The organism is Roseateles sp. AC306 (genome assembly GCF_979253795.1).
The window spans coordinates 559,561-752,088 of the sequence record NZ_CEEDEB010000002.1 but is presented as its reverse complement, the minus strand read 5'-3'; the positions used below and the strand labels follow the sequence as shown (position 1 = coordinate 752,088).

Sequence of the window (192,528 nt, the reverse complement as noted above, 5' to 3'; positions counted from 1 at the left end):
AAGACGCAATCAAATGAAAGCTGATTCCGCTGCAAGTAGTCATACTTGTGGTGTGCAGATTAGGCATCGCCTAGGTTTTGCTGACTCTACGAATTGGGTTTGTTGACCTCGTCAACAGACCAACCAGTCAAGCCTGACGACCATAGCGACTTGGTCCCACTCCTTCCCATCCCGAACAGGACAGTGAAACGAGTCAGCGCCGATGATAGTGCGGATTCCCGTGTGAAAGTAGGTCATCGTCAGGCTAGTTATTAAAGCCAACCCCCACCATTTGAAGATGGTGGGGGTTTCGCTTTTGGAGCTGTAATACTGATTCCGCCGTAGTGTGGTATCTGCCATCCCGGAATGATCGACGACGCCTCGATCAAACGGGCTGGGCTTGTCGAGATTGCAAGTGATGTCTCCGCTGCAACCGCATTCGCCGTAATCTCGCCGCGACCCGCTCAGGCCGCCCTGCATCTCCCGATGATGCCGCGTCTTACCCGTCAAAATCGCGTCCAGTCAACTACAGCGCAAATTCCATGAGCGATCAGCTGTGGCTCTTTGGTGAAGAGCCAGCGCCGGTGATGTTTGTGCCGCCTGTCTTGGCTAGCGGATGCCAGCCCAGCGGCTACTCCCTGTTCTTCGCAATCCGACCTTCACCCGCAGACTTGTTTCGTTGCGGCCAGTGCGTCGGTGGCCTGCGTCAGCAGCATGGCTCCGCTCGTGCCAAACCCATGGTCGCCGAGCGACTGCACGTGTCGTTGATGGAGGTCGCGAAGTTCGAACGCGAACTGCTGCAGTCGGTGCTGGACGACGCCATGGCGGCGGCAGCTCAGCTTCGACCCAGCGGGCCGCTCAAGCTCGGATTTGATCACCTCGAAAGCTTCTCCACGCATCCCGCTTGCGTGCTGGGCTGCACCGCTGACACCCGGCAGCAGGTGCTGACGGTGCGAGATCAACTGGTGCTCTGGTTGAGGCGACGCGGCCTGAAGCCTTTGGCGTTGAGTTCACCACACATGACGGCCTACTACGACCCAGCGCGTCTGGAGGGAAATCACGCCATCGAACTGCTGACATGCGTGGCAAGCCATGTCAGCCTGCTCCTCAGCTACAAGGGCTGCACAGAGCACAAACTACTTGGGGAATGGCCTTTGTGAACCTGCACACAGGCCGGCCTACGGACATCAAGAAGCTCAAACGTTGAACAGGAAATGCAGCACGTCGCCATCCTTGACGACGTACTCCTTGCCTTCCGCTCGCATCTTGCCCGCGTCCTTGGCGCCCTGTTCGCCGCGATGCTTGATGAAGTCGTCGTAGGCGATGGTCTGGGCGCGGATGTAGCCCTTCTCGAAATCGGTATGGATGACGCCGGCCGCCTGCGGGCCGGTGTCGCCGACGTGGATGGTCCAAGCGCGCACTTCCTTCACGCCGGCGGTGAAGTAGGTTTGCAGGCCCAGCAGCTTGAAGGCGGCGCGGATGAGGCGGTTCAGGCCCGGTTCGTCCTGGCCCATCTCGGCCAGGAACATCGCGCGGTCTTCGTCGGCCATGTCGGCCAATTCGGCTTCGGTCTTGGCGCAGATGGCGACGACGGGCGCGTTCTGGCTGGCGGCGTACTCGCGCAAGCGATCAAGGAAAGGGTTGTTCTCGAAGCCGTCCTCCGACACGTTGCCAACGAACATCGCCGGCTTGGCGGTGATCAGGCACAGCGGCTTCAGAATGAACAGCTCTTCCTTGCTGAAGTCGATGGAGCGCACCGGCTTCGCTTCATTCAGCGCCGCCTCGCATTTCTCCAGCACCTTCACAAGCGCGATCGCTTCCTTGTCGCCGGCGCGTGCCACCTTGTTGTAACGGTGAAGGCTCTTGTCCACGGTGCCCAGATCGGCCAGGCAGAGTTCGGTCTGGATCACCTCAATGTCGGAGATCGGGTCGATGCGGCCGCTGACGTGGATGACGTTCGGGTCCTCGAAGCAGCGCACGACGTTGACGATCGCATCGGTCTCTCGGATGTGCGATAGGAATTTGTTGCCCAGGCCTTCGCCTTTGCTGGCGCCCGCCACCAGGCCGGCGATGTCGACGAACTCGACCACGGCTGGCAGCACGCGTTCCGGGCTGACGATCTCGGCCAACGCCGCCAGGCGCGGGTCGGGCAGTTCGACGATGCCGACGTTGGGTTCGATAGTGCAGAACGGGTAGTTCTCGGCGGCGATGCCGGCTTTGGTGAGGGCGTTGAAAAGCGTGGACTTGCCGACATTGGGCAGGCCCACGATGCCGCATTTGAGGCTCATGGCAAGGCTTCCGTTGGGGAGAGGCGTCCGGCCGTTGCCGGCGCCGAAGCGGGCGATTTTAGTCGGCCGGCGCGTTGCGTCCGTGAGCGTGACCGGAAGCATGATCCGGTCGTACCCCCTGCCTACAATCGCCAGATGCAAAGCGTGGTGCAAAGTGTCGACGTGCTGGTGAGGGGACGGGGCGCCGTGGGCAGCAGCCTGGCCCTCAGCCTCGCTGTCCAGGGCCTCAACGTCGGCCTGAGCGGCTCGCCCGAAGCTCCGCGTGCGGACGATGTCCGGACCTATGCGCTGAACGCCGCCTCGATCGCTCTGCTGACGGAGCTGAAGGTCTGGGCGAGCTTGCCGGCAGATGCGGTGAGCCCGGTCTATGACATGGTCGTCTGTGGCGATGCCACTGAAGGCCAGCCCGCCGGGCGGCTGAGCTTCTCGGCCTGGCAGCAGGGCTTGCGCGAGCTGGCAGTCATCGTCGATGCCGGTGCGCTGGATGCACAACTGGCCACGGCGCTGCGCTTCTCGCCTCATGTGCACAACGTGGCCGACACCACGCCCGCCGCCCTGACGGCGCTTTGCGAGGGCCGTGAATCGGCTGCGCGTGCGGCGCTGGGCGTCGAGTTCAAGCCGCGCGCCTATGGGCATCGGGCCCTCGCCGCGCGCTTGAGTGCGGATCGCCCGCATCAGGGCGTCGCGCGTCAATGGTTCCAGCCGGGTGGCGAGGTACTGGCCCTGCTGCCCTTCGAGCGGCCGGCACCCGGAGCGTCCTACGGCCTGGTCTGGTCATGCGCCGAGGCCAGAGCCGAACAGTTGCAGGCCTTGTCTGTGCAGGACTTCGAGCGTGAACTGAATGCCGTCACTGGCGGCGCCGCAGGCGAACTCAAGCTCGGCAGTGAGCGATCCAGCTGGCCCCTCGCGCTCGCCCGTGCCGACGCGGTCAGCGGCCCCGGCTGGGTGTTGCTGGGTGATGCTGCTCATATCGTCCACCCGCTGGCCGGCCAGGGGCTCAACCTCGGCCTGGGTGACGTCGCCGCGCTGGCTCGCGTGCTGGCCGAACGCGAACCCTGGCGACCCCTCGGCGACGAGCGCCTGCTGCGCCGCTACGCCCGCGAGCGCCTGGCGCCCACGCTGGCCATGGGTGAGCTGACCGACATGCTGCAACGCCTGTTTGCCCACGCTTCTCCTGCTGCCCAAGGCCTGCGCAACCGCGGCCTGGACGCGCTCAATCAACTCACCCCCGTGAAGCGCTGGCTCACCCAGCGTGCCCTCGGGCTCTAACCTCCCATGGGTTCGCCGCGCATCGTGTTGTCTTCCTTCGTCCGCTTTCTGCCCGGCTTCTTGCTCATCGCCGCCTGCCTGCCTGCCTCGGCCGACGAGCCCGTCACTCGCAAGGCGCCGCCGATCGCGCGTGCCGCGAATGCGTCCGCCGCCCCCAAGGTCGATGAGGCCAGCATTCGGAAGATCCTGGCCGAACGCATGCCCGCCGCGCCGAAGATCGATGCAGTGCGGCCGTCGCCCATGCCCGGGCTGTGGGAGGTCGTCATTGGCAACGAAGTCCGCTACACCGACCCCACCGGCAGCTTCCTGCTCGAAGGCGAACTCATCGACCTCAAGGCCAAAAAGAACCTGACCGAGGAGCGGGTCAACCAACTTAACCGCGTCGATTTCGCGGCCCTGCCGTTCAAGGACGCGGTGGTGTGGAGGAACGGCAACGGCAAGCGCCGCATCGCGGTCTTCGCCGACCCCAACTGCGGCTACTGCAAGCGCTTCGAGGCATCGTTGCAAGAGCTGAAGGACGTCACGGTCTACACCTTCCTGCTGCCCATCCTCGGCGGCGATTCGCCGGAGAAGACGCGCGCGATCTGGTGCGCCAAGGACCGTTCGGGCGCCTGGCTGGGCTGGATGCTCAAGGGCGAACAGCCGCCCAAGCCCGGCGCGACCTGCGACGACTCGGCCATCGAGCGCAACCTGGCGCTCTCGCGCAAGATCCACGTCAACGGCACGCCGGCCATCCTGCTGGAAGACGGCAACCGCATCCCTGGCGCCGTGGGTGCAGTCGAGCTCGAGAAGCGCCTGCAGGCCCTGGCCGCACCGGCCAGGAAGTCCTGATGCCGATGAGCGCTGAACATCGCGAACTGGCTCATCGCCTGGGTTACGCAGGCCTCATCCCTTTCGTGCTCGGCTGCCTGCTGATCTGGCTGATCGGTGACCGCGATCTCGACCAGCACGCCTTTGTCAGCCTGGCCATGTCGGCCTATGCCGGCTTGGTCATCGCCTTTCTCGGCGGCATTCATTGGGGCCTGTCCTTTGCTCGTGGCCTGCCCGGGCGACAGCCGCTCGTCTGGGGCGTTTGTGCTGCGCTGCTGGGTTGGCTCGGCGTGCTGATGGCACCCTATGCCGGCCTGGCACTGCATGGCGGCGTGCTGATCGCCTGCTACGTCGTCGACCGCCGTGTCTACCCGCAGCTGGGCGCTGCCGACTGGCTGACGCTGCGTTTCCGGCTCACGCTGGTGGGCGCTCTGAGCTGCTTCCTCGCCGCCGCGGGCAGCTGATGACGGGGCCGCGCTACCGGGTCGAGCTGGCCGACACCACAGTCCACCGCTACCGCGTCACCTTGACGCTGGCCAACCCTGCGGCCGAGGAGGAGCTCAGCCTGCCGGTGTGGATTCCCGGCAGCTATCTGGTGCGTGAGTTCGCCAAGCATCTGAGCGGCATGAGCGCGCGACAGGGCAGCCGCGAGCTGGCCGTCGAGCAGCTCGACAAGGCAAGCTGGCGCGTTCGCTGCACAGGGCGTGCCGCCTTGACAGTCAGCTACGACGTCTACGCCTTCGACGCCTCAGTGCGCACCGCCTGGCTGGACAGCCAGCGCGCCTTCTTCAACCCCAGCAGCGTGTGCCTGCGGGCGCATGGCCGCGAGGGCGAAGCGCATCGCATCGAGCTGGCAGGCGTGCCCAAGGGCTGGCGAGTGGCGACTGAGATGCGCGAGCGCGACGGCGGCTTCGAGGCCGCTGGCTATGACGAACTGGTCGACCATCCCTTCGAGATCGGCCCGCACTGGCAGGGCGAGTTCACGGCCGCTGGCGTGACTCATCGCATCGTCGTGGCGGGTGCCTGGCCGAGCTTTGACGGCAAGCGATTGCTGGCCGACGTGCAGCGCATCTGCGAGTCGCAGATCGCGTTCTGGCGTGATGGCAAGAACAGCGTGCCGTTCCAGCGCTACAGCTTCCTGCTCTGGGCCGTGGACGACGGCCATGGCGGCCTTGAGCACCGCGCCAGCACCGCACTGATCTGCGCACGCCGCGAGCTGCCTACGGCCGCCGAGAGTGCTGCGCCGAGCGACAACTATGCAAGGCTGTTGGGCCTGTTCAGCCACGAGTACTTCCACGCCTGGAACGTGAAGCGGCTGCGGCCGGCCGAGTTCGCCACCTTCGACTACCAGCGCGAAAACTACACCGAGCTGCTGTGGTTCTTCGAAGGATTCACCAGCTACTACGACGAGCTGTTCCTGCACCGCGCCGGCCTCATCGACGCGTCGCGCTACCTCAAGCTGCTGGTGGCCTCGGTCAACGGCGTTCTGGCTGCGCCGGGGCGCCGTGTGCAGCCCTTGGCGCAAGCCAGCTTCGAGGCCTGGACCAAGTACTACCGGCCCGACGAGAACAGCCCCAACGCGACGAGCAACTACTACGCGCAGGGCGCGCTGGTAGCGCTGTGCCTGGACCTGAGCCTGCGTGCGCACAAGTCCAGCTTGGATGCCTTGATGCTTCAACTGTGGGCGAGCAGCGCAGGTGGGCCGGTCAGCGAAGGAGACATCCTCGCAGCGGTGACGGCGCTGGGCGGCGACGAGCTCGCGGCGCAATTGCACGGCTGGGTGCATGGCACGGGCGAACTGCCTTTGCGCGAGCTGCTGGCCACGCACGGCGTCGACTGGCGCGACGACGGCCGTCAGAGCGTCGCCCAGCGCCTCGGCCTGCGGGCGCGAGAGTCCGCGTTGACCGGCGTTCAGGTCAGCCATGTGCTGACCGGCGGCGCGGCTGAGGCGGCTGGCGTCAGTGCGCGCGACGAGATCCTGGGCTGCAACGGCTGGCGGCTGCGCCGGCTGGACGATGCATTGGGTCTGCTGGCCGCTGGCGAAACGCGGCTGCGCCTGGTTCTCAGCCGCGACCAGCGCCTTGTGGAGTTGGCGGTCGAGTTGCCGCCCACACGGCCCGCCGCTGTCGCCCTCACATTGGCCGACGGCGCGCAGCCCCACCGGCGCCGCTGGCTCGGCGCCTGAAGACGCTGCCATGAAGACACCACGGCCACCTTGGCTGCTGGTGCTGGCCGTGCTGGGTCTGCACCTGCTGCTTGGCCGCGAGGTGCAGCGCATCCAGGAGGGTTGGCTGCATGAAGGCCCGCCGCCCATGCCGCCGCGTATGCAGGTCGAGTTCGTGCAGGAGCTGGCGATGCAGCCACCGGTGGCTGTCCGTGTGGTGCCGCCACCGCCGCCTGAGCCCACTCGCAAGCCTGAGCCTGCTGCCGCGCCGACCGCAGCGCAGGCAGCATCCCAGCCGGCCTCTGAGCCTGAACCGGCACGTGAACCCACGCTGGAGCCGCCGTCCGAACGCATGGCCGAGGCAGCGTCAGCGCCCGCCGAAGCCGCATCGGTCGTCGCCGAGGCCGCTTCCGCCGCGTCCAACGCAGAGCCGGGCCCCGAATGGCCGCTCTCCACACGGCTGACCTATGCGCTGACCGGCAACTACCGGGGGCCCGTCTACGGCCAGGCGCAGGTCGAATGGCTGCGCAAGGGTGCCGACTACCAGGTCCATCTGGACGTGTCCGTCGGCCCCAACTTCGCACCCTTCATCACCCGGCGCATGAGCAGCCAGGGCCAGCTGACCACCGAGGGCATTGCGCCGCAACGGTATGACGAAGAGACGAAATTCATCCTCGGCGATGCCCGCCGCGCCAGCGTCTTCTTCCTGCCCGCCGAGGTGCAACTGTCCACCGGCCAGCGCCAGCTTACGCAGCGCGGCGCACAGGATTCCGCCAGCCAGTTCGTGCAGCTGACCTGGCTCTTCATGACCGGCCGCGAGCCGCTGCAGGCCGGCCGCATCGTGCAGTTCCCGCTCGTGTTGCCGCGAAAGCAGTACGCCTGGCAGTACGAGGTGGTCGGCGAAGCCCTGCTGGACACGCCGATGGGCCCCGTCGCCAGCTGGCACATCCGGCCGACCGCGCAGACCCGCGCGCGGGTGGGCGGTGGCGACCTGGTCGCCGAGGCCTGGCTGGCGCCGTCCCTGCAATACCTGCCCGTGCGCCTGGTCATCCGCCAGGACGAGCAGACCTACATCGATCTGATGCTCAAGAGCGCGCCGCTGCAGGCCGCGCCAGAATCGACCAACGACATCCCCCGGAGGCTGAGCCAATGACCACTTACGAATGCATCCTCACCGCCGTCCACGGCGACGGCCCACGCAAGACCGCGCTGATCACGCTGAACCGCCCCAAGGCGCTGAATGCGCTGAACGACCAGCTCATGGACGAGCTGGGCGAGGCGCTGCTGGCCTTCGACGCCGACGACGGCATCGGCTGCATCGTGCTGACCGGCTCGGAGCGCGCCTTTGCGGCCGGGGCCGACATCCCGACCATGCTGCCCCACACCTTCGTCACGGCCTTCAAAAGCGGCCTGCTGTCCAGGAACTGGGAAACCATCCTGCAGGTGCGCAAGCCCGTCATCGCGGCTGTGGCCGGCTTCGCGCTCGGCGGCGGTTGCGAACTGGCCATGATGTGCGATTTCATCATCGCCGCCGACTCCGCGAAATTCGGCCAGCCCGAGATCAAGCTCGGCATCGTGCCCGGCGCCGGCGGTACGCAGCGCCTGCCGCGCTCCATCGGCAAGAGCAAGGCCATGGACATGCTGCTGACGGCCCGCATGATGGGCGCAGCGGAGGCCGAGAGCGCCGGCCTGGTGTCGCGCGTCGTGCCGGCGGACAAGCTGCTGGAGGAAGCACTGGCAGCGGCCGAGACCATCAACGGCTTCAGCGGCCCGTCCGCCGCGCTGATCAAGGAACTGGTGAACCTGGCTTACCAGACGCCGCTGACCGACGGCGTGGCTGTCGAGCGGCGCTACTTCCACGCGCTGTTCGGCAGCCACGATCAGCGCGAAGGCATGGAAGCCTTCCTGGCCAAGCGGGCGCCGAACTTCGAGCACCGTTGACTTGGTATGGCGAAACGATGACGAACTAGGGATAACTGTTTGCGCTGAAGGAATAGTCAGTTCCCGCGAGCCTGGTGTTTCTACTGAGTTGCTCTCCCTACAGTTCAGGCCATGGACAGCGCGGTCGCGTTGTCCGAATGACCCAAGCAGGACGTTCCTGCCACTGAAGGAGCCCGTCATGAGCAAGCTGTCCACCATCATCGCCGCCACCCTGTTGATCGCCGCCGGTGCCGCATCTGCCCAATCCACTCCGGTGACCCGCGAGCAAGTCATCGCCGAACTGGTTGCCGCCCGCAACAGCGGAGAACTCGGTGCCATCCAGGGCGAAGCCGGCGTTGTCATCACCACCCCGACCAGCGCCAAGGCCGCCCCCGTTCTTACCGCCAAGCTGCCCCGCCAGGCCGTGCTGACCGTCCGTTCGCCCGAAAGCCGCAGCATTGACGAGGTCGTTGCAGACCACGGCGAAAACGCTGCCCGCGAACTCGGGGATTTCCCGGCCCCCGTTGCCCGCCGCGCCACCGCTTTGGCGGGTCGCTGAGCCGGCCGCTGAAACAAAGCGGTTTCAAGAGGTTGAAAGCGACCCGGGAGGGTCGCTTTTTTGTTGCCCGCGTTCCTAGAATCCGCAGCCCAGACCAAACGGGCGTTGGAGACAAGATGCGAATGCAGCAAGTATGGGCAGCGACGACGCTGCTGATGGCCTCGATGAGCGCAACAGCCGCCGGCCCGGTGGTGGGCGTGAGCTGGTCCAACTTCCAGGAGGAACGCTGGAAGACCGACGAGGCCGCCATCAAGGCCGAGCTCGCCCGGCTGGGCGGCAGCTACCTGAGCGCCGACGCGGGCGGATCGCCCGAGAAGCAGATCGGCGACGTTGAGTCCTTGCTGGCCAAGGGCGCCAAGGTGCTCATCATCCTGGCCATGGACAAGGACGCCGTCGCGCCAGCACTGAACAAGGCCAAGGCGCGCAAGGTGCCGGTGCTGGCCTATGACCGCCTCATCGAAGCCCCCGAGGTGTTCTACCTGACCTTCGACAACCGCGAGGTCGGCCGCCTGCAGGCCAAGGCCGTGCTGGCCGTGAAGCCACAGGGCCGCTACGTGATGATCAAGGGCTCGCCGAGCGACCCGAACGCCGACTTCCTGCGCGCCGGTCAACAGGACGCACTGGCCGACGCCGTCAAGAAAGGCGACGTGAAGATCGTCGCCGAGGAATACACCGACGGCTGGAAGCCCGAGGTGGCGCAGAAGAACATGGAGCAGATCCTGACGCGCCTGAAGGGCGGCGTCGATGCGGTCGTGGCCAGCAATGACGGCACGGCCGGGGGCGCCATCGCTGCGCTGGCAGGCCGCGGCATCAAGGGTGTGCCGGTCAGCGGCCAGGACGCCGACCACGCCGCGCTGAACCGCGTGGCGCTGGGCACGCAGACGGTGTCGGTCTGGAAGGACTCGCGCGCGCTCGGCAAGGCGGCGGCTGCTGCTGCAGTGCAACTGGCAGCGGGCCAGAAGGTCGACGGCGCCACCGCCTGGGCGGGCGGTGAGCGCAAGGTCACGCTGCAGGCCAAGTTCCTGGCACCGGTGGCCATCACGCAAGCCAACCTCGGTGAAGTCATCACCGCCGGTTGGGTGCCGAAGGCTGTCGTCTGCAAGGGTGTCGACACGGCCAAGGCGCCGGCGGCCTGCAAGTAAGGACAGCGATGAATGCCCAGACCCAGCGGCTTGCCGTCATGGCGGCCGTGCTGGTGGCCATCGCCATCGGCTTTCATGTGCTCACCGGCAGCTTTCTGACGGCCGAGAACCTCTACAACATCGCGCAGCAGACGGCGGTTGTCGGCATCGTCGCCGCCGGCATGGCGCTCATCATCGTCGCGCGGCAGATCGATCTCGCGGTCGGCTCGTTGCTCGGCGCCGTCGGCGTGCTGATGGCCTGGCTGCAATACACGCAGGGCTGGTCGGTCGGCGCATCCTTGTTCGCCGGCCTCGGCCTGGCTCTCGTCGTCGGCCTGTTCCAGGGCTGGCTGTCGTCCGTCATCGGTATCCCGTCTTTCGTTGTGACGCTGGGTGGCCTGGTGTCTCTGCGCGGCGTGGCCTTCCTCATCGCCGACGGCAAGACGCAGCCGGTCAGCGAGCCCTGGCTGCTGGCATTGGGCGGTGGCATCGACGGTTCGCTGGGCGAGCGCGGCAGCTGGCTGCTGGGCGTCGGGCTGATCGCCATGCTGTGGGGCTGGCAGGCCGTGCAGCGCCGGGCGCAGCAGCGCGCCGGCGGCGTGCCGGGCGACATCAGGCATGAGCTGATCAAGGGCGGCCTTGCGGCGGTGGCGGTTTTCGGCTGCGTGGCCGTCTTCAATGCCTACCGCCTCGAAGGCCAGGAGCAGGGGCAGGGACTGCCGATGCCGCTGGTGATCTGGGTGGCCGTCGTGCTGTTGCTGGGCTTTGTGGCCAAGCACACGCGCTTCGGCCGCTACGTCTACGCCATCGGCGGCAATCCTGATGCGGCACGGCTGGCCGGCATCCCGGTCAAGCGCGTGATGATCCAGCTGAACCTGCTGCTGGCAGCGCTGGTGGCCCTGGCTGCCATCGTCGCGATGGCGCGCCTGAACGCGGGCACGAACTCGATGGGCACCGGCATGGAGCTGACGGTCATCGCAGCAGCGGTCATCGGTGGCGTGAGCCTGGCCGGTGGCAGCGGCAGCGTCGGCGGCACGGTGCTGGGCGCATTGATCATCCAGAGCATCGACAGCGGCCTGCTGCTGACCGATGTGGGCATAGGCTGGCGCATGGTGGTGCTCGGCCAGGTGCTGGTTGCCGCAGTTGTCTTTGATCGCGTGGTGCAGAAATGACGGCCCTGCTTGAAGTGCGCGATGCGCGCAAATCCTTTGGCGGCGTGCATGCGGTCGACGGCATCAGCCTGAGCCTGGCACCGGGCGAGGTGCTGGCCGTGCTGGGGCACAACGGCGCGGGCAAGTCGACGCTGATGCAGATGATCGCCGGCGCGTTGCCCTTCGACGGCGGCGAGCTGGTGCTCAGCGGCGAAAAAGTGAAGTTCGCAAGCCCGGCGGATTCGCGTGCCGCCGGCATCGAGACCATCCACCAGAAGCTGGCCCTGGCCGACAACCTCGACTCCGTCGCCAACCTCTTCCTTGGCCGCGAACTGCGCACGCGCCTGGGTCTGCTGGACGACGCTGCCATGCGGTCCGCCGCCGTGCCGTTGTTCGCGCGCCTGAACCCGAACTTCAAGAACATCGCCGACCCGGTGATGTCGCTGTCAGGCGGCCAGCGTCAGGTGGTCGCCATCGCGCGGGCGCTGCAGTTCAAGGCGCGGGTGCTGATCATGGACGAGCCCTGCGCGGCGCTCGGCCCCTCAGAGACGGCGATGGTCCACGACCTCATTCGCAGGCTGGCGGCCGAGGGCGTTGGCATCCTGCTTGTGACGCACGACATGCCCGACGTGTTTGCGCTGTCCAACCGCCTGGCCGTCATGAAGAACGGCCGCATGGTGGGCGTCTGCCGTACGGCGGACGTGACGGAGGACGAGGTGCTGGCGATGATCATCGCGGGCAAGGCACCGGCGGTCGCAACGGCCTGATGTTTTTCATTCTGTTCAAAACTGATGTTTTGACTGGGATGAGAAACAGATGCCGGCCAAATTTCCTCGCGTGCCCCGTGCCCCGTGCCCCGTGCCCCGTGCCGTAGCGGCTGCGCGAGCGTGCTACTGCCGTGTCTGGGCTAGCGCCTGACTGAATCCTTCACCGCTTGCGTCGGCGCGCCGTCCCGTGATTCCGTGAGAGTCCTCGGGAGGCTGGGCCGCAAAGCGCTGGCAAGCAGGCTGAATGCCCGTGCAACGATCCAAAGCCTGGCATCGAGGCCGACGACCCGTGCAATCTGCTTTCTTGAGCCGATCGTCTCAAGCAACTGAATCACCAGGCTGCCGTAAGGTGTCGCAAGTCGGCTCGACATTCCGCGACCGCCTCGTTTGTCAACCAAGTGCCCTGGATAGAGGACCGAGAAGAGCGAACCCGGATGAGTTCGTGACGTAGCAGCCGCTGTGGCTTCGGCCAGATTCTTAAAGGCTGCGTAATAGGCACGTTCACGTGGCGGCAGCAGCGCTATGACGGTAGAGACAAGAACGAAATGAATGGTGCCGTCATACGCACTCACGAGTTCCGAAAGATATCGGCACTCCGCAGTGAAAGCGCCCAGGTGCCGCTCGGGGTCGGGCGATGTCGGATGCACCAGTCCCAGTGCGCACATGACGACAGCGATGTGGCTTGAAGAGGTCGGCAGACCTGCAACGATGGCGCCGTCCGGGAAATGCTGCTGCAACAGCGCCCGCTCAGCTGGCGTCGCGCACAGGACGAACGTCGATAGCCCTGCTTGCGTCGCCCGCAGATACAGCTCTCTGGCCAGTCTCGTCCTACCGCCGAAGATAAACAGGTCAGTCATCGTTGCTACAACGCCTTTGGCTTCGACACGCGAGCGATGCTCGCAGGGCTCGTCTTGAGCCGTTCACTGCGCAGTGAACGGCCTGGAAATGCATGATTGACTCGCATCCTGTGCGTCTGGCGACGACCGGTTCGGGCCATATGCGCAGGAGCAATGCAAATTTGACGCCACCCAAGTATGGCTGCCCGTGAACCTGCGGCAACGCTCGCATGGATTCCGTCTGCGGTGGCCGGAGACAGAACGATTCGATAGCAGTTGGCGTCGAATCAGCGAGGGGCACGCGGCCGCAAGGGCCGAGCCGGCGGCGGTGGTTGAAGCGCAAAGGTTCGCGGCAGTTCATTGGCCTAAGTGCTCCGTAAAGCCGTTCTGAGCCCCGCACTCGCGGGGTGCACGCTTGCTGCAAGCGGCCATGCTCAGTACCCTTGTTACATAAATAAACAAGTAGGGCTGCGTCCGATCTTTCGGGCCTCGCGCAAGTTGGAGACAACAAGAATGAAGGCGACTTCTGGCGCGTCAGGGCAAGACCTGGCCCATGCCCTGCATGGAAGTGCCAGTGGCACGGACGGCGGATATCGGGCAGATATCGATGGACTTCGCGGCCTCGCCGTTCTCGCCGTCGTCGGCTATCACGCCTTTCCCTACTGGCTTCGCGGCGGCTTCGTCGGCGTCGACGTCTTCTTCGTCGTCTCCGGCTTCCTGATCACCAGCATCATCATCGGTGGTCTCGAAGACAACCGATTCAGCCTTGCCAATTTCTACGGTCGGCGCATCCGGCGCATCTTCCCTGCCTTGCTGCTCGTGCTGGCCAGCTGTTGGGTCGGCGGCTGGTTCCTGCTGTTGGCCGACGAGTACGAACAGTTGGGCAAGCACATCGCCGGCGGTGCGGGATTCGTTTCGAACCTGGTGCTGTGGCGTGAGGGCGGGTACTTTGACAGCGCAGCCGAGACCAAGTCGCTGTTGCACCTGTGGTCGCTGGGCATCGAGGAGCAGTTCTACATCGCCTGGCCGGTGCTGCTGTGCTTCGTTGCTCGGCGACGCATTCACGCGTTGGCGGTCACGCTGCTCGTCGCTGGCGCTTCGTTCGCACTTGGCCTGCACGTCCTGAGCAGCGACGAGACCGCGTCGTTCTACGCACCCCAGACCCGCGTCTGGGAACTGCTGATCGGCGCCGCGCTGGCGCAGGTCTCGCGGTATCGGGCGACGGTGATGTTCGGCGGCCTCGCGCGCGCTGCCGATGTCCAGTCCGCCGTCGGCCTGGCCCTGATTGGCATTGGCCTGGTGACGATCTCCCAGGCGCAGCCGTTCCCAGGCTGGCGAGCCTTGCTGCCGACCGTCGGCACCGCCCTCATCATTGCGGCCGGCAGCGGCGCCTGGATCAACCGCAAGGTGCTGGCGCACCGGCTCGCGGTGTGGTTCGGGCTGATCAGCTTTCCGCTGTACCTGTGGCACTGGCCGCTGCTGACGTTCGCCCGCATCGTCGAGAGCGAAATGCCTTCGCGGGCGACAAGGACGGCATTGGTCCTGCTGGCCATCGTGCTGGCGTGGCTGACGTACCGGCTGGTCGAGCGGCCGATTCGGCTGGGCGGGCGCGGCGCCATGAAGGTCGGTGTGTTGGTCGGGCTGATGGTGCTCGTGGGCGCGGCCGGTCTCGAGTGCTATCGACGCGACGGGTTCGACGGCCATGGTCTGAGATCGGCAGGAACACGCGAGTTCGCCAACCACTTCGAGAACAGCCTTCCCGATTGGAAGTACTACGAACGGACGCAAGCGTTCAAGACAAGCCGCGTCGAGTGCAACTTCTACGACATCGCACGATTCCGCGACGGCCAGGCGACGCGAGTGCCGCTCGAAAGGATCCATCCCGCCTGCTATGAACGAGACCCGACGCGTGAACGTGCCGTGATGATCTGGGGAGACTCGCATGCCCAACAGCTCTTCTTCGGCTTGAACGAGGTGCTGCCGAAGAGCTGGCAGATCCTTCAGGTGGCCAGCTCGGACTGCATACCCGACGCCAGCGGCCTGACCGACTCCGCCGTCGACCACTGCATGCGTTCCAACTGGTTCGCGATGAAAGTGATTCGGGAGGCCAAGCCTGACGTCGTGATCGTCGCCCAGAACCTCGGCCACAACAAGGCAGACATGGAGCGCACTGTCGCCAGTCTGAAGGCGCTGGGAGTTCCGAGGATCGTCCTCACCGGACCCGTCCCTCACTGGACGACGAACCTGCCCAACCTGATCCTGCGCAGGCTCTGGCCCGACACGCCGGAGCGGACGCTGGTCGGTATCGACAAGCAGGTCATGGCCGCGAACACCGAATTGCGCCAAAGCTTCATGCCTCAGCAGGGCGTTTATCTGGTCGACCTCATCGACCACTTCTGCAACGCGGAAGGTTGCCTGACCAGGATAGGTTCCGACCGGATGACCGGCATCACCTCATCGGACTACGGGCATCTGACGCCGATTGCGTCAGAGCATCTGGCCAGGCATTTGCTGGCAGACGTGGTCGTCAATGGCAACGGCAAGCCGCAGTAGCCCGGAGGCGTCCCGTGTTTCGGGCGCAGCGAGGTAGCGGCTTGCATGCACGACAGCCCGCAACTTGCCAGTCGCTGGAGGCGATCCAATGAACGCACCTGATCGCTGCATAGGCGCGTTCCAAATCAGGCCTTTGCACCACAGTCGCGCAGTTCGTTCCGCACAAATGCACCGTAACCAGCGCGGTATGCCCTGTTGAGGGCGGCACGGCGTCGAACAGGGAAACCACCTAGGGCGTTTCCGCTTCGTACGGGCGACGGATGGCAAGCGATCTCCGAAGTTTCAAAGGCCTGACACAGAACGCCGGGCGCTTTGGCGCGGCAATCAACAGACTTCATCAATCAGTATGGAAATACCCCCCGGAGTTGTGTCGCTGCGGTCGTCGACAGGCCCTGCGTCCTGGGGGATGGACGCGATATGCACCGTCGTCAACACTCGAAATTGACCGATAGGCAATTCGCGTTTCAACCAGCCTCGTGCCGATCTCTAGGCACAAAACCTGCATGAAGCCACAGCAACGCCATTGGGTCTGGATTAGCGCAACTGAAGCCCGCGCGCCTGCATGTGGTGTTGGGCGGCGCGGCAGTTGAGCTATTGGCGAGAGTTAGCAATCTGGGGGTTTGATGAGTCAGCCGACCGTTACCGTCGTGGTGCCCGTTCGCAATGGCACAAAAGTGTTGCCTCTTTGTCTTAACGCGATGAAGACCCAGTCCTACCCGGCCGAGCTCTTCGAAGTGATCGTCATTGATGATGAATCCACCGACGGCACCGCCAAGATGGTCGAGTCCATGGCCGCCGAGTGGCAGGCCGCTTCAATCAAGACCCGACTCCGGCTGATCCGCAAGCCCTGGGGCGGCGCTGGCGCTGCTCGCAATCGTGGCGTCGCCGAAGCCTGGGGTGAAGTGGTGCTGTTCACCGACGCCGATTGCGAACCGGTGCCGACATGGATAGACGAGATGATGAAGCCACTGGCCGATCCGTCGATTCAGGCTGTCGCCGGGGGTTACCTCACCAAGCAGGCGAGCGCAGTGGCCAGGCTCGCGCAGGCCGAATTCGAAGACCGCTACCGGCATGTCGCCAAATACAAATACGTCGACATCGCTTTCACTCATTCGGCCGCCGTGCGAAAGACTGCGTTCCTTCAATCCAAAGGATTCGATGAACGCATTCCCAACAATGCGGATGATCTTGAGTTGTCGTATCGGCTCGCTGTTTCCGGGCACCCGATTGTCTTTGCGCCCAAAGGACTCGTGTATCACCAGCACCCCGCGACATTGGGCGATTACATCAAGAAGAAAATCGGCCGCGGCTATTGGCGCACGCTCGTGTTCAAGCGCTATCCAGAAAAACTCAAGTCCGACAGCTATACGCCGCAAACCCTCAAGCTCCAGATCCTGCTGATGGGGTTGTTCGCGGTGACTCTCGTCGCCAGCCTCTTTTCTCCAGCGCTGCTTTGGGTGGCGGCATTGGCTTTCGCACTGACCTTTGCCACCGCGCTGCCATTTGCATTGCGACTCAAGGGGTCGCTTGGCCTGAAATTGCTGGCACCGTTCTTCCTGGTCGTACAGGCGGGCGCAATCGGATGGGGGACCTTCCTGGGAATGTTCGGGCGAATCGAACACTACGAGATCGGCGGACGAAAGGCCAAGGGCGTACCGACCTGAATCCACAACCCGTCATTCAACGATTGACGATCGCCTGTGACGCGTTCTTTTTAGGGAGATCTCATGTCAAAACGCATGTTGGACTTGATTGCGATCATCTTGACGTCGCCGATCTGGCTGCCAGTGCTCCTGATCACCATGCTGCTGATGGCGATCATCGAGGGGCGACCGATCTTTTACGGGTCCAAGCGGCGGGTCCAGCGTCATCGCAGTATGCGGATATGGAAGTTCCGCACCATGGTGCGGAACGCCGAATCCGTCTTCAATCGCGACTCGGTCCCGGTGACGAACCAGCGATTCCTCAACACCCCCTCCGACTCGCCGCTTTACACCCGGCTCGGCCGCTGGATCGAGCGTTGCCAGATTACCGAACTGCCACAAATCTTCCACGTGATAGCGGGACAGATGACGATCGTTGGCAACCGCCCGTTGCCTGAGAACGTCATCGAGTCTTTGCGCGAGATCTATCCCAATGTGGAAGAGCGATTCCGGACGCCGGCGGGCTTGACCGGGCTGACCCAGTTGATTGGCCGGGAAGAGATCTCTGACCTGAGTCGGCTCAAGCTCGAGTGCCACTACTGCCGCGCCACCGATCAGAACTACTCGGCGCGGCTGGACGTGCTGATCCTGCTCTACACGGTCCTGATCGTGCTGCGGCTCATGCGCCCCTACACCGCTGAGAAAGCGCACGCAATGATTGATCGCTACAGCCCCGGATCGTGGGCCACCAGCATGTTCGATTCGTCCCACGCCGACGCGTCCATGGCAGAAAGGGATCCAGCATGAAAGTCGCCACCGACTCGCTCAGCGTCATGCGCAAGAGGGTTCTCGTCACCGGCGGAGCCGGATTTCTTGGCTCCCATCTGTGCGAACAGTTGCTGGCGCGTGGCAACGAGGTCATCTGCGTCGACAACTTTTTCACGGGTGACAAGCGCAATGTGGAGCACCTGCTGGGGGATTCGCGCTTCGAGCTGATGCGCCACGACGTGACCTTCCCGCTCTATGTCGAGGTCGACGAGATCTACAACCTCGCCTGCCCGGCGTCGCCGGTGCACTATCAGCACGACCCGGTACAGACCACGAAGACCAGCGTGCACGGCGCGATCAACATGCTGGGCCTGGCCAAGCGGGTGGGCGCAAAGATCTTGCAGGCCTCGACCAGCGAGGTCTACGGCGATCCTTCCGTGCATCCGCAGCGCGAAGAGTACTGGGGCAACGTCAACCCGATCGGTATCCGCGCGTGCTATGACGAAGGCAAGCGATGCGCCGAGACGCTGTTCTTCGACTACCACCGCCAGCACAAGGTTCGCATCAAGGTGATGCGCATATTCAACACCTATGGGCCGCGCATGCACCCGAACGACGGGCGTGTCGTCTCCAACTTCGTCGCGCAGGCGCTGACCGGCAAGGACATCACCCTGCAAGGGGACGGCATGCAGACGCGCTCGTTCTGCTACGCGGACGACCTGATTGACGGTGCCATTCGACTGATGGACAGTGACGACGACGTCATCGGCCCGATCAACATCGGCAATCCGGTGGAATCGACGATCCGCGAGCTGGCCGAGCTGGTGATCGAGATGACGGGTTCGAGTTCCAAGATCGTGTTCCGGCCGCTGCCTGCGGACGATCCGATGCAACGCTGCCCGAACATCTCCCGCGCCCGTGAAGCTCTGAAATGGGAGCCGAAGGTGGCGTTGCGCGAAGGCCTGGGGCGCACGATCAACTACTTTGACAAGCTGCTGTCCACAGCCGCTGCTGCAGCCTGATGAGACCGCGTGATGAGTCTGCTCGATGATCCCTCGTGAAGAGTGGCCACGCCATGCGGCCGCAGAGACCCGTTCCGTCAAGACATCGGCCAGCCAGTTCGGGCTGCGAGAGAACCTCTCGACCCTGTTCCGGCACAAGAAGCTGATCGTCGGCGTCGCGCTGCTGTGCGCGGCGGCCAGCCTGGTGGTGGCGTTGTTGCAGTCCAAGGTGTGGGAGAGCGCGGCCCGCATCGTGGTGCAGCAGAACCGGCAATCGGTGCGCGTGGGTTCGGCTGCGGTCGGTCAGGACGCGCCCTTCGGCCTCAATCGAAGCGAGCAGGTGCGCACCGAGATCGAGATCATGTCGAGCCCGTCCGTGCTGGCCGAAACCGTGCTCCGGCTCGGGCCCGAAAAGGTTCTTGAGAAAACGCGATGGCGCTGGGACTGGCTGCGCGAGCTGCCCAGTCGCGTGATCGACCCACCGAAGCAGTGGATTGCGTCGAAAGTTTTCGGCGTCGTGCCGGGTGCACCGCAGCCGCCTGTGTCGCTGGCCATGCGGCGCATCGGTGCGCTGATGTCGCTGGAGCCGGTGCGCGAGGCGGCGGTGTTCACGGTCTCGGTCGAAAGCCCCGATCCCGAATTCAGCGCGCTGCTCGTCAACACGCTGATCGACGTCTACCTGGACCACCACATCGCCGTCCGCCAGGGCAATGCCAACTCGGGCGTGTACGCCATCGAGTCGGGCCGGCTGCGTGCCGAACTCGAAATGGCGTCGGCCAGCCAGCAGGCGCTGAAGGCCAGCGCCGGTGTCGTGGACGTCGGCACGCAGAAACAACTGCTGATGCAGCGGCTGAGCGACGCGGAGTCGGCACTGGCGCGCGCTGAAATAGAGACCGTCGAAAGCACCCGCCGCATCTCGGAGGGTGAGCGTCAACTGGCGAGCCGCTCGCCGGAAGTCGAGTTGCAGACCACCACCTCGCGCAACCCGGCCATCGACACCTTGCGGCAGCAGCTCGCGCAACTCGAGATCGAGCGTGGCAGCTATCGCCCGGACAGCCCGGCCGGTCGCTCGATCGACGTGGAGATCGAGAGCGTGCAGGCACGCCTGCGCAATGAGCAGGAACGCGTGAACAGCTCGCGTGTGTCGGGTGTGGACACGACCTACCGCGATGTCGAGCGCAGCTTGCTGGCCGAGCGTGGCAAGCTGAGTGCGCTCTCTTCGCGCGCCGATCTGCGGCGCCAGATCGACGCCTACCGCGATCAACTCAAGCAGCTCGACGGCCTGGAAGTGCAACTTCGCGAAGCCAATCGCGATGTCGACCTGAAGGAAGAGGGCCTGCGCGCTTCGCTGCGCAAGGAAGGCGAAGAGCACCTGGGCAGCGTACTCAACCAGCGCCGCGTCAGTGACGTGGTGCCGATTGAGAAAGCCACCCCGGCCGATCGGCCCGCGCGTCCGCGCGTCACGCTGGTGACCTTCATCGGCCTGGGCACCGGGTTGGTCGCCGGGCTGGCACTGGCCTTTCTGAGCGAATACTTCCGCCGCACCATCACCACGCGTGAAGAGGCCGCCGAACAACTCGGGGTGCCTGTTCTGGCCAGCCTGCTCGATCAGCAGCGCGAGAAGGCAAGCGGCGCCGTCAACCAGATCGAGCTGCGGCGCGTCGTCGAGGCCCTGCGGCAGGAACGCGCCGGCAGCGAACGGGGCTTGGCAGTGCTGGTCACCAGCACCAGCGCGGGCGAGGGCAAGTCGCTTGTCGTTGGCGAGCTCGCCGCATTGCTCAGCCGGCGCGACAAGGCGTGCGCGGTCATCGAAGTCTCCGGGGCCACCATGACGCTGCCCGACGGCATGGCGGCAATCGACATGTCGCGCAACGATGCGTCGGCGATCGATGCAGCGCGGCAGGCGCTGGCCATCTTGTGCGAAAAGTTCGAGACCGTGCTGATCGATGGTCCGGCAGTCGGCAGTTCCGGCATTGGCCTGTGGCTGCCAGAGATCGCCGACCGGGTCATCCTGGTCGTGCAGGCCGAGCACACCACCGGCTTCAAGGCCACGCAGACGCTGCGCATCGTCGAGGCCGCCGGTGGCCGGCTGATGGGCGTGGTGTTGAACCGGCGCCGTCTCGTCATTCCCGGCTGGGTGTACGGCTGGTTGCTGTCGCCCCGCCACGCAATGCGAACCTGATTCACGTAGGAGCGTTCCATGTCTTTAAGCGCAAACGCAAACACCATCTCGCTTGCCCGTTCCGCGTCCGATCCGGACTGGGTCGGCAACGACGGCTTCTACCAGCCGCACGACTACTGGCTCACGCTGTGCGGCCTGTACGGCCAATACAACCACGCGCTGGCGTTGCTGGGCGACATGCGTGGCAAGCACCTGCTCGACTGTGGCTGCGGCAAGGGCCACACCTCCGTGATGCTGGCCAAGCATGGCGCAAAGGTCGACGCCTTCGACATCTCCGAACCCGAACTGGCCATCGCCGCCCGGCTGGCGATGGCCAACGGTGTGGACATCAAGATCAGCACGCTGGTGTTCGAGGAACTGAGCTACCCCGATGCGTCGTTCGACCTCGCGTTCGGCGCCTGCGTGCTGCATCACGTGGACATCCCACGCGCGATGCAGGAGTTGCAGCGCGTGATGAAGCCGGGCAGCCGCGCGGTCTTCGTCGAGAACTCGGCGCGCAACCCGATCCTGATGTGGGCGCGCAAGAAGATCGTCGGCCGCATGGGCATCCCGCGCTATGGCGACGACCATGAACACCCGCTGCGCGCGTCTGACTTCGAGAAGATGCGCGCGCATTTCGACGGTACGGTGCAGGTGCACCACCCCGAGTTCGTGTTCTTCCGGCTGGTCGACTTCTATGTGCTGCGCCGCCGCGTGCCGCCGCTGAGCTGGCTGCTGAACGCGGCCGACAAGCTGTGCCAGAAGTTGCCATGGGTACGCGAGTTCGGCTATTTCCTGGTGGTTCAGTTCGATCGCCGCGCGGCGACGCCCGGGCATGGCTGAGACGAGCAGGCAGGCCATGCTGCTGGCCGCTTTGCTGGCCGGCGGTCTGCTGTTCGGTGCAGGCGCAGCCGCCGCCGCCGAGAAGAACGAGTTCCGGATGAAGAGCGAGCGCGCGGCAGCAGCGTGCAGCAACGAGACGCCCAAGCTGCCGGCTTCCAGGACGCGCGAGGCACCTGATGCGGTGAAGGTCCTGCCCTCGCCCAACGGCATCTACGCCGGCGTCTACAGCATCGGCACCACGCGCGATGACGTGAAGGCCTTCACGCGCAAGACGGGCAAGCCGCCGGCCATCGTCTTCACCTTCCACGACTGGATTTCCGACGAAGATTTCGCCAGCAAGACGCCCAAGCTGCGCACGTTCAACGACGACATGGAGGACCGCGGCGTCACGCCGATCCAGCTGGCCCGCCAGCTCGAGGCGCAAGGGTCCGTGTTGGCCGTGACCTGGGCCATGCAGTGCTGCGACTTCGCCTCCTATGCCTGGTGGTTCGGGCTGCGCAAGACGCAGGTCACGGTGCCGCGCCTCCTGAAAGGCGACTTCGACGATTACGTCCGCAAGGCGGCGCGCGAGGTCAAGGCCTATGGCAAGCCGATGATGCTGGCCCTGTTCAGCGAGTTCAACTGGCAGGCCGCCATGATGTTCGGCAAGGACGGCATCACGCGCATTTCCGAGGCCGACGAACTCTGCGGCCAGTACGGCGATCCGCGCGTGCCCGACGGCCCGGAACGGCTGCGCGACGCACACCGTCACGTCATCGACCTGTTCCGCGAGGAGGGTGTCAAGAACGTCACCTGGTTCATGTACGCCAACAGCGGCTATATGGACCCCAAGGGCGCCGACTACAGCGTCTGGCTGCACCCCAGGTTCAGCTACCCCGGCGACGACTACATGGACTGGGTGGGCCAGAGCACCTATTTCATCGATCCGAAATGGGGCCGCTCGCCGAGCAAGGACGCCAGCCTGATCGCCGATGCGCTCGCCCCCGGCTACGCGGCGTGGAGCGAGGTCACGCAGCGGCCGATGTTCCTGCCGGAGTTCGCCGCAGTAGGCGACAAGAAGCTGGACCGCTCGGCAATCCTGGCCGAAGTGATGACGCAGGTGCTGCCCTCCATGCCGCGCGTGAAGGCGCTGACCCTGGCCGACTTCCTGATTGCCGAAATCTGCTGCCAGGTGCCTCGGTTGGGCGAGCCTTTCGCTGGCGAAAGCATCGCGTGGCGCAAGAGTGTTGGCGAGAACCCGGCCTACCAGTTCCGCGTGCGCACCGGCGCGCCCGGCCGCTGATGGCGCGCACGCCGCTGCAACCCCAGGGACGCATGACACCCACCTCAGTCGATCTCAAATCCTTTGCCGGGCAGCGCGTGCTCGTCACGGGCGCGTCCGGCTTCATCGGTGCGCACCTGACGCGCGCGCTGGTGGCGCTGGGCGCCGAGGTCAGCGTGCTGCTGCGGCCTTCGTCGCGCCTGGACAAGCTGGCAGCGCTGGTCGATCACATCACCGTGCTGCGCGCCGACCTCTGCGACCCCGAGGCCTTGGCGCGGGTGGTGGCGCAGGTGCGGCCGCGCTATGCCTTCCACCTCGCCGCGTTCACCAACGTGGGCCGCGACCGCGGCAACGACGAACTCGCGCTCAACGTCAACCTGATCGGCACCGTGCGGCTGGTCAACACGCTGGCCGATGGCGGCGTGCAGCGCATCGTCAACTCCGGCAGCTGCGAGGAATACGGCGACACCGAGCCGCCGGTGACCGAGGCCGCCCGGCTGCGCCCGGTCTCGCCCTACTCGGCCTCCAAGGCGGCCGCGTCGATGTGGTGCGAGATGGCCTACCGCGCGCGCGGCGTGCCGGTCGTGACGATGCGGCCCTTTCTGAGCTACGGCCCGGAGCAGGAGGCCGTGCGGCTGATCCCGCAGGCCATCCTGGCCGCCCTGGGCGACCGCGAATTCCCGATGACGCTGGGCGAGCAGACGCGCGAGTTCACGCATGTCGACGACATGGTCGATGGCTATCTGCGCGCGGCGCTGGTGCCCGGCATCGAGGGCGAGATCTTCAACCTCAGCAGCGGCGAAGAGACCTCCGTGCGCGACGCGGTGGCGCTGATCTTCCGGCTGGCCGAAAGCCGCGGCCAGCCGCAGTTCGGCCTGCTCAAGTACCGCGAGGCCGAGCTCTGGCGAAGTTGCGGAGACGCCAGCCGGGCGCGCGAGATCCTCGGCTGGCAGCCACGCATCAAGTTCGCAGACGGCATCGCCGAGGTCATTCCGTGGTACCGCCGGGCCCTGGCCGCCGGCACCTTGATCTGAGGACAGCAGATGAGCGACACCGACAACACCATCCTTCCGGGCGTGACGCGACGCCCCTTGCTGCGGCGCGAGGACGCCCGCGGCTGGCTGATCAAGCTGCTGATGCGCGAGCACATCGCCGAAGGCCACCGCGAGTTCGGCGAGATCTACATCACCGCCGCCCACGCCGGCCAGGTCAAGGGCAACCACTACCACGAGCATGCCCGCGAATGGTTCTGCGTGATCCAGGGCACCGCGACGATGGCCACCCGCGTCATCGAGACCGGCGAGTCAGCCCTTACCGAGCTGCGCGCCGACCGGCCCGAGATCATCGAGGTGCTTCCCGGCGTGGCGCATGCATTCAAGAACGACGGCGCCGAGATGATGCTGCTGCTCGCCTACGCCGACGATCCATACGACGCGAAGGCGCCCGACGAGCGCCGCATCACGCTGCTCGAACCCGACGCCTGATCCATGCCTTCCTGACCCCATGACGGCCCTGCGCACCCTTCGCCTGAACCCCGGCCCGCTGGCCGCGGCGGCGCTCGCGCTCGCGCTGGGTTTCGCCTCGGCCGAGTTCGGGACCAAGGCGCTGGCGCTGGTGATCGCCGCGCCAGTGGTGGTGCTGTTGATGATGCATCCGCGCTGGAGCTTCTGGCTGCTGATCGCATCCATCCCGGTGACGGTGGACTTCGGCTCCGGCCTCACGGTCACGAGGCTGGTGATCCCGCTCGTCGTCGCCTCCATCCTGGGCAACGCGGTGCTGCGGCGCAGCCCCTGGCCCAACCCTGTGGCCACGCCGGCGGCACTGACGGGCACGCTGTTCATGGCGACGATTGCCGTCTCGGTGGTCATGGCCTCGGTGTTGAACGGGGCATCGGTCGATGCGATCCGTGTCAACAAGGAACTCACCGGCTACATCACGCGGATGATCCTGTTCCTGCTGACGCTGAGCATGGTGCGCAACGACGACGATGTGCGTGCCGCGACCATCGCGCTGGTCGTCGCGGGCGTCGCCGAGGCGCTGGTCGTGGTCGCACAAGTGCATTTCCGCCTCGTGCTGCCGGGCGACTGGCGCTCCGCCGCGGTGAACAATGTCGAAGGCACCAGCGGAGACTTCCGCGCCGAAGGCACCACGCCGCACCCGATCTACCTGGCGGGCTATCTGCAGATGGTGCTGCCGTTCGCGATGCTGCTGGGCGTGCAGGCGCGCCTGGGCGGGCGGCTGCTGGCGCTCGGCGCGGTTGCGCTGCTGATGTACGCGTGGTCTTGCGCCATCTCGCGCAGTTCCATGCTCGGGCTGGTTGCGATGGCGGCCGCCGCGCTGTGCATCTGGTCGCGGCCCGGCCGCGCGCTGGTGGTGGCCGGTGCGGTCGGGTTCGTGCTCGCGCTGGCGGCTCATGGCTGGAGCATGCCCAAGCTCGCCCAGACGATCGAGGAACTTCGCCATATCGGCAGCGACCTGCGCGCCGATCAGCTGAGCTCCACCGCCAGCTCGCTGCAGTTCCGCATGGAGTCCTCGCTGGGCGGCTGGAACCTGTTCCTGGAACACCCGCTCACCGGCATGGGGCTGGGCCAGACCTATCACCACTACCAGTCCTATCTGCCGGCCTGGGCGGAGAGCCCGTTCCACCCGCAGGACATCCACAACGCCTTCGTCGGCGTGGCCGCCGACGCCGGCGTGTTCGCGTTCGCTGCGCTGATCGCGCTGTGGGTGCTGGCGCTGCGCGGCGTGCGCGCGGCCTGGCACGACCCGGTGCTCGGCGCCTGCGCGCGCACGCTGCTCGTCGTGCTGGTCGGCCAGTTCGTGTTCATCTGCCTCAACCCGATGGTCCGCGACGTGTGGTTCACCGTGCCGCTGGGCGCCGCCCTCGGGCAGATCATGAAAACCAGGTCCAGGGAGCGCACATGACCATCGCGATCTACATCCCGGCATACAACGCCGAGCGCTTCATCGGCGAGGTGATGCGGCGCATCCCGGCCGAGTTCCTCGCGCGCACCGCCGAGGTCATCGTGGTCGACAACGCGAGCACCGACCGCACCTCGGGCGTGGCGCGCGAGACCGCGCGTGAACTCGGGCTGCAGCGCTTCACGCTGATCCGCAATCCGGGCAACGTCGGCTATGGCGGCTCGCAAAAGGTGGCGTACAGCCATTGCATCAAGCAGGGCCACGAGATCGTCGTGATGCTGCATGCCGACGGCCAGTACGCGCCCGAGCTGCTCGACAACATCGTCGGCCCGCTCGTGCGGGGTGAGGCCGACATGTGCTTCGGCTCGCGCCTGGCCGGCGATGCGCTGGCCGGCAACATGCCGCTGCACCGTTTTCTCGGCAACAAGTTCCTGACCGGCATCGCCAACCTCGTGCTCGGCTGGCGTCTTTCGGAGTTCCATTCCGGCTACCGCGCCTACCGCTGCGATGCGCTGGCACGGCTGCCGCTGGAGCGCAACGCCGGCTACTACCACTTCGACGTGGAGATCCTGATCCAGTGCCGCGTGTTCGGCCTGCGCGTTGTCGAGGTGCCCATCCCCACCCACTACGGCGACGAGGAGAACCACCTCAACATCTGGCGCACCGGCTTCTCCATCCTGGCCATCCTGGGCGAGTACGTGCTGCACAGGGTGGGCATCCGCCGCTGCGCCAAATACGTCGGCAAGCTGGAGCAGGCCGCGTGACATCAACCACGCTGCGACACCACGAGACCGCCTCGCGCACGGGCAGCCGCGAGACGGTGGTGCTCGCGGCGCTGGTGCTTGCGATCGTGTTGCTGCACGTGCTGAGCCTGCGGCCCGGGCACGAGTGGTCGGACGACTTCGCGATGTACGTCGCCCATGCGATGAACCTGCTGGCCGGTCACCCCTACGGCGACACCGGCTACACCGCCAACCCCTGGGCGGTGCCCGGGCCGGCCACCTACCCGCCGGTCTATCCACTGGCGATCATGCCGGCCATCGCCATCTGGGGCGCCGATCTCCAGATGCTCAAGGTGTTGGGCATCTCGATGTTTGGCGGCGGCCTGGCGGCCGGCTACGCCCTGCTGCGTCCCCGGGTGGGCAAGGCGGCAGGGCTGGCGGGCGTGGCGCTGATCGGCCTGTGCCCCTACCTGATCGACTTCGGCAATCAGGTGCGAGCCGACTCGCTGTTCCTGCTGTTCTTCCTGCTGACGCTGTGGCTGGGGGACCGCTGGAGCGGTATGCCGCAGCCATGGGATCGGCGGCGCATCGCGCAAGGCCTGGTGCTGGGCCTTGTCGCCTACCTGGCCTACGGCACGCGCAGCGTCGGCATGGTGCTGCTGCCGGCACTCATCGCAACCGAGGCCTGGCGCCTGCGCCGCATCGGCCCGGTGCTGGCGATTGCGCTGCCGACCTGGCTGCTGCTGGCGGCGCTGCAGTCGCTGACGCTGCATTCCGACGGCGGTTACGCCAGCCTCATCACGCTCGACCCGCACACCGTCGTCTACAACACCCGCAGCTACGTCGCCAGCCTGTCGCTGCTGTGGAGCAACGGCCTGCCCGCGCCGTGGGACTTCGGGCTGCGCGCCGCGATGTTCGTGGGCGTCTCGCTGCTCGCGGCAATCGGATTCGTCGCCAACCTGCGGCGCGGCGTCACGGTGCTGGAGATCGCTCCAGTCATGTACATGGCGCCGCTGATCGTCTATTGGGTCGGCACGATGATCCAGCAGCGCTACATGCTGCCGCTGTTCCCCATCTACCTGTACCACGCCTGGTCGGGCCTGGGCGTGTTGCGGCGACGCTTCGGCCCTGCGCCGGCGCGCGGGCTGCTGGTGCTGCTGGCCGGCGGCACCTTGATCGCCTATGTCAGCGCTTACGCGACGGCACCACGCGGCCCCGTCGCACCCAGCCTGACGGATGCGGACGGTCAGGCCGTCCTGTCCCATGTGCGCACTCAAACGCCGGCCGACGCCATGCTGCTGGTGGGCCGGGCGCGCGCCTTCCCGCTCTATACCCAGCGGCGCGCCGTCTCGCCCTATGGCTATCGCACCGACGCCGAACTGTGGGGCTTGATCCGCCAGCACGGCGTGACGCATATCGTGGTCGGCCGCGGCGCGCTCGCCAAGGAAATGGACTACGAGCACCCCGACGACCTGGCCCGCTTCGCCGCAGCGAATGGCGCCGCCTTGCCGGTGGTGTTCCGCAACGCGTCGTTCGAGCTCCTCGCCGTCAAGTCGGTCCCGGCGGAGGGAGGCGCGCCATGACGGTCACGCCCACCACATCGGACGGCCACCTCTGGCGGGCGACGCGCCGCCATGCCGCCAGCCCGGCGCTGCTGGTGTTCGCCGCCAACATGCTCAAGGCCGGCTGCGCCTTCCTCGTCGGCCTGCTGCTGGCGCGGGTGCTCGGGCCGGCCGAGTTCGGTTTGTTCACGACCTTCACCGTCGTGACGATCTGGGCTCACAACCTGATCGGCGAAGGCTTCGATCCCGGCGTCGTGCGCTTCTACGCCAGGTACCACGGCGCCGACGCGCAGCGCGCCTCGGCGGTGCTGGGTTCGGCGCTGGTGATGCGCGCGCTGCTGATCGTGCCGATGCTGGCGCTGTTCTGGGCCGCCAGCGCCTGGTGGCTTGAGCCCGAGGTGGCCCAGGTCGCGCGCGTGGGCGCGGTGACCGCGATTGCCGCGAGCTTCGCGACGCTGTCGCTTGCCGTGCTGCAGGCCCGCGAGCGATTCCTCGCCTACGCGCTGCTCACGCCGCTCGGCAATGTGTTGCGGCTGGCCTGCGTCCCGCTGCTCTGGCTCGCCGGCATGCTTGGCACATGGCCACTGATCTGGACGCAGACCTTGTGCTTCGTCCTCGTCGCCGGGATCGGCATGAGCCTGTTGAGCGCCGACCTGCGCCGCATGCGTTTTGACGCTCACACGCTGCGCGAGTTGTTCAGCTTCGGCAAGTGGACGGCGCTGGCCAACCTGTGCTTCCTGCTCCAGGCCTACCTCGCAGTGCCGGTGCTCACGCATGTGAAGGGCGCCGCCGCCGGGGGGGTGTACGCGGCGGCCGCCACGCTGCTGCTGATCGTCGACCAGTTCACCGTGGCGCTGCTCACTGTCAAGCTGCCGTCCACCTCGCGCATCGACACATTGGCCGGGCTGCGCGGCTATGTGCGCAAGCTGACCCCGCGACTCTTGGCCGTGAGCCTGGGGCTCGTGATGCTGATGCCGCTGGCCGACCTGATCGTCGGCATCGTCTACGGCCAGGCCTACGCCGACAGCGCCGCCGTGATGCGGGCGCTGCTGCCGGGTTTCATCGCCACGCTGCTCAGCCACCCGCTGTACCTGGTGCTGTATTCGCTTGACCGGCCTCAGGGTTATGCCCTCTCGGGCGTGATCGCGCTCGCCGTGTGGTGCGCGCTGGCCGCCTGGCTGGTGCCCGAGCACGGCGTGCTCGGCGCGGCCTGGGCCACCACCGGCTCGCGGGTGCTGCAAGCCGCATTGATCGTCGCGCTGGTTTTCCATGCCATTCGCCAGCGCAGCGCGCCGCCAGACGCCGCTGGCCTTCCTCCTACCGCTTGACACCCATCATGGCGACACGACCTCTTCGCGTTCTCTACTTCCGCAACGCCCGCGGCATCAACGACGTGACCGGTGCCGAGAGCTACGCCTTCGCGCTGCTGCAGGCGCTCGATCCGGCGCACGTGCAGGCCAGGCTGGTGGCCGCCATCAAGCCGGGCATGGACAACACGCCCTGGATCATCGAGGCGCGCCGCCGCAAGCTGCCGCTCGACCTGGTGGAGGTGAAGTCCAAGTTCGGCCTGCAGGATTGCACGCTGCTGCGCGACCGCATCCGCGCCGAGAAGGCCGACATCGTGCACGCGCTCGACCACCGGGCCGACATCATCGGCCTGCTCGCCGCGCGGCTGGAGAAGGTTGCGCTCGTCAACGCCTTCTTCGGCTGGACCAACTTCAGCGGCCGATTCACGCGCGGCGCGCTCTACACCTGGGCCGACCGCAAGGCGCAGGCGCGCGCAGATGCCGTGATCACCGACTCCGGCTACATGGCCGCCTTTGCCGGTGCGGGCGCGCAACGCTCGCCCGTGGTGGTGGTGCACAACGGCGTGGACATCTCCCGCTTCCAGCCCGGCGCGGCGGTGCCGGACATGCGCCAGCGCTTCTTCGGCACGCCCGACTGCTTCGTCTTCGGCATGGTCGGCCGGGTGCATCCGGTCAAGGGCCAGATCGAGTTCCTGAAGATGGCGCGAGAGATCGCGGCCCGCGACCCACGCACGCGCTTCCTGATCATTGGCGACGCACCGCCCGGCTGGGGCGAGTACAAGGCCGAGGTCCAGCGCGCCATCGGCGAACTGGGCCTGACTGGCCGCGCGCTGCTCACCAACGTGGCGTCGAGCGAGATTCCGGCCGTGCTGGGCAACCTTGACGCGCTGATCTCGTCGTCCTACGTCGAGAGCTTCAGCTACTCGTTGCTGGAAGCGATGAGCATGCGGCTTCCCATCGTCGCGACCGATGTGGGCGGCAACCGAGAAATGATGGTGCATAGCGAGAGCGGCCTCATCGTGCCGCCGGGCGATGTGCCCGCGCTGGTGCGCGAGGCCGGCGCCCTGCTGGCCAGCGCCGACTTGCGCCGCCGCCTCGGCGGCGCGGCGCGCGAGCGTGTCGAGCAGCGTTTTACTTTGGCCGCGATGGCTGCGCGCACGACGGCCATCTACCGCGAGGTGCTGCGCTCACGCGAGCAGGGCCTGCCTCGCCTGGAAATGCGCCTGCGCGTGCAGCAGCACAGCGCGGTGGCGATCAAGGTGCCGACATGATCATGAAGACCCTTCTGCGTGTTCTTCACGCCCTGCTCATCGGCTGCTGCCTGGCGCTGGCGTTCGGCGGCGCTGCCCGCGCGCAAGCTGGGCAAGCTGGGCAAGCTGCACAGGCCGCCTACCGCCTCGGGCCGGGCGACGTGCTGAGCGTGACGGTCTGGAAGCAGCCCGCTCTCAGCATGCAATTGCCTGTCGCACCGGACGGCACCTTGCGCTACCCGCTGGCCGGGCAGATCGATGTGCAAGGCCGCACGCTGGCCGAGGTGGAAGCCACGCTGACGGCCAAGCTCGGCGAGGAACTGCGCGAGGTGCTGGTCACGGTCAGCCTGGTGCAGGTGCAGAGCTACCGCGTCTACGTGCTCGGCGAGGTGCTGCGGCCCGGCGAGCTGATCCTGCGCGCGCCTGTCGGCGTGGTGCAGGCGGTGGCGATGGCCAATGGCTTCACACCCTTCGCCAAGCGCGACAAGCTGCTGATCGTGCGCCGCCGCGGCGGCACCGAGACGCGCGAGACCTTCGACTACGACGCCTATGTGCAAGGCGGCGGCCAGGGGCCCGCCGTGCTTGAGCCGGGCGACACCGTCATCGTTCAATGAGACATCCATGAGACGGCATGGCGCGCTCATCCTGCCCCTGGCCTGCCTCGCTGGGCTGGCCAGTGCGCCGGTGCGCGCGGCCGATGCCGACACGTTCAACGAGCCGCCGCCCGCCCCCGTGGAGACATTGCCGTTTGGCGAGCTCCGCACCTGGAGCAACGGCATAGACAGCGCCCGCATCCCGGCGGAGTCGCAGGCGCTGCGCGAACCCGGCAACCGTGCGCTGGTTCCGCCGCGCGTCGACCGCTCGCCCTGGCAGGCACGATTGAGCGCCGCGCTCGAAGCCGACGACAACCTGCTGCTGGCCATCGACCAACGGCGCAAGGGCGCGGCCATGATCGTGTCGCCGGGCCTCAACTGGAAGCAGGAAAGCGCGCGCCACCGCATCGAGATGGATGCGTCGGCCGAACTGCTGCACGGTGTGCAGGGCGACTACGACGCGAAGCGCGTCGATGCATCGACGGTCCAGGCCAGCGCAGCGTTCAGAAGCAGCGAGACGACCGCGGTCAACTACCTTGGCACGTTGCTGCGTTCGCACGACCCGATGGGCAACACCCCGGCCGCACCCGTGCCGGGCGGAACATCCGACCAGCGCTTCGTTGCCAGCTACCAGCGACATGCGCTCGACGCCAGTTGGCGCACCGGGCCGCGCACCCATCTGGCGGCACGCTGGGTCGGCACCTGGGCAAACTCACGCGCCCCCGACTACGCCGGTACACAGGGCAACGACATCGAGCTGGGCGCGCACTGGCGCTACGACGCACTGCTGCGCCTGGGCGTGCTGCTGCGCGAGCGGCGTGCCGATTTCGAAGGCAGGGCCGACGCCCGCTATGGGGCCGCCTGGCTCGAAGCGGAACGCCAATGGAGCGCGACCCTCATGAGCCGGGCCGCTGTCGGCACCGCTCACGGGCACGGCCCCGCCATGACCGTCTGGCGCGCGAGCCTGACGCAGACCTTCGCCATCGGCCAGTGGGACATCGCGCTGGAGCGCGATGTCACCGCGCCGGCCGGCCTGGGGCGCCTCTATGAACTGCGCGGCGCCCGCATCGGTGCCGCCTTGCGTGTCGGAGGCCGTGGCCGGCTGGAGGTGGCCCTGGTCGGCGCCGAGTACCGCCCGATCGGCAACGACCCGGGCGGCTTCGGCCCGGTACGGACCTTGCGTCCGCGTATGACCGGCACGCTGCCGCTCGATGCCCGGACGTGGCTGGCCCTGCGCTACCAGGGCATCGCCGACCGCGTCCTTGACACCTCGGTGCAGCGACGGGGCAACCGCCTGCTCGTGACGCTGTCTAGAACCATTTGAAGCCAACCAGGGAAGGACTCACACCATGAAAACAGTGCTGTTGGCGGGTGGCCGCGGAACCCGCATCGCCGAGGAAAGCGAGAGCAAGCCCAAGCCCATGATCGAGATCGGCGGCAAGCCCATCCTGTGGCACATCATGAAGGGCTACGCCGGCCACGGGAACAAGGACTTCATCGTCGCCAGTGGCTACAAGGCGGAGATGATCAAGCACTACTTCCTCAACTTCAACCTGTTCCACAACGACTACCGCGTCAACCTCAAGCACGGCGAACGCCAGTTGCTGAACGCGAGCGACACCGACTGGGACGTCTCCGTCATCGACACCGGCCTGGACACCCTCACCGGCGGCCGCCTGCTGCGCCTGAAGCCCTGGCTGACCGACGGCACCTTCATGCTCACCTACGGCGACGGCGTGTCCGACGTGGACATCACCGCGCTGCTGGCCTTCCACCGCAGGCATGGCAAGGTCGCCACGATCACCGCCGTGCGCCCGCCGGCACGCTTCGGCGCGCTTGACATCCATGACGGCGAGGTCAAGCGCTTCGCCGAAAAACCGATCACCGAAAGCGGCTGGATCAACGGCGGCTTCCTGGTCTTCGAGCCGAGGATCTTCGATTACCTCGAGGGCGACCACAGCACGCTGGAGCGCGAGCCGCTGGAGAAGCTCGTCCGCGACGGCCAGCTGGCGGCCTTCCAGCACGAAGGCTTCTGGCAGCCCATGGACACACTGCGCGACAAGCAGGCGCTGGAGCTGCTGTGGAGCGAGGGCCGGGCACCTTGGAAGACATGGCAATGAACGCCACCCGACTCGACCCGCAGCGCCTGCCCGACCCCGCGTTCTGGCGCGGCCGGCGCGTGTTCGTGACCGGCCACACCGGCTTCAAGGGCGCCTGGCTCACGTTGTGGCTGGAGTCGCTGGGTGCCGAGGTCACCGGCTTCTCGCTCGCGCCGCCGAGCGAGGTCAACCTGTTCACGCTCGCCAGCGTGGCGCGTGGCATCACGCACCTGCACGGCGACGTGCGCGAGCTGACCGCGCTGAAGAGCGCGCTGGCCGGCGCGCAGCCGGAGATCGTGCTGCACCTGGCCGCGCAGTCGCTGGTGCGCCGCTCGTACCGCGAGCCGGTCGAGACCTACGCCACCAACGTGATGGGCACGGTCAATCTGCTGGAGGCCATACGCCACCAGCCCGCCGTGCGTGCGGTGGTCGGCGTGACGAGCGACAAGTGCTACGAGAACCGCGAGTGGATGTGGGGCTACCGTGAAGGCGATGCGATGGGTGGCCATGACCCGTACAGCAACAGCAAGGGCTGCGCTGAACTGGTGACGAGCGCGATGCGGCGCTCCTACTTTAGCAACGGCGACACCTTCATCGCCTCGGCGCGCGCCGGCAACGTCATCGGCGGCGGCGACTTCGCCGAGGACCGGCTGCTGCCCGACGCGATGCGTGCATTCAGCAATCGCCGCGCGCTGGAGGTGCGCTCGCCAGACGCCATTCGCCCCTGGCAGCACGTGCTGGAGCCGCTGCGTGGCTATCTGCTGCTGGCCGAGGCACTGGCGACACACGGCCAGCCGTTCGCCGAGGGCTGGAATTTCGGTCCCGAGGACGCGGACTGTCGTTCGGTGCGTGAGGTCGCCGACCTGGCTACCGGCCACTGGCCCGGCGCACAGGTCGCCTACAACCCGCCGGCCGACGCGCCGCACGAGGCGCATTTCCTGAAGCTCGACTGCACGAAAGCCCACGAACTGCTGGCCTGGCAGCCGCGCTGGCGGTTGGCCGAGGGCGTGCAGCGCACCGTGGAATGGTTCCGCGCCAGCGCCGAGGGGCAGGACATGCGCGCGCTGACGCTCGCGCAGCTCGACGCCTATCAGGCCCCTGCGGAGGCATAAGCATGCCGACAACCACCGCACCCGCCGCCAGCCCCAAACGCGTGTTGTTCGTCAGCCCCACGGCGCGCGCCGGCACGGCTCAGTACACGCACAACCTCGCATCCCACCTCGCCCGCAACGGTCATCAGGTCAGTCTGCTGACGGGCGTCGGTTACGAGCTCGGCCGGTATGCACGCGACTACACCGTGCTCGAGGCCATCGACCGCTTCCGGCCGCGTCCCGTGCTGTGGTGGCGGCTGTGGATGCACCTGCGGCGCCTGCGCCCTCAGGTCATCCACTACCAGGGCGGACAGCACCCGGACATGCTGTGGCTGCTCGACCGCGCCCTGCGCCTGCTGTTCCCGGCGGTGGCCGTCTACACCCCGCAGGACCTGCATTCCAACAACCGCCGCAAGCACCACGACAAGGCCGCGCAAGGGCTGCTCAAGCGCATGCAGCACGTCTTCTTCAACTCCGAAGAAAACCGCGGCTTCGTGCGCCGCTCGTGGGCTATCGATGTCGACCAGTCGAGCGTGGCCGCAGTGCCCGATCTGCTGGACTTCGTGCGGCGGGACGTGAAGGCCGAACCGCCCGCCATTCCCGCCGGCCGGGCGCTGATCCTGTGCTTCGGGCTGATCGAGCCGCGCAAGGGCATCGGCACGCTGCTCGAGGCGTTCGCCCGGCTGCGCCAGACGCGGCCCGACACCCACCTGGCCGTGGTCGGCAAGCCGTTCATGGATCTCGCACCGCTTCACGAGACCATTGCGCGTCACGGCATGCAGGGTCATGTCGACCTGGTGGCCGAATACGTGTCCTTCGAGCGCATGGCGGGCTGGTTCGAACGCGCCGACACCGTCGTCCTGCCTTATGAGTCGGGCTGGAACAGCGGCGTGATCCCGGTCGCGCTGGGGTATGCCAAGCCGGTGGTGGCGACCACCATCGCCAGCGCGGCCGAGGCGGTCATCCACGAAGAAACCGGGCTGCTGATCCCCCCGGCCGATGTCGAGGCGCTGAGCCAGGCGCTGCTGCGCGTGCTGGATGACGACGCGCTGCGTGAACGCATGCAGCCGCTGCTGCGCCAGGCCGCGATTGACCAGGGCTGGGCCTCGCTCGTTCGCGCCACCGAAACCGTGTACCAGCAACTGGTGCCCGCTTGAGCACGGCGAGAGGCATGGGCTTGGCCACACACCCCTTCCCGCCGACCGACCTGTCCGTGTCAAGGCTGGGCTTCGGCTGTTCGACCATCGCGTCGCTGGCCACCCGGCATGCGCCGGCCGAGGTGCGGGCCGCGCTGCTCGCCGCCGTGGATGAGGGCGTGAACTTCTTTGACACGGCCGACGTGTACGGCCAGGGCGACAGCGAGCGCCTGCTCGGTCATGTGCTGGCCAGCCGGCGCGAGAAGCTTGTCGTGTGCACCAAGGTCGGCATGAGGCTGTCGCAGTCGCAGCAGGTGATCCGCCTCGTCAAGCCGGTGCTGAATCCGTTGCTGCGGCGCTGGCGCGGTGGCCGCGCGCGCAGCACCGAGCTGCGGCGGGCGAGTGAACGCCAGTGCTTCGAGCCGGCCTATCTTCGTGGCCGCGTGGAGGCGAGCCTGAAGCGCCTGCGCGTGGAGCGCATCGACCTGTTGCTGCTGCACAGCCCGCCGGTCGAGGTCGCCGAGCGCGATGACGTGCTGGCGCTGCTGCACGAGCTGCGTGATGCGGGCAGGGTGCGCTGGTTCGGCGTCTCGGCGTTACAGCTCCCGGACGCGCCGCGCTGGGCGACGTGGGCGGGCCTCAGCTGCCTGCAACTGCCGCTCACGCCGGCGGTGAATGCCGTCGGCGGCGCAGCGCAACTGCCTGCCGATGTGCTGGCGCTGTTGGCCGACCTGCGTGCACGCAACATCGGCGTGATCGCCCGAGAGGTCTTCGGCGGTGGCACGCTGGCCGGCCGGCCGGCACTGCGTGGTGACGCGCTCGCGGCGGTGCTGTCTGCACCCGCAGTGGGCGTCGCGCTGGTCGGCATGGGTTGCCGGTCACACCTGAACGACAACCTTAACGCGCTGGCAGAGGCCGCACGATGATCGAACGCGCCGGCGACATCCCTGACGGCACGACGCTCGATTGCGACGTCTGCGTGATCGGCGCCGGCCCGGCCGGCATCGCGCTGGCGCTGTCGCTGGAACGCGCCGGCCGCTCGGTGCTGCTGCTCGAAGCCGGCCAGCTCAACCGGGCCGGCGCGGCGCAGGCTCTGTACGCGGGCGAACTGAACGACACCGCCCGCCACCTGCCCCTCGACCAGGCCCGGTACCGCCAGCTCGGCGGCACCAGCGCGCTGTGGGGCGGTCGCTGCATTCCCTACGACGCTATCGACTTCGAGCACCGGCCGTGGGTTCCACACAGCGGCTGGCCGATCGATCGCGCGGAACTGGATGCGTTCTATGCGCAGGCGCACGGCTGGCTCGAATGCGGCGCGTTCGACTACCGCGCCGCGCGCGTGCTCGGCCCTGCCGCCGGACCGATGGTCCCGGGCTTTGCAGACGGCGCGATCGACACCGGCTCGCTGGAACGCTGGAGCCCGCCCACCCATTTCGGCAAGGTCCATCGCAAGACGCTGCAAGCCTCACAGGGCGTGCGCGTGCTGATGGAGGCGGCGGCGGTCGAACTGCGCACCGACGCCGCGGGCGAGCGCGTCACAGGCGTCACGGTCGGGCACGCCGCGAGTGTCGGAGGGCGGCGTTTGAGCGTTCGTCCCCGCGAGGTTGTCCTCACCGGCGGCGGCCTGGAAACGACGCGGCTGCTGATGACGTCCCGCCAAGGCCAGCAGCAAGGCATCGGCGCCGCAGGCGGCTGGCTGGGCCGGGGCTATATGTCGCATGTGCACGGCGTGATCGCGACGCTGAAGTTCAACGCCAACCAGCCGGTCATCTCCGGGTATGAGCAGGACAGCGACGGCGTGTTCGTGCGCCGGCGGCTGTGGGTCTCCGAGAAGACCCAGCGTGAACTGGAGCTGCTCAACACCTACATGCTGCTCGACCGGCCACTGATCGACGACCCCAGCCACGGCAGCGCCGTGCTATCGGCGGCCTTCCTCGCCAAGAAGCTGTTTCAACGCCAGCGTGACGACGGCAGCCTTGGCAATGGCAAGTACGCCATCTACTGGCGCCACCTGCGCAATGTGCTGGCAGGCTCGCCGCAGGTCGTCTCGGTGCTGCCCAAGTTTGCGCGCGGCCGCTTCCTGCAAAAGCGCCGCCTGCCTTCGCTGACGGTTGATTCCCGGTCCAACACTTTCCACTTGTACTTTCAGGCGGAACAGGTGCCCGACCGCGGCGCCGGCCTTGCACTGCTGGACGAGCGCGACGCGCTAGGCCAGCAGCGCATGCGCCTGGACTTCAAGGTACAGCCGCAGGACCTGGACGCGATCTGGCGCACACACGAACTGCTGGCCCACGAACTGCGCACGCAGCGGGTCGGCGAACTCACTTTCAACCCCGCGGCGCGCGAGGAACTGGCCGAGATCAAGGCGGTGCTCGGCCACCATATCGGCACCACGCGCATGTCCAGCGACCCGCGCCACGGTGTGGTCGACCCGCACGGCCGGGTGCACGGCGTGTTGAACCTGCACGTTGCCAGCGCCTCGATGCTGCCCACCAGCAGCCATGCCAACCCCACGCTGACCGTCGTCGCGCTCGCGCTGCGGCTGGCGAATCGATTGCAGGCCCGGCCTTCGGCCGGTGCCACGTTCACTTTTTCACCTGCGGGAGAACTCCATGAGCTTTGAAGCCGACTTCAAAGGAAAACACGTGCTCGTCACTGGGGGCGCCGGCCAGATCGGCTCCCACCTGGTCGCCGCGCTGGTTCAGCGCGGCGCCCGCGTGAGCGTGGCCGACAGCCTGTGGCGCGGCAAGCGCGAACACCTCGCGCCCGGCGGCACGCCGCTGATCGACATGGAGCGGGACTTCCATCACGTCGACCTGACAGACGCGGCGGCCTGCGCTCGCGTGACCGAAGGCTGCGACCTCGTCTACCACCTGGCCGACGTGGTGGCCGGCATCAACTACGTGTTCGGGAATCAGTTCTCGCTTTTCAACACCAACCTGCGCATCGACTCCAACATGCTGCATGCGGCAGTTGCCAACAAGGTGGCCAACTACGTGTACGTGGGCACGGCGTGCAGCTACCCGGCCGCGATGTCCGTGCCCGACGCGCAAGGCAGGACGCCGCTTTTCAAAGAAGAGGATGTCTACCCCGCCTTGCCCGAGTCGTCATACGGCTGGTCCAAGCTGATGGGCGAGTACCAGGCCGAGCTGGCCATGAACGAAGGGCTGATGAAGGTCGGCCTGCTGCGCTTCCACAACGTCTATGGGCCCCATTGCGAGATGTCGCCCGAGCGCTCTCAGGTCATCCCGGCGCTGATCCGCAAGGCGCTGCGGCATCCCGAGGAGCCGTACATCGTCTGGGGTTCCGGAAAACAGCGGCGAGCCTTCGTCTATGTGGCCGACGTGGTGGACGCGTTGCTGCGCGTGGCAGGGGCCGGGCTCGGCAAGGGGGTGATCCAGATCGGGCCCGACTACAGCACGTCGATCCGCGAACTGGCTGAGGCGGTCGCCGCCATCTCGGGCAAGAACATCGAGATAACCTACGACCCGACGCGCCGCGAGGGCGACGGCGACCGTGCGGCCAACCGGAGCAAGGCGCTCGAGGTGCTCGGCTGGGAGCCAAAGGTATCGCTCACCGAAGGCCTTCGCCAGACCTACGAGTGGTGCCGTGGCGTTGTGTCGCAACCGGGCTGAGCCATGGGCCTGACCAACCTGTTGATCATGATCGGCATCGTGATGCTGACTTCGGTGGCCCAAGTCGTGATGAAGCTCGGCACCACCGGCGCTCGGAATGCGATGCAGACAACGGACGCGGGCGTCATCGAACGATTCGTCTCGATGCTCGGCTCGCCACTGGTGCTTCTTGGACTTGGCCTGTATGTACTGGCCGCAGTCGTCTATCTGCGCGCGCTTTCGGAATTGGATCTGAGCCAGGCCTACCCATTCGTCGCGCTGTCTTATGTTTTCACGATGGCTGCGGGCTTCATCTGGCTTGGGGAGGCCGTCCACCTCACCCGAGTGGCGGGGGCCGCGTTGATCCTCGGCGGCGTCGCCCTCATTGCCTGGCGCTGAGAGGCGCTACAGGGCGTAGAGGGCACAGACGAGTGGTGCAAGCCGCGCGCCCAACCTCAATGCTCCCCCAAGGATGAAGTGCGCGATTTTGGGCAAAAGGTTCAGAATCGCCGCAAACGAAAAAACACAAATGCACGCATCAACACACAGCGGCATACATAGGAGCAATCAATGAACTCACATCTCGCAAAGAAGCTGTTGGCAACCATGAGTGTGGCACTGGCCTGTGGGTCAGCTCACGCCGCGTTTGCCGACCTCGGCGCCCATCCCGACACCTTCCTTTTCACGGAGACGGACGTGGCCGCCGGCAGTTTTGCCGACACCTACACGTTTACGGTACCCGGGGGCTTTGCCTTCATGGGCAGCGTGGTGGTGTCGACTGGGGGGCCTGATCGCGCAATTGCCGACGGAAAGTATTTCGTCGTCTTTGCGGGCGCAGACGGCAGCTTCGGCACGGCGGATGATGCCTTGCTGCCCGGCACCGGCTTCAGCTACGACGCGAGCACCGGGAGCACATTCAATCCGTCGTCTTCCGGCGCTGGCCTGTACGCAGCGGTCGTTCAAGGTACCGGCTCGGACACGTTGGGCGGCCATTACACCTACACCTCGTTCATCACCGCGGTTCCCGAACCAGGTACCTATGCGATGATGCTGGCGGGTCTGGCATGCGTCGGCTCGCTGGCTCGCCGTCGGCGGCCCTCCTGAGTCGGTCCACCTTCTGTTGCGGCAGCTGGCGCTGGTAGCGCCACTGCCGCAAGCATGGACAGACTCGTGATGAGTCTGCTTCACGTTCACCCGGTTCCGCGCGAGTCGCAAGGCAGACGTCCGGGAACCGTGTGCATTGCAAGGACGCAGCCACTCGGTCAGGTTGACCAGAGATGCTGAGGCGCGGCGATGCCACTTTGCCTTGATCGGAACGTTCCGATCCCAGTGATGCATATCACGCGACGAGGCTTTAGAGGCACTTTCCAGGTAAGTTCGTTACACGGCTTACGGCAAGTGGTTCAACTTTCTAGGGGGTGGCGGCGAAAGTCATCTCACGCCGGGATGCGGGCCGAAAGGTCCGGCAAACCCCGCGTAGTTCGCCGCTTCAATCGACCTTGCCCAAGCCTCATGACCCGCCTGCCTCATGCTTTTCTCCGCGTCCAACGGAACACGCCACCGCGCCTGCAAACCATTGGGTTTGCGCTTGGGGTCACGATCTCGTTGGCGGGCTGTGGCGGGGGAGATGCGAAGAACGGGGCGGACGCTTCCGCTGCGGTGACTGCCGAGGCCGGCGCTGACGTGACCGCGCAAGCGGTTCGGCCCAAAGTGCCCGTGCAAGCAACGCTAGCGGCCACGACCGACCCGGTTTCGACCGGAGGCACGGCCTATACCGGCCGCGCCTGGTTCGTCGATTCAGTGACCGGCAGCGACAGCGCCGCCGGCACGGCCGCCGCGCCCTGGAAGACGCTGTCGCGTGCGGCGACCCAGACACTCGGCGCCAACGACGCCTTGCTGTTGAAATGCGGCGGCGTCTGGCGCGAATCCTTCTCGCTCAATGCAGTCAATGCGCCGGCCGGCGCTGCGGTGCTGGGTGCCTGGGGCAGCTGCACGCCGAGCAACCGACCCGTGATCTCGGGCGCCGACATCGTGTCTGGCAGCTGGACGGTGGCGGGTGACATGGGTGGCAAGCCGGTGTACGTGACGCCCTGGTCGAAGGCGGTGTCGGCGCTTTACTGGAACGGCGCGCCACTGACCCGGGCGCGCTACCCCAACCACGCCGGCATCGGCCATGAGTTCAGCCTGATTGCATCGATGCGCGACGCCAAGACATTCCGGCCCGACGCGGCCATTGCCGCCGCGCTCGGCGGCGTGCCGCTGGCCGGCGCGAAGGCCTTCATCCGCACCAACCCGTGGCTGGTGGAGGCGCATGACATCGCCAGCAGCGACAGCACCGGCGCGGTCACCTTGAAGGCACTCGGGACTTATCCACCGCAGGCCGGCCAGGGCTACTTTGTCGAGGGCAAGCTGGCCTTGCTGGACGTGGCCGGTGAGTGGTTCCACGACACCGCGACCGGGCTGCTTTTCGTGTGGGCGCCGAACGGCCAGAGCCCCGCAACCGGTGTTCTCGAATCGGCCCAGCGCACCGTGGGGGTCAAGGTGTCGAAGATCGCCGCCACGCGCATCGACAAGGTCACCTTCGAGCGCCAGACCGGCCAGGCTATCCACATCGTCGATGCACAGCGCACCGCCGTGACCGACGTGACCTCGCGCGACGCGGGCTCGACGGCCATCCTGATCGAGGGCACCAGCACCGGCCGCTCCAATGGCAGCACGGTCGACCGCACGACCATCACGAATGCGGGCACGATGGGGATCGACGTTGCCAGTGCCGGCGTTCGCGTGGCCGAAAGCGTCATCGACGGCACGGGGCTGGGCACCTCCAGCAGCGGCGTGTCGGCGGGCGTCTACCTCAAGTCGGTGGGCGGTGTGGTGAAAGACAACCGAATCACCAATTCCGCCTTCGCCGCCATCGTGCTGGGCAACGCCACGGGTGCAACCATCTCCGGCAATACGCTGACGCAGGCCTGCAAGCGCTTCACCGACTGCGGCGCGATCTACTCAGGCGGTGCGCCGAGCGCGGCCCAACGCAGCACCATCGTCTCCAACGCCATCAGCGACATCGTCGCCAATCCTGAAGGCGCGGTCGGCGGCGCAACGACGCTCGTTGCCGGCATCTACCTCGACGAGGCAAGCGCCACCCACGACGTCACGAACAACATGATCACGCGCGCCGGCGTGGGCATCAATCTTCACAACAGCAGCCAGCACACCATCCAGCTCAACCGCGTCTGGCTGACCAGCCGCGCCTCGATCCGCGTGCATAACAGCAGCGCAGCCGAGACGGTGCGCGGCAATGTGATCCAGGACAACGAGCTCTTCGCGTCGGTGCATCTGGAGGCGTCGACCCCGGCGACCACCGCGCCGACGACCCGCCAGGTCTATCCGCAGGAATGGGTGCATGACAGCAACGCCGCCCTGATGTTTGCCGGCGTCAACCCGAATGTCTCGCGCCGCAACGTGACCGCGACGATGAGCCAACCCGCATTGGTGCGCTGGTCACTGCTCAGCGGCTGGACCCACCAGACGCCCGACGCCGCGCAATGGGCTGCCTACGCGAGCGGCGAAACGGTGAAGGCGGCCTATGCGGCGCGGCCTTTCATCGTCACCTCCGGCGGGGCCAACCTGGTTCAGAACAGCCTGCTGCAAACCGCCGGCCTGAACTGGCTGTTCTGGTCACCGACGCCCGCCGCTGGCGGCACGATGACCTACAGCACCTGTGGTACTTCCGGATGCGGCGACTTCGCGCCCGGCTCGACCAGCGATTTCCTGATGAGCAACACGTTTCAGATGTCCAGCGCGAACGGCGCCAACCTCTACCAACTGCGCCTGCGCGCACGCGCCCTGGCCGAGGGCGCCAGCCTGACGATGGCGATCAACCGCGCGGGCGGTGACTGGGCGCAACTTGGCTTGGTCCTGATGTCCCAACCGATCGACAGCGCCGCCGACACCTCGGTCGACGCGCTGTTCAATGCCACCAGCAGCGATATCGCGCGTCTGAACCTGACCGGGCTGGCCGGCAAGCCTGTCCGGCTTCGCGACGTCACTGTGGCGCAGGTGAGTGCCTACGAGCTGATGGCTCCGAGTCGCGAGTCCACCTTGCTGTCCAACGAGACGGCGGTTGCGAAGAGCATCCCCTGTCCGTCGACCGTGATGCGTACCTGTGTCGTCTCGGACCTCTCCGGGCAGGCCGTCACGTGGCCCGTCACGTTGCCTGCGAACACCTCGAAAGTCGTGGTGAGTGCTGACAGCAGGTGGAAGCCGTGATCGGCAGAGCGGGCGCTGCTGCCGTCACGGCTTCCAGCGATCATCGGCGCTCAACACCACCTTTGCCGTGTTCGGAGCAAGCGTCACGGGCCAGGTGATCGCCTGTCCGGAGAGATCGGAAACAGTGCAGGTACGCAAAACGGCAGACGGGCAATCCACATTCTTTGCTGCGCCGGTTTCGTTGGTCAGAAGCACTGATTCGCGGGACGGCGACAGCAGTTCGTAGCTCCTGACTTGCGAGACGACGACCTCCCGGAACCGAACCGGCTTGCCCGCCTGCCCGGAGAAGTTCAGCCGGGCCTGATCATCTCCCGTCGCGTTGAACAACGCACCGACGACCTGTTGCGCCGCGCCGATCCGCTGGTCGGTCAACACCACGCCCAACTGGCCAAAGTCGCCGCCGTCGCGGTTGATGGCCATCGTCAACACCGAGCCGGCGGCGCTCTCCGCACGGACCTGGAGCTGATACAGATTGCTGCCGCTTGAGCTCGACATGCGAAAGGGGCCGCTCGTCAGGAAATCGCTCGGGCCCGAAGGATTGAAGTCTGCGCAGCCTTCGCTCGCGCAGGTTCCGAACGTCAGCGTTCCCGCAGAACCTGCCGTGGCCCGCTCGAGCGACCAACCGGTGCCCGCGACCTGGAATTTGCTGTTCGGAATGAGATTTGCGCCGCCGTCGGTGACCAGGAAGGGCCGTGCTGCATACAGGACCTTGACGCTCTCCGCGGCGGCATGGGCGGCCCACTGCGCCTCGTCGAGCACCTGAGGCGTGAAGCCGCTGACCAAGGCCCAGCGCACGGCGGACGCCGCAGTCAGGCTGGCGACGCTGTTGCGGCGGACGATATTGGGTTCGGCGCCGCTGAACATCAGTTTCGCGTCGCTCGGATGCACCCATGCCTGGGCGTAGACCAGGCGAGACACGGGCGCGGTGGTGCTCGCCGCTGAAGCGATCAGATGGCTTGACGCATACAACGCGTTGTCCTGGATGACGTTCCCGCGCACGCGGTCGGTTGCAAGGCTGTTGTGCACCCGGATCGACGATTGATCCGCCAGCCAGACCTGATTCGACTGGATCAGATGGTTCGCACTGTTGTGCAGATTGATGCCGACGCCGACCCGGGTGACCATGTTGTTGAGCACATCGTGGTTTGCGCTGCCCTCATCGAGATAGATGCCGGCCACCAGCGCGGTGGCGCCGCCCACGGCGCCTTCTACATTCGCGACCAGGTCGCTGATCGCATTGGATGTGATCGATGCGCGTTGCGACGTGCCCGGGGCGCCCCCGGAATAGACCGCGCCGCAATCGGTGAAGCGGCGGCAGGCCCTGAGCAGCGAATTGCCCGAGACGGTCGTGCCGGCGGCGTTCGAGAGCAGGATTGCCGCGTAGCCGGAATCCGAGATCCGGTTGTCGCGGATCGCGCCGCCCGTTGATTTCATGTAAACACCGGCCGACACGCCGGTGTCGCTCGCACCCACTCCGGTGCTTTCGATGTCGTTGCCAACGATCTCGACTCCAGGGCTTGTCGCGCTGATGCCATTCACGCCGGCATTGCTGATGGTGCTGCGCTGCACGGTCGTGCCGCTCGATTGATCGCTGCTGCTTCCCGCGATCAAGATGCCATGGGCTCCAGCATGGCGTGACCGGATGGCCGTCACGGCCGTTCGTGGCGCATCGACGATGTGCAGGCCTGCCTGCGCTTGCCGTTCAAACGCGATCTGGTCCACCCGAATGCCGGAAATGCCGGAAAGCGTCACGCCGAAATCTCGCTCCACGCTCTCCAGTGCAGCGCCTTGCGGGCTGCTGCCGTCGGGTGTCCATACGTAGAGTCGCCCGGCAGCTGCGTCATGAAACCACTCGCCCGCGGTGTCCAGCAAAGCCAGCTTTCCCTCGACAAAATAACCTTCTTCCGCCTGCGGTGCGTAGGTCGGGGCGGCGGCCAGTGTGATGGCGCCAGTGCCGGTGGAACCGGCCACGTCCTGAGCCTCGACGAGCCATGGACTGGTACGGATGTAAGCCTTGGCGCCCGCCAGATCCATGCCCGCCAACACGCTGGCATCGAACGGCTTGATCACGAACCTCGTCGTGCTGGACACCGAATCGATCAGCTTGAACTCGTGCCCGATGCCCCCGTAGTTCGGGTAGCGAGCGCGTGTCAGCCTGGTTCCGTTCAAGTACAGGCTGGTGACGGGCCGGGACCAGTTCGTCACGTACACCGGCTTGCCGCCAAGGCCCGTCGCGACGGTCCAGGTGCTGCCAGCTACGAGGTTCGCCCCTGAAATGATGGGTCGGTTGGCCGCAGTGCAATCACCCCATGCGCCCAGCGTGGCGCCACCTGAGGGCACGTTAGCGGCTGCCAGCGTGATTGACTCCCGCCAGGTGCCGCCGCACTTCAGCAGCAGAGAGTCGCCGGATGCCAGAACCTGGGTGCTGGCCCGGGCTAGCGTCTTCCACGGAGAACTCTGGCTGCCCGCAGCTGCATCGTTGCCAGCGTCGGCGTCAACGAACCAACTGCGGGATGTGCTGGGCGGCGGGGGCTCGGCGGGCGAGTCGCCGCCACCACCACCGCCACCACCACCGCACCCTGCGATGGTCAGACCTGCAAGCAGAGCGGCAATGCTCGTTCGTCGCAGCTTGGCGACTTGGGCTTGCCGTGCATTCAAGGGCATGGTGCCGCTCCCGGTGGGTTCGATGCGCAGCGCCACGATAACGTAGCCGTCCGTGGCACTCCCGCATGGAATCCGCGGCAAACCGTGTGCCCGGCCATCCGAAGACCGGGTATGAAATCAGGCCCTTCAGCTGCGCTCTCGGCCGATGAGCGAGCCAGGATCAGGCGCGGTGCAACCGCCTCAACCCTCTCGACGCAGCGCCGGGAACAGGATGACGTCCCGGATCGACGGGGAGTCCGTGATCAGCATCATCAGCCGGTCGATGCCGATGCCGCAGCCGCCCGTCGGGGGCATGCCGTATTCCAGCGCGCGGATGAAGTCGGCGTCGTAGTACATCGCCTCCTCGTCGCCGTCGTCCTTGTTGGCCACCTGCGCCTGGAAGCGCGCGGCTTGGTCCTCGGCGTCGTTCAGCTCCGAGAAGCCGTTGGCGTACTCCCGGCCGGTGATGAAGAGCTCGAAGCGCTCGGTGATCTTGGGGTTGTCGTCCGACGCCCGGGCCAGCGGTGACACCTCGACGGGGTAATCGATGATGAAGGTGGGCTCCCAGAGCTTCTCTTCGACGACGGCTTCGAACAGGCCGAACTGCAACTCGGCCAGACTCCAGCGGGCGGGCGCTTCTTCCCCGGCGGCGACGATCTTCGCGCGCAGCAACTCGGCTGAATCGGCTTCCTCGCCGGTGAGCCCGGCGAACTGGATCAGCGAGTCGCGTACCGAGACGCGCGCGAACGGCTTGTCCAGCGCCACCGGCTTGCCGGCGTAGGTCAGCGCGGCGCTGCCGGTTGCGGCAATGGCCGCATGGCGCAGCACGGCCTCGGTGAAGTCCATGATGTCGTGATGCGTCCAGTAGGCCGCATAGAACTCCATCATCGTGAACTCGGGGTTGTGGCGGACCGAGATGCCTTCGTTGCGGAAGTTGCGGTTAATCTCGAACACGCGCTCGAAGCCGCCCACCACCAGCCGCTTCAGATACAGCTCGGGCGCAATGCGCAGGAACATCTCCTGGTCCAGCGCGTTGTGGTGGGTCGTGAACGGCTTGGCGTTGGCGCCGCCCGGGATGGGGTGGAGCATCGGCGTCTCCACTTCCAGGAAGCCGTGGTCCACCATGAAGCTGCGGATGGCCGACACGCCGTGGCTGCGCGCGACGAAGCGCTTGCGTGCGGCCTCGTCCGTGATGAGGTCGACATAGCGCTGGCGATACTTCTGCTCCTGGTCGCTCATGCCGTAGAAGTCGCCCGGCAGCGGGCGAAGGCTTTTGGTCAGCAGGCGCAGCGTGGTGACGGTGATCGTCAGCTCGCCGGTTTTGGTCTTCATCAGCGCGCCTTCGCCGCCGATGATGTCGCCCAGATCCCAATGCTTGAAGGCGCCGTAGACCTCGGGGCCGACGTTGTCAATGGTGACGCGCAGCTGGATGCGGCCGGTGGCGTCCTGCAGCGTGCAGAAGCTCGCCTTGCCCATGACGCGCTTGAGCATCATGCGGCCGGCCACGGTGACCTTGATGGCTTGCGGCTCCAGCGCCTCGTTCTCCAGAGGGCCGTACTGCTCCTGCAGCGGCAAGGCGCGGTGCTGGGGCTTGAAATCGTTGGGGAAGGGCACGGCCGTGGTGGCCCGCAGCGCAGCCAGCTTTTCGCGGCGCTCGGCGATCAGTTGGTTTTCGTCGGCGGCGGGAGCAGCTGGGATGGGCGGTGTCGTTTGGGTCATTGCGGGCCTTGGTGAATCCAGGATTTTAGGGAACTACCGGAGCAATCCCGGGCGAGAGGTCCGGCGCTTCCTACAATCCCGCGCCCCATGAGCCTCAAGCGCGCCACTCTCACCTTGCTTGCCGGCAGCGCGCTGGCCCAGGCCATCCCGCTGTTGCTGGGCCCCTGGATCGCGCGGCTGTACACGCCGGCGGAGTACGGCCAGTTCTCGCTCGTGTGGACGGTGGCGAGCAACCTGGCCGTTGTTGGCTGCGCGCGCTACGAGTTCGCGCTGCCCCTGGAGACGGGCGAGAAGGGCGCCGCGGCCCTGTTGGCGCTGTGCCTGCGCATGCTGCTGGCGATGACGGCCATGGCCATCCTCGTCGGCGCAGCGTGGATGGTGTGGGCCGACCTGTCCCTCGCAGCAGCGCTGCCCCTGGTCGTGCTGGCGTTGGCGGCCAGCCAGGCGCTGGCCCAATGGGCGGCAAGGGCAGGGCGCTTCGCCGTGCTGGCGTGGGGTCGCGTCTTGCAATGGGGCGGCGCTGCGGTGGCCCAGGTGGGCTTCGGGCTGATGCAGGCGGGGCCCTGGGGCCTGGTGGGCGGGGCGGCGCTGGCCACGGCGGCCGCAGCCGCATTGCAGGCCCGGCCGGCACCGGCAGGAGGCTGGCGGCGGCTGCTCGACTCCCAGCCGCTGCGCGAGTTTGCCGACAAGCACCGCGACTTCCCGCTGCTGAACACGCCCCATGCCTTTGCCGGCGCGTTGCAGGACACGGTCGCCATCGCGCTGCTCGCGGCCTGGCTGGGCGCGGCAGAGGCCGGCGCCTGGGCGCTGGCCCTGCGCTATTTGAAGGCGCCGGCCAGCCTGGTGGGCGGCTCGCTGTCGCAGGCCCTCTACCCGCGCCTCACGCAGGCGGGCAACCTGCTGGAAGCCCGCACACTGGTGCGCCACAACATGCTGCTGCTTGCGGCTATCGCGCTGCCGCTGATGCTATCGCTGCTGGCTTTCGGGCCCTGGCTGTTCGCCACCGTTTTTGGTCCTGAGTGGCGCGGTGCCGGCGAGCTGGCTCGGTCGCTGGCGCCCTATATCGCCTTGCACTTCATCGCCTCGCCAATGTCGGTCGTGACGATGGCCTGGGGCGCGCAGGCCTGGGCGCTGAAGCTGGCGCTGGTGGGGCAGGTGCTGTTCGTCGGCGGTCTGGCGGCGGGGCTGCAGCTGGGCGGCCTTGCCGGCGCGGGTTGGGGCGTATCGGCGGCGATGCTGCTCTACTTCGGCTACTTTTTCTGGTCGCTCTGGACCTGGGACTGATGCGCGTCTTTCTCAATCGCTTGCGCCGCCGCCTCGTGCGGCTGCTGGGTTTTCGCCTGTTGTTCGGCGAGGCCGGCGCGCCGCATTCGCGCATCGCGCCCAGCACCTGCATCGAGGGTGAAGCAAGCCTGCAACTGGGCGACCACGTCTTCATCGGCCAGTTCAACTTCATCGATGCGGGTGCGGGCCTCGTCATCGAAGAGGGCGTGCAGATCAGCAACTTCTGCTCCATCGTGACCCACAGCACCCACGATGCGTTGCGCGTCAACGGCCGCCGCAGCGCCACGCTGGGCGGTCAGTTGCCGGGCTATCGCAAGGGCGCCATTCGCCTGGGTGCCTACAGCTTTGTCGGCCCGCACAGCCTGATCGAGCCGGGCAGCACGCTGGGCAAGGGCGCCATCCTGTGCGCCTATTCGCAGCTGCGCGGCACGGCACCCGACTTCGCCATCATGGCCGGGCAACCCGCCCGCCAGATCGGTGATACCCGTGAACGCGACGCGGCGCTGCTGGCCCTGCATCCCGAATTGCGCGCGGCCTATGAGGCTTGGGCGGGAGCAGCACCATGAGCCTCGGCGGTGGCCTCAAGCTGGTCCTCATCGGCGATGGCGAAAGCCCGCACTTGCTGAAGTGGGCCCGTGCGCTGAACCCACGCGTGCAGCTGCACGCCATCTCGTCGCGCGGTTTCCTGCCCGAGTTCAATCAACTGCTGCCCGACGCGCGGCGCTTGGCACTGAACACCGAGCCCGACCATGCCGGCGGCAATGTCGCGCTGATCAAGCAGTTGCCGCGCATCGGCGCCTGGCTGGCCGACACCGACGCGGACTGGCTGCATGCCCACTACCTCACCTCGCACGGCTCCCTCGCCTGGGCCGCCAAGCTCGGCTGGCGACTGCGCGCGCAGATCGCCGGCTCCGCCTGGGGCAGCGACATCCTCGTCACGCCCCAGCGCGGCGGCGCCTGGCGCTGGATGACCAAGAAGGTGCTGCGCAACTGCGCGCTGACGACCTCGGACTCGCTTCACATGGCCGAGCGCATGCGCGAGCTGGGCGCGGGCGAGGTCATGACCTTCCCCTTCGGCCTGGAGGCCATGCCGAAACAGAACGCGAAGAAGCAGCCCTGGCTGTGCTTTGCGAACCGGGGCCTGGAGGCGAGCTACCGGCCGCAACTCGTCGTGGACGCGTTCGCGCGCATCGCCGCGGTCCAGCCCGAGGCCCGCCTCGTCGTCGCGAATGACGGTTCAATGCGCGCGGCGCTGGAAGCCGAGGTGATCGCGCGTGGCCTGGCCGAGAAAGTCAGCTTCGTCGGCCGTCTGGATGCGCAAACGCAGGCGTCGTACTACGCCCGCTCGACCTGGTTCCTGAGCCTGCCCGAGAGCGACTCCGTCTCCGTCTCCGTGCTGGAGGCGATGGCCCATGGCTGCGTGCCAGTGCTGTCCGAGCTGCCCGCCAACCGCGAGGTCATCGGCGACTCGGCGCGAGGGCTGATCGTGGCAGGCAATGTCGGCTCGCTGGACGACCTGCCGGCGCGCATGGCCGCGCTGGACACCGCCAAGGTCGCCGCCGTCAACCGTGACTGGGTCACCGCCAACGGCCTGTTCGAGCCCCATGTGCAGCGCTTCCTGACGCGACTGAAAGAGCTGACCCCCGCATGAGGATCCTCCTCGTCAACCACTATGCCGGTTCGCCGCGCCACGGCATGGAGTTCCGCCCCTACTACCTGGCCCGCGAATGGGTGAGGGCAGGGCACGAGGTCACCATCGTCGCCGCCAGTCACTCGCATGTGCGCGCCGTGCAACCCGAGGTGGCGGGTGAGCCGCGCGAGGAATTCATCGACGGCATCCGCTACCGCTGGCTGCCCGTGCCCGCCTACCTGGGCAACGGCGTCGGCCGCCTGCGCAACATCCTGTCCTTCCTGCGCCAGCTGCGCGCCGATGCCCGGCGTTTGGCGGGCGAGTTCAAGCCCGATGCCGTCATTGCCTCCAGTACGTATCCGATGGACATCTGGGTCGCCAGAAAGCTGGCCAGGCTCGCCAGGGCGAAGCTCGTCTACGAAGTGCACGATCTCTGGCCGCTGTCGCTGATCGAGCTGTCCGGCATGTCGCCCCGCCACCCTTTCGCCATGCTCTGCGGCAAAGCGGAGGCGGACGGCTACCGGGACGCCGACATCGTCGTTTCCATGTTGCCGTGCGTGCATGAGCACATGGCGTCGCGGGGCCTGGACCTGCGCAAGCTGCACATCGTGCCGAACGGTTTTGCGCCGGAGGAATGGCAGGGCGACTCGGCACCGCTGAATGAGACGCTCGCGGCTCATTTGGACGCCGAACGCGCAGCCGGCCGCGTCATCGTCGGCTATGCCGGCTCCATGGGCCTGCCCAACGCGCTGGACGTGCTGCTGGACGCCGCAGCGCGCGTGATGGATTCGTCGCTGAGCTTCGTCCTTGTCGGCAGCGGCCACGAAGCCGCGCGCCTGGCTGAACGGGCTGCTGCCGAAGGCCTGACGAACGTGCACTTCTTCCCTCCGATCCCCAAGGCGCAGATCCCGACGCTGCTTGCACATTTCGACATCGCCTACATCGGCTGGCAGCGCACGCCCATCTACCGCTTCGGCATCGCGCCCAACAAGCTCATCGACTATCTGATGGCTGGCCGCGCGGTGCTGCATTCGGTCGAGGCCGGCAACGACCCGGTGGCCAAAGCCGGCGCGGGCCTGACCGTCCCGCCGGAGGACGCTGAAGCCGTTGCCCACGGCCTGCTGATGCTTGCCGCCCTGCCGCCGGACGAGCGCGTCGCCATGGGCCAGCGCGGCCGCGCCTTTGCGATGGCGCACCACGCCTACCCCGTGCTTGCCGCACGCTTCATCACGGCCCTGAAGTGAGCGAACTGGACGCGATCGCTCAACGCTACGCCCGACGTGGCGGGAGCGACCGCTACAGCCTGCTGCGCCCCGAGGTCTGGCAGATGTGGCAGGAGCGCCAGCGCGAGTTGTTGAAGTTGCTCGCCAGGCGCCCGGGTCAGCCCGCCGACTGGCACGCCGCCGAGGTCGGCTGCGGCGCCGGCGGCAACCTGCTGGACCTGCTCCGCCTGGGCCTGCTGCCGACCCAACTGACCGGCATCGAACTGCTGCCAGAACGCCTCACCGCCGCCCGCGCAGCCCTGCCGGAAGGCGTGCGCCTGCTGGCCGGCGATGCGGCGACAGCAGACGTACCTCCGGCCAGCCAAGACCTCGTCCTGCAATCAACTGTTTTCTCGTCCATCCTCGACGACGCGCTGCAACAGCGTGTGGCCGATGCGATGTGGCGCTGGCTCAAGCCCGGCGGCGCCGTCGTCTGGTACGACTTCACCTTCAACAACCCGCGCAACCCCGACGTGCGCGGCGTGCCGCTCAAGCGCGTGCGCGAGCTCTTCCCGCAGGGGCACTTCACCGCCCGCCGGGTGACGCTGGCGCCACCGTTGGCCCGCGTGCTGCCGAGTGCCTACGGCTTCTTTAACCTTGTCCCTTGGTTGCGCACACATCGGCTCGTGCTGATCGAGAAGACGGGCTAGACATTTATCATCTGGATATTCGCCATAAAAATCAGTGGAGTACCGATTGAGCGCCTCCCCGAAGAAAGCCCTGATCACCGGCGTGACCGGCCAAGATGGTGCCTACTTGGCGGAGCTCCTGCTGTCCAAGGGCTACGAAGTGCATGGCATCAAGCGCCGTGCTTCGTCCTTCAACACAGACCGTGTCGACCACCTCTATCAGGATCCGCACGTCGACCATCAGAGCTTCAAGCTCCACTACGGTGACCTGACCGATAGCACCAACCTGATCCGCATCGTCCAGGAAGTGCAGCCGGACGAGGTCTACAACCTCGGTGCGATGAGTCACGTCGCGGTCAGCTTCGAAAGCCCGGAGTACACCGCCGACGCCGATGGCATGGGTACGCTGCGCCTCCTGGAGGCCATTCGCATCCTCGGCTTGGAAAAGAAGACGCGCTTCTATCAAGCCTCGACGTCCGAGTTGTACGGCCTCGTGCGGGAGATTCCGCAGAAGGAGACCACGCCGTTCTACCCGCGCAGCCCCTACGCGGTGGCCAAGATGTACGCGTACTGGATCACGGTCAATTACCGCGAGGCCTATGGCATGTATGCGTGTAATGGCATCCTTTTCAACCACGAAAGCCCGCGGCGCGGCGAGACCTTCGTCACTCGCAAGATCACGCGCGCCATCGCGCGCATCTCTTTGGGTCTACAAGACTGCCTGTACCTGGGCAACCTGAGCGCACTGCGTGACTGGGGTCACGCCAAGGACTACGTCGAAATGCAGTGGCTGATGCTGCAGCAGGACCACGCCGACGATTTCGTCATCGCCACCGGCGTGCAGTACAGCGTGCGTCAGTTTGTCGAATTCGCAGCCGCTGAATTGGGCGTCACTGTTTCGTTCGAAGGCGAAGGCGAGAGCGAAATAGGTCGCGTGGCGAACGTGGAAGGCAAGAAGGCCAAGTGCAAGGTCGGCGACGTCATCGTCAGGGTCGACCCGCGCTACTTCCGCCCCACCGAAGTGGAGACGCTGCTGGGCGACCCGACCAAGGCCAAGGAGAAGCTCGGCTGGGTACCCAAGACCAGCCTGAAGGAGCTGGTGGCTGAAATGGTGCAGGCTGATTACACCGCCGCGCGTCGCGATAGCCTCGTCAAGATGGCTGGCTTCCAGGCTTACGACTACAACGAGTGAGAGCCGGCCCTTCGTCGATGGACAAGAACGCAAAGATCTTTGTTGCCGGCCATCGCGGCATGGTGGGCGCTGCGCTGGTGCGCCGACTGCAAGCGGGCGGATATACGAATGTGTTGACCGCGGCCCGTGAGCAGCTCGATTTGCTGGACCAGCGAGGCGTGCACGCCTGGTTGCAGAGCGAGAAGCCGGACTACGTCTTCATTGCAGCTGCCAAGGTAGGCGGCATCCAGGCCAACAACGTCTACCGCGCCGATTTTCTGTACCAGAACCTGATGATCGAGGGCAATCTCATACATGGCGCGCATCTCGCAGGCGTTCAGCGGCTCATGTTCCTCGGCTCCTCATGCATCTATCCCAAGCTGGCACCGCAACCGCTTCGGGAAGACAGCCTGCTCACCGGCCCGTTGGAGCCGACCAATGAGCCATATGCCATTGCCAAGATCGCCGGTATCAAACTCTGCGAGAGCTACAGCCGGCAGTACGGCCGGCAGTACGTCAGTGCGATGCCGACCAATCTGTACGGCCCGAACGACAACTACGACCTACAGAACAGCCATGTGCTGCCCGCATTGATTCGCAAGGCCCACGAAGCGAAGCAGCGTGGCGACAGCGAGCTTGTGGTGTGGGGTACCGGCACGCCGCTGCGTGAATTCCTGTATGTGGATGACCTGGCGGATGCCTGTGTCCATCTGATGGAAACCGCGGCCGAGGACGTGCTGGTCAACGTTGGCGTCGGACACGACGTCACGATCCGACAGCTGGCCGAGCTTGTCTGCGCGGCAGTTGGATTCAGCGGCGAACTGGTATTCGACACCAGTAAGCCTGACGGCACGCCACGCAAGTTGATGGACGTTAGTCTGCTGGCAAGCCGAGGCTGGCGGGCGAGCACGGGCCTGGAAGAAGGCATTGCTCTGGCGTATTCAGACTTTCTCAAGCGGTACGGTTGAAGCATGTCCATTGATTTCCTGCCCTTCGCGCTTCCGGACATCGGCGAAGACGAGATTGCCGAAGTTGTCGACACGCTCAAGTCCGGCTGGATCACGACCGGCCCGAAGGCCAAGCGCTTCGAGCAAGCCTTTGCCGAGTTCCTGGGTGACCCGCAGATCGAATGCATCGCCGTCAACTCGGCGACCGCTGGCCTGCACCTGGCGCTTGAAGCCATCGGCCTCGGCCCTGGCGACGAAGTCATCACGACGACCCACACGTTCACGGCGACTGCCGAAGTCGTGCGCTACCTAGGCGCAGACGTGAAGCTCGTCGACATCGATCCCGCGACGCTGAACATCGATATCGCGGCCATCGAAGCTGCGATCACGCCCCGGACGAAGGCCATCCTGCCGGTGCACTACGCGGGCCTGGCGGTCGACATGATCGCCATCCTCGACATCGCCCGCCGCCACGGCCTGCGCGTCATCGAGGACGCTGCTCACGCGCTGCCGGCGACACTGGAGAAGGAACTGATCGGCACACTCGGCAGCGACGCCACCGTCTTCAGCTTCTACGCCAACAAGACGATGACGACGGGCGAGGGCGGCATGCTTGTCACGCGCAATGCGGAGTTGGCGAAACGTGCCCGCATCATGCGCCTGCACGGCATGAGCCGCGATGCATTCGACCGCTTCACCGCCAAGGTGCCGAGCTGGTACTACGAGATCGTGGCGCCGGGGTTCAAGTACAACCTGACGGATATTGCCGCGGCGCTGGGGCTGCACCAGCTCAAGCGGCTGCCCGCGTTCCAGGCTCGCCGAGAATTGATAGCCGCCCGCTTCCATGCCGCCTTCGCCGACCTGCCGCTGATCTTGCCGCCGGCCGCGCCCGAAGGCGACACGCACTCCTGGCACTTGTATGTCGTGCGCCTGGCCGACGGTGCGCCCCTCACACGCGATGCCTTCATCCAAGGCATGTTTGCCGCCGGTATCGGCTGCAGCGTGCACTACGTGCCGCTGCACCTGCACCCGTACTGGCGCGACCGCTACGGCCTGACGCCATCCCAGTTCCCGCAATCGCAGAATGCGTTCGAAACTGCGGTCAGCCTGCCGCTGTACACGGCGATGAGCGACGCGGACGTGGCGCGCGTCATCGCTGCGGTGTTCGCGCTGCTGGCCTGAATGCCGACGGTGGCCAAGCGCGGCTTTGACGTAATCCTCTCGGCGGTCGGCCTGCTGCTGCTGGCACCGCTGTTGCTGCTGGTCGCGATCTGGATCAAGCTTGACTCGCCCGGCCCGGCGCTGTTCCGCCAGACCCGCGTCGGCCGCAACGGCGTGCCGTTCACGATCCACAAGTTCCGCACGATGCGGGTGCAGCCGGGTGCAGAGATCACCATCGGCGCCGACCCGCGCATCACTCGCGCCGGCCGCCTCCTGCGTGCGTCCAAGCTGGATGAATTCCCGCAGCTGTGGGACGTGTTGCGCGGCGCGATGAGCCTTGTCGGGCCTCGACCGGAGGTGCCACGCTATGTGGCCTTCTATCCGGCCGCGCTGCGCGACGTGGTGCTTTCAGTGCGCCCCGGCATCACCGATCCTGCGTCGCTGAGCTTTCGTAACGAGAACGAGCTGCTCGCCAATGCCGCCGACCCCGAGCGCGAATACGTCGAGGTCGTCATGCCGATGAAGCTCACGCTCGCGGCCGACTACGTGCGCACTGCAAGCCTTGCGGGCGACGTGCGGCTGATTCTGGCGACGCTTGGTGCGCTAAAGACCTGACGCGCCGAGCGCCGTCGACGAAAGACTGGAAACGATGAACTGGCTGTCGCTCGATGCGTTCCTGACGCGCGTCCGCCCGCACCGGGAGGCCTTGGCCCTGGCGCTGGATATGACCGCCGTGGCGGTCGCCTGGCAGGCGACGTATCTGTTCCGCCTTGGCTTTGAACGCTGGTTCAGCGCCCGGCCTGGATACGACCGCTGGGTGATGCTGGGTATCGTCGTTCTGTACGGGCTGCTGCTCAGTCTCTTCAATGTGCCCAAGGGCATGTGGCGTTTTAGTGGCTTTGGTGAAGTGAAGCGGCTGTCTGTCGTTTGTGTCACTGCAGGCCTCATCGCCGCAGCGGTGGTGTTGATGGCCCAGCTGCTCGCTGTGCCTCGCGCCGTGCTGGCGCTGCATCCAGTATTCGCGCTGATGGCGCTGGCGATGATGCGCATGGGCTATCGCATGCTCTATGAGCACATGCGTTGCCGGATCAACGGCAGCGCGCGGGAGCAACGGCGCGCGCTGGTCATGGGCGCCGGCGATGCCGGCCGGCTGCTTGTGGCGGGAATCCAGCACCAGCAAGGCTGGGTCGTGGTGGGATATCTGGACGACGCGTTGAGCAAACGCGGTGCCCGCGTTGCCGGCGTGCCGGTGGTTGGCTCACTGCAGGAGGCGACACGGCAGGCAGAGCTGCACGGCATCACGCACGTGATCGTGGCGATGCCTGGCGCGACGGCGTCGCAACGGCGCCGGGCGCTCGATCTGGCCGCGAGAACCGGGCTCGTCGTGCTGACTGTGCCTAACCAGCAGGAGCTGATGGCCGGCCGGGCGGTCAACCAAGTGCGCGACATCGAGCCCGAAGATCTTCTCGGGCGCGAACCGGTGGCGCTGGACGAGGGTGGCATCAGCGAGTGCATCGGAGGCAAGGTCGTCATGGTCACCGGCGCCGGTGGTTCGATCGGCTCCGAGTTGTGCCGCCGCCTCGCGCGCTACGGGCCGTCGCGCATCGTGCTGTACGAGCTGAGCGAATTTGCGCTGTACCAGATAGAGCAGGAACTCGGCGAGACATTCCCCCACATCGAGCTGGTGCGTCTGGTCGGCGATGTGAAAGACCTGGCGCATCTGCGAGTTGTTTTCGCTCGCTACCGGCCGCAGATCGTGTTCCATGCGGCCGCCTACAAGCATGTGCCGCTAATGGAGAATGAAAACGCCTGGGCCGCGTTGCGCAACAACACCCTGGGGACTTACCACGCATGCTTAGCCGCGGCGGAGAACTCGGTCGAGCGCTTTGTGCTTATCTCGACTGACAAGGCCGTCAATCCCACCAACGTGATGGGCGCGACCAAACGCGCTGCAGAGCTCACCATCAGCGACATGGGCAGCCGCGGTTACTCGACGAAGTTCATGGCAGTGCGCTTCGGCAACGTGCTCGGTAGCAGCGGCAGTGTGATTCCGAAGTTCAAAGAGCAGATCGCCAAGGGTGGGCCGATCACCGTGACACACCCGGAGATCACCCGCTATTTCATGACCATCCCGGAAGCTGCGCGTCTGGTGGTGCAAGCTGCGGTGATCGGCGAGACGGGTCAGGTCTACGTGCTCGACATGGGCGAGCCGGTCAGGATTGTGGACTTGGCCCGGGACATGATCCGCATGGCTGGACATGCGGTTAGCGAAGTACCCATCGTGTTCACGGGCTTGCGGCCGGGTGAAAAGCTGTACGAAGAGCTGCTCACCGATGCCGACGCGACGGTGCCTACCAAGCATGCTCAGTTACGTGTCGCCAAATTGCAACCTCCAACCGCCGAAAGCGTTGCGCTGTTGCTTAAAGCGTGTGCCGACTTGGACGCCGGACCGGACCGAACTGCTGAGTCAGTAAGGTCATTCTTGCGTTCGCAGATTCAGGAATACCGCCCGACGGCAAACTGAAGCCGATTGATACGTTCCGCGTACACGTCAGCGTTAAATCGATCTATTATGAGTCGGGGAAATACTGCCAAATTTCAGTTCCTGCGGTGGTTTCCGGGCCAGCATAAGGGGGGCCTCCGAGGATTATCAAGGAGCCATTAAAATAGGCGACTGAACTTGCATGCCTTTTCTGCATTGGAATGGAGTCGGGGATTGGGGTGAATTTAATGCAATCTGGAGCGAAAAAGATTTCATTCGAAAAATTCCCCTGCAGGCCCACTGAGCCATCCGAGACGAAGCAACCTTGGGGTGTCGAGACGAGAGAAAAATGTGTCCTCGGCGCAAATCCTAGAGACGTGGCTTCTCGGCGCCAGTCCAGCCCATCTGCCGATGACCAGATATCGCTGTATTCCTTCACAGTCTCGGCAACTGTCTGACCAGGCAACCCCATCTTCAGTCCCCCGCCAACGACGTAAATGCGATTCTTGAAAAAGGCGGTGCCGTGAACGAGACCTCGCCCAGGCCAAGGCGCTGCTTGAGTCACAGCAGTCCAGGACTTGCCGTCAGCACTGGCCCAAACGTCATTGAGCCCGACAGCGCTGCACTCGGGCTGAAACGCACACCAGTCGTAAGGTTTCCAATACTGGCCACCGTACAAGACGATTTGTTTGCCGTCCGAGATTGCGTTAGGTGTATAGCGTTTTCCGAAGGGTGCCCCAATAATATCTCTTCGCCAGTTGAGGCCGTCAGCCGATGACCAGACGTCGTCATAGAGGTCGCCGCTGATAACGAATAGTCTGTCGTTATGGACAACCCAAGCTGCACCATGGCGACCAAACCAGGGCGCCTCATCTGTAAGCAGCTGCCAATCGTAAACATTAGTAGAGCTCCAAACTTCGTTTTGGCTGCCCTGTCCTGCTCTGTAACCACCTAAAAGAAAAAGCTTTCCGTCCTTAACGAGCAGCCCGGCTCCATCCCGCCAGCCCCAACTATCACTATTTGGAAACGACCGCCAACTGCCTCGGGAATGAACCGAAACGATACGCCGCCCTCCCGGTAGATCAAAGGTGCTGAATTCTTGGTTAAAGCTAGGAAATGACCATTTATAAGTTGAACTTGATTTGCCTTTGGTGGCAGTAATTGAAACGTTGATGCCGCCTCTATCCGAGCAATTGCGATCAACTAAAAGGTAGATGGTGTAGCCAGTGTCATATGCCGATGCGGCGCCGCATTTCTCGGTTACTGCGTTCAATTGAAGCGACGGGTTGGGTGAGGCGGTACCGCCTCCGCCACACGAACCCAGCAGCGCCACTCCCCACAAATATGTAAGCGCGCGGCAACCCCGTTCCATCAAACATCTAAAAAAGTTCCGATGGGCCATGAAGAACCCGAGTGAATGGGTGGTTTGCGCCCGGCTGCTGTATGGCAGATGCATGGGCGTGCGCAGAGCGGTGAATTTATCAGGCAAATCACACTTGAACATCAATCTGGCACTTTTCCTGATGCCACCAACCCAAGCGGCACCGTCGGCAGTCAGATCCAGGCGCTATGCCATCGCTGATGCCATCGCTGATGTAGCGAAGCGACAAATCACACAGCATGTCCACGAGCTTAAGCTGCGCCTTGCTGGTCGAGCGGGAGGTGTGCGCCAGCGGCGACCGCAAGCGCGCCCGGCGGTTGCGCGGGGCGCATTTTAAGTACCCCCCGGTGCCACGATGAAACGCGAATCGGACGTTAAGTTAAACCGAGCCTCATTGGCGTACGAGTATCAAGCTCGACTACCGCCGATCGGTGTCCCAGTCGAGTCGGTCAAGGGAAGTATTGCCAGACCGTGGTGCCGGCGGTGCCGTAGTGCGGTCCGCCCAGCAACACCAGCGAGCCGTTGAAATCGACAAGCGCGCTGGCATGGCGCGTCCCCAACTCCGGAGGCACAGGGACTTGGCTAAAGTTGATGCAGTCCGGCGCGAAGAAGAGGTCGTTGGAAAGGCTGGCTTGGCTTCCGACCGAGCCGTCGGACACGTAACAACCATGGGCGGTGCCCAGGACTGAAAAGTGGGTGCGACCGGGGAACGAAAACTTGCTAGAGCGCTGCGTCCAGAGGACACCATCCGGCGATGACCAAATGTCTATGTACTCGGCAATCGTCTCCTGGTAACGCTCATCCGGCGGAGCCACCTTCAGCCCACCGCCGATGAGGAAGATCTGGTCTTGGAACACTGCCGAACCGTGGATGAGACCGCGGCCCTGCCATGGGGCCTGGTCAAGCACCTTAGACCAAGTCCTGCCGTCGCTGGTTGTCCAGACGCTGCGATCGGCTCGCGCCCTACAGTCGGGCCGGCTGTTGCACCATTCGACGGGTTCCCAGTCCTGGCCGGCGTATAGGACGATGTTGCCGCCCACGACCGCTGCGTTTGGCGTGTAGCGCTGCCCGAAGCCGGCATTTGCCGTCATCAGCTCCCATTGAACGCCGTCAAACGATGACCAGACGTCGGTGTAGAGGTCGCCGCCGATCACCCACATCCTGTTCTTGTAGGTCAGCCAGGCAGCGGCATGGCGGCCCGGCCACGGCGCATGGCCGAGGAAGGTCCAGTTGGTAATGTCGTCGGTCCGCCAGACCTCGCTGGTGACCGGCCCATTCGCCCAACCGCCGAGCAGGTACAGGCTGCCGTTCAGGACCAGCAGCCCGGCACCATCGCGGGACACCCAGCTGCTCTCGTTAGGGAAGCTGCGCCATTGGCCCGACTTGAAAAGACCGATCTGGCGCGTGCCAAGGCCGGGAATCGCGATGCCCGGCAGTTCCTGCTGCAGGCGCAGCGACAGCGTGACGGGCGCACTGGCGCCGTACTGCAGGCGTACGTTAATCGTCGTGTCCACGGCAGTGCAGGCGCGGTCCAGCACGATGTAGACGAGTTTGCCCGAGTCGCGCATCATCGAGCGACAGCTCCCGGCCTCTACGGTGAGCTTGGGAGTCACGGGTGGCGACGGCGGCTCGCCACTTGCACCGCTGTCACCCCCGCTACCGCCACCGCAAGCGGCCAGTGCAATCCCGGCCGCCAGGCTGGCTGCGCGCACGCCCACCAGTCTGAGGAAGGCCGCAACCACTGCCATGGGATCCGGCCTAGCAGGCCGCGCGGGCGCCGGCCGATGCTTCGGCGATCAGCGTTGCCGCTGCTAAGCCGGTCTGCTCGCGCGTATAGCGCGCGGCGACGACACGGCAACGCCCCGACAACTCGCCGATGCGGGCCGGCTCGGCCTTGAGCGACAGGATCGCCGACACAATGGCGTCGACATCGCCGGATTCATGGACCAGCCCGCAGCGGTGCTCGGCGACAAAGTCGCCCGCCTCGCAGGGCGGGGTGATGATGCTCGGGATGCCCATGCCTAGGTACTCCCAGACCTTGACCGGGAATGCATCTTTGGAAATGTCGTCGTCGAGCCGAAGGCACAGACCGAGGTGGCAGCGTTCGACCTCCTTGATGGTGTCGTCGAACGTTTGGCGGCCAAGAAAGCGCACGTTCGCGAGCGTGGTCTTCTGCAGCGGCTCTTCCTTGCGGCCATAGCCGATCACGACGACGTCCACGCGATGGGGCAGCAGCTGCTCGGCGACCTTCAGCAGCGTCTCCACGTCCTGGAAGAAGCCCAGAACGCCGTGAAAGCATACGGTGAAGCGCTCATGCTTGACCGGCGTGCGGTTCATCAACTCCACGGGGAAGCCGTTGTACACGCAGCTGACGTTGGCCGCGGGCACCTCCTGGCGCACTTCGCGGGCAAGCCCCTGCGTCGCGGCGACGACCAGCCGCGCGCCGCTGTACAGCTTGCGGGACCGCTCGGCAAAGAAGCGGTACAGCAGCGACTCGCGGCGGATCAACTCGGCTTCGGCATAGACCTGGGGATAGATGTCGCGCATTTCTAGTACGTAAGGAATGTGGCGCCAGCGAGCGACAGCGGCGATGACCAACGCTGCGATGTAGCCGGGCGACGAGATGATCGCGATGTCCGGCCGCCCGGCACCTGCGAAAAGGCGCCGCGCTGCGACCCAGCCTATGTGCAGTTCGCCCAGCAGGCGTCTTTTCAGTGACAAGGAGTTCTCCACCTCGGGCGTGCCCAGCGTCAATACCCGCACGCCTTCGATGGGCAGAGGGGACGGAATCGAGGTATAGACCGTTATCTCCGCGCTGCGGAGCTCGGGCAACTTCGCCAGCCCTTGCATGATGGACTTGCCACGGAGCGCGGCGGCGCCCGAGTAGGGCGGCATGTGCTGGAAAAAGGCGACGACGCGTCGGATGGTCATGAAGTGGCGCCCACCGGGCTGATCACGGGGGCGGCGGCAGGCGCTGCGGCGCGGGGCTTGAAAGCCGGCAGCTGCCGCCCGAGGAAATAGAAAAAGACGATGTCCGGCACCGAGAGGTTCCAGAACACGAAATACTGGGTCAGCGAGAAGCTGAACATCGCGGCCAAGACCCGCCAATTGGTGGCCCGCAGCTTCAGCAGGATGTACGCGACCAGCGGTAACGGAACCAGCAGTCCATGCGTCGCGAACAGCATCAGTAAGGAGTTGTGCGTGTGTTGGGGCAGGCCGGTGACGAAGTCCTCGACGCGGAAGGTGAGTGACCCGTTTCCGAAGATCGGATCCTCTGCCAGCAGCTCCAGCGCCTTCTGCCAGAAGTACAGACGCGAGAGTTCGGAATGGCTTAGTTCATCGCCGCCGCGGGTGAACTGGAGCACCAGGGCGTCCATGTTGACGGCGATGACGGCGCCGACGACGGCAACCCCCCCGACGCCTAGCGCTAGATTGCGCCAGTTGATCCGGCCAGCGGTGGCGAGCAGCACGAGGAAGAACAGCGTCGAGCTGATTGCCGTGCGGTTGAACGAAAAGAACAGACCCGCCGCGATAAGCATCAACGGCAGCGTGCGGCGCTTGAACATGCCGGGCACCGCAACCACTAGCAGCAACGAGAGAAAGATCTTCTCGGCGAAGATGCTGGAGTTGGAGGACAGGCCGAAGACGCGATTGTCGTACAGCAGCAGCGACTCGGCGGCCAGTTCCTGGTTGGCGATGCTGGCCTGGGCTTCGGTCAGTGCGACCTGCCCCATGGCGTACTCGTAGGCGCCGATGGCAATCTCGCCGCAGGTCAGCAGCACGAAAACCTTGAACGCCGGCACGCGCACGCCCGGCGCCAGCATGGCCGTCAAGGCGACCAGCACCACCGCCGGCGACGAGCCGTGCCTGGACGAATCGAACGCCCCTAGGTGCAGGACGATGTTGACCCAGGCAAGCAGCGCGAAGACCCACACCAGCACCAAGTCGCTCTTGAACTTGCGCTGCGGGTCGCTGAAGGCGATCAGCGCGAGCACACCGAGTAACACCGCGTTCGAGGCGAAGTAGAGCGTCGACAGGTACATCAACCCGCCGATGGCTAGGTCGTAGTACCTGCCGCTCCGCTGGTCGTTCAACGCCACGGCCGGAGTGCTCATCAACGATACCGGCGGCGCTTGTGGATGTTGACGAGTTGCTGGGCCAGCTTGGCCGACGATGGGTACTCGAAGTGGCTCACCGGCGGCGCCTGCATGTACTGAGCGAACTCGTCCTTCGTGAACGATAGCTTCTTGCAGACGTACTCGCGATCCTGTTCCAGCTGGATGGGATCGTAGAGCGGCTTGGCAATCTCCGCCAAGGCTTCGTCGCGCGACACTTCGCCGTTCATGATCAGGTCGGAATAGTGGATGCGTCGTTTGTCGACGTCGAACTTCTGCGGAAGGATGTGCGCCTGGTAGAACTTCGTGAAGGTCGATTCGTAGTGCTTGCCGCCGTAGTACTGCCAGCCCAGTTCGGCCTGCAGCGTGCGCATCGCTTCATCCTTCCGGTAGGGGAGGTAGTTGAGCAGGCTCACCGACTGCGCGCCGCGCACATAGTGGTTCCAGGCCATGCCCCAGACACTCAGCGTGGGGTAGTTCTTGATCGGGCGCGTGCCGAAGCGGCGATGGATTGCCTTTAGGTTGCGCAGGTCAAACTTGAAGTGCTGCCAGGCCGACGGCATGATCGACTCGGTCGTGGCATTGGTGCCCGACAGGATATAGCGGATCTTGTGCTTATTGGCAAGCGCGTACATGGCGGCGAAAATCGCGTGGTCCGTGACCATCTCGATATCAATGACATTCGCTTTAAAGAACGAGCGCTGGATGTCCTTGAACTCCTCCCAATCAATGACGAACGTCAGCAGGTCCAGGCCCAGCCTCTTGACGATTTGCTCGATGTTCTTGATGGCCAGCTCGGAATTCCAGCCGTTGTCGAAGTGCACCGCGAGTGGCTTGAGGCCCAGCTTGATAGCCTGGTAGGCGACATAGGAGCTGTCCACGCCACCGCTCAGGCCGACGATGCTGTCGTAATCGCCCTTGCGGTCGGCCTGCAGCTTTGCCACCAATGCCTGCAGCTTCTCCGCAGCGGCGCCTTGTGAGAAGGGCGTCATCGCGACCTTCTCTTCGTGGATCTTGCAGTAGTGGCAGACGCCGGTGTCGTCGAATGTGACGTCTGCGATGGACGTGTCCATCGCGCAGCGTGTGCAAACTTGGTATTGGCGGCTCATAGGTACTCAGTTGTTCTTGCTATTGCGGAAGGCTTCGGCAATTGCGGCTTCTTCAGGATAGGTGATCAGAACCGCGCGGTGCTTTCCTTGGAAGACGAACAAGCTGCCCGCCGCCGCCGACGCGGCATGCCCCTCGTTGATGACCTGAATCATGTCTGCCAGGCTGCCCGCACCGCCGCAGGCGATGACGGGGATATGCACGGCCTGCGACACCTTGCGGGTCAGCGCGACGTCGTAGCCCTGCATCGTGCCGTCGCGGTCGACGCTGTAGACCATCAGCTCGCCGGCGCCCGCCTGCTCGGCGCGCCTTGCCAGCTGGACCGGGTCTTCCTTGGTGTTGACGCTGGCGGAATTGACGTATCGCTCGACGCTGCCGAAGAGGCTCTTCTTGACGTCGATGCCGACGACAATGCTCTGGTTGCCGTAGATCTTCGATGCCTGCGAGATCAACTCGAGCGGCCCGACGGCTGCGGAGTTGATGGCGACCTTTTCGATGCCCAGCTTGAACAGCCTCTCGATCTGCGCCAGCGACGTGACGCCGCCGCCATAGCACAGCGGCACGAAAGCCTCGCTGACGATGTCGGCGATGAGTTCGAAGTTCGGGCCGGTGCCGCGGCGGTGAACGTCGATGTCCAGCAGGATGAGTTCGTCGACCGCCTTGTCGTTGAATATCCTGACCGCGTTGATCGGGTCGCCGATGTAGGTCTCGTTCTTGAACTTGACCGTTTTGTACAGGCCGCTGCCCTTGAGCAGCAGCGTGGGGATGAATCGTGCGCGCAGCATGTCAGCGAATTCCCTCGACGCTGCCCGAGGCGGCAAAGTTCCGCAGCAGCTGCATGCCAAAGCGGTGGCTCTTCTCGGGATGGAACTGCACGCCGGCGATGTTGTCCCGGGTGATGCCAGAGGCGAACTCGACGCCGTGCGTCGTGCGGCTCAGCACCGACTCCGGTCGGTCGGCGGTCATGAAGTAGGAGTGGACGAAATAGAAGCGCGCAGGTCTGTCGAATCCCGCGAATAGCGGATGAGGGGCCGGCGGCTGCGCCAGGTTCCAGCCCATGTGGGGTACTTTGTAGTCCGGCCGGTCGATGGCCGGGAAGCGCCGCGTGTCCGCGTCGATCCAGCCTAGTCCGGGCTCGGCACCCTCCTCGCTGCCGCGCGTCAGCAGCTGTGCGCCCACGCAGATGCCCAGGAGCGGCAATCGGCGCTCCTGCACGAAGGGATGGAGCGCGTCGGCGAATCCGAGCTGGCGCAGGTTGCGCGCGCAGGTGTCGAAGTGTCCGATGCCCGGCAGCAGGATGTGGGTGGCGCCGTCGAGTTCATCCGGTTTCTCCGCGACACGCGTGGCGACGCCGATGCGCTTGAACATGTTGACGATGGAGCCGAGATTCGCGGTCTTGTAGTCGACGATGACGATCATGATCCGGTTCCGAGGATGACTTGCAGGGCGCCGGGAAGACGCGAAGGTGTGGGAGCGGCAAGCGACCCGGCCGGGCGTCGATGTCGACCGGGCAGCGCGCGCAGGAAGGCATCTCCGTCCGCTACGCGGACCGCAGCACCGCGGCGGATGTGTGCTTCGAAGAGCTGCTCGCCGTAATCGGACCACACCACCGATGGGATGTCGAGAAGCTCTGCCTCGATGACGGTGCTGGAGCTGTGGGTGGCATGCAAGGCCGCTTCTCGCAGAAGGACCGGCAGCGGCAACGACGTGGCCGCCTCGATGTTCCAGTGGGTCACGCCGTGGCTGGTCAGGAGGGCCTCAATCGCGACGCGGTCATGCATCGCCAGCGGATGAAGCCGGAGCCACCAGGCGACGTCGGGCTGCCGTTGCCAGGCTTGCAGCATCGGAGCCAGCGACGACGCCGACGTGAGGTGCGGCTGCAGTGTGACCAGGATTGCGGGCCGCCCGCCAGCGTCGATCTGCAGCCGCTCCAGCATCTGATTTCCCTGACTGGGTAGGCGCATCGCGCCGGTTCGCCAGGCTTCCATGAACGGATGGCCGCCGACGAAGGCACTGTGCCGGGCATTGCCGTGCATCACTGCCCACCGCTGGACGACGCGGGCGTCATCGTCGGTCCAGCACCAGAAATACGTGGGCAGCAGCGTGAATCCCCGCGCAGGCTGGACTTTCCAGTCTGCATAGGCCATGTTTAGATCGCCCGTCACACCGTGCTGCACGTCAATGGAGGCCACGCCCGCACGATGGGCCGCCAGGACATACGCATAGCCGCCCACGTCGTAGTAGCCGACAACGAACACCGCCTGTACTTGCTCACGTCGCATGCGGGTCTCGAGGGTCGAGGCCAGCGAGAGTACGGCGTTGGCCATGGCATCGAAGCGTCTCGCGCTCAGCGCCGGCAGTTCGATCCCCGCAAGCCGAGCGACCTGTCCGATCCGCTCAACGAGCCGATCGTGTCTGCGGTCCGGCAGCAGTGCGGCGCGCAGCGCGCCCGAGAGTTTGGCGCGGTGCGTCATGGGCATCCACCAGCGCGTCGGCGTGGCACTGCGACGCCTGCCGGGGCTTCCCCGGTCGATCAGCACCGAGTTGATACCGAGGCCGCACAGCGCGGCGTGGAGTGGGCTGCAGAAGCGTTCGACCTGGTCGTCGCCTAGCGTGGCGAAGGAGATGCCGTCCGAAACCAGCCAGACCCGGGCGGCGCCGGCCGCCAGGGCGGGCGCGGCTTCGCATGCGCGCAGCGCAGGGCCGAGCTTTGGCGTGCGCCGGCCGCCGGCCACGGGTCCAGCCTGGCCGACGAACAGTAGGCGATAGAGCTCGAGGCGGTAGAGCGGCCAAAGATGCACGTCGTCGACGCGCCAGTCGGGCGCGTCGAGCTCGAGTCCCTGCTCGATGGTGAGGATCTGCGCCGCGATGCTGCGCGCGTCCAGCGTTGAGGCACTCATGCGGCCACACCCTTGCGGAGGGCGCCGAACCATGGCATCGGCGAGATATTCTGGGCCGCTATCCACGTTGCCAGCCAATAGACCGCTGCAGCGACCAGCGCGGAGAAGCCGGCACCGTCGATCCCCCAGCGCGGCACGCAGACCAGCAGCAGGGTGACCTGAAGCGCGGCGGTGCACAGCGTGATTGCGGACAGGACACCGGTTCTGCCGTGATAGAAGAGGTAGTTGGTGACGAAGTAGTACATGCCGGAAAAGGCAGCAGCGGGCGCCAGCCAGCGCATCGCCGGGATGGCTGCAAGATAGCGGTCGCCGGCCACGAGCCCGATCAGCCAGGGCGCCGCCATCGCCCACAGCAGCGCCGCCAGCATCAATGCAGCGTTCAGCATGAAGGTGACGCGCACGATGTCGACGGCCGACTTTCGCGAGGGCGATGCCAGGCGACGGTAGATCCAGGGCACCCAGGCCTGGTTGATGGCAGCTGCGCCGACCGTGATGACAGCGCAGATCTGGAAGGCGGCAAAGTACTGGCCGGAGAGCTCCGCCGTGCCGATGTGCGACAGGAGCAGGCGGTCTGCGCCCGCCATGACGGCGCCGGCAATGGAATGCGGCACGAGCGGCAGACCGAAGCGCAACATGGCGGACAGCGGTGCAGTGCCTGCCGAAGGGGCGAACATGCCTTCGCGCTGCAACAGGTACAGGGACGATACGGCCATAGCAGTGACCGCGGCCAACTGCCCTAGCGCGCGCCCCGACCAGTCCATGCCGGCACCGCACACCAGCAAGACAGACGTCGCTGCCCATCCCATGGTCACGCCAATTTGCAGCATTGCATAGCGCATGGGCTGCTCCCGCGCCTGGAAAACGGCCATGCCCAGTGAGACCAGGAATTGCGCAACCGCGATGAACGCGATCGTCCAGGCCCACTTGCCGGGAAGTCCTGTCAGCCGCTCGAAGGTGTGGGCCAGCGCGAGGCTGGCCAGCAGCAGAGGCAATCCGGTCAACGCGACGGTCCGCACCGCGCTGCGGGCGTATGCGGGCACGGCCTGCGGCCCATCACGGAAGTGCACCACGCTGACGATGCCGTGCACGCTCAGCCCCGCCAGCACGGTGGCGATGTTGATCAGCGCGAGGTAGACGCCGACCTTGCCAAACTCTTCCGGCCCCAAGGTTCGGACAAGAGGCGGCAGGGCAAGGAACGGGACGATCGCGTTCGTTGCCGCCGCACCCAGGTAGATGCTGCCGCTGCGCAGGAAGGAGGCCACTACGCGGTCGCCGTCGGGCCTGGAGCGCTCAGGCTGATGAAACCGCCGACTATCTTGAGCCCGGCCGGGCCGCTCTTCTCCGGGTGGAACTGGCAGCCATAGACCGCACCGCGTCGAATCGCGGCCGAAATGCGGTGACCACCGTGGACGCAGTAAGACAGCAGATCCGCCGGATCGTCGAGTTCGATGGCGTATGAATGCACAAGGTAGACGGAGCTTTGCGGCGCCGTGTCCTTGAGGATGGTGTTGCGCCAGTCGCCCGTGTCGGGGCGTTGAAGCACGCTCCAGCCGATATGCGGTGTTTTCAGCGGCGAGCCGTCTACCGCTACGCGCGATATGGCTCGAACCCGGCCCGGTATCAAGTTCAGCCCTTCGTGCTCGCCGAATTCCTCGCTGGCCGAGGCTAGCATCTGCATACCTAGGCAGATGCCCATGAGCGGGCGGCCTGAGGCCGCATAGCGGCGAATCGGCTCTATGAGACCCCTCTCCCGCAGGCCCTGCATGCCGTCCGCAAAGGCACCGACACCTGGCAGCACCAGTCGTTCGGCCTGTTCGATCGCGCTGGCGTCATGCGCCAGTGTCACGACCGCGCCGCAATGCTCGAACGCCCGGCTCACGCTCAGCAGGTTGCCAACGCCATAGTCGATGATGGTTACTGTCTTGCTCATACGACTCTCACGTCCACCCCGGCCGCCAGCGCCGCAGCCCTGACGTCGCTGAGCGTGGCCCGGTTGTAGTGAAGAATGTCTGCCATGGCCACGGCATCCGCCATGCCTTCGCGCACTGCCTTCACCGCATCGCCCGGGTTGCCCATGCCGCCACTGGCGATGACGGGCACCCGAACAGCCGCCGTGACCGCGGAGATGAGCGCCAGGTCGAAGCCATCGCGCGTGCCCTCCTGATCCACCGAGGTCAGCAGGATCTCGCCCGCGCCCAGTTCCACACCACGTCGGGCCCATTCGACGACGTCATGCCCGGTCGGCTCGCGGCCGTTGTCGGTGTAGGCCTCCCAGCGGCCGGGTGCCACCCGCTTGGCTTCGATAGACAGGACCATGCATTGCGATCCGAACTTGCGCGCAACCTCGCTGATCAGCTCGGGGCGCTTCGTCGCTGCAGTGTTGATGCCGACCTTGTCGGCACCCGCCCGCAGCATCTCCCTCACGTCGTCCACCGAGCGCAGGCCACCTGTCACGGTCAGCGGGACGAAGACGTCCTGCGCAGCGCGCTGAACGATATCGTGCAGGCTGTTGCGCCCGTACAGGCTGGCAACGACATCGACATACAGCAATTCGTCCGCGCCCTGCTCGTAGTACTTGCGCGCGTACTCCTGCGGATCACCGATCACACGCAGGCCTTCCAGATGGATGCCCTTGATCAGGTTCTTGCCTTTGACGTCGAGGCGCGGGATGAGCCGCGTGCGCATCATGCAGTCGTTTCCATGCCATCCCACGGCGTGTGGCGCAGCTTCCATTCGCCACCGTCGACCTTCCACAGGTGCGGCGAGCGGAAGCGGTCGCACAACGCGAGGAATTCCTCGCGGGACATGCTGATGTACTCGAGGAACTCCTTCTCGTAGCGCGCCGGATATTCACCCTCGTAGCGGCGCATCAGCGCCATCGCCTCGTCCTTGTTGATGTGGTGGTTCCGGATCTCCTGGGCGGAATCCATCATCGTGCGGCCCACGCCGAACTTGATCCAGCGCGTGAAGTAGAAGAAGCCGTCCACCTTGTCATCAAGGCTGTTGTACTTGGAATAGGTGCCTTCGGTGCGCAGCGGGTTGGCTTCAAACCCGGTGTTCTCGACGGCGTAGTAGTAAGCCTCTTGGGGAACCCACCGCTTGTAGTAGCCGAGATACTTGAAATCGATGCCCTTGCTTCGCAGCACGGCCGGGTCCATCGGGAGGTAGCTCTTGAGGTCGGCCATCGGAACGCCCTCGTCCAGATACTCGCCGATCGACTTGCCGCCGAGCAGCACGTCTCTCACGTCCTTGCCGGCCAGGTAGTCCAGCGAGAAGCCTTCGCTCTCAGCCTTGCCTTCCCCACTGTCGTAGCCCGTCGTCTTGTGCGAGATCTTTTCGCCGTACTCGCCAGGCATCTCCCCGTAGAAGATGAGCGGGATGTTCAGCTGGGCTGCCATCTTCGCCACGAAGGTCTTCTGGCCAAGGATGAATGGCTGGAAGGGGTGCAACAGATTGATCGTTGCGTTGCGGGTGAGCAGTCGGTGGATCTTGCCGTTGGGCGTGTACAGGAAATTGTCGAAACCGCCGACGTGCAGCCAGTTCTGGAAGTTCTTCCAGCCGATATCCGTGTACAGGTGCGGCGACCACGTCACGGTCAGCGGGTGCATGCCGTACTTGTACTTGAGCAAGTGGGACTGCATCGCGCTGTCCTTGCCGCCACTGCCGCCGACGATGCAGTCGTAGCTGCCGTCGTCCTTGCGGAAACGGTTGCAGAGTTCGATCAGCTCCCGCTCGCGTTCGTCCCAGTCGATCTCGCCGTCTTCCTTGAGCATGTTGAAGCGGCACGCGTGGCAGATGCCCTCTTCATCGAAGCTCAGCGTTGTCTTTGTCGAGTCCTTGCCGTGCGCGTACTCGTTGCTCGACATTGGCTGCTGGTTCGACATATTGCAGGCCTTGCAGAACGCCACGTAGCGCGGCAGGCCGTAGTAAACCTCGAGGTCCTCTTGAGGCTTGTCGAAGCGGCTCAGGTCAGTGCTGGAGTGCGGTCCGATTTTCATGGTCTTCCTTCGTTCAATTCTGTCGCTGAGGGCGCAATAGATGTTCTGCCGCACGCAGATCGGTCGGTGTGTCGATGTCAATCGAACGTTCGGCCGGCATGGGATAGGCGACGGTCTGGGTGGAAATGAAGCTGCGATGCGCGCGCAGCCAGGCGATGTCGGCGGCATAGACGGCACCGTTCAGGCACCAGGCGCTGGGGAGGTCCTGCCGCCGCAGCGACTGGCCTTGAGGAACTTCAGCGAAAGCTGCCAATTGGTGGTGACCATCGATGCGGAAGGTCAGATAGGGATGGTCCTGAGCCGGGCGGACGCTGACGCTTGACGGTGCGCCCTTCAATAGAGCTAAGGCGGCGTCGATGTCTGCGGCCGTACGCAACGGCGACGTCGGCTGCAAGAGTACGACTACGTCGTAACCCGGCAGGCGGTCCAGCGCGTCGAAGACGGCGTCCATCGTGGACGCCTCGTCGGTGGCCAACGCCGCAGAGCGTATGAAGGGCACGGTAGCGCCGCAGCGTCGGCCGACGTCAGCGATCGCGTTGTCGTCAGTGCTCAGGACCACATCGTCGACGTACGTGCTGGCGCGCGCGGCGTCGATAGTCCAGGCGATCAGCGGCTTTCCCGCGAGGTCGACGATGTTCTTCCCGGGAATGCCCTTGGACCCGCCACGGGCAGGGACCAAGGCGAGCACCCTGCGATCGCCTATCACCTGAAAACCTCATGGAAGTCGTTGTTGGCCTGCTCGAAGTCGGCAGGGCGGCCTATGTCCAGCCAGTAGCCGTCCACGTGGTGACTACGCATCTGCAAACCCTGACTGATGGCGGATTCGAAGAGCGAAGGCATGTCGAAGAAGGCGCCTTTTGGCACCAGTTCCAGCATGCGAGGCGATAGAACATACATGCCTGCGCTCACGACGAAGCGGTGGACGGGTTTTTCCTCAATGCCCGAGATGCGGCCTTCAGCTTCGCGCACGACGCCGAACGGCACCTGCATCTCGTACTTGCGCACGCCCATCGTGGCGTCCGCGCGTTCGGCGACGTGGTGGTCGACCATCGCACAGTAGTCCTCCTTGGTCAGGAGGTCGGCATTGGTCACGATGAAGGGGCACCGAGGCAAACTCGGAAGCAGGCTGAGCGCGCCTGCCGTGCCGAGACGCTGCTCCTCGCGCAGGTAGTGAATGTGGATGCCGAACTGCGAGCCGTTCCCGAAGTGCGCCTCAATCTGCTCGGCCTTGTAGTTGACCGCCAGATAGAAGTGCCGGAAGCCTTGCTCGGCGAACGAACGGATGATGGTCTCAAGGATGGGGCGCGAACCCACGTTGAGCATTGGCTTGGGCGTCTCACGCGTCAGCTCCTTGAGTCGAGATCCGAGGCCACCCGCCATGATCACGACCCATTCCTCGCGCTCCGGCGCGTTGAGGAAATCATCGACGACCTCCAGGCCCACCACGCGCCGTTCGGCATCCACCACGGGCAATTGGTGCAGCCCGAGCCGCTTCATCAGGCCGAGGCGCGTTTCGCGGTCGTCCTCGGAGCGGACGACGGTCGGCGTGCGGTGCATCGCCTCGGACACGGGATCGGTCAGCGCCAAGCCGCGCAGCAGCGCGCGCCGCGCGTCGCCATCGCTGAGCGTGCCGAGCAGCCGCTGCTCTTGATCGACGACGAGCGCCATCTGGCAGCCGACGTCATCAATGGTCTCGAGTGCCCGACGGAGCGTCGTGTCGGGCGCGACCAGTGTGCTTTTCCAGTTCTTCATTGCTTTATCTTGAGACGCCTGGCGGGCACGCCGGCGACGATCGTCGAGGCGGGCTGATCGCACACCACGGCGGCGCCGATACCGATGAGGCACCGATCGCCCACGTTCACGCCCTGCCGGATCGTGGCACCGGCACCGATATGCGCATGCTCACCGATCCGCACGTCTCCGCACACCACCGCACCTGGAGCGACATGCGACCAGCCGCCCACGCTGACGTCGTGTTCGATCACTGCGCGGCTGTTGACGATCACGCCTGCCGCGATTGATGCACCGGGCTGCACGATGGCGCCGGCCAGGACCTGTGCGTCGACGGCCAAGTGCGCACGGGGGGACACGATGGCTGACGGGTGGCGCACGGCCACGAACGACCAGCCGCGCGACGTCAATTCGTCCTGCACGCGCCGCCGCAGCGCTGATCCACGGACGTCCACCATGCCCAGGCCGTTGGCGAGACGCACGGCCGAGGTGTCGTGACGGGCCAGCACATCGTCGCCGCCGAGCACCGGCAGACCGAAGTGGGTCCGGCCCCAGGCGGCGGGGTCCGCATCGGTGAACCCGATCACCGTGGCGCCTGCGCACAGCAGTGCGTCGGCCACGACGCGCGCGTGGCCGCCGGCGCCTATCACGATGATGGCCTGTGGCGAGGTCATGGCTCGATCAGTTCGTCGGCGTCGTAACCGCGCCGAGCGGCGCGGTCTGCCAGGAACCAGATGTCCATCGGCGAAATGCCGTCGCCAGGGCGCTTGAAGGCCAGCTTGTCCAGCGTCAACGCCTCGCCGTCAGCGATGGGCACTGCCGCCACGATGCTGCGCCGGGCCACCTTGCGGTTGGGCAGCTCCTCCGGCGCCGGTTGCTTGATGCTGCTCCCCAGCGCCTGCTCGACGTTGCGGATGGCACGCACGAGTTGCGTGAGTTCCGCCGGCTCCAGCGATGCGACGTGGTCGGGGCCGGGAAGCGAGCGATCGAGGGTGAAGTGCTTCTCGATGACGGTGGCGCCGCGCGCCACGGCGGCGATGGAGACCTCGATGCCTAGCGTGTGGTCCGAGTAGCCCACCGGAAGCGCGAAGGCGTCGCGCATGGTGTCCATCGCGCGCAGATGCACCGAGGCCGGTGCCGCCGGGTATTGCGTGACGCAGTGCAGCAGCGTGACGTGCTCGCGCAGCGCCTGACGGCCCTCTGCGCTCGAGTAGGCCGCATCCAGATCGGCCTGCGACGCCGGTAGGCCTTCGCGCGTTAGTCCGAAGGCGATCACGGCCAGTGCACGTTCGATGTCGCCCAGCGTGGACATTCCGGTGGAGACGATCAGCTTCTGGCGCAGCCGCGCGGCCTGCAGCAGCAGCGGGCCGCAGGTGATGTCGCCCGACGGAATCTTGACCGCCGGCATGCCCAATTCGCCGAGCATCGCCAGGCTTTCCGCGTCGAAGCCGGTCGACATGAAAGCGATGCCGCGCGCGCGGCAGTGCTCAAGCAGCGCTTTGTGGTCCTCGGGCTTCAGCTCCAGCCGCTGCAGCATGGCGAGCTGGCCGCCGTCTTCTTGGGTGTTGTCGATCTGGTACTGGGCCTTGCGGGCCGACGCGGTAACGAGGTGCTCTGCCTTGAAGGTCTGGAACTTGACGGCATCAGCCCCGGCATCGGCGGCCACGTCGACAAGCTGGCGAGCCAGGTCCAGCGACCCGTTATGGTTGACGCCGGCCTCGGCGATGAAGAACACGGAATGGCTCACGGCAGGCTCTTTTCAGGTCGAGGGGATCAAGTGGAACTGCTTTTTGAGCAGCGATTCGCCGAGCTCGAGATCAAGCAGCGCCTGAACGATTCGGCCGGAGGATCGACCGTCGCCATAAGGGTTCATGACGCCGGTGCAGTCGAGCGTCCATGCGCGGTCCAGGGCTGCGGCAATGCTCTGCGCCTGCGGCTCGCAATGCAGGACCGAGCTTGCCGCGAGCCGGCCACGCTGGCGGTCACCGATGTTGACTGTCGGCCGCTGGAACGACGGCGCTTCGTACAGGCCGCTCGACGAATTGCCGACGACGGCGTCCACGAAGGACATCAGGCTCAGGTAGCGCAATTGCCCCAGCGAGGCGGAGACACGCGCGTTAGGCCGCCCTGCGGCCCAGTCTTGGAGATCTGCGGCCAGGGCCCGGCCGCCGGTATCGGCGTTTGGCAGCGTGAACCAGCAAACGGTGTCCTCGTCCAGGCCTTCGAGCACCGACAGCAGCTCCTGCTGCTGGCGCTGCCCTTCGCCGGCCTCAAGCGTGACGGGATGGAAAGTGATCAGGAGATTGCGCCGACCCAACGGGGCGCCGAGCGATTCGACGAGCGTCGCGCGATCCAGCAGCGGGCGCCGGCGCAGATGGTCCAGGCCGGGACTGCCAACCAGGTGGACATGCGCGGGGTCCTCGCCCATCTGGCGCACGCGGGCCGCCGAGGAGTCAGTGGTCACCAGATGCAGATGGGACATCTTGGTGATTGCATGGCGAATCGCCTCGTCAAACGCGCCTTCGGTGGTATCACCGCCCGCGATGTGCGCGATCGGGATGTTATGGATCATGGCGGCCTGCGTGGCGGCCATGATCTCGAACCGGTCACCCAGCACGAGCAGGACGTCGGGCGCCAATCGCGCCAGCGCGTCAGACATGCCCATGAGGCCCAGGGCCATCGATTTCGCCGTGCTGCAGCGCGTGTCGCCCGACAGTAGCATCTCGACGCGCGCCGCGATAGGCAGGCCGTCGCGCTCGATTTCCCGCACCGTCAAGCCGAACTCCGGCGACAGGTGCATGCCGGTCACGATGAGTTGCAGCTCGACTGCGGCGTGGTCCTCCAGATCGCGCAGGATCCAGTAAAGCAGCCCGTACTCCGCACGGCTGCCCGTGACGACGGCGATCTTCCGGCGCTCGCTCACGCCACCCCCGGGATCAGCTGCGGGCTGCTCGGCAGATTGACGATGCGGCGTCCCAGGTCGTCGGCCGCCGGCGTAGCCATGCGCTCGCATGAGGCGTACATCGGCAGCGTGTAAAGCAGCTCCCAGACAGGCCGAGTCATCTGCCCGTGCGCGTTCGTCAATGCCAGGATCTCATCGCGTTGCTCAGCCACTTCGTGGGCCAGCAGCAGCGTCTGCAGCCAGTAGTTGGCCTTGGTGCCCGGGCGCTCGAGGAACACGCTAACCTCCGGCACGTCGCTGAAGGCCTGGGCGTACTGCTCGGCCAGCAGGCGCTTGGCTTCCAGGAAGCCGCCGATGCGCTCCAGTTGCGCGCAGCCGAGTGCCGCATTCAGGTTGGGCATGCGGAAGTTGTAGGCCACCTCGTCGTGGAAGAAGGCCCATGCGTGCGGCTGCTTGGCCGTCGTCGTCAAGTGCTTGGCCCGCTTGGCGAGGGCGCTGTCGTTGGTAATGATCGCGCCGCCGCCGCCGGTGGTCACGATCTTGTTGCCGTTGAAGCTCAGCATCGCGCAGCGGCCGAAGACGCCTGTGTGGCGATCGCCGATCCAGCTCCCCAGCGATTCGGCAGCGTCCTCGACGACCTCCAGCCCGTAACGCTCTGCCAACACCATCAGCGCTGGCATGTCGACGGGATGTCCGAAGGTGTGCATCGGCACGATCGCGGCGATGCGGCGGCCGCTGCGGCGGTTGAAGCAACCCTCGGGCCGAGCCTCGGCCACTTCGCGCAGGTAGGCGTCCAGTTGTTCGACGTCGATGCCCAGCGTGCGCCGGTCGCTGTCCACGAAGTGCGGCCACGCGCCGACGTGGCGCACGGCATTGGCCGTGGCCACGAACGACAGCGCGGGCACCAGCACCTCGTCGTTCTGCTTGACGCCAACTAGCTCCAGCAGAATCTGCAAGCCTGAGGTGCCATTGCTCACCACCACGGCGTGTGCAGCACCCGTGAAGCTCGCCAGCTCGCGTTCGAAGCGGTTGACGTACTCACCCACCGAAGACACCCAGCCGGTCTGGATGCACTCCGTCACGTACTTCAGTTCGTTGCCACCAAAGGTCGGCTCATGGAGCGAGACCTTTGGCGCACGCGTGACGCGCTGAACGCGCTCGAGAACGGTGGCTGCGAGGGACATGCCGATCCTGCGGTCAGATGTTGTAGACGCCAGCTTTGTAGCGACGCAGGTTTTCTGGCTGGGTGAACCAGTCGATGGTCTCGCCCAGGCCACGCTTCAGGCCCTCGACGCCGGGGTACTCGGGCGTCCAGCCGGCCAGTGCGTTGGCGCGCGCGTTGTCGGCCCACAGCCGTTCCACCTCGCTGCCGGCGGGACGGAGGCGTTGCTCGTCGCTGACGAATTCCACCTCGCGGCCCATCAGTTCAGCAATCAGCGAGGCGGTCTCGCCGATCGAGACTTCGTAGTTGCTGCCGACGTTCACGACCTGGCCAATGGCCTCGTCGCATTCAGCCAGCGCCACGAAGCCGCGCACGGTATCCCGCACGTAGTTGAAGTCGCGCGTCGGATGCAGCGCGCCGAGCTTGAGCTGGCTTGCACCGGCTGCAATCTGCGTGATGATCGTGGGGATCACCGCGCGGGCGGACTGCCGCGGGCCGTAGGTGTTGAACGGCCGGATCGTTGTCACCGGCGTGTCAAACGAATGGAAGAAGCTCTGCGCGATCTGATCGGCGCCGATTTTGCTGGCCGAGTAGGGCGACTGGCCCTGCAGCGGATGCTCCTCGGTGATCGGGACGAAGCGTGCCGTCCCGTAAACCTCGCTCGTTGACGTATGCACCACGCGCTCGATGCCCAGGTCGCGTGCGGCCTGGACGATGTTCAGGGTGCCCTTGACGTTGGTGTCGACGTATGTGTCTGGCGAGTGGTAGGAGTAGGGGATCGCGATCAGGGCGGCCAGGTGCAGCACCACATCGCAGTCCTTCATCGCGGCGCGGACGCCGTTAGGATCGCGGACGTCGCCGGCGAACACGTCCAGCGACTTGCGGATCTCCTCGCTGGACTCGTCCAGCCAGCCCCAGGAGTTGAAGCTGTTGTAGTAGACGAAGGCGCGGACGTCGACGCCCTGGCGCACCAGGTATTCCGTCAGGTGGGAGCCGATGAAGCCATCGGCGCCGGTGACGAGGACCTTCTTGCCAGCAAGCTTCATGCGGTAACTCCGTCGAAGCTGCGGATCGCGTCGACGACGGCGTCCACGTGGGACTCCGTCATCTCGGGGAAGATGGGCAGCGACAATATGCGACTCTGGTCGCGATGCGCGTTCGGGAAATCCGACGGCTGGTGGCCCATCGGCGCATAGCACGGCAGGAAGGGCAGGGCCACCGGGTAGTTGATGACGGTCTGGATGCCCTTGGCCTTCAGGTGCGCGGCGAGCGCGTCGCGCTTCTCATGCCGGATCACGTACAGGTGCCACACCGGCTCGCGGCCTTCTGCGACGGCCGGAATGCTGACACCGGGGATGCCGGCCAAGCGTTCGGTGTAGACCTTCGCCCAGTGCTGGCGAGCCTGCGTCCATTGCGGCAGGTGCGGCAGCTTGACCGACAGTATCGCGGCCTGCAGGCCGTCGAGGCGGCTGTTGATGCCCTCGATCTGATGGTCTCCCTTGGTGAGGCCCCCGTGGCGCGCGAACATCGCCATGCGCTTGGCCAATTCGGGATCGTTGGTCGTCACCGCACCAGCGTCGCCCATCGCGCCCAGGTTCTTGCCAGGATAGAAGGAGAACGAGGCGGCATTGCCGAACGTGCCCACCAGTTGGCCCTTGTAGCGCGCCAGGTGCGACTGGGCGCAGTCCTCCAGCACCCACAGTCCGTGCTGGCGAGCGACGTCCATGATCGAGTCCATGTCGGCAGGCTGGCCGTAGATGTGGACCGGGATGATGCCCATCGTGCGCGGCGTGACCAGAGCGGAGAGCTTGGTCGCATCGATGGTGTGCGTGACGGGATCGGTGTCGCAGAACACCACCTTGCCGCCGGCTTGGGTAATCGTTTCGGTGGTTGATATCCAGCTGTGCGCCGGCGCTATCACTTCGTCGCCCGGCTTGACGCCCAGCGCGTGCATCGCGATATACAGCGAATCGGTGCCGTTGGCGCACGAAACGCAATGCTTTGCGTTCATCATGTCGGCGAACGCCGCTTCGAACTTTTCGACGTACGGGCCGCGGATGAAGGCGGATGTCCTTATCACGTCGGCGATGGCCGCGTCGATCTCGGTCTTGATGGTCAGGTACTGCGCGTGCAAATCGGCAAAGGGGACTTGGACGTTGTCGGCCATGGCAGTTCAATCCTTGTTGGGCATGGCACGCAGCAGGCGTGCCGGGTTCCCGACATAGAAGCCGGGTTCGGTGATGTCTCGGGTGACCACGGCGCCGGCGCCGACGACAACGTCGTCGCAGATCCGAACCGGCATGATCGTCGCGTTGGAGCCAAGGGAGACGCGATGGCCAATCTCGGTTGACTTCCACAACTCGCGCCGGCCGCGGGCCGGGCCGCCGACTGAAAACACGTCGTTGATGAACATGACGCCGTGGCCGATGAAGCAGTCGTCGCCGATCGACACCAGCTCGCAGACGAAGCTGTGCGACTGCACGCGCGTGCGCGCGCCAATCGTGACGCCTTTCTGGATTTCAGTGAACGGACCAACGAAGCAGCCGTCACCCAGCGTGCATTCGTAGACGTTGGCCGGCTCGATGATCTTGACGCCCTCGCCACAGCGGACGTCCCGGACCGATGCCTTAAGCAACGTCGGAGCGTGGCTCATGTCAGGCGCCGCCCAGCTTGCTGTGCTCGGTCTTGAGCGGCAGCTTCACTTCCAGGCCGCTCGCCATCGACTCGTACAGCGCGGCGACCAGTTCCAGGCTGGCTCGGCCTTCGTGGCCGTCGACCAGCGCCTGCTCGCGCCCTTCCAGCACCGCGACGACGTGTTCGTAATAAGCTTGATGCCCGAAGCCGTAGACATTAGGCGGGTTCACGGAGAAGCGATCCATGACCTCGGCATCCTCGGCGCGGGACTCGACGAAGTTCCAGTGACGAATCTTGTTGACGGCAAAGCCGCCGATCTCGACCGTGCCGCCCGACCCCAGCACCGACAGCGACCCTTCCAGGTCTTTTGGGCGCGTCGCGTTGGTGGCTTCGATGACGCCGACGGCGCCGCTTCGGAACTTGACGGTGGCCACCGCGGTGTCCTCGGCCTCGATGTCTACCAGCGCACGCAGGCCGCGGGCGTGGATGCTCTCCACCGGGCCCATGAACCAGCCCAGCATGTCGACATGGTGGCTGGCCTGGTTGGCGATCACGCCGCCGTCCTGTGCCCACGTGCCGCGCCACGAGTCCTGGGCGTAGTAGCTTTGGTCACGGCACCAGCGCACGCGCACCGTTCCCAGCACCAGTTGGCCGAAGCGCCCGGCATCGAGCGCCTCGCGCGCCTTGACGACCGGCACGTTGAAGCGATTCTGCTTGACCACCAGCAGACGGACGTTGTTGCGGTCGGCGGCCGCGATCATCGCGTCGGCGTCTTCAAGACGAAGCGCCATCGGCTTCTCGACGACGATGTGCTTGCCCGCGTTGGCTACCATGATGGCGTGCTCGGCATGCATGCCGCTCGGCGTCAGCACGGCCACGACATCGATGCCGGGCGCGGCCAACAGCTCGCTGATGCTGGTGAACGCCGGCACACCGAAGCGCTCGCCAAAGGCCTTCGCACGGGCCGGGTCGATGTCGCAGACTGCGGCGAGCCGTGCACCGGCAATCTGGCCGGTTCCGAGCAGTTCAGCGTGGCGCTTGGCGATGCGGCCGCAGCCAATGATGGCGAAATTGATCATGGTCTTCCGATGCAGATATACGTGAGATCAGCTGCGCGAGCGAGCTTGGCGTCAAGGATGTTGCGGCCGTCAAAAATGGTCCGCTGTTTGAGCACGCGGGCCAGGTGCTGCATGTCGAGGCTTCGGAACGCCTTCCACTCGGTGATGATCAGCAGCGCATCCGCGCCTTGCAGCGCCGCCTCGGCCGAGTCGACGTAGCGCAGAGCATCGCTGGCGGGCAGGAGGCGGGACGCGTTCTCGGTCGCAACGGGGTCGTAGGCCTGAAGCGTGGCGCCGCGCTGGAGCAATTCCGGCATGATCGTCAGGCTCGGCGCGGCGCGCATGTCGTCGGTATTTGGCTTGAAGGCCAGGCCCCACACCGCGAAGTGCAGGCCCGAGAGATCGTTTCCGAAGCGGCTGCAGACCTTTTCGACCAGCACATGCTTCTGCCGTTCGTTGGCCTGCTCAACCGCGTCAAGCACGAGCAGCGGTTGGCCGCTCTGCCGACCCATGTGCAGCAAGGCCTGCACGTCCTTGGGAAAGCAGGAGCCGCCGTAGCCGCAGCCGGGGTACAGGAAGTGGGTGCCGATGCGCGGATCGGAGCCGATGCCGATGCGCACCGAATCCATGTCGGCCCCGATCTTGTCCGCCAGCAGGGCCAGTTCGTTCATGAAGCTGATGCGGGTCGCCAACATCGCATTTGCTGCGTACTTGGTCAACTCGGCAGAGCGGGCATCCATCACCAGGACCTTGGGATGGTTGCGCTCGAAAGGTGCATACAGCGCCTTGAGCATTTCCAGGCCCCAGTCTCCGCTGCCACCGATGACGATGCGGTCGGGGCGCATGAAGTCGTCAATGGCTGCGCCTTCCTTGAGGAACTCGGGATTCGACATCACGCAAAACTTCAACGCGGCGCCTCGGTGACTCAGCGCGCTCTCAATCACGGCTTGCACGCGGTCCACCGTTCCTACAGGTACTGTGCTCTTGTTGACGACGACTTGGTTGCCACGCATGTGCCGGCCTATGCTGGCGGCTGCTGAAAGCACGTGCTTTATGTCGGCGGAGCCGTCCTCGCCTGGGGGGGTGCCCACCGCGATGAAGAGCACGTCGCCATGTTCGATAGCTGTGTGGGAGTCAGCCGTGAAGCGCAGCCGACCTGCCTTCACGTTGCTCTCGATGAGTTCTTTCAGGCCAGGCTCAAAGATGGGGACGGCGCCCTGATTCAATATGCGAATCTTGTCCTCATCGATGTCCAGACAGATGACGTCGTTGCCGACGTCCGCCAGGCAGGTTCCAGTGACCAGGCCGACATAGCCTGATCCGATGACCGTGACCTTCATTACATTTTCTCCCTGTCGGTGGCTTCGGCGACCTTGTCCAATTCGTTCCTGAGCTCGCTGATCGCTTGGCGGAGTTCCTCGAACTCGTGTTCCTTGCGATGGATAAAGCGTCGAGTCAGTCGAAGTTTTTCTGTGAATCCCGAAGGAGTCAGAACGTAGGCGTATGCAAGCTTGTTGTTGCTTTGCCGAAAGTTGCTAACTTTCACGAAGCCCCTTTCCAGCAGCGCGCGGAGTACGAAGTTGGCCCGCCCCAAACTCATGCCGAGGGCGGAGGCGACTTCGCGTTGTGATTGCTGGGGATCGCTTGCTAGGAGACGCAACGCAGCCAGACTGTGCCCTTCCAGCGGTGTAGCTGACTCGTGTTGCGGCTGGTCGGAAGTACTGCGTTCAATCATTGAACGCAGTAATGTAGCCCAAATCCCGCGCCCCAAGTTCCCCGCTGGCCTGGCCGCTCAGGCCTTGCGGCGACGTGCGGCCACCAGTCCCACACTGACTGCTGCAAGCGCGACGAGCCACACCGTGACGGCAATTACCGCGCGCTTGGGCTTACTTTTTCGCTCTGGCGGCTGGGCGACGTCAATGACCTGGATCGAAGCACCCTCGCGCGCTTCGTCCAGTCGCGCAAGTTCGTACTGGCGAGCAAACAACTCCATCAGCGTCTCTTGGTATTTGTAGTCGCGATAGCTGCTGATGTAGTCGGCACCCGCGGCGCCGTTGTCGGAGGATTCCAGCTTCGAGAGTTGCGCGCGCAAGCTGTTCACCAATGCAATCTGTTGCCTGACCTCAGGTGCCGACTCGGCCATCACCGTGCGAAGCGACTGGATTCTCACTTCAGCGGCCACAACTTCGGCCTTCAGTCGCGCATAAGCTTCTGCGGCGGCCTTAGGTTCGGCCTTCAGTGCGCCAGGGTTGAACCCGCTGCCTTGCAAATTGCGCTGCGCTTCATCGAGTTGTTGCCGTGTGCGCTTCAGTTCGGACTCAAAGAAAACCCGTCTCTGTTGCGCCTCTGTCAGCACGAGTTGACTCGAAAGCCTGCGCAGTTCTGCCACATGCTGATTTGCAAGATCCGCCGCCAACTGGGCAGATCCTGCATCTGCCTCCACTGTGATTAAGCCATCCTTCTTGCCAAGTGAGATTCGAACGTCTTCATCGAGGCGCTTTCGTGCCAGGAAGCGATATTTAACGTCATACAAGTCCATGAGCTTGAACCTGTCGATGATTGGATCTCGCACGTTGACACTCTGCATAAAGGACAAGTATTGTTCCGCAGGGCTCTTGATGCCAGCCACGCTGCCTGCCAACCCGGATAAGGCGCCCAGCGAGGCCAATGCGGACGCCGCTGCACTCTGCGGTTGTTGGGGCGGCAGGAAGATTGTTCTTGCGGTGAACGTGGGAGGGATCAGAAAACTGATCGCCAATGCCAAGCCGCTCAGCGCCGTGGGTGCTAACAGCAGCAGGCGCCAGCGAGCGTGCAATGTTTGGGCGATGGCTTGCAGATCGAGATCGTCATTGAGGGAGGACTGTTCCGGCAGCGTTGCGTCGGTTGAGTTGCGCGAAGTCAAATGGCTCTCCAGAGAGGTCACTGTCGAATGGTCTTCAAGGCCGCTGCACCCAAGCCGAACTGATACAGGATCTGGGTCCATTCCTTTGCCTCCTGGATGAACGTGGTCTTGTTCATTTCCTCCGGCACAAACACTGTGTCTCCCGGCAATGCCTGCAAGCCAGCCATGTTCGAACCGAAAGATAGCCAGCCGCTGCGACCCTGTAGGGTGCTTGCGACCGTGCCATTGGCGCGAATCACGAAGACGCTGCTGACATCCGCACCCCGCGTTGGCCCCCCGGCCAATTTCAGAACGTCCTCTATAGATGCCCCCGGCTTGAGAAGATAGCTGCCGCCATTGAAAACACTGCCGAACACGCCGACGGTGCTGGAGTGAGCGGGAATGTAAAGACGATCACCGTCCTCAATCTCCAATGCGGGCAACTCTCGTGACGATGCAGTCAAGTCGAGCACTAGTCGGCCGCTCGGCCGAACGGCTCGCAAACGTTCAATGAGGCGGGTTGTGCCTGCCTGCTTTTGATTCTGCGCAGCAGCGTCTTCTGCATTGGCCACCCGCTGTGTCGAGGTGTTGCGCGTGAAGTCAGTCTCTAGGTCACGCAGGGCTCGGTCATATTGCACCTCCTGAACCCTGCGAACACTCGCACGTGACAAGTCGGTTCCGAACAGATACGCATGCGGGGTGAGTCCGCCCGCCGCTTTCAACGCGTCCGTCAACGTGCTGGCCGGCGGCAGTACATAGTCACCGGGAAGTGCGACCTCTCCTTCGACGCGGATGCGCTTGTACTGTTTTGCCTGCGGCAGCGCCGCAACAACGCCATTGAATACGCGCAGTACGTCGCCATTGCTCACGCGCTGGGTACCGTCTTGCGGCATACGCAGTTCCACCACTCGACGGTCATTGCGCTCGCTCAGACGCTCTATGGCAACTCGGCTCCTGTCGGCCACTGTGGACAGTCCGCCCGCATAGCGCAGTGCATCATTGACCGTTTCACTGCCAGAGAGTTCCACGATTGCCGGCTGATTCACGCTCCCAATCAGTGCAACCTGCGGGCCGATAGGGCCGACATAGAGAACGTCATCTGCCTGAAGCGACAAGTCGCCCTTCTTGTCGCCTCGCACCAGAAGGTCATAGAGATCGAAACGGCCAGCAACCTGACCATTGCGGCGCAATTCGATATTGCGGAAGCTGCCTGCAGCCGACGGTCCCCCTGACTGTGTTAGTCCAGTCATGACGGTTGCAAGGCTGCTAACGCTGTAGGCGCCCGGCTTGGCGACGAATCCGGTTACGTAATATCGAATGCTGCGCAGGCGACCTAGCGTTGCACTAAGCTGAAAATTCTTAAATACCTGACCTACCCTCCGACTGAGCAGATCGTTGAGGTCAGCTTGCTTCAGGCCTGCGACAACAACGGGGCCAACGCGCGGAATGATGATGCTGCCTGAACGATCGACAGTAAGCCGCAGATCTGCGTCGACCGACCCCCATAGAGTCAGCTGGATTTCATCGCCGAGGCCGACCATATAGTCGGCGGGTACCTGACGGTTGGCTTCGACAGCGGCACCGTTGCGTGCTGGCGCCATCAGGTCGCTACCCAAGCGCTGGATTGGCGTGCCTGCAAGCTCGCTAGCATAAGCCTCGAATTCGCTGGGCACCCTTGGCATCGGTACGCGTTGTCGCGGATCAATCAAGGCGTCATCTCCAGCGACGGATCGACCTGCGCCGAATTCATCGTTCGATCCCGCAGCGCGCGATGGACTGGCACCGAGACGTATCGGTCCCTGAACGGCGGTGTTTTGACTTTCGGTATCCGCTGTTTGAGGCGCCGCATGGGCTGGAGTTATGCAGGCAAGCAAGGCGCCGGCCAACAGGCCGGTAAGAGAATGCCGGCGCAAGGAATTCCTTGATGGGTGGGTCATAGACGGCGTGCCAGGCGACGAGAAGCGCCTAGGGAAAAGGTCGCGGATTCTAGAGCGGGCGCAGCGGCTCATTACACTTCGCCCGATGCTCTATCTCCTGGTGTCCTTCTTTGTGGCCGCGATGGTGACGCTGCTGGTCATCCACTCCTCGCGCAGCCATGCGCATTTGTCGGCCGATACAGACCTATCTGGCCCGCAAAAGTTTCATGCCACCCCGGTTCCGCGGATTGGTGGAATGGGAATGTTCACTGGCTTAGCCTGTTGCATTGGTGTAGCGGCCTTTGCCAAGCATCCGGATTGGAAATTTGGCGCGCTGTTGATGATCTGCGGCCTGCCGGCCTTTCTTGCCGGACTGACCGAGGATCTTACTAAGCGCGTTTCTCCGGCAAAGCGGCTGTTAGCGACCGTCATTTCCGCTGCACTCGGCATCTGGTTGCTTGACGCGACGATCACCAAAACTGATGTGCCTGGCCTTGATTGGTTGGTTTCTACTGCGGTGGGTGCGTGGATTGCAACTGCGTTTACCGTGGCAGGCGTCGCCAACTCCGTCAATATTATCGACGGCTTCAACGGTCTGTCGTCCATGTGCGTCAGCCTGATGTTGTTGGTTTTCGCCTATGTAGCCTACCAGGTGGGCGACATTCCGCTCGCCTTGTGGGCCCTGGCTGGCGTGGGCGCGGCGCTTGGCTTCTTCGTCTGGAATTTCCCAGCCGGCCTGATTTTCCTTGGTGACGGCGGCGCCTATTTCCTAGGCTTCTACCTCGCTGAGATCGGCATCCTGCTGATCGCCCGCAATGCCGAGGTGTCGCCGCTTTTCCCGCTGATGGTCTGCGTATATCCTGTATTCGAGACCCTGTTTTCGATGTACCGGCGCAAGGTCATCCGGGCCGTGCCGACTGGCCTACCTGACGGCATTCACCTTCACTCCCTGATCTACCGCCGCCTGATGCGCTGGGCCATCGGCGCTCGGGACGCCCGAGCGATGACGCGTCGCAACTCCATGACCGCTCCCTACCTGTGGATGCTCTGTGTGACATCGCTGGTACCCGCGCTAGCGTTTTGGGACTCCACCCCACTGATCGCCGCCTGCATGGTGCTTTTCGGCGTCACCTACGTCGCGCTGTACCGCCGCATCGTCCGCTTCAAAACCCCCAAATGGCTGGTCGTGAACCGCTGAAACACGCGAAAGACCCTTGCCGGCGATAATCGGCGGCTATGAGTGAAAACGCCCCTCTGCCCGAATCGCAGGATTCTCCGGAAATCGAGAACGCGCCGCCGGCTCGTTTTGACACCCTTCCCCTGGATCCCAAGCTGATCCGTGCCGTCACGGATTCCGGGTACCTGACGATGACGCCCATCCAGGCCAAGGCGATTCCGATCGTGCTGGCCGGCAAGGACGTCATGGGTGCTGCGCAGACCGGCACCGGCAAGACTGCCGCCTTCTCGATCCCGCTGCTGCAGCGCATGCTCAAGCACGAGAACCCGAGCGTGTCGCCGGCTCGGCACCCGGTGCGGGCCCTGGTGCTGGCGCCGACGCGCGAGCTGGCGGACCAGGTCGCAGAGAACGTCAAGAAATACGCCAAGCACACCAACTTGCGCTCGGTCGTCGTCTTCGGCGGCATCGACATGAAGCCGCAGACGGCCGCTCTCAAGGCCGGTGTCGAGGTGCTGATCGCTACGCCCGGCCGCCTGCTCGATCACATCGAAGCCAAGAACTGCGTGCTGAACCAGGTCGAGTACGTTGTGCTCGACGAGGCCGATCGCATGCTGGACATCGGCTTCCTGCCCGACCTGCAGCGCATCCTCAGCTACCTGCCCAAGACGCGCCAGACGCTGCTGTTCTCGGCAACGTTCTCGCCTGAGATCAAGCGGTTGGCGCAGAGCTATCTGCAAGACCCCATCCTTGTGGAGACGGCCCGGCCCAACCAGACCGCGACCAACGTCGAACAGCGCTTCATCGCCTGCACGGACGATGACAAGCGTGCGGTGGTGAAGCAGATCCTCAAGGATCGCTCGATCACGCAGGCCATCATCTTCGTGAACTCCAAGCTGGGCGCGGCCCGCCTCGCTCGCACGTTTGAGCGCGACGGCCTGCGCACAGCGGCCCTGCATGGCGACAAGTCGCAGGACGAGCGCTTGAAGTCGCTCGACGCCTTCAAGCGCGCCGATGTCGATCTGCTGGTGGCAACCGACGTGGCCGCCCGGGGTCTGGACATTGCCGACCTGCCGGCCGTCTTCAACTTTGACGTGCCGTTCAACGCCGAGGACTACGTCCACCGCATCGGCCGCACGGGTCGGGCGGGCGCGTCGGGCTTGGCTGTGACTCTGGTGACGAAGTCGGATGCCCGCCTGGTGGCGGACATCGAGAAGCTGATCAAGCGCAAGATTGAGCTCGACCCCTTCGAGCTGGAAGGCGAGAAGCCGCGCTTCGAGCGTCGCCCGCGAGAGGATGTGCCGGATTGTGTGGAGCGTACGGAGCGTACGGATCGCCCCGCTCGCACGACCAGCCCGGCCCTGCGCACGCCGGCGCCGTCCGGTGACCCCTTCTTCAACAAGCCCTACGAATCGAGCTCGCGCGACGAGCCACCGGCCTGGGAGAAGGCCAAGGGCGCCACGCCGGTCAAGGGGCTGTCGAGCTACATCAAGCCCAAGAAGCAGGTCGCGGCGCTGTTCGGCGCGAAGAAGCCGGCTGAGGCCGAGTCTTAAACCACGGGCTCAGGCCAGCAGCGAGAAGACCGCAGGGATGCGGTCGGACAACTTCGTGCGATTGATGCGCCAGTCGGCCACCGTGGCGGTCTGTGTCCAGCCGCCGGGCAAGGTCAGGCCGACGCTGATTGACAGCCGCGTGGCGGGCTTCAGCGTGGCCAGCAAGGCCTGGTTCAGCGCTTCGTTGCGGTAGGGCGTCTCGATGAGCAACTGGGTCTGCTGGGACTTGGCGGACAGCGCCTCCAACTCGCGAATGCGTGCCGTGCGCGCGCTGGCGTCCACCGGCAAATAGCCGACGAACGCGAAGCTCTGGCCGTTCAGGCCGCTGGCCGCGAGCGCCAGCAGCAAGGAGCTGGGCCCGGAGAGTGGCACCACGTCGATGCCCGCCTCGTGAGCCAGCGCCACCAGTCGCGCGCCGGGGTCCGCCACTGCGGGCAGGCCGGCCTCGGAGATCAGGCCCAGGTCATGTCCGGCATGCACCGGGTCCAGCAGCGCAAGCCACGCGGTCGCGTCATCGCCGCCGCCCCTGCCGCCCTTGGGTGGGCGGGGCAGTTCGGCAATCTGCATGGCCTGTAGCGGCTGCACCAGCGGTGCAACGGCGTCGACACGCTTGAGCAGCGAGCGCGTCGTTTTCGCGTTCTCGGCGGCCCAGTGCGTCAGCCGCGCTGCCGTTTCGATGACGCGCTGCGGCAGCACCTCGCGCAGGTCCAGCGAATCGTCCACGCCGAAGTCCAGCGTGTTGGGCATCAGGATCAGTTTTCCAAGGGTCATGCGAGGGGCTCCAGGCCGGCGCGGCGCAGCAGGGCGCAGGTGCGAATCAAGGGCAGACCGATCAGCGCGGTCGGGTCGTCGGATTCGACCGCGTCCAGCAGCGCGATGCCCAGGCTTTCGACCTTGGCGCTGCCGGCGCAGTCATAGGGTTGGTCTGCGCGCAGATAGGCCTCGATGGCGGCGTCGCTCAACTCGCGCACGCGCACGCGCACCGCGGTCCGCTCGATGGCCGCCAGGCCGGGCGCGACGATGGCCACGGCGGTCTGGAAGACCACGTCGCGGCCGCTCATGCGGCGCAGCTGAGCCGCGGCGGCTTCGTGCGTGCCGGGCTTGCCGATAGCTTCTCCATCCAAATCGGCCACCTGGTCCGAGCCGATGACGATGGCGCCGGGGAAGCGCGCCGCCACGACCCGGGCCTTGGCCAGCGCCAGCCGCTCTGCCAGTGCCGCGGGGGCTTCTCCGGGCAGGGCGGTCTCGTCGACCTCCGGCGCCACCGCTTCGAAGGGGAGGCGCAGCCGGGCCAGCAATTCCTGGCGGTAGCGGGATGTCGAGGCGAGGATCAACTGGGGCATCGGATCATTCTCGCCCGCCTAAACTTGGCGGTATGAAACCGCGCGCCTTTGTTCCCGAGAAGCTCGATCTCGCTGCCTTCATCCACGACGGTGCCAGCCTGGAGGGCGACTGGCCCGCCGCGTCCTTGGAGAGGCTGGCTGAGTCCGCCGCGCCCGACGCGCCTGCGCAAGGCTGGCCGGCGCTGCATTGGGGCCTGCTGGGCGAGACCCGCCAGGCCAAGGGCGGCAAGGCCCAGAATTGGCTGCACGTGACGGCAAAGGTCGAGGTCGCGCTGACCTGCCAGCGCTGCCTCAAACCCGTCGAGGAGCATGTCGACATCGACCGATGGATCCGTTTCGTCGACACCGAGGCTGAAGCTGCGGCGCTGGACGCAGACAGCGACGACGACGTGCTGGCTATGCCGCGCCACCTGGACGCCCGCGAGCTCATCGAGGACGAAGTTCTGCTGGCCCTGCCGCTGGTGCCCCGCCATGAGGTCTGCCCCGAGCCGCTGACCCATGTGGACGACATCGACGAGCCGGCCGCTGAAGACGGGGAGGGCGAGCGCCCCAATCCCTTCGCCGCACTCGCGGCGCTTAAGCGCGGCGGCAGCGCCTGAGGCCATGAGCCGGCTCGGCTTGGCGGACGTATTGGCCAGCCTGGCTTGGCGATCAAGGCATTCGCTGCTACACTCGTGGGCTTTTCTGCGGCCTGGGGCTCGAGCTGTGTTCCCGCTTGAGACTTTTCCAGGGGTCGCAAACCCAAACCCCGCAGATTTCGGAGAATTTTATGGCTGTTCAGCAAAACAAGAAGTCGCCTTCCAAGCGCGGCATGCACCGTTCGCACAATGCTCTGGACACCCCGGGCACGGCCATCGAGCCGACGACGGGCGAAGTGCACCTGCGTCACCACATCAGCCCGACCGGTTTCTACCGTGGCCGCAAGGTGCTGAAGAGCAAGGCCGACGCGGCCTGAAGCCGCTCAGGCCTCTGAAAGGCCTGCGGCCCCGCGCCGCGCTCGCCCCGGTGCACACCGACGAATCTGCCGACCCGGCCTGCGCCACGCGCAGCGCCGGGTTTGGCCTTTTCTGAACCGCATTTGCCTTGATGACCCACGCGACCTTGCCTGATCCCGTTCGCCTTGCCGTCGATTGCATGGGCGGCGACCATGGCCCCTCGGTCACGCTACCGGCCTGCCGCGCCTTTCTGGACAAGCACCCTGGCGCAGAGCTCATCCTCGTCGGCAAGCCCGAGGAGTTGACTGCTGCTGCGGCCTGGCCACGCTGCCAGATCGTTGCGGCCAGCGAGGTCATCACGATGGACGACCCTGTCGAGGTGGCGCTGCGCCGCAAGCGTGACTCGTCCATGCGCATCGCCATCCAGCAGCTGAAAGAGAACCGCGACGGCAATCCGCCCCAGGCTCACGCCTGCGTGTCTGCTGGCAACACCGGCGCTCTGATGGCGGTGGCCCGTTATCTGCTGAAGACGCTGGACGGCATCGACCGCCCGGCCATCGCCACCGTCGTGCCCAACCAGCGTGGCCGCTTCACGACCGTGCTGGACCTCGGCGCCAACGTCGACTGCACGGCCGAGCACCTGCTGCAGTTCGCCGTCATGGGCAGCGCGCTCGTGTCGGCCGTCGAAGGTATCGAGGAGCCCAGCGTCGGCCTGCTCAACATCGGCGAGGAAGCCATCAAGGGCAGCGAGACCATCAAACAGGCTGGCGAGTTGCTGCGCGCGGCCGGTGCGGCCGGCCAGCTCAACTTCTTCGGCAACGTCGAAGGCAACGACATCTACAAAGGCACGACCGACCTCGTCGTCTGCGACGGCTTTGTCGGCAACGTCATGCTAAAGACCTCCGAAGGTCTGGCGACCATGATCGGCGCCTTCATCAAGGAAGAGTTCAGTCGCACTCCGCTGACCAAGCTCGTCGCGCTGCTGGCGCTTCCCGTGCTGAAGGCGTTCAAGCACCGCGTCGACCACCGCCGCTTCAACGGCGCGGCGCTGTTGGGCCTGCGCGGTCTGGTCTTCAAGAGCCATGGCTCGGCCGATGCCTTCGCCTTCGAGCAGGCTCTGGCACGCGCTTATGATGCCGCCCGCAACCGGCTGCTGGACCGGGTACACGACCGCATCGTCGCCACGCTGCAGGCCTCAACAGGCGCAGGGTCGACCGATGCTGGAGACAAGGCGGCACCTGCCGCCCAGGCCGCATGAGCGCTTCTGGACACACCACTCCCCGCTACTCGCGCATCCTCGGCACCGGCAGTTATCTGCCCGCTGACCGGGTGACCAACCAGGCGCTGGCCGAGCGCCTTGCGGCCGATGGTGTCGAGACCTCGGACGACTGGATCGTCGAGCGCACCGGCATCCGCGCCCGCCACTTCGCCAAAGCCGACCAGGGCGCCAGCGACCTGGCTTTCCCCGCCGCACTGGGGGCGCTCGAAGCCGCCGGTATCAAGGCCGAGGAGCTGGATCTCATCATCGTCGCGACCTCCACGCCCGACATGGTCTTCCCGTCCAGCGCCTGCCTGCTGCAGAAGAAGCTCGGCGTTTTCGGCTGCGCCGCCTTCGACGTGCAGGCCGTCTGCTCGGGCTTCATCTACGCGCTCAGCGTGGCCGATTCGATGATCAAGAGTGGCGCCGCCACCAAGGCCCTCGTTGTCGGCTCAGAGGTGTTCTCTCGCATCCTCGACTTCAAGGACCGCACGACCTGCGTGCTGTTCGGCGACGGCGCCGGCGCCGTCGTGCTCGGCGCCAGTGACGAGCCGGGCATCCTCGCGACCGAGCTGCATGCCGACGCACGTCATTCCGACATCCTCTGCACGCCGGGTACCGTGTCCGGCGGGCAGGTTCTGGGTTCGCCCTTGCTGAGGATGGACGGTCAGGCCGTCTTCAAACTCGCCGTCGGCGTGCTGGAGAAGGTGGCCCGTTCGGTGCTGGAGAAGGCCGCCATGACCGATGCCGACATCGACTGGCTCATCCCGCACCAAGCCAACATCCGCATCATGCAGGGCACCGCCAAGAAGCTGCGCATGCCGTTGGACAAGCTCGTCGTGACCGTCGATGAGCATGGCAACACGTCGGCCGCCTCCGTGCCGCTGGCGCTGGATGTGGCGGTGCGCAGTGGCCGAATACAGCGTGGCGACACCGTGATGCTGGAAGGCGTCGGTGGCGGCTTCACCTGGGGCGCTGCCCTTCTCAAATACTGAATCTCATTTCGATGACCGCACCGTTTGCTGTTGTTTTCCCCGGCCAGGGCTCGCAGGCCGTCGGCATGCTCGACGCCTGGGGTGACCATCCTGAAGTCCGGCTGACGCTCGAAGAGGCCTCCGCCGCCCTCGGCGAGGACATTGGCGCGCTGATCCATGCCGGTCCCAAGGACCAGCTGGACCTGACGACCAACACCCAGCCCGTCATGCTGACTGCCGGCATCGCCTGCTGGCGCGCCTTCGTCGCCGAGACTGGCGCCGCGCCAGTGGCTGCGGCTGGCCATTCGCTGGGCGAGTACACGGCCCTCGTCGCCGCTGGCGCCCTGAGCCTGGCCGACGCGTTGCCGCTGGTGCGCTTTCGCGCCCAGGCCATGCAGGAAGCCGTGCCCGTGGGTGTCGGCGCAATGTACGCCATCCTCGGCCTTGACGGCGAGGCCGTTCGCGCGGGCTGCGCCCAGGCCGCCGCCGAGACCGGGGAGGCCATCGAGGCTGTCAACTTCAACGACCCCAAGCAGACCGTCATCGCCGGCAGCAAGGCCGGCGCCGAGAAGGCCGCCGAGATTCTGAAGGCCGCTGGTGCCAAGCGCGCGCTGCCGCTGCCGGTGTCCGCACCTTTCCACTCCAGCCTGATGAAGCCGGCCGCCGAGCGGCTCAAGGAGAAGCTCGCGACGGTGCAGTTCCTGCCCGCCGCCTTCCCCGTCATCAACAACATCGACGTGGCTGTGACCGACAACGTCGATGCGCTGCGCGATGCGCTGTACCGCCAGGCCTTCGGCCCGGTGCGCTGGGTCGAGGTCGTGCAGGCGCTGAAGGCGCGCGGCGTGAACCACCTCATCGAAGCGGGCCCCGGCAAGGTGCTGAGCGGCATGGCCAAGCGCATCGACGCCGAGTTGCAGGCCGCCTGCGTCTTCGACCCGGCTTCACTTGCAGAAGCCCGCAATCTGCTGGGAGCTGGCTGACATGACCGAATCTACGAGCAAGGGCGTTGCCCTCGTCACCGGCGCCAGCCGAGGCATCGGCCGCGCCATTGCGCTGGCCCTCGCGAGTGAAGGTTGGCGTGTCATCGGCACGGCGACGACCGAATCCGGTGCCGCCGGTATCACCGAGGCGCTCGCCGCCCACGGTGGCCGAGGCATCGCGCTGAACGTCACCGACGCTGCCGCCAGCCAGGCCGCCGTCGACGATATCGTCGCCAAGGAAGGCGGACTGCATGTCCTCGTCAACAACGCCGGCATCACGCGCGACACGCTGTCCATGCGCATGAAGGACGACGACTGGGACGCCGTGCTGGACACCAACCTGAAGGCGGTCTTCCGCCTTTCTCGCGCGGTGACCAAGCCGATGATGAAGCAGCGCTCTGGCCGCATCATCAACATCACGTCCGTCGTCGGCGCCTCCGGCAATGCTGGCCAGGCCAACTACGCCGCTGCCAAGGCCGGCGTGGCAGGTCTGACCCGCTCGCTGGCCCGCGAGCTCGGCAGCCGCGGCATCACGGTCAACTGCGTGGCGCCGGGCTTCATTGCCACCGACATGACCGATGTGCTGCCCGAGGCCCAGAAGGCCGCGTTGCTGTCGCAAATCCCGCTGGGCCGTCTGGGTGCACCCGAGGAGATCGCTGCGGCGGTCGTCTTCCTGGCGTCACCCGGCGGTGCTTACATCACCGGATCGGAGCTGCACGTCAACGGCGGCATGTACATGGCCTGAGCCCGCCGGGCCGCCCCAAGGGCGAAACCGGAGTGCAAAGCACGAAGGTCATCCGAAAGTTTGGCCCGGGAGCCCTCATTTAGGGGCGCCCATCTAGAGCCCTTAGAATGCTGGGCTGTTTTCTGCAAACCCCTCCTGGAGGAGTGTCATGAGCGATATCGAAGCACGAGTCAAGAAAATCATCGCCGAGCAACTCGGTGTGGCGGAAGCCGACGTCACCAACGAGAAGGCTTTCGTGGCCGACCTGGGCGCCGATTCTCTGGACACCGTGGAACTGGTGATGGCCCTCGAAGACGAGTTCGGCATCGAGATCCCGGACGAAGAGGCCGAAAAGATCACCACCGTGCAGCTGGCGATCGACTACGCCGTCAAGCACCAGAAGGCCTGAGCGCCTTCTTTCTCGCAACTCTGATCCGTACCGCATGACCCGTCGCCGTGTTGTTGTCACCGGCCTTGGCCTGATCAGTCCTGTTGGCAACACCGTTGCCGAAGGTTGGGCCAATATCCTCGCCGGGCGTTCCGGTATTGCCACCGTCACCCGCTTCGATGCCAGCAACCTGGCGTGCCACTTCGCGGGTGAGGTCAAGGGCTTCAATGTCGAGGACTACATCCCCGCCAAGGAAGCCCGGCACATGGATGGCTTCATCCACTACGGGCTGGCGGCGGCTTTCCAGGCGGTTCGCGACTCCGGTATTCCCACCGGAGACCAACTGACCGAAGAGCAGGCCGAGCGCATCGGCGTGCTCGTGGGTTCGGGTATCGGCGGCCTGCCGCTGATCGAAGAAACCAAGACCGAGCTGATGAACCGCGGCCCTCGCCGCATCTCGCCGTTCTTCATCCCGGCCTCGATCATCAACATGATCTCGGGCCACGTCTCCATCAACTTCGGATTCCAGGGACCCAACCTGGCGATCGTGACGGCCTGTACCACGGGCTTGCACGCGATCGGCGAAGCCGGCCGGCTCATCGAATACGGTGATGCCGACGTGATGGTGGCGGGTGGTGCCGAAGGCGCGGTGTCGCCATTGGGGATCGGCGGCTTTGCCGCGGCCCGCGCACTGTCCACCCGCAATGACGACCCCGCGACCGCGTCCCGCCCCTGGGACAAGGACCGCGACGGTTTCGTGCTCGGCGAGGGCGCCGGCGTGCTGGTGCTCGAAGAGTACGAACACGCCAAGAAGCGCGGCGCCAAGATCTATTGCGAGCTGGTCGGCTTTGGCATGGGTGCGGATGCGTATCACATGACGGCGCCCAACGTCGACGGCCCCAAGCGCTCCATGCGCGCGGCGCTGCGCAATGCCGGGCTGAACCCCGACGAGATCCAGTACATGAACGCCCACGGCACCTCCACGCCGCTCGGCGACGTGAACGAGACCAACGCGATCAAGCTGGCCTTCGGCGACCATGCCAAGAAGATGGTCCTGAGCTCGACCAAGTCCATGACCGGCCACCTGTTGGGCGGCGCTGGCGGCATCGAGTCGGTGTTCACGGCTCTGGCCATCCGCGACCAGGTCGCGCCGCCGACGATCAACATCTTCAACCAGGACCCCGAGTGCGACCTGGATTACTGCGCCAACGAGGCGCGGCCCATGAAGATCGACATCGCCGCGAAGAACAACTTCGGCTTCGGCGGCACGAACGGCACGCTGATCTTCAAGCGGGTCTAGGCGCCGCTGGCAATGCGCCGCACGCCGCCCGTCGTCGTGCAGTTGCAGCGCCAGCCCGCTGTCCAGGCCGTCGTGGCCCTGATAGCAGCGCTCGCCGTGGGCGGCCTGGCCGCCTGGGCCATCGGCCATCACTTGTCGGCTTGGCCAGTGCTCCTGGCCGTGCCCGTTACCGTCGTCTACGCCTGGCGCGCAGCCGCCGTGCTGCCGCGCCGTTTGCGCTGGGATGGCCAAGCCTGGTGGCTGGCCGACGCTGATCGCGATGAAGAAACCGCTGTCCAACTCGTCGTGCTGATCGATCTTGATGCCTGGCTGCTGCTGCGTGCCAGCCCCGGCCCGCGCTGGCTGCCGCTGGCGCGACGCCAGCAGCCGGCCCATTGGGGCGCCCTGCGCGCGACCCTGTTCGCCGCGCCGCAGGTGCAGCCATGAACGCCCAGGGCCAGGACACCGACGCGCTGCTGGTGCGCGAGGCCCAGGCCGGTAGCCGTGCCGCCTTCGACATGCTGGTGCTGAAATACCAGCGCCGCGTCGAGCGCCTGCTGTCGCGCAGCGTCCGCGACCCCGCCGACGTGGCCGACCTCTGCCAGGAGACCTTTCTGGCTGCCTACCGCGCCCTGCCGACCTTTCGCGGCGACAGCGCCTTCTACACCTGGGTCTACCGCATCGCCATCAACGCCGCCCAGCGTCACCGCAGCCGCCAGCGGTCCGTCGAGTCCCTGGACGACGACGAGGGAACTTTCGGCACCGCCGCGCATCCAACCGACGATGCGACGCCCGAAGCCCTGCTTGCCAGCCGCCAGCTGGCGCGTGGGCTCAACGAGGCGGTCGAAGACCTGGCCGAGGATCAACGCCGGGCGTTGCTGCTGCGAGAGGTGGATGGTTTGAGCTACGACGAGATCGCCGATTTGATGGACTGCCCGCCCGGCACCGTGCGCTCGCGCATCTTCCGCGCCCGAGAGGCGCTGGCCGTGCGGCTGCGGCCGCTGCTGAGCGGGGGAGGGTGGCGATGACCCGTTCCGACAATGACGTGCTGCACGAGGCGCTGTCCGCGGTGATGGACGGCCGTGCAACTGCGGCCGAATGGGCGCGCGTGAACATCGCCTGGTCTGCCGACCCCGCGCTGCGCGAACGTTGGGCGCTCTGGCATGCGGCTGGCGACGGGCTGCGCTCGGCCGAGTTGCCCGCGCTGCATCGCAAGCCCGAGGCCCTGCTCGACGCCCTGCATGCACAGATGCCGGCGGGCGTCGCCTCGCGTCCCCGGCGCCGCGACTGGTTCGCGCCATTCGCCGTCGCTGCCGGTTTCGTTGTGGTCGCCATCGGCCTTGGCGAACTGCGCACGCCCTCGCAGCCGGAAAACTTCGCCGCTGCTGCACCATTCACAACACCGCGCGCGCAGGGGCTTGCGGGCATGAGCTTTGCCCAGACGGCGGCAGGCCGTACGCTGCCGTCCCTGGGCGGCTCGCGCGACACTGGCATGTCGGTCGAGGCACTACCGCCTGAGATCATCGATTGGGGGCTCGCCCTGCCTGAGCAGGCGGCCTCCCGACCCGCGCATTGAAGCAACGCAACTCTCCTCTGCCCGTTGAACCTGGAACTTCCCATGCACGCTGAGAACCGCCTCCCCATCGCGCGCAAGCGCCTGCTTTTGTCTGGCACGGCGCTGGCTCTTGCGCTCGCCCTTGGCCAGGCGCCGGCTGTCGCCCAGTCCCGTGAGCTGCCTGACTTCAGCGAACTCGTCGAGCGCGTCGGCCCGGCCGTCGTCAACATCCGCACGGCCGAGAAGGTCAAGGTGCCCGAGGGCCAGGCGGAGATGAACGAGCAGATGCAGGAGTTCTTCCGCCGCTTCGGCATTCCGGTGCCCAACCAGCGCCGTGGCGCGCCGCGCGGCGGCGGTACGCCGGACGATGACGGCCCGATGCGCCGCGGTGTCGGCTCCGGCTTCATCCTCAGCGCCGACGGCTATGTGCTCACCAATGCCCATGTGGTGCAGGGTGCCGACGAGGTGATCGTCACGCTGACCGACAAGCGCGAGCTCAAGGCCAAGCTGATCGGCGCCGACGTGCGCTCCGACGTCGCCGTCGTCAAGGTCGAGGCCACGGGCCTGCCGTTCGTGAAGATGGGCGACAGCAACAAGGCCAGGGTCGGCGAATGGGTCATGGCCATCGGCTCGCCCTTCGGCCTGGAAAACACCGTCACGGCCGGCATCATCAGCGCCAAGCAGCGCGACACCGGCGACCTGCTGCCGCTGATCCAGACCGACGTGGCCATCAACCCGGGCAACTCCGGCGGCCCGCTCGTGAACATGCGCGGCGAGGTCATCGGCATCAACTCGCAGATCTACAGCCAGAACGGCGGCTACATGGGCATCTCGTTCGCGATCCCCATCGCCGACGCCGTCCGCGTGGCCGACGAATTGCGCGCCGGTGGCCGCGTCGTGCGTGGCTACCTGGGCGTGCTGCCTGACGACATCACCAAGGAGATCGCCGAGGCCATCGGTCTGGGCAAGCCGCAGGGCGCCGTGATCCGCTCCGTGATCGCCGGCAGCCCGGCCGAGAAGGCCGGCGTAGAGGGCGGCGACGTCGTCACCAAGGTCGATGGCAAGACGGTGGACAAGGCGGCCGACCTGCGTCGCCTGGTGGCCAACGTCAAGCCCGGTGCCAAGACGACGCTCACGGTGTTCCGCCGCGGTGCAACCAAGGACATCGTCGTCACCATCGGCGAGGACGAGCGCAGCAAGAAGCCGGGCAGCGAAAGCACCGAGAGCAGCAAGGAACCGGCGCCCGCCACCGGCCCGACTGCGGCGCTAGGTCTGAAGGTGTCCGACCTGACCGATGCCCAGCGCAAGGAGCTGAAGCTCAAGTCCGGCGTTAAGGTGGACGGTGCCACCGGCGCCGCGGCCCGCGCCGGCCTGCGCGAGGGCGACTTCATCCTGTCGGTCGACAACGTCGAGGTGAACTCGGTCAAGGCCTTGCAGGCCCAGCTGGCCAAGGCGGACAAGACCAAGTCCATGAACCTCGTCGTTCGCCGTGAGGACGTCACCAGCTTCGTGCTGCTTAAGCCTGTCCCCTGATTCAGGTGGATAACAGTGCCGGCCGCTCGGGCTTTCCGCGATGCGGCAAGCGCCGGGCCTGGCGTGACCAAGGTTGTCCACCGGTTGCGGAAGTTGGCGCCGGCTAACTTTTGCGCTTTGAGTGGGATTGTTTGCGCTGGCCGCTAAAATGCGACGTTGACGCCGCCCGAAAGCGGTGTCTGGCAATGCAATCGTAGGCTGTCGGCAACGCTTGGATTTGATCCACAGGCCATCCACAAGAACTTGTGGATAACCTGTGGTTAAAAATCCTTGTTGGCGGCCTGCAACGGGCGGAAAACCAATGCTGGTGCGGCTTGTCGGCCGACCCTTTTGGCTACAATGAAGTCCCAACAAGCAGTTGCCAAACCTTTGTTGGAAGGCACGTCGCCTCTTCGACGTGCCTTTTTTTTAGCCTCAGCACGGCGCTTTGCGCCTTCATATCGCCTACGCGAATGAGCTTGCGCTGCAAGAGCTCCCGCCCTTGTGACCGACGTCCGGCAGCGCAGAACAAGACTCCATGAACCACATCCGCAACTTCTCCATCATTGCCCACATCGACCACGGCAAGAGCACGTTGGCCGACCGCATCATTCAACGCTGTGGCGGACTCAGCGACCGGGAGATGGAAGCGCAGGTGCTGGACTCGATGGACATCGAGCGCGAGCGTGGCATCACGATCAAGGCGCAGACCGCCGCCCTCCAGTACAAGGCCAAGGACGGCCAGGTCTACAACCTGAATTTGATCGACACGCCGGGCCATGTGGACTTCTCGTATGAAGTCAGCCGCTCGCTGTCGGCCTGCGAAGGTGCGCTGCTCGTCGTCGATGCCTCGCAAGGCGTCGAAGCGCAGACGGTGGCCAACTGCTACACGGCGCTGGACCTCGGCGTGACGGTGGTGCCGGTGCTCAACAAGATGGACCTGCCGAACGCAGACCCGGAAAACGCGCGCGCCGAGATCGAGGACGTGATCGGCATCGACGCCGACGACGCCATCCCCTGCAGCGCCAAGACCGGCATGGGCATCGACGAGATCATCGAGGCGGTGATCGCCCGCATGCCTCCGCCCAACGGCGTGGTCGAGGCGCCGCTGCGCGCGATGATCATCGACAGCTGGTTCGACAACTATGTCGGCGTGGTGATGCTGGTGCGCGTGGTCGACGGCACGCTCAAGAAAGGCGAGCGCATCCGCATGATGGCCTCCAACGCCGTCTACCCGGCAGACAACCTGGGCGTGTTCTCGCCGAAGTCGGAAGCGCGCCAGGAACTCAATGCCGGCGAGGTGGGTTTCATCATCGCCGGCATCAAGGAGTTGCAGGCCGCCAAGGTCGGCGACACCATCACGCTCGAAAAGAAGCTGCCCAACAACCTCGGCCCCGCCGAAGAGGCGCTGCCTGGCTTCAAGGAAATCCAGCCCCAGGTGTTTGCGGGCCTGTACCCGACCGAGGCCAGCGAGTACGACCAGCTGCGCGACGCGCTTGAGAAGCTCAAGCTCAACGACTCCTCGCTACGCTACGAGCCCGAGGTGTCGCAGGCGCTGGGCTTCGGCTTCCGCTGCGGCTTCCTGGGTCTGCTGCACATGGAGATCGTGCAGGAGCGCCTGGAGCGTGAGTTCGACCAGGACCTGATCACGACCGCGCCCAGCGTGGTCTACGAAGTGGTGCAGGGCGATGGCTCGGTGATCCTGGTCGAGAACCCGAGCAAGATGCCCGAGGTGGGCCAGATCCAGGAGATCCGCGAGCCCATCGTCACCGTGCACCTGTACATGCCGCAAGACTACGTCGGCCCGGTCATGACGCTGGCCAACCAGAAGCGCGGCAACCAGCTGAACATGTCCTACCACGGCAAGCAGGTCATGCTGACCTACGAGATGCCGCTGGCCGAGATCGTGCTGGACTTCTTCGACAAGCTCAAGAGCGTGTCGCGCGGCTATGCCTCGATGGACTATGAGTTCAAGGAGTACCGCGCGTCGGACGTGGTGAAGGTCGACATCCTGATCAACGGCGACCGGGTCGACGCGCTGTCCATCATCGTCCACCGCGTGCAGAGCCAGTTCCGTGGCCGCGGCGTGGCGGCCAAGATGCGCGAACACATCCCGCGCCAGATGTATGACGTGGCCATCCAGGCGGCCATCGGCGGCAACATCATCGCCCGCGAGAACATCAAGGCGCTGCGCAAGAACGTGCTGGCAAAATGCTACGGTGGCGACATCAGCCGCAAGCGCAAGCTGCTCGAAAAACAGAAGGCCGGCAAGAAGCGCATGAAGCAGATCGGCTCCGTCGAAGTGCCTCAAGAAGCCTTCCTCGCCATCCTGCAGGTCGACGACTGACCTGCTTCCTCCCCCCAGCACCTCCGCCTTGAAAACCTCCCTGATGAGCGCTCTGACCGGTATCTTGTACGCCGCCCTGGTGGCCTATCTCGGCGGCTGGTACGTCGGCCGGTGGACCGGCAATTTCGCGCTGCTGCTGTTCGTGCTGACCTCGGTGACCATGCTGTACTGGCTGGCCGAGCGTTTCTACTTTGCGCCGGCGCGCAACAGGGCGGCGCAGACGCTGGTCGATGGCGATGCCAAGCGCCGATCGGCCCTGGCCACACAGGGCATCAACCGCGTGGACGGCGACATCGAGCCCGCCCGCCAGCAGATCCTGCAGCAGCCCTGGTGGCTGGACTGGACCGCCGGTCTCTTCCCGGTCATCCTCGTCGTCTTCCTGCTGCGCAGCTTCCTGTTCGAGCCCTTCAAGATCCCGTCGGGCTCGATGGTGCCGACCTTGCTCGTCGGCGACCTCATCCTCGTCAACAAGTTCCACTACGGCGTGCGCCTGCCGGTGCTGAACAAGAAGATCATCGCCAACAAAGACGTCAAGCGTGGCGACGTGATGGTCTTCCGCTACCCCGAAGACCCGAGCACCGACTTCATCAAGCGCGTCGCTGCCATCCCCGGCGACGAGGTGAGCTACATCAACCAGAAGCTCTACATCAACGGCCAGGCGGCACCTTTGCAGCCTCAGGGCAACTTCTACGACGACGACGCCCGTGTCTACCGCCAGCGTTTCCTGGAGAAGCTGGGCGAGCGCGAGCATCAGATCCTCGTCCAGCCGGAAGCCCAGCGCTTCTTCCGCCCCGACCGCGCCAACGGCCCCTTCCCGTTCCAGGAAAACTGCCGCTACACCATCGAGGGCGTCACCTGCAAGGTGCCTGCAGGCCACTACTACATGCTGGGCGACAACCGCGACAACTCGCGTGACTCGCGCTTCTGGGGGTTCGTGCCGGACGAGAACATCGTCGGCAGGGCCTTCATGGTCTGGATGAATTTCGGTAACCTCAAGCGCATCGGTACCTTCTTCGATTGATGCCCAGATGAGCCGCTTTAGCCGTTCGATGTCGTCCTCCCCTCGCCGCCAGCGTGGCCTGTCCCTGATCGGGCTGCTGTTCTGGGGCGCCATCGTCGCCGTCACGGCTGTCGTCGGGATGAAAGTCTTCCCGACCGTGCTGGAGTACTACACGGTCAAACGTATCGTCAACCGCATCGCCGCCGGCAACCCGTCGACGGTGCCTCAGGTGCGCCAGGAATTCGACAAGTCCACGCAGGTCGAATACTCCATCCAGAGCATCAAGAGCAGCGACCTCGTCGTCAGCAAGGACAACAACGACAAGGTCGTCATCGAGTTCGGCTGGGACAAGGAGGTCGAAGTCTTCGGGCCGGTCTTCCTGCTGATCAAGTACCGGGGCAAGTCAGGTTGACTGAGTTGCCGCCGGCGCCCCAACGATGAACGCCGCTGCCCTCGACGCCCTTCAACACCGCCTCGGCCACCGCTTTCAGCGGACTGAACTGCTGGCGCGCGCGCTGACCCACCGCAGCTACGGCGCGGACCACAACGAGCGCCTGGAATTCCTCGGCGACGCCGTGCTCAGCTTGGCCGTCTCCAGCCTGCTCTACGAGCGCTACGCCGGCTCCGACGAAGGCGACCTGACCCGCGTGCGCGCCCACCTCGTGCGTGAGGACAGCCTGCACAAGCTCGGTCTGGCCCTTGGCCTGCCGGCCGTGTTGAAAATGTCCGACGGCGAAGCCCGTGGCGGCGGCGCGCAGCGGCCGTCCATCCTGGCCGACGCCGTCGAGGCCGTGCTGGGCGCCGCTTACATCGACGCCGGCTACGACGCGGCCTTGTCCATCGTGCGCCGGCTGCTTGCCGAGACCATAGACACGGCCGCCGGCTCCGGCGACTTCGGCAAGGACGCCAAGACCGCATTGCAGGAATGGCTGCAGGCGCGCCGCATCGCCGTGCCGAGCTACCGTATCGTCGCCACCCGCGGCCAGGCCCATGCGCAGACCTTCGAGGTCGAATGCGCCGTGCCGGCCCTCGACGTGGCTGAACTGGGCGAAGGCCGATCACGCCGCACCGCCGAGCAGGAGGCCGCCCGCCGCCTGCTGGACCGTTTGCAAGCAGACACACCGCCTAACAAAGGCCATCCATGACCACCGACGCAGTTCCTCCCGCCGTCTCTCCTGGAGCTGTCGCCGCTGACGGCCCCGCCCAGCGCTGTGGCCTCATCGCCATCGTCGGCCGCCCCAACGTCGGCAAGTCCACGCTGCTGAACGCCCTTGTCGGCCAGAAGGTCAGCATCACCTCCGACAAGGCGCAGACGACGCGCCACCGCATCACCGGCGTGCGCACGGTCGAGGAAGCCCAGTTCGTCTTCGTCGATACGCCCGGCTTCCAGACCAAGCACAACGCCGCGCTCAACCGCACGCTCAACCGCACGGTGCACGGCGTGCTGGCCGACGTGGACCTGGTGCTCTTTGTCGTCGAGGCCGGCCGCTTCGGCCTGGATGACGCGAAGGTGCTGGGCCTGCTGCCCGAGGACAAGCCGGTCGTGCTGATCGCCAACAAGCTGGATGCCGTGCACCGCCGCGCCGAACTGGCGCCCTGGCTTAAGGGCATGCAGGAGCGCCGCAACTTCACGGAGTTCGTGCCGCTGTCGGCCAAGAAGGAGTCCGACGTCACGCGCCTCTTCAAGATCCTCAAGCCCTATCTGCCGGAGCAGGGCTGGTTCTATGCCGAGGACGCGCTGACCGACCGCAGCGAGAAATTCCTCGCCAGCGAAATCATCCGCGAGAAGCTCTTCCGCCTGACCGGCGACGAGCTGCCCTACACCTCCACCGTCATCATCGACAAGTGGGAAGAGGAGGGCGAGCTGCGCCGCATCAGCGCCAGCATCGTCGTCGAGCGCGACGCCCACAAGGGCATGATCATCGGCCAGGGCGGCGAGCGCCTGAAGCGCATCGGCTCCGAGTCGCGCCAGGAGCTGGAGCACCTGATGGATGGCCGCGTGTTCCTGGAGCTGTGGGTCAAGGTGCGCTCGGGCTGGGCGGACACGGAAGAGCATCTGCGGTCGTACGGCTACGAGTGACACGATGCGGCTGACGCGCCCGCCGGCGGTCCAGCAGGCCTTCGTGCTGCACCAGCATGACTGGAGCGAGTCCAGCCTCATCCTGGACCTGTTCACACGCGAGTCCGGCCGCGTCGCCGTCGCGGCCAAGGGCGCGAAAAGGCCCTACTCGCAGTTGCGCGCGGTGCTGCTGCCACTTCAACGCATCTCCGTCAGCCTCAGCAAACCCGCCAAGGCGGAAGGCGGCGAGGTGCAGACGCTGCGCACGGCGGAATGGGGCGGCGGCGCGACGATGCCGGCCGGTGCGGCGCTGTTCTCCGGCTACTACCTGAACGAGCTGCTGATGAAGCTGCTCGCCCGCCATGACCCGCACGCGCGGCTCTTCGACGCCTATGCCGACACGCTGGCCGCGCTGCCCGAGGGCGACGCTGCGCTGCGCGCCTTCGAGCTGAAGCTGCTGCTGGAACTGGGCCTGCTGCCGGACCTCAGCGTCGTCACGACCACGCAGGCGGCGATAGCGCCCGAGCGCCGCTACCAGCTCTCGCCAGAGTCCGGCGTGATCCCGCCCAGTGGCGACGCCAACCTGCCCGGCAGCTTGCTCATCCAGCTGCAGGCCGCGCTGCTGCACGGCAGCATGGCTGCGCTTCGCCAGGCCTGCGCCGCCGAGCCTCAGGACAAGAAGACGGGCCTGAAGACGACGCTGCGCGGCCTGCTCAACTACCATCTTGGCCACCAGCCGCTGCGGACGCGGGCGTTGATGCTCGACGTGCAGAACCTGCTCGACAAATGAATCCTTTCGCACAGCCCGGTGCCCACTGCGCCCTGTCGGTCAACGTCAACAAGGTCGCGCTGCTGCGCAACACCCGCCACCTGGGCATTCCCAGCGTGCTGCGCGCGGCCGAGCAGTGCCTGCTGGCTGGCGCCCACGGCATCACCGTGCATCCCCGGCCCGACGAGCGCCACATCCGCCCGGGCGATGTCGACGACCTCGCGGTCTTCCTGAAGGACTGGCCCCACGCCGAGTTCAACATCGAAGGCAACCCGACGCAGAACCTGATGGACTTCGTGCGCCGCCACCGGCCGCACCAGGTCACCTTCGTGCCTGACTCGGAAGAGCAGTTCACCTCCGACCACGGCTGGACGTTGCCGCAGGATGCCGAGCGGCTCAAGCCGCTGATCCAGGAGTGCCGGGATCTTGGCGTGCGCGTCAGCCTCTTCATGGATCCGGATCCATCTGCCATGGCGGCCGTCGCCGAGCTGGGTGCCGAGCGCATCGAGCTCTACACCGAGACCTTCGCCAGCGCCTTCGGCACGGAACGGCAGGCGAAAGTGCTCGCTGGCTTCACGGCCACGGCCCAGGCGGCGTTGCAGGCGGGTCTCGGCATCAACGCCGGCCATGACCTGAATCGCGACAACCTGACCGCCTTTTTGAGCGCAGTGCCCGGCGTGCAGGAGGTGTCCATCGGCCACGCCCTGATCGCCGACGCGCTGGAGCTGGGCTATGCCGAGGCGGTGCGCGCCTATCTGCGCGCGATTGCGACAGCATGATCTACGGCATCGGCACCGACCTCTGTGACATCCGCCGCATCCGCGAGACCCTCGCGCGGCGCGGCGAGCGCTTTGCCGAGAAGGTGCTCGGCCCGCATGAGCTGGCCGTTTATCGCGAGCGCCACGCCAAGGTGGCTGCGCGCGGCGAGGCCTATCTGGCAACGCGCTTTGCCGCCAAGGAGGCCTTCTCCAAGGCCATCGGCATGGGAATGCGCATGCCCATGACGTGGCGCGCGATGGAGGTCGTCAAGGCGCCCAGCGGCAAACCCGAGATTGCGCTGCATGGCGCGCTGGCCACCTGGTTCGCCGAGCGCGGCTTGAGCGCGCATGTCACCGTCAGCGACGAGCAGGACTACGCCGTCGCCTTCGTCGTCGTCGAGCGCCGCGTGGCGTGACAAATCGAACCGATTGCGGCTGTCGCCGTCGTCACGGAGTAGCCCGCGAGCATGCGGACGTCAGATAAGAGCGACGACCAGCTGCAGGCTCTGCTGCGACTGTGAGTCGATTGCGGGCGATAATCGACTCACAATCAGAGTCGTATGATCGCGCAATTGCCTCATCTCGCCCCATGACTGCGGAACCCACCTTCATCTGGCAGCAGAAGTGCTGGCCCGCACTTCGCTATGACTCGGTCCGGGTCGGCGCAGCACTTTCCAGCGCCCGGCGTGCCCAGGGGATGGTTGAAGGCAAGCTCGCCGCCCTCGGGTTTGAGCAGAGGTTGGAACTGGCCGCCGAAGCCTGGAGCCAGGAGGCCGTAGCAACGGCCGCCATCGAAGGTGAACGCCTGGACTTGGCTGCCGTGCGCAGTTCGGTGGCACGGCGCCTGGGCGTCGGAAAACAGGACGGCCCCAACGCCCCGCGCAATGTCGAAGGTCTGCTGGACATCATGGATGACGCTCTGACGCGCTGCGCCGATGAGGTGACGCATGAGCGCCTGCACGCTTGGCAGGCTGCCCTCTTTCCGACCGGCTACTCCGGGATGATGAAGATTCGGGTCGGCGGGTACCGCGAGCATGTCGAACCCATGCAGATCGTCAGTGGGCGGGTCGGACGAGAGCGCGTGCACTACGAGGCGCCTCGCTCTGCCCGCATTTTCGAAGAGATGGATCAACTGCTTCAGTGGTTCAACGCGAGCGTCGAGGCCGATACCCTGGTTCGGACCGCCCTGACCCATCTGTGGTTCGAGACCATCCACCCCTTCGAAGACGGCAATGGCCGGGTCGGGCGGATTTGGGTTGACCTCGTCCTCGCCAGAGACAGCGGCGACGCCAGCCGCCTCATCAGGACATCGCAACGCCTTTTGGACCGGCGGAACGACTACTACGATCAGTTGGCGCGAGCCCAACACGGTGGACTGGACGTGACCGACTGGGTGTGCTGGTTCATTCAGCAGGTTCAGGTTTCCTGTGAGGAAGCGTCCAAGTCCATCGACGACACGTTGGCCAAGGCACGGTTCTGGATGGACCACAGCAACAAGGACCTGAACGAACGACAACGCAAGGCCGTGAACCTGCTTCTTGACGCCGGGCCGAACGGATTCGAGGGCGGCATGAGCACCAAGAAGTACGAGGGCATCACGGGCACTTCACGAGCAAGCGCATCGCGCGAACTCATTGGCCTGGAAGCGCTTGGCTTGCTCGTGCGAGCGGGTGCCGGCCGTTCGACCCGCTACTACGTGAAGCTGCCTGGCTGGGGGCCCGTCGGAACAGCATAGGCTGCCACGCCGGTGCCCGCACTGGGCGCTGCGGAGACCAGACTTAACCCTGGCGCTGGCCCGGCAGCAGCTTGCGCCACCGCTTCGGCCCTAGATCCGGCCCTGGAACAGCAGCCGCTCTGCCAACTGCCGGCGTGCCGGTGGCTGGGCGGGCAGGCGCTCAAGCATGGCGATGACGGGCTCGCAGGAGGGCGCGCCGGCGCCGGCGGGCGCATCGGCCCACAGCCGCCCCAGCATGCCCAAGGCGGCGCTGCCGACGGAGCGGTCCAGCACCTCCATCTCGATGGCACTCGGTGGCTTGGGCAGCCAGCGTGGCGGCGCGCTGTTGGCAACCTCCAGCAGCCACTGGGCCTCGCTGACCTGGGCAGCCAGCGGCAGTTGCTGGCGGGCGCCCAGGCGGCCGTCGAGCAGGTCCCGGCAGGCGGGCCGCGCTCCGGGTTGTGGCGGCGTGCGCAGGGCCTTGAGTTGCTCGCCGACGATCTGCACATAACGCCGCCGCAGCACGGCGTCCGTGCCGTTGATGAGGGCCGGCATCAGACGCGCCAGCGGCGCCAGGGCGGCGGCCTGCACGTCCTCGTCCGCCGCGCCCGCCGAGCGCGCTGCCCACATGCGCTGGGCCACCGTGGCGATGGTGCCCTCGGTGCGCCGCTCCAGCGCCTCCCAGACGGGATGCATGCGCAGCGCGTCGTCAAAGTCGGCCAAACTGGCATCGGCGGGCGGCAGCGGCACGGCCAGCGTGCGCGGCGACGGCGCAATCAGCGCGTGGGCATGCAGCTCCTCGCGCGGCACGAACCACATGCTGCGCGACGAGGTGCGCAACGTCGTGTCGATCATGGTTTCCGGCAGACCCAGTTCACGGTAGGTCTTGGCCAGTTGCTGGTTGGCCAGTTCCTCGAAGACCGGGTTGTAGGTGCCGGTGGAGGCGCGATGAAAGCCGAGTTGCCCCTCAGGTGCCAGCTGGCGCGGGCTGCCCGCCAGGAACACCAGCGTGCAGGCGCTCGCACAGGTGCCCACGGCACGGGCCTCGTGGCGGTGTGCCTTCATTGCGCTGGCCATGCGCTCGGCTTCGCGCACGCGGCCGCCGGGCGATGACAGCTCCACGCGCTTGAGGTCGCGGGCGGCCTCGCTGCCCAGCAGGGCGCGCAGGCGCTCGCCGTCGCCCATGCCGATGACGCCGTCCAGGCGCAGGCTGCGGCCATCGGCCGAGAAGCTGAACTTGGCCTGGCCGATGGGGTCGATGCCGCGCGCCATCTGCCAGAACTCGCCCAGGTTGGGCAGCAGGCCGAATAGCACCGAGATGATCAGTTGCAGCGCGCCCAGCACCAGCGTGATGCGTGCCAGCCAGCCCCACAGCACCGAGCCATGGTCGCGCAGATAGGCCGTGGCCGAGCGCCAGGCGCCGACGATGCACCAGGCGTCCAGCGCCAGCAGCAGCGGGAAGCCGACGAGCGTGGCGATAGCGCTGATCTGCAGCGAGTCACCCTTGACGCTGATCCAGCTCATCAGCCCCGTCAGCAAGAAAGCGAGCGGCGTGGCGACGAGGAAGTTGTTGAGCCAGTAGCTGCGCACCAGAGTCTGCTCACCGCGCCAGTGGCTCTTGAAATAACCCGTCTTCGGCCCGTCATTGACGTGAACGCGGCGGCGTGGGGCAGCGCCCGGTGATCGCGGGCGGTGCGAGGCCTGCTGCCAGGCGGCCGGCGCTGAAGCGGGCCGTGCCGCGGTAGGCGCGCCACCCGTCGTTGGATCGACGTAGGGACGGTGGGGAGGCGTGTCGTTCATCGTGCGGCCGAGAGTTGAAAAATGCCGCCCGATGAGGCAACCGGGCGGCATCGTATAGCTCTGCAGATGCCGCTGGCTTCGGAAATGTGGGCAATTTCAACCATGCGCTGTTCGACGTCCGGTGTGCAGCTCTCACGGTGAGTTGAGCTGGAACCCGCTCAGCGAAATCGGCGTACTCCCGAATGCCCGAGCACCGCCTCGTGCAACTTGACGGCACGGCGAGACGGTCACCTTCAGTTCGACGATGCTTCGATCTTTCCTAGAATTTCAAGAAATGGACAGCGGGGAGTGGCTTTCGGCGGTGTCCTGCCAACGGGCCAGCTCGTGCATCACTTTTCTGATATCAGGCACATCTCATGAATAGGTTTCCATCGACCGTTCCAGGTTTGGACGACATCCTGTGCGGCGGCTTGTTCGAGGGCGGGGTCTACATCCTCGAAGGTCCGCCCGGCGTTGGCAAGACGACGCTCGCCAACCAGATCGCATACAACCAGGCCACTGCCGGCCACAAGACGCTCTACGTGACCATGCTTGCCGAATCGCATGCACGGATGGTGCAGCACATGAGCAACCAGACCTTCTTTCGGAAGGCGGCGGTCAACGCTTCCGTGTTCTACGTGAGCGGTTATCGAGAACTGGAAACCGAGGGCCTCAAGGGGGTGCTCAGCCTTCTGCGCAGTGAACTTGCCCGCAGCGGTGCTACCTTGCTCGTCGTCGACGGGCTGGTTCTCAGTGCGACGGGCATCGACGAGAGCGTTCGCCAGTTCGTCCATGAGCTGCAGAGCCTGGTCTCGGCGATGACCTGCACTTGCCTGGTCTTGACCACCGGTCGCGGCAACGCGCTCAGCGCCGAACAGACGATGGTCGATGGCATCTTCTCGTTCGAGGATCAACTGTTCAAGGGCAGAGCAGAACGTGTCGTCCAAGTCAGGAAATTCCGCGGCAGCGGGGTGGTGCGCGGACAGCACTCCTTCTGCATCACAGACGAAGGGTTGAGATTTTTCCCGCGGCTGGAAAGCATGCCCTTCCTTGACGGCGAACTCGCCGACGGGCCAAGTGTCTCGATGGGAACTCCCCAAATCGACGCCGCTTTGAGCGCGCGAGGGGTGTTGAAGGGGAGCATTTCGCTCGTCGTCGGAGAAAGTGGCGCTGGCAAGACCCTCATGGGTTACCGCTTCGCCGCTGCATCCACCCCTGAGGAACCTGGACTTCTCTTGATCGGGGCTCCCGAGACGCAGTCCGGTGCCCGCCATCTGGCCGGTCGTTTCCACATTGGTCTCGAGGCCGCGATGCTCGGCGGTGGGCTCCGCGTGGAGACTCTCGGGCAGTCAGATGAGTCGCTGGACGAGATGGGCCACAAAATCCTGCGTCTGGTGGACGAGGCGAAGGCCAGGCGCCTGGTGTTGGACAGCCTCGCGGCTCTTGCCGACACCCGCGCGTTCCAGGATCGAGGCTATCGCTTCCTGGCGCGACTGCTTATGGAGCTGCGTCGGCGAGCCGTCACCGCCCTGTTCACCCTGGACCCGGCGGAGATCAGCGTGGCCAGCGGCACGCCGCTTGCCCCAGGGTTGGCTGCCTTGTTCGACAACGTACTGGCACTCGAGGCGCCACCGGACGCGAGGGCGTCCCGGCAATTGGTCGTACGGAAGTTGAGAGGGCAACATGGCGAAGCGACAGTCATCTCGTTGCGAGATTGATCGCCTCGATGCGAGGACAACGGGGACAGGAGCCACTGCATATGCAGCTCATTCTGATCGTGGAGGACGAGTACGGGGCCGCGGAAATTCTGCAGCTCATCCTCGAAGCGAACGGCTACCGCGTGACATCCGCCTCCAACGGGCGTGATGCGCTTCAGACCCTCAGTGGTGAGCGGCCTGCGGTGATCGTCTCCGATTTCATGATGCCCCACATGAACGGCGGTGAACTCGGGACGGCGATCCGCCAGAACTCCAATTGGGCCGACATCCCCTTCTTGTTCATCAGCGGAACCAATGAGGAGGTCGTCCAGAAGTCGTTTGGGGATTACGACGTCTTCCTGCCCAAGCCTTATGACGTCGAGACTTTGCTGGCGTTCATCAGGGAACTCGCCTCCGGAGGCCGCAAGCAGCGGGTGCGCAGCCTTGATGTCGACCAATCCATGCGGCAGCTGCTGAAGGGCATCACGCTGCCGAGCGACAACTAGGCGTCGGTCGCCTCGCGGCAGCAGGCAGCGGCATCACCCACGATGTCGTTCGCGCCACCCGTCGAACGTCACGCGCGGTAGTTGTCCTGCATCGGGTAGCGCCGCGCCACTAGTGCGAACAGTGCCGCAGCCACCAGCGCGAAGCCAGCAAAGAAGAACATCAGGCAGGCCGTCTCGCTGTAGCCGCTGGATTTGATGGCGGCCAGGGCGCCCGGGCTCTTGACGCTGACGTTGGACAGCAGCACCCACAGGTTGCCCACCGTCACCGACAGGCTCCAGAAGCTCATGATGGTGCCCTTCATGTCCAGCGGCGCCTGGCTGTAGGCGAACTCCAGCCCCGTGGCCGAGACCAGCACCTCGCCCAGCGTCAGCAGCGCATAGGGCAGGATCTGCCAGACGATGCTGACTGTCGAGCCCTCGTCCAGCCACAGCTGCAGCACGCCGGCGACGATCCATGCCGCACCGGCCAGCGCGATGCCGAAGCCCATGCGGCGCAGCGCCGTCACCTTCAGGCCCATGCGCTCGAGCGCCGGGTAGAGCACCAGGTTGTTGAAGGGGATGAGGATCATCACCAGCGCCGGGTTCAGCGCCTGCATCATGGACGACTGGAACCACTCGGGCTTGGCCATCTGGTCCGCCTGCAGCACCCAGGTCGAGGCCTTCTGGTCGAACAGCGACCAGAACGGCGTGACCAGCGCAAACAACACCAGCACGCGCAGCACGGCGCGCACGCCGTCCACGGCTTCGTCGGGATGGATGCCGCGCGCGCGGTCGAGTTGCAGCGACGCGCCGACACCGCCGAAACCCATCACCAGCACCAGCGCCAGGCAGATAGCCGCCACCAGCCCCAAGCTGGCCATCTGGCTCAGGCTGTACGCCGCCAGCAGGAATCCCACCGCCGCGATGGCCATGCCCAGCCCGCCGCCCTTGAGCGCCGTCCACACCACCTTCAGGAAGTTGTGCGGGTTGGCGCCGCGTGCCGGTTGGTGGATGTACTTCTTGCGGCCGCTCCACAGGATCAGCGTCGCCAGGGCCATCAGCACGCCCGGCAGCCCGAAGGCGACGCTGGCGCCGTAGCTCTTCAGCACGATGGGCATCAGCAGCGACGCGAAGAAGCTGCCGAAATTGATGATCCAGTAGAAGGCGTCATAGACCTTCTGCGCCATCGAGCGGTTGCTCTTGTCGAACTGGTCGCCGACGAAGCTGCTCACCAGCGGCTTGATGCCGCCCGAGCCCAGCGAGATCAGGAACAGGCCGAAGTAGAAGCCGCGGATGTTGTTCTCGAAGACGGCCAGGCAGGCGTGGCCGGCGCAGTAGACGAGGCTCAACCAGAAGATCGTCGGGTACTTGCCGAAGAAGCGGTCGGCCAGCCAGCCGCCCAGCAGCGGAAAGAAGTAGACGCCGATCACGAAAGTGTGGAACACCTCCTTGGCCTCGGCGCGGCGGTGCTCTTCGGGAATGGCCAGCAGCAGGCTGGTCATCATGAACACCGTCAGGATGTTGCGCATGCCGTAGAAGCTGAAGCGCTCGCATCCCTCGTTGCCGATGATGTAGGGGATTTGCGGCGGCATCTTGGCCGCTGTGGCGGCGGCTGAAGTGGTCGTCATGGAAGCCTTTGGGTTGGGGCAACAGAAAACGCCGCGCGGCTTGTGGCCGGCGGCGTTCAGGGGGACGTCAGGACGGGTGGTCAGGCCTTGTCAGGCCTCAAACGGCAGCTTCACCTGGCTCAGGTCCTTGCGGGTCTCGACGAGCACCAGCGGGCCCTCGTCGGCGACGACGACTGCCGCCGGCTCGCGGCCCAGCGGCGCCGGTGCCGGCTCGGCAGCGATGGCAGCCTGGACGGCGGCGATCTTGTCGGCGTCGGAGTTGACCCAGCTCAGGCCGGCGCTTTCGGCAACGGCGTGCAGGTCACTGAGCGGCAGCTTGAAAGCTTCGACGACCGGAGCCGGGGCCGGCGGCGGCGGAGCCACCACCGGCGCGGGTGCCGGAGCGGCGACCACCGGCGCAGGCGCCGGTGCCTGGAACGCCGTCTGGACTGGCGCGTGGACGCCGGCCATCGCGTTCTCGATCAGCGAGCCCTGGGCCGGGGCGGCGGCCTCGGGAGCGGCTGCGACGACAGCGCCGTCGTCACCCGCAACGGCTTCCTGGCCATCGACAGCGCCTTCCTCGCGGCGGTTGCGGTTGCGATTGCGGCCACCACGGCGGCTGCGTTCGCGGCCCTGGCCATCGCCAGCGTCGTCGCCCTCGGCAGCGGGCGCTGCGTCAGTGGCCACGGCGGCGGCGGCTTCGGCCGGGGCTGCGACAGAAGCTTCAACGTCGCCTTCTTGTGCGGCTTCGCCGTCAACCGGTGCGCCTTGCTCGTCACCACGGTCGCGGCCACCACGGCGGCGGCGGCGGCCACGGCCCGGGCGCTCCTCGCCCACCGGCGTCTCTCCGGTCGGGGGCAGGCCGGACTCGGCCTGGCTGTCGACGAAGGCGGGCGGCGCGTCATGGATGGCGGCCTGCTGCTCCTCGGTCAGCGGTGCGGACAACGGCAGGGCGGCCTCGACAGGCGCCTTCTCCGGGCGATCACCGCGCGGGCGGCGCTCGCCACGTTCACCACGGTCGCCACGTTCCTGGCGATCCGGACGTTCGCCGCGATCGGCGCGTTCCGCGCGCTCGGGACGCGCTTGCTGCTGTTCCGGCTTGTCGCCACCTTCGCCACGCGGCTTGCGGTCGCCGCGTTCGGGACGATCACCCCGATCGCCACGGTCCGCGCGCGCTTCCTGCGGCTTGCCGTCACGGCGGCCACCCTGGCCACCCTGACCACCTTGTCCGCGCTCGCCACGGTCACCACGCTCGCCGCGTTCACCACGGCGGCCACCATCGCGGCCGCGGCCGTCACGGCCACCTTCGCGCTTGGGCTTGTCCGTCGTGCCGGCGGCCGGAGCCGGCGGCGGGGGAGCGACCACGGGAGCCGGCGCAGCGGTTTCGCCACCGCCGAAGAAGCTGAACAGGCGGCTGAAGAAGCCCTTGGATTCGGCGGCCGGGGCGGGCGGCGGGGGCGCGATGACCTGGGCCGGGGCCGGCGGCGGCGGGGCGATCACGGCCGGTGCCGGCATCGGTGCGGGCTGCTCGGGCAGGATGCCCTTGATGACCGGCTCCTGCCGGTTCTTCTTCTCGATGTCGCCGCGGCGCGTGATGCCGACCTCGTCGGTCGGCTCTTCGATCATCGTGTAGCTGGCCTGCAGATTCTCCAGGCGCGGATCGTCGTGGCGCAGGCGCTCGAGCTTGTAGTTCGGCGTTTCAAGGTGCCGGTTGGGCACCATCAGCACGGTCACGCGCTGCTTCAGCTCGATCTTGGTGATCTCGGTGCGCTTCTCGTTCAGCAGGAAGGACGTGACCTCAACCGGCACCTGCACGTGCACGGCGGCGGTGTTGTCCTTCAGGGCCTCTTCCTGGACCATGCGCAGGATCTGCAGCGCCGAGGACTCGGTGTCGCGGATGTGGCCGGTGCCGTTGCAGCGCGGGCAGGTGATGTGGTTGCCTTCGCTCAGGGCCGGGCGCAGGCGCTGGCGGCTCATTTCGAGCAGGCCGAACTTGCTGATGGAGGCGAACTGAACGCGGGCGCGGTCGCTGCGCAGCGCGTCGCGCAGGCGCTGTTCCACGTCGCGGCGGTTCTTGCTCTCCTCCATGTCGATGAAGTCGACGACGATCAGGCCGCCAAGGTCGCGCAGGCGCATCTGGCGGGCGATCTCATCGGCCGCTTCGAGGTTGGTGCGGGTCGCGGTTTCCTCGATGTCGGTGCCGCGGGTGGAGCGGGCCGAGTTGACGTCGACCGAGACCAGCGCTTCGGTATGGTCGATGACGATGGCGCCGCCCGAGGGCAGGTTGACCGTGCGGCTGTGGGCCGTCTCGATCTGGTGCTCGATCTGGAAGCGGCTGAACAGCGGTGCGTCGTCGCGGTAGCGCTTCACGCGATGGCCCTGGTCGGGCATCACGTGGTTCATGAACTGGTGGGCCTGCTCGAACAGGTCGTCCGTGTCGATCAGGATCTCGCCGATGTCCTGCGTGAAGTAGTCGCGGATCGCGCGGATCACGAGCGACGACTCCTGGTAGATCAGGTAGGCGCCCTTGCCGCCCTTGGCCGCGTCGTCGATCGCGGTCCAGAGCTTGAGCATGTAGTTCAAGTCCCACTGCAGCTCGGGCGCGGTGCGGCCGATGCCTGCGGTGCGGGCGATGAGGCTCATGCCCTTGGGATACTCGAGCTGGTCGAGGTTTTCCTTGAGTTCCTCGCGGTCCTCGCCCTCGATGCGGCGCGACACGCCACCGCCGCGCGGGTTGTTGGGCATCAGCACCAGGTAGCGGCCGGCCAGCGACACGAAGGTCGTCAGTGCCGCGCCCTTGTTGCCGCGCTCTTCCTTCTCGACCTGGACCAGCAGTTCCTGGCCTTCCTTGATCGCGTCCTTGATGGTCGCGTTCTTGACGTCGGTACCTTCGCGGAAGAACTGGCGCGAGATTTCCTTGAACGGCAGGAAGCCGTGGCGGTCCTCGCCGTAGTCGACGAAGCAGGCTTCGAGCGAGGGCTCGACCCGCGTCACGACGGCCTTGTAGATGTTGCCCTTGCGCTGCTCGCGGCCTTCGATTTCGGTCTCGAAGTCCAGCAGTTTCTGGCCATCAACGATTGCGAGGCGCCGCTCTTCCGGCTGCGTCGCATTGATCAGCATGCGTTTCATGTCATCTCCTCGCGCGCCGGGCGGCTCATTGGCCGCCGCAAAACGCGCACGTTCATCACGCTGCCCGAGAGCAGCTCAAGATGCACGGGCGACGAGAAGAACCGAGGAAGGAATCGCCCTGGACCGAAAGCGCGACTGACCGGGGGGTCAGCGCGCAGTCGGCGTTGGCGCGTGCGCCGCAGCAGCACTCAAGCGAGCCGAGCCGCCGGCTCCCGCGCGCACCCGCCCAGCCAATGGCTGGGGCAGGGCGGCCACACCGGCATCAAGCCGGGGCCGCAGAGGTGCGTGTGGGGGGAGGGGCATGCTCATCCGCGTGGGCTGCTGGACGCTGGTGACAGCTCGCTGAGGCCGGAGGGCCTTGGCGTTCTGTCGCCATGGAAACCTTGTTGTCTGCGAGCGCCGTGGGCTTGTCGGCTGCGGGGCTCGCGGGTTCTTGTGTCATCGCTCTGCCGCGTCGGGCGGTGGGCCGTTCACTCACTCAGGGAGGAAACCTGCCGACCACCGTTCGCGTTGCATCGCCTGTGGCCGCCGGGCCTGCGCCCGTCAGCCACACGTTACCGCCGCTAAAATCAAGCAAATCAAATACTTACGGCTGCAACGTGGTGAAAAGGATTATAGGGGCAGGCCAAGTGCCGCCCGACACCACGCAAACCCCTGCCACGGCACCCGCCGTGCGCAGGGTCACGGTGGATGAAGGCTCGGCCGGGCAGCGGCTGGACAACTTCCTGCTGCGCGAGCTCAAAGGCGTGCCCAAAACCCATGTCTACCGCGTCATCCGCGCAGGCGAAGTGCGTGTCAACAAGGGGCGCGCCCACGCCGACACGCGCCTGGAGATCGGCGACGAGGTGCGCATCCCGCCCGTGCGCTTGCCGGAACGCTCCGCCCAGCCCGAGGCGCCGGCGCGCGAATTTCCGGTCGTTTTCGAGGATGAGCACCTGCTGGTCATCGACAAGCCGGCCGGCGTGGCCGTGCACGGCGGCTCAGGTGTCAGCTTTGGTGTCATCGAACAGTTGCGCCGTGCCCGGCCGACGGCCAAGTTCCTGGAACTGGTGCACCGGCTGGACAAGGAAACCTCCGGCCTGCTGATGATCGCCAAGAAGCGCAGCGCGCTGGTGGCGCTGCAGGACCAGCTGCGCGAGCGCGAGACGGGCAAGACCTACGCCGCCCTGGTCTGGGGCGACTGGCCGGCCAAGCTCAAGGTCATCGACGTGCCGCTGGTGAAGTTTGTCGGTAGCGACGGCGAGCGTTGGGTCAGGCCGGGCAAGCTGGAGGAAGCCGAGGCCAAGCGTTCGATCAGCCTGGTCAAGGTTGTCCAGCGAACGCCACAGTTCAGCTTGCTGGACGTGACCATCAAGACCGGCCGCACCCACCAGATCCGCGTCCACCTGCAGCAGGCCGGCCATTCAATCGTCGGCGATCCCAAGTACGGCGACTTCGAGCGCAACCGGGAGCTGGCGCGCGGGCCCGCCAAATTTGATCGTATGTTCCTGCATGCGCGACAACTCCGCGTTACCCATCCGTCCACAGGTGCCGAGATGACACTGGAAGCACCGCTGCCGCCCGACTGTGCCAAGCTGACGACCCCATGAGACCTCAACGTTTTGACCTGATCGCCTTCGACTGGGACGGCACGCTGTTCGACTCCACCGCGCTGATTGCCCGCTGCATCCAGCGCGCCGCTGTGGACATCGGCCTGCCTGAGCCCGCGTTCGAAAACTGCCGCTACGTCATCGGCCTGGGCCTGCGCGATGCGCTGGAGCATGCGGTGCCCGGCCTGGCCGAGGAGCGCTACCCCGAACTGGGCCTGCGCTACCGCCATCACTACCTCGCCTCCGAGCACGAGCTGTCCCTGTTCGAGGGCAGCCTGGCCATGCTCGAAGAACTGAAGGCCCGCCACCACTGGCTGGCCGTCGCGACCGGCAAGAACCGCGTGGGCCTGGACCGCGTGCTGGCGTCCAGCGAACTGGGCCATCTGTTCGACGCCACGCGCACGGCGGACCAGACGCGCTCCAAGCCGCATCCACAAATGCTGCTCGAGCTGATGAAGGAGTTCGGTGTGGAGCCCGATCGCACGCTGATGATCGGCGACACGACACACGATCTGCAGCTGGCGGCCAATGCCGGCGCGCCCTGCGTGGCGGTCAGCTTCGGCGCCCACGACCACGAGACCTTCGCCGAGTTCAAGCCGCTGTTCGTCGCCCATTCGACGCGTGAGCTGCATGACTGGCTGATCGCCAATGCCTGAGCCAAGCGTCAAGCCGCCGCAGCGTCTGTGCGCCTCCGCCGAGCTGGAAGAGCGCGGCAAGGCGGTCAGCTTCGACGTCATCCAGTGGCGGGAGCCGGTGCGCGCCTTCGCGCTGCGCTTCGATGGCCAGGCGGTCGCCTACCTGAACCGTTGCGCCCATGTGCCCACCGAGATGGACTGGCAGGAAGGCGAGTTCCTGGACGGCGACAAGCGCTTCATCATGTGCAGCATCCATGGCGCCGTCTACGAGCCCCTTACGGGCCAGTGCGTGATGGGCGCCTGCAACCGCGGGCGCTTGACGAAGATCGAAGTCACCGAGCGCGACGGCGAGGTCTACTGGCAGCCGACACGCGACACCCAACCCGCTTTTGAAGATTGATATGAGCAGCACCTCCGACGACTCCCTGCCGCCGCCCATGGAAGAACCTGTCGGCGTGCCGCCTTCGCCAAGCCCATCGCTCACACCGCACAACGAAACGTTGCTGGCACAACTGGCCCGCGACTTCCTGCGCGAGCGGCGCCTGGAGCGGCGCTGGCGCACGGTGTTCCGCCTGTTCTGGCTGTTGATTGCCGCGCTGCTGATCTACAGCCTCTGGCAGCAGGGCAGGCATGTGTCCACGACGACCGCGCCGCACACGGCACTCGTCGAGGTGCGCGGCGAGATCGCGGCCGACTCAGAGGCCAGCGCAGAACTGCTGCTGGCCGCGCTGAGGGACGCCTTCAAGGACGAGGCGGCCCAGGCCGTCGTGCTGCGCATCAACTCGCCCGGGGGCAGCCCGGTGCAGGCGGGCATCGTCTATGACGAGATCAAGCGGCTGAAGAAGCGCTACGACAAGCCGGTCTACGCCGTCGTCGAGGAGATGTGCGCCTCGGGCGCCTACTACATCGCCGCCGCGGCGGACGAGATCTATGTCGACAAGGCCTCCATCGTGGGTTCCATCGGCGTGCTGATGGACGGCTTCGGCTTCACCGGACTGATGGACAAGGTCGGCATCGAGCGCCGCCTGCTGACCGCCGGCGAGAACAAGGGCATGCTGGACCCGTTCAGCCCGCTGCAACCGAAGCAACGCGCCTTTGCCCAGGCCATGCTCGATCAGATCCACCAGCAGTTCATCACTGTCGTGCGCGAGGGCCGTGGCAAGCGGCTGAAGGAAACGCCGGAGACCTTCTCGGGCCTGTTCTGGAACGGCGAGCAGGCCGTGGCAATGGGCCTGGCGGACCACTACGGCAATCTCGATTTCGTGGCCCGTGAGGTCGTCAAAGCCGAGGACGTCATCGACTACACGCCCAAGGACAACGTCGCCGAGCGGCTGGCCAAGCGCTTTGGCGCGGCGGTCGGCGCTGGCGCGGTGAAGGCGCTGCGCGAGGTGGCGCCGATCCGCTGATCCGTGGTCTTCGTGGCGGGCGCCGAGCCGGCCCGCCGCGCGGCTTTCTTTTTCGCAGGCAAGCCTGCCCGTACCGGACCCGTATGCTGAAGCGACGTGTCTTGCTCGCGTGCCTTAGCGCGTCCACAGCGGCGCAGGCCGAGGTGGTTTCTGTGGAAGTCACGCATCGTCAGCCATGGGCTGACGGCAGAGCTTTCGGGGACGTGGGCACCTACGAAGTGCTCCGTGGCACGGTGCGCTATGCCGTCGATCCGAAGAGCGCTACGGCAGCCGCGAAGGCTTCATGAACGCCGTCGCAGCGTCCATCGACAACGCGATTGCCAAGCGCTTCCTCTTGCCGATGCAGCGAGGGCACTACCAAAAAATGGGCCGGCACTGGGATGAGATGACCAGATTCGGTTGGTATCTGGGCCCACGTCGCGACGCGAACTAGCGAACGGCCCGCCAAGGGGTCAACACGAATGACAGCGGCTGAAATACAAAAAGGCCGCAACCCTTTTGGAGCTGCGGCCTGCGCGGAGCGCTCTCGCGCTTACTGCGTCTTGGTCTCGGTCTTGGCTTCGGTCTTGACCGCCGCGTGCTTCTTCGCCGCCTTGTGGGCATGCTTGGCAGCGCTGGCAGCGTCGGCCGGTGCGGCTGCGACGGCCGGGGTGGCAGGCATCGCCGGCGTGGCAGCCGTTGCGGGCTTTACGACCGGCGTGGCGGCGGTGGCCGGGGCGGCTGCGGTGGCAGGAGCAGCCGTCGTAGTAGCGGTTGCAGCCGGTGCGGCGGTCTGGGCCATGGCGACGCCCGAGGCGAGCGTGATGAGGGCAGTAGCGATGGTGGTCTTCAGCGTGTTCATCTTGGGTGCTCCAGGGTGTTTGGGTTTGCTCGGGGCTTCGCGAAAGCTTGTGTCCACAACGACGCCTCATCTCACCGCGTTGACGAGGCCCAGTTCCCTTGCAAAGCCTTACACCGCGCAGAATCAACCCTCATGAATACCGCCACCCACTTCGACTGGACCGCCGGCTACCCGAGCCGGCGCAGCCCGCTGTTTGCCCGCAACATCGTCTCGACCTCGCATCCGCTCGCGGCCCAGGCCGGCCTGCAGATGCTGAGGCAGGGCGGCAACGCGGTGGACGCGGCGATTGCCACCGCGGCCTGCATGACGCTGCTGGAGCCCTGCAGCAACGGCCTGGGCTCCGACGCCTTTTGCATCTTGTGGGACGGCCAGCGGCTGCACGGGCTCAATGCGTCGGGCCCTGCGCCCGCAGCGTGGACACCTGGGTTCTTCAAGGGTCAGGTCATGCCCAAGCGAGGCTGGGGTTCGGTCACCGTGCCCGGCGCGGTGGGAGCCTGGGCCGCATTGAGCGAGCGCTTCGGCAAGCTGCCGTTCGCCGACCTATTGCAGCCCGCCATCGAGATTGCCGAGCGTGGCTATGCCGTGCCGCCCATCGTGCAGGGCAAATGGGCCATGGCCGCGGCCTTGAGCGAGATCACGTCTCAGCCCGGCTTTGCGCAGGCCTTCCTGCCGCAGGGCCGCGCGCCCGCGGTGGGCGAGCTGTTCCGCTTTGCCGATGCGGCGCGCAGCCTGAAGCTGATCGCCGGAACCCGCGGCGAGGCCTTCTATCGCGGCGAGATCGCGCAGGCGCTGGCCCGCTTCGCGCGCGAGACCGGCGGCGCTCTGACCGAGGCCGACCTCGCCGCCTATCAACCCGAATGGGTCACGCCCTTGGCCAAGGACTTTGCCGGCCACACGCTGCACGAGATCCCGCCCAACGGCCAGGGCATCACCGCGCAGATCGCGCTGGGGCTGCTGGAGTACTGCGGAGTGACGGCCCATGCGGTCGACAGCCCCGAGGCCCAGCATCTGATGATCGAGGCGATGAAGCTGGCCTTTGCCGACGCCTACCGCTTTGTTGCCGAACCGGGTGCGATGACCGTCAGCCCGGAGCAGTTGCTGGACCCGGGCTATTTGGCCGAGCGCGCCAAGCTGATCGATCCACAACGCGCCCAGGCCTTCGGTGCCGGCAACCCCGTCAAGGGCGGCACCATCTACCTGACCGCTGCCGACGAGAGCGGCATGATGGTCAGCTTCATCCAGAGCAACTACATGGGCTTCGGCTCGGGTGTGGTGCTGCCGGGCTACGGCATCAGCCTGCAGAACCGTGGTCACGGCTTCACGCTGGAGGCCGGCCACCCCAACCAGGTCGCGCCGGGCAAGCGCCCCTTCCACACCATCATCCCGGCCTTCCTGACCAAGGACGGCGCGCCCGTCATGAGCTTTGGCGTCATGGGCGGCAACATGCAGCCGCAGGGCCATATGCAGACGCTGGTGCGCATGCTCTGCTACGGCCAGAACCCGCAGGCCGCCTGCGACGCCCCGCGCTGGCGCTTCAACGAAGGCCTGTCGATCAACGTCGAGGCCCACATGCCCGCGGCCACCATCGAGGGCCTGCGTGCGCGCGGCCACCAGATCGGTGACATCCACGACAGTTACCAGGACTTCGGCGCCGGCCAGTTCATCTGGCGGCTGGGCGACCCGGGCGCCGAGGGCTATGTGGCCGCCAGTGACCCGCGGCGCGACGGCGCGGCGGTGGGCTGGTGAGCGTGGAGGCGCTGCGCCTGAACCCGGGCGACGACCTGCGCGGCGCGCTCGAGGCCGGCGGGCGCACGGGCTTTGTCGTCGCGGGCATCGGCAGCCTCGCGCAAGCTCAGCTGCGCTTTGCCGGTGAACCTGGGCCCACGCACATCGCCGGGCCGCTGGAGGTCCTGACGCTCAGCGGCAGCCTGTCGCCAGATGGCGCGCATCTGCACGCCAGCGTGTCAGACGCCTCGGGCCGCGTGCTCGGTGGCCATGTCTGCGCTGGCTGCATGGTGCGCACGACGGCCGAGCTGCTGGTGGCATCCGTGCCCGCCGGCACGCTGTCGCGCGAGTTCGACGCCGCCACCGGCTACGCGGAACTCACCGTCAAGCCGCGCTGCTAGCATTCAGCGATGACCAAGTTGCTCGACCTCGACTGACGGCCCTGCCTGCGCCGTCCAGCCCCTGCGGGACGCCTCCCGCCCGTCGAGCCCTCAAGCCCTTGCCGTCATGTTTTCTCGCCTGATTGCCTTCTTCACGCTCGCGCCCCAGGACCTGTTGCGCGAGCCCGTCTACCGACGGCTGTGGTCCTCCATCCTCTGCTCCTCCCTCGGCGGCCAGATCACGCTGCTGGCGCTGCCGCTGACGGCCGCCGTCCTGCTGCACGCCACGCCCACGCAGATGGGCGTGCTGCAGGCGCTCGAGGTGCTGCCCTTCGCGCTGTTCTGCCTGCCCGCCGGCGTGCTGCTGGACCGCGTGCGCAAGCTGCCCGTCTACATCGGCGGCGAGGCCGTGATGGCATTGGCCGTCGTGTCGGTGCCCATCGCGGCCTGGCTGGACGTGCTCGGCATGGGCTGGCTCTACTTCATCGGCTTCGTCATCGGCACCATCAACACGACGGCGGGCAGCGCCGCGCAGATCGTGCTGACGCAGGTGGTGCCGCGCGAACGGCTCGTCGAGGCGCATGCCAAGAATGCGCTGGCTTCGTCGGGCGCCGATGTCGCGGGGCCAGGCCTTGCGGGCCTGTTGATCAAGCTGCTGGGGGCGCCGCTGGCCCTTGCCGTGGACGCGGTGATGCTGGTGCTGTCGGTCATGATCCTGCGCGGCGTGCAAGTCAAAGAGCAGTTGCCCGAGCGCAAGACGCAGGACTTCTGGGCCGAGCTGAAGGCCGGCATCCAGTTCGTGCGGGATCGGCCGCTGCTTGTCAGCATGGCCATTGCCGTGGCAGGCTGGCATGTCTTCCACAACGCGGCGCTGGTGGTGCAGATCCTGCTCGCGACACGCGAGCTGCACCTGGAGCCGCAGACCGTGGGCTGGTCCTACGTGGCCATTGGCGTGGGCACGGTGCTGGCCAGCATCTTCGGCCACCGCATCAGCCGGCGCATGGGGCCGGGCCCCTGCATGGTGCTGGGCCTGTCGCTGTGCGGCCTGGCCTGGTTGCAGCTCGCCTTCGCGCCTTCGGGCTACTGGGGCGTGGCCAGCTTTGCGCTGATGCTGTTCACCTGGGGCGTGGGCGCGGTGCTGATGTTCATCAACTTCCTGTCGATGCGCCAGGCCGTCACGCCTGCGCCCATGCTGGGCCGCATGACCAGCACGGTGCGCTGGCTCATCCTGCTGCCCGCCGCGCCGGGCGCGCTGCTCGGTGGCTGGCTGGGCGAGCACTTCGGGTTGCGCACCGCGCTGGCCTTTGCCGGCGTGGGCTGCGTGCTGACGGCGGTGTGGGCCTGGAACAACCCGGTGCTGCGCGGCGTGCGCGAGCTGCCCAAACCGGTCGAAGTGATGACGACATGACGGACCCGCTGCTGCTTGAGATTCCCGAGCGCCTCGACGGCGAGCGCACCGTGCTCCAGGCGCCGTGCGCGGGGCTTGGCGCCGAGATGGCTGTCGTCGTCACGCAGTCGCTGTCGCACCTGCGGCCCTGGATGCCCTGGGCGCAGGAAGCGCCGACGGCCGAGAGCGCGGAGTTGGTCGTGCGGCGCATGCAGGCCGACTTCATCGCCCGGCGCGACCTCAGCTGGCAGATCTACGCCCGCCGCGCCGACGGCAGCGCGGGTCGCCTGCTCGGTGGCACCGGCCTGCACCGCATGGACTGGACCGTGCGGCGCTTTGAGATCGGCTACTGGATACGGCCCGAGGCGGCGGGGCAGGGCCACGTCAGCGAGGCGGTGGGCCTGTTGACGGCGCTGGCCTTCGGCTTGCTGGCCGCGCGCCGCGTGGAGATCCGCTGCGACGCGCGCAACGTGAAGAGTCGCGCGGTGGCGGAGCGTTGCGGCTTCACGCTGGAAGGTGTGCTGAGGTGCGAGGCGCTCGGGGTGGATGGGCACCCGAGGGACACGGCGGTCTACGCGCGGATCGCCTAGGTCCGCGCTCATCATCGGTCAGCGGCTTGGCGGCTTGGCGGCTTGTAATACTCCGCCCCGGCCTTCGCCACGCCCAGCAACCTTGGGCTAGGTGCGCGCCCAGACTGAACCGCCCACGAAAGAGACTATGAGGAATGCCGGTGTGACACGTCGAAATTTTGTCCAGAGCGTCGGTGCCGTCGGGCTGGCCACCGCAGGCCAGGTGGTGTCGGCCGCTGGCGATCAGCCGCTCTACAAGCAGGCTTCTGCGGCCGTGGAGCTGCGCGTGAACGACCTGCTCTCCCGCATGACGCTGGAGGAGAAGGTGGCCCAAACGATGTGCATCTGGATAGCCAAGAACCGCGTGCAGAACGAACGTGGCGACTTCGACGCGGCGCGCGCTGCGCAGGCCCTGCCGCACGGCCTGGGCATGCTGGCCCGCCCGAGTGACCGCAAGGGCATGGACAACCTGAACGCCGGGGCAGATGCCAACACGGCCAACCGCACGGCCGCCGAGACGGCCGCCTACGTCAATGCCGCCCAGGCCTGGGCCTTGCAACAGACGCGCCTGGGCATTCCGCTTTTCATGCATGAGGAAAGCCTGCATGGCTACGCGGCGCGCGATGCGACCTGCTTCCCGCAGGCCATCGGCCTGGCGTCGTCCTTCGACCCGGCGCTGATCGAACGGATCTATTCGGTCTGCGCCCGCGAAATGCGGGCCCGCGGTGCCAACCTCGCCCTGGCGCCGGTCGTCGATGTCTGCCGCGATCCGCGTTGGGGCCGCGTGGAAGAGACCTTCGGCGAGGACCCTTACCTGATGGGAGTGCTGGGCAAGGCCGCCGTGATCGGCTTTTCCGGCACCGAGCGCAAGCTTGCCGCCGGCAAGGTGATGGCGACGCTCAAGCACATGACCGGGCATGGCCAGCCCGAGCGCGGCATCAACACCGCGCCGGCGCAGATCTCCGAGCGGGTGCTGCGCGAGGTCTTCTTCCCGCCGTTCGAGAAGATCATCCGCGAGACGCCCATCGCGGCCGTCATGCCGTCGTACAACGAGATCGACGGCGTGCCTTCGCATGCCAACCCGTGGCTGCTGAAGACCATCCTGCGCGGGGAATGGGGCTTCAAGGGCCTGACGGTCTCCGACTACTTCGCCATCGGCGATCTGGTGTCGCGCCACCACCTGGCGCCCGACATGACGGAGGCGGCTTACCGTGCCTTCACCGCCGGGGTCGACATAGAAACGCCGGACGAGGGTGGCTTCCCGCAACTTGTCGGCTTGGTGAAGACCGGCCGCATCAAGGAGGCCGAGCTTGACGTGGTGGTGCGTCGCGTCCTGGAGCTGAAGTTCCTCGCCGGACTGTTCGAAGACCCGTATGTCGACGCCGCCAAGGCGGACGGCCTGACCGCCACGCCGGACGCGGTGGCCCTGGCGCACGAAGCGGCGGTGCGGTCGGTCGTGCTGCTGAAGAACGACGGGGTGCTTCCGCTCAACGGCAAGAAGGTCGGCAAGCTGCTGCTGCTCGGCACGCATGCGAAGGACACGCCCATCGGCGGCTACTCCGACATCCCTCGCCACGTGGTGTCGATCCATGACGCGCTGGCCAGCGAAGCGAAGTCGCAGGGCTTTGCGTTCGAATACCGTGAAGCGGTTCGGCTGACCGAGAAGCGCGAGTGGGCGACGGACGAAGTGCGCTTCATAGCGCCGGCGGTCAACGCCCGCCTCATCGCCGAGGCCGTCAAGGCCGCCAAGGCGGCCGACACCATCGTCATGGTGCTGGGCGACAACGAACAGACCACCCGCGAGGCTTGGTCGGACACCCATCTGGGCGACCGGGACTCGCTGGAACTCATCGGCCAGCAGAACGATCTGGCCGCGGCCATCTTCGCGTTGAACAAACCGACGGTCGTCTTCCTCCTCAATGGCAAGCCGCTGGCGATCAACCTGTTGCAGGAGAAGGCCAGCGCCCTCATCGAAGGCTGGTACCTCGGCCAGGAAACCGGCCATGCGGCTGCCGACATCCTGTTCGGCCGCGCCAACCCGGGCGGCAAGCTGCCGATCAGCTTCCCGCGCAACGCGGGTCAACTGCCCGTGTACTACAACGCCAAGCCCACGGCCAGCCGCGGCTACCTGGGTGCTGACAACACGCCGCTCTATCCCTTCGGCTTCGGCCTGAGCTACTCCACGTTTGCACTGTCGGCGCCGCGCCTGTCCAAGGCCACCATAGCGCCGACGGACAGTGTGACCGTCTCGGTGGACGTCACCAACACGGGCAAGCGGGCGGGCGATGAGGTGGTGCAGCTCTACATCCGCGATGACATTTCGTCGGTGACGAGACCGGTCAAGGAACTCAAAGGCTTTGCCCGCGTCACGCTGGCGCCCGGCGAGAAGCGCACGGTCACCCTCACGATCACGACCGCAGAACTCCAGTTCTACGGCATGGACATGAAGCGCGTCGTCGAGCCGGGCAGCTTCACCATCATGACCGGCCCCAACAGCGTCGATCTGAAGACCACCACCTTGACCGTCGCCGCGGCCTGAACGACATGACCTCACCCCGCTCACCCCGCTCGCTCCGCTCGCTTCCCATGCTCGCCGCCACCTTGCTCGCGACGACCGCTTCCTTCGCCGGCACCTACCAGCAAACGCCCACGGGCGTGTTGGTGCGGCCCGATGCGGGCAGCGTCAAGGAGCTGCGCCTCAACGCCATCACCGACTCGATCATCCAGGTCATCGGCGTCGACGATCCGGCGCGTCCGCAGCTCGAGTCGCTGATGGCCGTGGCCAAACCGAGCGGGCGCTTCACGGTGAAGACGGGCCCCGACACCGTGACGCTCGATGCAGGCAGGGCGTCTGCCCAGGTGTCGCTGAAGGATGGCCTGGTGACCTTCCTGGATGCCAAGGGTGTCGCCGTGCTGAAGACGGCCAGAGCCGACATCCGGCAGGTCACGGTCGAGGGCCGGTCTTTTGTGGCCCCGTCCGCCCAGTTCAACAAGGGCACGACCGAGGCCTTCTACGGCCTTGGGCAGCACCAGAACGCCCTGATGGACTTGAACGGCGAAGACGTCGAGCTTCGCCAGCACAACATGGACATCGCCATCCCGTTCGTCGTGTCCGACAGGAACTACGGCGTGCTCTGGGACAACAACGCCGTCACGCGCTTCGGCAACCCGCAGCGCTTCGGCCTTGCCAGCCGAGACCTGAAGCTGACCGCGCTGGACGGCTCGAGCGGCCTGACCGCAAAGTATTACGTCGACGATCAATTGATCCTGACCCGCGTGGAGCCGGACATCCGCTATCAGTTCCTCAGCGATGTCAGCAAACACTGGCCCACGGAGCCCGCGCTGAGCAAGGCAGCCACCCGCGGCAAGAAGGTCAAGGTCGTCTGGGAAGGCACCGCCACCTCGGACAAGCCGGGGCTGCACAAGATGCGCCTGTTCGCGTCCGACTACGTGACGCTGAAGGTCGACGGCAAGACGCTCTTCGACCACAGCATCTGGCGCATGGGCTGGAACGGCTGGTACAACAATTTCGAGCAGCCGTTCAGCAAGGGCAAGCCGGTCAGCCTGCATGTCGAATGGCTGCCGACGAGTGGCCTCATCTCGCTGCACCACTCCGACCCCGAGCCGGCCGCCGACAAGCACTCGTTGCGCTTCGCTTCGGAAGCCGGCACCGGCCTGAACTACTACTTCATCGGCGCCGATTCGATGCAGGGCGTCATCCGCGGCTACCACCACGTCACCGGCGTGCCACCCATGATGCCGAAATGGGCCTACGGCTTCTGGCAATCGCGGCAGCGCTACCGCACGCAGACCGAGCTGCTCGACGTGCTCAACACCTACCGCGCCAATCGCTGGCCCATCGACAACATCGTGCAGGACTGGTTCTACTGGCCGGAGGACCAGTGGGGCAGCCATGCCTTCGATCCGGCACGCTTCCCTGATCCCAAGGGCATGGTCGATGAAGTTCATCGCCAGCATGCCCGCCTCATGATTTCGATCTGGGGCAAGTTCTACCCCAACACCGACAACTACAAGGAGCTGGACGCCAAGGGCCATATGTGGCGGCGCAATGTCGAACTCGGCATGAAGGACTGGGTCGGGGCCGGCCATCTCAACAGCCACTTTTCGCCCTACAGCCAGGAAGCGCGCGACATCTTCTACCGCCAGATGAAGAAGCCCCTGGTCGACCTCGGCTTCGACGCCTGGTGGATGGACAACACCGAACCCGACGTGCGCTCCAACGCCAGCCCCGAAGAGATCGCCGAACTGATCACGCCGACGCAGATGGGGCCCGGTGCGCTGGTGACCAACGCCTACGCGACCATGGCCACCCAGGCCGTCCATGACGGCCTGAAACGCGACCGGCCGGACCTCCGCCATTTCATCCTGACCCGCTCCGGCTTTGCAGGCGTGCAGCGAAATGCCGCAGCTCTGTGGTCGGGTGATGTCGTCGGCACCTGGGACAACCTGCACAAGCAGATCTCGGCCGGGGTTCAGACCGGGTTCTCGGGCGTGCCCAACTGGACCCACGACATCGGCGGCTATTCGCAGGAAGCCCGGTTCCAGGACAAGTCGGTCGCGGGGCTCCAGGAGAACCGCACCGGCGGTGGCACGCGTACCGCCGAAGATCTGAAGGAGTGGCAGGAGCTGAACCAGCGCTGGTGGCAGTTCGGCACCTTCTCGCCGCTGATGCGCAGCCACGGCGAAGGCGTGAAGCGCGAGATCCATGAAATCTCGCCCGAGGGCTCCGCCATGCGGGCCAACCTGCTGTGGTTCCTGGAGCTGCGCTACCGGCTGATGCCCTACATCTACACGGCCGCCGCAGACAGCCATTACGAGGGCGCGCCGATCATGCGGGGCCTGGCCCTGGACTTCCCGGCAGACGCCACGGCCAAGAAGATCGCCGACCAGTACCTGTTCGGCAAGTCGATGCTGGTGGCGCCGGTGACGCGCTATGGCGCGACGTCACGTTCGGTCTACTTCCCCGGCACGTCGATCTGGTACAGCGCCTGGACGGGCGAGGCGGTCAAGGGCGGCGAGACGCGCACCGTGGTTGCCCCGCTGGACCAGATGCCGCTTTTCATCAAGGCGGGCGCCATCGTGCCCATGGGGCCCGTCATGCAATATGTGGACGAGAAGCCCGATGCGCCGCTGACCCTCCATGTCTACACCGGCGCCGATGGCAGCTACAGCCTCTATGAAGACGACGGCGTCTCGAATTCCTACAAGGCCGGCCAGTTCACGCGCATCCCTTTCGCCTATGACGCGAAGCGCGGCGAAGTCACGATCGGGCCGCGCGCCGGGGCCTACGCGGGCATGGTGACGAAGCGAACCTTCAACGTCCGCTTCCTCAAGCCCGGCGACCGGACCGTCGACTTCGATGCGCCCGCTGTTCCGGTGACCTACTCGGGAGACCGCATCGTCGTCAAGGCGCCCTGAGATACGGAGCGGCACGGCGTCTCGCACCTGCTGGACAGGCGATCGTGATGCCAGGGGCCCTTCAGCACCCGAGTGCGCAAAGCGCGAAAAGAGATCAGGCGGTCGCGGACGTAGCGATCATGTGAAAAGCACGTCTATGCCGGAAAGGCCTGCAGCGGCTCTCCATTCGCGCCGGCCATCGCCGGCGTGCGCGCGACGTTCATCACCCAATTGACCATCGTGAAATAGCCGATGAGCGCGGTGAGTTCCACCACGCCCTGCTCACCGAACGTCGTGATCGCCGCGGCATAGGTGGGATCGCTCACGCCATGCGTGTGCAGCAGCTCGCGGGCGAAGTCGAGGGCCAGTTCTTCGTCGGCCTGCAGTCCCTTGGGGCGCGCCCCAAGCCGCAAGACCTCCACCGCGTCGGCATTGACGCCCGCCTGCACCGCCAATGGCGCGTGCATCAGCCACTCGAACTGGTTGCCCTCATGGCGTGCGGTGGCGCAGATGACGAGCTCGCGCACGCGCGCATCGATCGAGCTGCCAAAGCGAAGGAACTCACCGACTTTTGCAATGCGCTCCAGCAAGTCCGGACTGCGCAGCAGCGGCAGGAAGGGGCCGTAGACGCCTTTGCGCGGCCCGTCGATGAGGGCCTGCGCCGCAGCGCGTTGCGCGTCGTTCATCGCCTCCGCGGCGGGCATGGGCAAGCGCTCTTGAGCGTGCGCGGCAAATCCTTGTTCAGTGGGCATGGCTAGTTCTCCGTTGACTGGCAAGAGGCGCGCGACTCGCGCAAGAGCCACGCAGCGGTGGCGAAGAGCGATGCTGCTGCGACCTGCAACGCGATGTCCAGACCGTTCGTGCGCAGAGATGGCACGTTGAGCAGCAGGGCCGACGCCACGGGGCCGGCAATCTGCCCGACGGCGAACGCCGCAGTCATGCGGCCGACCGCGTTGCGCGGGTCTCCTAGGGCGCGGGCGCGCGCAACCTGCACCCCTGCGAGCGTGACGACCATGAAGGTGCCACCGACCAGCAGCGCCGACAGCAGGATGACGAAGCCGTGGGTCCAGAGGCTGGGCAGCAGCGTCCCGACGGCCATCAACGCCTGGCAGACCGCCCACACTTCGATGTGAGGTCGCCGTTGTAGCCAGCGGCCGGCGACGATGGTGGAGAGTGCGGCGATGCCGCCGAACACCGGCCATGCCAGGCCGAACGAGCCAGGATCGTCGACCACGTTGCGCGCGAGCACGGGCAGGAAGGTGGCCGGCAGGATGTAGCCAAATCCCATGACGCCGTAGCAGAACATGAGGCCCCACGAAACACCCGTTGCAGCCACGGGCGCAGCGGGGGCGGTCGGTGCAGGCGCCAGAGCCGGCGCCGAGATTTGGCGCAGCACGAACACGACGGGCAGTGACAACACCAGCGCCAGCAGCGCAAGCTGCAGCCACAGTGTGGGCGCGGTGACGTGGGTCGCGCCGGCCGCCCAGACATGCAGTCCGGCGAGCGCTATTCCCGCGCCAACGCCTGCATAGACCAGGCTGGCCGCCTGCGGTTCGCCCGCCTGGCCCAGTGCCCCCAGCGACCACACGGCAGTCGCAACAAACACCCACGCAGAAGCCATGCCTGCCAGGAAGCGCCATGTGCCCCACAGCCAGGTGCCAGGCCATGCCATGGCCGCCGTCAGCCCAACCGTCAGCACCAGGCCCAGCAGCGCGAGCTGGGTGGCGCGCCCCGGCAGCTTGCGGGCGGTCAGCGCGCCCACGAGGTAGCCGGCGTAGTTGGCGGCCGCGACCCAGCCCCCGGCTGCAATGTCGAGCTGGCCCTCGCGAATCATCAGCGGCAGCACCGGCGTGAAGGCAAAGCGGCCGATGCCCATCGCAACCGCCAGCGACAGTGCACCCGCGATGCACAACGCGAAGGTCGATGGGGGGCGGACTGCGGTTGCCATGGCTTTGCAGTAGACCGAGAATCGATGCCATCGACAAATGAATATTCCTGACTAACCATTCTCTCCATGAGAAGTATCGACCTCGACTCGCTGGAGATCTTTCGCGCCGTTGCACAGGAAGGCGGCGTGATCCGCGCGGCGCAGAAGCTCAACCGCGTGCAGTCCAACGTGACCACACGCGTGAAGCAGCTCGAGCAGCGCCTGGGCTGCCAACTGTTCCGGCGGCAGGGCCGAGGGCTGGTGCTTTCTCCGGAGGGCGAGCGGCTGCTGGCCTATGCGCATCAACTGTTCCGCCTGGCTGACGAAGCCGAAAGCGAGTTGCGCAGCGGCAAACCCGCAGGCGTGCTGCGTCTGGGCTCGTTGGAGAGCACGGCGGGCAGTCGGCTCGCGCCCATCCTGTCGCGCTTCCATGCGCTCTACCCCGACGTGGTGGTGGAACTGGCCACCGGCACCACCAGCGCCCTGGTGCATCGCGTGTCGAGTTTCGAGCTGGACGCGGCGTTCGTCTCGCAGCCCTTCACGGCCCCCGGCCTCAATGCAATGAAGGTGTTCGAGGAAGAGCTGGTGTGCATCACCGCGCGCGGCGTTGCACCGGTCACGCGCGCGGCAGACCTCGCTGGCATGACGCTGATCGCCTTTGCTGACGGCTGCTCTTACCGCAAGCGCATGCAGGACTGGTTGGGCGCGTCGTCGGTGATGCCTGCGCGCACGCTGGAGTTTTCGTCGTACCAGGCGATGGTGGCCTGCGTGGCGGCCGGCACCGGGTTCGCGCTCGTACCGAAGTCGCTGCTGGCGACGCTCAAGTCGTCACAGGAAGTGCAGCAGCATGAAGTGCCGGCGAAGGTGCGCAGGAATGTTACGCATCTGGTGTGGCACGGGCTGGCGACGACGGCTCTGACCAAGCTGCAAGAGCTGCTGTGACCCGCTTCAGGCGCGGCGGCTGCGCGCTCGCCGCTCGAGGGGTACGAGATGGAGCACGCAGAAAGGGCGGTGGGGCTGAACCAGGGCTGCGCCGGAGCGACCCGACGTCGGTTCCCAAGGCTGAACGCGGCACGCCGGTCTTGGGCGTCGTCCTACACCCCACACAGGGGAATTGCACGATGCTGCGCGTTCATTCCGCAGGCTGCTTCAGTTGCCGCTAGGCGGCTTCTCTGACTGCTGCGCCCATGTCCAAGCCTCTCGACCAGATTCCCCTGACCTTCAGCCTGTCGCTGGAGACTTCAACGGTTGAATGGAAGGACGCGGTGATCGACCGATACCGCCGCATCCTGAACCGTGCCGTTCAGACGGCGGTCATCACCGTCGACACCGCAGGTTTCGTCACCGGCTGGAGCGAAGGTGCAACGGCGATGCTCGGGTGGACCGAGCCAGAGATGCTGGGACAGTCGCTGGCTCGCGTGTTTCCTGCGGAAGAAGGCGGCAATGCGGCGTGGGAGGCGGAGGTCGCAGAAGCTCGACAAAGTGGATCGGCAGGTGCGGAGGGGTGGCGTCGTCGCAAGGACGGCCAATTGATCTGGGCCATCGGCGAAACGAGCTGGCTTTACGAAGGCGACCCGGATGCAGGTTTCGTCAAGGTCCTGAGGGACCGGACCGAACGTCGGCGCGACGAGATCAAGCTCACTGAACAAACGCGGGCTCTCGAGTTGCTCAACCGCACCGGCGCGAGCCTGGCACGCGAAACGAGCCTGGACACGCTGGTCAAGACCGTTACCGATGCCGGTGTGGAACTCACTGGCGCCGAATTCGGCGCCTTCTTCTACAACCAGGTCAACGAGTCTGGCGAGAGCTACATGCTCTACAGCCTGTCGGGCGTGCCGGCAGAGGCGTTCTCCAAGTTCCCGATGCCACGCAACACCGCGATCTTTGCGTCGACTTTCGGCGGCCAGGGGATCGTCAGGTCGCATGACATCACCCTGGACCCGCGCTACGGCCGCAACGAACCTCATGAAGGGATGCCCGCAGGGCATCTGCCGGTCCGCAGCTACCTGGCGGTGCCGGTCATCTCCCGGTCCGGCACGGTGATCGGCGGCCTTTTTTTCGGGCACTCCCGGCCGGGTGTGTTCACCGAAGACTCCGAGCAGAGCATGAGCGGCCTGGCTGGAGAGGCTGCCGTGGCCATAGACAACGTGCGCCTCAACGAGGAAACACAGCGGGAAGTGGCGGAGCGGCGACGCGCGGAAGGCGCCTTGCGCGACTTGAACGCTCATCTGGAAGAGCAGGTTCGCCACAGAACCGAAGAATTGGTCCAGCAAGGCGAAGCGTTGCGGCAGGCGCAGAAGATGGAGGCGATCGGCCAGCTCACCGGTGGCATCGCCCACGACTTCAACAACTTGCTGCAGGTCATCGTCGGCAACCTCGAACTGCTCACCCGCACGTTGCCGGAAGGCATGGCACGCCACAAGCGCGCCGCCGCGTCGGCGATGTCGGGTGCTCGGCGCGCGGCGACCCTGACGCAACGGTTGCTGGCCTTCGCCCGGCGTCAGCCGCTTGATCCCAAGGCCCTGGACGTCAACGTCGTCGTTCAAGGCATCTCCGAACTGCTTCGGCGCTCGCTCGGTGAGACGGTGGAGATGGAGACGGTCCTGGCCGGCGGCCTGTGGAGTGTGGAGGTCGACCCGAACGAGCTTGAAAGCGCGCTGGTCAACCTGGCCGTCAACGCGCGGGACGCGATGCCGGAGGGCGGCAAGTTGACCGTCGAGACTGCGAACGCGCATCTCGACGAGGCCTACGCGAGCCGCCACCCTGAAGTGAAGCCAGGCCAGTACGTCGTGATCTGCGTGACCGACTCGGGGCATGGCATGGACGCACAGACACTGTCCCGGGCGTTCGAGCCGTTTTTCACCACCAAGCCGGCGGACAAGGGAACGGGCCTTGGCCTCAGCCAGGTTTATGGCTTCGTCAAACAGTCGAACGGACACGTCAAGCTGTACTCGGAGGTGGGCAGCGGCACCACGGTGAAGATCTACCTGCCACGGTTCCACGCGGCTGCGGCCACTGATCAGGCACAGGAGGCCGCCCCGGCGCCGGAAGCCGATGGCGAGACCATCCTGGTGGTGGAGGACGACCCGGACGTGCGCGCCTACACAGTCGGTGCGTTGCGCGAGCTGGGCTACTTGGTCATCGAGGCGGCTGACGGGCCAGCCGCCCTGGGTGTCCTGCGCGTCACCAGCGTTGATCTGCTCTTCACCGACGTGGTGTTGCCCGGCGGCATGACCGGCGAGGACCTGGCTGCCCAGGCTACGAAGATGCATGCCACTTTGAAGGTCTTGTTCACGACCGGGTATGCACGCAACGCCATCGTGCATCAAGGGCGGCTGGACCCCGGCGTACAGCTCATCACCAAGCCGTTCACCTTTGACGACCTGGCTACGAAGATTCGAGAGGTCTTGGAACGCTGAAGCGCTACGGCAGCGGGAGATCATTGCTTTCAAGCGCCGCGATGGTTCAGCATCCATCGTGTCCGACAGCGTGGGGTTGAAGGCCGGCAAGTCGCAGGTGGCGCCGGAGGCCGATGTCACGTCGATACGGGAGCCGTTCGCCACGGGCCTGGAGTGGCCGGTCGCACCCGTCTACTTCACCTCGACCTCTGCCGAAAATAGCAGGCCGCCGTCCTGAGTGGTGGCTGTCAGCCGCGCCTTGCCGGGCTTTAGAGCAGTGAGCTGGCGCCCGCCCGCCTCCAGGCGTACGACGCCCTTGCCCTGGCACTCGTCAAGCTTCAGATTGAAGCGCTTGCTGGCCGCGTTGGCGGGCGCCACGAGCACGGTCACTGCCGCCGCCTCGCCGACCTTGAGCACCGACTTGGCCAGGTGGACGTAGACCCCCGAGGGCCGCACCACGCCGTCCTCATAGAACGAGGCTGGCCGGATCGAGGTCTGCATCAGGCCATGCGGGCTGAGCGCCACGATCTGCGCACCGGGCTCGTGGGGCCATTTGCCGAACACGCCGCCCTCGGCGATGTCGAAGTAGCGGAAGTCGTTGCAGTCGCCATTGGGCATGCCGCCCCAGGACCAGTTCAGCCAGCCGACGCCGTGCTCCTGCAGCATCTGCATGGCCGCTATGTAGGGTAGCGGCTTGGGGTCGGCGCACTGCCCCATGCGGGTCACCGACGGTCCCTCGCCCACGACCACGGCGACGCCCTGCCGCCGGCCGGCCTCGACCACCTTGCGGTAGTTGTCCAGCGCTTTGTCGGCCGGCCAGTAGGAGTGGGCCGAGAAAATCAGCTTGCGCAGCGGGTCACGCTGGAGCAGTGCGGGCGCCACCCGCAGCAGCTGGTCGATGTTCTGCCCCCATCCGGCCGCGTCGATCATGATGGGTACGGTGTAGCCCCAGCGGCGCAGGGATTCGACGGCCTGGCCATAGGTGGCAAGAAAGTCCTCATCTGTCACGGTGCGGTCGCCCGCCTCGTTGGCGATGTTGAGGATGGTCCAGCGGCGTTGCGCCTGGATGCCCGCGATGAGGGCCGGGTCGTTCCAGAAGTTCACGCACCCTTGCAACGCCTCGCCCCACTTGCCGGTGGCGTTGTGGCATTCGGGAATCGCCACCATCTTGCGTGCGATCGTGGCTTCGATCAGCTTGAGGAGGTCCGCGCTCGACCCCTTCTTGTGGTCCCACACCAAGCGCAGGCTGTTGGCACCGGTCTGGTCGATCTGCGGGATGAGGGACTTGCCCAGCGGATCGTGCGACCACACGAACATCTCATTCAGGCCGCGCATCACCAGGCGCTCGCCAGCGGCGGTGTAGATCTGGCCACTTGGGTCGACGTAGACGGTGTCCGGTGCGGTCTGGGCGGCGCCAGTGGCCAGAACGGAAAGCAGGGCGGCGGCGGTTCGAAGTAGTCGGTGCATCGGTCTTCTTGGAAGCAGCACGGAGGGGGCCGGATGAAAGGCCCGAGTTCAGCGGTTCAACCCGCGCATCATCCACTGCGCCGCTAGCCCCGCTCACTTGCGCTGCGTGCTCACCGAGGTTCCGGCCTTGCCGCGGTCGAAGCGGCAACGCCTGCGCAGGAGCGGCGACAGGTGGGCGATGTCAGCTTCCTTGCCGCGACTGCGAAGCCAGCACGTGCCTCATACGGGGGATTCGCCTTGCGCCGGGTCAACGGATGACACAGACTCGCACACCGCGCATCCCTGTGGAGCAGGATGCACGGACTGCTGCATGACCGAATCGTTAGCATGGCCAATCCTCAACCGGAGCCGTCGCATGAACGTCCTTACCAACCTGCGCATCGGCCGCCGCCTTGGCCTCGCGTTTGCCATTTCAATCGCCTTCACCGTGCTGATGGCCGCCTACGCGCGCACGGCGCTGATGCGTGTCAATGACGAGCTGGCCATGATGGTCGACGACCGCATCGTCAAGGTTCAGCAGCTCGAGCAGATCAAGGACAACGTCAACCTGACGGCGCAGGCCGTGCGCAATGTGCTGCTCATTCCCAATGCCGAAGGCAAGCGCGCCCAGCTGACGACGGTAGAGACCATCGCGAAGGCGAACGCCGAGATATTCGACAAGCTGGATGCCAGCATCAAGTCAGAGCGTGGCCGCCAGATGATGGCCACGGTGGTGCAGGCGCGGACGCAGTTCGTCGCGTCGGTGCGCAAGGTCATCGACCTGGGCACCAAGGACGAGATTGAGCCGGCGCGCGACCTGTTGCTGGGAGAGACCCAGACCCTGCAGGCCACCTATTTCAAGTCGCTGGAGGCGCTCGTCGACTTCCAGAAGGAACTGATGCACGCCGCCGCCAGATCGGCCGATGAGACGGTGGACTTCGCCGCCATCGCCGTGGTGGTGGCCGCAGTGGCCGCCATCGCCATCGGTGCGGCCATGGCGCTGCTGATCACGCGCTCGGTGGTGCAGCCCATCCAGCAGGCTGTCGACGCGGCCGAGACGGTGGCCGGCGGCGACTTGCGCCTGCAACTGGTGACCGATCGCAGAGACGAAGCCGGCCTGCTGCTCAGCGCGCTGCAGCGCATGAATGACTCGCTGGTGGGTATCGTCGGCGCGGTTCGCGGCAATGCCGACAGCGTGGCCACCGCCAGCGGCCAGATCGCTCAGGGCAATGCGGACCTGAGCCAGCGCACCGAGCAGCAGGCCAGCAACCTGCAGGAAACGGCTGCCTCGATGGAAGAGCTGAGCGCCACCGTCAACCACAACACCGACACGGCGCGTCAGGCCGCCCAACTGGCAACCAGCGCCGCGAAGGTGGCCGAAAGCGGCGGCCAGGTCATGGGCCAGGTCGTCGCGACGATGGACCAGATCACCACCAGCTCCAAGAAGATCGCCGACATCATCGGCACCATCGACGGCATCGCCTTCCAGACCAACATCCTGGCGCTGAACGCGGCCGTGGAGGCCGCACGGGCCGGCGAACAGGGTCGCGGCTTCGCCGTCGTGGCCGGTGAAGTGCGCCTGCTGGCGCAGCGCAGCGCTGAGGCGGCGCGCGAGATCAAGGGCCTGATCGGCGCGAGCGTCGAGCGCGTGGAGGCCGGCAACGTGCTGGTCGGCGAGGCCGGCCGCACGATGGACGATGTCGTCAACCAGGTGAAGCGGGTGGCCGACCTCATCAGCGAGATCAGCGCCGCCAGCGGTGAGCAGAGCAAGGGCATCGGCCAGATTGGCGAGGCCGTCAGCCAGCTCGACCAGGTCACGCAGCAGAACGCGGCCCTCGTCGAGGAAAGTGCGGCCGCGGCCGAAAGCCTGCAGGCCCAGGCCAAGCAGCTGGCCGAGACGGTGTCGACTTTCAAGCTTGACGCCGCTGCCGCGCCCAGGGCGCCGGCGGTCAAGGCGCACAAGCCAAAGGCCTTCGCGTCCAAGCTCGCCGCCAAGCCGGCAGCCCGGCCTCCGGCCCTGGCAACCGCCCCGACGTCCGCCCGGCCTGTGGCCAAGGCCGTGCTGGCACCAACCACCGCTGCTGGTCCCGCAGCCGCCGCTGACGATGAATGGACCTCGTTCTAGTTCAGCGAATAGGTTGGCCAGGTCTTGGACGCTGTGGTGACATCAGTGGCGGCCAACAGCGCCCTTGTGCGCGTGCGCCAGCAGCACGTCAAGCGTCGGGTCGCGCAAACCGCAGCTGCACCCACGGCCAGTTGCGTGCCGAGCGGCTCCACGCTGAAGCAGCGGAGTACCGCGCGCTCCGAGCAAGGTGTTGCGCCTGGGGTGGGGAGACGCTTTGATCTTCGGTCCCTTTGGCATGCTGATTGCCCAGAGAGTTCCCCTTATCTCTACTGGAGACTGATCATGACGAAGCACCTTCTCGCTACGCTCGCCGTAGCCGCGTTTGCAACGACTGCAACAGCCCAGACTGCCACGACTGCCGTAGGGCGCGCGGCGAGCGCCGCTGTCACTCCCGGCGATCAAAACATGGGGCGCAATCCGGAGAACCGCACCGGTGGACTGATGGGCAGCGACACCAATGCCAACTCGGGATCGACAAGCGCCGGCCGTGCGGCCAAGGCTGCCGTGACACCGGGCGACCAGGACATGGGCCGCAATCCGAATAACCGCGCCGGCGGCCTGATGGGGGCCGACCGAACCGCAGCCGATGGCAACGCGACCACGACGTCCAATGGGTCTAACTACGCCATGCGCGCACCGCGTCCCGACCGCAACTGAACCGGGCCGATCGGCTGATGTAAGACCGACGAACGGTCGGCAGGGCAGGCCCTGCCGACTGTTCGTGTGGGCTAGCGTTTCGATCGTAAAAACGCTTGCTACTGATCGCGCGACCGCCCCTGAGCTGTGGTCAGACCGCCATGGCCACTGGCCCAACCGGCAGTTTCTGCCGCAAAGCCGTCTTCACGCGGTCCCAGACCTGCTCCCGGCTGGATAGCGGTCCGTCGAACGACGGATGCCGGCTCAATCGACTGGGCGCTGGCCGAGAACGGAGACGCCAACAGCCCGTTTTTCGGTTGATCGTTCAACGCGGCGCGTCGTCGAGGGCCGAGTAGTAGGCGTTCATGAACCGGGCGAAGACGTCGTCCTGGTTGTAAGGCATGTGCTGGAGTAGCAGCAATGCGACCGTGCGCTCACGCGGGTCGATCTGAACAAAGGTTGTCGCCGCGCCTTCCCAGCCGAAGGCGCCGGGCGAGCCGAGGGTGAAGCCCTCGCCGGGGTCGGTCAGCACCCTCACGCCGAGGCCGAAGCCCTGGCCGGGCGCTCCGGAGGGATGCGGGTCGGCGAGGTGCTTCAGGTGGTTGGTGGTCATCAGCGCGACGGTCTTGCGGCCGAGGATGCGAGCGCCGCCAAACTGCCCGCCGTTGAGCAGCATTTGCGCGAAGCGCAGGTAGTCGGCGGCCGTCGAATACAAGCCGCCGCCGCCACTCAGGATGCCGTGGCCGGGGCCCACTTCGTTGGCATTGGCCCAGCTGCTCGGCAGCAGCCTGCCGTTGTCGTCGCGCTGATAGACGGTGGCCAGGCGCGCAAGCTTGTCGGCCGGGACCCAGAAGCCGGTGTCCACCATGCCGAGTGGGCCGAAGATGCGCTCGCGCAGAAAGGCGTCCAGGCGCTGGCCCGAGGCCTTTTCAACGACGGCGCCGAGGATGTCGGTGCTGATGCCGTAGCGGAAGCGCGTGCCGGGCTGCTCGCTGAGCGGCACCGCCGCCAGGCGCGCGATGAAGTCATCCAGGTTGGCAGCCTTCCAAAGCTGTGCGCGCTGCATCACTGCCATCGGCAGGGGGTCGGCCGACCAGCTCTCGTCGTAGTAGTAGCCCGAGGTGTGCGTGAGCAGGTCGCGGATGGTGATCGAGCGCTGCGCGGGCACGAGCTGCGGTGCATCGGCGCTGCCGCCGACGAGCACCTGCCTGTCCTTCAGCGCGGGCAGGAACTTCTCGACGGGGTCGTTCAGCTTCAGGCGGCCGTCCTCCAGCAGCGTGAGGATGGCCACCGACGTGACGATCTTGGACATCGAGAAGATGCGGACGATCGAATCCTTCTTCAGTGGCGTGCGGCGGTCGACGTTCTGCCAGCCGTGCGCGCGCCAGTCGACGATGCGGCCGTCGCGCGCGATCAGCACGATGCAGCCCGAATACTTGCCGGCGCCGACCTCGCTTTCGATGCGGCGGTGCAGCGCGTCCAGCCGCTGTTGCGAGAAGCCGGCCGCTTTCGGCGCGACTACCGGCAACGGCGCCGGGTCGGCGGCGTGCGCGGGGCTCAGGCATTGCAGCAGCAGCACGCCCAGCGCGGCGAGCGATCCACGCAGGCGGCCATGGGGGAACAAATTCATGCGGTCTCCTTGGTCCATTGACGACAGCGCGCGGCCGCGACGGCCGATGTGCGCGCGGCCCGAGCATCGATGACGCGCCACACCGCCGCAAGCCCAAACGCCGCGGCGCGATGTCACCCCGACCAGGAGCTTGAGCGCCATCCGCCTCAGCGTCGGCTATGACGAGACCTTCCAGCGGGCGTTCAGGCGGAAGAACGCGTGAGAACGCTCGGCGCTTGCCCGCGTACCTTCGTGCGCATGGCATGCCAATTGCCGAATCGGTTTCCATTGCTGCGGAAACACATCATGAACATGCACACACTGATCTTCATTTCCTCGCACTACGCGGCGAGGGGCGCATATGGCTTAGTAGGCCAGGTCTGACATGCCATAGGTCCATTGGTCCGATGTGCAGTCGATCTGTCTCACATAAGCTGAGACACGCGCCTAAAAAGCGCTGTCGCTCGCTTCCCATAGGTTGATCGCGCCGATGCGCAAACTCTCAAGGAGACATCATGACAGTGAAGAACACAAGTCTTGAATCTAACCAGAACAGGGACCCGATTACCGGCACTCCTGGCGCCCATCCTGTCGGCACTGGCGTTGGTGCAGCGCTGGGCGGCGCGGCCGCCGGCGCTGCAACGGGAACAGTGGCCGGCCCGGTAGGTACCGTCATTGGTGCTGCAGTGGGCGCTATCGTCGGCGGCCTTGCAGGCAAGGGTGTGGCCGAAAAAATTGACCCTACCCAAGAAGAAGCGTATTGGCGAACCAACTATTCCGACCGCGACTATGTTGGCGAGAAGGCCAGCTTCGACGATTACGGCCCTGCATACCGGTATGGTGTGGATGCTCATACGAACTACCCCGGCCGGCACTTCGACGACATTGAGTCTGACCTTTCGCGTGACTGGAGCCGTTCGCGCGGAAATTCGACGCTTGAATGGAACGACGCAAGAAACGCGACACGAGACGCCTGGAATCGCATCAGCGATACGGTGGAACGCGCAACTCCAGGCGACTCTGATCGTGATGGCAAATAGGCGTTGATCCGCGAGTGTTGGGTTGGTCTAGCAGGCACTGCCGCGCATGACCTTTCAATGTTCTGCGGGACCACAGCGGATCGCCTCACGACAGCTGCGCGCGCAAGGTCGATGAAGCGGTCTGCCGCGTCGACCGGCTGCTCCAGGCTCCCCTGGGTAACTCGCCGCTGTGCGTGTGACCTGCAGCTTTCCATGCTTGGCCCCATGAACGCGAGCGCGTCCGTTCCACAGGACCCGGCATTCAAGCGCAATGGCCCGCCTGTATACGCTTGGAAACAGCCACGGCGGGCCGGGGCGACCAGACTCATCAACATCGCGCACTCGACGGAATCTGCGGCATTCCCGAGTCTCAAATGCCCACCCGCTGACCAACCGGAGAATCAACATGCCCAACGTATCAAATGCCAATCTGCGCGAAGTCAGTGCCGATACGAAACAAGCGTCGTCTAACAAGGCGCCCGTGGTCCGCGCCATCGATGTGGGTTTCGGCCTCGTCAAACTGAGTGTGCGCAAGGGTGCCGACCTAGCCTTCATCAGCTTTCCGTCGATGGCGATCCCGGCCGACGCCAGCGCGGTGCGTACGCTGGGGACGCGCCGGCGCGACACTTTCGATGTGCCGGTGAACGACGCCAGCTACGAGGTGGGCCGCGACGTCGGCCTGGCGCAGGCCGGCGGCAGCTTCGGGCGCGACGTGACGGACGAGTTCTACCGCGGTGTCATCTACGAAGCCCTGACCAAAGGTGCGCTGCGTTACATGCTGGAAGCAGGCGACCCGGTGATCGATGTGCTCGTTCTCGGCTTGCCCGTCAACCAGTACAACGACAGCAAACGCCGTGACTACCTGCGCTCTCGCTATGAGGGCGAAATCCCGGTCGGCGACGACAAGAAGATCAAGGTCAGGAAGGTTCTGGTGCAGGCCCAGCCGATGGGTGGCTACGCCGCGCTGGACGCCCACCTGGACGAGCTCAACGAGGTCATCGCCAGGACAGCTGGGGCACTCAAGCCGCTGCCCAGCGGTGAAGCCCTGGACGACCTGTCGGTGTTGATGATCGACCCCGGCGAGCACACGCTGGACTGGCTGCTGATCCAGCAGGGCAGCATCAATCCGCGCGCTAGTGGCGCGGCGTCCGATGCCGGGCGCCATCGCGTCGTGCGCTCGGTGCTCGACTCGCTGGTGGCCGAGGTCGGCCGGCCGCTAGGCCCGGCTGTCATGCCGCGCATCAACGATGCGCTGCGCAGCGGCGGCCCGGTCAAGCTGGCCGGCGTGGCCCACGATCTGAAGCCCTTCGAGCCAGTCATCATGACGGTGATCGAAGACTCCATCAACCGCATGATCGACGGCCTGCGCGACGCCCACGAAATCATCGATCTGATGGTGCTGGTGGGCGGCCACCCTGAGCGTTACCGCGACGTTCTCGTCAAGCGGTTTCCGGCGATACCGGTCTTCATCATGCCTGACGCCATGGCGGCCAATGTGCGCGGATTTCAGATGATCGGCGAGGCCGTGTCGGAGGAACAATCGACCAGTGCCTGACCTGCGCGCAGGGCAAGGAACCATGGCCGTTCTTCACCTGCAGTTCGACGTCGACAGCGAGGTCTATCCCGAACTGCACGCGATGCTCTCGTCCATCGGCAGCAGTCTGTCGCAGGCGGAGCGGCTGCGTCAGTTGGCGGCGACGGGGCTGGTATGGGAGCGCTTGCGCCTGCAGGTCTATGACCGCATGGAAGTGCCGGACTTGGGTAACGAGTCGGCAACCGCGGGCGAAGGCAGAGGCTCGTTGCCTCATCTACCCGCGTTGGTGCGATCCGTGCCGTTGGACGATGCCACAGCGGCCCGACGCGCCGATCCGGCGGACTTCGTCGATCTCAGCGATACGGTAGATTTGACGCATCTGGATATTCCTGATCCGGACGACGGCGACGATGGCCGATTCGGACACCACGTTGCCAGCCACGATGTCGTGAGTGCGGAAAGCATGGACAGGGCGGTGCCTATCACTGCGGCGCATTTGCAGCCCCGGGGCGACTTGCTGGAGCTGCTGCCGGTGCCCGAGATCCGCACTGTCGTGCAAGAGCCGCCCGTGCTGGACGAAGTGATCGATGCGGGCGAACTGCCAGACATTGGCCCTGTTGTCGCGCTTGCAGTCGAAGCGCCGCCCGGTGCGGGACATGCTGGCCGTGACGGCGCGGTGCCCGGCGTAGCCCAGTTCCACGAACTGGCGCCCGCGCGCAAGACGGCCACGCGCTCGCGTTTGATGCGCATGAAGGAAAAGGGCCTGTTCAAGAACGAATGAGGGGCGGGGTCAGCCTCATCAAGTCGATACGGAGAACCCGTCACCGACTTGATCCGCCCGCCGCCGGCTCGACATTCGGGACAGGTGAAGTCAGCGTCTCCATCAGAGAGGGAACCTCCGCCGCCAGCTCTCTCGCGAGGAAGCCCAGAGCGCCCATGCGGGCTGCCAGCCTTTCTGCCGCCCGGGCGTGCAAGGCCACACCCCAGGCAAGCGCCTGTTCAACGGACGCGCCGCGTGCCATGAGCCCGGCAACCAGGCCGGCCAGCACGTCCCCTGAGCCCGAAGTCGCCAAGCCGGGATTGCCGCGCGCATGCCGCCAGAGGCGACCATCCGGCGCGGCAAGCCAGGTGCAGGCACCCTTGAGCGCTACCGCAGCGCCCCAGTTTTTGGCTGCCATCCTGGCTCGTTCGGCCGGATCGGATTCGACACTTTCCTTTTTCTCCCCGCTCAGGTGCGCCATCTCACCCGCGTGCGGCGTCATCCCCACGTTGTGACTGAAGGGCAGTACGCCTTCAGACGGCCGGCGCACGACATCCATCGCGGCGGCATCCAGAAGAACTGGCGGGCCATTCAGCCGGCCCAACAGCGCCTGCACGAACCGAACCGTCGAAGCCCCTGCGGCCATGCCAGGGCCCACGAGCACCGATGCTGTCTGCGCCAGGATCTCGCCGAGCCTTGCGACGCCGTCTTCGCGCAAGCCACCCTCATCGTCCTCGGCCAGGGCTACAACCCTGGCCTCGGGCAGTTGCTGTGCGACCAAGAGCGCGACCGACGCGGCGGTGGCCACCACGAGCTTCCCTGCACCGGCCCGCAGGGCGGCTTCCCCCGCCAGCACCGCGGCTCCCGGCACCTCAGCCGAGCCGGCGATGACCAGCACACGGCCGCGGGCCTCCTTGTCGTCATCGTGCGCAGGTTGGGGAAGCGGCCATGCCCTCAGCGCAGCATCGTCGAGCTCGATCAGGGCCGTCATGGCTTGGCGGCCACCGGCACATCCGGCGCGGCGGTGACGGGTGTGCCGCTCACCTCGAGCGGCACCACAAAGTTGGCCTTCTGCAGCGTGAGCTTGCCGCTGCGCCCAGCGCCAGCGTCGAAGCCATAGAGAGTGACACCGCAATTGGGCACGTCGCCCTGGCGATCGATCGCGAGAATTTGCTCCTCGTCCAGACGCTCGATCAGGTAGCGCATGCAGTTCACGATCACCTGGTGCGCGATGACCATCACCCGCTCCCGGCGGTACTCGCGCGTCACGGTGTCCAGCAAGCTGCGCAGCCGCAGGATCACGTCGCACCAGCTTTCGCCGCCGGGCGGACGGAAATAGAACTTGCCGACATGCCGCCGTTGCTCGAAAAGGTCGGGGAAACGCTCCTGGATGCCGCGATGGGTGAGCCGGTCCAGCAGGCCGAACTCCTTCTCGCGCAACCGCTCATCGATCACGGTGCTCACGTCTTCCAGCGGTATCTGACCAGCCTCGAGGACTTGCTGCATCGTTTGCCGAGCCCGGATGTAGGGGGAGCACAAAAAGACGTTGGGACGCTCCTCGGGCGCAAGGCCGCCGACCCAGCGGCCGAGCGCACGAGCCTGGTCCACCCCGAGCGCCGACAACGGCACGTCCATGTCACGGTCGGCAATATCGATGACCGGCACGCCGGCGGCCTCGGCAGCGTCCCTTGCGACGTTGCCCGCGCTCTGACCGTGCCGGACGACCCAGAGCTGATCGGGCCATTTCTGGTTCTGCGGATCTGGCATGCCTGGACATGGGCGAACGGCGTGCCCGCGGCGGTTCAGCATCGGCGTTGGCACCCTTCCACTCACGCTTGAAGTGCTGGGCGTCTTCATCGCTCTTGGCACGAACGCCAACATGAAGCTCGCGTTCAGGTTTGCTGAAGCCAGCAGGGTCGCAGGCAGCAAACCTCTAGATGCGCAACGTTGGCGTGGTGCTAGCCGCGGCCCAATCGGTCAACGGCGTCCGTGATCAACCCATCGATGCCATCGGCGATCAAACGCGCGGCGACTTCCGGATCGTTCACCGTGTAGACCAGCGCCCGCCAACCCTTGGCGTGCAGACGCTCGATGAGGGCGACGTCCATCAAACGCCAGTGGGTGATGACGGCAACGACGCCCAGCGACTCCGCGGCCTCGGCCCAGCCGGCCCAGAGCTTGTCCAGCAGCAGCGCGCGGGGCAGGGTGGGAACGGCGGCGCGGGCGCCTTCCAGCGCTTCGACCTTGAACGAACTTAGCAGCGGCTGCACCGCAGCGCCGGCCCACAGCCGCTGGGCCTTGCGTGCGGCCACCTCGCCGGTCAGACGCTCGACGCCAGGGCAGGGCTTGATCTCGATGTTCAGCGCGCAGCCGTTCGCAAGGCAGAACGCGGCGATCTGATCGAGCGTCGGCAGCGGTTCGGCCGTGAACGCCGGGCTGTGCCAGCCACCGGCATCAAGGCATGACAAATCGACCCAATCGATGTCGCTTGGCGAGCCCCGGCCGCTGGTGGTCCGCTCCAGCGTGTCGTCATGCAGCAAAAAGGCTTCGCCGTCACGGCTGAGCTTGACATCGCATTCGAAGGCTCGAAAACCAAAACCCGCCCCCATGCGGAACGCAGCCAGCGTGTTCTCCGGGGCCAGCTTGCCTGCGCCGCGGTGGGCGAGCCAGAGAGGAAAGTTCCAGGGATGGGGCCAGGGCTTCATCCTACGGATTCTGAGGTGAAACCCCCTGCGATACGATCCCTCCCCTCTATGAACGCACCGCATCCCCTGATGCCGGCTGCCGCTGCCGCAGCCGACACCGCCCACGCTGGCGACGCCCCCCGCCTGCGCGAAATTCCCTATAACTACACCTCGTTCTCGGACCGCGAGATCGTGATCCGGCTGCTCGGCTCTCGCGCCTGGCAGCTGCTGGACCAACTGCGGCTGGAACGGCGCACGGGTCGATCCGCGCGCATGCTCTACGAGGTGCTGGGCGACATCTGGGTGGTGCAGCGCAACCCCTACCTCCAGGATGACCTGCTGGACAACCCGCGCCGACGCGACCAGCTGATCGAGGCCTTGCACCACCGTCTGGGCGAGGTGCAGAAGCGCCGCGACCCTGGCGCCGACGCCCAGCGCGATGCGGCCGTGGGCGAGCTGCTGATCGCCGCCAAGGCCGCCGTGGCCGAGTTCGCGACGATGTTTGAGCGCGTCGCGGTGCTGCGCAAGCGCGCGTCCAAGACGCTGGCCAAACACACGGCCAAGGACAACATCAAGTTCGACGGCCTGTCGCGCGTGTCCCATGTGACGGACGCGACCGACTGGCGTGTCGAATATCCCTTCGTCGTGCTGACGCCGGACACCGAAGAAGAGATGGCCGGCCTGGTGGGCGCCTGCTTCGAGCTGGGGCTGACCGTCATCCCGCGCGGCGGCGGCACGGGCTACACGGGTGGCGCGATTCCGCTGGTGTGGAACACCGCCGTCATCAACACCGAGAAGCTGGAAGCGCTGCGCGGCGTCGAGATGCTGGTGCTGCCGGGCCTGGACCGCGAGGTGCCGACGATCTTCAGCGAAGCCGGTGTCGTCACGCAGCGCGTGGCCGACCTGGCGGAGCAGCACGGCTTCGTCTTCGCGGTGGACCCGACCTCGGCCGAGGCCAGCTGCATCGGCGGCAACGTCGCCATGAATGCCGGCGGCAAGAAGGCCGTGCTGTGGGGTACCGCGCTGGACAATCTGGCCAGCTGGAAGATGGTGACGCCCGAGGCCAAGTGGCTGGAAGTCGTGCGCCTGAACCACAACCTCGGCAAGATCCACGACGTGGAGATGGCGAGCTTCGAGCTGCGCTACTTCGACGCCTCGGGCACCAAGCTCGAGAAGACCGAGCGCCTGGACATCCCCGGCCGCGTCTTCCGCAAGGAGGGCCTGGGCAAGGACGTGACGGACAAGTTCCTCGCCGGCCTGCCGGGCATCCAGAAGGAAGGCTGCGACGGCCTCATCACCAGCGCGCGCTGGATCGTGCACAAGATGCCGGCCCACGTGCGCACGGTCTGCCTGGAGTTTTTCGGCAACCCGAAGGATTGCGTGCCCAGCATCGTCGACATCAAGGACTACATGTTCTCGATCGCCGGCACAGGCGTGCTGCTGGCGGGCCTGGAGCACCTGGACGACCGCTATCTGAAGGCGGTGGGCTACGCGACCAAGAGCAAGCGCGGCGGCCTGCCGAAGATGGTGCTGGTGGGCGACATCGTCGGCGACGACGCCGATGCCGTGGCGCGCGCCACCAGCGAGGTCGTGCGCCTGGCCAACGGCCGCTCGGGCGAGGGCTTCATCGCCGTCAGCGCCGACGCGCGCAAGAAGTTCTGGCTGGACCGCAAGCGCACCGCGGCCATCAGCAAGCACACGAACGCGTTCAAGGTGAACGAGGACGTGGTGATCCCGCTGCACCGCATGGGCGAGTACACGCTGGGCATCGAGCGCATCAACATCGAGCTGAGCCTGCAAAACAAGCTCGCGCTGGTGACGGCGCTGCAGGCGCTGTTCACGACCGGCCGCCTGCCTCTGGGCAAGGACGACGATGCGCGCGAGATCCCAAGCGCCGAACTGCTCGGTGACCGCGTCCAGCAGGCGCTCGAGTTGCTGCGCGAAGTGGGCGGCCTGTGGCAGCAATGGCTCGACGGCATCGACACCGGCTTCTTCGAAGGCCTGCAGACACACGAGCTGCGCGCTTCATGGAAGACGCAGATCCTGAAGCCGCTGCAGGCCATCTTCAACGGCGTGGCCTTCGACCCGCTGATTGCCGAGTGCAAGCGCATCCACAAGGAGGTGCTGCGCGGCCGCGTCTGGGTGGCGCTGCACATGCATGCCGGCGACGGCAACGTGCACACCAACATCCCCGTCAACAGCGACAACTACGAGATGCTGCAGACGGCCCATCAGGCCGTGGCGCGCATCATGGTGCTGGCCCGCTCGCTGGACGGCGTCATCTCCGGCGAACACGGCATCGGCATCACCAAGCTCGAGTTCCTGACCGACGACGAGATGGCCAACTTCACGGCCTACAAGCTTCGTGTCGACCCGGAAGGCCGCTTCAACAAGGGCAAGCTGCTCAAGGAGGCTGACCTCCGCAACGCCTACACGCCGAGCTTCGGTCTGATGGGGCATGAGTCGCTGATCATGCAGCAGAGCGACATCGGCGCCATCAGCGACTCGATCAAGGACTGCCTGCGTTGCGGCAAGTGCAAGCCGGTGTGCGCCACGCATGTACCGCGCGCCAACCTGCTCTACAGCCCGCGCAACAAGATCCTTGCCACCTCGCTGCTGGTCGAGGCCTTCCTGTACGAAGAGCAGACCCGCCGCGGCGTGTCGATCAAGCACTGGCAGGAGTTCGAGGACGTGGCCGACCACTGCACGGTCTGCCACAAGTGCGAATCGCCGTGCCCGGTCAACATCGACTTCGGCGATGTGACGATGAACATGCGCAACCTCTTGCGCAAGATGGGCCAGAAGACCTGGCGCCCCGGCAATGCGGCCGCCATGTTCATGCTGAACGCGACCAACCCGCAGACCATCAAGCTGGCGCGCACGGCGATGGTGGACATCGGCTTCAAGGTCCAGCGCCTCGCGGTCGACCTGTTCAGGCCGGCGGGCCGCAAGCAGACGAGCGCGCCCCCTGCGACGCTGAACAGCGCGCCGATCAAGGCGCAGGTCATCCACTTCATCAACAAGAAGCTACCGGGTGGCCTGCCCAAGAAGACGGCGCGCGCGCTGCTGGACATCGAGGACAAGGACTACGTGCCCATCATTCGCCCGCCCTCGCTGGCGAGCGAGACCGAGGCCGTGTTCTATTTCCCCGGCTGCGGCTCGGAGCGCCTGTTCAGCCAGGTGGGCCTCGCCACGCAGGCCATGCTCTGGCATGCCGGCGTGCAGACGGTGCTGCCGCCCGGCTACCTGTGCTGCGGCTACCCGCAGCGCGGCTCGGGCCAGTTCGACAAGGCCGAGAAGATGATCACCGACAACCGGGTGCTCTTCCACCGCGTCGCCAACACGCTGAACTACCTCGACATCAAGACCGTGGTGGTGAGCTGCGGCACCTGCTACGACCAGCTGCAGGGCTACAAGTTCGAGGACATCTTCCCCGGCTGCCGCATCATCGACATCCACGAGTACCTGCTGGAGAAGGGCATCACGCTCGGCTCCAAGACCAGCTACCTGTACCACGACCCCTGCCATTCGCCGATGAAGCTGCAGGAGCCGATGAAGACGGTGAAGGCGCTGGTGGGCGAGAACGTCGTCAAGAACGAGCGCTGCTGCGGCGAGAGCGGCACGCTCGGTGTGACGCGGCCCGACATCTCGACGCAGGTGCGCTTCCGCAAGGAAGAAGAGCTGCGCAAGGCCGAGGTGCAGCTGCGCGAGAGCGGCAAGGTGGGTGCGCAGGAGAACCTGAAGATCCTGACGTCCTGCCCGAGCTGCCTGCAGGGCCTGAGCCGCTACGGCGATGACCTGCAGAACGGCCTGCTGGAGGCCGACTACATCGTCGTCGAGATGGCCAACCAGATCCTCGGCCCGAACTGGATGCCGGAGTACGTGGCCAAGGCCAACAACGGCGGTATCGAGCGAGTGCTGGTGTGAGCTGCGTCTTGTGCGAGAGCGACGGCGGCCTCGTCGTCGCACGCAAGCCGCATTTCCGCGTCGTGCGGGTCATTGATGGTGACGAGGCACGGCGCTTCCCGGCCTTCTACCGTCTCATCTGGGCGTCGCATGTCGCCGAGTTCAGTGACCTGTCCGTCACCGATAGACACGCCTGCATGGACGCTGTCACCGAGATCGAGCGGGTTGTGAGGTCTTTGCTCGCGCCGACCAAGGTCAACCTCGCCGCGCTGGGCAATGTCGTGCCGCATCTGCACTGGCACGTCGTCGCCCGCTTCGACTGGGACAGCCACTTCCCGGCGCCCGTCTGGGCGGCCGCGCAGCGCGACGAAGTGCCGGGTGGCGCGGCTGCACGTCTGGCGCAGCCGTTGGCGGCGGTGGACGCCGCCATCGCAGAAGCGCTCAGCCGTTGATGCGGACGCTGCGTGCCGCGGTGCGCGTGTCGCTGCTGGCCGGCGCGTTGGGGTCGATGAAGTCGACGCTGAAGCGATAGATCTCAGCGCCGGCGGTCTGCTGCGGCACGCATTGCAGGCCGTGGACGGCAGCGCGCACCTTGCGCGCCACGGTGTTGGAGACACCCTTGGTCTTGACCGTGCCGACGCGGCCGTTCTCCAGCACCAGTTGGACCTTGACCTCGCCGTAGCGGTTCTCTTCGGCCCAGGTGCGGGCCAGGGCGGTTTGCAGCTGCTCGTCCATGGCGGCGCAGGCGGCATGCACGTCGCGGCGCGGCGTGGCTTCGACGACGCGGCCGCGCACCTCGACACGCTCCATGGCTTCGGACTTGGCAAACGCCGGCGCGGCGGCCAGCGTCAGCGTGGCCAATGCGGACAAGGCGGCGAACAGGCTGCGGGTGGACGTGATGGCGGAAGTGGTGGCGGACATTGGGTAACTCCTGGGCATTGCGGGTGGGGGCTGGCAGACGCGGAATTGCGCTGACCTGTGCTCAGGCTAGGTGCTCCATCGAGCGGTCCCAAGGCGCAAGTGATGAGTTGCCGCCCACATGCGATGGCCCGTGAAAAACCGTGCCTGAAATGAACTCGCGACAAACCCGCGCATTGGCGGGCGCCTATGTCATTCGTCATGAACGGGCGCCATCAGGACTTGCCCGCTCGGGGCGTTCACGTCCCCGCCTGCGGTGACAAGCGAGGTTTCGCGAAATCGCAAAACTTGATGCTGCTTCGGAACGCGTCAAGCCGTGAACAGCGCGGCGCCCCCAGATGTGGAGATCCCACGGGCCGAGCCGGCTGCCGTCCGCCACGGCGTCTTTTGTGGAACCACCCGATGAGATTCGTTTCTGTAAACAGGAGATCCCTGATCGCGCTGGCCTGCGGCCTCATGGCGGCAGGAGCCGGCCAGGCCGGCGTGTCCAACGCCCAGGTTGATCTGGGTATTGCCAGCGTCGTGCAGCGCGCAGCGCCCGCCACCGACCGGCTGATCGTCGGCTACCGCGACGCGGCCGAGGCCGATGCCAGCGACCACCGCGTGCTGCGCGCCCGCAGCGTCGACGCGACGGCGCTGACCGGCCGCCTCGGGGCTGTCAACGCCGCCCTGGCCCGGCGTGGCGCCCAGGCCCGGCTGCTGCGGCAGACGGGCACCGGCGCCCATGTCTTCAAGCTCGACCGCGCCGTGTCGAACGGCGAGCTGGAGCGCCTGGCTGCTGAGCTGAAGGCCAACGACGCCAACATTGCGTATGCGGAGCCCGACCGCAAGATGTACCCGCTGTTCACGCCCAACGACACGAGCTACGGCTCGCAGTGGGACCTGTACGAGGTGACCGGCGGTATACGCGCCCCGGCCGCGTGGGACCTGGCGACGGGCACGGGCATCGTCGTGGCCGTCATCGACACCGGCATCCGCCCGCATGCCGACCTGTCCGGCCAGACGGTGGCGGGCTACGACATGATCAACGACACCGCCGTGTCTGCCGACGGCAACGGCCGCGACAGCGACCCCAGCGACCCTGGCGACTGGACCGCAGCCAACCAATGCCAGTCCGGCGACCCGGCCTATGGCTCCAGCTGGCACGGCACCCACGTGGCCGGCACCATCGCGGCCAAGACCAACAACGGCGCGGGGGTGGCGGGGATCGCCTTCAACGCCAAGGTGCAGCCCATCCGCGTGCTCGGCAAGTGCGGTGGCTACACCTCCGACATCGCCGACGGCATGATCTGGGCCTCCGGTGGCAGCGTCTCCGGCCTGCCGACGAATGCGACACCGTCCCGGGTGCTGAACCTGTCGCTGGGCGGCGGCGGCAGCTGCGACACCACGTCGCAGAACGCCATCAACAGCGCCCGCTCGCGCAACACCGTCATCGTCGTGGCGGCCGGCAACGAGAACCAGAACGCCAGCAACTCGAGCCCTGCCAACTGCTCCGGCGTCATCACCGTGGCCGCGACCGACCGCAACGGTGCCCGCTCCTACTACTCGAACTACGGCGCCGTCGTCGCGTTGGCCGCACCGGGTGGCGACGTGCGCTCGTCCAGCAGCAACGGCATCCTCAGCACGCTGAACGCCGGCACGCAGGTACCCGGCGCCGACAGCTACGCCTACTACCAGGGCACGTCCATGGCGGCGCCGCACGTGGCCGGCGTCGCCGCGCTGATGCTGAGCGTCAAGCCGACGGCCACGCCCGATCAGGTCAAGGCGGCATTGCAGAGCAGCGCGCGCACCTTCCCCGGCAGCTGCTCGCAGTGCGGCTCGGGCATCCTGGACGCAGCCGCAGCGGTAGCAGCCATCACCGGCACCGGTGGGCTGCCGACGGTCAACGAGAGCGAGTCCAACAACAGCCGCACGACGGCCAACACCGTGTCGGCACCGGCCACCGTGGCGGGAACCATCGGCTCGACCAGCGACACCGACTACTTCAAGGTGACGCTGCCGGCCGGCAAGACGCTGGCTTCGACGCTGACGATGAGCAACGGCAGCACCGACTTCGACCTCTACGTGAAGAACAGCTCGGGCACGACGCTGGCCAGGAGCGAGAAGGCGGCGGGGCAGGTCGACAGCGCCAGCTATGCGAACGGCGGCAGCGGCGCGGTGACGCTGTACGTGCAGGTGCTGCGCTACAGCGGCACGGGCGCGTATACGTTGAAGCTGCAGTGGTGAGCGGCTTGGGCTGCTCATGACAAACGGGGCCTCGGCCCCGTTTTTTGTTTATCGGTTGCCTTTGCGGTGAGCCTTTCGACTCGGTGCAGTGCCGCGGGAATCCGCCCCGCGAGGGCGGGTAACTTTTCTCTGCTGCGCCAGAGAAAGGTCACCAAAAGAGAGGCGCTGAATCCGCAACCCAGCGGCTTGACGCGCCTGGCACTGGAACGCGCCCAGAAGCGACCCGCTGCGCTCTCACTGCTGTCCTTGTGACGAGTGCCATAGCTCGCCGCTTCACGCCGCCTAACGCCGGCTGCACGCCGGTCTCACCAGGGAATACCGCGTCGCTGGGGCGACGCGCGTGGCGTTGTGCGCCAGCCATCGCGTCGCCCGAGCGACGCTGGCTTCGGTATTGCTCGTGAGCTCGGCGTGCAGCCGCGCGTTAGGCGGCCCGACGATGCGATGCATGGTGCTCGTGACAAGGACAGCAGCGAGAGCGCAGCGGCTCGCGTCGTCCCGCCCAACGAGCGGCTGTTGCACGGCGGAGTTCGTGCATGTGGTGCTCGTCTGCGGTTCAGGGCCTCTTCTTTGGTGACTGTCTTCTGGCCCCGCAGAAGAAAGTTACCCCGCCGCCGGGCGGGACTCCCGGCAATGCACCGAGTCACTACGGCTCCCCGAAAAAACTAACCACACCATCACCACACCGTCAACGGATCGCTCGCCACCATCGCACTTCCCGCCTTGCAACTGAACGCCCGCGTGAAGTAGGGCGTATTGCTCATCGGCGTCAGCACCCGATATTTGGCCGGCGAATGCGAGTCTGTGCGCAGCTGGTTGATCAGGAACTCCGTGCGCACCTTGGTGCGCCACATCAGCGCATTGCTCAGGAAGAAGCGTTGCGCCGGCGTGTAGCCGTCGATCTTCTTGTCGGCTCCGCCGCTGCGCTTCAAGGCCCGTTGCAGCCCCTCGTACGCGATGGGCAGGCCGGAGATGTCGGAGATGTTCTCGCCCAGCGTGAGTCGCCCGTTGATGCTGTACCCCGGCAGCGGCGAGATGGCGCCATAGCGCTCGGCGACCTTGTCGGCGCGCGCCTTGTAGCCGGCGGCGTCTGCGGGCGTCCACCAGTCGGTCAGCGAGCCGCCCGCGTCGTAGTTGCGGCCGCTGTCGTCGAAGTGGTGGGTGATCTCATGGCCGATGACCATGCCGATGCCGCCGTAGTTCACTGCGTCGTCTGCCTTGGCGTCGAAGAAGGGCGGCTGCAGGATGCCGGCCGGGAACGTGATCTGGTTCAGCCCACCCGCGAAGGCGTTGACGATGTGCGGGCTGGTGCGCCAGCGTCCGCGCTCCACCGGCGCGTCCAGGTCCTTCATCTGCTGGCCGCTGTGCCACAGCGCCACCTTGAGCCAGTTGCCGGCGTAGTCGTTGCCGCTCAATTGCAAACCCTCGTATTGCGGCCATTTCTCGGGCGCGCCGATCATGGGCTGCATGCGCGCCAGCTTTTCCAGGGCCTTGGCCTTGGTGGGCGGCGTCATCCACTCCAGCTTCTCGATGCGCTCCTTCATGCTGGCGCGCACGTCCTCCACCAGCAGCAGCGAGCGCCGCTGCGCCTCGGGCGAAAAGGCGCGGGCGACGAAGAGCTCGCCCAGCGCCAGTGCGACCGGCTCGCCTCCCGTGCGGCCGCCGATCTGCTGGATGACGTCCTCCGTTCGCGGCGCAGGCGCCTGCAAGCCGGTGATGGCCTTGCCGCGGTACTCGAAGGATGCGTTGGCATAGGCCTTGGGCAGGCGCGGCGCGGCGGTGTCCAGCACGCGCAGGGCCAGGTAGCTGCGCCAGACCTCCAGCGGCGTCTCGGCGGCCAGCCTGGCGACGCGGGTGGCGAACTCCGGCTGGCTGATGAGCAGGCGCTGCGGCAGCTTGGCGCCAGCCGTCAGCACGGCGAGATAGCTCTGCCAGTCCAGCCCCGGCGCCGCGGCGGTCAGCTCTACCGGCGTCATCGGGTTGTAGTTGGCGTTGGGGTCGCGCAGCCTGGCGCGCTCGCGGGAGACCTCGGCCAGCTGGGTTTCGAAGGCCAGCAGCGCGTCGAGTTCGGCATCGCCCGCCGGTCGGCCGGAGGCGCTCAGCAGCGTTTGCGTATAGCTGCGATAGGCGGCGCTGAGGCCCCGGGTGCGCTCGTCGCTGCGGAAGTAGTCATCCCGGTCCGGCAAGCCCAACCCGGCCTGGCTGAGCACCAGCACGTTGCGCCGCGTGTCCTTGCGGTCGGGCTGCACGGCCCAGGCCAGCGGCGCGGCCAGGCCACCGCGCGCCAGCAGTGCAAGCAGGGCGGGCAGGTCCTCGCGGCGCTGCAGCGCGTCGATGCGATTCAGCAGCGGCGTGACCGACGTCAGGCCACGCGCCTCGATGGCCAGCTCGTCCATGCCGCTGGCGTAGTAGGCGGCAATCAGCTTGAGGCCGGGCGTGGTCTGCAGCGCCGGCTTGTCGGCCAGCTCCTTGAGCGCGCGGTTCAGCAGCTCGTCGTTGGCCTGGCGCAGTTGCTCAAAGCTGCCGATGCGGGCGCGGCTGGGAGGCAGCTCGGCCGCTGCCTCCCAGTTGCCGTTGACGAAGGCATAGAAGTCGTCGCAGGGCTGGACGTCCTTGGACAGGCCGCTCAGGTCGAGGGCAGGTGAGAGCGTGGGGGCGGCAGCGAGGCCGAGCAGGGTCGCTGCGAGGGCCAGGCGGTGGCGAGGGAAGCTGGGCATGGGGGGTGGTGCGCAGAGCGATGGAAGGCGCTGATTAGAGCGCTGCAAACCTGCGCTGACCGGAAGACACGGGACGCAGCCAGGGGTTTCCACTCGGGCCGGCCGTGGATCTGAGGGACACTCTCGGCATGCCCGCGCCCACCGAGATCACCGTCCATCAGCAATCCCGCGCGCTGGAGATTGCCTTCGATGATGGCGCGCGTTTTCGCATCCCCTTCGAGCTGATGCGCGTCTACAGCCCCTCGGCCGAGGTGATGGGCCACGGCCCGGGCCAGGAGACGCTGCAGACCGGCAAGCGGGAGGTCGTCGTCACCGGCCTGGAGCCGGTCGGCCACTACGCCGTGCGGCCCGAGTTCTCTGACGGCCACGCCAGCGGCCTGTTCACCTGGGACTACCTCTACAAGCTCGGCAGCCAGCAGGACGCGCTGTGGCGCGACTATGAGGCCCGCCTCGCCGCCGCCGGCAAGAGCCGCGACGACGCCATGCCGGTCAAGGGCGGCGGCAGCTGCCATTCACACTGAATCCTTCCATGAGCCAAACCCATTTCGGTTTCAGCACGGTCGACGAAAACGAGAAGGCCAGCAAGGTCCGCGGTGTCTTCGACTCCGTCGCGTCCAAGTACGACCTGATGAACGACCTCATGTCGGCCGGCCTGCACCGGGCCTGGAAGGCCTACACCGTGCAGGTGGCCAACCTGAAGCCGGGCGAGCGCGTGCTGGACATCGCCGGCGGTACCGGTGACTTGGCGCGGGCCTTTGCCCGCAAGGTCGGTGAGACCGGCGTCGTCGTCCACACCGACATCAACGAAGCCATGCTGCGCCAGGGCCGCGACCGCCTGCTGGACGAGGGCCTCATCCTCCCCACCAGCCTGGCCGACGCCGAGAAGTTGCCCTTCAAGAGTGAGAGCTTCGACCTCGTCGCCGTCGCCTTCGGCCTGCGCAACATGACGCACAAGGACCTGGCCCTGGCCGAGATGTGCCGCGTGCTCAAGCCCGACGGCCGCCTGCTGGTGCTGGAGTTCTCTCGCATCGCCGAGCCGCTGCGCAAGCCCTACGACTGGTACTCCTTCAACATCCTGCCCAGGCTTGGCTCGCTGTTCGCCGGTGATGCCGAGAGCTACAAGTACCTGGCCGAGTCCATCCGCATGCATCCCGACCAGGCCACGCTCAAGGCCCTGATGAAGACGGCCGGCTTCGGCCATGTGGACGTGCACAACCTCAGTGCGGGCATCGTCGCACTGCACGCCGGCATCAAGTGCTGATGTGAGCCCCTCGCCCAACCTCGCATCGCTGAACGCGAGCGAGTCTGGTCGGTCCCCCGCGGGGACGGCGATGCTCGCAGCATCGAGCCGCGAGCACATCGCCTAGGCGGGCCGGCTTGGGAGCGGCCCGGCGCTAGGCCCGCCGAAGTCCCGCTGGCCGCGCACCGTTTCATCAGTTCTTAGTTTTGCTATCCCCCAAGAACGTGGGGGTCGGGGAACTTGTCCCTTGAAACTGCTCTAACTGCGGGTTTGGCCCACTTTTATACGGGACAAGACCCCCATAGAAGCGACATATCCGGCCGCTACACTCGTCGGCTCTTCAGGGCCTGGACCCCTTCTACGCACAACAAGGACATCGAAAAGATGGCAAAGCGACTGATCAACTCCCGCGCTTCGTTGCTGGCCGCCGTTACGGCCGCCGTGCTGCTGGCGGCCTGTGGTGGTGACAAGGGCGACAAGGCTTCCCAGACGGCCGCCAAGGTCAACAAGGAAGAGATCACCGTTCACCAGATCAACTTTGTGCTGCAGCGCCAGCCGGGCCTCAAGCCCGAGCAGGCCGAAGCCGCGAGCCGCCAGGTGCTGGAGCGTCTGGTCGACCAGGAACTCGCCGTGCAGAAAGCCCAGGAGCAGAAGCTCGACCGCGACCCGCGCGTGGTGCAGCAGATCGAGGCCGCCAAGCGCGAAATCATCGCCCGCGCCTATGTCGAGCGCGTCGGCGAGTCGGTCGCCAAGCCTAGCAACGACGAAATCTCGAAGTATTACGTCGAGAAGCCGGCCCTCTTCAAGGAGCGCCGCGTCTACAGCCTGCAGGAGCTGCAGATCGAGGCCAAGCCCGAGCAGTTCGCGGCGCTGCGCGCCAAGCTGGCTGAAGCCAAGAGCCTCAATGAATTCGCCGAATACCTGAAGACCAACGACTTTCGCTTCACCGGCAACCAGGCTGTGCGCGCCGCCGAGCAGCTGCCGCTCGCCAGCGTGGACACCATTGCCCGCATGAAGGACGGCGACTCCATGGTCAGCCCGTCGGCCAACGGCCTGACGGTGCTCTTCCTCGTCGGCTCGCGCAGCCAGCCGGTCGACGAAGCCCGCGCCCGCCCGGCTATCGAGGCCTTCCTGCTGAACCAGCGCAAGACCGAGGCCGTGCAGAAGGACATCAAGGCGCTGCGCGAGAGCTCCAAGATCGAGTACGTCGGCAAGTTCGCCGAGCCCGCGCCAGCGGCTGCGTCCGCCCCCGCTCCTGCACCCGCGCCAGTCGCCTCCGAGGCGCCCGCGCAGGTTGTGGCTCCCGCTCCGGCCGCCAGTGGCCTGGATCCTGCTTCCATCTCCAAAGGCATGGGCCTGAAATGAAGATGACGATGATGATGCGACTTCCTCAACTACTTCTCGCCGTTGCGCTCGGCCTGAACACCTTGGGTGTGCAAGCGCAGACGGGTGCTTCCGGTACGGCAGCGGCTGCCGCTGCCTCTGCTGAATACCGTCTCGGCTCGGGCGACGTCATCCGCATCGTCATCTACCAGAACCCCGACCTGACTCTGGAGACCCGTGTCTCCGAGTCGGGCGTCGTCAGCTTTCCGCTGCTCGGCAACATCCGCATAGGCGGGCTGGGTATCAGCGCCGCCGAGAAGCTCATCGCCGACGGCCTGAAGAGCGGCAACTTCGTCAAGTCGCCCCAGGTCTCGCTGACGCTGCTGCAGGTCAAGGGCAACCAGGCCAGCGTGCTGGGCCAGGTCAACCGCCCGGGCCGCTACCCCATCGAGACGGCCGACATGCGCCTCACCGACCTGCTGGCCAACGCCGGCGGCGTGGCCACCACCGGCGGCGACCAACTGATCCTCAGCGGCACCCGCAACGGCAAGCCCTTCCGCATGGAGATCGACCTGCCGGGCGTCTTCAGCGCCAACCAGAACCGCGCCAATGACGTGCTCATCCAGAACGGCGACGTCCTCTGGGTCGACCGTGCGCCCATCGTCTATATCTACGGCGAAGTGCAGCGCCCGGGCCAGATGCGGCTGGAGCGCGGCATGACGCTGATGCAGGTCCTTGCCGCGGGTGGTGGACTGAACCAGCGCGGCACCGAGCGCGGCATCCGCGTGCACCGCAAGGGTGCCGACGGCAAGGTCCAGGTCTTGCAGCAGGCCATGGACGACAACATCCGAGATGGAGACGTCGTCTTCGTCAAGGAAAGCCTGTTCTGACCCGGGGCCAAGCATGACCTTTCGCCAATTCCTCTCCATCCTGGTCGCACGCAAGCGGCTCTTCATCGCCGTGCTGCTGGGTGTCCTGATCCCGGCCTTGGTGCTGAGCTTCGTGCTGCCCAAGCGCTACACCGCAGCGGCCAGCGTCGTCGTCGACGTCAAGCCTGACCCGCTGTCCGCCATTGCCTACCAGTCGTTGATGACGCCAGGCGTCATCGCCACGCAGATTGACATCCTCTCCAGCGACCGCGTTGCCCGCCGCGTCGTGCGCAGCCTCAAGCTCGCCGAGGTGCCGCAGATCCGCCAGCAGTGGAGCGACGACCAGAACGGCCAGGGCGATATCGAGAGCTGGCTGGTCGAGCGCCTGCAGAAGGACCTCGACGTCAAGCCGGGCCGCGAGAGCAGCGTGATCAACGTGTTCTACAAGGCGCCGGATCCCCGCTTCGCCGCCGCGCTGGCCAACGCCTTCGTGCAGGCCTACATCGACACCTCCGTCGAACTGCGCGTCGACCCGGCCAAACAGTACAGCACCTTCTTTGACGTCCGCGCCAAGGAAGCCCGCGAGCTGCTTGAGAAGGCGCAGAACAAGCTTAGCGCCTTCCAGAACGAGCACGGCCTGCTCATGTCGGACGAGCGCCTGGATGTCGAGACACAGCGCCTGAACGAACTCTCCAGCCAGCTCGTCATGACGCAGTCGCTGTCGGCCGAAGCCACCAGCCGGCAGGCCCAGGCCACCGCCGGCTCGGGCGACAAGATGCAGGAGATCAGCAGCCATCCGGTGGTTGCCGCCTTGCGCGCCGACCTGTCGCGCTCCGAGGCGCGGCTGCAGGAAATCAGCTCGCGCCTGGGCGACAAGAACCCCCAGGTCCTCGAACTTCAGGCCAACATCAACGAGCTGCGCAATCGCCTCGACGCCGAGGTCAAGCGCTTGACGGCCGGTGTCAGCGTCAGCGGCACCATCAGCCGTCAGCGCGAAGCGCAGACGCGGGCCGAACTGGAAGCGCAGCGCGCCAAGGTGATGCGTCTCAAGCAGGTGCGCGACGAAGGTGCCGTCATCACGCGCGACATTGAGAACGCTCAGCGCAACTACGACAACATCATGCAGCGCCAGTCGGTCACCAGCATCGAAAGCCAGGCCACGTCCAGCAACGCCAGCCTGCTCACCTCCGCCTCCGCGCCCATCGAAGCCTCCTTCCCCAAGATCCCGCTCAACATCGCGTTGGGCCTCTTCGTGGGCGGCCTGCTCGCCATCGGTGTCGTCATGGCGGCCGAGCTGCGTGACCGCCGCGTCCGCGAGATCGAAGATGTGCGCGAGCTCCTCGGCCTGGCCGTGATTGGCGTTCTTCCCGGCCCCAAGACCAAGGGCTCCACGAGCGGCGTGCAGCGCCAACGCCTGCTGGGCAACAGCAGCTCGTCCCCCAAAGCCGCCTGACGAATCGATCATGCAACATCACATGAGCAGCCAATCCGCCGAAGACATCCGTCCCACGGCCCTGCATGACCGTTCCATCGGCGACATCATTGCCGAGGCCAACAAGCTCACCACCGAGCAGGTTGAACGCATCCTGGCACACCAGAAGAGCCACGGGCTGCGCTTCGGCGAAGCCGCCGTCTCCCTCGGCCTGGCCAAGGGCGAGGACGTGCTCTGGGCCCTGAGCCAGCAGTTCCACTACCCCTATGCAGCCGGTGGTGGCCCCGCTTCGAGCGACGAGCTGGTGCTGTCCAACAAGCCCTTCAGCGACCAGGCCGAGGCCTTCCGCGTGTTGCGCAGCCAGATCAACATGAAGCTGTACTCGGCAGATGCTCCCCGCCGGGCACTGGCCGTCATCAGCGCCAACGACGGCGACGGCAAGACGTTTTTCGCCGCCAACCTCGCCATCGCCTTCAGTCAGCTGGGTGGCCGCACGCTGCTCGTCGACGCCGACATGCGCAGCCCGCGTCAGCACGAGATCTTCGGCCTGGACAACGGCTCCGGTCTGTCGGGCATCCTGTCTGGCCGCTCCGAGACCAATGTCATCCGCCCGGTGCGCGACCTGCCCAGCCTGTTCGTCATGCCCGTGGGTACCCTGCCGCCCAACCCGACCGAACTGGTCGAGCGCCCGGCGTTCGCGCTGCTGATGCGCGAGCTGGTGGCCAAGTTCGACCACGTCATCGTTGACACACCCGCTGCCGTGCACGGCGCCGACTACGCCGTCATCTCTGCCCGCTGCGGCGCCGCGCTGGCACTGGCCCGCAAGGGCAACACGCGTGTGTCTGCATTGCAGGACCTGGTTGGTGCGCTGGGCAACACGCCCACCGAGCTGGCCGGCGTTGTGCTGAACGAGCACTGAAGTGCCCGCCCTGGAGGTTCCGATGGTTGCGGCGCGCGACAGCCGAATGGCGCTGACCCCGTGGCTTGTGGCGGGCCTGGGTGTGCTTGCCCTGTATGTGCCGACGCTGGTCAGCCTGTTCAGCACCATCTGGGCTTCCGATGCCCAGGGGCATGGCCCGATCGTGCTGGGCATCAGCATCTGGCTGATCTACAAGCGCTGGCCGCAGCTCATGGACACCAGCCTGTCCAACCCCAGCCCTGTGCTGGCCTGGGCGCTGCTCATCGTGGCGGGTGCGCTCTACGCGCTCGGTCGCTCGCAGGGCATCTGGATCTTCGAAGTGGGTTCGGCCGTGATGGTCGTGAGCGGCATCGTGCTGCTGCTGCGGGGCCCGGCGCAGTTGCGCGTCATCGCCTTCGCCCTTTTCTTCATGTTCTTCATGATCCCGTTGCCGGGTGCCATCGTCGATGCGCTGACGCAGCCCATGAAGATGGCCGTCTCCTACGTGGCCGAGAACCTCCTGCACGCGCTGGGCTACCCCATCAGCCGCAGCGGCGTCATCCTGCAGATCGGCCCCTATCAGCTGCTCGTCGCCGACGCCTGCGCCGGCCTGCACACCCTTTTCACGCTCGAAGCCCTGGGCCTGCTGTACATGAATCTGGTGCGGCACAGCTCTCTATTCCGCAACATCACCCTGGCCATCCTCATCGTCCCGATCAGCTTCGCCGCCAACGTCATCCGCGTCTGCGCGCTGACCCTCATCACCTACTACTTCGGCGACGAGGCCGGCCAGGGCTTCCTGCATGGCTTTGCCGGCATGGTGCTGTTCCTGAGCGCGCTGATGCTCATCATCGCCACCGACGGCGTGCTGCGCATCGGCACCCGTCGAGTCAAGCCTTCGGAGGCCGCATGAGCGAGGTGACGTTGAACCCACTGAATCCGGTCGACCGTCAGACACGCCGTGCTGCACTGGCGACGCTGCTGATGGGCGGTGCCGCCCTCGCAGCTTGGCGGCTTACGCCGACGCAGCGCATGGCGACGCTTCACGGCGAACTGAGCCTTGAGGCGCAGATCCCCAAACAGTTCGGCGACTGGCAGCTGGACACAAGCGTTGTTGGTGGCGTGGTGAACCCGCAGCAGGAAGAGTTGCTCAAGCAGCTCTACAGCCAGATCTTGTCCCGGACTTACGTCAACAGCCGCAGTCAGCGCGTCATGCTGTCGATCGCCTATGGCAATGACCAGCGCGACGGCCTGCAACTGCATTACCCCGAGATCTGCTATCCGGCTCAGGGCTTCCGCCTTGCCAGCAACCGCAAGGTTGACCTTCAACTGGCCGGCCTGACGATCCCGGCGCGGCGCCTGGAAACCGTCTTTGGCAATCAACGCTACGAGCCCGTCACCTACTGGACGGTCATCGGCGAGACCGCCGTGCGCGGCGGCACCGACAAGAAGATCGCCGAGATGCGCTACGGGTTTCGCGATCTCATTCCCGATGGGCTGCTGTTCCGCGTTTCCTCCATCGACCGGGACACGACCGCCGCTCTCGCGCTTCAGGACCAGTTCGCCGCCACCCTGCTGGCGGCAGTGACGGATGCCGTTCGTGCCCGCATCGCTGGTGTCGACCGTATCGACTGACCCGCGCCCCGTTTCACCATCCGCTTCCTACGCAACCCCGGCCCAGGCCGCTGCCGTGTCCTCGCATGTCTATCGTCCGCAACCTCGCCCTGATGGGGACCAGCACGGCCATGCGCCTGGGCTTCGGCATGCTGACCTTCGTCGTCATGGCGCGCGTGCTCGGCCCGGCGCAATTCGGCGTGCTCATGCTCTGGTTGTCCGTGGCGACGCTGCTCGCACTGCTGGCCAACTACGGCCTGACGCCCTATCTGCTGCGTGAAATCGGCGCCGCGCCAGAGAGCGCGCCGCAGGTCATGGCCGAGGTGCTGTCGGCCAAGCTGCTGCTGACCGCTGGCATCCTCATCCTGGCCATCGCCGCGTTGCCCTTGCTCGATGCCGGCAGCCGCGCCGTCTTCCTGCTGTTGCTGGGCGCTCAACTGGCCGACGCGCTAACTGAATTCCTCAACGTCGGCTTCCGCGCCACCAACCGCTTTGGCCACGAAACGCGCATCGCCTCGCTCGCCGTGCTGCTGCAGTTCAGCATCGTTGCGCTGCTTCTGTGGTGGCAGCCCACGCCGCTGATGGCGGCCACGGCTTTCCTTGTTTCGCGCCTGGCCGTGCTGCTGGTCACCTGGCTGGCGCAGCGCCGCTATTTCGCCTCGCTGCGGCCAGCCGCTCCCGCGCAGGCCTGGGCACGGCTGCTGGCCACCCGTTCCTACGCTGTCGACTTCGGGCTGCAGAGCCTGCTAGGCCAAGTCGACAGCATCGTCCTGAATCACTTCGTCGGCACCGCCGCCGTAGGTCTCTACCAGGCTGGCATGCGCCTGTTCAACGGTGGCGCGCAAGCGGCCGGCGTGCTCGCCAACGTCTTCCTGCCCCGGGCCGCAGCCGCCGCCGAAGCGAAGGACGGCGGCCACGGCCTGCGCCGCGAATCGTCTCGCGTGCAGTGGGCGTTCGTCGGCTTCGGCCTGGTCTTCGGCCTTGCACTCTGCGGCTTGGCCGAGCCCCTGGTTCGCCTGCTTTTCGGCGCGCAATACCTTGGGTTGATCGACGTGCTGCCCTGGTTCGGCCTGCTCTTCTTCGTGCGATTTTTTGCCTCGTCCTGGGGCGTGCTGCTGACGTCGGCGGGTGCCCAGCGCTTTCGGGCAGCCATGAACGCCGTGCACTGGACCGTCATCGGCGCGCTCAGCGTGGTGCTCGTGCCTCGGTTCGGCCTCATCGGCTGGCTGATCTCGCTCACGGTGGGCAACGCCTTGCTTGCGACCGCCTACGTATGGCGCGGCCGCCAGCTCTCGGGCGCCGGCTGGCGCCAACCGGCCCTGGCCATGCTTGCCCTGGCCGGTTTCTTGCCTTTTCTCCATGTGCCGCGCTGACTGCGGCTGGACCCACGTTTTGATGCCCCTCCATGTCCGCTGAAGGCTCGCTGATCCCCAACATCGTGCAAAACGGCCTGTGCTCCGGCTGTGGTCTGTGCGAGGCCGTCGCCGACCCCGGCGTCATCCAGATGCGCATCAGCAGCGAAGGCTATCTGCGGCCTAAGCAGCATGCCCCGCTCAGCGCCAGCCAGGCCCGCGTAGTGGCCGATGCCTGCCCCGGCGCACACGTCGAGCATGCTCCTGCCCGCGACGGCACCCCGGCACCTGCCTACCACCCGCTGTGGGGCCCCCTCGTCGGCGTGCGCGCCGGCCATTCGCTCGATGCAGAAATCCGCCGCCAGGGCTCCTCCGGCGGCGGCATCTCTGCCGTGGCCGCCTGGCTGCTCGAAAGCGGGCAGGTCGACTTCATCGCCCAGATCGCCGTCAGCCGTGACGACCCGCTGCGCAACGACCTCCAGGTCAGCACCACGCGGGCCGACATCCTGGCGGCCGCCGGGTCCCGCTATGCACCATCGGCCCCGCTCGCCGGCCTGCGCCAGCTGCTTGAGCGCGGCCAGCGCTTCGCCTTCGTCGGCAAGCCCTGCGACGTCGCCGCCCTGCGGCGCTACGGCCTGCACGACCCGCGCGTGGGCGAGCTCGTCGTGGCCATGATCTCCTTCATGTGTGCCGGCATCCCCAGCCTGCACGGCACGCACGAGCTGCTCACCAAGCTCGGCGCTGACCGCAAGCAGCTGAAGAGCTTCCGCTACCGTGGCGACGGCTGGCCCGGCATGGCCCGCGCCGTGCAGCACGACGGCCAAGTCTTCGAGACCGACTACAACAGCTCCTGGGGCACGGTGTTGAACCGGCACCTGCAGTTCCGCTGCAAGATCTGCCCCGACGGCACCGGCGAGTTCGCCGACATCGTCTGCGCCGATGCCTGGTACGGCAAGGACGGCTACCCCGACTTCGCCGAGCGCGACGGCCGCAGCCTCATCCTCAGCCGCACTGCCGTTGGCGAAAGCCTCGTGACCCGCGCCATGGCCGCCGGTGCGCTGGCTGCCGACACGCTGCCCGCCGACGACATCGCCCGCATGCAGCCCTATCAGGTCAACCGCAAGCAGATGGTGCTCGGGCGCGTCATCGCGACCTGGCTGGCCCGGCGGCAGGCACCGCGCTACCGGCGCCTGGCCCTGCTGCGCAACGCGCTGAACGCCCGCAAGATCGAATGGTTAAGAAATGCGTGGGGAACTTTCCGCCGCGCCAAAGGTGAGTCCCTGTGAACGTGAACGAGAACAAATCCGCATCGCTCCCCGCCGCCCCCAAGCGGCTCGTGACTGTCGGCCTCATGTGGCATTCGCTCGGGTCCGGCAACCTCGGTGTCGGCGCGCTGACCGAATCCAACATCGCCATCGTGCGCAGCGTGGCCGAGGAGCTTGGCCTGCGCGTGCGCTTCGTCGTGCTGGGCACGAGCGACGCCACCGTGCCCGAACTTGCAGCTGAACTGGCGGCGGCGGGGCATGAGCTGCAGGTGCGCCGCATCCGCGTCTTCCGCAACGAGTTCCGTGACGCCGTGCGCGCTTGCGACCTCGTGCTCGACATCGGCGAGGGTGACAGCTTTGCCGACATCTACGGCCTCAAGCGCTTCCTGTTCTATTGGTACAGCAAGAACATCGTCTGCTCGGTAGGCAAGCCCCTGATCCTCTCGCCGCAGACCATCGGCCCCTTCGACGGCGGCATCGCCCGCCTGCTGGCGCGCCAGGTGATGAAGCGCTGCGCCCGCGTCTTTGCCCGCGACAACCTGTCCAGTGCCTACCTCAGGGAACTCGGCACGACCGGCAACGTGGACGAAGCGATCGACGTTGCCTTCCGGCTGCCTTTCACGCGCCCGCCGCGGGTGGACGATGGTAAGGCTCGCGTCGGCATCAACGTGTCAGGCCTGCTTCTCAACGGCGGCTACACCGGCAACAACCAGTTCGGCCTAAGCATCGACTACGCCGCGACGATGCGCGAGCTGTTGCGCCAGCTCACGGCCCAGCCCGATGTGGAGGTGCATCTCGTCAGCCATGTGATCGAGCCGCACATGCCTGTTGAAGACGACGTGGCAGCCGCTCGGCGCCTGGCAGCCGAGTTTCCTGGCGTCGTGGTGGCCCCGGCCTTCTCGCGCCCCTCGGAGGCCAAGTCCTATATCTCGGGCATGGACTACTTCACTGGCGCACGCATGCACGCCTGCATTGCCGCCTTCTCCAGCGGTGTGCCCGTTATCCCTATGGCTTACAGCCGCAAGTTCAACGGCCTGTTCGGAACGCTGGGCTATTCGCATGTAGCTGACTGCAAAAAGGATTCTGATTCAGCCATTTTGCAGAAACTGGTGAGCGGCTTCCATGGCCGCGCGAGTTTGAAATCTGATGTGGCGGCAGCGCTTCAGCAGGTCGAGTCGCGGATTGCGCGGTACGAAAACGTACTCAGGGAAAGTCTAAGGACGCTTCTATGAATATGAAACTGGCCCTTCCGGGAAAACGCCCATTCCTTCAAGGGCTGTTTAAGACTGCAAAGTATGGCGCGCTTCTGCTATTCACAGTGATTTGTGGGGCGGCGATAGTGGTGTTGCCGCCCGGTTTGACCGTGCGTCTCTTTGCCGTCATGGCGGTAGCGGCGTTCTTGTTATTTGCTTGGGCATATCCGTCTCTGCCTAATCGAACGGCGCCATACTCTATTTTGCGTGCTGCGGCTGCAATGTTATTGATACTGGCAACTATCTGGCCGCAGTATGTTTTTCTGTCGGTTTCGTCGTTGCCTAGAGTTAATCCTTTCACTCTTGCGAGTTTCTTGTTTCTTGCATTTTTGTTGGTCGTATTCTTGCATTACCGCCAATTCGCGTTACAAATGCGCACGGCATTGGCCGGTGTCAGGGGAATGTTGCTCATCTATGCAATGTGGATGATTTGGCGCGTATTTTCGTCGATGACCGCTGACTTTGCGTTGTCTAGAGTTCTCGAAATAGTTCGCGAGTTCATTTTTATTCATTCAGGATTTTGGATTGCTCTTGTATTGGCTACCCGGCAGGGATGGAGGTCGCGGATTGTCGGGCTGATAGTGCTGGCAACATTTATTGTTGCGGCTGCCGGTGTGATTGAGGCCATCGAACAACGCAATCGATTTGCCGCATTTGCAGTTGCGGATGAAGAAGGCCAGGTTGGCTCTGTACTGGCAAATATTGCTTCGGATAAACTGAGAATGGGGGCTTATCGTGCGCAATCTGTTTTTGGTCATCCAATATTGTTCGGCCAATATCTTGGTGCGGTGTGCCCTATTTTGGTTGTTGCGCTGATAGTCAAGCGAGGAATCCTCTGGAGACTGGCTATTGCAACGGTTGGTGCGCTATGCCTCGTTGGTATATGGAAGTCTGGCTCCCGCTCAGGAATGTTGGCGATAATTATTTCAATGGCGACTTTTTTGGTGCTTTTCTGGTGGCGCACCATAAAATATTCGGCAGTGTTTCGCGGGCTAGCGATTGCACTTGTGCCTGTACTAATTTTTGGCGCAGCGGCGGGTGGCTTAGTCGTACAAGAAATGGTTCTTGGTAAGAGTCAAAATGAAGCATCAAGCACAAGCACTCGAATCATTCAGCTGAATGCTGCACTCTCAGCGGCCTCTGAGAACCCCTTGATTGGCTATGGACAGGGCTCCGCAACAGCCATTGCCGGTGTAGTCGGGGCGGGAAATGCGCTGACGATGGACATCTTCTATGTGTCCCTGCTTTTGGATTCGGGCTTTATAGGTATGGCCCTGTTCTTGGCGTTGGCTATATGGGTGGTTGGCGGGCTGATATCGCGTGGCATTGGTCGCACGGATGAATCAGGGATTTTTGCTTGCGCGCTTGCAGCCGTCAGTGTGTCAGTGCTGGTGACCTTGTCAGGCGTTGCGATTCCTCAAAACCTCTATCTGGTTTTCTTGTCTTTCGGGGTTCTGGCGGCGTTGAACAATGAAAAAGATGAGCCAAGCGCCGGCCAAACTTGAATGGATCGAAACACTTCGCTATCCGCTGATGGTTGGCGTTGTGATGGTCCATGCCTACGACCCTGTTCGATCTGCTGATCAGATGCTCTCACTGCAGGGGCGGAGTGAGTCTGCGGATGCGGTGATGTATTACATATCCCAAGTTTGGGCGCGCTTGGGGGTGCCGGCCTTTTTTCTTTTTGCGGGTTTCTTCTTTTTGAAGGCGACGCATGACGCCGGATTTGGCGAGTGGTACTCTCAGCTGAAGAAGCGGTTTAGAACCCTTTTCGTGCCATTCGTATTGTGGAGCTGCTTGATTTTCTCGGCTTACTATGCGGGCCAGTTATTCGGTGTTGTTCCTGTGGGGCGGCTTGGGGATTTGTCTCGGCTTGATATCCCTGGCGTGTGTGCTGTCTTCTTTGGGGTTGGGCGAAGCCCTGTTGTTTATCAGTTTTGGTTCCTCAGGGATTTGATGATTTGTTTGGTACTGTCTTTGCCGCTGATCTTTCTGCGGCGTGATATCTTTTGTTTGTTTGTCGTTATTGTAGGTGTGGCTTGGTTCGCTGGCGTTGGGGGACATTGGACGCCTTCGAGCGCGTCAATTTTCTTTTTTTGCCTGGGAGGGCTTTGGGCCATTTTCAGAGAGCACCTTAGTTGGCGTGTTCCGTCATGGTTGGTATTGTCAGTCTTGATGTGTTTGTCATTGATTGACGTGATATGTCGGGCAAGTCCATATTCGGAATACATTCACCGTGTCTTTTTGTTGGTCGGCATTGCTTCTTTGTATCCGGCAGGTAGTTGGTTGACGCAAACGCAATGGCTGGCCTCCGGCCTCAAGAGACTTGGTGCGACTGCATTTTTCCTGTACGCGGCGCATGAGCCGATGCTGACAATGTTTAAGAAGTTTGCATTTGCACAGCGTCAATGGCAGGGGGGCTTTGAGATCGTTTTTATCTACTTGATGCCGGCTGTGATAACGGTTTTTATTTGCGGTATCGCTTATAAGTTTTTTTCGGTGACGGCTCCCCGTATTCTCTCGATATCAACAGGGGGCAGGAATTGAAGCCTCCCGATAGTGCGAGTCAAGTTGTTGTGCTGCTGAACTGGAACGGATGGCGCGACACCATCGAATGCCTGGACAGCCTGTTCGCCGAGGGCGCCACGCCGTGCCGTGTGCTGGTTTGCGACAACGCCTCTCGCGATGACTCCGTTGCCCGGATTCGCGCCTGGGCCGAGGCCCGCTTTGGTCACGCCTATGCACACTTGGCGCGTGCCGACGTGGACGCGGGTGCCCCGTTGGATGACGGCCTGCGTTTTGCGCTGATCGAGAACGGCGGCAACCTCGGGTTCGCCGCCGGCAATAACGTGGGCATTCGTCTCGCGTTGCGCGACCCGCGCTGTGCCTATGTCTGGGTGCTCAATAACGACACCGTCGTGCAGCCTGACGCGCTCGGTCTTGCCGTTCAGCGCATGGAAGCCGATGCCGGCCTTGGCCTGTGCGGGTCGACCCTGGTCTATTTCGACGAGCCGGACAAGGTGCAGGCGCTGGGTGGCGCCACCTACTCCCGCTGGAGCGGACGGTCTCGCCACGTAGGCGCCTTCTTGCCCCGCAGCGAGGTACCGGGCGATGGCACCCCGTTCGAGGCGCAGTTCTCCTATGTGGTGGGCGCGGCAATGCTCGTCAGCCGAGCATTCCTGGAGCAGGTCGGGCTGATGCAGGAGGACTATTTCCTCTACTACGAAGAGATTGACTGGGCCACACGTGGCGCTGGCCGCTTCCGTCTTGGCTATGCGCCGGGCAGTGTCGTGCTGCACAAAGAGGGCGCCTCTATCGGCACGTCGGCCAGCGGTGGGTCGCCGCTGTCGGTCTATTTCCTCTTTCGCGCCAGGCTGCGGTTCTGCTGGCGCTTCCATCGGCCGTTTGTGTTCAGCGTGATCTGTGCCAGCCTGCTTGACGTTGCGAAGCTCGCTCGTCGTCGGCGTTGGCCTCAGGTCGTGGCGGCACTGCGTGGGCTGATGCAACGGCCGCGCCCCCTCCTGCGATGAAGATTCTTTGCATCACTAATGACTTGCCCGTACCTGCGAACAACGGGGGGCGGGTGGATGTTTGGCGACGGCTGCAGGCCTTGCACCAAGCTGGCCACGACGTCGCCCTGCTGTGCTGGAACGACATCGGTCGTACGCCGGAGCTGACCGACGCAGAGCAAGCAGAGCTGCGAGCCGTTTGCGTCGAGGTGCGAGTGCAGGGGATCACGCGATCCCGGCCGGAAATACTACGGCGCTTCGCCCAACTGTGGCGCTGGCCGAGCCATGTGGCCGCGCGCTGGGTCACGTCTCGCGGCGCCGGCTTGCTGGCCTGGGCGCGTGGCTTCGCGCCCGAACTGGTACTGCTGGACGGGTTGTATGGCGGTGCCGTGGCGCTGGATCTGGCCTCTCGGTTGAACGTGCCGATGGTCTATCGCTCGCACAACCTCGAGCACTTGTACATGACACGTCAACGCGAGCGCGAGCAACGCATGACGCGGCGCGTCGGGCTGTTGGCGAACTGCATTGGCCTGGAACGCTTCGAGCGGGCCGTCGTGACTCGCGCTGCGCTGGTGATGGATATCTCAATGGACGACGCCGAGTTCTGGCGCCGTGAAGGGCACCGACATGTGCGCTGGGTGCCCACATTGGTGGATGAAAAGTTCGTGCGTCGTCTGGCTGATGCGCCGGTGAGCAAGCCATGGGATGTCCTGTACTTCGGCAACCTGAACACGCCCAACAACGTCGAAGCGCTGGGCTGGCTGGTCGAGCGTGTACTTCCAAGGCTTGGGCAACCGCATCTCCGGCTTGCAGTGGCGGGGTCGCGCCCGACGGAGGCAGTCCGGGCACTGCTGGCTACAGAGCCTCGTATCACTTTGATCGAGAACCCCCCGGACATGGCTGCCGTGATCGGGCAGGCACGCATTCTCGTCAATCCAATGCTGGCTGGCAGTGGCGTGAACTTGAAAAGCGTGGAGATGCTTTTCACCGAGGCGGCTTTGATCAGCACGTCCGTGGGAGTCAAGGGCTTGCCCGAGGCGGCGCGCGCATGCTTTGAGGTGGCCGACGAACCCGAGGCGTTCGCCGGCGCCATCAGCCAGGCGCTGGAACTGCCCCGCCGGTTGGATGGCAGACAGGCCGCCCGCCAAGCCTTTTCGGCGGCCACCCTGCTTGACGCCATCGGCAGCGTCCGCGTTCGTGTGGAGCAAGCCGCGTGACCCCTGGCGCCCCTATTTCAAACGTCGATACAGATATGCGTGTTCATGCTCGAGCCGCGGCGGGGAGTGGGCCGGGTGGCGGGGCGAATCGCCGTCATGTCCTTTTCATTCACCAGTCTGCGGAGCTTTATGGTTCCGACAAGGTTCTGCTGTATCTGGTTTCCGAACTGCTGAACCGTGATTTGGTCTGGCCGGTCGTTGTCTTGCCTGAGAAAGGCGATCTTCTGGATGCACTGCTCGCAGCGGGCGTTGAGACTCATGTCGCTGAGATTGCGAAGGTGAAGCGGTCCGTGTTCACGCCACTCGGGCTCATTGGCTTGATACGCAAGATCTCTTCTGCCATCAATGCCTATGACAGGATCGCCGCGGGCCGTGAAATCTCTCTGGTGCATTCCAATACGCTGGCCGTGCTTGCCGGCGCCGCATGGGCATGGCGGCGCGGCGTCAAGCATCTGTGGCACGTTCACGAAATCATTCTCACGCCGAGGCTCGTGAGCAAGGCTTTCCCATTGTTGGTGAAGCTGGCGTCCGACAAGGTCATGTCGAACTCCACGCTGACCGAGCAGTGGCTGTTGTCGCACCAGCCCGCGCTCAAGGAGAGGTCGGTTGTCGTTTTCAACGGGCTGCCGGACCAGCGCCCGGCCGACGCGTCAGCAGTGGCGGAGTTCCGCGCGATGACGGGGGCCAAGCCGCAGGATCTGTTGGTGGTATTGGCAGGCCGGCTGAATCATTGGAAGGGGCAAAGCCTCTTGATCGAAGCAGCGGCCCGGTTGAAGGTCCAGGGAAATCTGGGCGGCCTGCACCTGGCCATCGTTGGCGATGTCGCACCGGGGCAGGAGGCCATTCGTGCTGCGCTGGTAGAACAGGTCGCGCACGCAGATCTTGCCGGTGATGTCAGCTTCATCTCCTTCGTCAGGGATATACGCCCCGTCTGGCAGGCTGCGGCCATTGCCGTTGTTCCTTCCACGGAGCCGGAGCCTTTCGGCATGGTTGCCATCGAGGCCATGGCAGCTGGCGTGCCGGTTGTTGCAGCCGGCCATGGCGGGCTGCTGGATATCGTCGAGCATGAGCGATCAGGTCTGCTCTTTACCCCTCGGGATAGCGCAGCGCTTGCCGACGCACTGCTTCGCCTCGCGGCCGATCCGCAATTGCGCGAGCAACTCGGCGCTCAAGGGCGACGGAGACAACGAGAAATTTTCTCGTTGAGTAGCCAGATCGATTTCACCGAGCGGGTGTATCGCGATTTGCTGGCTGTGCATGCCTGAATGCGGATGGCAAAAAGAAACCGGGAGAGACCTTTGGGAAGCCGAGTATTGAGAATTCTGGGCACGCGTGGCGTGCCAGCCGCCCACGGCGGCTTTGAAACCTTCGCCGAGCAGCTGGCGCTGTATCTGGTGGGGCAGGGCTGGCGCGTCATCGTCTACTGCCAGGAGTCGGGTGTCGGCCCGGTCTTCGAGGATCGGTGGGAGGGCGTCGAGCGCGTGCACATCCCTGTGCAGGGCGATGGCCCCAAAAGCACCATCGTGTTCGACTGGCAGGCCACGATGCATGCCAGCCGCCACCGCGACCTCTGCCTGACCCTGGGCTACAACACCGCCATCTTCTGCGCGGTGCTGCGGCTCAAGGGCGTGCCCAACGTCATCAACATGGACGGCATCGAGTGGTCCCGCGCCAAGTGGGGGCCGGTGGCCAAGACCTGGTTCTGGCTCAACGACTGGGCCGGCTGTTGGCTGGGCAACCACCTCGTGGCCGACCACCCGGAGATCAAAGTCCACCTCAGCTCGCGCGTGCGGTCCGACAAGATCACCACCATCGCCTACGGTGCCGATCGCGTCTCCGCCATGCCCGATGACCCCGTGCGTGCACTGGGGCTGGAGCCCGGGCGCTACCTCACGCTGGTGGCCCGCGCCGAACCCGAGAACTCCATCCTGGAAGTGGTGAGCGGCTTCTCGCAGCGGCCGCGCGACATGCAGCTGGCCGTGCTGGGCAACTACAACGAGGCCAATGCCTATCACCGTGCTGTCAAGGCGGCGGCCGGGCCGGAGGTGCGCTTCCTGGGTGCCATCTACGACAAGCCCGTGGTGCAGGCGCTGCGCTTCCACAGTGCGGCCTATGTGCATGGCCATCAGGTGGGCGGCACCAACCCCTCGCTGGTCGAGGCGCTGGGCGCCGGCAACGCCGTGATTGCCCATGACAACCGTTTCAACCGCTGGGTGGCGGGAGAGGGAGCGCGCTACTTCGGCAGTGCTGAAGAGTTCGCGGCGGTACTGAACTCTGTATTGGAGGATCCAGCAGCATTGGCAGCGATGCGAGTCGCGAGTGTGCAGCGGTTTGATGACGGCCTGACTTGGAATGCCATCTTGAGTCAATACGAGCAGTTGCTGGTCAACGTCCAAAACGCCAATCGCGCCTGAGCTAGGGCCGTTCTGTACACCGGAGTTTGCGATGAGTAGTAAGCCGCACGCCGAATACTTTCCTGGAATCGATGGGTTGCGTGCCGTCGCGGTCCTGTCAGTGCTTTTGTTCCATCTGAATGCGTGGCTCCCGGCCGGGTTCGTTGGCGTCGACATCTTTTTCGTCATTTCAGGTTTTGTTGTCGCATCGGCGGCGGCGGACCTTCCGTCGACACGGTTTCGCAGCTTCGTCGCGGCGTTTTACGTACGGCGAGTCGTGCGCATCGCGCCGGCGCTGATCGCTTGTCTGTTAGCGACCATGCTTGTCATGGCAATGGTTGTTCCGGTTGCACCAGATGGCCGCCTGACGGAGTCGAACACCAAAACAGGTCTGGCCGCTTTTCTAGGGTTCAGCAATATCGTGCTGGCATCGGCCAGCAATGACTATTGGTCTCCCAGTGCCGAACTCAATCCGTTTACGCACACATGGTCGCTCGGAGTGGAGGAGCAGTTCTATCTGTTGTTCCCCTTTCTGTACTTCCTCTGGTTGCGCGGTTTCAGGCGTGCCGCCGCATTGGCTTTGGTAGTATTGCTTGCCTGCTCCGTCGGCGTTGCGATGCTGTGGGCTGGCAAGGGTCCGCTGGCGTTTTACTCCCTGGCATCACGGTTCTGGGAGTTGGGCGCTGGCGTCGCGCTGTTCTTCTCAAGGAACAAGTGGCGTTCACTTCTTGCCAATGCGCCCGCCATGGCGCGTGAGACGTTGGCTGTCTTCGCGGCTTTGGCTTTGGGCGCTAGCTTGCTGTGGACGGACAACCAAAGCTTTCCGTGGCCATGGGCGATGCTGCCTGTTGTGGCTACGGTGCTGCTCATCGCGGCGGCGGTTGCGACACCGCAGTCGTGGGTCAGCCGCGGCCTTGCATCAGGCCCTCTTGTCGCGGTGGGCAAGATTTCCTACTCGCTGTACCTCTGGCATTGGCCATTAATCGTGTTCTGCCGTTGGACTCTGGGCATGGAGTCCATCGCTGAGCGGCTGATCGTTGCTGTGTTGGCATTTGCATTTGCGATGGCGTCGTATCGTTGGATCGAGCAGCCAATGAGAAGGTCGGCAGCCGTGCGGACCTTCGCAAAATGGAAAGTCCTCGCGCTGGCATCAACAGGCGTTGCAGCCGCAATTTCCATGGCAGTCGGGATTGCTCTCTTGCGGAACGATATTTCCTTGAGCGTCAGCCGTGATCCACTGGTCTGGCGATGGGATGGCGTTCTCCCTGGCGCACAGACCGGTTGCAGTTCTACGCGCAAGAATTCCGGTCTGGCGGGCGGCAGCGTGATCGAACTGCGGCCGCAGGGCTGCCCATCCAGCGAAAGACGGATTTACGTCGCTGGCGACTCGCATGCAGGCGCCTACCTCGCCATGCTGGACAGCTACGCCCGCGAGCGGGGCGCGACTGTGCGGCTGTTTACCAAGCCTGGGTGTGGCGTCTTTCGACTGCGTACGCCGCTGTCCACTGCTGCGCCGGACTGCCAGCGTTTCGTGCAGGATGTGTTGACCGACGTCAAACGCACCGCACGTGCGGGAGACGTGTTTTTTCTACCGGGTCTGCGGATACCCCGCTATACCGACCAGTGGGGCCCAAACCGCGTTTCGTCTGCCAATGAAATGAGTGACGATGCTGCGTTCACTGTCGACGAAGCGGTAACGCAACTAAGTCCGCTTGCAGCGGCTGGCGTCCATGTCGTATTCGAAGCGCCTAAGCCGGTTTTCAAGTCGCCACCCTTCCGCTGCTCGGACGCGTTCAATCACGCAAATCCGATTTGCGAACAAGGCTTTGACGTGCCGCGTACTGAACTCGAAGAGCGGCGCGCTGCAGTTTTGGCGCGTATGAGCCAAGTTGTCGAGCGACTGCCGGCTGCGACCATCTGGGATCCACTGCCAGTGCTGTGCCCGTCGAACACTTGTTCGGCTTATGAGGTCGGCAGCCGTCAGCCGCTTTTCTTCGATGGCGACCACATCAGCGGTCTCGCGAATCAGCGTCTTGCAGCCTCATTTAGCCGTGCGGTAGCTGACGTCCGTTAGCACAAGGGGGCGGCCGCCCGCTGAGTTGCTCATGCGCTAGTTGGTTCCAAACACGTCGCGAATCTGTTCGAGGTACTTCACGCCGTCCACCTTGGTCGGCTCAATGAACGAGCCTTCACCGAACTCATTCCAGCAGCAGATGACGCCCATGCGACGCGTGAAGGTCGGCTGCTTGTCCATGAAATTTCGAGCCGCGAGCAGGTGGTTGCGAAACTCTCCGGGCGTCGCGCGGCTGTCGTCGTGGAGCGGGTCCTTGCTCCCGCCCCACGGGCGCTTATCCCAGCCAGAGCTCATCGGCAGCACATAGGTTCCCGAAGCGTTCTTCTGCATCCAGGCCCATTGATTCTGGTACGACGTGTCGAGCTCCAAATAGGTGCGGGAGATGTTTTGGGGACGCGAGGGCGTGAGCGCGATCGAGGCAGGGCTGTGATAGTTGTAGATGCTGAACCCTTGATAGGCGCCGCTGCTGTAGTTGTAAGTCAAGCCGGAACCCGCGCCGATCATCATTACGCCGGGCAGCCCCGCCTTCTTGGCCGCACTTTCCGCCATGGCGATCACCTCTGCCGTGCTCATGCCGATGGCCTTGGCGTTGGCATCCAGCGTCTCTGACGAAAAGATGAAGACGACCGGCTTTCCGTCGATCTTGACGTAGCTTGCTTGCTTGAAGTAGTTAGTGGCCCAGAAGCTGAACAAGGCCTCGAACTGAGATTTCGAGAAGGTGTAGGTGGTGTGGTTTGCCCAAAGCACAGAGAACTCGACACCGTGACGATTGGATGCGGCGATATAGGCATCAATGCCGGCGGTCAGCCTAGGTCTGTTGTCGGCTCCCCAAAGGGAATCGAAGACGACATAGTCGATGCCGTACTCACTCATCCATTTGAGTTGTTGCGTCATGACGCCTGAGCCGTCTTCCGCGTACCAGCCCAGCATGGGCTCCCGGTCCGTGTAGAGTTTGATCACGTCCCACGGCTGAGCGCGTTCGTTGCCGATCTGGTTGCTCTTCCAGCCGGGAAAGTAGTAAGTGCCGATGCGGTAGCTGCCGGTCGCCGCCGTGGTGGCGGCTGCAGCGGTAGTCGTGGCGGCGCTCGTCGCTGCCTTGGGTACCGAGGCGATGTAGGTGCAGCTGCTGGCAGACCAGGTGATTGCGCCGTTATTGCAGGTGGCCGTGATGCTGCCGCGGTAGCCGGCGCGCGTGTTCGGGAACGTGGCGCTGCCGCCGCCGGCAAGGTCGGCGTTGGCTGCGGCGTAGCACGCCTCGCCGAAGGTCTTGCTGAGCCGGACGGCGCAGGGCGCATTGGCCGCTGCGGTCGGTGTCGGCTCGACCGGGGTGGCGCTGGCAGTTAGCGGTGGCGTGATTGCCGCGGGCGGGGGGGGTATCGGCGCCGGCGCAGGGGCTGGCGCCGGCGCAGGAGTAGTGACGGCTGCAGGTGCAGGTGCAGGTGCAGGTGCAGGTGCAGGTGCAGGTGCAGGTGCAGGTGCAGGTGCAGGTGCAGGTGCAGGTGCTGCAGGTGCAGCCGCGGGTGCAGATGCGCCTTCCCCGATCTTGGAGGCGTTGGCCAGGATCTCAGGACCGGATGCTGGGACAGCCGCTGTTCCGGCGGCGCTGCTGGCGGCTGCGGGGGTGCTTGCTGCGTCAGCCGCTGCGGTGCTGGTGCCCGGAGTCGTGGGGGTGACAGATTGCGAACCGGATGTCGCACCGCCGCCGCCGCCGCCGCCGCAGGCGATCAACGAGCAAGAGAGAAGGAGAGCGGCAAGCGGCGTCAATGCCGGCGCGCGGGAGGATTGGGGGGCGTTCATGGGCTAGGCCTCAGCATTACTGCGTGCTGACGGAATTGTGGGTGAAGCCGCATATGCTGGGTGCGCCAGATGTCGCACGAATCGCCCTGTCCCGGCCTCGCGTTGCGGTGCGGCGCCCGAAGACCTGAACAATTTCTCATTCCCGCTTGACCGCTCGACGAAGTGTTTCCCTAGGAGGCTGTCGGGCTTGGGGTGGGGTGCGCGTTGGGCCTGCAAGGATGCTGAGACAAGACGCAAAGCGCAGCGGTACCGGGCGTACCGAGAGCATTTGCAACGCAGGATCGGCGCGCTTGCAGGCCTAACCCGAATGGCCAGGGCGATTTGCGGGGTGATCCGGCGTTGCGGACTCGTTGTGTGGCCCGCCACACGCCTCTCGCGCGCTTTGTCTCACCCCGCAGTTCGCCATGGCGCGCGCTCGACCCCAGGCCCGACAGCCTCCTAGCCCCAAGACCGAGCTGATGATGGGCTGCCTTCATTGCACTGTCACTGGCGACCAATCCACAGCGCTGACGCGCCTCTCGGTGCCCGTGAGCAGCGCGGCTAACGTTGGCTGCCGGGCCGCATGCAACGCCGCGATCGCGGCAGCTCTGCAGGGTGGCGTACAGCCGTTCTTCTACTTCGTGCCGAACACGTCGCGGATCTGCTCCAGGTATTTCGTGCCGTCAACCTTGGTCGGCTCTATGAAGGAGCCTTCGCCGAACTCGTTCCAGCAGCAGATCACGCCCATGCGGCGGGTGAGCGAGGAATTACCGTCCATGTATTTGCGCGCGGCGAGCAGATGGTCGCGAAACTCGGCCGGCGTGGAGCGGCTGTCGTCGTGAAGCGGGTCCTTGCTGCCACCCCATGGACGCTTGTCCCATCCCGAAGACATCGGCAACACGTACAGGCCGACGCTTCGGTTGCGCATAGACGCCCATTGATCCTGGTACGACTCGTCGAGTTCGGCGTAGCTGCGGGACAGGTTCTCAGGCCGTGAAGGTGAGAGGGCCGCGGCAGCGGGGCTGTGGTAGTTGTAGGCGGTGAACCCGTCATAGCCGCTGCTGGCGTAGTTGTAGCGAGGGCCGGTGGCGCCGCCGATGAAGGCAATGCCAGGGATGCCCATCGGCTTGACGATGCTGTCCGCGAAGGCGATGAGTTCAGCCGTGCTCAGGCCAATTGCTTTGGCGTTCGAATCCAGGGTCTCGGAAGAGAAGATAAAGACGGCCGGTTTGCCGTCGATCTTCACGTAGTCGGGATGCTTGAAGTACTGGGTGGCCCAGAAGGTGAACAGGGTTTCGAACTGGGATTTCGAGAAGGTATGGCGCGTGTGGTTGGTCCAGAGCACCGAGAACTGCACGCCGTGCCGATCCGGCAACTTGAGATAGGCGTCGATGCCGGCGGTCAGCAGTGGCCTGTTGTCGCCGCTCCACAGGAAGTCGAAAACGACGTAGTCGATGCCGTAGTCCTGCATCCACTTGAGTTGCTGGTCCATCACGCCGGCTCCGTCTTCGCTGTACCAACCGAGTTTGGGTTCTCGGTCGGTATAGAGCTTGATGACGTCCCACGGCTGCTTGCGGCCATTGCCGAGCTGGTTGCTCTTCCAGCCAGGGAAATAGTAGGTGCCGATGCGATAGTTGCCGCCGGCGGCGCTAGGCTCGACGGTGGTGACCGCTGCAGCGGTGCTGGACTTGCCCGCTGCTCTTGCCAGGCCGCGGGCAATGGGGGCGCACTCTCCCGCGGACCATGTGACGGTGCCGTTGATGCAGGTGGCGCTGATGCTGCCACGATAGCCTGGCCGCGTGTTCGGGAACCGGGTCGTGGCGCCGTCAGCGAGATTGGCGCTGGCAGCGGCATAGCAGGCGTCGCCGAAGTTCTTGCTGACCTGCACCTGGCAGGAGCCGTCACTAGCGGCCGCGGCGGCGGTGGTAGAGACATAAATGGCGACCGTGGCGGCGCCAATCAGGAGTGCTGAGAAGTGGGTCATCCGGAAGGGTGAAAGTGTGCGGCCTATGCGTGGTTGCGTCGAATGCGGCGAAGGCAGGCGAGAGCGGCGAGCCCACCCCCAATGGCCGCCCAACTGGAGGGTTCGGGAACGGGAGTCATGGTGGCCCAGTTGATGAAGCCGGAACCGGTATCGACGGTGTCACCGGTCGCGTCTTTAATGTTGCTCAGCTCGATGGTGACGATGAACGATGAGTTGAGCATGGCACTCGTTTCAAACGTGAAGGTCGCCTTCACGTAGTGCGCATAGTCGGTCGAAATCAGGCTGTCTGCGCCACCTACCGGATCGGCAACCCAGATGCCCTTCATGGACTGCGGAGTTGCGAAGCCGTAGTTCACAGTGCCTTTGGCGGCCAGCGAGGCGGCCCAATCGGCAACCGAGCCGGGGCCGCTGGCGGGCGGGCTGGCCAGTCGGTTGTCCCATGCCAGCATGAACTCGAAGCTGCTGAGCTCGATGCCGGGTTTGGTGCCAAACGTGAAGTCCGTGCTGACCGTTTCGCCGGGGGTGAAGCTGGCGTAGGTGATGTAGAAGGTGACTTCGTCCCAGAAGACGATGGCTCGTGCCTGGGCCCCTGCCAACGCCAAAGCGGTGATGATGGCCATGCGCGCGAGTGCTGCGCTGAGCGGGCGGCGTACGAGTCTCATGATGAATCCTTGGGCCGGTGGAAGTCCAGCGTGGATTCAGTAAACGGTGTTTGCCGGCCCGCCGTCCATCCCTAGACGGTCAAGCCCTGCGAACATGCTTCGTGCGGTAGCAACGTCGCAACGTGGCGATGCCAGCTTGGCGTTGCCGTTCATGCCGAAGAAGCTGGCGACGGTCATCATCTCTGGATACCTGGCGATGAATGAAACGGTCCTCGCATCCCCAACACAAGTTTCCTGTCGCTCGGCCACAGAGTTAGAGTTGAATGAAACTTGTGGGGTTGCCATGGAGCAAGCAGCTTCTTGTCAAAGAGCGAGGTTTGGGATCTTCGGGCACTGGTTCGGCAGATTTGTGCTTCCCTTGGCCGTAGCGTTTTCTGCGTGTGCTGTCCACGGCGCTACTGTCCTGAACACGTTCGCCGGTCCTGGCACTACAGCGACGGGAGCCTCCTGGCGCCTCGGAAGCGATGATGACCCGCACGCAGGAAGTGTTGGGCAGGCTGTCGGCTTCCGCCTAGACTCAGCGGCGACCATTAATTCCATAATTACGACGATCGAGGGGACTGGAGTTGTCCGCCTTTCCATCGTGGGCGATATGCCCAGCTCTGGTCCTGATTTTGGCTTGCCAACCGGGGCGATCTACTTCAGCACATCTTTGACCAATCCCGCGTCCTTGACGCTGCTGGACGGCTTGCACGTTTCGCTTTCGGCAGGGCGTTATTGGTTGGTCGCTGTCGAAGGGCCTGGGTCCTTTAGGGGCGGTTGGCAAGGGGGCGGCGACTCGGTGACTTCACCCTGGCGCTTCTACATGAGCCGGCTCGACTGGGCTGAATGGGGTCCACAAAACCCTCCGGCAGCGCTGATCACTTCCACGGTGCCGGAGCCAAGGCCCGGATTTTTAATGGTGAGTGGACTGGCCGTCATCGGTTTGGCGGCACTGTTCCAGCCACGCCTGCGACGTCGCGTAGGCGGATAGATCGGGGGCGACCTTATCGGAAGAGTGCCGGACCGGCGCCGAAGCTCGAAAGATTGGGCAACACGATCTGCTGTTCGGTCGCGTTGAGACCCATCCAGCCGGAAAGGCTGCTCGCAAGCTGCGTAACGCCCATCGTGGGCAGCATGCGCCCGGAGCCGACATCAGTAGCGGTGCCCAAGGCCGTGACCGGGAAGTTGCCAACGATCCGCTTGCCGTTGACCGCGCCGCCGGCCACCAGGTGGTGGCTGCCCCAGCCGTGGTCGCAGCCGTCACCATTGTTGATCAGGGTACGGCCGAAGTCACTGGCAGTGAACAGTGTGACGTTGTTCAACATGCCGAGGCCCTGGAGCGCGTTCATGAACCAGCCGACGGACTGGGCGACGCGGGCCATCTGCAGGGGCTGGTCGCGCATCTGAAAGGCGTGGCAGTCGAAGCCGCTGAGGCTGACCATGAAGACCTGCCGCTTCATGCCCAGACTGGCACCCGCGGCGATCATCTGGGCCACCACGCGGAGCTGCTTGGCGATAGATTCGTTCGCCAGCGTGAACGAGCCGCCATTGGGAAGCGAGATGGCTCCGGTGGGCAGCGCTTGTAGGCTCGTGGCATTGAGTGCTGTCTGCAACGTGGCCGAGGCGTTCAGCGACCGCTGCGCGACCTTGAGGTACTCGGCCTGGAAGTCGTTGGGGCTGGAGGACGAGGCCAGCATGCTTCGCAGGGCCCCCGGGACGGCGGTGCTGCCCGCATGCCAGCCGCTCTGCGCGGCGCCGACCTGGATGGGGCCGTTGACGCCTACGCAATAGGGCGTGACCTTGGAGCCCGACAGGAAGACGGCGTTGCCGTTGGCCCCAACCGCCGTGAACACGGTCTGTCCGTTCGCGGCCATCAGCGCATCGCCCATTCGTCCGCCCCAGCCGGTGGGCGCACCCTCAACCTGGAGGGATTGCCACATGGAGGCTTGGTCGTTGTGCGAGAAAAGCTTGCTGGGCAGGCCGATGCCGGCCTGGTAGTCGGACTTGCTGATCGGACGCAACAGCGTGCCGACGTTAGCGACAACCGCGCATTGGCCGGCTTCGTACCTGGCACGCAGTGGGGCGAGTTCCTGGGGCATGCCAAATTCGCGGCCGCTGCCCTGGCCCGGAGTGCTGAGAGGCAGCAACTGGCTGCGCGGAATCGCCAGGCCGCCGCGGGCTGCGGCGTAGCTCGCGTAGTTCGTGCTGTCCATCGGCACGACCCAGTTGTGGCTGTCGTTGCCGCCATGCATGAACAGACAGACAAGGGCCTTGTAGCCGTCGGTCGTGGCGGCTTGCGCCTGGCCGGCGGCAAGGGCGCCCAGGCCGGCAAGGTTCAACGCGAGGGGGGCGGCGTGACGACCCAGTCCGGCGGCGGCAAGGCCTGAGGCGGCAGAGAGGAAGGCGCGGCGAGATGCGTTCATGGTGCGATTCGGTGACAGTGCTGCGACGGACGGGTCAGGGCTGATAGACGTATTCGGGCGAAGCGAGCGCCAGAAATATGGCGACGCGGGCGCGCGACAAGGCGCCGTCGGTACTGGCCGTGTCGATCTGGCTCATGATGTCGATGATCTGCTGGCGCAGAGCGGGCGTCATCCGGCCGCCCAGCAGCATGAGGTTGATTTGCTCAGGCAGCCTGGCGAGATTGGTGCTCTTCGCGAGGTCCACCTGCGTTGCGTAGCTGGCCGTGACGTCGTTGCTGCTGACGTTCCAGCCAAGGCCTGAGCCCGCCATCGCCTCGGCCATGTTGATCCATGATGCAACGGTGGTCTCATTGATGATCTGGAACTCAGGGGCCGTGGCGCCGCGGCTGCTGAAGGCCGTGTTCGCGGGGATGTAGCCGGGGCGGAAGTAGCCGAACACCGAGGGCGCAGCCAAGGCGCGCTGGCCTTGGTCTTCAAGAGCCCATTGCAGCGTGTATTCGCCGCTGCCCGACTTCGCACCCATGGCGCGCATCCAATGCGTAAGGCGCAGGACGGGTTCGCGCAGCTTGCCGGCATCGGCCGCCGGGGCGCTGCGGGCTTCGGAATCCAGCAGCACCGCGCGGACGACGGCCGCGAGGTCGCCGCGCACGCCGCTGCCATTGTTGTTGAAGATGGCAGCCACGCGGCCCACGTACGCGGTGCTGGGGTGGCTGGTGACGAGGTGCTGGATGAGCTGGCGGCCGATGAAGGGGCCGACGTTGGGATGCTTGAAAAGCACGTCCAGCGTCGCAGTGAAATCAGCCTGTGCGCTGCTGCCGGCCGGCATCGTCTTGGCCCAGGACTTGCCGGTGAAGATCTTCTTCTCCACGGTGGAGTGGAAGGCGGGGTAGGCCTTCATCGGCAGCACGTCGATTCCCGGGTCGTTGGCGGCGGTGGTGTTTGGCGACTCCCACAGAAAGTACTGCTCGTTCAGCTTGGAATCCGGGAACGCCCAGCTCCAGCCGGTGAAGACCTTGGCGAGGGCCAGCACATCAGCGTTGGTGTAGGTTTCAACCGGGTTGCCGTACCCGTCGCGCTTCAGCGTGCCGTCGACGTTCAGCTCGTGTAGGCCGATGGTGAAGAGCTGCATGACCTCGCGAGCGAAGTTCTCGTCGGGCATGCGCCCCGTGGCGGCGTCTTCCTTGCGGTTGCGCATGTGGGACAGGTAGATGCCCATCGCCGGGCTCAGCGCCATGTCCTGCAGCAGATTGCGGAAGTTCCCGAAGGCGTTCTTGTGCAACAGGTCGACGTAGTTGGCGTACGCCCGGGCGTGATAGAACTGATTGCTGTCCGCCAGCGAGACCATGAAGATCTGGTGCAGGGCGAAGGCCACGCGTTCGCGCAATTGGTCGGGCGCGTTGGCTGCCCGTTCCCAGAACTTCTGCTGAATCCAGTTGGTGGTGTAATTAGCTCCGCGGGGGCGGTAGGCGTCGCCGAGCGAGTACTTGCCCCAGACGTAGTTCAGGAAGTTCGGCGCATAGGGCATCGCCATCTGTGCGGAAATCCAGTTGGTGTAGTTGCCGCCCAGCAGCGTGTCTACGTCAACCGTGGTGGGGCCGAAGGTGGCTTGTTGCAGGAAGCGCACCGCATCGATCTTCTGCGCCCACTGCGCGTCGGGCGTGACGGTGGGCCAGACCATGCGCATGGCGCCGAACCAGCAGACGCAGCCGCCCCATGGCAGCACTTCGAGGCTGTCGAACGCCATTCGGCCCGCGCCGCGGTCGACGACGGCGTTTGTCGGATTCAGTTGCAGCGCGGTCGTGCCGTCGCTGAGGTAAGACAGGTAGAGGTTGCGGTCGACGCCGTCCACCTTGCCGTCATTGGTGTACAGGACCTCCACCTTGGAGCGAGCCTTGAGGCTGGGGGCGCTGAACGAGTAGTTGGTGAAGCTGGTGGCCCGCACTTCGACAGTGCCCACCGGGATGTCGTCTACGATGACGGTCATGCTGGCGCCGACTCCCCCTGCGAGGTCAGCCCGGGCGCGGACGGTCAGCGTCGGGGCGGCCGCGGCAGTAGCGGCGGTTACAGCCATGGCCCTGGCCAGGGGTTGGATTTCGGGCAGCGCCAGCAGTTCGGTGTAGGGCCCAGCAGCGGCAGTCTGAGCCGCGTTTTCCGCCGCCATCGCCGCTTCCGCTGCCCGCTGGGCGGCTTGGGCTTGCACCTCGGCTTCTACCGCCAGCAGCGCCTCGGTGGGGGCCTCGGCGCGGGTCGTTGCGCCTGCATCTGCAGGAGCGTCGGTTGCACCGACATTGGCTTGAGATGACTCGGAATCGCTGCTGCCGCCGCCGCAGGCCGTTAAGGAGCCGAGGATCGCAAGAAGCGTTATCGCTGAAGAGAGAGGGCGCGAGACGTGAGACAGAAGGTGCATGTCGGGATACGGCCAAAACGGGGGACAACGACGCTGGCTGGCCGCCGGCGTGTGCTCGAGATTGTCTCGTTATGCCCCCTTGTTTAGGGGGTGGCGCCATGAAAGCAAAAGTTGCGCGCGTGATCCAACCCACGCAACGCTTGTCTGAGGCGGGCGTCAGGCGCGCGTCGGGAACGACCATCCCGCCGGAGGCGATGACATAGATCTAGCGCGCTACCCGCACGCGAGTTCGGAGCAGTGGCTCGGCCCCGCTGTCAGAGCTCGCGAAGGCTGGAGACGCGAGGAGCCATCACGGCCCTTGGGTCATTTCAACCCCGGATACGGTCCATCCCTGGACGACCGGTTGGCTGTTGTCAGGCAAAGAGTGCCGGCCCGGCGCTGAAACTGGACAAATTGGGAAGCACGATCTGTTGTTCTGTGGGGGTGAGCCCCATCCAGCCAGATAGGCTGCTGGCCAGTTGTGTCACGCCCATGGTCGGCAACAGGCGACCGGCGCTGATGTCGGTCGAGGTACCCAGCGCGGTGGCGGGGAAGTTGCCGAGGATCTGCCTGCCCCTGACGGCGCCGCCGGCGACGAAGTGATGGCTGCCCCAGCCGTGGTCGCTGCCGTCGCCATTGCTCAGCAGCGTGCGGCCGAAGTCGGAGGCGGTGAACAGCGTCACGTTGTTCTGCAGGCCAAGGCTGTTCAGCGCGGCCATGAAGTAACTGATCGACTGCGCCACCTGGGCCATCTGCACCGGTTGATCGCGCATCTGGTTGTTGTGCGTGTCGAAGCCGCCCATTTGCACCATGAACACCTGGCGCCTCATGCCCAGGGCCTGGTTGGCCGCGATCATCTGCAGCACCATGCGCAACTGGCGGGCCAGGCTTAGCTGATCCAGCGTGGTGTTGACGGTATTGACCTGTGCGATGGCGGTGCTGGGGATGGCCGGCACGTTCACGCCCGACAGTGCCGTTTGAAGCGCGCTGTTGGCGCTCAGGCCGCGCTGCATCACGCGGGCGTACTCCATCTGTAGGCGGTCGGTGGCGGTGGCGGCGTAGGCGCGCTGCAAGGCGCTGCCGGCCGTGCTGGACCCGAACACGCTGGCGCCGGTCATGCCGCTGGCCAGGACGGGGCCTTCCTGGCCGACCTGGTACTGGCTGACATTGGCGCCAGACAGGAACACGGCGTTGCCGCTGGCCGACACGGCGGTGAACACGGGCTGGGCGTTGGCCGACATGAGGATGTCGCCCATTCGCCCACCCCAGCCCGAGGGGGCGCCTTCGGGGGCCAGGCTCTGCCAGGTGGCGGCCTGGTCGTTGTGCGAGAACAGCTTGGCAGGCACACCCAGGCCGGCGAGGTATTCGGCCTTGGTGATGGGCCGCGACAGCGGGCCCACGTTGGCCACGATGGCGGCTTGGCCGGCCTCATACAAATCGCGCAGGGGGGCCAGTTCCACCGGCATGCCGAAGCTGCGGCCGCTGGCCTGACCGGTGGCCGTGATGCCTTGCAGGCGGTTGGCCGCCCAGGCCAGTTCGCCGCGAGCGCTGGCGTATTCGGCGTAGCCCGAGGCGTCGATGGGCACCACCCAGTTGTGGGTATCGCTACCGCCGTTCAGATACAGGCACACCAGCGCCTTGTAGCCGCTGGTGGTGGCAGCCTGGCTGCTCTGGCTGGCCAGAGAGGCAAGGCCGGCCAGGCTTGAGACCAGGGGCAGGCCGTGGTGGGGAATGGCCGCGCCGGCAGCCAGGCCGCTCATGGCACGAAGAAAGCTGCGGCGCGAGGCGTCTGTGCGGATAGGTAGGGTCATCGTTGCACCAGGTATTCGGGTGAGGCCAGCGCGAGGAACACGGCGACGCGGGCGCGGTTGAGTTGGCTGGACGCGTCGGCACCGCTCACGCTGACCATGGCGTCCATCAGGTCTTGCTTGAGGGCGCTGCTCATGCGGCCGGCGTACAGCAGCAGGTTCAGACGCTCGATCACGGCCGCCAGTTGGCCTGCAGCCACCAGGTCGGCCAGCGGTTGCATCTGGGCGCTCACATCGCTCTGCGAGCCGGTCCAGCCCAGGCCATTGCCGGCCATGCGCTGTGCCAGGTTCACCCATTGCGCGGTGGTGGCTTCGCTGACGATCTGCATCGCCGGCACAGTGGTGCGGTCGGCTGAGAACACGGTGTTGGGCGGCACGTAGCCCGGCCGGAAATAGCCGAACACCGAACCGGCATACAGCTGGCGCTGGCCCAACGCGCCGACGTCCGTGTCGATGGCGTACTGGCCGGTCACCGACGTGGCCTGCAGGCTGCGCATCCAGTGCGCCACGCGCATCACCGGCTCGCGCAGCATGCCCACGCTGCTGGCCGGCGGGTTGACGGCCTCGCTGTCCACCAGGATGGCGCGGGCCACGGCAGCCAGGTCACCCCGCACGCCGTTGCCGTTGTTGTTGAACACCGCTGCCACACGGCGCACGTAAGCATTGCTGGGGTTGCTGCTCACCAGATGCTGGATCAACTGACGACTGATGAACGGCGCGACGTTCGGGTGGTTGAACAAGGCATCCAAGGCCATCTTCAGGTCGGCTTGCGCGCTGGCGCCTGCCGGCATGACCACGGCCTGCGGCTTGCCGCTGAACAGGCGCTTCTCACTGGTCGAATGCTGGCCTGGGTAGGCCTTCATCGGCAGGGTGTCGATGCGCTGGTCGCCAGCGGCGCTGAGGTCGGGGTTGCCGTAGCGGAACTTCTGCTCGGTGAGTTGCCCGTCCGGGAACGCCCAGCTCCAGCCGGTGAACACCTTTGACATGGCCATCACGTCATCGTTCGTGTAGGTCTCGATGGGTTGCCCGCTGGCGTTGAGCCTGGGGCTGCCGTCGATGTTCAGCTCCTGCAGGCCGATGGTGAAGAGCTGCATCACCTCACGGGCGAAGTTCTCGTCGGGCGCGCGACCCGAGGCGGCGTTTTCGGGCCGGTTTCGCAAGTGCGAGAGATAGATGCCCATCGCCGGGCTGAGCGCCACCTGTTCCAGCAGGTCGCGGTAGTTGCCCAAGGCATGGCGGTTGAGCGTGTCCACGTACTGTGCGTAGGCGCGAGCGTGGTCGTAGAGATTCGAATCGGCCTGCGAAACCATCAGGATCTGGTGCAGCGCGAAGCCCATGCGCCGGCGCAGTTGGTCCGGGTTGTTGGCGGCCGATGCCCAGAAGCGCCGACCCACCCAAATGGGCGTGTAGTTGGCGCCGACTGGGGGGCGGTAGGCGTCGCCCAGGTCATAGCGGGCCTGCACGGCGGCCACCATGTCCGGCACGAAGGGCAGGGCCAGTTGCTGGTCTATCCAGGCCGCCTGGCCGATCTGCACCACCTTGTCCACCTCGGAGAGGGTAGGGCCGAAGCTGGCTTGCTGCAGCAGGCGCGAGGCGGCATGCTGGGCAGCGCTCGGCCCGGAAGTGGCAATCGGAACGGTGAAGCGCAGCGCGCCATTGCCATACATGCCACCACTGCCCGCGCTGGTGACCGACCCATCCACCGCTGCCTCGCCGGAACCGGCATCGAACACCACACTGCTGGCAAAGGGAACCAGGGTAGCGGCGCCAGTGCTCATGTACTGCACGAACAGGTTGCGGTCGACCCCGCCGACGATGGCGTCGTTGGTATAGAGCAGGTCGATGCGGCTGCCTGGCGACAGTCGCGGTACGGCAAAGCGATAGTCGGCGGGGGTACTGCTGCGTACCTCGACGCTACCCACGATCACGCCATCCACACGCAATTGCATGATGGCGCCCACACCGCCCGCGATGGTGGCGTAGGCGCGCACGGTCAGCGTATCGGTGAGGTTGGCTGCGGGCCAGGCGGCCGACAGGGTGCCGCCCGAGTAGCTCGCGCCTGGAGTTGTGGGGGTGAGAAAGGTGGAGCCGGCGATGAGGTACTGGACATCGAACTGGCGCATGACGCCGCCGTAGACGCCGGGGTTTGAGAACGCCACGACGACCTTGCTGCCCGGCTTGAGCGCGGTGGTGGGCATCACGATGTCGGTGGGCGTGGTGCTGGTGACTTCGGTGGCGCTGACGGCCACGCCGTCGACCCACAGGACCATCAAGGCGCCAGCGCCGCCAGCGGGCACGGCACTGGCGCGCACGGTGACGGTGCTGGTGATGTTGGGTTCGGGCCAGGTGCCGCGCAGCGCGCCGCCCCAGAACAGGTTGCCAGTGGGGGCGATGACATCGACGCCGTCGAAGGCGGCCGCGCCATTGCCACGGTCGTAGCGGTTGCCGGCGGCACCGGGCAGCCAGACGGTGTTGCGGGTGGTGGCGTAGGCGATGAACAAGTCGCGGTCGCCATCGCTGGCGGCGGCGTCGTAAGCGATGTCGAGCTTGCGCCCGGCGGTCATGGGCGGTACGGCGAAGCTGTAGTCGGCGTGCTCGGTTGAATTGACCTTGGCACTGCCCACGAGGATGCCGTCGACCAGCACCTGCATGACCGGGCCGGTGCCGCCGGCCAGCGTGCCGCGGGCACGCACGATCAGGGTGTCGGTGAGGTTGGCCTCGGGCCAGGCGGCGTCGAGGGTGTTGTCAGTAGCGCGCAGCACGGTCTTGCCGGACATTGCGTAGGCCAGTTGCAGGTCGCGGCCCTCGGCGGCGTTGGTGTAGAC

The 192,528-nt window shown here is 65.6% G+C and carries 163 protein-coding genes and 1 rRNA gene; 111 read left to right on the top strand and 53 right to left on the bottom strand.

Going from position 1 to position 192,528, the window contains the following annotated elements; translation table 11 throughout:
- The first annotated feature begins 132 nt into the window (after positions 1-132).
- Together rrf and AC0IZJ_RS08120 are read left to right on the top strand one after the other, a co-directional pair.
- A 5S ribosomal RNA gene (gene rrf, locus AC0IZJ_RS08125) occupies positions 133-245 on the top strand.
- A gap of 276 nt (positions 246-521) precedes the next feature.
- Positions 522-1,139, top strand: a complete 618-nt coding sequence (locus AC0IZJ_RS08120) for a 2'-5' RNA ligase family protein (protein WP_471848455.1) — start codon at positions 522-524, stop codon at positions 1,137-1,139.
- A 36-nt stretch (positions 1,140-1,175) separates the two neighbouring features.
- On the opposite strand, the gene ychF is transcribed toward AC0IZJ_RS08120, so the two are convergent.
- Positions 1,176-2,267, bottom strand: a complete 1,092-nt coding sequence (ychF, locus tag AC0IZJ_RS08115; RefSeq protein WP_471848453.1) for a redox-regulated ATPase YchF — start codon at positions 2,265-2,267, stop codon at positions 1,176-1,178.
- A gap of 135 nt (positions 2,268-2,402) precedes the next feature.
- Here ychF and AC0IZJ_RS08110 point away from each other — a divergent pair, with 135 nt between their 5' ends.
- The 10 genes from AC0IZJ_RS08110 to AC0IZJ_RS08065 all read left to right on the top strand — a co-directional run bounded on the left by AC0IZJ_RS08110 (position 2,403) and on the right by AC0IZJ_RS08065 (position 12,028).
- The gene (locus tag AC0IZJ_RS08110; RefSeq protein ID WP_471848451.1) at positions 2,403-3,536 is read left to right on the top strand and encodes an FAD-dependent monooxygenase; all 1,134 of its coding nucleotides are present in this window, start codon (positions 2,403-2,405) and stop codon (positions 3,534-3,536) included.
- Between the two features lie 6 nt (positions 3,537-3,542).
- Entirely contained in the window at positions 3,543-4,367 is an 825-nt protein-coding gene (locus AC0IZJ_RS08105; RefSeq protein ID WP_471848449.1) for a DsbC family protein, read from the top strand.
- A gap of 5 nt (positions 4,368-4,372) precedes the next feature.
- Positions 4,373-4,810: a DUF3429 domain-containing protein gene (locus AC0IZJ_RS08100; protein ID WP_471848448.1), complete on the top strand. Its 438-nt coding sequence runs from the start codon at positions 4,373-4,375 to the stop codon at positions 4,808-4,810.
- On the top strand, positions 4,810-6,531 hold the full coding sequence (locus tag AC0IZJ_RS08095; protein ID WP_471848446.1) for a M61 family metallopeptidase: 1,722 nt from the start codon (positions 4,810-4,812) through the stop codon (positions 6,529-6,531). Before AC0IZJ_RS08100 ends, AC0IZJ_RS08095 begins: the two co-directional genes overlap by 1 nt.
- 10 nt (positions 6,532-6,541) lie before the next feature.
- A complete protein-coding gene (locus tag AC0IZJ_RS08090; RefSeq protein ID WP_471848444.1) occupies positions 6,542-7,663 on the top strand; it encodes a DUF3108 domain-containing protein in 1,122 nt (373 codons plus the stop codon).
- Positions 7,660-8,451, top strand: a complete 792-nt coding sequence (locus AC0IZJ_RS08085; RefSeq protein WP_471848442.1) for an enoyl-CoA hydratase — start codon at positions 7,660-7,662, stop codon at positions 8,449-8,451. The genes AC0IZJ_RS08090 and AC0IZJ_RS08085 overlap by 4 nt, the downstream gene beginning before the upstream one ends.
- Before the next feature lie 178 nt (positions 8,452-8,629).
- The gene (locus AC0IZJ_RS08080; protein ID WP_471848440.1) at positions 8,630-8,989 is read left to right on the top strand and encodes a DUF4148 domain-containing protein; all 360 of its coding nucleotides are present in this window, start codon (positions 8,630-8,632) and stop codon (positions 8,987-8,989) included.
- A gap of 122 nt (positions 8,990-9,111) precedes the next feature.
- Positions 9,112-10,131 carry a substrate-binding domain-containing protein gene (locus tag AC0IZJ_RS08075; protein ID WP_471848439.1) on the top strand — a complete coding sequence of 340 codons (1,020 nt, stop codon included), beginning with the start codon at positions 9,112-9,114 and terminating at the stop codon, positions 10,129-10,131.
- A gap of 8 nt (positions 10,132-10,139) precedes the next feature.
- Entirely contained in the window at positions 10,140-11,282 is a 1,143-nt protein-coding gene (locus AC0IZJ_RS08070) for a sugar ABC transporter permease (RefSeq protein ID WP_471848437.1), read from the top strand.
- Positions 11,279-12,028, top strand: coding sequence for an ATP-binding cassette domain-containing protein (locus tag AC0IZJ_RS08065; protein WP_471848435.1), 750 nt, complete (start codon positions 11,279-11,281; stop codon positions 12,026-12,028). The genes AC0IZJ_RS08070 and AC0IZJ_RS08065 overlap by 4 nt, the downstream gene beginning before the upstream one ends.
- Before the next feature lie 140 nt (positions 12,029-12,168).
- Here the strand turns inward: AC0IZJ_RS08065 and AC0IZJ_RS08060 are convergent, their stop codons facing one another.
- A complete protein-coding gene (locus AC0IZJ_RS08060) occupies positions 12,169-12,885 on the bottom strand; it encodes a hypothetical protein (RefSeq protein WP_471848433.1) in 717 nt (238 codons plus the stop codon).
- A 492-nt stretch (positions 12,886-13,377) separates the two neighbouring features.
- Between AC0IZJ_RS08060 and AC0IZJ_RS08055 the strand changes: the two genes are divergently transcribed.
- From AC0IZJ_RS08055 to AC0IZJ_RS07935, 25 genes are all read left to right on the top strand, one after another.
- Positions 13,378-15,417, top strand: a complete 2,040-nt coding sequence (locus AC0IZJ_RS08055; protein WP_471848431.1) for an acyltransferase family protein — start codon at positions 13,378-13,380, stop codon at positions 15,415-15,417.
- Between the two features lie 623 nt (positions 15,418-16,040).
- Positions 16,041-17,081: a glycosyltransferase family 2 protein gene (locus tag AC0IZJ_RS08050; protein WP_471848429.1), complete on the top strand. Its 1,041-nt coding sequence runs from the start codon at positions 16,041-16,043 to the stop codon at positions 17,079-17,081.
- 63 nt (positions 17,082-17,144) lie between these two features.
- Entirely contained in the window at positions 17,145-17,867 is a 723-nt protein-coding gene (locus tag AC0IZJ_RS08045) for a sugar transferase (protein WP_471848427.1), read from the top strand.
- Between the two features lie 26 nt (positions 17,868-17,893).
- Positions 17,894-18,850: a UDP-glucuronic acid decarboxylase family protein gene (locus AC0IZJ_RS08040; protein WP_471848486.1), complete on the top strand. Its 957-nt coding sequence runs from the start codon at positions 17,894-17,896 to the stop codon at positions 18,848-18,850.
- Between the two features lie 25 nt (positions 18,851-18,875).
- Positions 18,876-21,011: a GumC family protein gene (locus AC0IZJ_RS08035; protein ID WP_471848425.1), complete on the top strand. Its 2,136-nt coding sequence runs from the start codon at positions 18,876-18,878 to the stop codon at positions 21,009-21,011.
- Between the two features lie 18 nt (positions 21,012-21,029).
- Positions 21,030-21,833 (top strand): class I SAM-dependent methyltransferase, encoded by an 804-nt coding sequence (locus tag AC0IZJ_RS08030; protein ID WP_471848423.1) that lies wholly within the window; start codon positions 21,030-21,032, stop codon positions 21,831-21,833.
- A complete protein-coding gene (locus AC0IZJ_RS08025; protein ID WP_471848421.1) occupies positions 21,826-23,115 on the top strand; it encodes a glycoside hydrolase family 26 protein in 1,290 nt (429 codons plus the stop codon). The genes AC0IZJ_RS08030 and AC0IZJ_RS08025 overlap by 8 nt, the downstream gene beginning before the upstream one ends.
- A gap of 32 nt (positions 23,116-23,147) precedes the next feature.
- A complete protein-coding gene (locus tag AC0IZJ_RS08020) occupies positions 23,148-24,128 on the top strand; it encodes an NAD-dependent epimerase/dehydratase family protein (protein WP_471848419.1) in 981 nt (326 codons plus the stop codon).
- 9 nt (positions 24,129-24,137) lie between these two features.
- The gene (locus AC0IZJ_RS08015; protein WP_471848417.1) at positions 24,138-24,578 is read left to right on the top strand and encodes a polysaccharide biosynthesis C-terminal domain-containing protein; all 441 of its coding nucleotides are present in this window, start codon (positions 24,138-24,140) and stop codon (positions 24,576-24,578) included.
- Positions 24,579-24,597: 19 nt separating this feature from the next.
- Entirely contained in the window at positions 24,598-26,019 is a 1,422-nt protein-coding gene (locus AC0IZJ_RS08010) for an O-antigen ligase family protein (protein WP_471848415.1), read from the top strand.
- A complete protein-coding gene (locus tag AC0IZJ_RS08005; protein WP_471848413.1) occupies positions 26,016-26,780 on the top strand; it encodes a glycosyltransferase family 2 protein in 765 nt (254 codons plus the stop codon). Before AC0IZJ_RS08010 ends, AC0IZJ_RS08005 begins: the two co-directional genes overlap by 4 nt.
- Positions 26,777-28,321 (top strand): hypothetical protein, encoded by a 1,545-nt coding sequence (locus AC0IZJ_RS08000; protein ID WP_471848411.1) that lies wholly within the window; start codon positions 26,777-26,779, stop codon positions 28,319-28,321. The genes AC0IZJ_RS08005 and AC0IZJ_RS08000 overlap by 4 nt, the downstream gene beginning before the upstream one ends.
- Entirely contained in the window at positions 28,318-29,628 is a 1,311-nt protein-coding gene (locus AC0IZJ_RS07995) for an oligosaccharide flippase family protein (RefSeq protein ID WP_471848410.1), read from the top strand. Before AC0IZJ_RS08000 ends, AC0IZJ_RS07995 begins: the two co-directional genes overlap by 4 nt.
- Before the next feature lie 8 nt (positions 29,629-29,636).
- Entirely contained in the window at positions 29,637-30,878 is a 1,242-nt protein-coding gene (locus AC0IZJ_RS07990) for a glycosyltransferase family 4 protein (RefSeq protein ID WP_471848408.1), read from the top strand.
- Between the two features lie 2 nt (positions 30,879-30,880).
- The gene (locus tag AC0IZJ_RS07985) at positions 30,881-31,471 is read left to right on the top strand and encodes a polysaccharide biosynthesis/export family protein (RefSeq protein WP_471848406.1); all 591 of its coding nucleotides are present in this window, start codon (positions 30,881-30,883) and stop codon (positions 31,469-31,471) included.
- A 7-nt stretch (positions 31,472-31,478) separates the two neighbouring features.
- Positions 31,479-32,774: a hypothetical protein gene (locus AC0IZJ_RS07980; RefSeq protein ID WP_471848404.1), complete on the top strand. Its 1,296-nt coding sequence runs from the start codon at positions 31,479-31,481 to the stop codon at positions 32,772-32,774.
- Positions 32,775-32,799: 25 nt separating this feature from the next.
- Positions 32,800-33,570, top strand: a complete 771-nt coding sequence (rfbF, locus tag AC0IZJ_RS07975) for a glucose-1-phosphate cytidylyltransferase (RefSeq protein ID WP_471848402.1) — start codon at positions 32,800-32,802, stop codon at positions 33,568-33,570.
- Positions 33,567-34,661, top strand: a complete 1,095-nt coding sequence (rfbG, locus tag AC0IZJ_RS07970; RefSeq protein WP_471848400.1) for a CDP-glucose 4,6-dehydratase — start codon at positions 33,567-33,569, stop codon at positions 34,659-34,661. Before rfbF ends, rfbG begins: the two co-directional genes overlap by 4 nt.
- 2 nt (positions 34,662-34,663) lie before the next feature.
- The gene (locus AC0IZJ_RS07965) at positions 34,664-35,797 is read left to right on the top strand and encodes a glycosyltransferase family 4 protein (RefSeq protein WP_471848398.1); all 1,134 of its coding nucleotides are present in this window, start codon (positions 34,664-34,666) and stop codon (positions 35,795-35,797) included.
- A 14-nt stretch (positions 35,798-35,811) separates the two neighbouring features.
- Positions 35,812-36,702, top strand: a complete 891-nt coding sequence (locus AC0IZJ_RS07960; protein ID WP_471848396.1) for an aldo/keto reductase — start codon at positions 35,812-35,814, stop codon at positions 36,700-36,702.
- Entirely contained in the window at positions 36,699-38,399 is a 1,701-nt protein-coding gene (locus tag AC0IZJ_RS07955) for an FAD-dependent oxidoreductase (RefSeq protein WP_471848394.1), read from the top strand. Before AC0IZJ_RS07960 ends, AC0IZJ_RS07955 begins: the two co-directional genes overlap by 4 nt.
- Positions 38,389-39,411, top strand: coding sequence for an NAD-dependent epimerase/dehydratase family protein (locus AC0IZJ_RS07950; RefSeq protein WP_471848392.1), 1,023 nt, complete (start codon positions 38,389-38,391; stop codon positions 39,409-39,411). The genes AC0IZJ_RS07955 and AC0IZJ_RS07950 overlap by 11 nt, the downstream gene beginning before the upstream one ends.
- A gap of 3 nt (positions 39,412-39,414) precedes the next feature.
- Positions 39,415-39,789 (top strand): EamA family transporter, encoded by a 375-nt coding sequence (locus tag AC0IZJ_RS07945; RefSeq protein ID WP_471848390.1) that lies wholly within the window; start codon positions 39,415-39,417, stop codon positions 39,787-39,789.
- A gap of 171 nt (positions 39,790-39,960) precedes the next feature.
- Complete coding sequence (locus AC0IZJ_RS07940; RefSeq protein WP_471848388.1) at positions 39,961-40,494, top strand: FxDxF family PEP-CTERM protein; 534 nt, start codon at positions 39,961-39,963, stop codon at positions 40,492-40,494.
- Positions 40,495-41,106: 612 nt separating this feature from the next.
- Complete coding sequence (locus tag AC0IZJ_RS07935) at positions 41,107-43,659, top strand: NosD domain-containing protein (RefSeq protein ID WP_471848386.1); 2,553 nt, start codon at positions 41,107-41,109, stop codon at positions 43,657-43,659.
- Positions 43,660-43,683: 24 nt separating this feature from the next.
- Here the strand turns inward: AC0IZJ_RS07935 and AC0IZJ_RS07930 are convergent, their stop codons facing one another.
- Together AC0IZJ_RS07930 and lysS are read right to left on the bottom strand one after the other, a co-directional pair.
- A complete protein-coding gene (locus AC0IZJ_RS07930) occupies positions 43,684-46,359 on the bottom strand; it encodes a right-handed parallel beta-helix repeat-containing protein (RefSeq protein WP_471848384.1) in 2,676 nt (891 codons plus the stop codon).
- 144 nt (positions 46,360-46,503) lie between these two features.
- Positions 46,504-48,045, bottom strand: a complete 1,542-nt coding sequence (gene lysS, locus AC0IZJ_RS07925) for a lysine--tRNA ligase (protein ID WP_471848484.1) — start codon at positions 48,043-48,045, stop codon at positions 46,504-46,506.
- Positions 48,046-48,108: 63 nt separating this feature from the next.
- Here lysS and AC0IZJ_RS07920 point away from each other — a divergent pair, with 63 nt between their 5' ends.
- The 10 genes from AC0IZJ_RS07920 to AC0IZJ_RS07875 are packed head-to-tail and all read left to right on the top strand — an operon-like array spanning position 48,109 to position 58,629.
- Positions 48,109-49,305, top strand: coding sequence for a lipopolysaccharide biosynthesis protein (locus AC0IZJ_RS07920; RefSeq protein WP_471848382.1), 1,197 nt, complete (start codon positions 48,109-48,111; stop codon positions 49,303-49,305).
- Positions 49,305-49,871 carry an acyltransferase gene (locus tag AC0IZJ_RS07915; RefSeq protein WP_471848380.1) on the top strand — a complete coding sequence of 189 codons (567 nt, stop codon included), beginning with the start codon at positions 49,305-49,307 and terminating at the stop codon, positions 49,869-49,871. Before AC0IZJ_RS07920 ends, AC0IZJ_RS07915 begins: the two co-directional genes overlap by 1 nt.
- Complete coding sequence (locus AC0IZJ_RS07910) at positions 49,868-50,956, top strand: glycosyltransferase (RefSeq protein ID WP_471848378.1); 1,089 nt, start codon at positions 49,868-49,870, stop codon at positions 50,954-50,956. Before AC0IZJ_RS07915 ends, AC0IZJ_RS07910 begins: the two co-directional genes overlap by 4 nt.
- A complete protein-coding gene (locus tag AC0IZJ_RS07905; RefSeq protein ID WP_471848376.1) occupies positions 50,953-52,179 on the top strand; it encodes a glycosyltransferase family 4 protein in 1,227 nt (408 codons plus the stop codon). The genes AC0IZJ_RS07910 and AC0IZJ_RS07905 overlap by 4 nt, the downstream gene beginning before the upstream one ends.
- Positions 52,176-52,847, top strand: coding sequence for a class I SAM-dependent methyltransferase (locus AC0IZJ_RS07900; protein ID WP_471848374.1), 672 nt, complete (start codon positions 52,176-52,178; stop codon positions 52,845-52,847). Before AC0IZJ_RS07905 ends, AC0IZJ_RS07900 begins: the two co-directional genes overlap by 4 nt.
- A gap of 46 nt (positions 52,848-52,893) precedes the next feature.
- Complete coding sequence (gmd, locus tag AC0IZJ_RS07895; protein ID WP_471848372.1) at positions 52,894-54,018, top strand: GDP-mannose 4,6-dehydratase; 1,125 nt, start codon at positions 52,894-52,896, stop codon at positions 54,016-54,018.
- 17 nt (positions 54,019-54,035) lie between these two features.
- Entirely contained in the window at positions 54,036-54,965 is a 930-nt protein-coding gene (fcl, locus tag AC0IZJ_RS07890) for a GDP-L-fucose synthase (protein WP_471848370.1), read from the top strand.
- 3 nt (positions 54,966-54,968) lie between these two features.
- On the top strand, positions 54,969-56,126 hold the full coding sequence (locus AC0IZJ_RS07885; protein ID WP_471848368.1) for a DegT/DnrJ/EryC1/StrS family aminotransferase: 1,158 nt from the start codon (positions 54,969-54,971) through the stop codon (positions 56,124-56,126).
- A gap of 9 nt (positions 56,127-56,135) precedes the next feature.
- Complete coding sequence (locus AC0IZJ_RS07880) at positions 56,136-56,720, top strand: sugar transferase (protein ID WP_471848366.1); 585 nt, start codon at positions 56,136-56,138, stop codon at positions 56,718-56,720.
- 34 nt (positions 56,721-56,754) lie between these two features.
- Positions 56,755-58,629 carry a polysaccharide biosynthesis protein gene (locus AC0IZJ_RS07875; RefSeq protein WP_471848364.1) on the top strand — a complete coding sequence of 625 codons (1,875 nt, stop codon included), beginning with the start codon at positions 56,755-56,757 and terminating at the stop codon, positions 58,627-58,629.
- A gap of 46 nt (positions 58,630-58,675) precedes the next feature.
- Here AC0IZJ_RS07875 and AC0IZJ_RS07870 read toward each other — a convergent pair whose 3' ends face one another.
- From AC0IZJ_RS07870 to AC0IZJ_RS07745, 26 genes are all read right to left on the bottom strand, one after another.
- Positions 58,676-59,860 carry a Kelch repeat-containing protein gene (locus AC0IZJ_RS07870; RefSeq protein ID WP_471848362.1) on the bottom strand — a complete coding sequence of 395 codons (1,185 nt, stop codon included), beginning with the start codon at positions 59,858-59,860 and terminating at the stop codon, positions 58,676-58,678.
- A 557-nt stretch (positions 59,861-60,417) separates the two neighbouring features.
- The gene (locus AC0IZJ_RS07865; RefSeq protein WP_471848360.1) at positions 60,418-61,716 is read right to left on the bottom strand and encodes a Kelch repeat-containing protein; all 1,299 of its coding nucleotides are present in this window, start codon (positions 61,714-61,716) and stop codon (positions 60,418-60,420) included.
- Between the two features lie 10 nt (positions 61,717-61,726).
- Positions 61,727-62,899 (bottom strand): glycosyltransferase family 4 protein, encoded by a 1,173-nt coding sequence (locus AC0IZJ_RS07860; protein ID WP_471848358.1) that lies wholly within the window; start codon positions 62,897-62,899, stop codon positions 61,727-61,729.
- Positions 62,896-63,963 (bottom strand): O-antigen ligase family protein, encoded by a 1,068-nt coding sequence (locus AC0IZJ_RS07855; RefSeq protein WP_471848356.1) that lies wholly within the window; start codon positions 63,961-63,963, stop codon positions 62,896-62,898. Before AC0IZJ_RS07855 ends, AC0IZJ_RS07860 begins: the two co-directional genes overlap by 4 nt.
- Before the next feature lie 119 nt (positions 63,964-64,082).
- Positions 64,083-65,192, bottom strand: coding sequence for an N-acetyl sugar amidotransferase (locus tag AC0IZJ_RS07850; protein WP_471848354.1), 1,110 nt, complete (start codon positions 65,190-65,192; stop codon positions 64,083-64,085).
- Positions 65,193-65,198: 6 nt separating this feature from the next.
- Entirely contained in the window at positions 65,199-65,975 is a 777-nt protein-coding gene (locus AC0IZJ_RS07845) for an AglZ/HisF2 family acetamidino modification protein (protein ID WP_471848352.1), read from the bottom strand.
- A gap of 1 nt (position 65,976) precedes the next feature.
- Complete coding sequence (gene hisH, locus AC0IZJ_RS07840) at positions 65,977-66,609, bottom strand: imidazole glycerol phosphate synthase subunit HisH (RefSeq protein WP_471848350.1); 633 nt, start codon at positions 66,607-66,609, stop codon at positions 65,977-65,979.
- On the bottom strand, positions 66,606-68,090 hold the full coding sequence (locus AC0IZJ_RS07835) for a hypothetical protein (RefSeq protein ID WP_471848348.1): 1,485 nt from the start codon (positions 68,088-68,090) through the stop codon (positions 66,606-66,608). Before AC0IZJ_RS07835 ends, hisH (AC0IZJ_RS07840) begins: the two co-directional genes overlap by 4 nt.
- Positions 68,087-69,352, bottom strand: a complete 1,266-nt coding sequence (locus AC0IZJ_RS07830) for a lipopolysaccharide biosynthesis protein (RefSeq protein WP_471848346.1) — start codon at positions 69,350-69,352, stop codon at positions 68,087-68,089. Before AC0IZJ_RS07830 ends, AC0IZJ_RS07835 begins: the two co-directional genes overlap by 4 nt.
- The gene (gene hisH / locus AC0IZJ_RS07825; RefSeq protein WP_471848344.1) at positions 69,352-70,020 is read right to left on the bottom strand and encodes an imidazole glycerol phosphate synthase subunit HisH; all 669 of its coding nucleotides are present in this window, start codon (positions 70,018-70,020) and stop codon (positions 69,352-69,354) included. Before hisH (AC0IZJ_RS07825) ends, AC0IZJ_RS07830 begins: the two co-directional genes overlap by 1 nt.
- Positions 70,017-70,778, bottom strand: a complete 762-nt coding sequence (hisF, locus tag AC0IZJ_RS07820; protein ID WP_471848342.1) for an imidazole glycerol phosphate synthase subunit HisF — start codon at positions 70,776-70,778, stop codon at positions 70,017-70,019. Before hisF ends, hisH (AC0IZJ_RS07825) begins: the two co-directional genes overlap by 4 nt.
- The gene (locus AC0IZJ_RS07815) at positions 70,775-72,088 is read right to left on the bottom strand and encodes an N-acetyl sugar amidotransferase (RefSeq protein ID WP_471848340.1); all 1,314 of its coding nucleotides are present in this window, start codon (positions 72,086-72,088) and stop codon (positions 70,775-70,777) included. Before AC0IZJ_RS07815 ends, hisF begins: the two co-directional genes overlap by 4 nt.
- 13 nt (positions 72,089-72,101) lie before the next feature.
- Positions 72,102-72,776, bottom strand: coding sequence for an acylneuraminate cytidylyltransferase family protein (locus AC0IZJ_RS07810; protein ID WP_471848338.1), 675 nt, complete (start codon positions 72,774-72,776; stop codon positions 72,102-72,104).
- Between the two features lie 14 nt (positions 72,777-72,790).
- Entirely contained in the window at positions 72,791-73,840 is a 1,050-nt protein-coding gene (locus AC0IZJ_RS07805; protein ID WP_471848336.1) for a nucleotidyltransferase family protein, read from the bottom strand.
- Positions 73,837-74,493: an acetyltransferase gene (locus AC0IZJ_RS07800; RefSeq protein ID WP_471848334.1), complete on the bottom strand. Its 657-nt coding sequence runs from the start codon at positions 74,491-74,493 to the stop codon at positions 73,837-73,839. Before AC0IZJ_RS07800 ends, AC0IZJ_RS07805 begins: the two co-directional genes overlap by 4 nt.
- Complete coding sequence (gene neuB / locus AC0IZJ_RS07795) at positions 74,490-75,566, bottom strand: N-acetylneuraminate synthase (protein ID WP_471848332.1); 1,077 nt, start codon at positions 75,564-75,566, stop codon at positions 74,490-74,492. Before neuB ends, AC0IZJ_RS07800 begins: the two co-directional genes overlap by 4 nt.
- Before the next feature lie 12 nt (positions 75,567-75,578).
- Positions 75,579-76,742: a UDP-N-acetylglucosamine 2-epimerase gene (neuC, locus tag AC0IZJ_RS07790; RefSeq protein ID WP_471848330.1), complete on the bottom strand. Its 1,164-nt coding sequence runs from the start codon at positions 76,740-76,742 to the stop codon at positions 75,579-75,581.
- Positions 76,739-77,905, bottom strand: coding sequence for a LegC family aminotransferase (locus AC0IZJ_RS07785; RefSeq protein WP_471848328.1), 1,167 nt, complete (start codon positions 77,903-77,905; stop codon positions 76,739-76,741). The genes neuC and AC0IZJ_RS07785 overlap by 4 nt, the downstream gene beginning before the upstream one ends.
- Before the next feature lie 13 nt (positions 77,906-77,918).
- The gene (locus tag AC0IZJ_RS07780; protein WP_471848326.1) at positions 77,919-78,929 is read right to left on the bottom strand and encodes an NAD-dependent 4,6-dehydratase LegB; all 1,011 of its coding nucleotides are present in this window, start codon (positions 78,927-78,929) and stop codon (positions 77,919-77,921) included.
- Positions 78,926-80,050: a DegT/DnrJ/EryC1/StrS family aminotransferase gene (locus tag AC0IZJ_RS07775; RefSeq protein WP_471848324.1), complete on the bottom strand. Its 1,125-nt coding sequence runs from the start codon at positions 80,048-80,050 to the stop codon at positions 78,926-78,928. The genes AC0IZJ_RS07780 and AC0IZJ_RS07775 overlap by 4 nt, the downstream gene beginning before the upstream one ends.
- Before the next feature lie 6 nt (positions 80,051-80,056).
- Positions 80,057-80,536 (bottom strand): acyltransferase, encoded by a 480-nt coding sequence (locus AC0IZJ_RS07770; RefSeq protein ID WP_471848322.1) that lies wholly within the window; start codon positions 80,534-80,536, stop codon positions 80,057-80,059.
- Between the two features lies 1 nt (position 80,537).
- Positions 80,538-81,596, bottom strand: coding sequence for a Gfo/Idh/MocA family protein (locus AC0IZJ_RS07765; RefSeq protein WP_471848320.1), 1,059 nt, complete (start codon positions 81,594-81,596; stop codon positions 80,538-80,540).
- On the bottom strand, positions 81,593-82,915 hold the full coding sequence (locus tag AC0IZJ_RS07760) for a UDP-glucose dehydrogenase family protein (protein ID WP_471848318.1): 1,323 nt from the start codon (positions 82,913-82,915) through the stop codon (positions 81,593-81,595). Before AC0IZJ_RS07760 ends, AC0IZJ_RS07765 begins: the two co-directional genes overlap by 4 nt.
- On the bottom strand, positions 82,915-83,310 hold the full coding sequence (locus AC0IZJ_RS07755; protein ID WP_471848316.1) for a MarR family EPS-associated transcriptional regulator: 396 nt from the start codon (positions 83,308-83,310) through the stop codon (positions 82,915-82,917). Before AC0IZJ_RS07755 ends, AC0IZJ_RS07760 begins: the two co-directional genes overlap by 1 nt.
- Before the next feature lie 57 nt (positions 83,311-83,367).
- Positions 83,368-84,477 carry a Wzz/FepE/Etk N-terminal domain-containing protein gene (locus AC0IZJ_RS07750; RefSeq protein WP_471848314.1) on the bottom strand — a complete coding sequence of 370 codons (1,110 nt, stop codon included), beginning with the start codon at positions 84,475-84,477 and terminating at the stop codon, positions 83,368-83,370.
- Positions 84,478-84,494: 17 nt separating this feature from the next.
- A complete protein-coding gene (locus AC0IZJ_RS07745) occupies positions 84,495-86,393 on the bottom strand; it encodes an SLBB domain-containing protein (protein WP_471848312.1) in 1,899 nt (632 codons plus the stop codon).
- Positions 86,394-86,478: 85 nt separating this feature from the next.
- On the opposite strand from AC0IZJ_RS07745, the gene AC0IZJ_RS07740 reads away from it, so the two are divergent.
- Positions 86,479-87,570 (top strand): MraY family glycosyltransferase, encoded by a 1,092-nt coding sequence (locus AC0IZJ_RS07740; RefSeq protein ID WP_471848310.1) that lies wholly within the window; start codon positions 86,479-86,481, stop codon positions 87,568-87,570.
- 38 nt (positions 87,571-87,608) lie between these two features.
- Positions 87,609-89,099 carry a DEAD/DEAH box helicase gene (locus AC0IZJ_RS07735; RefSeq protein ID WP_471848308.1) on the top strand — a complete coding sequence of 497 codons (1,491 nt, stop codon included), beginning with the start codon at positions 87,609-87,611 and terminating at the stop codon, positions 89,097-89,099.
- Positions 89,100-89,108: 9 nt separating this feature from the next.
- Here the strand turns inward: AC0IZJ_RS07735 and AC0IZJ_RS07730 are convergent, their stop codons facing one another.
- The gene (locus AC0IZJ_RS07730) at positions 89,109-89,870 is read right to left on the bottom strand and encodes an SAM-dependent methyltransferase (RefSeq protein ID WP_471848306.1); all 762 of its coding nucleotides are present in this window, start codon (positions 89,868-89,870) and stop codon (positions 89,109-89,111) included.
- Positions 89,867-90,442: a Maf family nucleotide pyrophosphatase gene (locus tag AC0IZJ_RS07725; RefSeq protein ID WP_471848304.1), complete on the bottom strand. Its 576-nt coding sequence runs from the start codon at positions 90,440-90,442 to the stop codon at positions 89,867-89,869. The genes AC0IZJ_RS07730 and AC0IZJ_RS07725 overlap by 4 nt, the downstream gene beginning before the upstream one ends.
- Before the next feature lie 32 nt (positions 90,443-90,474).
- Between AC0IZJ_RS07725 and AC0IZJ_RS07720 the strand changes: the two genes are divergently transcribed.
- The 21 genes from AC0IZJ_RS07720 (at position 90,475) to AC0IZJ_RS07620 (ending at position 108,715) form a co-directional block, all read left to right on the top strand.
- Entirely contained in the window at positions 90,475-91,041 is a 567-nt protein-coding gene (locus tag AC0IZJ_RS07720) for a YceD family protein (protein WP_471848302.1), read from the top strand.
- Positions 91,042-91,211: 170 nt separating this feature from the next.
- Positions 91,212-91,397: a 50S ribosomal protein L32 gene (gene rpmF / locus AC0IZJ_RS07715; RefSeq protein WP_471848300.1), complete on the top strand. Its 186-nt coding sequence runs from the start codon at positions 91,212-91,214 to the stop codon at positions 91,395-91,397.
- Between the two features lie 131 nt (positions 91,398-91,528).
- A complete protein-coding gene (plsX, locus tag AC0IZJ_RS07710; protein WP_471848298.1) occupies positions 91,529-92,635 on the top strand; it encodes a phosphate acyltransferase PlsX in 1,107 nt (368 codons plus the stop codon).
- Positions 92,632-93,630: a beta-ketoacyl-ACP synthase III gene (locus AC0IZJ_RS07705; RefSeq protein WP_471848296.1), complete on the top strand. Its 999-nt coding sequence runs from the start codon at positions 92,632-92,634 to the stop codon at positions 93,628-93,630. Before plsX ends, AC0IZJ_RS07705 begins: the two co-directional genes overlap by 4 nt.
- An 11-nt stretch (positions 93,631-93,641) precedes the next feature.
- Complete coding sequence (gene fabD, locus AC0IZJ_RS07700) at positions 93,642-94,589, top strand: ACP S-malonyltransferase (protein ID WP_471848294.1); 948 nt, start codon at positions 93,642-93,644, stop codon at positions 94,587-94,589.
- A gap of 1 nt (position 94,590) precedes the next feature.
- Positions 94,591-95,334, top strand: a complete 744-nt coding sequence (gene fabG / locus AC0IZJ_RS07695; protein WP_471848292.1) for a 3-oxoacyl-ACP reductase FabG — start codon at positions 94,591-94,593, stop codon at positions 95,332-95,334.
- 148 nt (positions 95,335-95,482) lie between these two features.
- Entirely contained in the window at positions 95,483-95,722 is a 240-nt protein-coding gene (gene acpP / locus AC0IZJ_RS07690; protein WP_056204266.1) for an acyl carrier protein, read from the top strand.
- A gap of 34 nt (positions 95,723-95,756) precedes the next feature.
- The gene (fabF, locus tag AC0IZJ_RS07685; protein WP_471848289.1) at positions 95,757-97,001 is read left to right on the top strand and encodes a beta-ketoacyl-ACP synthase II; all 1,245 of its coding nucleotides are present in this window, start codon (positions 95,757-95,759) and stop codon (positions 96,999-97,001) included.
- Between the two features lie 12 nt (positions 97,002-97,013).
- Complete coding sequence (locus tag AC0IZJ_RS07680; RefSeq protein WP_471848287.1) at positions 97,014-97,427, top strand: hypothetical protein; 414 nt, start codon at positions 97,014-97,016, stop codon at positions 97,425-97,427.
- Positions 97,424-98,008: a sigma-70 family RNA polymerase sigma factor gene (locus AC0IZJ_RS07675; RefSeq protein ID WP_471848285.1), complete on the top strand. Its 585-nt coding sequence runs from the start codon at positions 97,424-97,426 to the stop codon at positions 98,006-98,008. The genes AC0IZJ_RS07680 and AC0IZJ_RS07675 overlap by 4 nt, the downstream gene beginning before the upstream one ends.
- A complete protein-coding gene (locus AC0IZJ_RS07670) occupies positions 98,005-98,556 on the top strand; it encodes a sigma-E factor negative regulatory protein (protein ID WP_471848283.1) in 552 nt (183 codons plus the stop codon). The genes AC0IZJ_RS07675 and AC0IZJ_RS07670 overlap by 4 nt, the downstream gene beginning before the upstream one ends.
- A gap of 42 nt (positions 98,557-98,598) precedes the next feature.
- Positions 98,599-100,068, top strand: coding sequence for a Do family serine endopeptidase (locus AC0IZJ_RS07665; RefSeq protein ID WP_471848281.1), 1,470 nt, complete (start codon positions 98,599-98,601; stop codon positions 100,066-100,068).
- A gap of 517 nt (positions 100,069-100,585) precedes the next feature.
- Complete coding sequence (gene lepA / locus AC0IZJ_RS07660) at positions 100,586-102,394, top strand: translation elongation factor 4 (RefSeq protein ID WP_471848279.1); 1,809 nt, start codon at positions 100,586-100,588, stop codon at positions 102,392-102,394.
- A 43-nt stretch (positions 102,395-102,437) separates the two neighbouring features.
- The gene (lepB, locus tag AC0IZJ_RS07655; protein ID WP_471848277.1) at positions 102,438-103,415 is read left to right on the top strand and encodes a signal peptidase I; all 978 of its coding nucleotides are present in this window, start codon (positions 102,438-102,440) and stop codon (positions 103,413-103,415) included.
- Positions 103,416-103,443: 28 nt separating this feature from the next.
- Positions 103,444-103,806: a DUF4845 domain-containing protein gene (locus tag AC0IZJ_RS07650; RefSeq protein WP_471848275.1), complete on the top strand. Its 363-nt coding sequence runs from the start codon at positions 103,444-103,446 to the stop codon at positions 103,804-103,806.
- Between the two features lie 25 nt (positions 103,807-103,831).
- Positions 103,832-104,539, top strand: coding sequence for a ribonuclease III (rnc, locus tag AC0IZJ_RS07645; RefSeq protein ID WP_471848273.1), 708 nt, complete (start codon positions 103,832-103,834; stop codon positions 104,537-104,539).
- The gene (gene era, locus AC0IZJ_RS07640; protein ID WP_471848271.1) at positions 104,536-105,474 is read left to right on the top strand and encodes a GTPase Era; all 939 of its coding nucleotides are present in this window, start codon (positions 104,536-104,538) and stop codon (positions 105,472-105,474) included. The genes rnc and era overlap by 4 nt, the downstream gene beginning before the upstream one ends.
- Before the next feature lie 4 nt (positions 105,475-105,478).
- On the top strand, positions 105,479-106,243 hold the full coding sequence (gene recO, locus AC0IZJ_RS07635; protein ID WP_471848269.1) for a DNA repair protein RecO: 765 nt from the start codon (positions 105,479-105,481) through the stop codon (positions 106,241-106,243).
- On the top strand, positions 106,240-107,001 hold the full coding sequence (locus AC0IZJ_RS07630) for a pyridoxine 5'-phosphate synthase (RefSeq protein ID WP_471848268.1): 762 nt from the start codon (positions 106,240-106,242) through the stop codon (positions 106,999-107,001). Before recO ends, AC0IZJ_RS07630 begins: the two co-directional genes overlap by 4 nt.
- Positions 106,998-107,396, top strand: coding sequence for a holo-ACP synthase (gene acpS, locus AC0IZJ_RS07625; RefSeq protein WP_471848266.1), 399 nt, complete (start codon positions 106,998-107,000; stop codon positions 107,394-107,396). Before AC0IZJ_RS07630 ends, acpS begins: the two co-directional genes overlap by 4 nt.
- Before the next feature lie 173 nt (positions 107,397-107,569).
- Positions 107,570-108,715 carry a Fic family protein gene (locus tag AC0IZJ_RS07620; RefSeq protein ID WP_471848264.1) on the top strand — a complete coding sequence of 382 codons (1,146 nt, stop codon included), beginning with the start codon at positions 107,570-107,572 and terminating at the stop codon, positions 108,713-108,715.
- Positions 108,716-108,805: 90 nt separating this feature from the next.
- Here the strand turns inward: AC0IZJ_RS07620 and AC0IZJ_RS07615 are convergent, their stop codons facing one another.
- Positions 108,806-110,494: a COG3904 family protein gene (locus tag AC0IZJ_RS07615; RefSeq protein ID WP_471848262.1), complete on the bottom strand. Its 1,689-nt coding sequence runs from the start codon at positions 110,492-110,494 to the stop codon at positions 108,806-108,808.
- A 356-nt stretch (positions 110,495-110,850) separates the two neighbouring features.
- On the opposite strand from AC0IZJ_RS07615, the gene AC0IZJ_RS07610 reads away from it, so the two are divergent.
- Both AC0IZJ_RS07610 and AC0IZJ_RS07605 read left to right on the top strand, forming a co-directional pair.
- Positions 110,851-112,191 (top strand): RAD55 family ATPase, encoded by a 1,341-nt coding sequence (locus AC0IZJ_RS07610; RefSeq protein WP_471848260.1) that lies wholly within the window; start codon positions 110,851-110,853, stop codon positions 112,189-112,191.
- A gap of 41 nt (positions 112,192-112,232) precedes the next feature.
- Positions 112,233-112,676: a response regulator gene (locus AC0IZJ_RS07605; protein WP_471848259.1), complete on the top strand. Its 444-nt coding sequence runs from the start codon at positions 112,233-112,235 to the stop codon at positions 112,674-112,676.
- Positions 112,677-112,744: 68 nt separating this feature from the next.
- Here the strand turns inward: AC0IZJ_RS07605 and AC0IZJ_RS07600 are convergent, their stop codons facing one another.
- A complete protein-coding gene (locus tag AC0IZJ_RS07600) occupies positions 112,745-114,283 on the bottom strand; it encodes a POT-type proton-dependent oligopeptide transporter (RefSeq protein WP_471848257.1) in 1,539 nt (512 codons plus the stop codon).
- A gap of 90 nt (positions 114,284-114,373) precedes the next feature.
- Positions 114,374-117,391, bottom strand: coding sequence for an Rne/Rng family ribonuclease (locus AC0IZJ_RS07595; protein ID WP_471848255.1), 3,018 nt, complete (start codon positions 117,389-117,391; stop codon positions 114,374-114,376).
- A gap of 602 nt (positions 117,392-117,993) precedes the next feature.
- Between AC0IZJ_RS07595 and AC0IZJ_RS07590 the strand changes: the two genes are divergently transcribed.
- The 5 genes from AC0IZJ_RS07590 (at position 117,994) to AC0IZJ_RS07570 (ending at position 121,454) form a co-directional block, all read left to right on the top strand.
- Complete coding sequence (locus AC0IZJ_RS07590; protein WP_471848253.1) at positions 117,994-118,980, top strand: RluA family pseudouridine synthase; 987 nt, start codon at positions 117,994-117,996, stop codon at positions 118,978-118,980.
- Positions 118,977-119,636, top strand: coding sequence for an HAD family hydrolase (locus AC0IZJ_RS07585; RefSeq protein WP_471848251.1), 660 nt, complete (start codon positions 118,977-118,979; stop codon positions 119,634-119,636). The genes AC0IZJ_RS07590 and AC0IZJ_RS07585 overlap by 4 nt, the downstream gene beginning before the upstream one ends.
- A complete protein-coding gene (locus AC0IZJ_RS07580; RefSeq protein WP_471848249.1) occupies positions 119,629-120,015 on the top strand; it encodes a Rieske (2Fe-2S) protein in 387 nt (128 codons plus the stop codon). Before AC0IZJ_RS07585 ends, AC0IZJ_RS07580 begins: the two co-directional genes overlap by 8 nt.
- 1 nt (position 120,016) lies before the next feature.
- Entirely contained in the window at positions 120,017-121,021 is a 1,005-nt protein-coding gene (locus tag AC0IZJ_RS07575; RefSeq protein ID WP_471848247.1) for a S49 family peptidase, read from the top strand.
- Positions 121,022-121,304: 283 nt separating this feature from the next.
- Positions 121,305-121,454 carry a hypothetical protein gene (locus tag AC0IZJ_RS07570; protein ID WP_471848245.1) on the top strand — a complete coding sequence of 50 codons (150 nt, stop codon included), beginning with the start codon at positions 121,305-121,307 and terminating at the stop codon, positions 121,452-121,454.
- Between the two features lie 99 nt (positions 121,455-121,553).
- Here AC0IZJ_RS07570 and AC0IZJ_RS07565 read toward each other — a convergent pair whose 3' ends face one another.
- A complete protein-coding gene (locus AC0IZJ_RS07565) occupies positions 121,554-121,862 on the bottom strand; it encodes a hypothetical protein (RefSeq protein ID WP_471848244.1) in 309 nt (102 codons plus the stop codon).
- Positions 121,863-121,994: 132 nt separating this feature from the next.
- Between AC0IZJ_RS07565 and AC0IZJ_RS07560 the strand changes: the two genes are divergently transcribed.
- The 6 genes from AC0IZJ_RS07560 to AC0IZJ_RS07535 all read left to right on the top strand — a co-directional run bounded on the left by AC0IZJ_RS07560 (position 121,995) and on the right by AC0IZJ_RS07535 (position 131,362).
- The gene (locus AC0IZJ_RS07560; protein ID WP_471848243.1) at positions 121,995-123,608 is read left to right on the top strand and encodes a gamma-glutamyltransferase family protein; all 1,614 of its coding nucleotides are present in this window, start codon (positions 121,995-121,997) and stop codon (positions 123,606-123,608) included.
- Positions 123,605-123,988: a PPC domain-containing DNA-binding protein gene (locus tag AC0IZJ_RS07555; protein ID WP_471848241.1), complete on the top strand. Its 384-nt coding sequence runs from the start codon at positions 123,605-123,607 to the stop codon at positions 123,986-123,988. The genes AC0IZJ_RS07560 and AC0IZJ_RS07555 overlap by 4 nt, the downstream gene beginning before the upstream one ends.
- Positions 123,989-124,094: 106 nt before the next feature.
- Positions 124,095-125,375 (top strand): MFS transporter, encoded by a 1,281-nt coding sequence (locus AC0IZJ_RS07550; protein ID WP_471848239.1) that lies wholly within the window; start codon positions 124,095-124,097, stop codon positions 125,373-125,375.
- Positions 125,372-125,944, top strand: a complete 573-nt coding sequence (locus AC0IZJ_RS07545) for a GNAT family N-acetyltransferase (protein ID WP_471848237.1) — start codon at positions 125,372-125,374, stop codon at positions 125,942-125,944. The genes AC0IZJ_RS07550 and AC0IZJ_RS07545 overlap by 4 nt, the downstream gene beginning before the upstream one ends.
- Positions 125,945-126,086: 142 nt before the next feature.
- A complete protein-coding gene (locus AC0IZJ_RS07540) occupies positions 126,087-128,462 on the top strand; it encodes a glycoside hydrolase family 3 N-terminal domain-containing protein (protein ID WP_471848235.1) in 2,376 nt (791 codons plus the stop codon).
- Positions 128,463-128,509: 47 nt separating this feature from the next.
- Positions 128,510-131,362, top strand: coding sequence for a glycoside hydrolase family 31 protein (locus tag AC0IZJ_RS07535; RefSeq protein ID WP_471848233.1), 2,853 nt, complete (start codon positions 128,510-128,512; stop codon positions 131,360-131,362).
- A gap of 134 nt (positions 131,363-131,496) precedes the next feature.
- Here AC0IZJ_RS07535 and AC0IZJ_RS07530 read toward each other — a convergent pair whose 3' ends face one another.
- Positions 131,497-132,093: a carboxymuconolactone decarboxylase family protein gene (locus tag AC0IZJ_RS07530; RefSeq protein ID WP_471848231.1), complete on the bottom strand. Its 597-nt coding sequence runs from the start codon at positions 132,091-132,093 to the stop codon at positions 131,497-131,499.
- 2 nt (positions 132,094-132,095) lie between these two features.
- Positions 132,096-133,289 (bottom strand): YbfB/YjiJ family MFS transporter, encoded by a 1,194-nt coding sequence (locus AC0IZJ_RS07525; protein WP_471848229.1) that lies wholly within the window; start codon positions 133,287-133,289, stop codon positions 132,096-132,098.
- A gap of 66 nt (positions 133,290-133,355) precedes the next feature.
- On the opposite strand from AC0IZJ_RS07525, the gene AC0IZJ_RS07520 reads away from it, so the two are divergent.
- Together AC0IZJ_RS07520 and AC0IZJ_RS07515 are read left to right on the top strand one after the other, a co-directional pair.
- Positions 133,356-134,210, top strand: a complete 855-nt coding sequence (locus tag AC0IZJ_RS07520) for a LysR family transcriptional regulator (protein ID WP_471848227.1) — start codon at positions 133,356-133,358, stop codon at positions 134,208-134,210.
- Positions 134,211-134,455: 245 nt separating this feature from the next.
- The gene (locus AC0IZJ_RS07515; RefSeq protein WP_471848225.1) at positions 134,456-136,687 is read left to right on the top strand and encodes a GAF domain-containing hybrid sensor histidine kinase/response regulator; all 2,232 of its coding nucleotides are present in this window, start codon (positions 134,456-134,458) and stop codon (positions 136,685-136,687) included.
- Between the two features lie 171 nt (positions 136,688-136,858).
- Here the strand turns inward: AC0IZJ_RS07515 and AC0IZJ_RS07510 are convergent, their stop codons facing one another.
- The gene (locus AC0IZJ_RS07510) at positions 136,859-138,133 is read right to left on the bottom strand and encodes a cellulase family glycosylhydrolase (protein WP_471848223.1); all 1,275 of its coding nucleotides are present in this window, start codon (positions 138,131-138,133) and stop codon (positions 136,859-136,861) included.
- 355 nt (positions 138,134-138,488) lie between these two features.
- Here AC0IZJ_RS07510 and AC0IZJ_RS07505 point away from each other — a divergent pair, with 355 nt between their 5' ends.
- Both AC0IZJ_RS07505 and AC0IZJ_RS07500 read left to right on the top strand, forming a co-directional pair.
- Complete coding sequence (locus AC0IZJ_RS07505; RefSeq protein WP_471848221.1) at positions 138,489-140,237, top strand: methyl-accepting chemotaxis protein; 1,749 nt, start codon at positions 138,489-138,491, stop codon at positions 140,235-140,237.
- Between the two features lie 282 nt (positions 140,238-140,519).
- Positions 140,520-140,894 (top strand): hypothetical protein, encoded by a 375-nt coding sequence (locus AC0IZJ_RS07500; RefSeq protein WP_471848219.1) that lies wholly within the window; start codon positions 140,520-140,522, stop codon positions 140,892-140,894.
- Positions 140,895-141,198: 304 nt separating this feature from the next.
- On the opposite strand, the gene AC0IZJ_RS07495 is transcribed toward AC0IZJ_RS07500, so the two are convergent.
- Positions 141,199-142,503: a serine hydrolase domain-containing protein gene (locus tag AC0IZJ_RS07495; RefSeq protein WP_471848217.1), complete on the bottom strand. Its 1,305-nt coding sequence runs from the start codon at positions 142,501-142,503 to the stop codon at positions 141,199-141,201.
- Positions 142,504-142,997: 494 nt separating this feature from the next.
- Here AC0IZJ_RS07495 and AC0IZJ_RS07490 point away from each other — a divergent pair, with 494 nt between their 5' ends.
- The 3 genes from AC0IZJ_RS07490 (at position 142,998) to AC0IZJ_RS07480 (ending at position 145,816) form a co-directional block, all read left to right on the top strand.
- A complete protein-coding gene (locus AC0IZJ_RS07490; RefSeq protein WP_471848215.1) occupies positions 142,998-143,522 on the top strand; it encodes a hypothetical protein in 525 nt (174 codons plus the stop codon).
- A gap of 250 nt (positions 143,523-143,772) precedes the next feature.
- Positions 143,773-145,056, top strand: a complete 1,284-nt coding sequence (locus AC0IZJ_RS07485; protein ID WP_471848213.1) for a ParM/StbA family protein — start codon at positions 143,773-143,775, stop codon at positions 145,054-145,056.
- 22 nt (positions 145,057-145,078) lie between these two features.
- On the top strand, positions 145,079-145,816 hold the full coding sequence (locus AC0IZJ_RS07480; protein WP_471848211.1) for a hypothetical protein: 738 nt from the start codon (positions 145,079-145,081) through the stop codon (positions 145,814-145,816).
- Between the two features lie 40 nt (positions 145,817-145,856).
- On the opposite strand, the gene AC0IZJ_RS07475 is transcribed toward AC0IZJ_RS07480, so the two are convergent.
- The 3 genes from AC0IZJ_RS07475 to ugpQ form a co-directional block, all read right to left on the bottom strand.
- The gene (locus tag AC0IZJ_RS07475) at positions 145,857-146,786 is read right to left on the bottom strand and encodes an NAD(P)H-hydrate dehydratase (protein ID WP_471848209.1); all 930 of its coding nucleotides are present in this window, start codon (positions 146,784-146,786) and stop codon (positions 145,857-145,859) included.
- Positions 146,783-147,562: a histidine phosphatase family protein gene (locus AC0IZJ_RS07470; RefSeq protein WP_471848207.1), complete on the bottom strand. Its 780-nt coding sequence runs from the start codon at positions 147,560-147,562 to the stop codon at positions 146,783-146,785. Before AC0IZJ_RS07470 ends, AC0IZJ_RS07475 begins: the two co-directional genes overlap by 4 nt.
- A 191-nt stretch (positions 147,563-147,753) precedes the next feature.
- Complete coding sequence (gene ugpQ / locus AC0IZJ_RS07465) at positions 147,754-148,500, bottom strand: glycerophosphodiester phosphodiesterase (RefSeq protein ID WP_471848205.1); 747 nt, start codon at positions 148,498-148,500, stop codon at positions 147,754-147,756.
- A gap of 48 nt (positions 148,501-148,548) precedes the next feature.
- On the opposite strand from ugpQ, the gene AC0IZJ_RS07460 reads away from it, so the two are divergent.
- Together AC0IZJ_RS07460 and AC0IZJ_RS07455 are read left to right on the top strand one after the other, a co-directional pair.
- A complete protein-coding gene (locus AC0IZJ_RS07460; RefSeq protein ID WP_471848203.1) occupies positions 148,549-152,406 on the top strand; it encodes a DUF3683 domain-containing protein in 3,858 nt (1,285 codons plus the stop codon).
- Positions 152,403-152,837 (top strand): HIT family protein, encoded by a 435-nt coding sequence (locus AC0IZJ_RS07455; RefSeq protein ID WP_471848202.1) that lies wholly within the window; start codon positions 152,403-152,405, stop codon positions 152,835-152,837. Before AC0IZJ_RS07460 ends, AC0IZJ_RS07455 begins: the two co-directional genes overlap by 4 nt.
- Here AC0IZJ_RS07455 and AC0IZJ_RS07450 read toward each other — a convergent pair.
- Complete coding sequence (locus AC0IZJ_RS07450; protein ID WP_471848200.1) at positions 152,827-153,306, bottom strand: hypothetical protein; 480 nt, start codon at positions 153,304-153,306, stop codon at positions 152,827-152,829. The two genes, AC0IZJ_RS07455 and AC0IZJ_RS07450, sit on opposite strands and share 11 nt — an antisense overlap.
- Positions 153,307-153,705: 399 nt before the next feature.
- On the opposite strand from AC0IZJ_RS07450, the gene AC0IZJ_RS07445 reads away from it, so the two are divergent.
- Positions 153,706-155,529: a S8 family peptidase gene (locus tag AC0IZJ_RS07445; protein ID WP_471848198.1), complete on the top strand. Its 1,824-nt coding sequence runs from the start codon at positions 153,706-153,708 to the stop codon at positions 155,527-155,529.
- Between the two features lie 674 nt (positions 155,530-156,203).
- On the opposite strand, the gene AC0IZJ_RS07440 is transcribed toward AC0IZJ_RS07445, so the two are convergent.
- Entirely contained in the window at positions 156,204-158,243 is a 2,040-nt protein-coding gene (locus tag AC0IZJ_RS07440; RefSeq protein ID WP_471848196.1) for a M13 family metallopeptidase, read from the bottom strand.
- Positions 158,244-158,371: 128 nt separating this feature from the next.
- Between AC0IZJ_RS07440 and AC0IZJ_RS07435 the strand changes: the two genes are divergently transcribed.
- From AC0IZJ_RS07435 to AC0IZJ_RS07350, 18 genes are all read left to right on the top strand, one after another.
- On the top strand, positions 158,372-158,764 hold the full coding sequence (locus tag AC0IZJ_RS07435; protein ID WP_457423726.1) for a gamma-butyrobetaine hydroxylase family protein: 393 nt from the start codon (positions 158,372-158,374) through the stop codon (positions 158,762-158,764).
- Positions 158,765-158,772: 8 nt separating this feature from the next.
- The gene (gene ubiE / locus AC0IZJ_RS07430; RefSeq protein WP_471848194.1) at positions 158,773-159,504 is read left to right on the top strand and encodes a bifunctional demethylmenaquinone methyltransferase/2-methoxy-6-polyprenyl-1,4-benzoquinol methylase UbiE; all 732 of its coding nucleotides are present in this window, start codon (positions 158,773-158,775) and stop codon (positions 159,502-159,504) included.
- Positions 159,505-159,867: 363 nt separating this feature from the next.
- Positions 159,868-160,848: an EpsD family peptidyl-prolyl cis-trans isomerase gene (locus tag AC0IZJ_RS07425; protein WP_471848192.1), complete on the top strand. Its 981-nt coding sequence runs from the start codon at positions 159,868-159,870 to the stop codon at positions 160,846-160,848.
- Positions 160,845-161,696: a polysaccharide export protein EpsE gene (gene epsE / locus AC0IZJ_RS07420; RefSeq protein ID WP_471848190.1), complete on the top strand. Its 852-nt coding sequence runs from the start codon at positions 160,845-160,847 to the stop codon at positions 161,694-161,696. The genes AC0IZJ_RS07425 and epsE overlap by 4 nt, the downstream gene beginning before the upstream one ends.
- Positions 161,697-161,709: 13 nt before the next feature.
- On the top strand, positions 161,710-163,128 hold the full coding sequence (gene epsF, locus AC0IZJ_RS07415; RefSeq protein WP_471848188.1) for a chain length determinant protein EpsF: 1,419 nt from the start codon (positions 161,710-161,712) through the stop codon (positions 163,126-163,128).
- Between the two features lie 22 nt (positions 163,129-163,150).
- Entirely contained in the window at positions 163,151-164,026 is an 876-nt protein-coding gene (locus tag AC0IZJ_RS07410; RefSeq protein WP_471848186.1) for a polysaccharide biosynthesis tyrosine autokinase, read from the top strand.
- A 46-nt stretch (positions 164,027-164,072) separates the two neighbouring features.
- On the top strand, positions 164,073-164,918 hold the full coding sequence (gene xrtB / locus AC0IZJ_RS07405; protein WP_471848184.1) for an exosortase B: 846 nt from the start codon (positions 164,073-164,075) through the stop codon (positions 164,916-164,918).
- Positions 164,915-165,640: an exosortase-associated protein EpsI, B-type gene (gene epsI, locus AC0IZJ_RS07400; protein WP_471848182.1), complete on the top strand. Its 726-nt coding sequence runs from the start codon at positions 164,915-164,917 to the stop codon at positions 165,638-165,640. Before xrtB ends, epsI begins: the two co-directional genes overlap by 4 nt.
- Positions 165,641-165,705: 65 nt before the next feature.
- The gene (locus AC0IZJ_RS07395) at positions 165,706-166,992 is read left to right on the top strand and encodes an oligosaccharide flippase family protein (RefSeq protein ID WP_471848180.1); all 1,287 of its coding nucleotides are present in this window, start codon (positions 165,706-165,708) and stop codon (positions 166,990-166,992) included.
- A 32-nt stretch (positions 166,993-167,024) separates the two neighbouring features.
- A complete protein-coding gene (locus AC0IZJ_RS07390; RefSeq protein WP_471848178.1) occupies positions 167,025-168,257 on the top strand; it encodes a Coenzyme F420 hydrogenase/dehydrogenase, beta subunit C-terminal domain in 1,233 nt (410 codons plus the stop codon).
- Complete coding sequence (locus AC0IZJ_RS07385) at positions 168,254-169,468, top strand: polysaccharide pyruvyl transferase family protein (protein ID WP_471848176.1); 1,215 nt, start codon at positions 168,254-168,256, stop codon at positions 169,466-169,468. Before AC0IZJ_RS07390 ends, AC0IZJ_RS07385 begins: the two co-directional genes overlap by 4 nt.
- Positions 169,465-170,994, top strand: coding sequence for an O-antigen ligase family protein (locus AC0IZJ_RS07380; protein WP_471848174.1), 1,530 nt, complete (start codon positions 169,465-169,467; stop codon positions 170,992-170,994). The genes AC0IZJ_RS07385 and AC0IZJ_RS07380 overlap by 4 nt, the downstream gene beginning before the upstream one ends.
- Entirely contained in the window at positions 170,969-172,036 is a 1,068-nt protein-coding gene (locus AC0IZJ_RS07375) for an acyltransferase family protein (protein WP_471848172.1), read from the top strand. The genes AC0IZJ_RS07380 and AC0IZJ_RS07375 overlap by 26 nt, the downstream gene beginning before the upstream one ends.
- A 29-nt stretch (positions 172,037-172,065) precedes the next feature.
- Positions 172,066-173,019 carry a glycosyltransferase family 2 protein gene (locus AC0IZJ_RS07370; RefSeq protein ID WP_471848170.1) on the top strand — a complete coding sequence of 318 codons (954 nt, stop codon included), beginning with the start codon at positions 172,066-172,068 and terminating at the stop codon, positions 173,017-173,019.
- Positions 173,016-174,215: a glycosyltransferase gene (locus tag AC0IZJ_RS07365; RefSeq protein WP_471848168.1), complete on the top strand. Its 1,200-nt coding sequence runs from the start codon at positions 173,016-173,018 to the stop codon at positions 174,213-174,215. The genes AC0IZJ_RS07370 and AC0IZJ_RS07365 overlap by 4 nt, the downstream gene beginning before the upstream one ends.
- A complete protein-coding gene (locus AC0IZJ_RS07360) occupies positions 174,212-175,480 on the top strand; it encodes a glycosyltransferase family 4 protein (RefSeq protein WP_471848166.1) in 1,269 nt (422 codons plus the stop codon). Before AC0IZJ_RS07365 ends, AC0IZJ_RS07360 begins: the two co-directional genes overlap by 4 nt.
- A gap of 48 nt (positions 175,481-175,528) precedes the next feature.
- Positions 175,529-176,629 carry a DUF1972 domain-containing protein gene (locus AC0IZJ_RS07355; protein WP_471848164.1) on the top strand — a complete coding sequence of 367 codons (1,101 nt, stop codon included), beginning with the start codon at positions 175,529-175,531 and terminating at the stop codon, positions 176,627-176,629.
- 31 nt (positions 176,630-176,660) lie between these two features.
- Positions 176,661-178,682 (top strand): acyltransferase family protein, encoded by a 2,022-nt coding sequence (locus AC0IZJ_RS07350; protein ID WP_471848162.1) that lies wholly within the window; start codon positions 176,661-176,663, stop codon positions 178,680-178,682.
- Positions 178,683-178,718: 36 nt separating this feature from the next.
- Here AC0IZJ_RS07350 and AC0IZJ_RS07345 read toward each other — a convergent pair whose 3' ends face one another.
- The 8 genes from AC0IZJ_RS07345 to AC0IZJ_RS07310 form a co-directional block, all read right to left on the bottom strand.
- A complete protein-coding gene (locus AC0IZJ_RS07345; RefSeq protein ID WP_471848160.1) occupies positions 178,719-180,479 on the bottom strand; it encodes a glycoside hydrolase family 99-like domain-containing protein in 1,761 nt (586 codons plus the stop codon).
- A 613-nt stretch (positions 180,480-181,092) separates the two neighbouring features.
- Positions 181,093-182,442, bottom strand: coding sequence for a glycoside hydrolase family 99-like domain-containing protein (locus AC0IZJ_RS07340; protein WP_471848158.1), 1,350 nt, complete (start codon positions 182,440-182,442; stop codon positions 181,093-181,095).
- Positions 182,443-182,465: 23 nt separating this feature from the next.
- Positions 182,466-183,062 (bottom strand): PEP-CTERM sorting domain-containing protein, encoded by a 597-nt coding sequence (locus AC0IZJ_RS07335; protein WP_471848156.1) that lies wholly within the window; start codon positions 183,060-183,062, stop codon positions 182,466-182,468.
- A gap of 78 nt (positions 183,063-183,140) precedes the next feature.
- Positions 183,141-183,284, bottom strand: coding sequence for a hypothetical protein (locus AC0IZJ_RS07330; RefSeq protein ID WP_471848154.1), 144 nt, complete (start codon positions 183,282-183,284; stop codon positions 183,141-183,143).
- Between the two features lie 806 nt (positions 183,285-184,090).
- Positions 184,091-185,509 (bottom strand): DUF1501 domain-containing protein, encoded by a 1,419-nt coding sequence (locus tag AC0IZJ_RS07325; protein ID WP_471848152.1) that lies wholly within the window; start codon positions 185,507-185,509, stop codon positions 184,091-184,093.
- A 34-nt stretch (positions 185,510-185,543) separates the two neighbouring features.
- Complete coding sequence (locus AC0IZJ_RS07320) at positions 185,544-187,580, bottom strand: DUF1800 family protein (RefSeq protein ID WP_471848483.1); 2,037 nt, start codon at positions 187,578-187,580, stop codon at positions 185,544-185,546.
- A 689-nt stretch (positions 187,581-188,269) separates the two neighbouring features.
- Positions 188,270-189,706 carry a DUF1501 domain-containing protein gene (locus tag AC0IZJ_RS07315; protein ID WP_471848150.1) on the bottom strand — a complete coding sequence of 479 codons (1,437 nt, stop codon included), beginning with the start codon at positions 189,704-189,706 and terminating at the stop codon, positions 188,270-188,272.
- Positions 189,703-192,528: DUF1800 family protein (locus AC0IZJ_RS07310; RefSeq protein WP_471848149.1), on the bottom strand; the 2,826-nt coding region annotated here is incomplete at its 5' end. The genes AC0IZJ_RS07310 and AC0IZJ_RS07315, both read right to left, overlap by 4 nt.

What these genes read in the sequence shown, in the direction of transcription:
- AC0IZJ_RS08120 (WP_471848455.1), top strand. Translation starts at nt 522, where the DNA reads ATGAGCGATCAGCTGTGGCTCTTTGGTGAAGAGCCAGCGCCGGTGATG.
- ychF (WP_471848453.1), bottom strand. Translation starts at nt 2,267, where the DNA reads ATGAGCCTCAAATGCGGCATCGTGGGCCTGCCCAATGTCGGCAAGTCC.
- AC0IZJ_RS08110 (WP_471848451.1), top strand. Translation starts at nt 2,403, where the DNA reads ATGCAAAGCGTGGTGCAAAGTGTCGACGTGCTGGTGAGGGGACGGGGC.
- AC0IZJ_RS08105 (WP_471848449.1), top strand. Translation starts at nt 3,543, where the DNA reads ATGGGTTCGCCGCGCATCGTGTTGTCTTCCTTCGTCCGCTTTCTGCCC.
- AC0IZJ_RS08100 (WP_471848448.1), top strand. Translation starts at nt 4,373, where the DNA reads ATGAGCGCTGAACATCGCGAACTGGCTCATCGCCTGGGTTACGCAGGC.
- AC0IZJ_RS08095 (WP_471848446.1), top strand. Translation starts at nt 4,810, where the DNA reads ATGACGGGGCCGCGCTACCGGGTCGAGCTGGCCGACACCACAGTCCAC.
- AC0IZJ_RS08090 (WP_471848444.1), top strand. Translation starts at nt 6,542, where the DNA reads ATGAAGACACCACGGCCACCTTGGCTGCTGGTGCTGGCCGTGCTGGGT.
- AC0IZJ_RS08085 (WP_471848442.1), top strand. Translation starts at nt 7,660, where the DNA reads ATGACCACTTACGAATGCATCCTCACCGCCGTCCACGGCGACGGCCCA.
- AC0IZJ_RS08080 (WP_471848440.1), top strand. Translation starts at nt 8,630, where the DNA reads ATGAGCAAGCTGTCCACCATCATCGCCGCCACCCTGTTGATCGCCGCC.
- AC0IZJ_RS08075 (WP_471848439.1), top strand. Translation starts at nt 9,112, where the DNA reads ATGCAGCAAGTATGGGCAGCGACGACGCTGCTGATGGCCTCGATGAGC.
- AC0IZJ_RS08070 (WP_471848437.1), top strand. Translation starts at nt 10,140, where the DNA reads ATGAATGCCCAGACCCAGCGGCTTGCCGTCATGGCGGCCGTGCTGGTG.
- AC0IZJ_RS08065 (WP_471848435.1), top strand. Translation starts at nt 11,279, where the DNA reads ATGACGGCCCTGCTTGAAGTGCGCGATGCGCGCAAATCCTTTGGCGGC.
- AC0IZJ_RS08060 (WP_471848433.1), bottom strand. Translation starts at nt 12,885, where the DNA reads ATGACTGACCTGTTTATCTTCGGCGGTAGGACGAGACTGGCCAGAGAG.
- AC0IZJ_RS08055 (WP_471848431.1), top strand. Translation starts at nt 13,378, where the DNA reads ATGAAGGCGACTTCTGGCGCGTCAGGGCAAGACCTGGCCCATGCCCTG.
- AC0IZJ_RS08050 (WP_471848429.1), top strand. Translation starts at nt 16,041, where the DNA reads ATGAGTCAGCCGACCGTTACCGTCGTGGTGCCCGTTCGCAATGGCACA.
- AC0IZJ_RS08045 (WP_471848427.1), top strand. Translation starts at nt 17,145, where the DNA reads ATGTCAAAACGCATGTTGGACTTGATTGCGATCATCTTGACGTCGCCG.
- AC0IZJ_RS08040 (WP_471848486.1), top strand. Translation starts at nt 17,894, where the DNA reads ATGCGCAAGAGGGTTCTCGTCACCGGCGGAGCCGGATTTCTTGGCTCC.
- AC0IZJ_RS08035 (WP_471848425.1), top strand. Translation starts at nt 18,876, where the DNA reads ATGATCCCTCGTGAAGAGTGGCCACGCCATGCGGCCGCAGAGACCCGT.
- AC0IZJ_RS08030 (WP_471848423.1), top strand. Translation starts at nt 21,030, where the DNA reads ATGTCTTTAAGCGCAAACGCAAACACCATCTCGCTTGCCCGTTCCGCG.
- AC0IZJ_RS08025 (WP_471848421.1), top strand. Translation starts at nt 21,826, where the DNA reads ATGGCTGAGACGAGCAGGCAGGCCATGCTGCTGGCCGCTTTGCTGGCC.
- AC0IZJ_RS08020 (WP_471848419.1), top strand. Translation starts at nt 23,148, where the DNA reads ATGACACCCACCTCAGTCGATCTCAAATCCTTTGCCGGGCAGCGCGTG.
- AC0IZJ_RS08015 (WP_471848417.1), top strand. Translation starts at nt 24,138, where the DNA reads ATGAGCGACACCGACAACACCATCCTTCCGGGCGTGACGCGACGCCCC.
- AC0IZJ_RS08010 (WP_471848415.1), top strand. Translation starts at nt 24,598, where the DNA reads ATGACGGCCCTGCGCACCCTTCGCCTGAACCCCGGCCCGCTGGCCGCG.
- AC0IZJ_RS08005 (WP_471848413.1), top strand. Translation starts at nt 26,016, where the DNA reads ATGACCATCGCGATCTACATCCCGGCATACAACGCCGAGCGCTTCATC.
- AC0IZJ_RS07995 (WP_471848410.1), top strand. Translation starts at nt 28,318, where the DNA reads ATGACGGTCACGCCCACCACATCGGACGGCCACCTCTGGCGGGCGACG.
- AC0IZJ_RS07990 (WP_471848408.1), top strand. Translation starts at nt 29,637, where the DNA reads ATGGCGACACGACCTCTTCGCGTTCTCTACTTCCGCAACGCCCGCGGC.
- AC0IZJ_RS07985 (WP_471848406.1), top strand. Translation starts at nt 30,881, where the DNA reads ATGAAGACCCTTCTGCGTGTTCTTCACGCCCTGCTCATCGGCTGCTGC.
- AC0IZJ_RS07980 (WP_471848404.1), top strand. Translation starts at nt 31,479, where the DNA reads ATGAGACGGCATGGCGCGCTCATCCTGCCCCTGGCCTGCCTCGCTGGG.
- rfbF (WP_471848402.1), top strand. Translation starts at nt 32,800, where the DNA reads ATGAAAACAGTGCTGTTGGCGGGTGGCCGCGGAACCCGCATCGCCGAG.
- rfbG (WP_471848400.1), top strand. Translation starts at nt 33,567, where the DNA reads ATGAACGCCACCCGACTCGACCCGCAGCGCCTGCCCGACCCCGCGTTC.
- AC0IZJ_RS07965 (WP_471848398.1), top strand. Translation starts at nt 34,664, where the DNA reads ATGCCGACAACCACCGCACCCGCCGCCAGCCCCAAACGCGTGTTGTTC.
- AC0IZJ_RS07960 (WP_471848396.1), top strand. Translation starts at nt 35,812, where the DNA reads ATGGGCTTGGCCACACACCCCTTCCCGCCGACCGACCTGTCCGTGTCA.
- AC0IZJ_RS07955 (WP_471848394.1), top strand. Translation starts at nt 36,699, where the DNA reads ATGATCGAACGCGCCGGCGACATCCCTGACGGCACGACGCTCGATTGC.
- AC0IZJ_RS07950 (WP_471848392.1), top strand. Translation starts at nt 38,389, where the DNA reads ATGAGCTTTGAAGCCGACTTCAAAGGAAAACACGTGCTCGTCACTGGG.
- AC0IZJ_RS07945 (WP_471848390.1), top strand. Translation starts at nt 39,415, where the DNA reads ATGGGCCTGACCAACCTGTTGATCATGATCGGCATCGTGATGCTGACT.
- AC0IZJ_RS07940 (WP_471848388.1), top strand. Translation starts at nt 39,961, where the DNA reads ATGAACTCACATCTCGCAAAGAAGCTGTTGGCAACCATGAGTGTGGCA.
- AC0IZJ_RS07920 (WP_471848382.1), top strand. Translation starts at nt 48,109, where the DNA reads ATGAGCCTCAAGCGCGCCACTCTCACCTTGCTTGCCGGCAGCGCGCTG.
- AC0IZJ_RS07915 (WP_471848380.1), top strand. Translation starts at nt 49,305, where the DNA reads ATGCGCGTCTTTCTCAATCGCTTGCGCCGCCGCCTCGTGCGGCTGCTG.
- AC0IZJ_RS07910 (WP_471848378.1), top strand. Translation starts at nt 49,868, where the DNA reads ATGAGCCTCGGCGGTGGCCTCAAGCTGGTCCTCATCGGCGATGGCGAA.
- AC0IZJ_RS07905 (WP_471848376.1), top strand. Translation starts at nt 50,953, where the DNA reads ATGAGGATCCTCCTCGTCAACCACTATGCCGGTTCGCCGCGCCACGGC.
- fcl (WP_471848370.1), top strand. Translation starts at nt 54,036, where the DNA reads ATGGACAAGAACGCAAAGATCTTTGTTGCCGGCCATCGCGGCATGGTG.
- AC0IZJ_RS07885 (WP_471848368.1), top strand. Translation starts at nt 54,969, where the DNA reads ATGTCCATTGATTTCCTGCCCTTCGCGCTTCCGGACATCGGCGAAGAC.
- AC0IZJ_RS07875 (WP_471848364.1), top strand. Translation starts at nt 56,755, where the DNA reads ATGAACTGGCTGTCGCTCGATGCGTTCCTGACGCGCGTCCGCCCGCAC.
- AC0IZJ_RS07865 (WP_471848360.1), bottom strand. Translation starts at nt 61,716, where the DNA reads ATGGCAGTGGTTGCGGCCTTCCTCAGACTGGTGGGCGTGCGCGCAGCC.
- AC0IZJ_RS07860 (WP_471848358.1), bottom strand. Translation starts at nt 62,899, where the DNA reads ATGACCATCCGACGCGTCGTCGCCTTTTTCCAGCACATGCCGCCCTAC.
- AC0IZJ_RS07850 (WP_471848354.1), bottom strand. Translation starts at nt 65,192, where the DNA reads ATGAGCCGCCAATACCAAGTTTGCACACGCTGCGCGATGGACACGTCC.
- AC0IZJ_RS07845 (WP_471848352.1), bottom strand. Translation starts at nt 65,975, where the DNA reads ATGCTGCGCGCACGATTCATCCCCACGCTGCTGCTCAAGGGCAGCGGC.
- hisH (WP_471848350.1), bottom strand. Translation starts at nt 66,609, where the DNA reads ATGATCGTCATCGTCGACTACAAGACCGCGAATCTCGGCTCCATCGTC.
- AC0IZJ_RS07835 (WP_471848348.1), bottom strand. Translation starts at nt 68,090, where the DNA reads ATGAGTGCCTCAACGCTGGACGCGCGCAGCATCGCGGCGCAGATCCTC.
- hisH (WP_471848344.1), bottom strand. Translation starts at nt 70,020, where the DNA reads ATGAGCAAGACAGTAACCATCATCGACTATGGCGTTGGCAACCTGCTG.
- hisF (WP_471848342.1), bottom strand. Translation starts at nt 70,778, where the DNA reads ATGATGCGCACGCGGCTCATCCCGCGCCTCGACGTCAAAGGCAAGAAC.
- AC0IZJ_RS07815 (WP_471848340.1), bottom strand. Translation starts at nt 72,088, where the DNA reads ATGAAAATCGGACCGCACTCCAGCACTGACCTGAGCCGCTTCGACAAG.
- AC0IZJ_RS07805 (WP_471848336.1), bottom strand. Translation starts at nt 73,840, where the DNA reads ATGAAGAACTGGAAAAGCACACTGGTCGCGCCCGACACGACGCTCCGT.
- AC0IZJ_RS07800 (WP_471848334.1), bottom strand. Translation starts at nt 74,493, where the DNA reads ATGACCTCGCCACAGGCCATCATCGTGATAGGCGCCGGCGGCCACGCG.
- AC0IZJ_RS07785 (WP_471848328.1), bottom strand. Translation starts at nt 77,905, where the DNA reads ATGTCCCTCGCAGCCACCGTTCTCGAGCGCGTTCAGCGCGTCACGCGT.
- AC0IZJ_RS07780 (WP_471848326.1), bottom strand. Translation starts at nt 78,929, where the DNA reads ATGAAGCTTGCTGGCAAGAAGGTCCTCGTCACCGGCGCCGATGGCTTC.
- AC0IZJ_RS07775 (WP_471848324.1), bottom strand. Translation starts at nt 80,050, where the DNA reads ATGGCCGACAACGTCCAAGTCCCCTTTGCCGATTTGCACGCGCAGTAC.
- AC0IZJ_RS07770 (WP_471848322.1), bottom strand. Translation starts at nt 80,536, where the DNA reads ATGAGCCACGCTCCGACGTTGCTTAAGGCATCGGTCCGGGACGTCCGC.
- AC0IZJ_RS07765 (WP_471848320.1), bottom strand. Translation starts at nt 81,596, where the DNA reads ATGATCAATTTCGCCATCATTGGCTGCGGCCGCATCGCCAAGCGCCAC.
- AC0IZJ_RS07760 (WP_471848318.1), bottom strand. Translation starts at nt 82,915, where the DNA reads ATGAAGGTCACGGTCATCGGATCAGGCTATGTCGGCCTGGTCACTGGA.
- AC0IZJ_RS07755 (WP_471848316.1), bottom strand. Translation starts at nt 83,310, where the DNA reads ATGATTGAACGCAGTACTTCCGACCAGCCGCAACACGAGTCAGCTACA.
- AC0IZJ_RS07745 (WP_471848312.1), bottom strand. Translation starts at nt 86,393, where the DNA reads ATGACCCACCCATCAAGGAATTCCTTGCGCCGGCATTCTCTTACCGGC.
- AC0IZJ_RS07740 (WP_471848310.1), top strand. Translation starts at nt 86,479, where the DNA reads ATGCTCTATCTCCTGGTGTCCTTCTTTGTGGCCGCGATGGTGACGCTG.
- AC0IZJ_RS07735 (WP_471848308.1), top strand. Translation starts at nt 87,609, where the DNA reads ATGAGTGAAAACGCCCCTCTGCCCGAATCGCAGGATTCTCCGGAAATC.
- AC0IZJ_RS07730 (WP_471848306.1), bottom strand. Translation starts at nt 89,870, where the DNA reads ATGACCCTTGGAAAACTGATCCTGATGCCCAACACGCTGGACTTCGGC.
- AC0IZJ_RS07725 (WP_471848304.1), bottom strand. Translation starts at nt 90,442, where the DNA reads ATGCCCCAGTTGATCCTCGCCTCGACATCCCGCTACCGCCAGGAATTG.
- AC0IZJ_RS07720 (WP_471848302.1), top strand. Translation starts at nt 90,475, where the DNA reads ATGAAACCGCGCGCCTTTGTTCCCGAGAAGCTCGATCTCGCTGCCTTC.
- rpmF (WP_471848300.1), top strand. Translation starts at nt 91,212, where the DNA reads ATGGCTGTTCAGCAAAACAAGAAGTCGCCTTCCAAGCGCGGCATGCAC.
- plsX (WP_471848298.1), top strand. Translation starts at nt 91,529, where the DNA reads ATGACCCACGCGACCTTGCCTGATCCCGTTCGCCTTGCCGTCGATTGC.
- AC0IZJ_RS07705 (WP_471848296.1), top strand. Translation starts at nt 92,632, where the DNA reads ATGAGCGCTTCTGGACACACCACTCCCCGCTACTCGCGCATCCTCGGC.
- fabD (WP_471848294.1), top strand. Translation starts at nt 93,642, where the DNA reads ATGACCGCACCGTTTGCTGTTGTTTTCCCCGGCCAGGGCTCGCAGGCC.
- fabG (WP_471848292.1), top strand. Translation starts at nt 94,591, where the DNA reads ATGACCGAATCTACGAGCAAGGGCGTTGCCCTCGTCACCGGCGCCAGC.
- acpP (WP_056204266.1), top strand. Translation starts at nt 95,483, where the DNA reads ATGAGCGATATCGAAGCACGAGTCAAGAAAATCATCGCCGAGCAACTC.
- fabF (WP_471848289.1), top strand. Translation starts at nt 95,757, where the DNA reads ATGACCCGTCGCCGTGTTGTTGTCACCGGCCTTGGCCTGATCAGTCCT.
- AC0IZJ_RS07680 (WP_471848287.1), top strand. Translation starts at nt 97,014, where the DNA reads ATGCGCCGCACGCCGCCCGTCGTCGTGCAGTTGCAGCGCCAGCCCGCT.
- AC0IZJ_RS07675 (WP_471848285.1), top strand. Translation starts at nt 97,424, where the DNA reads ATGAACGCCCAGGGCCAGGACACCGACGCGCTGCTGGTGCGCGAGGCC.
- AC0IZJ_RS07670 (WP_471848283.1), top strand. Translation starts at nt 98,005, where the DNA reads ATGACCCGTTCCGACAATGACGTGCTGCACGAGGCGCTGTCCGCGGTG.
- AC0IZJ_RS07665 (WP_471848281.1), top strand. Translation starts at nt 98,599, where the DNA reads ATGCACGCTGAGAACCGCCTCCCCATCGCGCGCAAGCGCCTGCTTTTG.
- lepA (WP_471848279.1), top strand. Translation starts at nt 100,586, where the DNA reads ATGAACCACATCCGCAACTTCTCCATCATTGCCCACATCGACCACGGC.
- lepB (WP_471848277.1), top strand. Translation starts at nt 102,438, where the DNA reads ATGAGCGCTCTGACCGGTATCTTGTACGCCGCCCTGGTGGCCTATCTC.
- AC0IZJ_RS07650 (WP_471848275.1), top strand. Translation starts at nt 103,444, where the DNA reads ATGTCGTCCTCCCCTCGCCGCCAGCGTGGCCTGTCCCTGATCGGGCTG.
- rnc (WP_471848273.1), top strand. Translation starts at nt 103,832, where the DNA reads ATGAACGCCGCTGCCCTCGACGCCCTTCAACACCGCCTCGGCCACCGC.
- era (WP_471848271.1), top strand. Translation starts at nt 104,536, where the DNA reads ATGACCACCGACGCAGTTCCTCCCGCCGTCTCTCCTGGAGCTGTCGCC.
- recO (WP_471848269.1), top strand. Translation starts at nt 105,479, where the DNA reads ATGCGGCTGACGCGCCCGCCGGCGGTCCAGCAGGCCTTCGTGCTGCAC.
- AC0IZJ_RS07630 (WP_471848268.1), top strand. Translation starts at nt 106,240, where the DNA reads ATGAATCCTTTCGCACAGCCCGGTGCCCACTGCGCCCTGTCGGTCAAC.
- acpS (WP_471848266.1), top strand. Translation starts at nt 106,998, where the DNA reads ATGATCTACGGCATCGGCACCGACCTCTGTGACATCCGCCGCATCCGC.
- AC0IZJ_RS07620 (WP_471848264.1), top strand. Translation starts at nt 107,570, where the DNA reads ATGACTGCGGAACCCACCTTCATCTGGCAGCAGAAGTGCTGGCCCGCA.
- AC0IZJ_RS07615 (WP_471848262.1), bottom strand. Translation starts at nt 110,494, where the DNA reads ATGAACGACACGCCTCCCCACCGTCCCTACGTCGATCCAACGACGGGT.
- AC0IZJ_RS07610 (WP_471848260.1), top strand. Translation starts at nt 110,851, where the DNA reads ATGAATAGGTTTCCATCGACCGTTCCAGGTTTGGACGACATCCTGTGC.
- AC0IZJ_RS07605 (WP_471848259.1), top strand. Translation starts at nt 112,233, where the DNA reads ATGCAGCTCATTCTGATCGTGGAGGACGAGTACGGGGCCGCGGAAATT.
- AC0IZJ_RS07600 (WP_471848257.1), bottom strand. Translation starts at nt 114,283, where the DNA reads ATGACGACCACTTCAGCCGCCGCCACAGCGGCCAAGATGCCGCCGCAA.
- AC0IZJ_RS07595 (WP_471848255.1), bottom strand. Translation starts at nt 117,391, where the DNA reads ATGAAACGCATGCTGATCAATGCGACGCAGCCGGAAGAGCGGCGCCTC.
- AC0IZJ_RS07585 (WP_471848251.1), top strand. Translation starts at nt 118,977, where the DNA reads ATGAGACCTCAACGTTTTGACCTGATCGCCTTCGACTGGGACGGCACG.
- AC0IZJ_RS07580 (WP_471848249.1), top strand. Translation starts at nt 119,629, where the DNA reads ATGCCTGAGCCAAGCGTCAAGCCGCCGCAGCGTCTGTGCGCCTCCGCC.
- AC0IZJ_RS07575 (WP_471848247.1), top strand. Translation starts at nt 120,017, where the DNA reads ATGAGCAGCACCTCCGACGACTCCCTGCCGCCGCCCATGGAAGAACCT.
- AC0IZJ_RS07570 (WP_471848245.1), top strand. Translation starts at nt 121,305, where the DNA reads ATGAACGCCGTCGCAGCGTCCATCGACAACGCGATTGCCAAGCGCTTC.
- AC0IZJ_RS07565 (WP_471848244.1), bottom strand. Translation starts at nt 121,862, where the DNA reads ATGAACACGCTGAAGACCACCATCGCTACTGCCCTCATCACGCTCGCC.
- AC0IZJ_RS07560 (WP_471848243.1), top strand. Translation starts at nt 121,995, where the DNA reads ATGAATACCGCCACCCACTTCGACTGGACCGCCGGCTACCCGAGCCGG.
- AC0IZJ_RS07550 (WP_471848239.1), top strand. Translation starts at nt 124,095, where the DNA reads ATGTTTTCTCGCCTGATTGCCTTCTTCACGCTCGCGCCCCAGGACCTG.
- AC0IZJ_RS07545 (WP_471848237.1), top strand. Translation starts at nt 125,372, where the DNA reads ATGACGGACCCGCTGCTGCTTGAGATTCCCGAGCGCCTCGACGGCGAG.
- AC0IZJ_RS07535 (WP_471848233.1), top strand. Translation starts at nt 128,510, where the DNA reads ATGCTCGCCGCCACCTTGCTCGCGACGACCGCTTCCTTCGCCGGCACC.
- AC0IZJ_RS07530 (WP_471848231.1), bottom strand. Translation starts at nt 132,093, where the DNA reads ATGCCCACTGAACAAGGATTTGCCGCGCACGCTCAAGAGCGCTTGCCC.
- AC0IZJ_RS07525 (WP_471848229.1), bottom strand. Translation starts at nt 133,289, where the DNA reads ATGGCAACCGCAGTCCGCCCCCCATCGACCTTCGCGTTGTGCATCGCG.
- AC0IZJ_RS07520 (WP_471848227.1), top strand. Translation starts at nt 133,356, where the DNA reads ATGAGAAGTATCGACCTCGACTCGCTGGAGATCTTTCGCGCCGTTGCA.
- AC0IZJ_RS07515 (WP_471848225.1), top strand. Translation starts at nt 134,456, where the DNA reads ATGTCCAAGCCTCTCGACCAGATTCCCCTGACCTTCAGCCTGTCGCTG.
- AC0IZJ_RS07510 (WP_471848223.1), bottom strand. Translation starts at nt 138,133, where the DNA reads ATGCACCGACTACTTCGAACCGCCGCCGCCCTGCTTTCCGTTCTGGCC.
- AC0IZJ_RS07505 (WP_471848221.1), top strand. Translation starts at nt 138,489, where the DNA reads ATGAACGTCCTTACCAACCTGCGCATCGGCCGCCGCCTTGGCCTCGCG.
- AC0IZJ_RS07500 (WP_471848219.1), top strand. Translation starts at nt 140,520, where the DNA reads ATGACGAAGCACCTTCTCGCTACGCTCGCCGTAGCCGCGTTTGCAACG.
- AC0IZJ_RS07495 (WP_471848217.1), bottom strand. Translation starts at nt 142,503, where the DNA reads ATGAATTTGTTCCCCCATGGCCGCCTGCGTGGATCGCTCGCCGCGCTG.
- AC0IZJ_RS07490 (WP_471848215.1), top strand. Translation starts at nt 142,998, where the DNA reads ATGACAGTGAAGAACACAAGTCTTGAATCTAACCAGAACAGGGACCCG.
- AC0IZJ_RS07485 (WP_471848213.1), top strand. Translation starts at nt 143,773, where the DNA reads ATGGCCCGCCTGTATACGCTTGGAAACAGCCACGGCGGGCCGGGGCGA.
- AC0IZJ_RS07480 (WP_471848211.1), top strand. Translation starts at nt 145,079, where the DNA reads ATGGCCGTTCTTCACCTGCAGTTCGACGTCGACAGCGAGGTCTATCCC.
- AC0IZJ_RS07475 (WP_471848209.1), bottom strand. Translation starts at nt 146,786, where the DNA reads ATGACGGCCCTGATCGAGCTCGACGATGCTGCGCTGAGGGCATGGCCG.
- AC0IZJ_RS07470 (WP_471848207.1), bottom strand. Translation starts at nt 147,562, where the DNA reads ATGCCAGATCCGCAGAACCAGAAATGGCCCGATCAGCTCTGGGTCGTC.
- ugpQ (WP_471848205.1), bottom strand. Translation starts at nt 148,500, where the DNA reads ATGAAGCCCTGGCCCCATCCCTGGAACTTTCCTCTCTGGCTCGCCCAC.
- AC0IZJ_RS07460 (WP_471848203.1), top strand. Translation starts at nt 148,549, where the DNA reads ATGAACGCACCGCATCCCCTGATGCCGGCTGCCGCTGCCGCAGCCGAC.
- AC0IZJ_RS07450 (WP_471848200.1), bottom strand. Translation starts at nt 153,306, where the DNA reads ATGTCCGCCACCACTTCCGCCATCACGTCCACCCGCAGCCTGTTCGCC.
- AC0IZJ_RS07445 (WP_471848198.1), top strand. Translation starts at nt 153,706, where the DNA reads ATGAGATTCGTTTCTGTAAACAGGAGATCCCTGATCGCGCTGGCCTGC.
- AC0IZJ_RS07440 (WP_471848196.1), bottom strand. Translation starts at nt 158,243, where the DNA reads ATGCCCAGCTTCCCTCGCCACCGCCTGGCCCTCGCAGCGACCCTGCTC.
- AC0IZJ_RS07435 (WP_457423726.1), top strand. Translation starts at nt 158,372, where the DNA reads ATGCCCGCGCCCACCGAGATCACCGTCCATCAGCAATCCCGCGCGCTG.
- ubiE (WP_471848194.1), top strand. Translation starts at nt 158,773, where the DNA reads ATGAGCCAAACCCATTTCGGTTTCAGCACGGTCGACGAAAACGAGAAG.
- AC0IZJ_RS07425 (WP_471848192.1), top strand. Translation starts at nt 159,868, where the DNA reads ATGGCAAAGCGACTGATCAACTCCCGCGCTTCGTTGCTGGCCGCCGTT.
- epsE (WP_471848190.1), top strand. Translation starts at nt 160,845, where the DNA reads ATGAAGATGACGATGATGATGCGACTTCCTCAACTACTTCTCGCCGTT.
- epsF (WP_471848188.1), top strand. Translation starts at nt 161,710, where the DNA reads ATGACCTTTCGCCAATTCCTCTCCATCCTGGTCGCACGCAAGCGGCTC.
- AC0IZJ_RS07410 (WP_471848186.1), top strand. Translation starts at nt 163,151, where the DNA reads ATGAGCAGCCAATCCGCCGAAGACATCCGTCCCACGGCCCTGCATGAC.
- xrtB (WP_471848184.1), top strand. Translation starts at nt 164,073, where the DNA reads ATGGCGCTGACCCCGTGGCTTGTGGCGGGCCTGGGTGTGCTTGCCCTG.
- epsI (WP_471848182.1), top strand. Translation starts at nt 164,915, where the DNA reads ATGAGCGAGGTGACGTTGAACCCACTGAATCCGGTCGACCGTCAGACA.
- AC0IZJ_RS07395 (WP_471848180.1), top strand. Translation starts at nt 165,706, where the DNA reads ATGTCTATCGTCCGCAACCTCGCCCTGATGGGGACCAGCACGGCCATG.
- AC0IZJ_RS07390 (WP_471848178.1), top strand. Translation starts at nt 167,025, where the DNA reads ATGTCCGCTGAAGGCTCGCTGATCCCCAACATCGTGCAAAACGGCCTG.
- AC0IZJ_RS07380 (WP_471848174.1), top strand. Translation starts at nt 169,465, where the DNA reads ATGAATATGAAACTGGCCCTTCCGGGAAAACGCCCATTCCTTCAAGGG.
- AC0IZJ_RS07375 (WP_471848172.1), top strand. Translation starts at nt 170,969, where the DNA reads ATGAGCCAAGCGCCGGCCAAACTTGAATGGATCGAAACACTTCGCTAT.
- AC0IZJ_RS07365 (WP_471848168.1), top strand. Translation starts at nt 173,016, where the DNA reads ATGAAGATTCTTTGCATCACTAATGACTTGCCCGTACCTGCGAACAAC.
- AC0IZJ_RS07350 (WP_471848162.1), top strand. Translation starts at nt 176,661, where the DNA reads ATGAGTAGTAAGCCGCACGCCGAATACTTTCCTGGAATCGATGGGTTG.
- AC0IZJ_RS07345 (WP_471848160.1), bottom strand. Translation starts at nt 180,479, where the DNA reads ATGAACGCCCCCCAATCCTCCCGCGCGCCGGCATTGACGCCGCTTGCC.
- AC0IZJ_RS07340 (WP_471848158.1), bottom strand. Translation starts at nt 182,442, where the DNA reads ATGACCCACTTCTCAGCACTCCTGATTGGCGCCGCCACGGTCGCCATT.
- AC0IZJ_RS07335 (WP_471848156.1), bottom strand. Translation starts at nt 183,062, where the DNA reads ATGGCCATCATCACCGCTTTGGCGTTGGCAGGGGCCCAGGCACGAGCC.
- AC0IZJ_RS07330 (WP_471848154.1), bottom strand. Translation starts at nt 183,284, where the DNA reads ATGATGACCGTCGCCAGCTTCTTCGGCATGAACGGCAACGCCAAGCTG.
- AC0IZJ_RS07325 (WP_471848152.1), bottom strand. Translation starts at nt 185,509, where the DNA reads ATGAACGCATCTCGCCGCGCCTTCCTCTCTGCCGCCTCAGGCCTTGCC.
- AC0IZJ_RS07320 (WP_471848483.1), bottom strand. Translation starts at nt 187,580, where the DNA reads ATGGCTGTAACCGCCGCTACTGCCGCGGCCGCCCCGACGCTGACCGTC.
- AC0IZJ_RS07315 (WP_471848150.1), bottom strand. Translation starts at nt 189,706, where the DNA reads ATGACCCTACCTATCCGCACAGACGCCTCGCGCCGCAGCTTTCTTCGT.